The organism is Leptospira broomii serovar Hurstbridge str. 5399, from assembly GCF_000243715.2.
GTDB classification, from domain to species: Bacteria; Spirochaetota; Leptospiria; order Leptospirales; family Leptospiraceae; genus Leptospira_B; species Leptospira_B broomii.
The window spans coordinates 1,552,957-1,783,642 of record NZ_AHMO02000008.1 but is presented as its reverse complement, the minus strand read 5'-3'; the positions used below and the strand labels follow the sequence as shown (position 1 = coordinate 1,783,642).

Genomic DNA, 230,686 nt, shown 5'->3' with positions numbered 1-230,686 from the left:
AACTAGGACTATCAGTATTGATCCTGTTTATTTTTAGCGGCTCATTGTTCGCATCAGGCGGAGGATCATCTTCCAAACCACTCGCTGGGGCCTATCCGATTATCCTTTCCCACGGTCTTTTTGGCTGGGGAACCGATTCATCAGGCATAATCAGCATTATTAGCTATTGGGGAGGAATGGATTCCTATCTAACCTCACAAGGCGCAACGGTATATGCTCCGACAAAAACTGCGGCACAGTCTAACGAAACCCGCGGAGTCGAGTTAGCTAACAAAATCAACGTATATATGGCAGCCAACGGGTTCTCGAAAGTTCATATCTTAGGTCACTCGCAAGGTGGACTGGATAGCCGTTACGCTATTTCTAACCTGGGTCTTTCTTCTAAAGTATCGACTCTAACCACTTTGAACACCCCGCACCGCGGATCTCCGATTGCAGACATAATCAATACTGTCCTGCCTGATTGGATTAAACCTTTCGTTAATGCGGTCTTAGGCGTAGTGGTACAATTAGTTTACGGCGGCGGACAACAAAACGCACTCGCAGCTTTAGGCTCTTTGACTACTTCGGGAACGGCGGCATTTAATACCCGTACACCGAACTCTTCTGCGGTGAAATACTATTCTTACGGATCTTATATCACCATCCCTGACCTTATCCAGCACCCTTTAATGGGAATTCTGCAACCTGCTTGCGCTGCCGGCGGTTTGTTCAACGGACAAGGAGCAACTTGCGACGGTCTCGTTCCTTATTCTTCACTTAAATGGGGGACATTTAACGGAGGACCAAGCTACGGAATCCTGACAACGGGAGTCGACCATCTGGAAGCCTCCAATACTTTGAATTCAGGTAAGACTTGGTACGATGTTGAGGGTTATTTCTTGAAAATGGCCCAAAACGCGAAATCTAACCAATAATCGTTAGTTAGAATTCTCATAAGTAAAACCGAGAGTTTCCGAAAGGACTCTCGGTTTTTTTATTTTTACTTGGTTTTTCCCGTTTTACAATAAATCTTATCCGCTTATGCAAGAAGATTCTGCTAAATTTGCGATTCTCGGCTCAGGAAGCATCGGAACGTACATTGGAGCACATTTGGTCAACGCAGGATTTCCGGTCGTCTTTGTAGGAAGAGAACGAAATCGAAAGGAAGTTCAGTTATTCGGTCTGGGAATTTCCGATTTTACGGGAAAGTTTTTTTCCATTCCACCTAATAAGATCGAATATACTACCGACTTAAAAGAAGTTCGTGGCGCTTCCATCTTCTTAGTGACTGTTAAAAGCAGAGATACAAAAGAATTAGGCCAGGCCTTAAATAAGCATCTATCTTCCGCAGAAAAAGAAAAAGCGATCATAGTCAGCTTTCAAAACGGCGTTAAAAACAAGTCATTACTTTACGAATCGATTCCGCATTTAGGAGAAAGAATTCTAGCGGGAATGGTTCCGTTCAACGTGATCGCAAAAGGTAAGGGGCAGTTTCATAGGGGGACGAGCGGAGATCTGGTCGTTCAGGAAAATCAATATGGAAAAAAAATCGTAGATTATCTTAAGATCGCCGGACTATCTGCGGCTACTCATCCCAATATGGACGGCGTTCTTTGGGGAAAACTTCTCATTAATCTAAATAACAGCCTAAATGCGCTTTCCGGAATTCCGCTAAGGGAGGAACTTTCTTTACGCGGATATCGTAGGATTCTAGCCGCAATGATTTCCGAAGGTTTTGAAGTCTTGAAACTGGCAGGACTAAGACCAAGCAGAGCGGGAAAAATGATACCGCAGCTCGCTCCATTAATATTAAAATTACCTGATTGGCTCTTTTTCAAAGCGGCTTCGAGCATGGTAAAAATAGACCCTGAAGCTCGCTCCTCCATGTGGGAAGATCTAAACCAAGGGCGACCGACCGAAATCGATACGTTAAACGGAGAGATTTTAAAGTTGGCGGATAGAGTCGGACACGGCGCTCCGATTAATCGGGCTATCGTCGCCCTCGTTCGCGAAGCGGAAAAAAATCCGAAATCCTTGCAATATACTCCTGAAACTTTGATCGCAAGACTCGGGTTAAAATTTTAAAGAAACTTAAACCCCTTCCTTCTGATTCAAGGATGGTCTAGCCGAAAAGAGACCGATGTCCTTTCTTACGTGACGCTCTTCCCATTCCCTGAGAGTAATTCCTTCTTTTTCCGCAAGTGTCGAACGATATGAGTTCAAGAGCCGATACGTAAGAGGATATCCGATAATTGCAGAAGGTAGACCCACCACGAAACCGCCCACAAACATAGGAAGTCCCATCTTATCCAATAGGAATACCGACCAATACCATAAGCCGGAAAGGAAATCCATCGATTCGGACTTGGCCATCACTTCATATATAACATTAAAATCCAACTCGACGGAAGCGATTCCGAACGCCATTAGAGAATATTTGCCTAATATATAAAATATATAATAAAAAAACGGAAGCGTTACCGGGTTCGTGATCCAAATCATTGCGATCGCAATCGGCAAATAAAAGCGAATTCGAAAAATCCGTAAAATAACCCAGGTCGCAAAACCCAGATACATTTGGATCCCGATTAGAGGAGTCATGGACCAAATTAAGCCGATTGAAGTTCCTAGACTAACCTCGTTTACGGGAGCGTGCGACTCTTGGAAAGGAAGTATAATTTGTTTATGTACGATTCGCGCCAATGCGGCTAAGTATTTCATTATTGTCCTACGTTATGGGAGCGAGGAAGCTGCTTTCGAATATTGCTCCCATGCCTTTGCATATTCTTTCTTTGCCGGAAACAATTCGAAGGCCTTCTTTGCCGACACGGCGGCTGCCCGCGGATTTTTTTCCCATTCAAATTGCAATTTCGCTAATAAATAATATGTTTCCGCTTTAAGAATTAGATCTCTATAAGGAGTCTTTAAACCTTTTTCCAGATAATCTTTGGAAGATTTTCGATCGCCTTGTAAAAGCGTAGTCAATCCAAGACCGAAATAAGCGGAACCGTCCTGCTTCGCTTCCAACGATTTTTTATATTCGAATATCGCTTCGGAACGCCGATTTTGGCGTAGCAATAGATTTCCGGAATCCACTCTTAAGATGGATACCGCTTCGAAATCCTTTTGCGTTTCGGCGGCGTTTAATGCTTTTTGAAAACTTGATTCGGCCTTCACATACTGCTTTCGCTGCTGCAGAATCAATCCAATTCCACGAAGGCAATCGTAGGATTCCGGATTTTCCTTTAGACAAAGTTTATATTCTTTTTCGGCTTGATCGTCGTCTTTTCTTAAATACTGAATCCAACCGCGAAGATAATGTATTTGATCCGTCTTTCCGGATTGTTCCGCATGCGCTCTAGCCTTTTCGATCGACTCTCCGATATGTGCGGAGTCCAATAAATCCCTGATTTCGAGAATTGGAGGATCCTCTTTATCCGTACAAGACGAAAAAGGAAACGATACGAAAAGGAGGAAGATTATTTGTAACTTGTTCATGAAAGTCGTATTATTATCGTCTTTATTCGTTTTGGCGTCGATTGTCTAGAACTCATCTGAGATTCTATTCTTCCCGGTTTTTGTGGCAATCCCTAAATCGGGAACTTCATTTCGGAATGATTAAAGCTGGAGCCATTTTTCTGACAATGTCGCGTCCCTCGGCGATCGCTTCTTTCCCTCTATGAAATTCCATCAATCCGATATAACGCAGACGAGGCGCGAGTAAAATATCCGGTGGATCTCCCGCCATCCGACTCCGAGTAATACGGATTTGCATGATATTTATGCTTTTGGATACGACTTCCATGATTCCGGGTTTGTCATCTTTTTCCGCTTTAAGGTGTTCATCCAAATCGCTTCCCCAAAATTTAGAAGTCCAGGACCTCCAGCGAGACATTGGCTCGATAGAAATTTCTTTCTTATCTTCCGCTTCTCTCTTTTCCAAAAGGTCCTGATTTAAATCAACGGCGATGACATAATCCGCCCCCATTGCTCTACAAAGGGAAACTGGAACGGGATTTACTAAACCTCCGTCCACAAGCCATCGTCCATCTTTTAGAACCGGTGTAAAAATACCGGGTAAAGAAATCGAGGCCCGAACGGCTTCAAAGATGGACCCCTCTCGGATCCAAACCTCTACTCCGGTATCAAGATCTGCCGCAACAGCACCGTAAGGGAGAGTCAATTCATGAATCTCAGCGTCACGGAATTCTTGGGCAAAAAAATCGAAGAGTTTCTTTCCCCGAATTAATCCTCCGCCGAATGTCCAATCCATAAAACCTAGGATATCTTTCCATTCCAGGCTTTCGACCCAGCTTTCGAGAGCATGGAGCTTTCCGGCAGAATAAAACGCACCGACTAATGAGCCGATGGAGGTCCCACAGACGATATCCGGGCGTATTCCAAGATTCTCGAGCTCCTGTATCACCCCAATATGCGACCAACCCCGGGCGGAACCGCTTCCGAGGGCTAATCCGATTCTTCGCTTTCCGTTATTTCCCATTATTGCCTCAAATCTCTTCGAAAACTATCATACAGTGTCATCTTTCCACGGTTTTTTCCATAACGTATAGTATTAAAACTCCGAAAAAAAACGTCTCCTTAGCTAGTAGAGTTTTGCAAACAGCGAAGTATCTTATACCGCCGTCTATTAAACATGGACGAGTCAGACAATTGAAAATAAAATTCATAGAATTCCGGATGTAAAAGATTCTTAAGATCTTTGTATAAAAATAGGATTTAGCAATAATTTCTTTCCAATCGAGGGGAAACCTATATCCATGTTAGGCGGAGAAAGGTTGACTCATTCTCGATAGGGAACGGAGGATGGCTCTGGGTATTTATACCTCATGCACATATCTAAGTATTTATTCTTTCTGTTAGGACCGATCGGATTCCTAATCTTTCTTCTTACGCTGACTCCGTCGCATAAGGAAGAAAATATACGCGCGTACCAAGGTAGTATCGATCTCCGCGGTATTCACGATGCCTCTTCAGGCCCGGTTGATCTTTCCGGAGAATGGGAATTTTTTTGGAGCCAGGAAGCCGGAAAGGTTTTGGAGACATTCCGTAGCAAGATTACCGTACCGGGTGCATGGAATCGCGAAACGGAAATTCATTCTTCTTACGAAAAGCTGGGATATGGAACTTATCGGCTGCGAATTTTAATCCCAGACGTGTGGGTCGGGAAAGTTTTAACGATCGGACTCGGCTCCATCCTGACCTCTTACAGACTTTATATCGACGGAAATATCCTGGGAGAATCGGGAACTCCCTCGCCTTCGTCAAAAGAGACGATACCTAGAGTTCAACCTAAGTTTTTTTCGTTCATCCCCCCCTCTAACGTAGTTTCCCTAGAAATTTTCGTTTCCAATAATTATTCCAGACAGGGAGGGATCATATCTCCCGTTCGTATCGGTCCTTCGGAAGTCATGCAAGGTTATCGAACTCGTACGATTTTTTCCGATATATTCGCATTCGCAAGCCTCTTAATCATGGGACTTTATCATATTTCCCTATATCTTTATTTGCGATCCAGCACGGCCCCACTTTATTTCGGTTTTATGAGTCTGGTTATCAGCATTCGAACCTTAGTAACGAATGCTAAACTTCTAATGGAGTTTTTTCCCTCCCTACCGCAGCCTGCGATCCAAATGCTGGATCAGATTCCCTTAATCGTAAGCGTTCCGTTTTATTTAATGTTCTTTTGGACCACCTTCGAGCCTTATGTTTCGAAAACATTCGTTAGGGTCTCGATCGCGGTTTCCGCTATCTTTACCGTCGCGACTTTCTTCGGATCCTTGGCGTTCAACAGCGAAAAGATAATGTATTTCCATATATTTATGGGATTTACCATATTATACGTTTTGTATGTGATTTATACGATCGATTTCGATAAGGAAAGCAACTCGGCGTACATTCTTTACGGAACCGGTCTACTATTCTTAGGAATCGGTATCGATTTATTTTATACTTACGTATTGAAAGTCTCTTCGTACGAAGTTTCGCATTTCGCTTTAGTATTCTTCGTTTTCTTGCAATCTTTAGTAATCGCTTCGGATAGATCATCCAAGTATAAGGAAGCAAAAATCCTTACCGAAGACCTTCAAACGATGAATTTGGAACTATTCGAGATGAAGGAAAAACTCGTACAAAAGGTCGAAGACAGAACAAAAACTCTTAATGACACTCTGCAGCAAATCAATCGCGAGTTGGAGATCGCGCAAAACGTTCAGAGGAAGATTCTAACTCCTCCCGATCGGGAAATATCAGGAATTCGTTTCGAATACGTGTATAAACCTTTGGAAAAAGTCGGAGGAGACTTCTTGGATATTTCCGAAGTCAAGCCGGGAAAAGTGAGAGTTCTGTTGGCGGACGCAGTAGGTCACGGTGTACAGGCCAGTTTGATGACCATGGCGCTGAAGACCGAGTATGAGGAACTCAAGAAACTGGATTGCCCGACACAGGTCTTAAAAGAATTGAACGGAAGATTTTTACGAAAGTTCGATACGCTTGAAAGTATCTTTCCCTGCTTTGTCGCGGACATTTTTTTGGAAAAGAGCGAGCTTCTTTATGCATCAGCAGGACATCCCGATCAAGTTCTGATCAAACCGGACGGGACTTACGAACTTCTGCACAAGACCGGTCCTATTCTCGGACTATTTGATGATTTGGAAATTCAGTTCAATACGTTCGCGTTTCCCGTCGGTAGCCGTCTTCTACTTTTCTCGGACGGGCTTATAGAAAACCGGAGAAAGGAAAATCGCTGGAGCACCGTGGATTCTATAGCGATCAAAGCGACGTCCATGGCTTCTTCGAATTTGCAGGAACTTCTAGAGGAACTCGTAGCGATGGAAGAACGTTCTCGCGGGGACGAACAAAGATACGATGATATTACGATTATCGCAATCGAATCGACTCAGGACCGAGTAGCGCAATCCGCTCCACTAATCGAAACTTCCCGCTGAATTGATTTTGAATTTCCTGTCTCTTGAGGAAAAGTTTTTTTCCCGCTTACGGAACTTAGAATTTTGTCCCGAGTTAAAATAAAAAGGACCTCCGAAGAGGTCCTGAATAAAAGAATCGTTAAAAGTTTGATTAACAAGCTACGATCATTTCTCCCGAAGCCTTTACTTCGCCGGAATCGTCTGCGGCTTCCACAGCCACGACTAACAACTTTTCTCCGTTTTCTTCCTTTTTACGTTTTACTTTACCGCTGCACGTCAATCTTTGTCCCGGCTTAGTCATCGCTTTAAACGTTACGCCGAATTCCTTGATTTGCTTCTGGTCGACCCAAGCGGTACAAAGTCTTCCGATTTGCGCCATAACAAACATTCCGTGTGCGATAGTTCCGTCGAGTCCGGTCTTACGTGCAAAGTCGGGATCATTATGAATCGGATTAAAGTCCCCGCTTGCACCGGCATAACGGACCAGATTCGCGTGAGTAATAACGTCCGTTTTTAAGGGAGGAAGTTCCTGCCCGATTTCGAATTTATCAAATTCTATTTTGCTCATAGATTTCCTCCAATCAAAGCTCGGGTTTACGAATGAAAATCGACATCTCAGCTTCGATTACGACGTCGCCTTTAGAATCGCGAACCGTGGTCTTGAAAGTCATAGTATCCATTTTACCGACGGTAACATTAACGCATTCGCCTTGAGACGATACCTTACCCGGATAAAGAGTTTTGAGATACGTGTATTTTTCCTTTAAATGGAGAATACGAGACGTATCCACTCCCATATTTTCCATATCCTGCCAAATTTTGGGGTAACCCCAAAATTGAATCACAGTAGGGTATGTCGGCGGAGCCGGGACGTCCTCGTAGCCGGCCTTTTTTGCAGCCTCTACATTGAAATAAATTGGATTCGTTTCTCCGATCGCCTGGCAAAATTCGCGGATCTTTCCGCGTTCTACGTCGAATTCGTAGCGGTCCAGTTTTGTGCCGATCAGGTCTTTTGATATGCCTTTTTCTGCCATAATCCTTTCCTAATTTGGATCGTGATCCTCCCATATAGGAGGTGGTGCTTAACCGCCCTAATTTTTTACCTCGGAGTCTTCCGGTCTATTGCTTTTTCCTTTCTAAGGCTCGGCCGTTCAGAACAAACGTTCACCGAATACTGTTCGCCTGATCGGTTTCGAGTTGTAAGACAAAGAGGATAAAGAATCGTGTACCTGTTTTCCGTTCATGATTCCAAATAAATATTACCAACGTTTCGGTTTTTTCCTACTAGGAATTTTACTTTGTGCTCCGAACTGTCGAAAAATCATTTCACGATCTTTCGGAGACGAAAGCGTAAACCTTCCTGTCTGGGATGGATTGAGATCGCTCTCTAAAATAGGAAGCGCATGCAAAGGCGATGCGGAAAAAGAAATTAAAAAGATCGCCTTTCATTATAAGAAAAACCCAGCACGATATTCCGATCTGTCGAGTCAAGACCGTTGGAGAAATCTACAGTTTACGATATTGTTAGATAAGGAAAATCTACTAAACGATTCAAGGGATAGCCTCTTTCTATTCGAAGGCGGAGATTGTACCATCTCTTCCGAGTTTACAAAAAAAGAAGCGAGACTCGCATCCGAAAACGACATCATATTCTCTTTTTCCGCAACAATACTCTCGGCAAAAGGAGAAAGGATTCGATCCTCGGGAAGATTAGAAATCAAACTCGGAAACGAAATCGTTTTCAACGAAACGATCGCGGGACAGGGAGACTCGTGGAAAGAATTTAAAATTCCGTTAGTAGGAAATGTCGCTAAACTACTAATCTCGGAGAAGAAGCCGAACTGGAGTTTTCGTTGGATTCCGATCGAAAAAGATTCCTTCGTTTTTATCGGAGAACCGCTTTTATTTTCGAAAGTATTTTCGCCTAGCGATTGGGGTCCCAAGGAAAACCTTATCCTGATCGTCGTTGACGCCTTGCGCCCGGATCGCCTCGGTTACGGCGGCTCGCCTGTCCCCACAAGCCCAGCGTTGGATCGCTTAGCTTCTCAATCGATCGTGTTCGAAAAAGCTTTCGCCAATGGAAATTGGACAAAACCGTCCATGTTATCCTTTTTCACATCCAAGATCGCTTCGGAACTTGGAATGGGGAACGCTTGGTTCTATTCCACGAATTTACATAGGAAGATTTTTTACTCCAAAAATCCGGAAACCCTTGTAAACCATCTCAGAAACGTCGGCTTTGTAACCGCAAGTTTAATGAATAACGTTTTTCTACTAGACTATACCGGTGTCGGCGTAGATCTGGGATTTCATAGACTGTTTCAACCGGGAAAAGACAGGGCGGATACGGAACTCATACTTAACGAATCCATAAAGTTCTTGAGAGAAAATAGGGATCGAAGATTTTTTCTTCACATAAATATTAACACCCCGCATTACCCGTATTTACCTGAACGAAAATATCTGGAAGCGTTGGAAAAATCCGTTCCTGCAGAAATATGGAAACGGTACGACCCTTATGTTCGAAAATACATGGCGGAAATCTTATATACGGACGAAGTCATCGGTAAAATTCTAGACGAAGCCAAGAGGAACGGCGTTTACGATAAAACCTGGATCGCCGTCGTAGCGGATCACGGCGAACTGCAGGAGATGGAACATTACTATCACCATCATTTCGTAGCCGAAAATCTTCATGCTCATGGAGAAAGTCATTACGAAGAGGAAATACGCGTTCCTTGGATTTTACATCCCCCCGAATCGTCCAAGTCTCGGATCAAGAAGTGGAAATTCGAGAAACAGGTTTCCCTACTCTCCTTATTTCCGACGCTAGCGGGGGCAATGGGCTTTCCGTGCTCCGAAAGTTCCTGCTCCGGATCCGATTATTCTCCGGCCATGTTCGGAGAGAAGGGACGGGATTTTGAGGAAGTCGTTTATACCGAAGGAAGATTTTCAGAATCGATCCGAACGGAAGAATTAAAGTTAATACGTAGATATCCCGGCTACGATACCGTTCGTCGAACAAGAGAAGGAGCTCCGCATTCCATGCCGGAAGAACTTTACGATCTTATCTCCGATCCTCAAGAAATGAAAAATCTGGCTCCGGAAAAATCCCCATTGCTGCAAAAAGCGAGAGATCTTCTGGCTTCCAATAGTTTAAAAAAGAATTCATTCGTCCTAAAATTACCGGCCTCGGACAAAGCAATCGTGCGTAAGATCGATCTCTTCGTAGACGGTGGAATTTATCGATATTACTCGGATTCTCCTTTTGAAACCGTTCGATCTGAACACCGAAATCTATCCTTAAAGGTAACTCAGTCGCCGGGAAAAGAGGTCGTATTAAGAATAGATACGGTTGAGCCGACATTTCGATTTAGGCTTTCCTTATGGAAAGACGGCAGATTAGAGAATTATAAATCCGGAAAGTGGGGATTTTCTCCCGAGGCGGGAAATCGGGTTTATGCAACCTCCCCCGAAACGGTAGCGTCTTCTAAACTTCCTTACGAATTTCGCTCTTCGACCGTTCCTTACATCTATAATGACGCCGGACTGTCCGGAAATTCCGATTCCCCCGGCCAAGCAGCTTTAGGAAAAGAAGTCCGAAAAGTTCTGGAAAGTTGGGGATATATTCACGAATAGATCGAATTCCGGAACCTACCGAATCGATTAATAAAAATAGAATACTCAAATCATTTATACAAAATCGTTAACTGACCGATCAATATTGCCAAGTCGCTAATCCAAAACAATGGTGATGTCTACCCTTCGATTCTTAGCTCTCGATTCTTCCGATGAGTTGTCGGAAATCGGCTTAGATTTTCCGTATCCGCGATAAGACATTCGAGCCTGCTCTATGCCATGAGCATCCCGAAGCTCCTTCAGTACCGAAAGAGCTCTTTCTTGAGAAAGTTTTAAATTATATTCTTGGCTCCCTCGATCGTCCGTATGACCGCTGATACGAATTTCCTTATCTGGATATTTTTTAAGCACATCGGCGATCTTCGAGATTATTTCTTTGGAAGATTCCTGAAGATCGGAGCGATTCGTATCGAATAAAAGATTATCCAAAGATAGTGTAACGCCTTCTTCGGATTTGCGCACTTCGACAGGGGGGCGATTTGCCGGTTGATCTTTAGCCGGCCCCTCTTCCCACTCGGGCCAGTGCAACCCGTTTCCGATCGCAGTAGATTTCTTTCCTACCGGCTGTGAGGGTCTTCCCCGCATAGGCCCGAGTATTTTTTTTACTTCTTCCGCAATTTGATCCTTATCTGGTTCGCTCAAACTTCTTTGTTTTGAATACAGCCCATGAATATCAAAAGACATTTCTTGCGAGATCCCGTTCGGATAGAGAAACGTATAAACTAATTGAATATGTTTATATTGGGGAATTCCCGCATCAGCATCGAAATAAACTTGTCCCTTTGCAAATCCGTAAATCTTATAAGGGACTCCGGCGGCAGAGACCTCCGAATCATGTAAGAGCGTATACGTATATTCTATTAATTGAGCTCTACCATTTTCGTTTGCATAGGCCCAATCTTGGGTTCCCTTAAAAGTGTACTTGGCTTGAACCGGAATTTCCATCCTCGATTGCGAAAATTGAAAGCTTTCGGTCGCCGGTTTGGTCCATTCGCTTCCCGTTTCAACTGCAGTCTCTGAAAAACTAGGAAGCGAGCGTAGATTCGGCATAATGTATTTTGCAGGAACTTTGTATTCTCCGAGCTCCGTTAAGAGAAATCTGCTTTTGTAGGTTCTATCCTTGTAGAATGCGGGATCTACTTGCGGAAACTTAGTATAGGTGTTGAAAATTCCAGCTAATTCACAACCTTCCGAATCGCATTTCTCGGTTCTTAACACGATTCTATTCTTATCTTCGCGCCGAATAATCCTATTACCTTGGCGAGCCTGAACTTTATGATACTCGTTTAGCTCTAAGTCGTCTCCGGTTTTAAGCTTCCATCGAAAAAGAGTCGCTTCTTCCGAAAAAATAGAAACGGGAACTATTATCAGTAACGTTAGCAAACTGCGAAGCAAGGAAGCCATATTAATAATGTCGATGCTTCCTGGAAGAAACTTAGGGTGAATTCGCAAAAAAGAGTTAAAACATTTGCTTTTCACCCGCCTTGATTCGGACATACGCGTTTCATTTTTGGGTGATTTATTGAAATCCATTACCGGAACCAATCTTTGTACCCAGCTAAATTTGCCCATTCTAGTCTTTTAGTTGAAAGGAATTCTAGTCTTGCTGCCCTATTGTGCTATGACGGCCCCTAATCTAGATTTCTTTAAATATCTGATCGAAGAAGGGCGGGAACTGGTTTGCCTTCACTCAGCTGACGGTAAATATCTTTATGTGAGTCCCTCCATCAAAACTATCGCAGGCTATGAACCCGAAGAACTTATCGGAAAGAACCCGTATGATTTTTTTCATAAAGAAGATCAGGAATATATAAGAAGAACCGGCCACATTCCTTCTCTGCAAGGAAGCGATAGTAATATGATCGAACATCGCTTTTTAAGAAAGGACGGCAATTTTGTCTGGTTGCAAACCTTGACTCGACCTATTAGAAATTCGAATGGCGAAGTATTTCAATTGCATACAACCTCTCGCGATTTATCGCAAGAAATTACCATTCGAAAAAAATTAAAGAAATCGGAAGAATTACTTCAGGACGCTTGTAAGCTCTCTTTAATGGGTGCCTGGGAATTGGATTTAACCACGATGATTTCCGAATGGTCTCAATACGCCCATGAGCTGTTGGAAATTTCCAATAATAATATTATGAGCTTTGAAGATTCATTACGGTTTTATCCTGATGAAGTTAGGACAATAATACAAAACTCGGTTTTTGAAAGCGCTAAATCCGGAGAATCCTGGGATATAAAAGTTCCTGCGAAGACGGGAAAAAATAAAAGGATATGGATCCGAATTATCGGAAAGCCCCAATCGGAAGCAGGGAAAACCGAAAAAATTCGGGGAGTTTTCCAAGACGTCACAAAAGAAGTGGAAACGGAAGAGAAAAATAAAACGCTGATTAATCAACTGACTCGCCAAAACCATCAGCTAGAAGAGTTTAACAGAATCATATCCCATAATCTCCGCGCTCCCGTCGGAAACCTTCCGATACTTGTCGATCTGCTTCGAGAAAGTTCCAATCAAGAAGAAACGAGTAAGTACCTTCGCATGCTTCAAGAGCTTTCCACAAAAATGATGGGGATTCTAGATGATTTAGTGGATGTCGTAAAAGTTCAGCAAGCTAAGGACTTAAAGCCGGAGAAAATCATCTTTGATAAAATTTTGGATTCGGTATCAGCCGGTTTTTTACCTGAAATTCAGAAAAGAAAAGCCGTCATATCTGCGGACTTTTCGAAATTGGTCTCGTTCTTATACAATAAGGCTTACATGGAGAGCATTTTCTCCAATCTACTTTCTAATTCTCTTAAATACTCGTTAGATACGATTCCGCCCGAAATCAAAATCGAAACCTTTGTATTCTCCGGAAAACATTTTTTGACTTGGAGCGACAACGGCTCCGGAATCGATATGAAGAGGAATGGCGCAAAAATCTTCCAATTGCACAAAACGTTTCACCAGAATCTTCGAGGAAAAGGACTCGGGTTGTTCATGGTAAAAAGTCAGATCGAATCGATGGGAGGAGACATCGAAGTACAAAGTTTTCCGAATCAGGGAGCCAAATTTACCATCTGCTTCGACAAACATACTGCCAATTGAATAAAAAAACTTACTTCTTTACTATTGCCGTATTTCCGGACATTGGACTCTTCGTTTTACAATGGAGAAATTTTATCGAAGATAGAAGTAATTCTCCCGCGAACGATTTTCGGACTCATCACGGACAGATCAAAATGCCGTATTGGAAGGAGCCGGTCTCAGATTATGACCTGTTCTTATGACCGCTTTTGTGGCCTTTATCGGGTTGTTACCCGCATCTCTATCGAATGGAATCAGTTCGGATCTACGACATCCGATCGCTGCGGCTGATGGTTTGGGGAATTTTAAGTTCCGCCTTTTTAAGTCTATTTCTACTGCCGGTTTTTTATTCGATAGTTGGCGAGCGAATTAAAGTAAAGTAGTAGAGATCCAAGGCCACTTTCTCTTCTCGAAAGCCGATCGACTAAGCCCGTTCCTAAAAGGAAATCTATAAGAGCACTGAAAGAAGTTGACATCATGTTCGTTTAAGAAATCTCCTAAACAAGTGATTCCTTTACTCCAGGAAATAGTTTTCTTCGGAGCAATCTTTTGCCTACTTCTCGGAATAGGCGCCTTGCTTCGACCCGAACGAACCGTTACTTTCAAAATTCTTTTTTTACTTTCCTTCGGTGTCTCCGTACAATTTTTCTACGTATATTTTCTCTTAAAGGAGATTTATTTCGAACCTTCGTTTTTAAATCATCTTCACATTCCTTTCGCGTGGGTTTTAGGACCAGGAATGTATAGTTTATTCTCCGTAACAGTTCAAGAATATACTTCGTCTAGATCCGAAATACGTTTTTATTTCCCCGGTATTCTACTTTTACTAGGATTCCCTCTCGTTTATCTTATATCACCTGGGCTATTTATATCAAGACCGATCGATTACTTTAAAAAAGGAGAACCTAGTTGGTTGGATATCCTACTAATTCTGGCCTATATAGGTAACTTAGTATACTATCTAACTGTGGTATGGCAGACCCGCACCTTATTTCGACTCGAACACTTGAAAACGGAAGCAGGTGCGAGAATTTTATTCTATATCATCCTAGGAAGCGGAAGCGTCACGACTATCCTCATAACATCCTATATTATCCGGGATTTGAATCTTCTATTTATCGCAACCATTAGCACTATATTCTACGCAGTAGTCGGATATCTGGCTCAATTGAGTTTTCCCCAGATTTTCCATGAAATCGGACCGTCCGTTCGCGAAGCATACCGGAATTCTAGATTAGAAGGAATGGACTTACAAGATTTAGGGACTCGCTTATCGGATTTAATGAATCATGAGAAACTTTATCTAGATGAGGATTTAACTCTCGCCTCCTTATCCACTAAATTAGATGTCAAACCATATCAACTATCGGAATATCTAAACCAGCATCGCAAAACCAATTTTTCCCGCTTTGTAAACGGATTCCGTGTGGAAGAAGCTATCCTACTTTTAAAGCGGGAAAATGGGGCAAATATCCTTTCCGTCGCGTATCGTTCCGGCTTTAATTCCAAAGCGACGTTCAATCTCGCCTTCAAATCCGTCACAGGAGTTTCACCTAGAGACTATATACGTAGTCTTAAGAATTCATAATCTTTCCGAAATTTTTCTACCGAGAGAAGAACCGCAGACTCTTCTAATTAATACCGCAATTTTTCGCGAGGGACGGAAATACCTCAAAGAAAATATGATTTCATATCAAAGTATATTCCTTTAAGGAATTCTAATAAAAGGTCTTAAATCATTAATTAAGACCTTTTATTCGTCTAAAATAAAAATCTCAGACGATCCGAATTTTTTCCCTGCTATACTCCTTTAGTATTAAGCGAATCTATATGGCCTTTGCCAAAAAGCTTAAGGAGAAAGAGAAAATGAGAATTGGATATCGAACATTTGTTATGCGAATCTGCATAACATCCCTAGCTTGTATTGCCGGTTTTTCTTCCTGCAAAAATGAGTCGGGGAATTCATCAGGACAAAATGCGGCGTTCCTGGCCGGACTGATTCCGGGCGTGTCTCAGCAGACTCAGAATGCGGTCTCCGTTAACGGAATTACAGCTTCTTCGTTTAGCGCGAGCGATACTGCTTCCCAAATCAATACGGCGTTCGCTCAGCAGAACGACGGAAGTTTTACCTTCGACGATTCCATAAAGGTAACGGCACAGGATGGAATAATTCTCACAGCGAATATTTTTAAACCTGTGAATCCTCCTGCCGGAGTAAAATATCCTGCGGTGGTTTTTGTAAACAGTTGGGCGCTAAATAAGTATGAGTATCTTGTTCCGGCCGCAATACTCGCCAAAAAAGGGTATGTTGTTCTCAGTTATAATACTAGAGGATTTGGAACTTCCGGAGGATTAATCAATACGGCAGGTCCGTTAGATCGTCAGGATTTAAGCTCGATTTTGGATTGGCTTTTAGCTAATGCACCTGTCGATGCGGCAAACATCGGAATCGGAGGAATCTCGTACGGCGCGGGAATTTCTCTCATCGGCGTAAGCGAAGAACCTCGTATCAAAACCGCGGTGGCTATGAGCGGCTGGGGAGATCTAAAACGTTCCCTTTACGGAAACAGTACTCCACGTATAGTTTGGGGACTGCTACTTATAGGTTCCGGATATTTTCTTGGACATATGGATCCGGTAATTGCCCAATACTTTCAGAACCTGCTTGCTCAAACGAACATTGCCGCAGTAACAACTTGGGCACAGGACAGATCTCCGGACAATTTCGTAGCTCAACTGAATGCGGCAGGGAAACCGGTTTATATGTCCAACAATTTCGAGGATGATCTTTTTAATCCGAATGAGATTCTAGATTATTATTCTCAACTAACGGTCCCTAAGAAATTGGATCTGAACGAAGGAATTCATGCATCCGCTGAACTACCGGGAATACTCGGATTGTCTAACTACGTTTGGAGTAATGCGTATGATTGGTTCGATTATTGGCTCAAGGGAGTAAATAATGGGATCATGAGCAAACCACAGGTGAGTTTCCAGAAGAAATTTAACGGGGATCGAGTCACTCTTCCATCCTGGCCTTCGCCAACCGTGAGTCAAAGAACGTACTATCTAAAGCCAAGAGGATTTTTTACGGACGGGCAAATTTCTACGACTCAAAATACGTCGAATGCGAATACTGGAATTCTCTCTGGAGCCGATACCCTGGCCACTAGCGGAGTTCCTATAATTTCGGATATTCTCGCTGCTCACCTTGATGTACCGGTTACGGTTCCGATCGGCTTAATCAGTCGAATCAACGGGATCGTATATCAGTCGGATACGTTGACCAGTGCGATAAAAATTCGCGGTAAGATTTTTTGGAACGGAATTGTCTCCTCCTCATTGGGAAAAGCGAACATAAACGTTTACTTTTATGATCTAGATACTTCCGGAATCGGAACCTTAATTACACACGGAACGGCAACGATCTTTGACGCAGCGCCTGGAGAGACTCGCAATCTATCGATCGATCTAAATGCGGTAGCTTATGATTTGCCTGCAGGTCACAAAATAGCTATTGCTATGGACACGTACGATCCGCTGTATTCGGTTCCGACCTTGCTTATCTACGCTCTGAACGTAAAACATAGCGCCAGTCAACAATCGACTCTGGTAATTCAGTCGGAGTAATTCCCTATAGAACTAAACTCTTCGCAGGCTCTCTTTACACCGAGCCTGCGCTCTTCTTTGCATCAACGACAAACGACTCTAGAATAGCCCTAAAAATCGGTTCGTCATCCTCGTCCTTAGTATCGCTTGTTTGGGTCGTAAAGAAAATGGAAACTCCTTTGGGCTGCGAAAAATAAAAACGATTCAAATAGGTGAATTTCCCCGATTTATAATCGACCGAATATTTTTCTCTTGCCGCTAAAACGACTCCCTTAGGAAGATTTTCATTCAAAGCCTCGATTCCGTCCTCGACCACTTTCGTTTCAGGATTATTCCTGGTGAAAAATTCTTTCTTCTTTCCCCTCATGCTATCTATCGTAGAAAGAAAAAACGATTCGTCGGTTTCGGAATAAAGGACGATCACTTGAAAGATCGCTTCTCCGTTCAACATGTCCAAATTAATTAAACGGGTCCGGGTTTTTCCTTCCTGAAATGTTTCATCGGAGCTAACCTGCCAGCCCTTAGGATACGAGAACTGAATTCCTTCTCGGGAATACGTTTCCGTAAGAACAGGTATCTTCGTTTTTTTACAGGAAATGAAGATGATCGAACAGGCGAATAATGCATAAAGGAACTTCATGCATTTTCCCTTTCTTTCCGCCATTCTAGGTAATCGGGAAGTTCCGCTAATTCGATACAACCTTCGTCGTCCGGATCATCCGGAATCGGTCCTACTTCAAAATGCTGGATTTCTTTCGGAAACTCCTCTTCGCCCAAGACCGTTTCCAAAAGAATAGTGACTGCAGTCCTTAAACCGGGATGATCCGCAATGGATTCATAATCTGGTATGCATACTTTTAAACCGAACGATTCAGGCTGCTGTGGATTTTCGAGCGGTAAAAACCATATTTCTTCCGAGTCGAATTCGATTCCTTCGTAGCTTAACGTAAATCCTTCGGATTGAGAGTGATCCGAAGAGAATATTTCCCAGCCCGGAATTTGAGGAGCCAGATCTACGAATCTCTCCGCTTCCGCGTAAAGCGACTCATCTCCTGCGGTAATTATGGTCAGCTCCTGGGGACCCGTCTCCTCGCCTGCGATTTCAAAATAGAACTCTTCGTTCACCTCTTGAAGCCTATCCATTAATTCATCAAAGAGTCTGTCCCGATCCTCGTCGTCGATCCGATCTATTTTAGAATATGCAGAATGTTCTTTTGCGAACCATTGCCAAAATTTTTCCGCTGCATCACTCATTTTTCGCTCCTTCCGAGAATACCTTAACGCACAAAGAATATAACGAAAACCGTATTTATTCCTCGAGGCGATCCAAATGTTTAAAGAAATCCGATAAAAAGGAAACTATTATTTTATCGTTTCCGTCCGAATCCATTCTAAATACTCTTCGTTTCCCTCCTGTATTTTCCAGCTTACAATACATGGAACCGCATAGCTATGCATTGATTTAACTCTTGAAATCACTTTGCCGGATAAGTCGGATCGAGTTTTTAAGAGTAATACTGACTCCTCGTCCTTTTCTATATTTCCCTGCCATCTATAAATGGATCTTATTTTGGGGATTATATTCGCGCAGGCGACGAGTCTTTCCGCTACCAGAGCCTCTCCGATCTCCAATGCCTCGTCTTCGTTTTTAGTGGTGATATAAATCGTCCGAAATTCCATGCACTATCACTATTTCCTTTCTCTAGGAGGAAAAGTCGTTTTCCATCGCTTTCGTTTTTCACAATTCCGAAATAGTCGCTTAAAAATGTCGGGATAAAATATGGACAGGCAAACGGCTTGCTTCTACCACATTCCAATGGCCAAGTCTCCTACTATTCTCATCAAAAAATCCTTTGACGCCTTATCCTTGAATTCGGCATTTTTCGGGTTTTTTGCACATTCGGGCTTTGTCCTCGGCTTAAAGGAAATCGGCTTTAAACCGGCAAAAATAACCGGATCGAGCTCAGGCGCCTTGATCGGTTCGTTAATCGCGGCAGGAATTCCACCGGAAGAAATCACCAGATTTATCCTCACTTTAAAGAAAAAAGACTTCTGGGAGGGGAACGTACTCTCTCAATTTATAAAACCGTTTCGAAAGGGTCTAAAAAAATATTCCGGGTTTTTAAGCGGTAAACGAATCCGGGATCTTTTGGAACCCTATATAGGGGGAAAAAACCTTAAGGACTTCCCCACTCCGATAGGCCTAGCGGTGTCGAATCTAACCAAAGGAATACGGGAACTCCGGACGGAGGGGAATGCGATCGATCTAATTTTAGCCTCGATGACATTTCCGTTGTTATTCGAAATTCCGGTAATCGAGGGGGAGGAGTTTTTGGACGGAGGTGTGGTCGACGCGGAACCGATCAAAGAACTAATTTTAGATCCAAGTATAAAGCGAATTATCACTCACGAAATCGACAACGGGAAACCTAGCTCCAGTCAGCCTTTACTTAGGGCGTTCGACGCTTCGGTCAGCGTAATCAGTAGCGAAACTAGGGAATTAAAAGACCTTATTGCTCGAAAGTACGGAAAAAAAATCATTCGAGTAATCACAAAAACACCCTATCTTCATCCCAATAAAATGAAGGAAGGTCGGCTAGCATTGGAATTAGGAAGACGTTCTGCACATTCCAATAGAAGCGACATTTTAACGAATAAAGGAACAAAATAAAAAGATCATCCAATCGCTTGTTAACGAGTCGATTTCTTCCTTACCTCCAATCGATAGAGATAGATGAACTCTTTCTAGATTGCTTCTTGCGTTCTTTTTTATTGTGTTCCGCTTTATGAACTTCTTTCTTAGCTTCTTCTTTTTTTGGGCTCTTTCTTTTCCTCCGCATTAAAAGCAAAAGCTGTAACTAAAAGAAAGTGCGGTAACTGTGAATGATGGTCTTTTCATTGTGTTCTTTCCTTAAATCTAATTCCGATAGAGGTTAAAAGCCCTCCTCGGTGGTTTTAAACGTTTCCGTTTCTATCCAGATTTTTCAATCTTTGTATCCGTTATATTAGAATTGAAGACGTTTTAATAGAAAATTTCCCAATTTCTACGAGTTTATCCAGTTTATTAGATTTTCGTCAGGATAGAATCTCTTCCTAATACCTTCCTGGTTTCATCGGATAAGGATTTTCTCCAAATCTAAAAATCAAAGGCCAAGGTTCGATTCTTTCGAAAGAAAAAGTCGGAAGAAAACCATTATGCTAATTTAGAATACTAGTTTGAAAGGAACGAGAAAGAAAATTTCATTCGGAGTTGCTTCAAAGATTCCTATTTCAGCTATGACGCGTCAGGCGGAATCTCAGTTCCGCTCATTCTCTAAAGAAATCGTTTTTGGGAAAAAATAGCTGACAGGTTGCCAAACAGGGTCATTTATACAAATTAGGGCTCAATTTTTTTTGGGTCCTATCGTCGCTTCACACTTAAGTCCGGTACTAACGTAATCATTTCGTTAGGCCGGCTTTTTTTTGCCCGCTCGGTTTGCGGCGTTTTTTTGAATGTTCCTCGAATCTTGGGCATCGCGAAATAAAAAGGGCCGCCCTTGCGGGCAGCCCAGTTGTCGCTTCACACTTAAATCAAGCGCGAAGGGCTGAAGTCCGTTTAACGGATTACTTCTTTTCCTCTTTTTTGTGGTGCTCTTTTTTGTGGTGCTCTTTTTCGTGGTGCTCTTTTTTGCCTTCTTCTTTTTTAGGAGCTTCTTTTTTTTCTTCCGCGCTGAGAGCAAAAGCTGCAACAAGAGAGAGTGCCGTAACGGCGAGTAGAAGTTTTTTCATTGTGTTCTTCCTTTTTTAATTAGCCAATTTAGATCGTTCTAAGTCGGCATGGGATATGATAATTTCTAATGAAACCAAACGGCAACAATCAAAATTCACTATCCTATATAAAAAAATGCTAAATTGAATATCCGGTTTTCGAGCCAGAATCGGCAAAAAAAAGGCGAAAAAAAAACTTTCCAGTGGAACGAAACGAATCCCCGAAAAGGTCCTAGCGCAAAATTTATTTTGTCTCCAAAATCCAGGGGCTGGAAATAAATTTCCGAACCGAAAACCCCCTTAGATCGCCCGAATTTCGGCAAATAATGCTAGTTTAACAAGATTGCATCTTGAAACCACAGGATGTACGTTCTTGACTTCGGAACCTTCCAACTAGAACCTGTAACTTAGGGTTCCTTAGGGAAGTTCCTCCCATCCCGTCTCGTTTAGCGGGACGCCTAATCGCAATTCTGCTCCAATTTCCGCCGACTCGTGCGAACGGCCAAATTGGGTTCGTTCGGGATGGGATGAAAGAAGCCAATTTATCCGTCCGTTCCCGGAGGCCCGAACATCCCACATAAGGTTATCGAGAATGGATTTTGCACTGTCGGACGATCAGAGAGCTCTTCGGGATTTAGCCCGCGACTTTTCTAAGAATGAAATTCGCCCCAAAGCCGAGCATCATGATAAGACGGGGGAATACCCCTTACAAATTTTAAAAAAGGCCTGGGAAATCGGCCTTATGAATATTCATATCCCCGAGCAATACAACGGGGCGGGAATGAAAGAACTAGACGACGTAATCATAGGTGAAGAACTTTTCTGGGGTTGTTCGGCTATGGCGACGGCTATTTTAGCAAATAATCTGGCTTTGGCTCCGGTTCTAATCGGAGCCAGTGACGAGGTTCTAAAAAAATGGGTCCAGCCGATGACCGAGCAATTCCAACTTTGCGCTTACGCTGTGACGGAACCGGGCGCCGGTTCCGACGTAGCCGGAATTAGAACCACGGCAAGAAAAGTAGGCGACGAATATATTATTAACGGTTCCAAAATGTGGATTACCAACGCAGGTTATGCGGATTGGTTTTTTGTATTAACCAAAACGGATCCTGCGGCGGGTCATAAAGGGATTACCGGATTTATCGTTAGCTCAAAAACTCCGGGTGTAATCGTCGGTAAGAAAGAGTTGAATATGGGACAAAAATGCTCCGATACCCGTGGAATCACTTTCGAGGAAGTGAAGGTCCATAAAAGCCAGATGATCGGAAACGAAGGCGATGGGTTCAAAATCGCTATGGGGGCTTTTGACCACACCCGCCCTGGAGTAGCGATTGGAGCTGTCGGTGTGGCCAGAGCCGCCATGGAACATGCTTTAGAATATGCTAAAACTCGCGCGGCATTCGGAAAGCCGATTATTGAGAACCAATCCATTTCATTTATGATAGCGGAGATGGCCCGCGATATCGAAGCAGGAAGACTTCTTTGTTACCAAGCAGCTTGGTTGATCGACCAAGGATTTAGGAATACCTACCAGGCATCGATCGCCAAGGTATTCTGCGCGGATTCTTGTATGAGAATTACAACGGATGCTGTACAAGTTCTAGGCGGATACGGATTCAATTCGGAATACCCGGTGGAGAAACTGATGAGAGATGCTAAAATTTTCCAAATTTACGAAGGAACTTCGCAAATTCAACGTTTGATCATTTCCCGTTACCTATCCGAAGGAAAGGGAATCGAAGGACCGAACCTCTGAAGGAATTCTCCCTTACATACGACGAGTTTCTGAAGCGAACTCAGATCGGAAATTTAATTCCGATCTTTAAACAAGTGTTTCTGGATCTGGAAACTCCGGTCTCCCTATTTGCAAAATGGGGGGGAACCGAGGCTAAGCATTCCTTTCTTCTCGAATCCGTAGAAGGCGGCGAAAACGTAGGTCGCAATTCATTTTTGGGGAAGGAACCGTATCGCCTCATTTACGGAAAGAACGGCCTTTTTTATATTTCGAAACGGAACGAACCCGAGACCGAGATCATTACGTACGATCCCTTGTTTCTTTTGGAATATTCTATGGGGGACGACGTATACGTGCCGGATCATCGCCTTCCTGCCTTCCAAGGCGGAGCCGTAGGATTTCTATCTTATTCGTGCGTCCGCTATTACGAAAAAATACCGGACACGAAACCGGAAGACGAACCGTCACCCGATGCATATTTTGCATTGTACGACGAAGTTTTGGTAGTGGATCATGTGGATCGCTTATTAAGAATCGTTGTTAACGCCAGACTTTCCGACTTTGAGGATACCAAAGCTTGCTATGAAGCCACTCTCGCTAGAATCGATACGATCGAAAAAGATCTACGAGAGGGGGAAGTTCCAGGTTGGGTAAAGCATCCTCTGGAAACGACGGAGACTTTGGAATATCGCCCGAATATTCCCGACGAAGATTACAAGAAAGCAGTTCAAAAGGCGAAAGAATACATTTATGCTGGCGATATTTTTCAGGTAGTTCCTTCCAGAAAATTGGAGTTTCGTCCAGGAGTTCCTCCTTTTCAAGTATATCGCGGGCTAAGGACCGTGAATCCGAGTCCATATATGTATTTTCTCAAGCTGGACGATATTTCAATCGTAGGATCTTCTCCGGAAATCATGGTGAAGTGCAAAGATAGGAAAACATATCTGCGACCGATTGCCGGAACCCGTCCTCGCGGCGCCACTCCGGAGCTAGACAAGGCTTTGGAGGAGAATCTTCTTTCCGATCCCAAGGAAATCGCCGAACACATTATGCTGGTCGATTTAGGAAGAAACGATTTGGGAAGAGTTTGCGAGCCGGGATCCGTTCGCGTGGAAGATTTTAAAATCATCGAGCGATACTCGCACGTTATGCATATCGTCAGTCAATGCTACGGAGTATTGAAAGAGAATAAGACGGTATATGATCTTCTCCGGGCCACTTTACCGGCAGGTACCGTTTCGGGAGCTCCTAAAATTCGCGCCATGGAAATTATCGATGAGCTGGAGAGGACAAGGCGCGGAATTTATTCGGGAGCGTTAGGATACATTTCCTATGCAGGCGATACGGATATGGCGATCGTTATCCGGACTATTTCGTTTTATGGAGAAAAAGCTTTCATTCAAGCCGGAGGTGGAGTGGTTTATGATTCTTCTCCCGAAGGCGAACTCGAAGAAACAAAGAACAAAATGGCGGCACTTTTACGCGCGGTCGATTTTGCACGTAACGGACTCAAAGGAGAATGGAATAGATGATATTACTCATCGATAACTACGACTCCTTCACCTATAATCTGTATCAGTATTTTTGCCAAATTGGAAATCAGGTCGAAGTCTTTCGAAACGATAAAATAGATTTAAACCGGATTCTGGAATTGAACCCGAAAGGAATCGTATTGAGTCCGGGTCCCGGACGCCCGGAAGATTCCAGAGTGTGCTTGGATATTCTAAAAGAATTAAGTGGGAAGCTTCCGATATTGGGCGTGTGTCTGGGTCACCAGGCAATCGGACTAGTCTACGGGGGCAAAATCGTCAATGCTCCTAGCATTATGCACGGTAAAGTCAGTCTAATCGAGCACGACGGATTGGATATTTATAGCGGAATTCCATCTCCGTTTTTAGCGACTCGATATCACTCATTAGTCATTCAACCCGAAAGCCTTCCCAAAGATTTAGAAGTCTCGTCAAAGACTCAGGACGGAGTGATCATGGGAGTTCGCCATAAAACGAAAGTGAATCTTTTCGGAGTACAATTTCACCCGGAATCGATCATGACACAGAACGGCTTGGATATCGTTAGAAACTTCTCCAGGATCGTCGCCGAAACCTAAATCGATGAAAATATTTTTCCGTTTAATGGCCTATTCGGTACGATATAAGTATCGATTTACGCTGGGCATTCTTTTTGCTCTAATCACGGCTATCCTAAACGCTGTTTCCTTAACCGCAGTTATCCCCCTCTTCGATACGATGGGTGCGGACCCGAATACCCGTTTTCAATTCGAGCTGACTAAACCGGAGCAGGATATCCTTTTAAAGGAACGTTACCAAGGTTACGATAGCTTGGATGCAGTGGAGCGAGTTAAGAAAATTCTAATTGATGCGAAGCAATGGTCAAACGGTAGAACCAAGTATATGGAGCCTAAGGAAGTCGTCTGGGCCGTATGTTTACTTATACTTCCCGTTTACGGTTTGAAATTGATTTCCTATCTTGCTTCCGTCTTTTGCCTCGCAACGGCGGGTTATAGGGCAGTCAGGGATCTTCGTCAGGAACTTTTTGAAAAGAATCAAATCCTTCCCTTAACGTTTTTCTTTAAGGAAAAAACCGGGCTCTTAATGAGTCGAATCATCAACGATGTCGAAGTCGTTGCCGCCGTTATCTCGTCGAATTTTCGGGATGCAACTATCAATTTCTTTTATGTAGTCACTCATTTAATCGTTCTATTGTATCTAAATACCGAACTTTTATTGATCGCGTGCGCCGCAGTCCCGGTGATCATCCTTCCCGTTACCTTATTTACTAAAAAAATCACTAAATCGACGGAAAGACTTCAAGAGAAAATGGCGGACTTGAACGCCAATTTACAAGAAATGATTTCCGGAATTAAAGTGATTCGCATATTCCACACCGAACAATTCGAAAAGGAAAAATTCAAAAAAATAAATCAAAACGTTTATAGACGTAATTTTAAAGGACAGTATTATCTTCAAGTCGCTCCCAATCTAGTCGAGCTTACTTCCTCGCTAGTCGTTCTAGGTTTCTTTGCTTTAGGAGCTAAGTTCATATTTTCAGGAACCGGACCGTCGCGCTTTTCTACCGGCGACTTCATGGCCTTCCTTTTAACATTATTGTTCCTACTCAGACCCTTGACTCAGCTTTCTCAAATGGTGGGAAAAGTATCGCAATCCATTTCGGCAGGACGACGCATCTTCGAAATCGTGGATTTAGAAACGGAAGACCATAGCGAAATCGCGAAAGTGGATTCGTTTACATTACGGGATTCCATTCGGTTTAAAAATGTGACCTTCGCGTATCCGGGAACGAGTACCGAAGTTTTAAAAGACATTAATTTGAACGTTAAGGTTGGCGAAACGATCGCAATCGTCGGGGCAAGCGGCTGCGGAAAATCCACCTTAATGGATTTGATACCTAGATTTTTCGACCCTAGCTCCGGCTTCATAGAATTCGACGGTTTTAATATCAAAGATCTTTCCTTATCCGATTTGCGTAAAAAAATCGGCATCGTAACCCAAGATATCTTTCTTTTTCACGGAACCGTAATGGATAATATTTCATACGGAAGACCTGGAGCGAATCGTAAAGACGTGATCCGAGCCGCCAGATTGGCGCACGCCCACGATTTCATTAAAAAAATGGATCGAGGATACGATAGCATTCTAGGTGTCAGAGGTTTAAACTTATCCGGAGGACAACGCCAACGTCTCGTAATAGCGAGAGCCTTATTACGAAATCCTGAAATTATGATTTTAGACGAAGCGACCTCTGCATTGGATGTGGAGTCGGAACGCTTGGTAAGCGACGCACTCCGTCGGTTATTCGCGAATCGAACCACATTCGTAATTGCGCATCGTTTATCTACGATCAAAGACATACCCAGAATCATTGTCATGGATAATGGGCGCATTGTCGAAGAGGGAAATCATATTTCACTAATGGATCAAAACGGAATTTATCGTAAACTAACCGATAACCAATATGCGGGAGCGGGAATTTTGCCTTGAAGCCTTTAATACTAGTAGTCGACGATAACGACCGATATGCCAATAATCTAAAGACATATTTGGAAAATCTGAAATGCGACGTTCTTCGCGCAGTCGACGCCGCGCAAGGATGGGAATATTATGCGAAGAATAAGGATAAACTCTCCGCTGTGATTACCGATATTACCATGGAAACCCAAACGTCGGGTTTATGGTTGATCCGACGCATTCACAAAGACGGTTTTAAGGGAATTAAGGTAATTGCAACAACGGGTTTCGACGTCTTCGGAGTCATGGCGATAAGTCGATTAGTGTTACCGACCTTTGCAGGAATCAGCTTCATGGTTCCTAAAGTTCCTTTGAAAGCCGGAAAAGTCTTAATGCTTCCTACCGGCTTGATTCAAGAATCGTTCGAACTCTCGATCCGCAAATAGTCCTCCTGCCGATCCGCGGCCGACCTCAATCAAAAAAAATCCATTTAAGCATTCTTCTTAAAAGTCGACGAAGGATAGAATCATGATACTTCAGTCAAAGCTAAAGAGGTCCATTATTTTATAATTTCGTAATTCTTACGAAATATGAATGTTTACTCAAATCATCTTCCCATCGATAACAAAAGATTATTCCAGGATTACATTACGGTTTATTTATTTTTCTTTTTAAATTTAACGAACGATAGTTAACTAACCGATGTTAGTTAACTATCGTTCGTTAGCTTAAATTGTGTACAAACAAATTAGAAATTAAGAAAAACATTGAGTTGTAGCAATCGCTAAATCATTAAGAACGGTGTTCAATTCTTCGTATTTAATTTTTAACGACAGGAATTCATTTTTTTCTTGAAATTCGCTATAGCGAAAGACCACTAAACTTGGATGGTTGAATTTTAAACGATTTCAGCATCCTTGGATGTTAAAATGAAAGCGAATTATACTAGTACGCATGCTTTTATCGAAGAACCGCTATCGATCTTCAAATTTCTATCTTTAAATAAATCTAAAGTATTTTCGATCTTCGGCGGACAAGGTTCGGATGCATTACCTGAACTTCGGTCGTTCTATGAGGAAGGAAACTTCCATAAGGATTTTTTCGAAGTCGTTTTTACCACGCTAGAAGAAGAGTTCGCTACCTTAACCAAGGATAGAGCCAATGCCTGTCTTCCACAGGGATTCCATCTATCCGAATGGTTAAAGCAGCCGGAACTTACGCCGACTTCATCCCAATTATCTCTCTGCTCTTATAGCGTACCGTTAATATTCATCACTCAAGCTGCAGGTTTATTCCGATTTCTAAAAGAAGAGGGGCACTGGGAATTACTAAGATCGAATGTTTCCGGAATTTGCGGTCATTCTCAGGGAGTTTATGCAGGGCTTCTGCTTTCCGTTTCCAAAAATAGGGAATCATTCCTTAAAAACCTTTCTCTCGTACTCCGAGCTATATTACACTTAGCGATACGCTCGCAAGAAGAATTTCCGATACTGGAGATCGACGCTTCTTACAAAAGATTCATAAAATCCGGCGAACATCCGTCTCCGATGGCAGCCCTTCAGGCCGAAGTGAATCATCTTATTTCTATTTTAGAAAAATTTAATTCTGAAAGAACTGCCGAGGATACGGTCTATCTCGGTCTTCAAAATTCGGAGCGCTCCGTCGTTTTATGCGGATCAGCGGAATCGTTATTGGAATTTCGGGAGATCCTATCGCGCTCTAGTTTTCCCGATTTAGATTCTTGGATGTTCCTCAATATTTCGGCGCCCTTTCACTGCCAGTTATTGCGAAGAGTTCCGGTTCTCCTGGAAGAAGATTTAAAACGGATCGGATTCGATCCGAAACCGGAAGATTTGGAGATCCCGTTATACGATACTCGAGACGGAAAAAATCTAAAGGAAGAAACCGGCATAGCGTTATCTCTCGCGAGAATGGTAGTTGCCGACCCTTTGGATTGGAAAGCTTGTACGAAAGAGTTTCAGTCCGGCGCAGAGAAGGTTCTTTTACTTTCCTTCGGTCCAGGAACGGGAATCGATAAGATTTGTGCCTCGAATTTGCGGGGTAAATCCTTCTTGATAGAGAATTTAGAGAGAGACGAATCGTTTCGTTCCTTTCAAAAATCGAGTTCATTAAGTTTTCCTAAATCTTGGGAGGAATTTGCCCCGGAAATAGTAAGGTTGCCCGAAGGAAAAGAATTTCTACGCAATGCCTATTCCGTATGGGCGGAACATCCCCCAATATTCGGCGGAGGTATGACTCCTTCGACGGTCGAGCCGGACATTGTCATCGCCGCTACGAAAGAAGGATATCTAGTTGAGTGGGCCGGAGGTGGTCAAGTCACCGAAGAAATTTTTCGGAACCGAATGGAGAGGTTTCGACGCGAATTACCGGCGGGAAAGAAAATCGTTATCAATCTTCTCTATCTGGACGCTTATCTCTGGAACCTACAAGTTCCCTTGGTAAAGAAATTAAAATCGGAAGGAGCTCCGATAGAAGGAGTCACAATCTCAGCCGGTATTCCCGATACGGATGAAGCGGTTCGAATCATTAAAGATTTTGAATCTCATGGAATTTGGCTGAATTCCTTCAAGCCGGGAACTAAAACCCAAATACAGCAGGTTATTTCCATCGCAAAAAAAATTCCCGAGTCTACGATTTTGATGCAGATAGAAGGCGGCGCTGCCGGCGGTCACCATAGCTGGGAAGATTTGGAAGAACTAGTGGCTTCCATGTATGCGGAAATACGGAACACTCAAAATCTGATTCTTGCCGTTGGAGGCGGAATAGCCGAACCGGAAGACGCGAGACGTTGGTTGTTCGGAACTTGGGCAAAGCAACGAGTCATGCCTGTCGATGCGGTATTTCTTGGTACAAGGTTAATGTCCGCAAAGGAATGCGCGACTTCGGATAAAATCAAACAATCATTAGTGGACCTATCGGGCTCTATCGAATGGCAAACTACAAAAGACGGAAAAATCGCAGGAGGTGTGCTATCGGGTAGATCCGGATTGGGCGCCGATATCTATTACGCGCATAATACCTGGACAAAGGTTTCCGCATTGGCAGAAGAATTGACGAAGGGCAAGGAGCCGGAAGAAGCCCGACAAAACGTTCTTAACCGCAAAGAAGAACTTATCTCGCTTATTAACTCTACCGCAAAACCGTATTTCGGTGATCTAGAGAAAATGACCTATACCGAAGTATTAACCAGGTATATCGAACTTACTTGTCCCGGGGAAAGACTCGTTTCACCGGAAGGAGAATGGCCGGATCACCCTTTTATAGATCGCAGCTTTAGATCAAGACTGGAGGAATTACTCTACCGCTTCGAAGAGAGAATTCTAACCTTCGACGAAAAAGTTCATTATTCAGTATTAATTGATCCGGAAGAATTGAAAAAGCCGAAAGATATATTAAATAAATGGAAAGTTATATATCCTGACGGCAGTAAAAAGCTTCTCCTGCCAGAAGATCGAATTTTCTTTTTAGATGTTTGTAAACGTCCCGGCAAACCGGTTAATTTCGTTCCTGTTTTGGATGAGGATCTCGTAAAGTGGATTCGCTCCGACTCTCTCTGGTATTCCCATTGTATGGGAATGGATCCTGACGCATGCGCGTGGATTCCGGGACCGAAAGCCGTTTCAGGAATCCGAATATTGGATCAACCTGTAGCTTCGATATTTACCGACTTTATAAATGGCATTCAACCTGAAAGTAAAGTTAGAAGAATCGATTGGTCCGACTTATTCAACAATAATGATTTTACTCCGGGAAATTTGGAATTTCGAGATTCGGATTCCGGTCTCGGCGGAAGTTTTAAAATTCCTCAAGAATTCGATATTAACCCTCAGGATTGGATCCGATGGCTTTCTAAACTTGGCAAAGGATTTCTTTCCGGAGTGTTAAGTTCGCCTAGAATCGGAAGAGAAATGACTGATCTGCCTCTCTTTTTCGAAGCGAAAGCGGCAAGGACATATTCTTGGGAAATCAGTCCCTCTAAAGAATTGATTTTACTTAGGGTTTATGAGGGAGAAAATCTTAAAATAGAGTTACGGTTGATAGATCCGATTTCAGCCCAACTAGAAATATTCTTCTCACGCCCGGGCGATAACTTATCAATTCCATTTAAAAGACGTTTCTATCTCTCGACCGACCGGGAATCCTTTATCAACGAGGACGTCGAATTCCGAAGTAAATCGATATCGGATTTCTATTCCAAATCATGGAAAATCGATCATTCTATTCTTAAAACTACGTCCGACTTTCCCGAATTAAATTCCGAAACAGTACTTGATCGCGAGAGCATTCTGAATTTTAGAAAAGCGACCGGTGAACTGCGAAGAATCGATTTACGCGCGGAGCCCGTGCCGTCGTTAGGAATGGGCGTCACATTCGCTTGGAAGATCCTGATGGCTCCTTTATTTATATTTAAGGATGTTAATCTTTTCAGACTTTTGCATCTTTCCCAATCCTTCAAATGGAATAAAATTGCAGGCGAATTAAAACCGGGCGACCGAATCCGATCTTCAGTTCGTTTAGCAAGAGCAAGTAAGTCTCCTGTTGGAACGGAGTTGCTCATTACTGGAACCGTTTATCGGGAAGACCAATTTATCTGCTCTTTCGAAACCGGATTCCTAATTCGGGGATTGTTCGGGTCCATTCCCTATTTCGACTCCGTACCAATACGGAAAACCGTCGAAATCAAATCGGTTGCACAAGCACATGTCGTTTCATCTTTGCCTTGGATTACTAAATTAAAATCTTCTAAAGAACTTGAAGTCGGATCTATTCTAAGATTTTCCAGCAAAGAAAAACTTAGAAAGGAAACGGATTTTCGCACAACGACTTACATTGTCGAAGGAAAGATCGAGAAGCGATCTTCGACGGGCTTTGAACCGTGGGGGACCTTCAAATTGGACGAACGGCTTACTTCCAATCAGAGCTCGTCTTTGGATCGATTCTTTTTATCCTTCGCGGAAGCCGAGTCGGAAATACCTCTACCGAAATCGTATCGAATCCTTTCAGACATAGTCACTGCGCCGTCGGATATGGGCGACTATTCGGCTGCATCCGGAGACACGAATCCGATTCATACCGATGACGACTTTGCTCGAATCGGAGGTTGGGATCAACGAATCGTCCACGGGTTATGGACGTCCTCGCAAGTATTGAAACTATTAACTCGGGACGTATGCGGAGGAGATTCTTCTAGATTACTTTCTCTAGAAGAATCCTTCGAAGCCCCCGTTTATCTTCAAGAAGAATTGCGCATCGAAGCATTTCATATCTCCCAACTTAAGGGAAATATGATTCTTGAAATAAAAGTCGAGAATCGAAATGGAGAAAGTAAACTTTCGGCAAAAGCGGTTATCGCTCCGCCAAAGACCGGTTACGTTTTTACGGGCCAAGGTTCTCAATCCCAGGGTATGGGTCTCAAACTTATGGAAGAATTTTCCGAGGCGCGAAAAGTCTGGGAGCGAGCGGAGAAAACAGTAACCGAAGAATTAGGGTTTTCGCTGTTGGAAATCGTAAGAGATAACCCGATTTCGTTGCGAGTCGGAAACAAAACCTGGACGCATCCCAAGGGTGTTTTGCATCTTACCCAATTTACCCAAGTAGCGTTAGTAACCAAATCCATGGCCGATTGGGAGATCCTTAAAGGTAGGGGATATCTAGTACCGGACGCTCCGTTTGCCGGACATTCCTTGGGAGAATTCTCCTCCCTATCAGCGAGAGGATTTCTCGGATTAGAGAACGTTATACGAATTGTTTATGGTCGAGGACTTACCATGCAAGAGCTGGTTCCTCGCGATTCTGAAGGTAGAAGCCCTTACGGAATGAGCGTGGTTCTCGGAAATCGACATGTGGGGTTAACCGAAGAAAGAATCCTTGAAGTTGTGGAACAGATTCGCGTAAGTACGGGACTCCATCTTGAAGTAGTAAACTTGAATATTCGAGATAAACAATATTCAGTTACCGGGGATCTAAAGGCTTTATCCGAAATGGAAGCCAAATTTAAGGAAATCGTAAGGGGCAAAAAAACGACGATTCGATTGGAAGGAATCGACGTGCCGTTTCATTCTAGAGTTTTAGTTTCCGGCGTCGCCGAATTCAGGCACACGTTGGAATCGAACGTTCCTGCTAGCTCGGATTTCTCCGAATTGGATGGAACATACATACCGAACTTAGTCGCGAAACCGTTTTCCATTCAAGAGGAGTTCCTCAGACTCGTTTCGGAAACGTCCGGAAGTCCGATACTTTCCAAAATCTTAACGGATTCACGTAAAGCCGTATCCGATTCGGAACTTCGTCGACTGCTTTTGATCGAATTACTTGCTTATCAGTTTGCGATGCCTGTTCAATGGATCAAAACGCAGGACGTTTTATTCGAAGAATTAAAAGTGCGAAGATTGATAGACTTGGGAGCTCGAGGCGATCTAGCGGGGATGGCACGTCAGACGATCCGAGAAGTGCCGGATCATTCTTCTTACGAAATCCTTCATGTTGAAGAAAATAGAAATTCGGTCTTCTATGAATCGGAGGATGTCTCAGAGGCCATCTGGAGTCCTATTCAACAACCTGCTCAATCCAACATTGCGGCGGAAACCTCGGTATCGGAGAATCCGCGACATATAACGAAGAACATCGTCGAGTCCGAGCCTGATCGTTCTTCACATGAAACGGATTTAGGAAGCGGTGACGAAGCATCGGTGAGTTTGGATAGAAAAGATGCTTTATTATCGCTACTCTCCCTAAAGGCCGGAGTTCGACCCGACGAGATTTCGGAAGAAGAAACCGTCGATACATTATTCGGTGGTAACTCGTCGAAGAGAAATCAAGTCATGGCTGATTTAGGCGCGGAATTTCGTACACCTAGCCTGGACGGAGGACATGAAAAGCCGATTCGGGAACTGAATCGGCTGTTAAGCGAACAGTCCCAATATACTCAGCCTGGTCCTTATTTACGAACCGCGTTCGAGGAGACCCTCAAAAAGCACTTCCCACCCGACTTCGGAAGGACTGAAGTTTTCCGTCATTTGAAGAAAGAAAGAGGACTTTCAGAATCCGGAATATTCGCAATCAGTGTTTTTTTACCTTTATTCGTTAGAGACGGAGAGTCTATTCGCAAAGGTCCTTTAAGCTCGATAGCAATCCCTTCCCGAATCGGCAGTGCAAAAGAAGCCGCTCGATGGTTGGACAAAGCTGTGGACATTTTCGCACAAAGCAAGGGAATTAGAATTCATAAGGCTTCTTCCGCAAAAGGTGGTCAGGGCGGCGCTAAAATTGACGCCGCAGCCTTGGAAGAATTGGAACGTAAATATTTCGGCGCCGAAGGCGTATTCGGCAAGAACATCCGAGATCTTAGAAGCAGGCTTCTAGGCGAAGATCCGTTCGCACAATATTTAATACGCGATTTAGATCTTCTTAAGATTGCGAGAGAACGGAATTCCGCGCAAAGCGAGATCCCGCCGATTTTCGATGAAAAAAAGATCGTCGCTTTCAGAAATTCAAGTCAATGGGCTAAGAAAAAACTTCTTCAACTATTAACCGAAATCGCCGATGGAAGACGAACTCATATAACGTTAAAAGAGCAGACCTATCTTTCCAATCATCGATCGCCTTTGCTTTCCGAAGTATACGAATATTGGAATAAGTCGGAAGAATTTTCAAAAATTCAAACGGAGGAGTTAAGAAATTCTCTCGAACGATCCTTGCGGGAAAAAGACAAAACATCGCCTTCTTTACCGATCTTTAAAGTAGAATCTACGATTCTTCGCCCTCGTCTGGAAATCGCCGACGACGGCGGATGGAATTACTCGGAGGAAGAACAACAGGTAAACATTAAAGAATTCTTAAAATCTAAAATTTCTTTAAAAACAAGTCCCGATTTCGGAAATAACTTCGATTCAAATTCCTCTTTCATGAATTCTTTCGAAGAGGTTTTAAGTTCCGTCGTTTCGGAAGGAATTAGCTTTACCGGAAGGAAAGTCTTAGTAACGGGAGCCGGTCCTAATTCAATCGCCCTCGAAACCGTTCAGGGGTTGTTGGCGGGTGGAGCGGACGTAGTTCTAACGACTACCTCCTACTCATCGCAAAAAGTTCGTCTTTATAAGCGGATCTTTCAAGAGTACGGTTCGCCCGGAGCTTCTTTGCAAATCGTACCGTTTTCGCAAGGTTCGTTGGATGACATTCGCTCCTTATCGGAATGGCTTACGGCAAAAAATTGGGAACCGGATTTACTTCTACCCTTCGGCGCTATCGGCGAGGAAAATGCGGCTTCGCAATTGGATTCTTCTTCCCTAGTTTCCTTGCAAGTCATGCTGTTAGGAGTCGAAAAATTGATCGGGGTATTAGGACGTTCTCGTCGTTCGTTAGGTTCCGACGCTTCTCCTTTAAACGTAATTCTGCCTTTGTCACCGAATCATGGAATCTTCGGAAAAGACGGATTATACGCCGAAACAAAATTAGGCTTGGAAGCCCTCTTTAGAAAGAAATTTTCGGAATCAGAAGATTGGGGTAAGAATACTAGAATCATCGGCTGCGTGATAGGTTGGGTTCGGGGAACAGGTTTAATGGAAGCCAATGATTTGGTCGCCGAAGCCCTGGAAAGAGAAACGAACGTTTTTACTTTCTCCAAACGGGAAATGGGAACCCTAATTTCCGGATTGGCATATTATACGTTCAATAATCGTAAAATAGATATTCTTAAAGCTTATTTTACGGGAGGCTTAGAATCTCAGCCGAATCTAGGAGCGACACTGTCGAAAATAAGATCCAATATCATATTAGAAGCCAAGAATAAACGAGAATCCAGCCAGCTTTTTTCGGAAATACTTCCGAAAAAAACCGAAACAAAGCGAATTCATCCGTTACCAAAGGAAGTCTTTTCTTTTCCATCCATACCGACGGATCGCGAATTAAAGTCCTATGGGGATCTCACACATTTGAACCCGGCAAATCTAATATGCGTAGTCGGATTCGCGGAAATAGGCCCCGGAGGAAATTCGGTTAGTCGTTGGGAGTTGGAAAAAAGCGGGATACTATCTCTGGAAGGAGCATTAGAACTCGCGTGGACGATGGGAATGGTAAAATACCAAGCTTCCGATAAAGGAAGATCCTGGACGGACGCCGAAACCGGAGAAGCAATCCAAGAATGGGAAGCAAAGAGTAGATACGAAAAAACAATATTAGAAAATACTGGTATTCGATTCATCGATGCTTCTTCTCGCGGATTCGATCCGAATTCCCTTATTTCCTTCGTAGACGTCGTTTTGGAGGAGGATTTTTTCCTTCCCGTTTCCAACAGTTCGGAAGCGGAAGATTTTCACCGAGCTGAACCCGAGTCCACCGAAGTATATTTTGATTCCGAAAAAGACAAATGGTTCATTAAGAGGAAAAAAGGAAGCCTAATCAAAGTGAAGAAAGCTTTGGGTGTGAACCGTAAGGTTGCCGGACAGATTCCAAAAGGATGGGATCCGACAAGATACGGTTTACCGAAAGATTTAACGAAGCAAGTCGATGAGATCACTTTATACAATCTATACTGTACTTGCGAGGCCTTCTTACGCTCGGGTATGGAACCTCTGGAGCTTTATTCGTACCTTCATCCCGGCTTAGTCGGTTCGACCGTCGGATCCGGAATGGGCGGTATGAGCAAAATGAAGCGTATGTTTCAAGATTTTCTTTTGGGACAAGAAAGGCAGCACGATGCACTTCAAGAATCCTTAATAAACGTCACGGCCGCATGGGCCTTAACTTCATACGTAGGCGCCTATGGACCGGTTCAAACTCCGGTTGCGGCATGTGCCACTGCCGGAGTTTCCTTGGAAATGGCAATGAACATCATTCGCGACGGAAAAGCGCGATTCATGTTGGCGGGTGCTTTTGACGACTTCTCCGAAGAAGGTTTGATCGGATTCGGAGACATGCAGGCTACCGCTGATAGCGTCGAGATGGAAGCTTCAGGAATAGCGGCCTCCGGAATATGCAGACCGAATGATATTCGTCGAAACGGATTCGTGGAAGCGCACGGAGGCGGAGTCGTCCTATTAGCGCGCGGAGATTTAGCATTGCAAGCCGGTCTCCCAGTTTATGGAATACTTGCGTATGCCGGTTCTAAAACGGACGGAATTCAAGCCTCTATCCCAGCCCCTGGACTCGGTTTACTTTCGTTAGGCGCAGAATCGAAAGGAACTTCCCAAGTCTGGAACGTCGAGCAAAGAAAAAAAGCGATAGCAAGCTGGAATCAGGAAAAGGAAAGAATGATCTCTTCCTTTGGCGAAGGCGGTAAGGAACTTTTCGACGAAGTTCAAACTTTGCTTTCAGGCAAATTTCAACCGGGCGGACATGATATCTCTCCTATTCGATCTGCATTAGCAGTCTTCGGCCTCACTGCAGACGATATCGGAGTTGCATACAAACATGATACTTCGACCAAAGCAAACGACAAGAATGAGAACAAACTTTTGTATTCTCTTCTTAGCAAATTAGGTAGGACTCCGGGAAATTTACTTCCGATCGTTTCACAAAAATCGTTAACCGGACACTCTAAAGGAGGGGCCGCCGCATGGCAAACGGTCGGAGTTCTTCAAACATTGGAAGAAGGTATTGTGACGGGTAATCGAAACTTGGAAGAGGTTGATCCTGACATGAACGCATTCTCTTTCTTGACCTTTACGGACCAATCGATTCGCTATGGAAAGCATAAACTCAAGGCAGGGATGCTAACTACTTTAGGTTTCGGACATGTGGGAGCATTGTGCCTCTTAGTGCATTCAGATTTCTTCCTAGCGTCTCTGAGTCCCGAACAAAGACAGAATTATCTTTCTATTCGAAACGAAAGGGAAATTACGGGAAGAAATCGATATCACGAAATTCGAATGGGAATCGGAAAGCCGATGTACGAGAGGAAAACGAAATCCTATTTCGAAGAAGAGGAAGTCTCGCTTTTATTGGACTCTTCTTTCAGAGGAGCAAAATCGTCGGTACCGCCAAAATGACTTCGGAATTGGACAGAGAGATTTCCGAGGTATGTCAACCTATCTCGCCCGACATTTCCGTAGGAGTGGATCTGGTTTTTATTCCGGAATTTAGGGAAGCGTTAGCGGAGCCGGGGACGGTTTTCTTTAAAGAAACTTTTACCGATTGGGAAAGAGCAAAAGCAGATACGAAACCGGCTCTACAGAGGGCGACGTATTACGCGGGAAGATACGCCGCAAAAGAAGCGTTGATCAAAGCGTTAGACGGGCCTCGTCTCCATTTAGATGCTGCGTTTCGACCCAATTATATCGAGATCGAAGTGCGCAATGATAACTACGGTCGCCCTTATTTTCGATTTTACGGGATTCTTTCTGATTATATGGAAAAAATAAAATCTTCCTGTATTCGAATCAGCATAACTCACGCAGGAGACTACGCATTTTCGGAAGTTCTCCTAGCACTTTAGGAAATTGAAATGATACCAACGCGAAAACCCGAACCGGATTCCATATTAGAAGGAACGGTTAGCCTGCCTCAAATAGAAGCCCTTATGCGGGAGCTGAAATCCCTTAACCCGAACCGTTCGGAAATTTCGGAACCACTTCCCGCAAGACAGGGAAAATTACGAAAAGTGTTGGTCGCCAACAGGGGTGAAATCGCAAAAAGATTTTTCCTAGCGTTAAGAGAAGAGGGAATCCGATCGGTCGCAATAGTAACCGATCCGGATAAAGGACAATCCTGGTACGAACCTGCCGACGAAATTCTATATATCGGAGATCCGGATAGATATTCGAATATTCAGACCGTAGTAGCTGCAATCCTGCTATCCGATGCGGATGCCATTTATCCGGGGTACGGATTTCTTTCGGAAGATTTTCGTTTTGTTGAAACCTTAGAAGCCGCCTCCAATATATATAAAAAAAATATAATTTTTATGGGACCTAAAGCGTTCGTGATGCGTAGGGTCGGAAATAAACTTGATGCGAGAACTCTCGCCCGGGAAAATGGGATCCCGTTATTTGACGGAAGTGGACCGATAACTCAAGGAGAACTTGAGGCAATTAAAGAAGCTGAACGAATCGGTTATCCGGTTATGGTCAAACTCGATGCCGGTGGCGGCGGGAAGGGAATGGTCGTCGCTTATAATTCCGAAGAATTGAAAGGAGCGGTTGAAAGCGCAGAGCGTATCGGTCGTCAAGCCTACGGAAATGGAACTTATTTTTTAGAGAAGTTCGTGGAGCATCCATCGCATTTCGAAGTTCAGATCTTTAACTCTACCGCGGTCGGAGTTCGCAAATGTGCCGTTCAGCGTAGAAACCAAAAAGTCGTCGAAGAAAGCGGAGAAACTTTTCTAGACGATCGGACCTTACTTCAGTTATTATCCTCTGCTGAGCGAATCGCCCATATTTCCGGCTATTCGGAAGGGTGTGGCGCAGGGACCGTCGAATTTCTGTTGGACGGAAAGACCGGGAATTTCGGTTTTCTAGAAATGAATACCAGACTTCAGGTAGAATATCCCGTTACCGATCAATCCTTAGGGATCGATCTTGCAAAATGGCAAATTCTTTTCTTTGATGGAAGAGAATCGGAAATTCCGTTCGAATCGGTAGTGAGAAGAAGATTCTCTGCCAGAAATCATTCCATACAATGCAGAATTTATGCGGAAGATCCCTTTCAAAATTATTCACCTGCCCCCGGTCGAATTACCGAACTGGAATTACCAACGTTTAACGGAGTTAGATGCGATTTCGGATTTAGAAAAGGGGATAAAATTTTAGGCGATTACGATCCGATGATCGGCAAACTTATCGCTTTTGGAACGAGCCGAGAAGAGGCGTTGCTGCGAATGGAAAGAGCTCTTAGCGAGCTTTATGTAAAAGGGTTAACTACCAATCACGAGCAGTTATTAAAATTGGTGCGTCACGATTCTTTTCGTAACGGAAATTACGATAATCGAATTCTAAATGAAAACCCCGAGCTTACCGAGCAGGACTTCACCGATCGAGAAGAAGGCGCGTTGTTTTGCTGCATCGCTGAAAGCAATCTGACTTCCGAAAAAGCCTTAACGGACGCATTCAAAGACGGCGATCTTCCTAGATTACTCAATTCGGAGGAATCCGAATATTTTTCTCACAAATTCGATTTGCGATCGGGCGATAGAAATCTTCAATTCAGGCTCTTTAAAGTCGGCTTCAATACTTTCGAAGTATTACTGAACGGAAGGTATTTTGGACGGATCGGATTGACTGCCGGCGGAAATTCCGGAGAAGAATTCACTGTGGAATTTCGCGGTCGAATTATCCCTGTTCGCGTAGATCGTAGATCCTCCTTCCATTCGGTTCGTTTTTCTGATAGAGAAGGTAAGCTACGCTTTTTGCGCTTCACCGTCCGCGTTAAGAGTAGTAAAAATCCGAAAGATAATCCGGGAAATCTGCGCTCCCCATTTCAAGGAACGTTCGTTAAAATCGCCGACAACCCGTTGTCAGGTAAGACTTGGAAAGAAGGTGATTCAGTTCAGGAAGGGGATTCCCTTATCGTCATCTCCGCGATGAAAATGGAAACGATTCTTAAAGCTCCGATAGGAGGAGAGTTAACGTATCTTGCCGAACACGGAGATCTTTCCAGACTAATTCGCGGAGCCACGGCCTCGGGGATGATTTTGGGAAAGGGATTCGGCGAAGGAGAAATATTAGCGAAAATTGAAACGCGAAAGGAAACCGAGAGTTCGGTCTCCGAAGAAAATGAAATCGAAAACTCCCTGGATTCTCTTTGGGAGAACTGGGAAAAAATCCCCGCAAATTCGGAGCCTTCCAACGGACGTTTGCCCATTCGCCAGATTTCGTATAAAGGAGCCGAGCTTAGAAAATTATTAATATCTTGGGTTTCGGGAACTTTTAGAGACGAAGAGTTTATTCCAAAAATTGGATATATTCTTTCTACATTTAAAATTCAAAACGAACCGGAAATCGAAGTCAAGCGATGGGAAACCTTTTATCTTGATATTCTAAAATTCCATGTTCTCGTTCGCCGGTTATTCTCATCCGATCCAGGTACGAAATTTTCCCATTTCGGCGAAATACACAGACTTCTTTCGCAATGGGAGACCGAAGGATACAACCCTTCCAAATCCACTAGAAAACTATTATCGGGAGCTTTCCATTCCTATGGAGTCCAGAATTGGAGTCCGGTACGACGGACAAAGGAACAGAAAGAGGCTTTTCTATATCTGGTCAGGGCTTATGCGAATTTACGCGAGGGGAAAGAAATCTTCGTTAAAATTCTGGAGAAATTTTCCGTATTCGCTCCTTCCACAAGGTCCGTGGAATTGGCTCTTCATGCCGTCATTTATCTAGAAGAAAGAGAAAAAGAACCTACTCTTGAAAAGACGGCGAGACGAATTCTTGCGTTACGAGGGAATCGTCCGCAAAAATTTCGAGGCGGAAATACTACGATTTCCAGAAGGCATGTTTTCGACTATATTAGATTTTTAAAGAACCCTTGGTCTTTAGTCTCCGAAGAAAGCGGAGAAAAACTGGAATTACATTTTAAACAATCTTTCAAAACCCCGCTTCCCTTATTACCGACGGATCTTTCCCCGCCTTTAGCGGAAAGATTCGCAAAGAAAATAGACTTTTGGAAATCCAAAGGAAATCTGACTCGCCTTTTTTCCCCTGAGAAAGGTCAGTACCTTTACTTAATCGATTATGGAAGAGAAAAGGAATATATTCTTTTTTCCGCAATTACTCCCGATCCGAAGTTAGACCTCTTTCGATCCGCCTTAGAGACCGCAGCCAAAAACGCGGCATGCATCCTGGAAGGAGCGCAATCCTTAAATAGAGTAGATCTTTTCAGATTGGAAATCATTACTACAGACATCCCTGTCCCGTTCGACCTATCGTCGGATGAAGATCAGGTACTGAATTACGAAAATATAATAGATTCCGCGAATTCGGTGGTCCGATTCTTTTTACACGGATTGTATAGCCAATTTACTCTGGAAATATTCGATTCTTCCGCCCATAAAATTAGGACGTTCTCGCTCTTTTTTAAAGAAGGCAAACTGAGAATGGATATCGTTCATCCGAACGATCCTAGATTCCCTTACACTCTGCCGGCTGACGCGAAAGACTCGGCGCTATTTCGTAAAGGAAAATGGCCTCTGGAACACTGGGTGAACGAAACCTTCGATCCGAGTACGATACGCGAAATATTGGTCCCGATCGCCGACGGCATTACCAGGGTGAATCCGAAGACTGGTCAATCCGAAGCGTATACTCCAGGCGCAAAAATCTTCGTTGGAAAAATGGGCGGCAAAGACGCGGTATTTTTCTTTAAAGATTCCAGGGTGGCGGGCGGAGCTACCGGTGATATCGAAGGAAGAAAATATATCGCTTCGACTTACTATGCGTATCGAAGGGATATTCCATTATATATTTGGAACGATGGAGCCGGCGCAAATATTCGCGAGGGGATGGTTTCCTTAAATCGGGCGGCGGAAGGATTCTTTATGAATTCGCTTCTTACCGCGAGGGTAACTGCCGCCGAGTTTCGAGGAGCGATCGAATCTCATAAAGATCCCATTCTACGAGAAATATGCGACAAGATGGAACAAGCGTACGCTTCGGATTTTCGACCTTACATAGCGAGTGAAAAACCTAAATGTTGCTTTTTAATCGCGATAGGAGTCGGTTCCTCGACCGGATTGGACGTCTATGGATCGTCTCAAGCTTCTTTACAACTTCTATTAAACGAAGAAGAATCCTACCGCGTATTAACCGGATCGGCAGTTATCGAATCCGTCACAGGTGAAAAGTTCACCAACTACGAAATCGGTGGTGCCAGAATTATGGGCCAAGCTACCGGTACAGTCGATTTTGTGGCGAGCGATAAGCTTCAGCTTCTTTGGTATTTGCATCGAATTCAGGAAGTATTAATCGGTAAAAATAAGTCTTCTTCGCAAATATCAATCGGGGCGCCGCTTTCGAAAGAAGAATGGGTCGTCTTAGATGAAAACGAACTAATCAGAAATTCCGAAACTAATTTCCTTTTAAGTGTTAAAGAAAATTATTCCGGATCCGGATCGCTTGTTTCGGGGTTTGTCCGGTTGGGGGACGGCCCGGTTCTTACTCTCGGTCCGCGGACTAGTTACGGATTTCATTCTCTCTCTTGCATAATCAAAGCCAAAGAATCGGTTCGAATCGCGCAAAAAACCGGGGCAGATCTTTTACTAATTTATGGTAGTCGGTGGTTTCGAAGCTCTCATTGGGACGATTCGGATTCGTTACGACCGAGACGAGATTTTCAAAAATCCCTTCAGGACTTTAAAGGGGCTTGTCTCCACTTGTTAAAGCATCCGGAAGGAATTCGAATACCGGAATTGACGTCGGCAGGAGATGCGTGGCTATTACTGGATGATTCTTCCGTCTCACGGGATAGAGCAATGAAGAAAGAGCTATCAGATGCGAAACGATGGGCGACTTTCATTGCGACTTCGGAAACCGAAGCGTATGATAAAATTAGAAAATTCTTTTCATTATTACGATCCAGAGAGGTTAATTCGGAAACTCGGGACATTAGAAAAGTTGAATTGCCTGCGGATACCTCTGCATCGTACGATATGAAGGAGAGAGTCGTCTCCCAAGTTTTGGACGAGGGTTCTTTTCTTGAATTTTATGAAGCAGATCCAGGTGCGAGTTTAATAACCGGGCTGGGCAGGCTTGCCGGCAAGACCGTTGCAATCATCGCCGACCAACCAAAAGACGGAGGTGCACCGGATGCTCCTGGAACGGAAAAATTCCGAGTATTCGCAGAATTCGTAAATAAGCATAAGATTCCGTTGTTGATGATTTCGGATGCACCGGGCTTTGTTCCCGGAACAAAGCAAGAACGATTAAGAATACAACAAATCGGCGGAGAATCTTTGGACGTAAACGTGCTTTCGCAGGTTCCCGTTGTATCTGTAGTTCTCAGACAAAACTACGGAGGAAGACAGATCCACGCGTTCAGTGGATTTCTTAGGCCGGGAATCGCCTATTATGCTTTTTCCGATGCGGTTTTAGCGGTCATGGGAGCCTCTTCGGCGTTCGATTTATTCCAAGGTGCAAAAGTCGAGGCTCTGAAAAAAGAAGGAAAAACCGACGAGATAGAATTAGTCCGTCGCGAATTCTTGGAATCCTTTAGAATAAAATCTAGAGCGGCCGAAGACGCAAAAAAATCGGGGGTCTTGGACGATACGTTCGCTTCTATCGAGGATCTTAGGAACGTTTTCCTTCGAGGATTAGAGGAAGCTGAACTGAAGACCCGCGAATGGAAAAAGAAAATCGAAGAACACTACGCTTCTGGAAGCGTTTATGGTTCCCGCGATAATACGGACGATTGGAAGGATTTGATACTCCCATAGAAAGAAACATATTTTTGTAATAAAACAATCTAACGCTTTCGGACGGCAATCATCGCAATGTCGTCGGAAAGTTGCGAAATTCCCGGTTTTCCTAATTCTTGTTTCGTATGGGCTTCCAAATCTCCGACGATAACTTTGATCAATTCTTCCGGCCTTTTTTCTCCGTTTGCGAATAACAATTTTGCTAAACGTTCCCGTCCGTACATAGAACCTTCCGGATTCCTCGCTTCATCCAAGCCGTCGGTATATTCGAAGAAGATATCTCCGGAATCCAACGTTAAAACTCTCCTCTCGATAGTAGTTTCAAAAAATGAATTTTCATCCATGCCAATCGGTAACCCGCCCGCCGGAAGTTCGTGGAGTTTTTTTTCGGATGCGTCGTAAAATAACGGCTTAACATGACCTGCGGATATATATTCCACCTTAGAAGTCGTCGAATCGAAAAAACCTAAAAAGAAGGTAACGAAAATATGATCCGGCGTGTCGTCATACAACTGCGAGTTCATTTCAAGAAGTATCTTCTTTAAATCGCGCTCACCGCGTCGAAGAATAGAACGAATTTGCGCCCGAAAAAGAGCCATAACGATTGCCGGACCGACTCCATGATTCGAAACGTCGCCGATACAAAACGCTATTTTGCTCTGACCAAGTTCGATAAAATCGTAATAGTCCCCACCGACTCCGGCCATTGCCTTATAGAAGGCGCCGAACTCTACATAGTCGTTTAAACTAGTCGGTAATTTCTCCGGTAAAAGACGTTTCTGGATTTCCTCCCCTGCCAGAAGTTCGCCTCTCATTTCCTCTCGTTCTTCCAGACCATGAACCATATCGTTAAGCGATTCGCTTAATATTCCGATCTCATCGTATCCGGCCGGCGGAAATTCGACTTTTAAATTTCCCTCGCCGATTTCCTCCGCCTTTCGACTGATGATCCGAATACGTCTGACTACGAACCAGGCAAGTCCATACGCCAATAAAATCGCAATTGCTCCGATAATGGCAGTATACCGGATAAGTTCGTCCCGATTATCCCGAATCTGCCTGGCACCCTCGGTTCTATCTATTAAAATTAGATTATATCCTAATAAATTCTTTCTTAATAAATCGTAAACGAGACCTTTGCCTGCACTCTCCTTAGAAGCTACTAATGGAGAGGAATCCAAGGCCCACATGACCTCTTCCGCTTCGCTTCGACTTCTTATTAAAATTCCGGAATCAGCTAAGGAGGCTTTGTTTCTGGATGCATTCGGCAATGTCGTCTCCGAGCTTCCTGCCAAAATCCATTCCCGCAATAGTTTCCATTTCGCACGCACGTTCTTGCGTTCGTCCGGATCCTTATAATATCTCCGAATCGCCGCGGAACCCGCTTTAAAAGGAAGGAACGTAAAATCATCTAGAGCCGCTTCCCGCAATCCATAAAAAGCGTCTTCCGAACGATGATCGTCAGCAAGGCTCCAATCGTCCTTACTTGATTCCAGACGAATTAGGGAATCTCTAACCTCTTCGGCCTGAGCTTCCAATTGTCGTATATTCTCCTGAATTTCCTCCGGTGATTCTCTTGTATCACCCTGCTTTAGAGGAAGTTTTAACTTCTTCTCCCATTCTAGGATTTCTTTTGAAGTTGCAACGGCCTTCTCCTCAAAGGATTTTTTCTCTTCTCTTGATCGTTTCTGCGCTTTCTGAAATGTCGTTACGTACGGTTGGAGTTCCTCCAGCTTGGTTTCTCTCTTTTTCAAAAGTTTTCTATAATTGGCCGTAAGAGTTCGAAATTCCGAATCGGCTGCCGGTTTCGCCTTCCCGTCCTTGCGTAATTCAGTAATACGAGATTTTAATTTTTGCGCGAGCTCCGCGAATTCCGAAGAAAGTTTACGATCTTCTTCCAAATACTCGCGCCACTGACTTGCGTGATTTGCAACTTCTTCCGCAAGAGTTCGAGAACGCTCTGCCGTATTAGGATTTCTGAATACTGGACGGAAGACCACCTCGTATTGGCGTCCGCCAACTTCGTAAGCTTCGGGCTCCGATTTATTTCGAATCGTTTCCAAAACGTCGGTTTCGCCGAATAGCGAGGAGCGACTTTCTTCGAATTCAGGTAAACTTAAAAGTTTTTTGGCCGTACCCGAGGATTGCAAAAATAGTAACCCGGTATCCAAAGTTTGCTTACCGACTCTGTCATAAGCGAGGATACGAATTTTATCGGGCAGCAAACCGAGGGAAGAAATTCCGTCTTTATAAGATCCTCGAAAAAAGTTCTGTAATGCTTTCGCTAAACTAGTTTCTCCTGCGGCCGCTCTTTTCTCCGCATCGGGGATGGATCGTTCCGCAGTCTTACGTTCTTTCTCCAGTTTTTCCTTATCCGACGAAAATGTTTTCTTTTTCTTAGGATCTAAATCCGGTTTTAATAATTCAATCTCTATGTTCTTGATCTCATCTTCGATTTCTTCGATTCGCGACCTAGCGCTTTCCGCAAAGAGTCTTGATTGGGCCGTCTTCTCGGCAATAGAGCGTATTTTATCGTAAACGGGTGCATCGATCGGTGCTCCGTTTTCTTTCCGTAGCTCATTGCGAACATTAGCCTCAAATTCCTTAATTTCATTCTCGGATAAATATCTCGTAAAGTAAGTGTCGACCGATCGATATACATTTCCTCGTTTAACGTTCAATCCGATGGATTGACCGAACGACTTGAGCGCACCTAAAAAACCCGCCTCTTTTTGAACGACGGTTCTTTTGAATTTACTGAGTTCTTTTTTCTTTTCTTTAACGCGAATTTTGAATTCTTCGATTAGAATCATACTTCGACTTAGATTCTCAAGGTCTAAAACGACAGTATTCACATATTCTAATGGAGCTTTCAGTTCCGAGCTAAGCTTCTCTTCAAGCGCTTTTTTTTGCTGAGAATAATGAATTGCGGAAGTGAATGCAAGTATGCTAATAACTAAAATAGCGGTGAAAAAAGAAAGCTTTGCCCTAATTCCCGGAAGTATCTTTCTTAAAATCTTATTCTTAATCATTTCTTTCTCTCGTATGAATTAGGGTAAGCCTGTTTCGGGACGGATTCTTTAGGCGTTGATATCTAACGGCCATAATTTTTTTGATCGAACGTAGGCCGAACCCTCCGTCCGCTCCGCTTTCGTAGAGTTCTTTCCAAGATTCGCTTTTCACTTTTGTCGGATCAAAGAAAATGCCTTCATCAGTGACCGAAAACCGCCAGCTTCCCTTGTTCTTCCTCATTCTCAGTTCGATCGTAGATTTTTTGTCTTCAGGAAATCCGTGCTCGATGACGTTAGTAACTGCTTCGTCCAAACAAAAGACGATTCGTCCCTTTATCAGATCGGGACAATCTTCCCCCAAGAAAGAACGTACTTCATTCCTGACTTTGGCTAACTCGTCAAAGTCGTTGCAGAATAGATAAACCTTTTCCTTGCCGGGATTCATTCTCGATTGTTATACGATCGAGAGAGCTTCTTCTAAATTCGGGAATATTCTAACTTTCTTGGTAAAATACATCAGCTCCATCGTATCCTTAACTTCTTTCTTAAGGCTACAAAACACGATTTCACCTGATTTTTCTTTTAAAAATTTCTGAATCGAATTCAACACGCCGATCCCGGCGGAAGCGATATAAGTCAGTGCGGTACAGTCGCAAACGATAGTTTTAACTCCGTTACCGACTGCAGATTCCAATTTCAACTTGAGGTCGGGCGCAGTCTTAGCGTCGATTTCGCCCGCTACTTTAAGAATGAGTCGATTTCCCTCTAGTTTTTCGTTAAAAGTTAAATTTGCCATTTTAGATACCTTTCTTTAAATCCTTCATCAAATCCTTGGTCTGAATAATGGAATATAATTTACGTTCTAGAGTATCTATTTCGTAATAATATTTTATATTCGGATCCCCTTCGAACGTGTGCGCATATTTTCGTATACCTTGTATCGCTTTCTTTGCATTTCCTTCTAAAATTCCTTTCGTAATGGAATAATAGAGTTCGATAGCAATTGAATCCATTAAATTTTGTTTAAATCCCTTTTCTCGTTTATCTAGAGCGGCCAGCAGATTTTCAACTTCAGGCTGACTGTAAACTTCCGAGTCGCTATAATTGATTATATATCTGGAGAGCAATCTTTTACAGCGCGTAAGATTATTCGCTTTTGTGGCCGCTAGTATCTGCTGGTATAAAGTATGGATTTCCGTTTCAAGGTATACTTTTTGTCGAGTACCGTCCAGTTTGACCGGTTCAAACGCGGACTTCAACTCCTCCTGGGAGAAATTACGAATCGAATCCTCGAACAATTTTTCGTTATTATTTCTAGTTAGCTGCGCAAATTCGTTCAAAGGTTTTTCTAGCAAACCTATAAATTCTAGGGCCTCGCTTGAAATTGCGATTTTCGGATCATCTTGAATTTTCTCTAAAAAGAAAATACAAGAGTCTCCTAGTGCCGAAAGATTTTCGGCCAAGGCCTGTGAAACCAATCTCTTGCATTGATGAGGAATGGTATGGAGATATGCCGGATCACGAGAATCTTCCTGAATTTTATCGATCATTCTACTGGAAGCTAGAGCCGAGACCGATTTTTCTCTTTCCCATCCGGCATAAACCAGAGGTTCAAATAAATATTTTTTGAAATTCTTTTTGCCCGATAAGGCGAGCAAACGAATTGCCTTTACGAGTTCTTGGGCAAGATCCGGTGGAATTGAAATTCTTTTTTCTGACATCTTGAAATGGATCTTGTTGGATCGATTCGACTCCGAATTCTAACAGATTTTGGAACCTTGTTCCTTGAAAATCTCCCACATGGATGGCAAAATTTCCTCGAAATGGGGAATACGTATAGCAAATTCTTAGATCGGTCTTGAGCAGAAAAATAAGGATTTCGGGACATATTTGGGAAGAAAAAAGGGTTCGAACACGTTCGAACCCGGCAGGAACAATCTAAGCTTATAAACGTTTGCAACGTTCTCCATCGGGAAGATGAGGGTGATAGATATGTTTGATGGGTCTTTCCATGCAGGCCATACATTCGCGCACTTTATGCTCTTCCTTTAATGTTGAACATTGCGCGGCGGTTTCCCTCGGTTGAGCAAAAATCGACACGATCCCAATCAGGCACGACGAAATTCCGACGGCTAATAATATTAATTTAATTTTCACAGCCTTCTCCTGTTGTATTAAACGTGAGAGTCATATCCAACGGGGAAGAGGTTGGCAAGTAAAAAAGACTTTATTCGTTCGTTGAAAAATTTCAATTTCGCAAAAACTTAGATGTTATGCGTCATTACCTCGATAAAAATAATCGGGAATTTATGCGGTTTCGATACTGATTTTGGTTACGTCCGCTAGCCCTTTCACGTCGTCTACGATATTCAAAACGTCAAAACCATGCGGCACTGCGATCGTGAGCTTGATCTGCGCACTTTTAGAAAGGAAATCCTGCATAAAAGATTCCGAAACCAATTTAAGATTATTTTTTGCCAACAGGTCCCGAAACCCTTTTCTATGAAACTTCTTTTGTTTTAAATCCAAAATCAAAACTTTATATTCGTATTTACCGAAATATTTGGATTCGACCAAATCGAACGCTATAAGTATCATCAGCGTGAGTCCGGTCGTTAAGAGGGAGGCAAAATATAAACCCGCCCCTACTAAAAGTCCGATCGAAGAAACAACCCAAATAGAAGCCGCCGTATTCAATCCCTTGATATTCATTCCGGACTTAATGATCGCACCCGCGCATAGAAAGCCTACTCCCGAAACGACCTGTGCGGCAATCCTAGTCGGATCCGCCATTTCTCCGGTATAGTATGTCGGGACGAAGATCGACAAGAGCATCAAAATGGTCGATCCGAGTCCGATCAAAATGTGAGTTCTAAAACCTGCCCCGTGATTTTTTTGTTCCCGATTCCAACCGATAAGACCGGCAAAAAGAATAATCAAGAAAATTCTTATGGTGACGGTAAATGCGTCGATCTGCTTTGAATCGAGTAAGTTTAAAAATTCCTGCATTGCATCTCCCTGACGTTTAATTTTTACAGTATTCTAGTCCGGTTAAAAGCTTTTAATGAAATTCAAAAAGAAAAATTCTCAACTTCCTTCAAGGTTTTAATCTAAAGACTGAAGAGATTAAACCACTGTCCTTGCATATGACCCCGGACATTCTAATTTTATCCCATTCTAAAGGCCTGCCTTCCTTACTCAATAGGATACCGCCGGCTTCCTCTACGGCGATTGCTCCAGCCGCAAAGTCCCAGACTTTTGCTCCGTTAAAGTTTAAAAAAAGATCCGTCTTTCCGAGCAGTAGTTCTCGAAACCCGGCACCCGTTGCTGCAAGAGATCTGGACGCCAAGGAATTCTTTACGACATTCGCAATCCATACAAAATCCTCATCGGCAAGAGTATTATTAATTTCTAAAGAAACAATACTGCGGGATAAATCGGACTCCCCGAAAAAAAAGACCTTGCGGCCGTCCACCGTCGTACCTTTTCCCCTTTCGGAAAGGACGATCGAGCCCGTTGCGGGAAAATAAATGCATCCTGCGACCGGCTTTCCTGCTTCAACATAAGCCATAATCACGCTAAACTCAGACATCCCCCTGGAAAACAGAGTTGTTCCGTCAAGCTCGTCGCAGACTATATATGAAGTCGGTAAGGGTTCCGAATTTTCCTGTTCCTCTAAAATAATCGGAATTCCGGAAAACTCTCTATGCAACGATTCAAATAAAATTTCATGGGAAGCGAGGTCTGCGTCCGTCAGCACCTGCATAGGATCCTTTAAACTATATTCCGACTTTCCATCGAAATATTTTAGAATTTGTTCTCCTGCTTCCCTGCTAATCGATTCAAAGAGAGGAAGTAGATCGGAGCGAATCGACATTCAGATCATGGACCGTCCGTTGTCGGAGTTCCACCTTCTTCTCCGGGCGGTGTCGGCTGCTTTTGCGGATTCGGTGCCGGATCATCGTCTAGTATCGAAGGACGTTTATGTTTTTTGGAAGATTTCGGAAGGGAAATACTTCTGATTTTAATGTAAGATCCGAATACCCAGCCGGTTGCCGTCTCGGTGAATGCGTCTTTGAATTTAGTATTTACTAATACTTTATAATAGAAATTTTCGATTCGTTGTCCGTTGATATCCAGTATATAACGCTTCGGACTTTTTTGTAGGATTTTTCCTACTTCCCCACCGTCTAGATCTCTAAGCGTCGGAGAACCCACAAAAGGCTCTTTGAGTAAAGGTACTTTCTCCGAGGTAACGGTCATGAACTTGCCGAAAGCTTTTAACTTATATAACCGAATACCGATTTCCTTAGCGATTACTTCGGAATCCGGAAAATTATTTAAAATTCGTAAAAGAGCAAAAATTGCGTAGGAATTTTTTTGAGAGGTAAGAGTATCCAGAATCTGCGCTCTAAGATTCCCCTTGTCTCGAAACGCGTCTTCTAGGATATGCATCGAGGTTCGCGTTTTGTGGCGACCCAAGGCTTCGACCGCAGCTTTCTGAAGTTCCTCATCAGGAGAGTTAAGATAATCTATAAAAATTCGAATGTCTTCCGGCGCTTGATAATATCCCAAGCCGAGAATCGAAGCTTTGACTATATCCTTATCGTCGGAAGTAATCCCTTTACGAAGCAGTACTTCTCTTGCACTCGGATCCGCCGTTTTTCCCATTCCTCTAAAACTCGAAACTCGAATTTCCTTATCACTGGATTTTGCGCCCGCGTAAAAATATTCCAATGAGGCACGAGCGCCTATATCGGCTAAGCCGAAATAGGCGGCCTGCCTAACGGCCTCGCCGTCACGATCGATCATTTTGTGCAGAGTCTTTACTCCTTTCTTCGAACCTAATCGACCCAATGCAAATGCCGCCGCAGCTCTTACTCTGGGAATCGGATTGGTCAATCCGTACCGACTCAGCTTTGTAATATTATGATTTGCTTCGGCTTGAAAAACGGAAAGAAGCCCGCGCTTAAACTGATCGTTATACTTTTTGATTTCTTTCGCATCTTGCGGAAATTCCGAATTTGTAGGAGCTGAGGAATCGTCAGGATTTTGAGCGGGATCCGTGCCATGCCCTTCTTCTTGCGATCCAGGAGCGGAAGGATCGGAATTTGCAGGGGGTTGACTCGAATTACTCTGGGCAAAGTCTGATTCGAGTCCTGGAACAACCAACGATCCAAGGATCAGGAGAAGAACGAAAATATGGGAATTAGTGCGGGTCTGCATTTTAAATAAAAAAGAGGACATCGGTTCCAGGAAACAATCCCCTCCTCAAGCCTCTATTCTTTTTTTCGACCGATCACGAGTCGGCAATGACCTTTTTTTCCACTTAATGCGTAAGTACGCTCGGCGTTCCATATTTTTACAGAATAATTTCTTTCCTGCATTAAAAAACCGACCTGATTTTTGTCGGCCATTTGTAGTCCAATAATGTAGAATAGTTAGATTTGGAACTGCTTGACGAACGTTTTGAAAGCTGTTAATCTACTACAAAAGGAGTCTTTTTATTAGTAAGCTCAGCGGTAACCTTTCCGGACTTAAATCCAATCAAGTGCAACGTCTGAAGAAACTTTCAGAAAGAAGAATCCGGGAAAATGTAATCATCACCCCGGAAGTTTCAAGAACTCTCACCGAACTTTCCCACGAAATCGGCCGTCAGGTCGGGATATTAATCGATAGGACAGGCTATGTTACCCACGTAATCGTCGGCTCCGATAGCTCGATCGATATTCCATGGTTGGATCGAATCCGGATGTCGGAAGCGAGATTGCGAGGCTTACGGCTCGTGCATACTCACCTCAAAGACGAGTCTTTAAACCAGGAAGATTTGACGGACTTAGCATTACTTCGACTAGACTATATTACCGCAATTACCGTGGCCGAAAGCGGCCTCCCTAAAGCGTATTATTCCGCGTACGTCAATCCCGAAGATGAGGAAGGCGAGCCTTGGACGGTACTACCGCGCAAGAATCCCGGCCAATTGGAGGAAGGTATACTCGAAGAGATTCTAGATATAGAAACTCGAATGGCTCGGTATAGGCATAATTTCAAAGGAGCACAAAAAGAAAACCGGGCATTCTTAGTAGGCGTTTATCCGGAACACCAAAGAGGTCGAACTCCGAGTCAATCGATAGAAGAGTTAAAGGAACTCTGTAGAACTGCCGGTGTTCACGTAGTCGATTCCTTCATCCAAAAAAAGAACAGACTCGATCCCGCAACCGTTTTAGGAAAAGGAAAGTTGGAGGAAATCGTTCTCAAAGCGATCCAAAAACAAGTCGAGCTACTCGTGTTCGATTTAGAATTAACTCCTTCCCAAGCTAAGAAAATTTCCGATTATGCGGACTTAAAAGTAATCGATCGAACACAACTCATCTTGGATATTTTTGCTCGGAATGCCAAAAGCCGCGACGGTAAACTTCAAGTGGAATTGGCGCAATTAAAATATCTCAAGGGGCGACTAACGGAACTTGACGACAATATGTCGAGGCTTACCGGAGGAATCGGAGGAAGAGGTCCGGGTGAAACAAAACTGGAAATCGGCAAACGTAGAGTGGAAGAAAGAATTTCCCGGCTAGAGCAGGAATTAAAATCCCTAAAGAAAAGAAGGGAAATTGCGAGACGCAGGCGTAAGAAAAATGAGATCCCGGTTTGTGGAATCGTCGGATATACGAACGCAGGTAAATCCACTCTTTTGAACATGCTCACGAACTCGGAAGTATTGTCCGAAGATAAACTTTTTGCGACCTTGGATCCGACTTCTAGACGACTTAGATTTCCGGAAGAAAGAGAGATCATTATTTCGGATACCGTAGGATTTATTCATGATCTTCCTCCGGAACTGTCCAATGCATTCAAGGCAACGTTGGAAGAGTTGGGAGATTCGGATTTATTACTACATGTCGTGGATATATCGAATCCTGAGCATCATCTACATATGGAAGCGGTGGAATCCATCCTGGAAGATTTGGGACTGGCGGAAATTCCCAGAATCCTAGTCTATAATAAGATCGATATTTTACCTGAAGAAGCCAGGACTGAGCTGATACGAGAAGCCGATATCGATACCGTGTACGTTTCGGCATTTAAGAAAATCGGATTGGATCTTCTCTTGCGTAGAATCGAAGAACGCATCTATTCCGAAGCCGCGGCTAAATTGCGCGAACAAAAGCTACTTCAAGGATTTAATAAACAATTCGAGGAAGAAGAACGAGAGGACGAACCTCTTCCGATTCCTTAAAAGAGCCTTGCACCTATTTAATTTGCTTCCGATTTCTTTCCGAATTGAATTTTTGTATCTTTCCCCGTAATGAGTGATGATTTTTTTCCTCATCTGGAACTTAAGTTCCAGACGAAGTCTTGTTTTTCTGAGAAACAAAGAACGGAGGAAAAAATGCTTCAATTTCTATACGATCGATCGACCAAACGAAATACGCTTATCGCGTTCATTGCTACCGTCTTCATAATGATATTTATGAACGGAATCTCCACAGCTTTTTACAATTCTACCGGGGGATACGGAATTTTGGATATGGCTGGAGGTGCTAACCTGACCGATTCTCGTTCGCCGATCCTGTCCGAATCCGAGACGAACGATCTTCTTCAACACTACGGCGAGAAGGGGATTCGGTTTCATAAGAGGATATTAATCGGAGATCTGGTATTGCCGACTTCTCTTACGATCAGTTTTTGCTTTTTAATCGGCTTGCTTTATAAAATTAGAACGAACGAAATTTCCGCACCAAAAACGATGTACATTCCAATGACGTATCTTGCGTTAGATACGCTGGAGAATCTTGTCATTTGCAAGATTCTATTCTCCTATCCGGAATCCGCGGGAAACTTAACTCTTCCGTTAAATTTATTACGTACGGCGAAGTTCGCAGCAAGTGGAGTAATGGTTGTAGCTAGTATATTTTATTTTTTGAAACTGTTAAACGAAAAAACTCGGAGAAAACGGACGGTTAATCCGTAAATAGCATGCAGCCCTTGCGGATTATGCAAAGGCTGTTTTAGCTTCTTCCAACGTATGATAGATTGCTACTTTTTTAGGTAATTCCATTAAACGAATTACATTTTCTAAAAAGTGATTCAGCCCGCCGATAACGATTTTACCGTTATGCTGATCCACCGTTTTAATTAACGTGAGAAGAGTCGCAACACCCACGCTGTTGATATATTCTAGAGCGGAGAGATCCAAAATAATTTCGAAAACTCCCTCGTCAAAAACGAAGTTGATCTTACGCGAAATTTCAAAAGCGTTTGAATTTGTCACCTTTCCGTTCATCGTCACGACGAGAACTTCTCTCTCCTTTACGGGAGTACGTTTTGTTTCTATAAACAACCCTTCGAATTCCGTTCTTGCCATTTCTTCCTGATCCGTGCTATAACAGCAGTTTACCATCTTTAAGGGAGGCTTGGATTTCCTTGCTTCCCTTGATGTTTTTCAGCTTTGATTCCACCTGGGCAGTCCCTTGAGTTAGAATCCGTATCCATCCCTTTCCGTCGACTTCTCCCTCGAAATCGAGGTAAATTCTTCGGTGGTCTTCTTTCCTACGAAAAGTGACCGTCCCCCCTTGGCGCAAGTTTTCCCAATAAGATACTTGTGCTCCGAACGTCATTAGACGAGAAATTCCGTCTAAATCCAAAAATAAATCTAAATGTTCGTCCCCGTAACCTCCGTGAAGAGAAATAGTGAACGGGAATTCGTCCATGAATTACAATTTGTCCTCCAATCGGATGGCAATCGAAGGCTCCAAAATCACATCCAGCGAATCGATTCTTCCAAGAGAGGCCAAAATCGAAGCTTCGACGCAAGGATGCGTGATGACCACAACTTCAGCGGGTTCCCGATCGGATTCGTTTTGACGTACGGAGGATATAGAAACTCCGTTTGTCCCGAGAACTTTAGCAATTTCAGCCAAAACGCCCGGTTGATCAACTGAATTAAATCGTAAATAATATCTAGCTTCCGTCTGATTTGCTTCGGAAATTGTAGCTCGATGAAACCGATTTCGTTCCGGCGCTAGACCTTTTTTACGACGAGAAGCATAGTATACCAAATCCGCCATCACTGCCGATGCCGTCGGAAGCGCCCCCGCCCCTTTTCCAACTAAAAGTCCCGATCCCGCATACGCAGTTTTATAATATACTGCATTTGTTTCGTTCATCACGCTTGCAAAGGCATGCTGAACTGGGATCATGACCGGCTGAACGCGAGCTTCAATTTTACCGTCCAACTTACGAACCAAACCCAATAATTTAATTCTATAGCCTAGATCGGAAGCAAACTGAATATCCAATCGTGTAATCTTTGTTATCCCCTCGGTCGTTATGCTCTGTAAAGGAATTTTCTCCCCGAATGCGAGAGAGCCTAAGATACTGATTTTATGCGCAGTATCGATTCCCTCCACATCGAAGGACGGATCCGCTTCGGCAAATCCTTTCTCTTGAGCCAAACGTAATGCTTCCGCGTAGTTCAAATTCTCCTTTTCCATTTTGGAAAGAATAAAATTAGTCGTGCCGTTTAAGATTCCGTATAGTCCGAGAAATCTATCCCCGGCCAAACAATTACGAATCGCTCTAATGACCGGTATCGCACCGCCGACGGCGGCCTCGTAACCTATTTCCGAATGATTTTCTTCCGCAATTTTAAATAATGAATCCCCTTTTTCGGAAAGCAAAGCCTTGTTCGCGGTAATGACGGTTTGTTTGGCTTGTAAGGATCGAACGACTATCTCTTCCGACGTGGTCGTCCCTCCGATTAATTCGAGAATAATATCAATTTCAGGATTTCCGGCGACCTTTGAAATATCGTCGGTGAGAATCGTATTCGGAAATTCCTTAAGAATCGGAAGGACCTTACCGGGCGTTCGAGTACATACCGAATGAAGTACGATCGATAATCCGAAATCCTTTTCGATTTTATGAGTTTCCTCCCGAAGAATCTTTAAAACACCAGAGCCTACAGTTCCGGCACCGATCATGCCGATATGAATCGTTTCCATTCTTGGACAATCCTTTCGTTTATAAGGATTCGTTCGACCTTTTTCCGAAACGGTTTGGAGCCTTTCCGAATAGGAGAGAGGTTTTTTCTTTACGAAATGCGGTCCTCGTGGTAGAGATTCTTTTTTACGGCGGCTTTCGGAACCCGTCGGAAGCGGCGACTCCTCTTCGACAACCTATTACTCGAAGGAACGCCTGAAACTCGAAAGATAAAGGATACCTCCTCAATGGCGAATCGTCGCAAGCCTCCACGTAAATCCTCTCACCAAAAAAAACAGGATTCTCCCCATAAACCAGGCGGAAATAGGGGGCACCAAACCGGCAATCAGACGAAACGCAGACCGGATCAAGGAAAGCCCAGCAACCGCCAGCAACAAACAGTCGCAAATAAAATCAGCCAAACGATGAAAGAATTACCCTCGGCAAAGGAACCCCGCCGCTCGTCTTTCTTAGTGAAGCTGACCGGATTTTTAGCTATTTCGCTTATTCTTTTCTTCGGTTACTTCATACTAATGGAGTATCTGGATAAAACTCCGGTATACGGTAAGCACGGTTGGGATGATGTAGCAGGACAACCGGCCACTTGGGAAGAAGCAGTCGAATACTGTTCCGGAAGAAGAAAGCGGCTCCCGGATAAAGAAGAACTAAGGACATTCTCCAAACGAGCGGACAAAAAACTAAAATCGTTAGGATACTTTTGGTCCACTACTCCGGAGGGAGACAAAGGCAATTTCCAAATCGTGAATCTAAATTCTGGCGAATCGAATTCAAGCCCGACCACCGCAAAATTCGCCGCAATTTGCGTGAAATAAGACTTTCCTTGGTTTAGGTGGAATCCTAACATCGGGACGACAAACTCCTCCGATCGGACCGGCAATCGTTCGGGGGATCGGAACATATCCGGGAGAATGGAATGACGGTCCTCACCTTCGCTAGTGTATGCTATCTCACGGGATTTATCGTCTCGGGACTTTGCGCGTTTTTTTTACTATCACCTAAAGAAAAATTGGAATCCACAGTCCATTTGGGTTGGGCGTTTCTATACTTCGCCCTAATGCAACTCGCTTTTTTGATGGGGACTTCCTTCTTTTATCCCATTTCCTTTTTACATCGCTGGATTTCCATTCCAAGTTCGATTTTAGCCTGTACGCATCTTATCGCGTACTTCTACTTCTTAAATCCTCAAAGCTCCCATAAAGTAGGGAGAAGTTTGTTGACCGGAGGCTTTCTCTTAGCTTTGGGTTCTTTAATTTTGCACGTATTGCGAACGGTTCCCTACCCTCCTAATTATGATTTCTCCGGAAACGTTTTTGACGTAATTCGAGTCGGCGATGAAAGAGTTTTAGCATGGGTCTTATCCTCGTATCTGGGAGCAGCACTGATTTTAGGCGGGGTTCGAGCTTTTCAAGCACCGAGAGCTGATATAAAATTAATGGCCGTCTCTTTATGGGTTCCGTTTCTTCTCTTGTTCGGAACCACATTGCTCTTTCATACGAAAGAGATAGCCGTACCGATCGATCGTGCGATGGCCTTATCTTTCTGGAATCCGCTTTTTCTTACCGCCTTATTCATCGCTTGGCTCGTTCATTTAAGAGCGTCCGGAGAAGCGTTCAGCGTTCGAAACCCGTTATTATTAGGAATCGTATTGCTCCTCCTCTTCGTTTTTCAGGGAAGCAGCTGGCTATTTCTACAACCGGGGCTGGATTCGCTTAGAGAAACGGTAAGCGAACGACAAAAAGCCGAAGACCTTTCTCCTAAATCCTACACATTTACGGTGCAGGATGCGAGCGACTTTAGCTCCGGAGTTACAGGGGGATTGGACCCGTCCTTATTCGGGGAAACGAAACGGGATTTGATCCTTTCTTTCATTTGGGAAAATCCGCAACTACTCGCGCAGGAATTTCCGGCTTATTCAGAAGCGGGAAAAAAATGGATCGGGAATCAGGAGTATTCCGAAAAATTAATCGGACTTTCGAAAGATTTGGAGAAGATCCGAAAAAAAATCAAAAACCTTCCCGAAAAAGAACTCAAAGGGGAAGCGCTTGCGATACTGAACCCTGACGGAAGAAACGAATCTCTTGCCCTTTACTTAAAAGTTCTTTCTGGGGTCGTAAAAAATTCCCCGGCAGAAGGCGAATCGTTAAGAGAATTGATACTAGATCAATCGCGGGAACTTATTCCCGACGGAGAGCCTAGATTCCGAAAAATTCCCGGAACGGAGGAAAAATATTATTATTCCTTAATTCAAAAATCTCCCGGAAAAACTCAGGCTAAAGAAACAGGAATCCCGTATAAGGATTACCTCGCGTTCGAAACAAAACTTTTGGCCAAGCCCCTGCTGGCCTTTCTACTCTGTCTTTTTTTATTCGGAATCGGAATCCATGCCTTTCTCTCGTTCATCATATTTCATCCTTTGGAAAGATTATATTCCGGATTGGAACTCGCGACTGAAGGCGATCTAGAACGTGAACTTCGTGCGGAAGCCTGGGACGAGATCGGAAGTCTGGCGGACCAATTCAATCGAATGATTCAATCGATTCGTTCCATGCCCGCGAATGGCGTCGGAGTCTCCGATCATCACCCCACCGTTAAAGTCGGCTCTTGGAAAGATACTTTACAAAGAATTAAACTAGCCCGTTCGCCTAAAGAATTGGGACAGATTCTTTCCGAGCTAGAGAATTTACCATCTTCGGATCCGAACCGATCCAAACTTATTTTGAAAGCCGCTTTGAAAGCAAAGGATTATCAACGGGCTTATTTGGCTGCGGAAGCGATCCGTGCTTTGGGAACGAATGACTCCGAAGTTATTTTTTTAACTTCCTATTGTTTAAAGAAACTCGGAAATCGAAAGGAGGCTATCCGCTTGGCGGAGAAAGTGCGCACGGAGAATCCGAGACATTCTCAAAATCGACTTCATCTTGCCGAATTATATTTCTTAGAAGGACGCTTAGCCGAAGCGCAGGACATAGCCGTGGAAATTCAAACGGACGAAGGAGTTTCTCCCACTCTTACAAAACTGATGAATGCGATAGAAAAAAAAGGGAGCTGAATCCAATCTGGATTTAATGAAAGGATTCATTCGCAGAATATCAGGCAGATTTCAAACTTCAAACGGTTCCTTTGAGGCCGTTTTGGAAATGGATCCGAATACCGGACTCATCTCAGCAATTCATCAGGGTTCTCTGCTTCAAGCGCCGGAAGAAGGAGATTTATCCTTCGATCCTCAGGAGTCCGTGATCTTTTCCGGATTCGGAGATATTCATGTTCATGCTCGAGAAGACGAGACGAAAAAGCATATTTACAAAGAGGATTTTCATTCCGCAGGATTGGCCGCAATCAACGGAGGCGTAGTACATATTGCAGATATGCCCAATAATCCGGTCCCTCCCGTTAACGATGTAATCTATCTGAGAAAGCAAGAATTAGCCAATCGATCTCCGATACGGATCACCCTCTATGCCGGGATCGGGCCAAAAACAAAACCTTTAACATTACATGTTCCTTATAAAGCATTTATGGGCCCGTCCGTAGGAGAATTATTCTTTCATTCCAACGAACAGTTGGAAGATACGATAAGGCATTATGAAGGACAAAATGTTAGCTTCCATTGCGAAGATCCGGAGGTTTTGGAAAAAAATCAAAGTGAACTCCTGCATGAGGATCGGAGGCCGCCGGAAGCCGAGACTTTGGCCACCGATTTCGCTCTTTATTTAATCGAAAAATATAAACTTAAAGGTAAGCTCTGTCATTATTCCACTGGCGACGGATTACAAAGAATAATCAATGCTAAGAGAAGAGGGGTTTCGGTAACTTGTGAAGTAACTCCGACTCATCTATATTTCGATCGAACGATGCTTACGGATGAAAACCGACATTGGTTTCAAATGAATCCTCCATTACGCGGACCTGGCGATAAAACCATGCTTCTTCAAGGTATTCGAGACGGTTGGATCGATTATCTAGCTACCGACCATGCTCCCCATTCGATAGAAGAAAAAAAAAGGGGAACCTCCGGAATCTCCCAACTAGATACCTATGCACTCTTTGTTACCTGGCTTCATCGTGACGGAAAAATTTCGCTGGAAAAAATCGCAGAAATTTGTTCGGAGAATCCCGGAGAATTTGTGAACGAATTTCTACCTAAAGAATACGGCAAGGGTTTTGGAAAATTGGAGCCAGGATATTGCGCGAGTTTTACCGTCCTTAATTTTCATAAACCGACGACCTTCCGAAAAGAGGATATCAAAAGCAAAAGCGGATGGTCTCCTTTCGAAAATGTCACGTTTCCAGGAAGCATTCTCGCGGTTATCCATCGAGGGCTCAGAGTAAAATAGATAGATTCGAACATTTCTTTTCCGATCCTTGGCAGTCGACAAAGATTATTCCGAGGATTCTGAATCAGACTAAAATCCGGGGCTTTATAATCCTAATTTACGCATTTAAGAAAATACGAATCGATATTCCTTGGTCGGTTTACTCCGAAAAACTGTTTCGTAATCCGCTGCCGAATTCGTAATCCGAGTTTTAAATCATGTCTAAACATCATAGCTTGCTTTGGAGCAAATCGAATAAATGGAAACGCACTTAAAGGAAAAAATAGCATTAGTAACCGGATCAACTGCCGGAATCGGATTGGCGATCGCTACGCAATTGTTAAACGAAGGTGCAACCGTCTTCATAAACGGCAGAACAAAGAAGCGTGTGGACGAAGCGCTGGTATCGATAAGGAAAATTCTGCCGAATGCAAAAGTAGAAGGAATCGAAGCGGATTTTTCCAAACCTGAAGAGATAAAAACCCTTCAAAATAAGGTCCCGAATATCGATATCCTCGTTAATAACGTGGGTATTTTCGAACCTAAGGATTTTGTCGATATCCCTGACGAGGATTGGTTTCGTTTCTTTGAAGTCAATGTCATGAGCGGAGTTCGACTTTCCCGTTATTATCTTCCGAAGATGTTAAAGAAAAATTGGGGACGGATCCTATTTATCTCGAGCGAATCAGGTTTGCAAATTCCTGAAGAAATGATTCATTATGGTGTGACTAAAAGCGCACAGATCTCGTTAAGCCGCGGACTTGCGGAGCTCACAAAGGGTAGCAATGTTACGGTTAACTCGGTGCTGCCCGGCCCGACTCGATCCGAAGGGGTTGAAGGTTTTTTACAAGACCTTGCTAAACGACAAAAATCGACCGTCGAAGCGGTTGAAAAACAATTTTTCCAATCGGCAAGACCTACGTCTCTAATCCAGCGCTTTGCCTCCGTCGAAGAAGTTGCAAATTTAGTAACATATTTAGCAAGTCCTCTTTCCTCCGGAACGAACGGTGCCGCATTACGAGTGGATGGTGGAGTCGTGAAGTCGGCATTTTAATGCTTAAGTTGAGCGTCTTAGATCAATCGCCGATTCGAAAGGGTAGCACCGCAAAGCAAGCAGTTCGCGAAACGGTCGAACTGATACAATTCGTGGACCGTTTAGGTTATCATCGTTTTTGGGTATCAGAACATCATAATATACTGGGATTGGCCGGTTCAAGCCCGGAAGTATTAATCGCGCATATAGCGGGCGAAACGAATAGAATTCGGGTCGGTTCAGGAGGAGTCATGCTTCCGAATCATAGTTCTCTTAAAGTCGCGGAAAATTTTAGAATGTTGGAAACCCTTTTTCCAGGTAGAATCGATTTGGGTGTAGGACGAGCGCCCGGCGGAGACAGACTAACTGCTGCTATTCTGAATCCTGGAAACAGTTTTGTCCAAAACGATTTCGTACAACAACTTATTGATCTGAAGCATTTCCTTACCGATACAGCAGAGCCCGACTCTATACAGGCGAAAGTGAGGGCGATCCCGATCGTAGAAACCGTGCCCGAGCTATGGATTTTAACATCCAGCGGGGAAAGCGGACTTTTAGCGGCTCATTTTGGAATGGCATTGTCCTTTGCCCATTTCATTAATCCGAACGGAGGGCCGCAGGCGATGCATGCCTATCGAGAAAAATTTCAGCAATCGGAAGCTCTAAAGAATCCGCAAGGAAGCGTGGGAGTTTTCGTACTTTGCGCGGATACCGAAGAAAAAGCGAACGAACTTCGTGCAGTTATGGATCGGCAGCTACTCAATATCGAGAAAGGAATCAGTGAAGGAATCGTTTCTTACGATGAAATAAAATCACAACGATATACGGATGCCGAGGAATATCGTATTGCCTACAACCGGGGGAGAATGGTAACCGGAACACCGGATCAAGTTAAAGTAAAGCTCTTGCAGTTAGCGAAAGAATACCAAGTCGACGAAATTGTAGTCACTACGATTACCCATGATTTCAGCGACCGCTTACGATCCTATGAACTCTTAGCGGCTGCATTCGAATTAGAAGAATTTCCCAAAAAATAAATTCCGATCAAGATTGAGAAATTATTCTTATTCCCGAGTGAAATTTTAAAAAAGGAATCAAACCGCCGATCCAATTAAGAATCCGTCAATTTGGATCGGCTCGTTCTCTTCCCTACTTACGACAGGTTTCCGGATTAAACCTCGGGATTTTCTATCACTAGGGCAATTCCTTGACCGCCACCGATACATAGAGATGCTACGCCGTATTTAGCTTTGCGACGTCTCAACTCGTAAGCAAGAGTAATCGTAACTCGAGCCCCGCTTGCTCCCAATGGGTGACCGATAGCGACCGCACCACCGTTGACATTCGTAATATCGGGATTCAATCCCAGTTCTTTTTGCACGGCTAGGTATTGCGCAGCAAAGGCCTCGTTTACCTCGACTAAACTCATATCCGAAAGCTTTAATCCCGCTTTTTTTAGTGCGGCAGGAATTGCAATAGCAGGTCCGATACCCATTTTAGCGGGATCACAACCGGCATGACCATACCCGCGAATTATAGCCAACGGTTTCTTGCCAATTCGCTTAGCATAGGAAGCTGATGTAACGATCGTCGCGGCGGCGCCGTCGTTTAAACCAGAGGCGTTTCCGGCAGTAACGGTTCCACCCTCCCTGAATGCGGGCTTTAGACCGCCAAGTTTCTCGATCGAAGCGACGCCTTTAATGAATTCATCCTTTTCCAAGGTAATCGGCTTCTTCCCGCCGACGGTAACGGAGACAATCTCTTCCTTCAGTCGACCTTCCGACGTCGCCTTCTCTGCCCTCGCCTGGGAAATTCCCGCCCAATCGTCTTGCTCCTTACGACTGATCTTGTATTGATCTGCAAGATTTTCCGCAGTGGCTCCCATAATCAATCCGACATACTGATCCGTAAGCCCCTGTTCGAGACTGTCTTCGAATTCGGAGGAACCGTACCTCACTCCCCAGCGGGCATTACGAACGACGTAAGGTGCGTTACTCATAGATTCGGAACCGCCGGCGAGGACCGCCTCTGCGTCACCTAAGTAAATCTTCTTAGCCGCTTGAATAATCGCCTCCATTCCGGAACCGCAAAGCCGATTTAGAGTAAGAGCAGGAACGCTAAGAGGTAGACCGGTTTTTAATCCGATATGCCTCGCCAGATAGATGGCTTCTTTTCCGGTCGGTATAACATTTCCGAAAATCGATTCAGTGATGTCTTCCGGATTTATTTTAGTTCTTTCTAAAAGAGTCTTTGATACATGAACTCCCAAGTCCACTGCACTGATATCCTTTAAGGTCCCGCCAAAATTACCGAAAGGCGTCCTTATCCCGTCTAAAATAACCGCTTCTTCCATTTACTTCGTTCCTCTAATAAATATTATATTTTTATAATTCTTTAACTTAGTTTATTCGCAACGGGAAAATCCAGATTAAACGGATCGATTCCCAATCCTGTCTTGAATCCGCCCCCGTTTAAAAAGTTCGGAAATAGGTTATCATCCGCCCAAAAACTTTCCAATCGAGCGAGTTTACCATTTCCCCTTCCGGTAAAGGCAGTTTCCAGATATTCACCGTCGCTCGTTTTTTGTAAGAAAGAAATATCGAACGGTGAGGCGCTCACCGGAAAATTAAACCCCAAAGTCTTAATCATCGCTCTCAAAAAAATTTTTCCATTTCGAGTAATTTCAATTTTCGTAATAGATCCTTCCTTTTGCCAAAGGAAATCCGCACGTTCTTTCGGAATTGCCCAATTGCGAATCCCTTCGTCCACGGCGTCCTGACTTGATACGAAAATCCGCGTGATTCGCTTATACTTTCGATCTTTATATTCAAAATTACCCGGGATATAAAGAATCTCATAATAAGGTCCTACGTCCGAAGATTTGTAATTTACGAGCATAAGTGAGCCCAGACCGCCGCGGTAATTTTTGCGATCTTCCTCGTCGAAAAAGCCCCTATCTAAGTTATAGGATTGATTCGCAAATAGCGGAAAGATAAATCCTTCTCCATTTAGATGCCATGGCGCCGGAAAATGTTTTTTAGTCAACGAGGCGGTAACTACTGCCTTTTTGACTTGGGTAGCCACATTGCCGCCTTTTGAGCGTGCAGAAGAAGTTTCGGATGCCTTCTTTTTAGGTTTTGCTGGGCTTTTTTCCTTTATTTTCATCCGGTTAATCCGTTTTTTTTTTATGAACCCATCCTCCGAAAAACCCCGAATTTGGAAAGGAAACTCTTGAATGTTCTGCCCATTTTCAGGATAACTGGAATAGGACAGAACATTATCGGAGGACAATTGCCCTCTAGACTCTGTCCGGAAGGCAGTCCATGACACTAGTAGCTACTCGCCCGAAACGGCGCACCAGAAACAGCCTTAATAAGCAGACCATCGTACAAGCTGCGATGGAAATTCTTACCGAAGATGGAATCGACGGATTGTCCATGCGAAGAATCGCTGAGAAGTTAGATTGCAGCGTTGCGAGTCCTTACTCACATTTTAAAAGCCAGCAGGATATCATTAAAATCTTAATCTCCCAGGGTGAAGCTCAACTTACGGAGACTTTGAGAGAAGCGAAATTACACGGTAAAAACGCGTACGAAAAATTAACTCGAATCGCTCGCACTTACTATGAATTTTCCGGAAATAACCAAGAGCTTCACAAAGTGATGTTCAATACCGTTCACGGTCACATGCATCGTAAAGCATTCCCGAAATTACCCACGAGCTATCGGGTATTTCTCGAAACGATCCGAGAGGGTTGTCGTTCGGGTGAATTTATTATCACTGAAGAAGAATATCCCTCACTCGCTCGAACAATGTATTCCTGGATGTATGGGATTATCGTTTTAGATATGACCGGCATGCTTAAGAAGCGCGGTATGGGTGATCCTTTAGATGAAGGATTTTTATTCTTCCGCAAAATTCTTTTGGGCGACGAGATTTAATTCGTTCCGAAAAAATTTGACGATTATAAAATTCTTTTGGATCTTATTTTTAGATCCTAGAATTTCCGTTCCGAAAAATAACTTAAATGAAAAAGAAAGTATTTCTATTCGCTTCCGTCCTATTGCTGCTGGCGCTTGCTTCAGCTCCGTATCTTAGATCCGTTGAAACCGAAGAATTAAATTCCGAAATCAGAAGTAAGGTAGAAGGAAAGTTCGTGCGTCTCTCTAAAGGGCTCACACATTATCGGATTTCCGGTCCTGAAAACGGTAAATTAGTGGTTTTAGTTCATGGATTTTCGACACCGTATTTTATTTGGGACTCAACGACGGACGCGTTAGAGCGGGCCGGTTACAAGGTTCTTCGATTCGACTTATACGGGAGAGGCTACTCGGATCGACCCAATACAATCTACGATATTCAACTTTTTCAAACCCAGTTAGAGGAACTTCTATCCGCATTAAAGATTTCCGGGCCCTTCGATATAATCGGCCTTTCTATGGGAGGACCCATTTGCGCGAGTTTCGTGAGTAAAAATTCCGAACGCGTCAGGAAAGTCGTGCTCATCGATCCTTTCTCTGAAAAGGCGAAAATTTTTCCCTTAAACCTCCGCGGAGTCGGGGAATACGTATCTGCCTCTGTTTTCATCCCTGCCCTACCTGAACGTTTAACCGGGGATTTTCTTAACCCCGAAAAAATTCCGGAAGGTTGGAAAAAGAAGTACCAGGAACAAATGAAATTCAGAGGTTTCGGCTCCGCAATCTTATCCACGCTTAGGAATCTTCTTTCTATCGATCCAAAACCTGTTTATGAACGTTTGGCCGTTACGAAAAAACCTGTATTGCTAATTTGGGGAGAAGATGATCGAACGACTCCCCTTGCCACCGGTTCCTACGTGAAAGAATTAATAAAACCCGTGTTCTTGCTGGTATCTAAGTCGGGCCATCTTCCGCATATCGAGCGTCCGGAAATCGTTTTTCCGGCAATGATAAACTTTCTTTCAAAGTAAGAAATAAATTACACTTTTCTCGGTAGAGATGCGTTTCGAATCGGGTTACCAGGAAAACGCAGTTCTTAGATTAATACTTAGCTAAGGAAGAATCGACATCATCGGAATATCTAAGAATCCCGCCTTCCAGATTAAAAACCTTTGCATACCCTGCCGATTTCAAAAATACGCAGGCACTTCCGGACCGTCCGCCCGATCGGCAATACACAATGATATCTTTCCCGGATTGCTTCCACGGCTCTAGCTCCGCTACATGAGCCGGAAGATCGGTTACTGGAATCAATAAATCCGTTCCTTCTATCAGGCATATTTCCTGTTCGTTCGGATTACGCACATCCAAGAGATAAAAATCATCGTTTCCCGATTTGCGGGCATCCAGTCTTGTTTTCAGCTCTTTTGGACTCATTGCATTTGCTCCTAAATTCGAAAAAGATTATACGATTGCGGAAAGCTCTTCCAATTCCAACTGCAAACTTTCCCATTGTTCGGTTAAACGACCGATTTCAAGTTTAGTTTGATTATAAGTGTCTAATTCCAATTGGTAACTACGATTTTTATAAAATTGAGGATCTGCTAATAGTTCCTCGGAATTAGATTTATTTTTTTCTAATAAAGCTATTTTCGATTCGATTTGTTCGATTTCTTTCTGAATTTTTTTAACTCGATTTTTATCCGCGTTTCTCTGCGAGCGAGTTTTATCCTTCGATTCGTTCGATTGCGAAGGTTCTTGGGGTTTGTTTACCCCGCCTTCCGACTGCAAATCCTCAGGTGGAAATCTGAGATAATCCGCAAAGCTAGTATTCAAATCTCGAATTTTACCGCCCGAAACGGATATCGTGCGATTACAGAGATCTTTTAAAAATTCGGGGTCGTGCGATATTACGAGTACCGCACCTGGATATGCCTGCAGAGCTCGCTTCAGGTTATCTCTGACAACTAAATCCAAATGGTTCGTAGGTTCGTCCAAAAACAGACAATTAGATCCGAACTTTACTAGCAAGGCCAATCTCAACCGACTCTGTTCACCTCCGGAAAGTAAACCGACCTTCTTATATACCCGATCGTCCGAAAAAGAAAAATACCCCAATAGACTTCTTGCCTCAACTTCGGACATATCCGGATAAACGGAAAGGACGGTTTCCAAAAGCGATTTATTCGGATCCAAATCCTCATGATGATTTTGGGAAAAATATCCGATTTTGGTCTTTGGGCCGAAGGTTATAACGCCTTTGGATAATTTATGAATCCCTAATATGCATCTCAAAAAAGTGGATTTGCCGGCGCCATTCGGTCCGATAACCGCTATCTTATCCCCGGTCGATACGTGTAGCTCGGCTCCCTCGAAGATATCGGGCTTTTTGCCGTCGTAGGAAAAATCCGCATCCTCTACTCGAAATGCCATATTGCCGCAAGGAATATAATTGAAAGTATAATCAGTTTTCGAATTCCAAAAGGAATCTTCGGGAGCTTCCACCCTCTCTCTTTTTTCAAGCTTCTTAATAACGCTTTGAACTGCCCTTGCTTTAGTAGCTTTCGCACGGAACCTTTCGACCCATTCCGTCCTTTTTTTTAGATAAGCTTCTTCTTTTTGAAATTGCACACGGAGCTTTTCTAGAAGTTCGTTTTTATGCTCGAAGTAATCTTCCAAGGTCCCTTTAAATTCGAGCACACCCGAAGGATTTAACTCCGCGATCGTATCAGTGGTAGCGTTCAAAAATTCAGGATCGTGGGTGACCAGAACAAACGATCGACTCGTGCTTCTAAGATATTCTGCCAGCCATTCTTTAGACGCATGATCCAAATGGTTTGTCGGCTCGTCCAAAAGGAGAAGGTTTCCGGGATTCAGAATTGCGATTGCTAATCCAAGTCTATGCTGATAGCCGGGAGAGAACTCTCGCACCTTACGTTCCATTTGTTCGTTAGAAAAGCCTAGCCCGCCGATGATTTTGCGAGCCCTCGCTTCCAACTCATGAACCCCATACGTAAATGCGTATTCTTCCAGAGAGCTTTGCTCTTCTAATAGATTATTAAATTCAGGAGAGTCATGATCTGTTGCGTCCATACGCGAATGAATATCTCGGGAACGGATTATATATTCGTTATAATGTTTATGACGCTTTAACGCCGTTTCAATGACGGAAACTTCGAAATCGAAATCCGGAATCTGCTGGAAGAGGGAAATTTCGGTATGCTTGGACCTGCTTACGATTCCTTCTTCGGGAATAAGATCGCCTTCCGCCATGCGGAATAGTGTGGATTTTCCGGAACCGTTCGGTCCGACCAGAGCGACCTTGGAACCGGGTTTAATATGCCAGGAAAATTTATCAAAGAGGGTAGAACTACCGAACCTGTGCTTGATATCTATAAACTGTAGCATGGTTCTTATTTACGGCGGGGAGGAGAAGGCTTCCGTCTTTTAGACGGAAGCCTTTAGGTTCAAGACTAGTAGTGCTTACTTCTTTTTAGCGAGTAATTCTTCTTTTCTCGCTTTAAGATGTTGTACGTACTTGCTCGTTTCCCCATTCATCTTCTCGACGGCGTCCTTAAGAGCTTGGTCAAGCTCTTGAACGGACATCTTGTTGATCTTTTTGTTCTTTTTTTCGGTAGTCTCTTCAGACATAGGTACCTTCCGATGCGTTCGTAATACCAAAATTTTCAGAATAGGCCGCTTCGACAACCTCTTTTACTTTGAACAATCCACCTTGGATTCGGTTGTCTCCCGTAAAAATTGGTAGAATCCCTTTGCCGTCACCCCGATACTCCCTGGAATATGCTTTACTCATTCTTCGCTACTAAACCCGGAATCGGCCCTTTATTAATAAGAATGGGTCTTGCCATCTGCATCTTCCCTCATGGAGCGCAAAAGGCCGTAGGCTGGTTTGAAGGTTCCGGCTTCGAAGTGGCAATGGATTATTTTGCGAATACTCTGGGTTTTCCTTATTTCATAGGCGTGCTAGCGATCGTATTCGAATTTACCGGTTCGATCTGCATTTCCGTGGGTTTTCTCACTCGCCTTTGGGCACTTGGAATCGCTGTAACATTGAGCGTTGCCGGATTAACTCATATAGATCACGGTTTTTTTATGAACTGGTTCGGAGATAAAGGGGGCGAGGGATTCGAGTATCATATTCTCGCAGTTTCGATGGCGCTTTCCTTAGTCATAACCGGCGGAGGCTCTTATTCCATCGACAGACCCATTGCGCATCAGCTACTATGAACGTTTTTTGAAAGCGATCTAGCCTTTTATACAAAATTCATTTCAAACGGTAAAAAGCCGCTAATACAAAAAAACCCGGAAGCGTTTCCACATCCGGGTTTTAATCCGCTAAAGGACGGAGAAAAAATCTATATTAGTATCGAATCGTTTCAACCACGGCTTCGTCTAGTATGTAAGATCCTTTTAGGGTTTGGATAATCAGCTTACCTTTTTTCTGAGAAACGACCACTCCGCGGAGTTCACGTCCATCTTTCAAAATGATTTGCTCGATATTTTTATCATACATTTGGCTCAGTTCCGCTTCGGTCTTAGCGGACTTGAGATTTCTTGTAGTCTCCATAACTTCTTTGTCTAATGCGCTTAGGTTCTTACGCATTTCAGTGTATTCCGGAAGAACTTTCTTACTGCGATCCGTGTCTTCATAATAGGTGGCTTTTTGAACCGTGACAACCACTAACCCGCCGACGTTCAAGACTTTCTGTGCTTCATCGTTGATTAACGGCGTAACTTCGACGGCTCCATCCGCAACATACACGGAAGATTCTTCGGAATTTGCATCTACTTCAAACGACGTACCACGAACGGCTGCTACGACAGTCGGGGTGTCGACTATAAAGTTTGCATTCTTCTTTTCTTTCTCCACCAGGCTTAAAATTCTACCCGATAAAAGAGAAAGTTTAACTTGAGAAGCATCAGTCTCGCGCATTCCTTTTAACAATAAAGTCGATTTTTCTTTAAGGCGAATGATACTAGAATCAGTGAGTCCGATATCGACAGACCCTCCGGAACCAGTAACGATTCGATCACCTTCGGTCAAAATATCGCCCAGATGAATCGGGGCTTCCACATCGCGAACAACTTTCGCATCGCCTTTTACAAACACCACTGCGGCTTTCAGGATTGCTCCTTCTACGACCGGTGATTGTGATTTGGAAAATTTGAAATATCCGCCTATACCAATACCAACTAAGAGAACTGCTGCCGCTGCGATCAAAAAGACGCGACGACTTGATTTGGGAAGTTCTACTAAATTACTCTTATTTGAGGTTTCCACAACGACTGCCTCCACTTCAAAGCGGGGAGACTTTCCAATCCACGAAGGATCGAAGTCGGGGAGTTTAGAAACGGCACGAGTTCTTTTGAGGAACTCAGCATAGGGTTCGAATTCAGGTGTCATCCCATTCATCCTCTTTCTCCGTTTCTTTCTTCAGGTTCCCGCTCTTCGAGCGTTTCTCCCGCTTTCAGTTGGACCAACAAGCTGGAGCTAATTTCGTTGCTCGTTTTTTTGCGATCATACTCTTTTCTGACGAAATTAATCACTTGTTCGAAAATCTAAAAAGACAATTACTCAATTTTTTAAGAAGGATTCCGGTTGAAATCCCCTCCGTTTTCCTTCTTGCAAAATCGCTTTTTCAGCTCTTTCCAGCAGCCGGGAAACGCCGGATACAGAAAGTTCCAGGACCTGAGCGATTTCTTCCAGCTTACATCCTTGTGAATAACGGAGGTCTAACGCAGTTTTCTGATCTTCAGGCAAAATCTCGAAAAGAATGGAAAACATACTTGCCAGATCCTGGGCAGCCATATCATCCAAAACCTGGCCTTCCGGGCCTTGGGTTTTTGAGCCGAAAACCGTCCCTACCTCTTCTCCAACCAAAGAAACGTTCTTTTGGTAGTAAGATTTGCTATGGTTAATCATTAAATTTCGGGCAATTCTAAAAAGAATCATCCGCGCGATCTGTTCTTCAGGGAGAACCTTACCGGAATAATGTTTAAAGAAGTTCAAAAACGTGTCTTGCAACAGGTCTAAGGCCGTCGACTCATCCCTCACCGAACGCCGAATAAAGGAGAACAAATGATCCTTATTCTTATTGTATAATTTTTCGAAAAACAAGGTATCCGACACGGTAGAATGAAAGTTTTTTCCTGGTTCCGTTTTTTCAAGTAAATTAGGTTTTTTCTTGAAGAAAGATATTGCCAAGAAAATCTCGAATCGATGAATTTTAACCTATCGGAAGGATTATTTCCAGGTAATACCGCTCCCTTTATGCTCCTAAGTCGGATTATTATATTCTTCCTTATCTTTCTATCGTCTAGCGCGATCTTCGGCGCCACTTTAACGCTGAAAAACGGGAAAGTTCTCCAAGGAAAAGTGGTAAACCAAACGCGTACGGATGTGCAGATGGAGGTGGGGGGCAAAGTTCTCACTATCCCTAAAACGGAGATACAAGAACTTCGTTTAAAAGACGAACCTAAACAAGAACCTAAGAAGGTAGAAATTCCTAAAACCGTGGAACAGGCGCAGGTCAAGGAAGAACCGATTCAACCGGGAAAACAGAGATGGTGGCAAAAACCTCGCTGGAATTATCCGTTAAGCTCGGCGGTCGTTCCTGGATGGGGTTTATGGAAAGCGGATAAGAAATGGCAAGGGGTGGCCACATTCGCAGCGGTAATCGGTCTCGCTTATTATAGCACAAAAACGAATGGCGAGTTTCATTCGGCCAAAGCCGCCTATCAAAACAAAGTATATGAATATTTAGTCATTTCGCAAAATGATCCGAGCTTGAATCCGCCTTCGGCAACGCTGATCCGAGTTTTAGTAGGCTCGGCGTATTCAGGCGGCGCATTTAAACATTACCAAAGCGCGAGTACGCTTTCAAACGATGCCCTCCTCGCGTTCGGGGTCGTTTACGGACTGCAGATTCTGTATTCCTATTATTTAGGAGTTCAAAAAGAGAAGCTATTAGCCGGCGATCCGAACCCGGAAGGAATTCGCTTCAGCGTGAGCCCCTCCTATCGTACTTTTGCGCCGGGTGGAAATGCATTAGGTTGGAATACTGAACTGGCTTACTCCTGGAAATTCTGAATCGAAGACAGGAATTTTTACCGAAATAAATTTTCCTAATTTAAAGAGAACGCATCTACTTGAAACGTTTCAATTCCAAAACCCACTTAGGATTGACTCCACCGTTTTCTTACGATGACTGTCAGGAAAAGATCAGCCCTTTACTATTTCTTTGACTCCTTACATTCCGTTTTCCAAAGCATAATCCCCGACTGATCGGAACTTTTTGCCGATGCACATTCTTCGAAAGACTTATAGGTTCCTAACGTTACATATTCCCGATAAGAATAGAGCCACAAAACCCAAAGACTGAAAATAAAATAAAAACTTTTCATAAATAAAACCTCCTTTTGAATACCTTCAATAGAACGAGCATACGCCCAAGAATAGAACTAATAAAAAATCCATATCCGATACTAGCTCAAGCCTTACCGCGTCAATGCTATCTTGTTGCAAATAATTGGATTATTAAAATAATTTCCGTTTTTTCGACCTAACTTTTATCGACGATTACCCGATCTATCGGCCAAGCACGTTTTAAGATTATATGCTCCCGCCTAACATAAACTTACAGAGGGAGAATATTGGCGAATTATAGATTCATGATTATTGTAATGCAATTAAAAATTAAATTCATCTTATTTAATATATTTGAAGAAAAATACCCGCTTCTCAGTCGTATCTTTGGATTTTTGATACGTAAAATTCTATAACATTTTATCACCACCCAAGGGATAATAAAACCGAACAATTCCGTTTCAAATCCAACTAAACTTTGCGGACTAGGCCTCGACCTAACCATCCTAAGAAAATTGGAACGTATTTCAGATTCTAATTTTTCGTCGAGTCTTCGGATCTAATTACTTTTTCTCGTCGAATCATTCTATATGATGGCGGCCGATCTCTTACAAAGCGTCACTCCAGTAACGTATGAAAGGGGTTCCTATATCTTCCGAGAAGGGGACTTACCTAACGGAAACATGTATTTTCTTTTTCAAGGTCAGCTAAGAGTTTCAAAACGCCGCGACCAAAATCAGGAGCGTCCGATTAAAGATCTTTCGCCCGGCGAATTCTTCGGCGAAATTTCCCTGATCTCCGGGAAACTAAGAACTATGTCGGTGCAAGTTATTTCACCGACGGCGAAAGTCGGAATATTGAATAAAGCAGTTTTCGGTAAGTTGGAGCAAACCAATCCGCAGTTTTTGCTTTTACTGCTCAAAAACACGATCGAAAAACTAAACCGTGCCGAAGGAAAACTTGAATCGCTGTATTCTGAAATACATCGGCGAAATGGAGAAAACCCCGTCGGAGAAACTGCTGCGCCGACTTCGGAACTCCCAAAGGAAGAAATTCAGCCCGAACTTTCCGAGAAGGAAGAAACGACTATTCCTAAGCCGAATCCGAAAACTGCTGCCATTAATACGAAACCCGGAAAAGAGAGCGCGGCATGAGCATAAATATATTAGAATTTATTAATAATATTTCCGTTAAAACTTACTTATCGGGAGAAACCGTATTCGAAGAGAAGGATATGTCGACAGGGATGATGTATTTTCTATTTTGCGGAGAATTAGAGATTAGCAAAACATATGACGGAGAAGTGAGGATAATTCGTAAACTTACTGCCGGTTCCTTTTTTGGAGAAATGGCATTGATCAGTAAAATTCCCAGAGCTGCCGGCGCTAGGGTCATTTCGGATAAGGCAAAAATCGGAAGTCTCGATAAGGATATGTTTCATAAAATCGGACAAACAAATCCTAAATTCTTTTCAATACTGCTAAGTACAATGATCGAAAGATTAGTTTCCGTCGAGGAAGAGATCGGTAAATTAAGTTCCCTCTCTTCGGTTAACTTGGAAGAAATCAAACCGAGAGTAGATGTTTAATCCCTCTCGGGGAGAAAGTTTCTAAGCGCTTTTCTTTCTTGCAGCGAGAGGGAGAGCTTTTGATTCGACCTTCCTCTTTAAATGGAGCTCCAGCAAATAACTAAATAAAAAGCATCTAGATACTCCGTGCCAGCGCGACAAATTTCCCAGCCTTGTCCAATCGTTTCCGGCCGGTCGAAAATTGATACGATTCCAATCTCCTCCCGATTCGCGACGTTTTCGTTGATAGAGAAGCATAAACGAACCAGGATTCAATTTATCAGCCTTCTCCAAATCGGCGCCATAAATTGTAAGAAGTTCGTTTAGACAACGCGCTAGTGGTCGCTCGCCTTTCCACCTTTTCCGAAAACGATCGTATAGTTCCTCCGAAATAATGAGCGTACAGTTAGGGAGCTCCCCGCGGGAAGACTTCGCTCGAAGCGAAACAACTTTCGGAATTACTTTCTTCTTTTCAAAGATTACTTTCAGTTTCATAATCATATACATGGATCGGAATTCTTTCGTCGGTCGTATTTTTTCATCTTACCATAGCTAGCTTTTTCAAAAAACAGCGCCGAATTTAATCGAATTCGAAACCTTTTTTATTTTTCGCAATTGTCGCCAAATCTAATATAAGTAAGAATCCGGAGGAGGCAGAATGGCTGAGGAAAAAAAAATGGAATATGCGACGGTAGGGGGCGGCTGCTTCTGGTGTGTCGAAGCGATATATCAGCTAGTAGACGGTGTGGAATCGATCGTTTCCGGTTATGCGGGAGGCTCGGATCCTTCACCAAATTACAAGTCGGTATGCACAGGACTCACGGGACATGCGGAAGTGATTCGCATCGGTTTCGATCCCCAGCGAATTTCATTTTCCGATATACTGAACATTTTTTGGGAGGCCCACGATCCGACTACGAGAAACCGCCAAGGAAATGACGAAGGAACTCAATATAGAAGTATCATTCTTTATGAAACTCCGGAACAGAAAAAAATCGCGGAGGAATCTCGAGAAAAGGCTCAATCACATTTTAAGGATCCGATTGTTACCGAAATCATCGCGATGGAAAAATTTTTCCCCGCTGAAAACTACCACCAAAATTATTTTCGCACAAATCCTAATCAGCCTTACTGCCATTATGTAATTCGACCCAAGATTGAAAAATTTCTAAAAAAGAAAGGTTAGAGAGGGCGAAAAATATCTGCTAGTGAAACATGAAAGGAATCTCTAAACGAAATCGCCGGATGAATTTATAGGTAAGCGAACATAGAAAGTAGTACCTTCCGAAGAGGACTCGAAACGAATCGAACCGTTATGATTCTCGACAATACGCCTAACGATATCCAATCCTAAACCGGACCCTTCACCCTGAGATTTCGTAGTAAAGAAAGGTTCGAAAATACGATCCGCGATTGAATCCGCAATCCCGGGACCGGTATCTGAAATTCTTACCTCAGCTTCATAATCACCTACTCTGTGAATTTCAAGTTTTAAAACACCCTTAAAGTTCATGGCTTGAGCCGCATTATAAACTAAGTTTGTCCAAACATGAAGCAAATCATCCGGATATGCTTGGATGGGCGGAATGCCATTATAATCTTTTTTGATTTCGATACCCGTCTTGAGTTGATTATGATAAATCGTTAAAACCGTATCCAAGCTCTCGTAAAGATGTACAGCCGTCTTAATTCCTCCCGAACGGAAATGAGAAAAATTTTTGAGCGCGTAGACGATCTTTGACGTTCGATCGACGGACATTTCGATTAGCCGACAGCTTCTAGCGGCTTGAATTTCATCTAGCGCATACATCAATAATTCCCTAGAATGTCTTCCGGTAAACAAGCGAGGAAAATCCGACAGAGCGTTTTCGAGACCCGCTTCCACCAATTCTTCGGCCAGAGATCTTGCTCCTTCGATTCCTAATTCTTTTAAATTGCCTTCTAAAACCTTTGTTCTTTCCCGAGCCTCCTTCGGGGATAATAACTCCTGGTTATAGTGACCTTTACGTAGAAGGGAATATAAGTCGTCTCTAGCCTTTTCCTGTAATCCCTGCAAGATCACAAATGCCTCTTCCATACGTTGCATTGATCGAGAAAAGTGACTTCTAATCGTTTCGTTAGAAGCGCTAATTACGCCGATCGGATTATTAATTTCATGCGCAATTCCCGCAACCAATTGGCCTAATGCCGCCATCTTTTCGGATAGAACTAATTGATTTTGCGCTTTTTTTAAATTCTGCAACGTTTCTTCTAATTCTTTTTTCTGCTCTTCGATAAGCTTATTCTGTTCCGAAATCTCACGGTTTAAAATTCTAAGATCTTCGGCTTCCTTTCTTTCCGTAGTATCTTGAACGACATTGATCAGGCTTGGTTCACCGTCTATGACGACAAGTCTTGTCGAAAATACCGAATGCACGATCTGTCCATTCTTGGTTCGAAACAACGTCTCCGCATTTAAAAGAATTCCATCTCTTTTTATAGTTTCCGCAAATCCGACCCGATCTGCCGGATTCACCCAGAGTTGAATATCGAATGCAGTTTTTCCTATAACCTCCTCTCTTGCAAAACCGAAGAGACGGGTAAATCCTTCGTTGATATCGAAGTATCTCCCGTCGGAAACGCGGGAAATCGAAATAGCATACGGGCTTAATTGGAAAATTTTTGCAAAAAGTTCCTGACTTGTCCTTAATTTTTCCTGGGAAAGGTATTTGTCCGTAATGTCCTGACCAGTACCGAAGCCTACGATCGAATCCCTAAATTTTCCTCTTACCTGAATGAACCTTCGACTACCATCCATTCTGATAGCTTGATAAACGTAATCAACGGAGAATGTCGGATCGTTCTTGTTTGCCAAACTATCCTCTAAGATATCGTATAACCGATCGCGATCTTCTTCGACGACGTGCAATTCTAAAAATGAATCGAACGCAAATGTCTTGGATTCGCGAGCGTCCTCCTTCCCGAGAAGAATTAGATATTCCTTTGTCAAAGTCAGTTCTAACGTTTCGGTATTAAACGTCCAGCCGCCGACTTTTGCATAAAGTTGGACCTCAGACAGCTCCTCTTGCATCTTACGGAATCCGATAAGGGCGAATCGCATAAGTACAGCCACCATGAAAAAACCGATTGACACTCCTAGAAGTACGGCTTTATTCGAATTCGCCCGAAAAACCGGCTCTATAATGTTATTTTCACTCAGATAGATGCTTAATGAGCCGGCGATAATAGACAATATCATATAGGTCATTGCGGCTATATTCCCTAGCACTAATGCAGAGAAGACGATCAAGACCATACAGAAAGAAAACGCAATCGATTGAACTCCCCCTTCTCGAAGTATTATAAAAAACAAAAGTAGCCAATGAAGACCGACCAAAAAATGTGCGGCAGCTTTCAGTTTTCCTTTTTTAGCCAGAATATGACTAATTAGGACGGCCAAGGGAATCAAATATACGGAAATATATGTCGGCTTAGGTTTTTCGGATAATAAAGGATGTAGAATCCGAAATACGATCATTACTCCCAAGCAAACGTACATTAAACCGTAAAGTAGCCTGACAGATGCGTCTTTTTGGGCGTCGGAAAAAACCGGTGGCCGTAAAAATTCGAGTATTCTTCGTTTCATAATCAAAACGGGTTATTGGGCATTCTATATACCCGCCGCATAAGGAGAAAGAAAAGCTTGATTTAACGAAATAAAAAATTTTCTTCTCATAACGGAATTTATTCAAAACTTTTTATTACTTTATAGAAATTGATTAGGATAATCGTTACCTAAGCGCCATTGAGTGGTTAAAAATCTTGAAATTTCCGTAGTAATGGCAAAGATATCTCAGTAATCGAAGATGAGCGTATTCAAAACGATGTTTCCCTCCCCTTTTCGAATTCACCGCTTATTAGAAATGTTAAGCGTAGTTTCGTTCCTGTTTTTCGGAGCTGCTTCCCTATAGAAATTCTCTTCTTTTTTCATTGGAGAATTCTTAGAATCACCGATTCGAACGCTGATTTTCTTACTCGTACTCTCCTCCTATCTTAGGTGGATTTCATTTCGGGATTTGTGCATTTTTTAGGAGACAGTTTCGGAAATGAACGGACACCCTATATCGGAAAAGTTTTCATTTTTCCGTTTCGCGAACACCACGCGGACCCCAAAGGGATTACGCGACATGATTTTGTTGAAACTAACGGAAATAATTGTCTAGTATCTCTTCCGAAATTAATATACGACTAATACCTTCCTGCCGATTTTGAAGGAGGTCCTTGAGGCCGTTTTTTCTGGCTCTTCGTTTTAATCGGAATTTTTTAACGAATCAAATTCATAAGTGGGTCCACCAGGATGCACCAGTGCGGTGGATTTCTTTTCTTCAAAGAAAAAATTGGATTCTTTCCCCCGAATATCATCGCATACATCATACTTCGCTGTACAATACGTATTTTTGTATTACTGCCGGCCGGCGGAATCATGCTCTCCATAAAGTCGGATTTTATCGTAAAGTAAAAAAATCGAGTATTTGTTCTCAATGCTCAAACGACAAAAACTATCTCCTAAGAAAAATATTAAAATTTCTTAAAGTTATTTTTTTCCGGTCGTGCAATTTATAATTATTCTTCGCAGATCACATGGACTTTAAACATGCAACTATATTTTAAAGTTAAATATTGTTGGAGGTCCCACATAAGAATTCGGACAAATTAGCTTGCAAAAACGATTAAAATGTGCGATACGACGACTTCGCGAATCCACCGCACCGGCCCCCGCCCAGGAAGGGCGGGGCTCAAAACCGCGAAAAAGCTCCCTAACATTGTTTAGAATGGAGAACCGGAACGGACGGAGCAAATTCAAAAATCCGAGAGATTCAAAATTATCGATTTTTCCTTGATTCTCTTCCCGGAAAAAAGAGTATCGATGAGTATGATCCGTAATGCACTCCTTTGCTTTGTCTTTCTTTCACTATTTGCATCCTGTTCCGCAAATATCGCGTTAAATGGGGAAATTTCTCATCCGAAAACCGCAGATAATTGGAACCTATCGATCGAACACTTTCCGCCGATTGCAGGAATGGCTGTAAAAAAATTCCCTGTTATTATTTGCCACGGCTTCATCGCAAATCGGAAATATTTTAAGATCAACGAAAAGTCCTCTCTAGTTGCTAGTCTACAGAAAGAAGGCTATGACGTATGGTTGCTTGATCTCCGGGGAAGGCAAGATGCAGGCTCTCCGTCTCTCTTCTTTGGGGAAAAAACTTTCGACTATTCGATCGACGATTATATCAAGCAAGACGTCGATGCTGCGATTAAATATGTACTCAGTACGACAGGTAAGGAAAAAGTTAACTGGATCGGGCATAGCTTGGGCGGTATGTTATTATATGCTCGTTTGGGTACTTTGGGAGAAAGCAGGGTCGCAAATTTAATCACGATCGGGTCCCCGATAATCATGGATCCGCCCTCTAGAGCTCTGCAGCTATGGACCAATTTTACTTGGGGGCTCTATCTGTGGCCGGTAGTTCCGACGGAAACTTGGTCCGGAATTCGCGGAGGAACCGGTATCCCATTCCTACCTAAAAAGAATTTCGAAGAACTCTTCTGGCACGCGAATAATATTGATCCGAAGATCGTAAGCGGCGTACTCACTACATCGATCGCTTCCGTTACTAAAAGGGAAGCAAGGCAAATGGAAAAAGTCATAGAAACGGGTTCTTTCCGAGCCGAGGATGGAAAGCAAAATTACGCGGAAGGCATAGCCAATATTAAAATTCCTACATTGATCATAGGTGGACGGCGAGATAAACTCGGATTTACGTATTCATTACGCTACGTTTACGACAATATCGGTACGGCTGATAAAACGCTGTTCATTGCCTCCAAAGGAAAAGGCCATTCAGACGATTACGGACACACGGATTTATTGATCGGCAAAAAAGCCGACGAGGAAGTGTTCCCCGTATTACTACGCTGGTTGAATAAGAGAAACTGAATCGGAATCTATTATGAAAATAAAAAACATCTTTGTTGCTACCCTATCTTTCGTTCTGTTCGGATTTCTCGTTTCATGTACTCGATACGTTCGAATTACCGAGGAAAAATTCACAAAACAGACGGCTAATATTGCTCCGAACGTCTATCTCACGACGTTTTCACAGGTCGATTCCGAATATCCTCCTATTTTAATTCTAGATCCGGTTTTAGTGAATAAGAAAGCCCTGTATATCGGCGATTATTCCGGACTCATCGGGGTCTTGAACGGAAACGGCTTTTCGGTTTATCTTTTACATTTCGACACATATTCAGGAATCGATTTGAAAGATATCGGGGAAAAAATTCTTCCCCAAGCTATATCACAAATTCAGAAAGTTACGAATCGAAAAGATTATATTCTGGGAGGGGTTTCTCTCGGCGGCCAAACAATCTTGCATTACCTTCATGGCAAAAAAGATCTCGGCATTTATAAAAGCTTCTTTTTAGGAACCGGAATGGATTACAAATTCAATGATAGCTTCCTGGAAGATATGAGGAAAGAAAAACGATTCGGAACTGATTTAACGGATTCCTGCAAAAACAAGGACTCTTTCTGCTCTAGATTCATTTCATACGACGAGGACGATCCGGCGACTCTTTTCATGTACGGAAATCTTTGGAATTATCTCCCATCGTTAGAAGAAAATCCCAAGAACTGGGCGGAATTCGAATCGTTGGATTTTCCTACTCTCTTTATCGCCGGAAAAATCGACAGCGTTTCTCCGGCAGAATCGATACATCCGGTTTATAGAAGGAAAAAAGGATCCAGTCAGTTTTTCGAAATCGGTAGGGACAATCGCGGAAGCATCGATTACGATCATCTATCTCTATTTGCACACGAAGACGCCGCCTCCGAAATATATCAGCGAATCGCGGATTGGTTAAAGAAAAAGAAGGGAGAATAAAATCGATCTAAAGATCCTATTTGACCGGTGCGGTCACCTTCGGGCCGCATTGATTTCGAATTCGAATCCATTTCGACCTGGAGATCCCGAGCGTTCCTTTCGAATATCCCGCTTTAGTTATCTCGCGCCGAATCACATTAATTCGCTCGTCTGTCGGAGGATGAGAGCTTAGAAAATCCGGAATATTCATCGAACTCTCCTCCTTTTCTTTTTTCGCCTGAGTAACTTTAAGTCTTTCGAACCAATGTAACATTCCTTCCGCGGTAATATTCGATTTCTTAAGATTCTCTAAAGCTTCCCTATCCGCTTCTATCTCGAATTCTCGTGAAAACTTTTGACTGAACAAGGCGGCACTCGTTAATTCATAGAACGTATCCATATTTTCGATGAACTCGACACCTTCGAAACCGGATCCAATCGCTAAAGATAAGAATAAAAAATTACCCAGATACCGAATCTCGTTTCTTGTACCATGTCGCCTACGTACATGTGCCATTTCGTGCGCAATGACGCCGGCTAATTCTTCCGGACTTTCCGTCGTAGAGAGTAAATTCGTAAAAATAATAATATTTCCACCGGGCAATGCAAACGCGTTCGTAATATTGTCCTGAACGACGACAATATCATAAGTAAAGGGATCGGCAGAATCCTTTAATTTTTTCCCGATAGCATCGACTACGTGATTTATCTCCGGAGCGGAGCAAACATACAAAAATTCCCGAATTTTAGGCGATAGTAAAGTCGCTCGGGTCTTATCGTAACTCATCGGAACAACATGATACAAATACGATAGAGCAGAATTGTATCCGAGTATAACGATAAAAGCTACAATCGCCAGTGCTCCGATTTTCTGCCAAATCCCGGCACTCATCCATATTCCGGAGATAATGCCACCTTTGCCTTGTTTGAGAATTGAGATCAGATTATCATAGGTATTTTCGGAATAAAAGACTATTATTACGGTAGAATTATAAGAATCTAAATTTCCTATTTCTAATCTATATTCAGAAGCGAATTTTTCCAAGCCAATGATATCCTGGATCGAAAATCGATACTCTTTCTGATCAGCGGCGAAGTATAGGTTATTCTCCTTAATAATGAGAGTCCCTTTTTTAGGAAGCGGCGTTTTTCCGTCATAATATAGATCTTCCATCACAAATTCAATTCCTCGGATTGTCTAAATTTAGCGAACTAAAATCTACTATTATCCTAGAAAACTGGAAATAGAATCGGCTATGCTAGCTATGCTTTCCATACCGTCGGCAATAGGAGATGCTCCCGAATCGAATTCAGGACGAATTGCGCTTAAATCCGGTTCCACTTCCAATGAAATCGCTTCCATATAAAGTTTTATCCAGATTACCGACACCCAAGGAAAAGCGATCCCTAAAGTTATGATTATTAAAAAATAGGAAAGAATGATATAAATTAATATATCCTCTCCTTTCAAATCCGAATCTATTTTAATGCCGTTAAATGTAGTATGATTCCAGTAATAATTTTGTACGTTGGCTTTCAGCCAAGAATAATATAAACCTAAAGTAGGTATGAATAGCAGGATCCCTTTGAAATAAATCCAAAACAATTCGGAGCCCTTACCATTAAACTTAAAGCCGGCGCTTCCATAATATGAATTATCCGTGTAAAATGTCCGTAGGCTAATTAAAAACCAAGGAATATAGAATCCTAAACTGAGTACGGAAAAAATTACGCCGGGAACGAATATCTTGATTAACTCGACCGGATGACCGGAAAAATGGAACCGTATATTGTTATAGGAGGTTCTACTTAAGAAGAATCGAAAGCTTCCTACTATTACGAACGGCAAAAGGATCAAGATCACTAAATAAATCGGTATGATAGAAAATACGAACGCCCACTCGGTCGAAATAAAAAACCCGAGCAGTGTCTTCCAGGCATAATAAACAACCGCCGCTATCGCGAATAATAATGCGGCTTTTAGGAATCCTATAAATTTTTCCTTACCCGTAGCATGAAAATCAAACCGTTGATCCATGAAGACAAGATGTCGGTTCAGGTATTTTCTAGCTCGAACGGTTGCCCAAAAATAATAAACGCCTAATGTAGCAATCGTCGCCAAAGCGTTGAAAAGATAAATACCGAGAAGATCCCCCCCTTTCCCGTCAAATTTGAGTTGAGTATTCCTTTGATTTTCCAACCGATCTCTCCTATCGTTTCCAACCTAATTTTTCCAAAACCGCCTTAATATCCTCCCAGACATCCCGTTTTAAAGGACTATTTTCTCCGCCGTTTCTGATCACATAGCTGGGATGATAGGTCGGCATCACGGGAATCCCGTGAAAATCCCCCCATTTTCCTCTGAGCTTAGTAATTCCCTCTTGAGTTCTAAGGATGAATCGAGTGGAAGGATTTCCTAACGTAATGATTACCTTAGGTTGGATTATCGTGATCTGGCGCAACAGATAAGGCGAACAAGCGATCGTTTCTTCCTCGTCCGGGGGGCGATCCTTTTCGAATTTTAGATCAACGGTGGGACGACATTTCGTGACGTTAGCTATGAAGACACTTTCTCTTGGAATCCCAATCCCTTTTTCGATGATTCTAGTTAATAGCTCTCCGGCTTTGCCTACAAATGGACGGCCGGTCAAATCCTCCTGCTTACCGGGACCTTCTCCGATAAACATGATTTCCGCCGAGGGATTTCCTTCCCCAAATACTGTCTGGGTTCGAGTACTATGCAGTTTGCATTTCGTGCATTTAGAAACTTCTTCTGCGATCAATTTAAGTTGTTCGGCTTTCTCTGCTGTATTCATAGGACTCTTAATCGATACGGAGTTCCCGTTATCCCGCAACTACTTTCCGAAAAAGGAGTTGGCGGAAAATAAATGTACGATCTATCTTTGAGTTATGCACGGCCATCATCATCACGAAAACCACGAACCGCATAATCACGATGAGCATATCAGGCATTCTCATGGTATCAGGCCGGACGGTTCCAAGGCTTTTTTTTACGCATTCATTTTAAACTTCGGCTTTGCAATCGTCGAGTTGATCGGCGGCTACGCTTCCAATAGTTTAGCGATTCTGTCCGATGCCTTGCATGACTTAGGAGATAGCGGGTTCTTGGCGTTAGCCTGGATCTTTCAAAAAATTGCGGCAAGGCCAAGAACTCAAACGTTTACATTCGGTTATAAACGACTAGGTCTCTCAGCGGCCTTGGTAAATTCGATAGTTCTCTTTGGCGGATCCATCGCAATCATTGCGTTTGCTTTTCCTAGATTACAAAATCCTGCCAATCCGAACGGCTGGGGAATGTTAGGCCTATCCTTCTTAGGAATCATTGTTAACGGAGCCGCGTTGCTAAAAATGAAAACCGTGGACGGGATAAACAGCAAGACGGTCGTCCTACATTTGCTCGAAGATGTTTTAGGTTGGGTCGCAGTTTTGATTGGAAGCATTGCACTTCTATTATTTGGATGGAGCTGGTTAGATCCTCTCTTATCTATCTTAATTTCGATATGGGTCGGAGTACAATCTTTCCGTAATTTAAGAAAAATTTTACTTTTACATCTCCAATCGACACCAGAAGGTATCGATACGAAAGAGCTTGAAAAACGCATTCTCAGTCTAAAGGGCGTTGAATCCATTCATGATCTGCATCTTTGGTCTATGGACGGCGACTATCATGTGTTGACATTGCATGTAGGAGTGACCGGGACCTCCATTTCTCATGCGCAAAAACTGAAAGAGAAAATCCGAAAGATTACGAAAGAATTTCGAATTCCGCATGCTACCGTAGAAGTCGAACCCATCGGGATCGATTGTCCGTACGAAGAATGCTGAGATCGTAATCGGAATTTCAGAACCTCATGTTACGCTAGACATAATTGTAAGATTCGAATAAGACCAAATAAACCTTTCCACACTTCTTGACAGGTAGCCAGATCCCGAGATTTTGGTCTGGTATGAACCAAAAGACTGCAAAGCTCATCAAAAAATACGCCGAAGCCAAAGGTATTAGCGAGAAGCAAATTAAACGCGAGTGGTTGGTGTTAAACCAACAGCAAAAAGACGCAAAACGCCAGGAAATTCTAAAGGAATTGGTAAAATAAGAGGAAAACTTTCTGTCCTTCCTTTTTTTTCTCATCGACCTTCGGAGCTCCTAACTAATTGGGAATTTTCCATTGGCTCTTTTGTTCAAGACTCTTTCCTTATAAAGCTTCGTAGGCCAAACTGATGGAAGAAATCGAACTAACTAAAGAATTTCGCTTCGATGCGGCACATTTTCTCCCGAACGTCCCTCAAGGTCATAAATGCAGGAGAATGCACGGTCATAGTTTCCGCTTTAAATTGCATTTAAAGGGAACCATTGACCCGGTTACCGGATGGTTAATGGATTTTGCTGAAGTCAGCAAGTTTGTGAAACCTCTTTTGGACAATTATTTAGACCATTATTTATTAAATGAAATAGAAGGCTTAGAAAATCCTACCAGCGAAAATATCTGCGTCTGGCTTTGGGAAAAATTAAGACCTCGATTACCTTTACTGACTAAAATTACCCTTCATGAAACCTGCACAAGTGCATGTATATATGAAGGTCCGAGACATATTGCCTAACTAAGGAATGGCTACTAAAAAAGAATCAAACACCGCTCGGAGAAATTTCTCCCCCGATAAGCCTAAAGCCGTCGTGCTGTTTTCGGGTGGATTAGATTCAACGACTTGCCTTTATCAGGCGATTGAAGATGGCTATGCACCAATTGCCCTTTCTTTCGATTATGATCAGCGCCATAAAGTGGAGCTGAAATCCGCTAAAAAAATTGCGAACCGATTGCGAATCCCTCATTTAATCCAAAAGCTTCAACCGAAGTTTTTTTTAGGTTCATCGCTAACCGAAAAGAAAATAAAAGTTCCAAAGAATGCCTTAGGCAAATCAGGAATTCCAAATACGTATGTGCCCGGTCGGAATATTCTTTTTTTATCCTTCGGAGTTTCCCTTGCGGAAGGAATTCAAGCAGACCGACTTTATATCGGCGTTAATGCTCTCGACTATTCCGGTTATCCGGATTGTCGCCCGGAATTCTTAAAGGCCTATTCCGAAGCAATTCGAATCGGCACAAAGGCAGGTGCGGAAGGACATCCTTTGGAAATCGCCGCTCCTCTTCAATATTTGGGAAAAAAGGAAATTGTCCTGCTGGGAGCTAAACTAGGAGTTCCCTTTTCTATGACTCATTCCTGTTACGACCCGATCAACGGAAAGCCTTGCGGAAAGTGCGACTCTTGCCTACTTCGAAAAAAGGGTTTTCAGGAAGCAGGCATCCCGGAAAAGTGAACGAACAGATTTTCCGGGCCCCGGTTTTTTTCTAATTTCCTGCCGGCAGCCCTACCCAAGGAAGCTAATATGGAACAATTCGTAGGCTACCTGACGATTTTCCTCCTCGCAGTGTTCGTAGGATTCGAAGTCATCACCCGTATTCCTCCCCTTTTGCACACTCCCCTAATGTCCGGCTCGAACGCGATTTCGGGAATCACGATTATTGGAGCGATTTTAACTCTTCACTCCGTTAATAGTCCCTTGGTTAAAATTCTTGGGTTTATCGCTATAGTCGGAGCTACCATCAACGTAGTCGGCGGTTTCGTCGTAACTCATCGAATGCTCGGAATGTTCAAGAAAAAGGACTAAGATTTAAAAAATGGAAAAAGCGTTTATCAACCTTCTATACTTAATCTCAAGTATCCTATTTATCATCGGGTTGAAATATTTATCGCACCCGAAAACCGCAGTTCGCGGTAACTTTATCGGCGCGATCGGTATGTTCCTCGCAGTAGTCGGAGTATTTATAGAATACGGAAAAATCGGACAGGAAGATATCATTTGGATCGCCTCCGGTATTCTTGTCGGAACCGTTATCGGAACTTACATCGCTCTTACGGTAGAAATGACCGGAATGCCGCAACTCGTCGCGTTACTAAACGGCTTTGGCGGTTTAGCCTCCTTCTTAGTCGGCGGAAATTCTCTCATGGAAATATTGGAGACAGGTAAAAACGCAGAATTACTCACAAATTACCAGTTCACTATTTCAACCGCCGCGACTGGAATCATTGGTGCTGTGACTTTCACCGGGAGCGTAGTCGCATTCGGAAAACTGCAAGGTTTAGTTTCCGAAAAATCGGTTCGATATCTAGGTGATCAAATCGTAAAAGTATTGTTCTTTGCCGGATCTTTGTATCTCGGTTACTTGAACGTTACCCAACCGAAAGCCGTCGAATGGTATTGGTATGTCGTAATCGTAGGCTCCGTTCTTGGAGTGCTTTTGGTAATGCCGATCGGCGGCGCCGATATGCCGGTAGTAATCGCATTATTAAACTCTTATTCAGGAATCGCGGCTTCCGCAACTGGATTCGTGTTGGGAAATAACGTATTGATCATCGCCGGATCTTTAGTCGGAGCCTCCGGTGTAATTCTGACTCAAATTATGTGTAAAGCGATGAACCGATCGCTTCCGAACGTTCTCTTCGGCGGATTAGGCGGGGCAGTCACCACTACCGATTCGGGCGACATTTATGCCGGAAAAACTAAAAGTACTTCTGCCGAAGAAGTCGCGATGCTTTTGGATATGGCACAGCGTGTTGTTATCGTTCCAGGCTACGGAATGGCAGTCGCGCAAGCTCAGCATGCTGTTCGCGACCTTTACAATCAACTTACGGATCGCGGAATCGAAGTGGAGTTTGCAATCCATCCTGTTGCGGGAAGGATGCCTGGACACATGAACGTCTTATTGGCGGAAGCCGATATCCCTTACGATAAGATGAAAGAAATGGACGAGATCAACCCGACCTTCGATACGGTCGATGTAGTAATTGTCAACGGCGCGAACGACGTAGTAAATCCTTTAGCCAAGACCGATCCGAATTCTCCGATCGCGGGAATGCCGATTTTGGACGTAGAAAAAGCTAAAACGATCATCGTAATCAAACGTTCTTTAAGCCCGGGTTTCGCCGGAGTTCCAAACCCATTGTTCATCCAAGAAAATACTCTAATGTATTTCCAAGATGGAAAGAAAGCCACTCAAGAAATCGTAACGGCCCTGAAAGACATGTAACAATCGGATAACAAGTTTTTGTTCTTGGTTTTAAAATGGGAGGAGAAATCCTCCCATTTTTGTTTTATGCTCAAAAGTGATAGCTCCGGGAAACGTCTCTTGAACGACGCAAAAATACTTTTAAAAATTAATTCGAACTGATTTCTTCGAAGAAAAATGGAGGAGGTCCCGATGCAAAAGGAATACAAAGATTATAGCCATGAGGTACAACCTCATAAATCCAAATTGATTCGAACGCTACTAATCATATTTGGAACGGTCTGCGTCGCATTAGGAATTTTAGGAATATTCGTACCGGGACTTCCGACGACACCCTTTCTTCTCCTGGCAGCAGCCTGCTATGCTAAGGCTTCCGAAAGATTCTATAATTGGTTAATGAATAACAGATATTTCGGATCATTCATTAGAGATTGGAGAATTCATAAAGCTATTCCATTACGCGCCAAAATCATAGCTGTTTCGACAATTATCCTGACTATGGGACTCAGTGCGATATTTCTGCCTGTAATTGCGGTTCGAATCGGAATGGGGGTGATCGGACTGATTGTCATCGCGTATCTTTTACGATTCCCCACAAAGAAAAAAGAAACGCTCAATTAATAGGGAGACCGGGAAGGTAGCATATGGTAAACTTTCGGGTCATTGTCTCTTAATAACTCCGCAATATCCAGCGCTTCTTGAATCTTCACTTTTTTGTCCGGTTCTTCGTGAACCCAACCTGCAATGAAAGTTTCTAGTCTTCGATAATCTTTGATAAAGACAAGTGAACGTAAATAATTCACTTTATCTTCTTCGCTTAATATTCTAGTCCCGAGAATCGTCGAATAAACATTTGCAGAAGCCCGAAAATTATCGGTGTGAAAGTATGCATAAGCCAGAAACCGTTTTTCATTGAACGGCAGCTCCGGAAATTGATTGTACAACTTAATCGCTTTACGAAAATTCTTATCGATATCCATCGTTAACCGAGCATAAATATAAGCGAATTCCTTTGTAAGAAACCCTTCTTTTGCGAATTCTTTACATAGAGCCAGTGCATTAGCTTTATTCCCGAGCAGAAAATCGGATTTGAGTAAAATGAGTTTCGCATTTCGGAAATTGGGTTTCAACTCCACCGCCTTTTCCGATTCAGCCTTTGCGCGAAGATACTGACCCGTTTCAAAATATGCCATAGCCATATTCAATCGATAGAAAGGATTATAATTCGCTAATTCGACAGCTTTTTGAAAATATTGAACGGACGATTCCCATTTATTCCGACGCACGAAAATCATACCGAGTAGATAATAAGACGGATCATGGTTCGGATTTATCTCGACCGCCTTTAATAGAGATTTCTTAGATTGAGGGTAACGACCGATCGCATACAAGTATGCCCCGTTTAGATAGTAATACTCCAAACAATCGGGATCTAGTTTCTTGATTCTTTCGATATTCGCCTGCGAGCGAACTAGATTATTACTCCTAAGTAAATTGATAGTCTCAGTATTAAGGGCGAGTATTTGATATTTACGACGGGAGATTTCGGATTGATCGGTGGGCGGCGGAGGAGGAGGTAATTCTCCTTCGGGAGAAGCGGGAATTACCGACGGAGATTCTTCTCCGCTTACTTCCGCTCGAAGCAGATCTAAACCGAAAAAAAATGCAAAAACGGCTACGAATAGAGCCGTCTTCCTTAACGAAAGATGCATTCTTATTTTACGCCTACCCTTTTATAGGTTTCCGTATTATTCTTTTCCGGGTTAAAGAGTTCCATTTCGGCATCGCTGACCTTAGAAATCACATAGCGAATTTCAAAACCTAAATCTAAGAATCGAAACGCTAACTCGGGGGATTTCGATTTAGTCCCTTCTTCATGAAGAACATATTCGATATGGAATTCCTTTCCTTTTTCGGTTCCCTGTAATTCAGGATCACCATAGAGAGCCAATCCGTTCCGCAAAATCGTAAGTTTTGCTCCGGGAGCAGTGACCGGAAATTTGCAGCTACCTTCAGGCGAACAAGTCTTCGTATTTTCCCAGATTCCTAAAATTTGTTCCGGGAGTGCTTTATGACAATTCCACAAAGTCAGAAGTACCGTAAACAGAAGGAGAAATTTTTTCATCGGGCCCAGGCTACTTACGTCGAATCCCTTGTCGAGGGAATTTCATTCTCATAGACATCCTTCAAAACCGCGAGTCGTCATAGTAAATTTAAATTCCGAACAGAAGAGAGGAACAAAAGTATCTGTTATTCCTCGAGAACCGATCCTACTGAACTAACAGGAATTTATCACATTGAATTAATATTTGGTTTCTTAAATCTGCTGAAAGTATTCGTCTATTTTCAAAACTTCGAACGTTTTCATCAGATCAGGGTGTATCTCTTGGATTTGGATCTCAATTCCGTCGGACTGAGCGTTTTTGCAGAACCAAACTAAGGAACTAATCGAAATGGAATTCATAACGGGGATTTTTCCCAAATTTAGCACGATTCGTTTCGGTTTTTTCGCTATTGCGTCCATCAGCTGGTTTCGGAAGGCATAATAATCGTTAAAGAGAGCTGTTAGCTCCGGCTTGATCTCGATAATCTCGGAATTGTCGCCCATCTTTCATTATTTCCCTTTTTTTGCCATTTCTCCGCCGAAAATTTCCGCCGGATACTTTTTTTATCTTTTGGAAATCCCGAATTCAACCGAAATTTTAGTTGGGAAAGTACTATGTTTGAAAAAACACATTTCATGAAAACCCAGGATCTCTTGGAGAGAGGGATGAACGCTGCAACCTTGAAGCGTAAAGTCATCTCGGATAATATCGCAAATGCTGATGTTCCACATTTTAAGAGAAGCGAAGTGCTTTTTGAATCCATGATCAAGCGGGCTCTTGAATCGGAGAAAATAGAAACTTCCAAGGCAATTCCTACGCGAATCGAGGACGAAAGGCATATTTCTTTCTTTACTCCGTTGGATTACCGCCAAGTGCAGCCAAAGTCGAATATAGACTATCTCACGACGATGAGAGCGGACGGAAACAACGTCGATCCTGAAAAGGAAGTCGTCGACGCGTCCAATTCGCAAATGCAATATATGCTCATGGCAGATCGCCTCAATGCAAACTACCGTGATTTAAAAAACGTCATGAGACTCGCTTAAGTCCCGTAGATGGGACATAGCTGAATAATAGGGGAAGGAAAATGGGACTGTTTACTTCGATCAACATTTCGGCGACCGGCCTTTCAGCCCAAAGATTGCGTATGGACGTAATCGGAAACAATATCGCTAACGCGACTACGACTCGTAATACCAACGGTGACGGCCCGTTTCGAAGAGATAGAGTCGTATTAACGCCAGTAAACCTGCGTACACGTTGGAAAAGTCCCGTCTATCCGTTCGGCATCGCGCCGGGAGAAGGCAAAGGTGTGAAAGTAATGAAAATCGAAAAGGACATGTCTCCTTTGCGATTAGTTTACGATCCGACCCATCCGGATTCCATACAAATCGGCCCTAAAAAAGGATATGTAGAAATGCCGAACGTTAACATAGTAACGGAAATGACTGATATGATCTCGGCATCCCGTTCTTACGAAGCGAACGTTCAAATGATCACCGGTTCTAAAGCGATGTTTAATAAGGCTCTGGAAATCGGAAGGGCATAAAAGACCCGTCATAGGAGAAAACCGTGCAAGTAGATTTTAATTCCAAACTTTGGTACACTTATAATTCGGGTTATTCTGAATCTCGCTTTCCACTTTCTCCAAAAGGAGACAAGGTAAACGTTAAGGCAGAAGACGAACGGCATTATAAAGACGTTAAAGAATCGGTTTCTCCCGATTATGTGGCTGAAAGTTTTTCAGAAGCCATGAGAAACGCATTTAAGTCGGTTAACGATCTTCAAGTCGAAGCGGACGAACTAACTCAGAAGATGGTCTATGATCCGAACAGTGTAGATGCTCATGAAGTCATGATAGCGTCTGAAAAAGCCAGAGTTTCCCTGACATTTACTAAGACATTGGCGGACGGAGTAGTTCGAGCTTACCGCGATCTTACCTCGATGAGATGATTCTCTTTTCTTCTATTAAGCGCAAAGCATCGGGTTATATAATGAGCAGCCCGGTCCCTATTTTTAATCCGGAAATAAATATACTGCTATTTATGTTCTAAATCCATTAGGGAAGGAGCTATAAAATCTCATATCTTTCGCTCCGCGGGAAGAATCTTAACGGCAGATTAGTAAAGATTGCCGACCTATTGTAAATCACGAGATAAGTAAACTAAAAGATTCCTGCGAATTTGTAGGAGCTCCCACAACTAGCTGAAATGAAAACGAATTGAAGAATTGTCGATTTTATGAAATACGACATTCCGTGGTACCACCGCACCGGCCCCCGCCCAGGAAGGGCGGGGGCTAAATTCCCAATCAAGGCTTAATCATTTTAATCAACTTTAAATCCGCTTTGTTAAAGACGGTGATCTGCGTAGATCCAGCTCCTTCTTCTTTACCGGTAACATAAATTTTGTCACCGAAGAAAGTAACATTCGAATTCGGGCTAATCTCTTCTTCGGTTCCGGCCATTTTCTTTAGAGATTTATCGAATCGGGCCAGGAAATACTTTCCGTTTCTTTCTTCGAAAGCGTATACTTCTTCTCCTTTAAGAATCATTGGCGAGCGCCAGAAAACCGAATCTTTAGACCAAACCGTCGGTTTAAGCGTCTCTTGATCGATAAGGATTAGCTTATGTTCTGCAGAGTGATCGGATTCATATCCAACAACGAGAGCCTTTCCGTCAACGACTTCGAAAGTTCTACCGCATATCTTATTGAATTCTCCTTTGGAGATCTCATCGTCATTCGCCGGGTCTAAAGCGTGCAACTCATTACTGTAGTGTCCGTCGGAAAGATATTTAAGAGTTTTTAAGAATAGGATCCTACCTCCGACGACATTCTTATCAAATTCTTCTTTTTTCTTCTGCTCTTCTTTGACTGTCTCCAGTTCTTTCTTGGTATCCGTTAGTTCTTTTTGAAGTTCTTCCTTACTCTTTTTTTCGTCAGGCTTGGCTTCGTCTTTCTTAGAATCGCTGGAAGCAGTGGAGGAATCCTTTTTAGAGTCGGATTTGGCCGAATCAGTCGACGAGGATTTTGAATCCGATTTTCGCGCTTCTTCTTTCTTGGCGATTTCCTTTTCTTTCTCCTTTAACTGCTGCTCTTCCTTTTTAGTCTGTTGCTGCTGCTGCTGAACTTGTTTTCTTTCTTCCTGTTTCTGAACGATCTGCTTCTTGTTCTTAACCGGATCCTTATTTAATTCCTGAAGTTCTTTTTCGACTTTTCTCTCTTTTTCGGCAGCTTGCTGTTGTTGCTTTTTATTCTCGTCTTTCTTTTCTTCTAACTTTCGTTTCTCGTCTTCGAGCTTATTACGTTGGAGGTCGTCCATTTTTTTCTTATCATCTTGCCCCTCCTTCTTCTTATCCAGATCCTTGTTTACTTCGGTTTCGAGCTCATCCGTATGAACATCTTTACCGTCTTCGGAAAGAATATTGCCGACTATCGGAATGACGATCTGCGTTTTATCGGGCCATTCGCTGTATCGTCTCGCGATACCTATTTTATCGGGAGTTAAATTCTTAACTACTTCTTCTCCGTATTTACGCTTAACATACGAGGCGCCTTTTCTATGAATCGCATTATAATAAAGAATATAAGTCGCAAGCGTTTCGGAATTTTGCTCCGAGTAACCGAAGTTCGTCTTAACATAACCCGTTAAAATTCGTTGAATGGAATTAATGTGACCGAATTCAGTTTCCTTACCGAGACTGATAATATCTGCGCCGAACTTTTTATCTTCCGGAAGGATACGTATCGCACTGACCCCATCTTCGCTGGCCTTATTTTTTGCATCCTTCTTAAGTGATTCGGCAAGAGCCGTACCTGTTTTAGAATTACTGCCTTTAGTTTCCTCATCTGCCCTAGCTGCGGAACGGTTTATAAAATTTACCCTCCCCGAAGAGCGAACCTCGGTTTCCCCTAATCGGGGACCGGACTGTGCATAATGGGAAGTGGCAAAACTTCCGAGAACGATCGCGAGGACGGTCAGTCGAATCCGTGACATGTAGGAACTCCTTAGAACTGCAAATCTGCTGCTAGGCATAAACAGCGTGAGGGCTATCGTACGATGTTTCGGACCAACCTGCCAAGGATTTTTCCCGAATGATTACTTACTTAATAGGAAGAAAGTTGCCCCTTCACGACCGAATTTTACCCTAGTCTCATGCGCGAATTTCGACGTAGAATTTATAATTTCTGTGCCGGTCCGGCCATGCTCCCTACTTCGGTAATGGAAAAAGCAGCCGGAGAATTTTTGAATTTCAGGAATTCCGGAATGTCCATTATGGAAGTCAGCCATAGGGGCAAACTATTCGATCAAGTGTTGGACGAAGCGTTAGCTCTCCTACGCGAATTATTATCAATCCCGGACGAATTTGAAATCGCTTTCTTTTCGGGCGGTGCCACCCTTCATTTTTCCGCGATTCCCTGGAACCTGTTAAAGGAGGGCGAAAGCGCCGACTATTCCATCACCGGAATTTTTGCGAAAAAGGCGATGGAGGAAGCTCTGCGATTTAATCCCGTCCAAAAAATTTATGACGGTGATTCCCAACATTATACGACAGTCCCGGATCTAACGGATGCAAACGTAAGTGATGGAGCCGCTTACTTTTATATAACATCCAATAATACTTTGTTCGGCTCGCGTTATCCTACTATTCCTACGATCACCAAGGCGCCTCTCGTCGCGGATATGACCTCCGAAATACTATCAAGAAAAATTGATATTCGGAAGTTCGGTGTCATCTTTGCAGGCGCTCAAAAGAATATAGGCCCGGCGGGTTTAAGTGTTGTGATCATTCGAAAGGACTTACTCGGTCGGTCTAAAAGGACGATCCCAGTATTAATGGATTACGGCTTGACCGTAAAGAATAAGTCTATGTATAACACTCCACCCACGTATTCCATCTATATGGCTAAGTTGGTTTTCGAATGGCTAAAAGAAAAAGGAGGCTTGGATGTTGTAGAGAAGGAAAACGACGACAAAGCAAAACTCCTTTACGATTATCTGGATTCGACTTCATTATATACGGTCCCGGTAAAAAAACCGTACCGATCTACGATGAATGCTGTGTTTACTTTAAAAGATAAATCGTTAGAACCGAAGTTTATAGAACAGGCCGACGACCGTGGATTGCACGGCCTCGAAGGGCATCGTCTTGTAGGCGGATTTCGAGCTTCCATATACAATTCTATGCCAAAAGAAGGAATCTTGGCTTTGATAGAATTCATGAAAGAATTCGAAGCTAACGCCTAAGCCAATCATGTCGGTAAAGAAAACGGTCCGACGAATCTTAGTTTCGGGAATATTGCTACTGGTTTCGACTGTTTTGGATTCGGCGCCGCTTTATTTTCGGACTTCTACTCGAGCCGCTTCCTGCTTTTCCCCCGGAGGCCCGACTAAGGAAATCAAAAATTTTTATACCTCCAGGCTGCCGCCCGAAGAAAAGGCGATTTGGATCGAGCGTCTTTCTTCGCAGGAAGCAAAATCTCTGTGGCAAAGCTTGGACTGCGTTTATCAACTTAAATTATCGAAAGAAGAGAAACTTCAACTTTTAGAGGACCATCTAAGACACCAAGAGACGCGGGAACTTTTATTTTCTTACTACGAAAATCATCTCCTCTCCGAGGAAAGAACCCTTCGATTTTCCGCCTTCGAAGAAAAGTCGGTAAAGAATTTTCTTTCGGCAAAAAAGGAATTACTAAGCCGATTGTACGAAGCCGAAAGGGCCTCTCTTTCGGAAAAACCTCTTCCTGTTGAAACTTTCGCGAATTTGTATTTGGCTCTCCTTCTACAACATTGGGAGTTCTTCCAAACTGCACCCGAATTTCTCAAAGAAAGTCTGAACGAGTGAAATCAGAAAATCCGACTTTATTCGGAATTTGCTTGAACCCGTAAAATCCCGCAGTACGTTTACGTCAGGACATGAAAAAGATAGGCATTGCCTCCGATCACGGGGGTTTCGAGCTAAAAGAATACCTAAGACACGAATTAGGAAATTCGATAGAAATAGTAGATTATGGAACCAAAGACGAATCTTCCGTAGATTATCCGATCGTCATCGGTGAGGCTTGCAAAAAAGTCCTCTCAGGAGAAGTCGACGGCTTAATCGCTTTATGCGGAACAGGTATCGGCGCCTCTATCGCAGCAAACAGATTTAAAGGAATTCGCGCCGCTCTATGTCACGACGAATTTACTGCGGAAATGTCCCGTCGTCATAATAATGCGAATGTTTTAGTGCTCGGAGGCCGAGTTCTTGGAAAGGAACTAGCGATCCGGATTTGCCAAAAATGGCTCTCAACTACATTTGAAGCCGGCCGTCACGAAAGACGTGTAAGCCAACTCGACTCGATTAGCTAGACATTTCTTCCGGAAGAGAGAGCCTGGATGCGAAAGATAATTGGACCATATAGTAAATTCTCTCTTTTAAGTCTTTTTTTTCTTTTTGGATTTACCGTACTCCAATCGGAGACCAATTCCTTTTCTCTAAGCTCTTTTATTTTAAAAGACTTGAGGTTACAAAAGTCGGAAAGCGGTAACAATTTTATCGAACTCTCTCCCAGAGACCGTAAGCAAGGCGCGGAATTATTTTTCGATTTCGAGGAAGATGAAGCTTCCAATCTTCAGGATAAAACCGGCGGATACCGAGTTCTCTCTTCATCCTATCTGGTTGATCCCGCACAAGCTCATACCGGCAAACGGTCTGCTCGTTTTGCAGGCAAGAGATCGGGAATAAAGATCTCCGGCAGAACGAAAGGCATTCTAACTAGCTCTGATCTTAAGGAAGAATTTTATATTTCTTTGTTTCTGCTCCCCGGAACTTTGGATAAGGAAGCGGTTCTATTAACTAGGGGTCTATACACGCGAGGAAAAAAATTCGGCTGGGATCTAAAGATTAAGGATGAAATTCCTATTTTAGAACTTTCTAATTTTTTCCAAAAGGAAGATAAATCTTTTACTTCATTTAGGATCGTCGGGCGACAAAGAATTTCCAGATCTAAATGGAATCACCTCGTGATTCATTTCAAACCGGTTCAGCGAGAGGTTATTTTTTATATCAACGGAAAAGAAACCGAACGAATTGGAGTTCCGATAAAGGAGGTTATTACGCGAATCGGATTTCATCCGGAAGATACAACACCGTTTGTTATCGGAGAAAATTTTTACGGTTGGCTCGATGATTTTCTCGTCGCGAAAGGATCTCCCGATTTGGAGGCGCTCTCTACTCCTTACCAAGGCCAAACGTACGATAGTTCCGCCTTTACAGCCGAAACAAAATTCGGAACGGCGATATCTCCGATATACAAAACTCGTTACACGAATTCGACTCCCGAAACTCTCATCCTGAAAGCGAAAGTTCCCAAATCCTCCTTTCTCGAATTTTATTTCCGGTCTTCTGCACAACCGTTTGCAAGAGCCGCAGATTCCCCTTTGTGGAAAGCGATCGATTTGCGTAAATTAGAAGAATATAAAGAAGAAGATCTATCGCGAGAAGGTGCTGATGAAGAAACTGGACCGCCCAGATTCTTTACTTATAGAATTCCTTTAGATAAAATCTGGAATGGAAAAGCCCCCTCTTTTAAATACTATCAGGCCAAAGCTAAATTTAAGGCCGATGCCAGCGGCAAAATAAGCCCGGAACTTGAAGGGATAATATTCACTTACAAGGAAACACTGCCTCCGGTCAAACCGATGGGCTTAAAGGTCGCATATTCCGACGATGATTATCCGGACGCTAGTGGGCCGAGAGTTTGCTTGAGTTGGATTCCGAATCCTGAACGTGAAGTCCGTGGGAAGTCGGGGGGTTACGTTATTCATTACGGTGTCGGGCCGAATCGGATGGTTGGAATTATAAAAGGCACTCATAAGGATTTGGCGCAAGGGAAAATGACAGTGCTTTCGATCAAGGATCGCGAAAAACACCCTATGAGCGAATATTTGGATCCCATCCTTGGGGACGATTCATCTTGTCCTAAACAGGTGGAAAACGGCGGTCAAAGACTCTGCCAATGCATAGACAATCGTCTCATCAGTCTTAACGCCGAATCTCCGGACGAAAATCAGGAAGAAGCAAAGCCAACCAAAAAGTCTAAAAAAAAGAGAGCGTCTCGAGATCCTTATGATAAGAAATTACTCTTTTTGCAAAAGGGTTTAACTTTCTATTTTAAAGTAGGCGCTTATAATTCCTTCTACGATCCCGTCACCGGGTTCGATCAGATAAGTCCGTTAAGCGACGCCGTCGAGGTCTATTTCCTGAGCGAGTAAAACTTTTATCAGGCTCTGTTTTTTGTACTTAGGATCCTTCGCCAAGACCCCATCCAAATCCAGCAAGGAAGCCACGGCTATGTCGGTCCAATTTTTCCAATCCAGTTCTTTAGAAATAGATAATTTTAGGGCGAGTGAAATTTCCTCTTTTCTCAAAGGTAAAAGATCTACAAAGAAACTCTTCGATTGAGTCCAAAGTATTTCTTTCTTAACTGAATCCGGTTCTTTCTCAAGAATTTCTTCAAGGGCGGACAGAGATAAATAGAATAAAACGTTTTTCTTTGTAAGGGCTTCCAATGCGCCGCGAATCACTTTTTTGGAATTTTCTGAACCTAGGATCAGTTCATGAAACGAATCGCGGCTAAGTAATAGTTTCAACTGGCGGTTCCGGGATAGACGTTAGCAAGTTCTTTTAGCGCTTCCAATCTTTGATAGGAATCGGAGCTGAATATTTCGTTGCGGAAACAGGTTCTGAGCAATTCGGACGCGGACATATCCCGCTTATCCGCCTCTTGCTTTAGAAGGTCGAACTCCTCGTCCGTTAGGAGCATCTGAAATCTGCGTTCAATTCGAGCCATTTACTCCTCTTCTTTCAATTCCTTTTCATTTTTCAAGTAGGTTCCGTAATAAATTTTCGAATCCTTTAGCTGTCCTAGGCTTTCGTAAATTGCTCCGATATTATAGTTGGCCTGATTCAATCTAAAATCATATTTAAATGATTTTCTAAAAATTTGTATCGCGCGATCTTCCCGACCTGCATACCATTCGCTCAGCGCCCATAAAAAAAACCATTTACCCAGATCCGGGTCTCTCGGCGCAATTTTAGATAGATGTCCTAAAGCCTCCTCAAAAATGGAGGCCGATCTCAGGTAGTTATCTCTGATTTTCTTGATTTTTTCCATTCTTGAAAAAACATCTTCGTCGTGCTTGGGAAGTTCAAGATCGGATCTCCAAAATAAAGCTCTCGCTAAATACAATCTATACATCAGCTCCGCCGGATTCTTCCGAACGTATTCTTCCAGAAACGGTAAACTTTGCGCTTCCTGCCCGTTCTGTTGAAGATTTAAAATTTTCTGTTTTGCCGCCTTATTCCATTCTCGTCGATTCTCTTCCTGGGCCGTCAAGAAGTGAGATGAAAAAAGAAATAATATGCTTATAATGAAGAACTTTCCAATCGAAAGATTCATTTGCGCAAATACCTTAGATGTAAGTGTAAAGATTTTTGCCGTTCTCCGGGTACGGCAAATGAATGATTTCAAAAGGCAGACCGATCCTTTGTAGGATATTCTGCAAATCGTCATTCATGTTTTCCCGGGATAAAACGAATATCTCGCCCGCGGAAACCCCGAATGCATAGTCCTCGGTTCCTAATAAAGGTTGAACCTCTTCGAGAATTCTCTTTCTCCAATCCTCGGTTAGATCGTAATTTTGTTGGCCCTTCAATCGAATTTTAAACAAATTACAACGACTTCTCTCGCCGTGAGTTGCCCAGCGTAAAAGTAAAAATTGAATTTGGACAAGATCGCGTTTGTCCTGGATAGCATGGGACGCTTGTTCGATTTCAAGTTGGAGAAACGCGTCCTCGACCGGGTCGATCGATTTTTCCACGGAGTCCCGAATCTGCTCGGCGAGCGCAGCATTCGGCGGATCCGGAAACAGCAAAAAGAACCTGAAATCCAAACCTGATCTAAATAACGGAAAAGAAATAATCCGAATCACTCCATCTAGATCTGCAGGATCGAATTTTTTTATAAAAAAATGATCGTTTCGCCTCTCTTCAGTCACATCGATAATTGAAACTTCGTTATTTTCCTGACCCAAAAATTGATCTCCATAAAGAAAAATCATATTCTGACGGGTGTATGGTTGCATTCCATACGTAACTGCAGGCTGATATGCGCCTCTTCTTCGATCATAGAAATGAATGCTAAACGACTTCACGTGCAAAGACGAAAAAATCGTAAGGTAATATTTTAAAAGAGAAGAAACAGAAGTATCCAGACCTTGGTGAATTTCATCCAATACTTCGAGTATTTTACGCTTTTCCCGAATAGGCTGCAGATCCAACCATGTGCGGAATCTATCGGATAACGGCATTTCCTCGTTCGGATCCGTTTTACGAATCCCCCACCATGCTCTTGCCCATAAGAAAAATCTAGATTTATGTTGAGGAGCGATGCCTCTCGCAGCTTTTAGACCTACTTCGGCTAATCCGGTGACACGCAATGCTTTGGCTAAAAGACCCGTTTCTTTCGGTTTCTCTTCTATCTCTATAGATGTGGAAACTCCCGTGGACCTGACTTTATCAACCAATTTGGCCAACTCGTCCGTAAAGATAGAATCGCGTTTTCTTTGAACGGATTCCGATAAATTCGAATCCGGTTCCACAATTGTAGTTACGTCCCGGATCCCAATCGAAGACAGCTCTTGTGTCGTTGAAACCGGTTTCGGATCTCGTAAAAACTTCGGAGTCAGAAATGAATTTTCGGGAAGATCAAACGGCAAGACGTAAAAAGTCCCGCTTGCAAGCGGTTTCGTTTCAAAAACGGGAGCGCCTGTCTCGTTCGACTCGGAAAGTCTTTTAACCGCCTCGATTTTCTTCAAAGTCTCGTCCTTGATTCTTTCGGCAAGGAGTTGGCTAAGCTGGGAAACATCGGCGCGTTTATGGGAGAATTTGATCGACCGTTTTCGTAAAAATAAAATCGAAATATCCAGAAGAAACAATAGTCCGAAGAAAAGCGGAAACAAAATAATAAATTCAGAATGTACCGCGGGAATAAGAAGAAAGAAACCCTGAATAAATCCCGATTTATCCTCGGGAAAATGCGCGTAATATGCCCGATATTCCCTGTCTCCGATATCGATCGATTTAAAATCGGCACCCGTTTCCTTCAAAGAATATAAAAGCTCTTCGACAATCCTTCTTGGATCCGTCCTTTCACTTTCAAAAATCCAATCTCGAAACGACCCCACCTTCAATTCCGGAACGAAATATTCTTTCTTACCGTCAAAATCGAAAAAAAACTTTTCTTTGTCTAATAAAGCCAAAACTGCAATCTGCTTTTCGTATAAAGGAACGAAGAAAACGGGTTCGTTCCCTAACGGAAGCAACCTGCTCGTGTTTCCTTCCCAAGCTTGGACAAGTAATTGCTTTGACGCATTCGTATCGAGTTCCGGGGAGGAAATTGTATTATCCGAAGCATCCCAAATAGCGAAACTTCTTACTGGAAGAGGCACATTCTTCGTATCGAGCAAGCTAGGATCGGTGGAACGAATTTGATTTTCTAAGTTAATTATATTTTTATTAAAGAAGGCGAATGCCATTTCGAGCTTTGATCGGTAAAATACTCCATCCGGAAAATAAGGTTCTAACCAAAGTATCAAAAAAGAAAATAAAAAAGCAAATGCAAGAAGTAAGCGTAATTTAGTTCCGATCATCGATTTCCATCCCGAACTTTAGAGAATAAACCTAATAACTCTAACTTCAATTTCAGCCAATCTTCTCGTTCAACGAATCTTGCTTCGGTCCTAATCGAATAAAATAAGCTGCTCGCCAATAAACCGCCGAGCAAGACTAAAAAGGAAACACCCAAAGCCGCCATCATTAACAACAATTCTCGAACTCGTGAATTTCGGGGAAAGCTGAGAAATAATTCCGTCCGCTCATTTGCAATTTTTTCCCAAGTAGGTCGGTCGAAAAATTTTCTTTCCTTTGATGATTCGGATAATAGGGAGTACATTTCTATCCCGCCCTTTTTTGAATCGGATATGAATTTCGAACCCGGCCCAGCCGAAGGAAGTAAGGGGGTATCGGGAGATAAATTCGTCTCCAGTACTTCTATCTCTTGACCTTTCCTTTGAAATGCTATATATAAAAAGCCTTGGTAAGCATCCTGTGGAAGATACGATTTTCGAATTCCAGCGGAAGCAGCGATCATTCTATCAGCATCTTCTTTCGAAATTTGAAAGTAAAGCCTCCCTTCGGAGTTTCTGTAAAGTAGATCTCGTTGCGAATCTTCCGCCCAATGTCCCGGAGCGATTTCTAATCCTCCCAATCTAAGATCGGGATGAAATACTAGCTTCTCCGGATCGGAAGAATAAATGAGTCTGTACGAACTTTCGTAAATTCTGACAAAGGTAAAATCACCCGAGGAAAGCAGATCTTTTCCGAGTACTTTTCCTTGGCTTTCCGAGTTAGGGTCAGGATTCTTTCTGATGATATATTCGATCCTAAGACCTAAATCATAATAAGTATCATTGAACCGAGTCATTAATTCTTTTGCAAGTTTCGCTTTGCGAAAATGGGAAGAAGCACTCAAGATCTGCACTGGAGCGAAGAAAACGGATTCTCTCCATGCCGACGGAAAAAAAGGGATGGAAAGAAGCAGCGGACATAGAATGATCAGGGAAAGAATTCGAATCCGCCGACTATGAGAACGTGGGTTCACTTTTCTAGTATCGGCCGATTTACCCGTTCGAATCAGTCTAAATGTTAAGGATCTCCGCCTACTGAGCGGGCAAAAAGTAAGATGATTTTTTATGTATTTATCGACGGAATCGGCTTTGGTGAGAATGATCCCGAAAAAAACCCGTTTTCTCGATTCTCTACCGGAGTATTTCTTCCGTTAGCCGGAAAGGAAATCCCGAAAGACTCTCCGCCCCGCTTGCAAGACCTAGTTTACATTAAGACCGATGCAAGCATGGGCATAAAGGGATTACCACAGAGCGCCACCGGTCAAACATCTCTCTGGACAGGAATCAACGCTTGTCAGGTCCTAAATCGACATATGAGCGGCTTTCCGACATTTACCTTAAAACGAATTATCGCTAAATACTCCATTGTCCGGGTATTGGAGGAACGAGGATTTAAAGCCGACTTACTAAATTGTTATACTCCTGGTTTTTCGGATCACGTAAAAAAAAATCCGAGACAAGTCTCCGCTTCGACATTAATTCAAATGGCCGGAAATAAACCCCTGAAAGGAATGGAGGATCTTAGAGCCGGTAAAGGTCTTTATATGGATATCAGCAGAGAATTCCTGCGAAAATTCGGCCGAGATTATATCGAGAAGGGAGACCCCGTTTTGGAAAAGCAAGACCCGTATGCAACCGGGAAAGCGATCGTTCCCGCAATTAAGGATTACACTCTCTGTATATACGAATATTTTTTGACCGATAAGGTCGGTCATAAAATGAACTGGAGTGGAGCGGACCGTTGTATTCAAGACTTGGAAGGATTTTTGCTCGGTGTAATCGAAGCAATGAACCCGGATGAAGATCAATTGATCGTCACATCGGATCACGGAAATTTGGAAGATTTAACCGTAGATGTGCATACGACAAACCTGGTTCCGACGATCCTGTTCGGGAAATATACCGAGCGAATGAAAGATAAGATCAAATCCCTAAAAGACATTCCTCATGCAATTTATGACTGCCTAGGATTCCGAATAGAAATGTCGGAAGAAGAGTTTATTCAAACCGCCAGTTAACGGAAACGAATCTAGTATTTCCAGTCGTCCGTATCCGACGATCCGTCATCGGAAGGTTTTGCTTTCGCCTTGTTTCCATCTTGATAATTCAGATTGTCTTCGATCTGATCCAGTGATTCTTTTTTCCAAGCGGCTGCTTTACGGCCAAGGGCATTATCATGGTTTCGATCGTTAGCTTCCTGGAAGGAGGAAGCGGCCTTTTCGTACTTTCCACCTCTAAAATAAATAGTCCCTTTGCGAAAAAGCGCCGCTTGATCCATAGTCGAATCGGCATTTTCTAAAATCTTATTTAAATACTGTATGGCCGAATCCGGTTTACCGATTGAGTCGTAACTTTCCGCAATGAAATACCATGCTTGTTCCCTGGCTTTTTCGCTTACACCGAGATCCAGCGCTTTCTTAAAGGACTCGATAGCCCCGTAATATTGTTTTCTAAAATACAATTGCCTGCCTTTTTCCAGCAGCCCCGAGCGAAATTCCGAATCCACCGAAATTTTATCTCGATCGAAATAGGCGTCCGCTTGTATGTAATCTTCGTATACGTCATAGGCGGACCAATCTTTACCCATTTTTCGTAACGATTTTCCCCATCGAACCCTTGCTTTAACGTTTTCAGGATCCTCTTGTAACGCCAAAACGTAGTTTTTTCGCGATTGGTCGTAATTTCCCTTCTTCATATAATAGTCGGCGATAGCCGACAACGCATTTGAACGAAGTTTATTATCGTTCGAGGTTCTAAGCACTTCTTCTAAGTGTCCTTTTCCTTCTTCGTCCCGATTAAGCATTAAAAGCAAGTTACCGAGACCGTATGCGACTTTAGCACGTTCTTCTCGAGAAAGTCCGTCTTTCTGATTCAATTCGCGATAAATGCCGAGAGCGAGCATTTTATCGTTACTCTTCTCTAGAGCCTTCCCAAGATCGTATTTGATTCGAAATGCAAGTTGAGTCGAAACTTCCTTAGCGGATAGTTCCGAAAAAATATCCAAAGCTTTTTCGGCGGATTTAGGATTGGAATGTTTTAAGAATTCCTCCCCCTCACGAATTTTTTCAAGGACTTCCCGATTGTTTCCTTCGTTATCCTGAATAACGGCGGTATAAATTCCGGTTAGCAAACCTGCGCATATAAATAAAAAACCAGTTACTAGTATAATGGAACGGTTCAATGCCTTCCTCCGCTAATCTTAGCCAGACAATGTTTTGTCCAAAATTCGGTTCGATCTGGATTATATGATTTTACTTCTTTTTGCACGAAATACTTTAACGCTTTTCTGAAATCCCCGTTTCGATAATAAGAAAGCCCTGTAAAGAATTTTGCCTTTCCCCGTACGTCTTGATTATCCGCTTGTTCAAACGGAGCGAGCTGGCGAATCGCCTCCGAATAATCGTTCTTCCAATACGTAGATTTAAGAATTTTATTTAATTCTTCATCGGATGCAACGTTATCTTTTGAGATCGCAGGTTGGTTTTCCTTCGGAGTCTCATCTTGCACTGTGTTTGACGGATTAGAACCCTCGATTGCAACGTAAGACTGATCTTGCGAAAGAGTAAAATCTTCCTTGTCGCCGCGCTTAACCGTAACGCCGAAATAGACCGTATTCTTGGACGGTTTCATTCTAACCATCACATTGGTTTCCGGATGAGTAACCTCGCCTAACTTCCGAACATTACCGCCTAAAAAGGTTGCCACTCCGCCGGAAAGGGGTTTTGTCGCTTGGTAAACGGAATAAACGGTATTCTCATCAGGATTTTCAGGAGCCTTCCAATCCAGGCGGATTCCTTCATTTACCGCAGTGGAACTCAGGTCCTTTACATGCATTTCATCGAAGGAGTATTCAGATTTGGTAATACTATCTTCGTTAGGCTGTTTACGTTTATCCTGATCATAAACGTAAAATTGCCGTATGAATGACTGATTTTGAATTAGAGGTATGACTTCCTTCAATCCTTGCCTAACGGTTACGCCGTAATAAATCGTTTGAGACTTATTTAAGTCCTGATCTAGAAACGAGTTTTCAGGATGAGATACTTCCGCGAGTTTTTCGGCCTTACGCATCAGGCTCAGACTGGAAAGCGGCTCGGCCGATCGATAGATAGAATAAATTGTTTCTCCCGGAATACCCAATCGATAGGGTTCCCAAGAAACACGAAGATATTTTCCTTCTCGCTTAACGGCAATGTCGGTAACTCTTGCGTCATCGGAGAGGATCTTCTTTTTTTCATCGTCCGGATTCAGATTGGAAGTGGGCTGATTAGAAGACTGTTCGATAACCACCGGGATGGTAGTGAAATTTCGGTTAGGAACTAGTTTTAAATCTTTTTTTCGAACATGGTGGGATAGAACGACAGCATAGTAGTACGTTCCCGGTCGAAGGTTATAATCGTATATTTGATTTACCCCGTTGGCAATCCCGCTCGGGAACTTCCCCAAAGAGTCCGAAATATAACATTTTTCCGGAGTATCGATGACGCTCGGGTTTCTTGCGATAATAATTTCTCCGGTTTCCCGAGGGGGCTCCCAAGTAATTCTAACCGACTTTCCATCCTTAAGGACTTCCACATTAATCGATCCTGCAACCCCGAATTGGTCGGTATCCGTACGTATGAGTTCCTGCTGTTGAGCGTCCGCTATACCAGCAACCGCGAGCAGACAAAGGAAAAATAGTATCCGTACACGGGTCTTCATTTGGGAATAGGGTTCCGTATATACATATCGGAACTAAGAAACCGTTTTTTTACTTCGGTTTTTCATAGAATGGGAGGAAAATAAAAATAAAGGCATGTCTTTAGATTGTAAAGGGTATTTCCTCAAAAAAGGGAGCGTTCTACGATTCCGATTGACGATAGCGTCCGATAATCAGACATAATACCGGATTTTAAAAACCATGAGCGACCTGGAATATTACTACGATTTAGATTATCAGAATTTCCTTCTTTCAAGCAAGCGCAGGGATGTCACTCCTCCGGAAGTAGTTTTTAAGCATTTTCCACTCAAAGATGTTATGAACTTGGTGGATTTCGGTATGGGCTTAGGTTTCTGGACCGAATATTTATTAAAAATGATCCATAAGGAAGGATGGATCTGGGGTGCAGAATGTAATCAGGACCTCCTAGATGAAGTTCTTCATTGGAAAAATCGTGAAGAAATCGATCGCTTTACTCCTTTTTATATGGAAAAGGCGGATCGCCCCCTTCTTCCGGAATGGATTCCAGTCCCGGACGTAGTCTTTGCTTCCCTTGTACTCTCGACTTTCCCGGATCCGGGCCAAGCCATGGACGGACTCATTCGTTCAATGAGGAAAGGTGGAAAACTTATCGTTCTCGATTGGGTTAAGAATGAATTCGCCATCGGTCCTAAGATCAATGACAAGATCTCTTTAGATAAAATGAAATTCCTTGCAGAGCAGTATAAGCTGGACGTGATAAAGAGTGTGCGAATCAGCGAGAACGTTTACGGGTTGGAGATACAGGCAGGATCCGATTTCGAGTACGGTTATTATGACCTAAAAGAGGAAGAAATGTATTCGGAAGAATTGATTCGATCCTAGAAAAATAAAAATCAGCCTACGGCAGCCAAAATTCGACCGGATACCTTTCCTTCCTTATCGGAAGCGGGTAAGTATTCCCCGATTTCAACGGTAAGAAACTGTCCGGGACTTAAAGCTTGAAGGTCCTTAGTCGGTAATATTACTTTTAGATAATTGTCCGTAACTGCGACTCCGTCTTTCTCCAGAATTGCTTCCCTTTTTTTTCCGAACTGTGACACCGCGTAGGAAGAATGTAAATTTTGAGAAAGCGACATGAGAGAATGAACTCTTTCCTTCTTACCTTCCTTGGTCACGGTTTCCGGAAATTCTTCCGCAGTGGTATTTCGGCGGACGGAAAAAGGAAAGGCATGAATTTTCGCAAATTCCAAATCTTGAAGAATGTTTACCGAATCTAGAAAATCCGCTTCGGTCTCGCCGGGAAATCCGACTATCACGTCAGTCCCCAAAAAAAGGCCGGGAATTTTAGATTTAGCTAATTCGATTCGTTTCCGAAAGGTTTCGGGAGTATAACTTCGTTTCATTTTTTTCAGAATATGTTTACTTCCGCTTTGTAATGGAACGTGTAAAAAAGGACAAAATCTAGGATGAGTCAACAATTCTACCAACTCGGTTCCGACATCAGGTGGCTCGATCGATGATAAGCGAAGACGGGAATATTCCAATTTATTTAAAATCGATTCCAATAACTTCGGAAATGCTTTTCGGCCTTCGGAGTTCCTATACCAACCCAAGTTTACCCCGGTCAGCATGATCTCGCCTACCCCGCTATCTTGCAAAAAAGAAACCTGATCTAGGATGTCCGTCCATTCGCGACTGACCCCCTTTCCTCGGGCTTGCGGAATCTTACAGTAAGAACAAGTCCGATCACACCCATCTTGGATTTTTAAATAAGCTCTCGTATGCCCGTTCGGCAAAACGTCGGAGTAAGAAAATCGATCAGATCGAATCGGCCGGTCTAAACTAACGGCACCTTCTCTTTCCAATATCATTAGCGGAAGGCGGGATTTATCCTCGTTCCCTACCACGCCGGCAATACCTGGAATGGCTTCGATCGATTGACGATCCGTTTGAGCATAACAACCGGTCACCCAAACTTGAGCTCCAGGGTATCGTTTTACTGCATTCCGAATAATGTTCCGGTTTCTGGAATCCGCTTTGTTCGTGACAGTACAGGTATTTACCACCACTACATCAGGAATTTCATCTTCGACGGCGGTTCTATAACCGTGGCGACTCAAGGAAGAAAAAAGTCCGTCCGACTCGAAAAAATTAAGCCTACATCCTAATGTATGAAAAAGAACTTTCTTTTCAGCCTTGTGAGAGGGCATTAATTCTCGCCTCGATTCTTTGTAGATTTCCCCGAAACTTTTCATCTTCCGGTTTTATCTTCAATGCCGCTTCGATTTGTTCTTTTGCACTCTTTAGTTGATCTAATGCTTTCTTCAAATTCCCGCGCTTCGCTTCCTGGTTTCCGCCTTTTTCATACACCAAAGCCAGATTATTCAAGACATTTGGGTTATTAGGAACGAGAGATTGTGCCCATTTTAAACTGACCTCGGCCTTTTCGGCGCTTCCCAAATAATAGTAAACTTGAGCCTCTAAAACAAGGGGATGATAGTCGTTCGGATCTTCAGATTTTAATTTTTCGATAACATGCAATGCATCGCGTGCTTTTCCGTTATACAAAAGGGCAGTTGCAAATAGCAATCTTACTTCTCGATTCTTAGGATTGATCTCATAGGATCTTGATATGATTTCCAGGGCGTCGTCGTTCCGACCAACTTGAAGAAGGTATCGAGCAAAGTCAGTGCTGACTGCCGGATCACCCGGTTTCAATTTTAAAGCTTCGGACCAATGAGTTCCAGCGGATTTCATCCTTCCCGCTTTATAATGACAGAATGCAGCCAAATAATGGGTCTCGTAACTACGCTTCCCCTGCTCATGCAGTACTTTAATAATTTCGAGCGCCTTTTCCGAATTTCCACTTTGGAATTCGGCTAGTGCTTTTGAATAATCCGCTTGTTCCTGCCCGAACGAATTCCCGGCGAATACGATCGGCAGCAGTGCCAATAAAAGGATGGTGATATGTTTCTTTGTAGCCATCTCTATCTCTCTTTCCAGCTCAATAGGGAGAATCTCCTTAAGTGGGAACTCCCATGGACTTTGCATTCAGACAGTCTATCAGGGAATGAAAGGGTTCCACCGGGTCAATGAAGACAATAATGCTCGGATATCTCGTAGCGAGAAAATGCTCGATCTTTTCTTCGGAAATGATCGAAATTTCCCCTACCTCTAAAACCGGCAATCCGTCGGGATTCCGATAAACTTCATATTCCTCGTTGTCGAGAAAATCCGTAAGAAGTATATATCCGGATCCGTAATAGACCCCGCCCTGAAAGTAGTATTTGTAAAGGACGCGTACCTCGGGAAGAAATAAATCTGGCTGAAAAACGCAGAGAGAAATTTTTTCGATTCCAGCAACGGTTCGTATCTTTCTGAGGTGAAACCAAACTTTCCGAACGAGCAAGTAGGACACTACGAAGATGACTGGGATCAGGTACGGCATAGGTTTCCCTCTGTCCTTATAGTCCTTTTCCCCGTCGGGAGCGGTTACCCAGGAGGGCAACCGTCAACCTACTCTCTTAAACGAGAGCCGGTTCTTCCGATCTTTCGGGGTTATTAGGGGAATTGTCCCCGCCCGAACCTTGGTCCGCCGGTTTATAATCGGTCCAAGGTTCTTCAACAAAGTCCAACTTTCCTTCTTTGAACGAAACAGTGATCTTAGTAGGTTCTTTGTAAGAACCCTTGAGAGTTTGGACGGCCATATAGTCTTCCAGATCTCGTTGGAACACTCTTCGTAACGGACGGGCTCCGAATTTTTCATCGTATCCGATATCCATGAAATGGTCTTTCGCCTCTTGAGTAAGCTCGATCTTGATTTTCTTATCCAAGAGACGTTTGTTCGTATCGCCAGCCATGATATCCATGATCTTCATGAGATCTTCCCTCTTAAGCGGACGGAAGTAAACTACTTCGTCTACCCTATTTAGGAACTCGGGATTAAAGTGCTTCTTGAGCTGTTCCCTTGCTTGATCGGATTTATATTTATCTTCTTCGCCGGAACGATCTTCAAACCCGAGGCGAACGCTACTTGAAATTTCCTTAGCTCCGATATTCGAAGTCATGATGATGATCGTATCTCGGAAATTCACTTTGCGACCTTTGGTATCCGTTAAGTTTCCTTCCTCCATTACTTGGAGAAGAATATTAAAGATATCATGATGAGCCTTTTCTATTTCATCCAAAAGAATGATCGAATACGGTTTTTTACGTACGAATTCGGTCAACTGGCCCCCGTCGTCGTAACCGACGTAACCTGGAGGAGCTCCTATCAAGCGGCTGACCGCATGCGGCTCCATATATTCGGACATATCGACCCTAAGCATAGCGTCCTGATCCCCGAACAAGAAGTCCGCAAGAGCTTTCGCCAGCTCGGTCTTGCCCACGCCTGTCGGACCTAGGAAAATAAAGGATCCTGTCGGGCGACGCTCGGCTTTAAATCCGGTACGTGCTCTCCTGACGGCTTTTGCGATTTTTTCAATCGCATCGTCTTGACCGACCACGCGAAGTTTCAATTCGTCTTCCAATCGCAGTAATCTTTCGGATTCACTCTCTTCCATTCTTTGGAGAGGAATGCCGGTCCATTGCGAAACGACGGAAAGAATATCGTCTTCGTCGATGGAGACTGCAAAATCATCCATCTTCTCTTGCCACGCCCGAATCTTCTCTTCCAATAATTGTTTTTTACGATTTACTTCGTCGCGAACGCCCGCTGCCTTCTCGTATTCTTGAGCACGAACCAAATCTTCCTTCTTTTGAGAAAGAGATTTGATTTCTTCTTCCAAATCCTTGATTGCCTGGGGTCTCGCGCAGTTCGCTAAGCGAGCTTTTGCTCCCGCTTCGTCGATGATATCGATGGCTTTATCAGGAAGATATCTATCATTGATATACCTGTGAGAAAGCTTAACAGATTGTTCTAACGCACGATCCGAGTACCTTACTTTATGGTGGGCTTCGTATGCCTTTTTCAGTCCTGTCAGAATTAGGATCGCGTCGTCCACCGAAGGCTCCGCGACTTTTACGACTTGAAAGCGTCTTTCTAAAGCGGAGTCTCGCTCGATGTATTTTCTATATTCGGTACTTGTCGTTGCACCGATACATTGCAATTCACCCCTAGCTAATGCCGGTTTCAAAATATTCGCGGCGTCAACCGCGCCTTCCGCAGCTCCGGCGCCGATCAAAGTATGCAACTCATCGATAAAGATAATGATATTATTAGAGGAGGAAATCTCTTTCATGATCTTTTTCAATCTTTCTTCGAATTCACCGCGATACTTGGTGCCGGCTATTAGACTAGCAAGATCCAATGAAAGAACCCTTTTATCGAAGAGTAAATCCGGAACATTCTTCTCCACAATGGCGAGCGCTAAGCCCTCGACGATAGCGGTTTTTCCGACTCCTGATTCTCCCACCAGTACGGGATTATTTTTCGTTTTTCTAGAAAGAATTTGAATTACTCGTTGGATTTCATTCGCACGACCGACGACAGGATCTAATTTTTTATCCCTTGCTAGTTGGGTTAGGTCTCTTGCAAACTCATCCAGAATCGGAGTTTTAGTTTTTTCCGCACGAGGAGTACCTGGTTGAGCGGAAGGTTGACTAGAGACTCCGACTGTACTCGTTGGAGGAGCTCCTAGTAAACGCAAAATTTCTCCCTTAATTACGTTATAATTAACGCTGAAAGAGTATAAAGCGCCGCCGGCGATATTATTATTATCACGTAACAAAGCTAAAAGAATATGCTCCGTCCCGACATAGTTATGTTTAAGGCGCTTTGCTTCTTCTTTGGAAAGCTCTATAATTTTTTGATATCGATCTTGACCTTGCGCCATATCCATGAGCAGAGTCGCGGAACTTTCTCGCGTGCGTCTCTCTACTTCCTTTCGGAGCTCGTTCAGATTGATATTCAGATTGTTTAGGATTTTGATCGCGACCGAATCCTCTTCCTTAAGCAATCCCAATAGAATATGCTCGGGGCCGATAAATTCGCTGCCGAGACGTTTAGCCTCGTCTTGCGCGATCTCGTTAATTACTCGTTTAGCTCTTTTTGTAAATTCTAACATAATTGCGGCCTTCCCCAGGGATTCTATCAATTAGACTGGTTTCGCATCAAATTTCCTACGGGAGTCTTTTTCCCTATAAGAAACATATCGGATTGGTCGTTTAAAAAGGATTACGGGGGAAACGAAGCTTTTCCTGCTTCTTTTCCTAATATTACTAGTAAGGCTAAATATGAAACTAAATTGAAAAAGGAATTTTTTCGTTTTAGTCCGAAATTTTTCCGGAAAATGATCAATCTATCCTTTAGATCTTCCCGATAAAACCCCCAATCGGTGGGTAATCGAAAACCCGCCAACGCTCCTGTTTGCGTAAACAAATCAGGCAAAGCGATGGAAAGTTTGTCTCCCTCTCCGGCATTTGTAGGGCAGGAAGTGAGAAATCCTATTCCATCTATATAGTCGAACCGTTCCGGATCCCAAAATGCTTTTAGAAAGGGCGACACTAGGATCATTGCCAAGTCGTAAAGAGAATTAGTTATATATTCCCAACGAAGATGATCCTCGTCCCCCAGGAGTAAAGTCCCGCCATTCCAGGAAATTCTCAAACATTTTGTACTGTCTGACCCCTTTTTTGCGATCTGTGTTTCAGAAAAAAAGTCCAGATTCGCTTGGTTTTGAATATTTTGGGAAGAAAACCATTCTTCTAAAAACATTGCCGGGAGAATTTTAGATCGAAGGGGGTAGACGGACCGCTTTGGATTTCTCGCAACTCGAAACCGGTAGGAAAACGGAAGAGAATAGGCGTCTACTTTTCTCATCTTCTCCAAAAAGGAGGAGGCATTAAATTGGAACCACTCATCGCGCAGCGGGAAGCCGAGCGGAGGTTCCCAGTCCGATTCGCTTTGGCGAGGAACGAAAGTCGAATATTCGTCACCAATAACGGAAATGCAATTTGCACAGCCGATTCTACCGCGTTCTTTCCAATCTCCATAGGATATACCGCAATAGACACAATCTCTCATAACACACCGTTTTAAACAGTCTGAGGAATATGCGCCGGATGCAGCTTCCCTTGATAAATTTGATTTCGCTTATGCGCGAGCGCTGCGAGTTCCATATCGTGCGTCACTAAAATCAGTCCGAATCTTAAATCCTTTTGCAATTCCTGAATCAGGCCCATTAAATTTCGTGAATTTTCCCGATCTAGATTTCCGGTGGGCTCGTCCGCTAGAATCAATTTTTTCCCGGCTACGAGCGCCCTTGCGACCCCCACACGAGCGCTTTCTCCTCCCGAAAGTTGGGATGGAAAGCTCTCGTATCTTTCTTTCAATCCGACCTTATCTAACATTGCCATAGCATCCTCCTGTGCCCTCGTAGGAGAGACACCGCGAATTAATAGAGGAATCGCAACGTTTTCCAATGCCGAAAAATCGGGTAAAAGAAGGTGATGTTGAAAAATGAATGCGATTTTCTCCGCTCGAAACGCTTCCTTTCCTTTTTCGTCCAGGTTACCGAGAGAAATTCCACAAACCTCGACTTCGCCGGAATCGAATCCGTCCATTGCGCCAAGAATATTCAGCAGAGTCGATTTACCGATTCCGGACTTCCCTTCAATGGAAAAAATCTGACCTTCTTCTACGTCCATGTCCAAACGATCCAAGATGGTGAATTCTTTCTCCAACACATGGTACGTTTTGACGAGGTTTCTGATTTTAATAAGACTCAAGTTAGTCGTTCCTTATCGTGTCCACTGGATTAAGACTAGCTGCCCAACGAGCCGGAAAGTATCCCGCGATTCCGGATAAAATGGTAGCGGCGGTCGTTACCATAAAGATGAAGGCGATGTCTATATCGACGGGTATTTTGTCGAAATAATAGATGCGTTTTGGCACCAGCTCTACCGGACTCCACTCGGCTCCGAATAAAACCGATATATCCGGTCCTAACATATTCATGATTTCCTCTATTCCATTAATAATGTTTTCTAGAGAATTTGCGAGAAAGATACCGGTTACTCCTCCGATCAAAGATGCCAAAATGCCGACCAACATCGCATTCAAAGTAAAAATCAATAATATATCCGAGGAAGGCAATCCTAATGCCTTTAAAACGCCTATCGATTTACGTTTAGCGCGGACTAACGAATAAACGGAAGCGACCATTCCCAAGGCCGCAAGGATTATAAATAAGAAAACAATGATCGAGATAATCGTTTTTTCTAATTTAAGAGCGGCGAGGAAGTTTTCCTGCTCCTCTGCGATAGTCCTTACCGATAACGATGAGGAAACTTCCACTTCTCTTTCAAAATCGGGTTCAGAAAATAAGCGTAAAAGCTTACGTTTACAATAACTTAAGTCGTCGAGCGACTTTACTTTTAACGTAATTTGGTTAACAGAATTGCGTAATTTAAAAAATCTTTGGGCGATCGGTAGCGACATGTAGACATATCGGGAATCGAATTGATAATTACCTGTTTTAAAAAAACCTGAAACGCGAAAGTTTTCAACGCTGACTTCCACACCTTTCCCTAAAGAAAACCTACCTCCGGGAACTGCCAGAGTCAGTTGTCTTCCTAAGGAAAAATTATATAGGCCTTCCATTTCCTTTCCGATGACGATATAATTTTCACGATTCATTTGAGCCAATTCATCCCGATTGTAATGAACGACTCTCGGAAAATTAGGCAATCTGGTCAAAAGTAGGTCGTCCACGTTGGATACGGGAACTGCTCGGATAATGACCGGATAAAAAGTATTATAGTTCTGAATCAATCCGTGACTTTGAATTCCGCCTTCCACGGAAACAATTCTTTGTTTCAATTCGGGAGTCTTTTCTATCCAAGAAATAATTTTCTGGTAATCGGTAATTTCGCCGGCTCCGGAATTACTCTCGATCGTAATGTGCGATCCGCCTTGCCATAAAGATTCTTTCACCTGTCTTTGAAATCCGTTGAAAATAGAAAGCACAACGATTAAAAGAGAAACCCCGACCGCCATCACCACGAAAGAAACTCTGGATTTTAAGGATAATAAACCGGCTGCACGAGAACCGCGAATATACCGAGAAGTAAGCAAAAGAACCAATGGAGTTCGAGAAAAGAGGAAGTTCATGATTAAAGCAGGCAAAATTCCCGGTAATGGCGAAATTGCTTAGTTTGACAATTCTACGATTCCGAAGCAGGATGTCAAAATAAAGTCGACTCCGTCTTGGTAATCGGAGACAGTTCGATTTCATTCGAAAGATATATGGCCTCCAACCAAGTTTACTCCTTCCTTTTTCAATCCCGAGATACTTCTTCTTCTTTATATGTACTATTCGGAGGTATTGTCGACCCAGTAAGCAGTCATATCGATCGACTGGATTTAGTCGCTGTCGGAAGCAGCGAACTGATCAATGTCCCACTTTCGGGGGCGACTTTCAAAGACATTTCCAATATCTGTCAAAAGATAAAATACGAAGGAAAACAACTTAAAAACCTAACAAATAAGCTTGGCGAACTATTTCAATCTTCCGGTAGATCCGACGATTTTATGGAGCAATTACTCCATTATATGAACAAAAGGGAAGATGAGAAAATCAGATATCTGATCAATCAAGTCGCGAATCAGGCGATTGGGAATTCAAAACCCGATATTACTCTCTGGTATTCCCTCATTGATCGGGACAAAATCGAAGACGTCAGCATGAGCGGCCAGTCTATCGAGAATTTAGATTCGGCGGAAGGGGATGGACCTCCGTCTTTAGACGAATCTTCAACTCCCGGATCGGGTAGCAATGTAGTCGCAACCGGTATCGACGCTTCTATTCCGCAGAATGCGACGAGAATTCAGTTTAAATTTATTCTCTCTCCAGTTTCCGGAATTCCTGTAAGTCAATTAAAACCGGGAGACCAAATTGTAGTTCAATTAAACCCGGGCGATCCAACGACACTAGGCGTAATCGACACCATGAAATTAAAAATGGAAGACGGGTCCATTCGCCCCGTACCAGCCACAATCGTTGCGACTGAAAATCAAGGTACGGAGAGCGAAACCGTAATCAGAATTGGAGTCGATGTTTTCGGGAAGATTTACGAAGAAGAAAATAGTATAAAAGTAAGACCTTACACCGGTGAAAAAACACCGGCAAAAAAAAGCTCCGCCTCTCACGAGGCTTCCTCCAGTCTTGAGGCCGGCGAATCGAGTCTACTATTAACGGTGCTAATCGCTTTAGGTGTCGTCGGAATCGGAATGGTTGCGGTTTTTGTATTTTTATTCTAAGCTACCTTTTTAAAAAAGAAACCACCCGATGAAAAAATTTTCCCGCCTCCATCTTGCCTATATAATCCCCTTCATCTTGTTATTTGTCTGTCTTTTCCAGCTTTTTCTACAACCGACATTTCTGGATGCAAACGACACGACGACTATGGAAGCTATGCTAGACGGAACAGGTCGAGAACCCATATCCGGTTTTTATTTTCAAGGCGGCGCGATTTCGCAAATGTTTTTAACGCAAAAGATTTTGGCGGAATTAGGCGATAACGGAATCCCGACGGATTCTCAACCGGAAGATACGATTGATCGAATGGGAAGGATCCTGTTAGGACAAAGGATTCAAATTTTCTTTTATTGTTTCTTGGGATTACTATCCGTTTCCTCTTTTGTTTCTCTTCGATACAAGACCTTCTTCTATACTTTCATGAATCGAATACTGTATGTGTTCGGTATCATCTATTCCTTTTCAATTCTACCGACATTAATCGGAGCAGCAGTAAGAACTGTAGGAACGAATTTTTGGGGCGTCCCTGCCATTTTATTAACGTTAGGGTGGATCGTATTTCTGATCTATATGTCGCTGACGATAGACCAGGTATTCTCGAACGTCGAAGCTGACCGTTTTTCGTCCTTAAGAAATCTGAAGGAGGATGAGGCCGAGTTTCGAACCGGTAGCAAAGCGGAAAGTGAAACATTCGTAAATTCGATCCTTCACTTTTTAGGAATCATCGCTTTGGGCACGATGGTAGGAAATCTTGTTTATATTCCCCTATTCCTTTTACAAAGGAATTACGCGAGTCAATTCGGAGTTTTACTCTTAATCGCACTTTTGGTGCTTTCCGGATTTTATATTCGAAACTACCTCCGACTGGGTAAAAGCGGGGATTTGGGTAAATTTCAAAACCTCGCGATCGGAATTAGTTATCTACAGTTACGTTTCGTGCGAAATATTCTCTTCGGGACTTTCGGTCTTATTTTAGTCGTGCTATTTATCGTGTTTATCTTCTCGCTTTTGATTATGAATATCGGAATTTTAGAAAACTTGTTTCCAGCCATCGATGGCGGACAAAATCTCTAACGTATACCTTCCGAAAAAGTACACCGTAATAAGATGAAACAAACACAAAACGACAAAAACCTTCTTGTTCAAACTTTTACGAAACGAAAAATAAATCCCGAAATGGGTGAGCATTAGACTAATCAGCAAAGCTTCGCTTCCGCGATGTGCGATCGTTAGATAGAAGCTTAAATAGACCGTTAGGAAAAAGAAAGACCAACCTGCTATTTTTTCCCAGTGGAAAGCTTGTCCAAGCATATTAGAATTTCCGAATTAATTAAGCGAAATGCCGAGGGTGCAATTTAACCGCAAGATGCGCCCTTGGAATCGACTTCGCAAATCTTTTTCCCACCAGGAGAATATATCGAACGAGAGAGAAACTTTCCGTCATTATCGAAAACTTCCACCGCTTCTTTCGTTCGATTAGGAAAATAATAGAACCAAGTTCTGACTTTTTTTCCCTGCGCATAATAACCGGAGTATTCCAGTTCTCCGTCTTTAAAAAACTTCTGCCAAAGCTCCGATTTTTGGCCGTCTTTATAAAATCCCCGTAACTCCAAAGTTCCATCCGAGTAATACCTCAGATACGGACCTTCCTCATTTCCTTCTTCCCCCAGCCATATCGAATCAGGGCGACGAGGACGAGTTCCGAATTTTTGTTTTACGTAAATCTTTCCGTCAGGAAAATACCAGACCCAATCCCCGACTTTTGCCCCGTGTTCGTACTGTCCTTCCGAAGCGGTTCGATCCTCCGATCTAGCGTAAGTTCTGCAAAAACCGTGAAACTGTTTAGCTTCGTCAACCGGACAATCGGAATACAATTTTCCACTTTCATAATATAATCTCTGCCGATTCGGTTCATCCAGATAATAAACGTTTCGCGCCTTATCGTATTTTGCTCCGACAGGAATTCCTTCCGGTCGAGTCGTTTCGTTGCAGGAAGTCGTTATGAGGGATAGGAGAACGATGGAGTAGAAGCGATTCATTCAGTCGATCGTGAATTTTTTTGTGACAAGAATCTCTTCGTCTTGGTCTTTCACTTCCACTTCGTAGGAACCTTCCTCGTCGAAGAAAGAATCGTCGTAATAGGTTTGGAATTTCTCGATTCTTTTTTTGAATTCCTTTTCTTGAACGCTTATCTCCGCGCGATTATCATCCAATTTGTAAATCGCTAGCTTTATTTTTTTGGGAGAAAACCATCCCCCGCGTTTATAATAGATAAAGAAATCTTGTCCGTGAGCAAAATGGTATTCCTTTTCGGAACTCATTCCTGCAACCTTATCGGGAGTCATTTTATCTACATCCATATAGATCTCATGCTTTGCCGGCCAAAGCCACCAAACCAGAAGAATGACAAAAACGATCCCTAAAATCCGAAGCCATTTTTTATTCCCGTTTGCTTCCGAAGACGGGGCCTGCGTATATTCGTCGATCCTCATACCGTTGTTTATCCTGAAGCGGGTGTCTTTTTTGGGCAATTGTTTTTCCCGTTCATCTTTCCTATCCGATTCGGAGGCTGGAACAGTTTCTTCGTTCAATTCCTCTAAATCCCGTTGAGAATTTCCCATTTGCAAGGACCTGGCATTCTCTTGGTTCTCTTGGTTAGGATCGGCTCGTTTGACAGGCGAAGTTTCTCCACCTAAAGTTTTTCGGACCGCTTCTCCGGCAGCTTTCCGTAATAGATCTTTCTTCGAATCGGACTTTTTAGCCAAGAGCATACACCTCGTCCGTAAATCGGACATATTCTTTTGCGGCCTTATTTTTAGATTGATACTCGTAGAGCGTCCGATTCAGAAGATGCGCCTCTTCTACTGCCACCGACGGAGGAATCTTCGCTTCGAATAAGCGAAGATGTTCTTCGATCATCGGAACGACCGTTTGTGACATCGTAGTTCTTGACTGATAGAGAGTTAAAAGAGCGCCCAAAATTTGTAGGGAAGGGTTATACCGTTTTACGGTCGCAGATTTCGCTTCTAGAATCGCTTCGATTCCATCCAAGGAAAATTTAGATACTTGGAGCGGTACGATCAATCCTGTTGCAGCAACAAATGCATTCATCGTGATTAAAGATAAACTAGGAGGACAATCGATAACAACGCGGTCAAAATCTTCATAGACCGATACCAAGCCTTCCTTTAAAGCAAAAAATCCGTCAAGCTTACCGGCGAGTAAAACGTCAACCTGTGAAAGTTTTGCGGAAGAAGGCAGGAGACTAAGGCCTCCAATACGTGTCGGAAGATGTAATTCCTTTATTGGAACGGCATCGCTAAAGATTAAGAACGCATCCCTTCCAGGTTCCGGTTGGACTTCCGGAAAAACGGAGGTTGCGTTGTTCTGAGCGTCTAAATCCAATAATAAGACTTTTTCACCCTTTAAAGCGAGGCCGGCGGCAAGATGAACGGCTGTAGTGGTCTTCCCTACTCCCCCTTTTTGATTAGCTATACAAAGGACCTGCTTCACTTAAAAAATCCGTTGCCTGCTAGCATCCTATTCACAGAATAACTCCATAAGCCCACAATAGACCGGGGACAAGGAAAAAACCCGGACAAGCCGAGTGCGGTAAAAAAAAGGAGAACCTACGTGCAATACGAAGTAGTGATCGGTCTGGAAGTCCACGCACAACTCAATACGGAATCCAAAGTTTTCTCCACCAGCCCTACAAAATTCGGCGCCCCGCCCAATTCACAAGTCTCGGCCGTTTGCCTCGGTTTACCGGGATCACTTCCCGTACTAAACGAAGAAGCTTTAAATAAAGCGATCATGGCCGGTTTAGCCTTCGGTTCTGACATTACTCTCCATACTAAATTTGATCGAAAGAATTATTTTTATCCGGATTTGCCGAAAGGTTATCAAATATCTCAATTTGACCGGCCGATTTGTCAAGGTGGCGGGGTTTCCTTTACCGTCAAAGGCGAGGAAAAACCGAAATATGTACATCTCACTCGAATTCATATCGAAGAAGATGCTGGAAAACTTATCCACTCTGCCGATCAAAATGTTCACCAATCTTACGTTGATTTGAATCGCGCGGGAACTCCTTTGATCGAAATCGTTTCAGAACCGGAGCTCCGTTCCTCGGATGAAGCATATCATTACCTTCTTTCCCTTAAGTCCATTCTCAGATATATTCGCGTTTCTGATTGCAATATGGAAGAAGGATCTCTTCGCTGTGACGCGAACGTCTCTATTCGTCCGATAGGTTCGGATAAATTCGGAACGCGGGTGGAAATCAAGAATTTGAACTCGTTTAAAGCGGTCAAGGCCGCCATTGACTATGAAGTCGAATGGCAAACTGAAATGCTATCTCAAGGAAAAACATTTCAGCAACAAACCAAACTTTGGGATTCCGCGGCCAATATCACCGTAACGATGAGAACCAAAGAGATGAGTCACGATTATAGGTATTTTCCGGATCCCGATCTTCCTTCCATAATACTAACCAAAGAAACCGTGGAAAATATCCGTAAAACATTGCCGGAATTGCCGGATGCCAGAAGGAGTCGATTTATCGAAAAACTTGGACTCCCTAAGTATGACGCGGAAGTGCTTACGGCAGAAAGGGAAATCGCAGATTATTATGAAGAAGCTTTGCAAGTTTCCGGCGATCCGAAACGGACCTCCAATTGGGTAAAAGACGAAGTTCTTGGAATCGTTAATAAGGAAAGCATTACTATTTCTGAATTTAATGTCGGACCGAAACGAATCGGAAAATTGGTTAAATTAATCGCAGACGGTAAAATTTCAGGAAAAATCGGAAAAACCGTTTTTGAAGAAATGCTTTCGAACGAGAAGGATCCGGAAATAATCGTCACTGAAAAGAACCTTATCGTAGTCCGCGACGATAAGGAGATAGAAAGAATCGTAGACGAAGCGATTGCCGCCAATGAAGATGCAGTGCAGAAATATAAATCCGGAAAAGATAGGGCCCTTGGCGCAATCGTCGGTTATATAATGAAAGTTTCCAAGGGTAAAGCGGATCCGAATCTAGTGAATCAAATGCTTTTAGATAAGTTAGGTCCGCTCCCCCCTAAAAGTTAGTTCAATATTAAAATTTTCTTAATCGTGCAGGAGGCTTAAAACCGCCTCGCTGATCTCATCGGTCTTATACGGTTTGGCTACAAATTTATCAATCCCGAGAGTGAGACATTTTTCCCGTTCGCCGCTGACTGTTCCGGCAGATACCGCAATCAAGGGCATGCGAGGAAGATTGGGATTTTCGTTTTCCCAGGCTCTAATTCGAGTCGCCAATTCAAATCCATCCATCACAGGCATCTGAATGTCTAAAAGAATCAAGTCGATTCGTTCTTTAAAAAAGAAATCGAGTGCGACTTTTCCATTTTCGGCCGAAATCACTTCGGCACCCAGTTTCTGCAAATTACGCTGCAAGACTAGACGATTTACCTCGTTGTCTTCTACTATAAGTATCCGAGAATTTTTTCGAAGCACCCGCGGCTCTTTTTTATCGGGAAGAGCTTTACGCGCCGAGAGAAAGCCGAGTACTGCGTTTTCTTTCTTTGAAAGGAAGGCTCGTATTTCCGAGGGAATTACCGGTTTCACTAAATATCCGGCAATTTCTAGATCCCTTCTTGCTTCGCCGATCAAACCCAGTTCGGAAGAAAATGTAAGTAAATAAATCGGTAAATGAGAATATTCGGAATAATTACGAATATCTTTAGCGATGCTAATTCCTTTTAAAACCGGAAGATGGTTTTCCAGTATTATCATGTCGACCGGAGCGCTTGTCGATTTTAATGAATCAAATAAGTCGGATTCGTTGCTTACTACGAACGTCTCCGCTCCATTGAGCTTCAATAACTCTCGCAGAATTTCCAAAGACTCTAAGTCCTCGCCAAAGATAAGAATTCGCGTTCCTGGAACCGCTTTTAGAGAATCGCTTTCCTCTTTCCCGACTGCTCGCACAGGAATACGGAGCTGAAAAGAACTTCCCTTCCCTTCCTTACTCTCGACATGGATTTCACCCTCCAAAAGTAAGGCTAGACTTTTACAAATGCTTAATCCTAAACCCGTTCCTCCGTATTTCCTAGAAGTAGAACCGTCTGCCTGAGTAAAGCTTTCGAAAATTTTATCCAATTTTTCCGATGAAATTCCAATTCCGGTATCGGACACCGTTAATTTCAAGATAGAGGAATCTTCTTTCTCCGCAGGAGAAGGGTCCATTTCTAAGCAAACTTCAATCTTTCCATTATGAGTAAACTTGGCCGCGTTCGAGAGTAGATTGATTAAAATTTGTCTAAATTTAACCGGGTCGCTTTCGATCCGCGAGGGCATATTTATTTCAGAATAGATTAGCTTAACTTTCTTTTCGGTTAGCTTATCTGCAAATATCCTTAATGAAGGTCCGAGCAGTTCCCCCGGAGAAAACTCCGAATAATCTATTGATAATTTTCCGGACTCAATTTTAGAAAAATCCAATATATCATTCAATACGTCCAAAAGAGAATTGGCGGAATATCGCAACGTTTCCAAGTAGTGACGATTTACACCGTTAGGATCGTTCGAAAGCAACAAGTCAGTCAAACCCAGAATTCCGTTCATCGGCGTTCTGATTTCATGGCTCATATTTGCTAAGAAATCGCTTTTAGCTCTTAGTGCGGATTCCGCGGCTTCTTTTGCACTTTCCAATTCCTTTCTAGCTATTACCTTATCAGTAACATCCTGCAATGATCCGTTTAGACCGATAACCTCTCGCTGTTCCGAATCCCAAATCGGAGAACCGACTCCTCGAACCCACTTTGCCGTCCCGGAAGAGGTCGTAATCTGCAATTCCAAATCGAAACTTTTTCCTTCTCTGATTTCTTCGAAAGCGGAAATTATCTTAACCCTATCCGCTTTTACGTAAAGGTCGATGACTTGAATGAGATTGGGGTCCGTATCTTTATCAATTTCTAATATATTATATATTTCTTTTGTCCACGATCTTTTCTGGGTTTTGAAATTGTAATTCCAACCTCCGATTTTCCCTAGACTTTGTGTTCTCGCTAAAAATAATTCGCTTTTTTGAAGCTCCTCTTCCGCATCTTTTTGTTCGGTTATATTCCTGATTATAAAGATCGCCGTTTCCGAGTCATAAGGGAACATTCTAGCCTCGAAAAATTTCTGACCTTCCGGGAACCCGAGGGAATATTTTAAGGATTCGCCTTTGCCGAAAGCCAAGACTAGATCGAGTTTTTGCATGATATTTTGCGCCAATTCCCTGGGAAGAAGTTCCGACATTTTTTTACCGAGAAATTCGTTCGGCGGAACATAAAGATCCTCCAATTTAGGGGCATGATAACTTATGATCCTGGATTCTTTATCCATGATAAAAAGTAAATCCGGCAGCGCGTTGACTAATTTTTGGCTTCTTTCCTCGCTTTTCTTAAGAGCTTGTTCCGTTTCCCGTCTTCTTTCTTCATTACGGATCGCTTCGATGATATGAGCGATGGTTTTAAGAAGCGGTTGTAGATCTTCGCAGAGTCTTTCATCATATCCGCTTTTGCAATTTGCGATTACTAGAATGCCGATCATTCTTCCTTTAATTTCAAATGGGACGCCTAAGAAAGTTCCTAACTTCGGATGTCCCTCCGGTACTGCTTCCGCCTTCTTAGGGTCATTAATGATGATCGGATTTTGAGAAAGAGCAACGGAACCGAATATGCTGTTTAACTTTCTAAATTCCAACCCTTTGCTGGAATTCGCGCTAACGAATTTTTGTATATCTTCTTCCGAGGAAATTTGCGCAATTGCTCGAGTTTTGATATAAGAAGATCCTTCCGAATCCAGAATCGCTTCCGCAATAAAACCGTATTCACTTTTCGTAAGATCTAAAATCGCGTGAAGTAACTTCGAAAAAGTCGAACCGGAGTCGAATTCTAAAATATATTCGGATAATGATCGGGTTATAATCTCGCCTAAACGTTTTTGAAAAAGGAGCTGTTCTTCCCGTTTCTTTTGTTCGCTAATATCCCTAGCAATCCCCATAAACCCGATTAGTTCACCGTTAGACTCCCGCATCGGAGTAACAATGAGACGAACGGTGAGACGGGATCCATCTTTGCGAACGTAAATCCAATCTCTTGCCTCGAAGTTTCCATTTCGAGCATCTTCCACCAAGACTTCAAAACCTGAAACTTTCCGGTTATATTTTTTATATAATTCGCGGCCCCTTTCCTCGACTTCGGCTTCGTCATGGAAGATGTCAGGGGTACACTTCCCTACGACTTCGTCGGCGGAATAACCCAACATAATCTCGGAGCCTGGATTAAAGGAAAGAATTATCCCGTTTAGATCCGTTGAAATTACCGACACCTGGGTTGCGGCGATTAATACTCGCTGACTTATATCGGAAATTTCGTTCGAAGCGGAAGAGAAGGGAATATCCATATGGCCATCTGATCGGAAAAACAATGCCGTCCGGAAAATTCCTTCCGGTCGATGATTCAAACTTAGCCTTGAACTCCGAACCGGCTAAATATAAAGATAGGTTAAAAGGATGAAACCGATTTTTATTTTAGCTTCGATTTTGATCGTTAATAATAAATTTTGACAATCTTTCTCAACATTCTCACGAGAGATTGTTGAAATTTTGACTACTTTTCGACCGGCACAAGCCAGTAGTAATGCAGATATTCTTCGCTTAAACGAAATCCGAAACTTTCATATAATTTTCTAGCTGCCCGATTATCCGGAGATGTTTCCAGACTCATTCCTTTTCCACCCAATTTGCGGATCGTTGAGGCTGCCTCTTCCAAGAGTTTTTTTGCGATTCCGTTTCTTCGAACTGATTCCCGGATGTATAAATCGTTTAGAATAAAGTCCTTCCTCATTTGTAATGAAGAAAAAGTCGGATAAATCTGCGCAAAACCTTTAAGCTCATTCGAATCTTCGGCGACGAGCAATATCGAATCTTTATGCAAAAGGCGATCTTCCAAAAATCGTTTCGTATTCGTAGAATCGGATTTCAATCCGTAAAATAAACGATATAATTCGAATAATTCCGTCAGCTCCTCCAAATCGGATCGGCTTGCGGCACGAAGAGTAATTTCTATTTTGGACATTGATACCTTTATTATATTTTCATTTTAAATAAATAACTACTATACTGCCATTCCTCGTGGGGAGCCCATCTTTCAAAAAGCCGACCGCTTCTTTGGACAGGGCATGATCCTGAAGAATCTTTATCGATTCGTCCGTCAAGAACGACGAAGATTCGCATTCTATTTGAATGAACCCAAAATCGCAATGCTTTATTCCGGTAATTTCGGAAGAATCTTCCATTCTAAAATGTGCCTCCGAATGCAACGCATTCCTCGAACGAATCTAGAATGGTATAAGCTTTATAAATTTGGAGAATGGATTCATCGGCTATCCGGTTAACCAAAAGCTCCCGGGACAAAGTGAGAAAGACTACTCTAATCGGTCCCTATAGAATTCCATATAAAAAACCGCTTATTTTTGGTCGCAAGAGCGAATTACAGCACGATAAAGAACCCGACTAAGCCAGCAGGAAAATACGAAAAATTCTCTCCAATTTGGTATGATTTATCGGAAAAGTCTTTTTTCAAAAAAGTCGAGGATTTAAAATTACATAGCTTTTGCAATAGAATGAAAGGTTGGGGTCCACTCCGCTTGACGAATCCCGGTCCGAATTTCTATTATGTCCCTTGGAATGGAAGATTTCGCCCACCTACATCTTCACACTACTTACTCCATGCTCGACGGCGCAATCCGTATCAAGGAGTTGATGAAACACGTTAAAGAGCTAGGAATGAGTTCCGTTGCAATGACCGATCACGGGAACATGTTCGGAGCGATTGAATTTTATAATGAGGCGGTCAAAAACGGCGTAAAACCGATCATAGGCTGTGAATTCTACGTCTCTCCGAATCGGAAAGCCGAAATGGAGGAGATGAGAATTGCCGACGGAAATGCATATCATTTAATACTTCTTGCTAAGGACGAAGTAGGTTATAAAAATCTAATAAAGTTAGCGAGCAAATCCTACACGGAAGGCTTTTATAAAAAGGCGCGTATCGACTATGATCTTTTGGATAAGCATAGCGAAGGGTTGGTATGCCTTACGGCCTGCTTAGCAGGTGAAGTGAATCGCAAGATACTGGAAGGCAAAATTCCCGAGTCTTTTCAGCTCGCGGGTAAGCTTAACGAAATTTTCCGAAAAGAAGATTTTTACTTAGAAATTCAAAATCATGGTATTCCTGAGCAGGAGATCGCAGCAAAAGGCGTCTACGACTTCTCGCAAAGAACCGGAATTAAACTAGTAGTTACCAACGATTCCCACTTCCTTAGAAAGGACGACAAGGAAGCACAGGATATTCTTTTAAGAATCGGAATGCGCAAAACGATCGAAGACGAAATGGAATTCGGCTTTAATCAGCACTTCTATGTAAAAAGCCCTGCAGAGATGAAACTTCTCTTTCCGGAGCTCCCCCAAGCATACTATTCCACACTTGAGATCAGAGATAAGATAAATCTTCAATTAAAGTTCGGAAATTATCTTCTTCCTGAATTTTCCGTTCCCGACGGTTACGACGAATACGGCTTTATGGAAAAACTTGTTTGGGACGGGATTCGTCATCGATATTCAAGTATAACTCCGGAAATCAAAGAAAGAACGGAATTCGAACTTGGAACGATTAAGAATATGCGCTTTGCCGGATACTTTTTAATCGTTCAAGATTATATCAATTATGCGAAGAAGAGCGGAATCCCGGTCGGACCGGGGCGCGGATCCGCTGCCGGGTCCATCGTTGCCTATGCATTAGGAATTACTAACGTCGAACCTCTCCGCTTTAATCTCCTTTTCGAGCGATTTCTCAACCCCGACCGAAAGGATATGCCCGACATCGATACGGATTTCTGCGTCGAAAGGCGAGAAGAAGTAATCAATTATATCCGGCATAAATACGGGGAAGATCGAGTAGGTCAGATCATCACCTTCGGGTCTCTAGCGGCTAAAGCTGCTTTAAAAGACGTGGGTCGAGTCATGAATCTTCCCTACGACGAAGCAAATAAGCTCACGAGCTATTGTCCAAATAAGCCCGGAATCACTCTGGATGAGGCGATTGAAATTTCTTCGGATCTGAAACAAGCGAGTGAAAAAGACGAACTTCACAAAAAGATCTTCTCGATTGCCAAGCGTCTCGAGGGAAACTACAGACAGCCCGGACGTCACGCTGCAGGCGTAGTCATTTCACCATATCCGTTAGACGAAGTGGTTCCGCTTTCTACGGTTGCGGAGAAAGAACGTCCCGGAGTCCGTTCGATAGTTACCCAGTACGAAAAGAATAACTTAGAAGCCGTTGGCCTCATCAAAATGGATATCCTTGGCCTCAAAAACCTCACGACCTTAAACTATGCGGTTAATTTGGTAAAAGAGAGAAGAGGAGTAGAGCTGGATTTAGACAAAATTCCATTAGATAATTCTAATACATATGCCCTGCTTCGCAAGGCAAATACGTTAGGGATATTCCAGTTGGAATCTAGCGGAATCACCGATTTGGTGGCAAGAAGCCAAGTTTCCAGTTTCGAGGAAATCGTTGCTCTTATCGCCTTATACCGTCCGGGCCCTATGGAATCCGGGATGTTGGAAGAATATTTGGAGCGTAAAAGCGGAAGAAAGCCGGTTTCTTATCCGCATGAATCCTGCGAAGCGATTTTAAAAGAAACTTTCGGATTAACCGTTTATCAGGAACAGGTGATGAGTATCTCTCGCCTTGTCGGCGGCTTTACGATGGGCGAATCCGATATGCTACGCAAGGCCATGGCCAAAAAAAAGAAAGAACTCATGGACCCTCTACGAATCAAATTCATAGAGGGAGCTCAAGCAAAAGGACACGCTAAAAAGTTTTCCGAGGAATTGTTCGACCAATTGGAAAAATTCGGCGGATACGGCTTTAACAAATCGCATTCGGTCGCTTATGCTCTCGTAACCTACCAAACTGCGTATATGAAAGCGAACTATCCGACCGAGTATATGGCCGCTCTGCTCGCGGGAGATCATTCTAAAACGACCGATATCGTTAAATACATCAATAACGCCCGCGAAATGGGTATACATGTTCTTACACCGGATCTCAACGAATCTGACGTTTCTTTTTCCGTTATCGATGAAGAGACGATTCGCTTCGGGATTTCGGCCATGAAAGGAGTCGGGGAAGGAGCTGCCGAAAATATCATCAAAGCCCGGAAAAAAACCGGAGGCTTTAAAGATATCAAAGACTTTATACTCGAAGTCGACACTCGAATCTTAAATAAGAAGATTATGGAAGCGTTAGTTCAAGGCGGAGCGATGGATTCGTTCGGTTATACGCGAAAATGCCTATTCGAATCGCTTGATAGTCTTGTGTCTTATGCGCAAAAGGAACAGGAAAGATCCGCTGAAGGGCAATTCTCTCTGTTCGGCGAGTCTACGTTATCGTATGAACTAAAACTTCCTAAAGACGCCGATGATTGGGAATCGGAAGAACGATTACGAAGGGAAAAATCGGTTACAGGTTTATTTCTTTCCGGCCACCCTTTAGATAAGTACGAAGCTCATTTACGCAGCCTGCACAGCATCCCGATAGAAAAACTGGATGATATTAAAGCCGGTACTAAAGTTGAAATCGCAGGCATCGTGACTTCGCTTAAAGTCAAATTCACTAAGAAAAAAGAAGAATTCGTAAATTTCAAATTAGAAGACCGAACCGGAGAAATCGAGTGCGTTGCTTTTCCGAAAGTATACCAAAGATTTAAGGAGTTGATCAAGGAAGACGAAGCGGTATTTATCAAAGGCGATTTGGACAGGATTGAAGCGGGAGAGTCGGAGCTGAGGGGTCAAATCAAAGTAAATAACTTTGAAATATTGAACCAAACAACCATCGAAGATAAGATGGAAAAAGCCTTACACATAAGACTCGAGGATCGTCACCGCAAAATGCCCGATATCATAGGTAAATTGCATACTCTTCTCGCGGCTTACCAAGGGAATTCGCATGTTTATTTCCATCTAATCTCGGGAGCGGAAGAAAAAAAAGTCATTCGCGCCCATAATCATTATTCGGTGCAACCCAATGACGAGTTAATGAGCAGGCTTGTCGGGCTTCTAGGTAAAGAAACTGTTTATTATAGCTTCGGAGAAAACATCAAAGCTTACAGTCCGAAGGAAACTGCCGGGGTCAAGCGGTGAATCTCGTTTAATAAAGATCAGTCTAAACATATCTCGCGAATTTCACTTTGAAATATATTCGTTATGCCCTTTCCTACTTCCATTCAAACAGAACATCTTTTACTTCGAACTTGGAACGACGGAGATAGAGACTCTTTATTTAAATTAAATTCCGATCCCAAAGTTATGGAATTTTTTCCCACACTCTTATCGGCAACTGAGAGTACCGAAGCTTTCGGCAGGATTCAAAAGCATTGGAATAGATACGGCTTCGGCCTATTCGCAGTCGAGGACCTGATTGAAAAATCGTTTATCGGTTTTGTAGGAATAGTTCACGTCGACTTTGACTGTTTCTTTACGCCTAGCGTGGAAATCGGCTGGCGACTACTTCCTGATTTTTGGGGGAAAGGATATGCGAGTGAAGCCGCGATCTCCACTCTTAAATACGGGTTTCAAGAATTGAATGTGACTGAAATCGTTTCCTTCACTAGTGTTCTCAATGACCGTTCAAAATCCGTTATGAAGAAAATTGGAATGGAATTCATAACCGAATTTCCTCACCCGAATCTTCCGATGAGCCACCGTCTTAGCAAACACGTATTATACAAAAAAGTAAAATGATATCGTACTTCAGGATTTCGCTCGAATTATTTTTCAATAATCCTCTTTAGTCCTAAGATAGTTTCGATCGGCGCATCCGAAGACGACCAATTCGATATATAAGAAGGAACATCTCCTCCCGGATCGGTTTGGTTGATATAAGTGACTAGGGTTGATGTAGGAGAAATCTCTTCGAGAATCCACTGAATTTTGGAATTCACGATTCGAAACGCGTCTTTTTTTGCAGGGATAGTTAAATCATTTAGAGCCTTCGTAAATATGTTGAACCTTTTATTCTTTGGATCAAAATGTGATTCGGTTTCCAAAACCATCTCTCGGTCCTTAACGGGCCACGGTGCACCGATCAAATAGTAATGTCTAAATTTTTCGGGTACTTTCCCTCCTAACACCCTGGATTCTTTGCAATTTGCAATCCAATCGATATGTCCCGGAATATTTAAGAATATGTTTCTTACTTCGAATAAGGGTTTTGAAATTAAAGTACTCACTTTGAAGGCATCGAAAGAAGTTTCCGTGTTTTTTTTGAAAATCTTTACGTTTTGCTCTTCCTTTACGAATACCCAATCTTCGCCAAAAATATCTGAACTCGAAAGAACGAAAAGAACAAGAAGAATACCATAAACCTGTCGCATCGGGATAACTCTTTAAGTCTGCTAAGAGAAAAGATAATTCAGTATAATCGTAAAAAGAAAACGTTTATTTTAATTTTTATAATACGATAAAGAAAACTTCGAAGCTTATCGAATTCGAGTCACGTAGAAAGTGAAACTTTTTTCGCCTAGGTTACCTCGAAAATCCCAGGCAAGAATTTTGATCGTATTTTCCCCATTTCTAAAATCCAAGTTTCCGAGATAATATTGGTCTCTGAAATATAGCTCGGAAAAGCGAAACCCTTCTGGATTTTTCCATTCCCCATGGTCATAGGTTAAAGCGGAAAAACCTGCCTTCTTCAGGGGTTCGCCGTTTAAAAATGCCTGAATCTGAGAAATTCCTCTTCGCTGGCCCGTCTTCTTCCCGGCGTCCGAAACGCCAACCGTAACCGGAAACGGTTGAGAAACGTTAATATTTTCCCCGTCGTTTATTTGAGTATATTTGTCACCGACATGCACTAATAGGTTTCCGATCTGAGGAGAGACTTCGTCTTCGATTGGAGGGAGGAACTTCATTGGATCCAAAATCTTTTTTCCAAAATCCTGAATAACGACAAAATGGAGGTGGGCACCGCTAGAATGTCCCGTATTTCCGGTCATTCCGATTTTTTCGCCTCGAGCGATTAGGCGATCCTGTAAAAATCCGGTCAACCGACCGTCTTTCAGGTGATAATAGGACGTATAAACGCCGTTTCCATGATCGAGCCAAACAGAATTTCCGGTTCCAAATTCCTCGCCGTACGGGTCATCCTCACCAAACCGTGTATAGAGGATTTTTCCTTCGCCCATTGCCAGGACCGATTCGCCGTTGGAGGAAATATCCATACCGTTATGGAAATGATCTCCCCTGGATTCTCCAAAAACGGAACTTACCTTATTTTCAATTCCGTCCGTTTTCACAGGGAGAAGAAAATTTATTACTTTATCGTTTTCCGCAAAGGTGCTTAGATGGAACGCGGCCAAGATTAGGCCTAGGATTGGGAAAAGTCTCATTTCCAGGTCGGCCCCCTGGTGCAAGGTTATATTAAGAATGAATTTGTCAAAGGATAAAACCCTGGACCTCGTAACCCGATGTGGCGAGGGCGATGAAGAAGCATTAAAATTGTTTTTTGAGGCGTACTCGGAAGACATTTATAACTTCCCAATGAAGATTTTTCATTTAAGCGAGGATGACGCGGGAGACTTTTTTCTCTACGCATTTGAACGCCTTAAAACCGGAGCAAGGTTCTCCAGCTTTAAGGGTAAATCTAGCTTTCGTACATGGTTCTATTCCGTTCTCCGAAATATGCTCATAGATTGGCAGCGCACGAAGCGCGAGCTAAAAATGACCAATTTAGGAAAAATCAATAAAGAAGGAAAAGAATACGCGACGATCGAAGACGAACCCGACTTAAGACCCGATCTTCTCGAGGAAGCACAGGAAATTACCCGGCTTTTTCATCAAGTCTTGGGAGAAATCGGAACCGAAAAACGCGTAATTTTCAAACTATCTTATATTTATTATCTGAATTTAGATGAGGAAGAAATCAAATTCTTAGTTTCTAAAACGAAGCTCTCTGTAGACGATTTAAAGAAAAAAATTATGTCGTTACGGACCGATCTATCCAACCGGGAAGAAGAAAATATCCGGATGGAGGATAAAATCACCTCCTTGTATTTAAATATCCTGGAACTGAAAGAAAAGCAGAATGCGACCGTAAAAAAAGCCCCGATTCTTCCGCAGGAAATCGATAAAACCTCTCAAGCATTAAAAAAGAAATACGAACAGCGTAAGAAACTCCTGGAAAAACGAAAAAAAGGGCATTTTTTGGCACGTACCCCTTATAGGGAAGTTGCCGACCTTTTAGGGATTACTGAAGGGAATGTTAGTGTCACTTTGCTACGTCTGATCGAAAAAATACAAAAAAAACTCAAATTTTCGGAATTGTCCGAGTAAAACGAATCGTCTTAAACTTTATTGGAGCGTCACACGCAAATGGAATCCAAACGCGAACCAGGCTCGGAATCGGAACTCAATCAATCTCTCTTTGATGGAAAAGAGGATGTACTTTCAGGAATCGATAAAAATCCCGAGCTTCAAAATGAACTCATTCGGATGGAGGAATCTCTTCAAGCCGGCTTAAAGGCTGCCGAAGAATCCTATTTCGAATCGGCTGCCCGCAGTCATGCCTACACGACTTTCCAAGAAGATTTAGATGTAAGCAAAGCCGAATTGACTGAAGGTTGGCAAATAAAAGCCTTTCCTGAATATCTAAAACGCTACGTCGAGATGGAGCTGTCCCGTAAGGAACAAAGCCGCGAATCGATCGTTGTAAAACTGGGAAAATCAGGTGCTCAGCTCTTCGATAGCTTAATTCAAACTCTACAAATCAATACTAGAGTAGATTATGCTCCTGCAATGCGCTCCGCAGCTGCCAAAACACCGGCTGCTTCGGAATTTATAGTATTTGAAGAGAAAGTCGAAGACGATTGCAAGTTCACTTACCAAGTCGTTCAAGAAACGGAAGAGACTGCCTATCTTAGTGTCAAAATCGACTGCCCACGCCCTGAAGATTTCCAAAGGGTAAATCTTTCTAAAGATGGAAGGTTTATACTTTCCAACCAATTCAATTCGGATGGAATTACGAATTTCGCCGGATTGAGAGAAGGAAAGTACACAGTGGAATTCCAGGGAAAAGACTTGTCGAAATCAATAGATCTCTTTATTCTCTTAGATTAAAGATATCTGTTTCATAAATTCCCCTTTCGAGCTTATGTCTCGATGGGGGAACGGAATCAGGCCATTCTTAACCGGAACCTATGCTCAATCTAATCATAGACAGAGTCGGCGCAGTTAACGTTTTTAATATACTAGACAATTCCGGAAGCGGCTCCGAGTCCCACTTACAATCGACTATGGACGAGGATTTAATCCTCGAATACATTAAGGAAATTGAAAACTTAGTCCGTGTTTCCGTAGCCATACATCAGAAATCCTCAAGACACCCGACACTCGAAACGGATATTCTCCACGAATTAAAAATTCTCGGAGAAACGTTCTACGACCAATTTTTTCCTGCACCAATCCAAGAAAAGCTGCGCTTAACCACTGAAAAATACTTACACTTTAATATTGATCCTAAATTGGGAGTGATTCCTTGGGAACTCCTACATGACGGAACCTGTTTTCTTTCCGATAAATTTTTCATCGGAAAAACGGTACGTGGAGAGGCACATAGTGGAGCCTTTAAGGAAAAAGAAAAACTCCGAATGCTTATCATAGCCGACCCGACAGAAGATTTGGAATGGGCACAGAAAGAAGGTGAACAGTTATTTCGAGTATTAAGCGAGAAAGTTCCTTCTTCCCGCCTTGAAATAGAATTCATAGGCGGACGTCAAGTTACCAAGCTAAAGCTTCTTTCCTTGATTAAAGGTAAAAATATTATTCATTATTCCGGCCATCTTTTCTTCTCGGACGATCCGTTGGAAAACGGATGGCTTATTTCAGAAGGAAAGATTCTGAAAGCGCGAGAGATAAAAAACTCGGGCTTCAATACCGACATGGTATTTTCGAATTCCTGCCAATCCAACAAAAGCACTACTAGAAATCTGAATTCCGATTTAATGAATAATTTTGCCGGTTCGTTTTTGATGTCCGGAATCAAAAGCTTCATAGGAACCAATTGGGAAATAGCGGATAATCAAAATACGATCGATTTTACGATTCAATTCTATTCGAATCTATTTGCGGATAAAAGCGTGGGAGAGTCTCTCTACTTAGCAAAAGAGCAGGCGCGTCGAAATTACGACTCGAGCGATCTAACTTGGACTAATTACAGTCTGCATGGACAGCCGAACATGCGGGTAACGTCGGATCCGACAAAAGGGCGGACTGCTCATAAGATCGTAAATCCTTCCCTAATTTATAAGTTTTATCCGACTCCGATCGCATCCTCGTATTACACGTTTACTGAGAGACAAAAGGCGGAATCGCTTTCTTCCTACGAACTAATGGAAAACCTAATCGTTGCGTTCGAAGAGTTCAGCAAGGTGATGGGAGGAATTCTATTTAGCGACCACCAAAATCACGCATTAGGAAAATTTATCCCGAATAATCCGGACGATGCCTACAGTATCGAAAGATGGTGGGATCTTATGTTTCAATGTTTGCACGATTTTAGAAAATTGGAAATCACCCCGGTCGTGACCGATTTGGCCGAGATACTTTTTGCAAACAGAGATACCATACAGAAAATGATTCAGTGGATCGACCTGTATTCTAAAGGGCAGATTCAACCTGAATCAGCCGACGGCTATTTGATAACATTTCAGTATTACTTTGAAAATCTGCTCACTGAACTCGAAGAGTTGGAGCGAGTCAGTATCTTTTTGGTTTCGACGAACTCGAACAATCACCTCTTTTTCCGAGGCTTAAAACCTGAGTCATCGCTGGTTGCAGCGCCGATGATCAAGCAAGACTTTGTCGGAGAGCAAATCGAAAAATATCGTGGGAGAGTCATAGTCTTTCACGAAGAACGTCTTCAAATTTTTCCATTAGCGTGTAATATTATTGAAAACCCTGAGACTAAAGCCTTAGAATTAGCTTTCCCTGGATTTCTGCCCTCTTCTCACGGAAATTTACCTCACGGCGGCATCTAATTTCGTGGGCCTATGCCAACCGGATCGAAACGTACCATTTTCTTGTGGAGCGTGCTGCGGTCTGTTTAACTTACAAACTTCTCCGGATAAACTAAGAACCATATTAGAGGATCGAACTAACGAGTTTCGGCAAACTGTGGATTTTAGCCGACCATATACGATGGCGGAGTTCCGTAAGCAGAGGGAAGTTAAAGAAAAAGATATCGAAAGAAAAGACCCGCTAACATACAACTGCCCCTTTCTAGGAAAACTTACCGAATCTGCACCTTCGAACGAAGGGGAGAAAACTACTATGGTATATTATAGAATTGGTTGTATGATTCATCCGATTTACACCGGCGATCCCAAAAGTCAGAACTATTCGTTTTATGGATCATCCATATGTCAGGCGTACGACTGCAGAAATAAAGAAAGAAGGTATTCGCAAGAATGGGAAGAGGTGTTCGTAGATCTTTCTGAAGATTCCTTTTCCTATTCATCTCTAGCTTCCGATTACAGAACCATCGATATGATAGAAGGCTATCTAAAGGAAGAAGGCTTTTCTGAAACCGAATGGTTTACAGTTGAGAGAAACAGGATTATCGGCTTCTTAAAACAAAAATTCAAAGGTAAAATTTCCCTTTGGAATACTTCCTTTGAACTCGAAATGGAAAGCCCTCCCCCGATTTCTTATAAGGAAAGACTCGCAAATTGGCTGGGAATTTCAACCAACCATTTGCTATTTTCTTCGGGTACTATTTCAGACGAATAAAAATAGGGCTATGTTTTCTCGCAAGATTCTATCCCGCCTATATTTATTAAGAGTGAAGGTAATCTTATCAAGATTGACCGGCTGTACCGTTCGATCCTTTCTTACTGACTGTTTTCTTAACTTCTTCCACTTTCGTATTAACTTGGCCTGCAAGTCCTTCAACGGAACGTAAAGCGTCCTCGATATATTTGCGAAGATTTACTGCAACTTCTCCCTGGTCCTGTGCCCCTTTAGTAGAAAGCTCTTTAAATTCCTTTTCGACTTTAAGAAGAATACTGTCCGCCTGTTCACGAAGCGTTTTCGCTGCTCCTATGGCAAAATTAAGAGCTTCTTTAATTTCCTTTTCCATTGCTACATTCCTTTACAATTCGGATTCCAGGATTTCCCGTTTTCTTTTTTCATCACCTGTTTCCGCAGATGTGCCATTCCATAGAACTCCGTAGTAAAATTATTATGCACTGCACAATCCTTTGTCAAGCGGCTTTCAATTTAGCATAACATCAGGACAAAAAAAAGAGCGGAGAAATTCTCCGCTCTTTTCCACGAAATCGTTTTTCCGTTAAGAAAGTTTCGGGCCGAATGCGGTGAAATCGTAATCCTTGGATCCTTCTACGTATTTCTTGAAGTTTTCGATAAACATACCGGCTAACTTCTTAGAAGTTTCGTCATACGCTGGTTTGTCCGCCCAAGCCTCGCGAGGATCCAGAATCGAAGCATCTACACCTTCGACAGTCTTAGGATATTCGACTTGGAAAATCGGATGCTTCGCAAACTGGGCCTTATCAATATTTCCATTCATAATCTCGTCGATAATCTTGCGAGTCGAAGGGAGGTTCATTCTTTTACCAACCCCGTATGAACCGCCAACCAAACCGGTATTCATGAGATAGGCGCGAACTTTATGTTTGCGCATTTTTTCACCCAATAGTTTCGCATAAACCGTAGGGTGAAGAGTCATAAACGCGGCGCCAAAGCAAGCCGAGAACGTCGCGGTAGGTTCTTTAATTCCCCGTTCTGTTCCGGCAACCTTAGCAGTATATCCGGAAAGGAAATGATACATGGCCTGCTCGATCGAGAGTTTTGAAACGGGAGGCAATACTCCGAAAGCGTCATACGTAAGAAAAATAATCACTTTCGGATGATCGCCTTTGGAAGGAACCTGAATATTTTTGATGTGGTAAATCGGATAAGAAACGCGAGTGTTTTCGGTTTTTGCGGCGGAAGTGTAGTCGACAACTTTCGTCTTCTCATCGTAGACCACGTTTTCCAAAAGTGCGTCGCGCCGAATCGCTTCGTAAATTTCCGGTTCCGTTTTAGGATCCAGATTAATCACTTTCGCGTAACAGCCGCCTTCGATATTAAAGATCCCGTTATCGTCCCAACCATGTTCGTCGTCGCCGATTAGTTTACGGTGAGGATCAGTCGATAAAGTCGTTTTTCCGGTTCCGGAAAGCCCGAAGAACAAAGCGGTATCTCCGTCTTTGTTTCCGATATTCGCGGAACAATGCATCGAAAGGATTCCCTGGAGAGGTAACTTATAGTTCATTACCGAAAAAATTCCTTTCTTCATTTCTCCGCCGTATTCTGTTCCACCGATGATGCAGATTTTTTTACTTAGGTGGAAAATTACGAATACGTCCGAGTTAAGTCCATGTTCTTTGTATTTTTCGTTTTTAACGCCGCAAGCATTGATAATGGTGAATTCAGGAAGGAGGTTAGCCAATTCTTCCTTACTAGGACGAAGGAACATATTAGTACAAAAATGATGTTGCCAGGCCTTTTCGGAAACTACACGCAGCCCCATACGAGTTTCCGGATTGGCACCCGCGTATCCGTCGAACACGTAGAGTTTTTTACCCTTAAGGTAATTTACGCATTTTGCATGTAATTCGTCGAAAATCTGTTCTGAGACTTTAAAATTTATGTGACCCCACCAAATATTTCCGTTAGAAGACGGTTCATCCACAAAATACTTATCTTTGGGAGAACGTCCGGTAAATATTCCGGTATCTACCATCATAGTACCGTTGGAAGAAATGACGGTTTCGCCGTTATTCTTTTCGTGTTCGAAAATTTCGTCGTAGGAAAGGTTGTGGAAGACTTCGGAGGGCTCGATACCGAGCTCCTTCAGTCCCTTCACTTGCGTTTGGGCCTGCATCTGGTGCTCCTTGCTGTTCGTATTTCAAATATTTTCGGGTTCAAGATAGAGTCAATTCGGAACCTGAATCAATTTCTTTCAAGATTCAGGTAAATCCGCTATTCTGTCTCATTTGGAGAAGATCCTAGAACGGATCCTCTCCGCTTAAGCTTATTGCTGTTGTTGCTGATCTTGGAAATCTTTACGATTTCCGTAATCATCCCCGCGATCCGAATTATTACGGTTGCGGTTACGATCTTGGTAGTCTCTACGATTATTTCGATCTTCGTTCCCGCCGCGGTCGGAGCGATTTCCTCGCTCTTCACCTTTTTCCTGTTGGCTGCGGTCTTGCCGCTCTCCACCCCGATCGAAATTACGATCACCACCGCCACGATTACGATTCTCACGATCCCCGCCGCGGTCCCCCTTTTCATGGCCACCGCCGTTAGAATTCGCTTTGGTAAAGATCATCTTACCGGCAGCCGTTTGGATAATGGATGTTACGGTAACTTTCACTTCCTTGCCGACGAGATGGCCTCCGTTCTCGATGACGACCATTGTGCCGTCCTCGAGATAACCGATGCCTTGGTTTTCGTCTTTACCTTCTTTAATAACTTGGATTCCAAGTTCTTCTCCCGGTAAAACAACCGGTTTCAAAGCGTTAGCAAGAGTGTTTAGATTTAGAACCTTTACTCCCTGGAGTTCGGCGACTTTATTCAAATTAAAATCATTCGTTACGATCTTGCCGCCGGTATCGCGAGCCAATTTAATAAGCTTAGCGTCGACTTCTCTCGTGTCCGAATAATCTTTATATGTGATTTTTACTTCTATGGATCCTTTTCGTTGAAGTTTATTCAACATCTCGAGACCCCGTCTTCCGCGCGCTCTCTTGATCGGATCCGAAGAATCACTGATTAATTGGATTTCCCGAAGGACGAAATTCGGGAGTATTAATGGGCCATCAATAAAATGCGTATCTGCGATATCTAGAATACGGCCATCGATAACGACAGAAGTATCCAGGATTTTATCGCGAACTTCATCTTTGTTGATGATGGCGACTCCAAACGGATCCAATCCCTGATGTCCGCCGGCGCCTCCCCCTCCGAAGATGGAAAGTCCCGGTTCTTTAGCAAATGCCTTACCGACTCTAGCTCCAAAAAGACCTAAAATCAAATACAATGCGAGATTTAATTCTTCAAATCGAATGATGGTTCCTAGAAACCATGCTACAACGAATCCTAATAATACTCCTACCCCGACGCAGAAAATGATGTCCGCACGAAATTTAGGAAATAGTTTTGCTTCTCCAAATAATAGTACAAGAGAAACTACGAGGACCAGTCCGGAAAGAGAACCAGCGAGAACCCAATCTTGGGTTTGCTTCTGCGTCACAAAAAACGACAGAGAGGAAAGGAGGATAGCCGTAAGGCCTTTGTATAGGTAACCCATAACTCAAATCCTTCAAATATAGACTCGAGTTTTAGTCGGAATTATTCTTCGTCGACGACTACTGCTACTTTGTCACCGACAGCAAAAGAGCTGGCCAACACATCAGAGACAAGGTTCCCCGCTTCTTCTTGAGAAACTCCCTTGCTTAAGGCAACTTCCATTTTTACGAGATTGTATGCGCTCTCGTAGAGCTTCCGCTCCATGATAGATAGTTCCTTACCGTTTGCTCTGCGAAATAGATTTCTGCAGACATCCGCTACTTCGAAAATCGAACCGGACTTAATTTTATTCAGGTTATTTTGGTACCTGATCTTCCAATCCTCTTCCGTATCGACTTCATCTTTCTTGAGTAAATTGATGACTTTCTTGATATCCTTTTTGTCGATGATCGGTCGAATTCCGACCTGTTTCGCTTTATCGACAGGGATCATCACTTTCATCTTGCTACCCTGGATTTCCATGACGTAGCATTCTTTTTTCTTACCCAGGATAACTTTTTTAGCGATTTCGGTGATTTCACCAACACCGTGGATCGGATAGACGACGTAGTCGCCTACGCCATGCTCGTAGCCAGATTGTTTCTTTTTGCTAGCCAATTAGGTATTAAGACTTCCGTTAAAACTCTGCTCAAAAATATAGCAAATTTTTGGCATAAGTCAAGGAAAAAAAGGGTTTTGTTAAATTACCCGTAATTTAACCGATTTTCTTTATATTCCCCGCGTATTATCGCTTTGTTTTGTGAATCTGAGAACCGTGAAAGATCGGATCATTGAGCGGTCTAATGGACTCTAAAGCTTGAGTCGCTTCCGCCTTTCCGTAAAAGTAACCGATGAAAAGTTCCCCGTGCCCGGAACGAAAAATTCGACCCTGGAATTCAGGTTTGGCCCTCAATAATTTCTTTCCTACTTCCATCGCTTCCAAAGAATCGCTGGTCGGAATGGAAATAAAATAATTCTCGCGATCCGATCTGGCCGGAAATTTTAAACCTTTATTCTCCGAAGAAGGCTTTTCTTCCGCGTGCCCAAAGTCTTTGCTTTCCGGCTTTTCCGACGATTCAGATTTAACTTCCGCCTGGCCTGAATTTTCGCGTTGCTCGATCGTTTCAGCAGGATTCCGTCGCGAAAACTTGCCGGTATTATAAAAAGATTGAGTTTCGTTCTGGGCAAAAGCTTGTTCTTTCTGATCCAAACGCAAGCCAACCACGACACCTGCGGTAAATAGAGAAATCGCTCCGACTAAAATTAAAAAAAGCGAACGTGAACTCGGGAAAGAGCGGATAGGCGAGGCCGATCCCCGTACATGCTGTATGGTTTGAACCGTCGGCTGAGAATCGAGAGGTCTATTAGCGGTCCCTCCTCTTATTCCGGTTTGTTTCAGTCTGCGAGAATAATCGATATTTTGCATGATTCAATCCGACATGAGATCCGGCTACGAAATGAAAGATCCCTTACTATTAAGTATCGGTCATCAGCCCAATTTTGGGCATGGAAAAATACGATTTGGAACGAAAGGAAAATAAAAAGGCCGGTAAAAAAACCGGCCTTTCCGAAACTAAATTGGAGAAATTCTTATCCGACTAAATAAAGAAGAGGAAAGAGATAGATCCAAATCAAGTCGACTACGTGCCAGAAGAGGCCTACGCCTTCCACCGGAGTGTAGTAATCAGGGCCGACCTTATTTCTGACTACTTTCATCAATACCCAGAAAATTAAGAAAGCTCCGGCAAGAACGTGCAGCCCGTGGATTCCGGTCATTACAAAGTAAAATCCGAAAAATAGAGGCCAGTTTTTAGTGTCGTTCAATTGGCGAAGATGCTTGTATTCTTCTTCGTCCATATGCAGTTTGTGCTCGCGCTCTTCCGCCGAAACTTCACCGGCTTCCTTCACCAATGCAGCCACTTTTGTGGTAGTTCTCGCTTCGTCCGTATACGCATATTTTCCAGGAACCGTTCCCACATGGAATTTATGAGTGTATTCGAAGTATTTTACGACCATGAAGATCGCGGCACAGAGAATCGTCACAGTAAGCGCAATGATTGCTTTTGTTCTCAGGCCCCGCTGCACGAAGTTGATTCCTAATGCCATCGTAAAGGAACTGAATAAAAGAACAACAGTGTTCACAGCTCCCATCGATATGGAGAGCTGTTTACTACCTGCATGGAAGATCTGCGGGTAAAGGGAATGGTAAATTGAATACGCTACAAAAAGGCCACCGAACATAAGAATTTCAGTAACCAAGAAAAGCCAAATTCCTTGTTTGGAGGTTTGGTATTGTTGTTCCGCGCTATCAAAATGGTGAGCGTGGTGAAAACCCGCGGGATTAGCGGTACTCATAGGGTCCTCCTGAAACTACTGGGGTCTTATCAAAGTTTTCGTGCGGCGGCGGAGAAGGAATCGTCCATTCAAGGGTTTTTCCGCCCCAAGGATCGTTACCTGCTTCTTTGCCTGCGATTAATCCGTGAATAACTGCAATGAGTCCGACGATAAACCCGGTTCCGATGAGCCAGGATCCTACCGTGGACATTTGATTCAATTCGGTAAACGCAGGGAGATAATCGTAGTATCTACGAGGCATTCCCATTGCTCCTAAAATGAACTGCGGATAAAAGGTTACATTAAATCCGGAGAAAATAAATACCCAGGAAATTCTTCCAAGAAGATCACTGGTCATCTTTCCCGTTACCTTTGGGAACCAATAAATTAACGCTCCCATCAATGCCATTAAAGTTCCACCAACCATTACGTAGTGGAAGTGAGCCACAACGAAGTAAGTATCGTGAAAGTGTATGTCCATCCCGGTTGAAGCCAGATAAACGCCCGTCAAGCCACCGATGGTAAAGAGGAACATAAAGCCGAGAGCGAATAGCATCGGCGCGTCTAACCTAACGCTTCCTTTATACATCGTGGAAATCCAGTTGAACAACTTGATCGCCGTCGGAACGCCCACGAGCATCGTAATTACGGAGAAAAGCAGGCCGGCAAATTCCGATTGCCCGGAAACAAACATATGGTGTCCCCAAACCAGGAAGGAAACTCCCGCAATTGCTAATGAAGAATAAGCAATCGCAGTATATCCGAAGATAACTTTACGAGAGAATGTCGCGACTAATTCGGAAATAACACCCATCGCAGGCAAAATCATGATGTAAACGGCCGGATGTGAATAGAACCAGAAGAAATGCTGGAACAATACCGGATCCCCGCCTAATTGCGGGTCGAAGATTCCGACACCTAAAGCTTTTTCTGCAATTAACAAAAGTAAGGTAATTGCCAAAACAGGAGTCGCTAAAACTTGCAAAATGGCGGTGGAATAAAGCGCCCAGACCATTAAAGGAATTCGGGTCATCGTCATTCCCGGAGCACGAAGCTTGTGGGTAGTTACGATGAAGTTCAATCCTGTTAGAATCGAAGAGAACCCGATGATAAAAACACCGAGAACCAACGGAATAACGCCCATGCCCGTCTTGATGGTTGAGTATGGTGTATAAAAAGTCCATCCAGTATCAACTCGATCCATAAAGAGCGTGGAGCCGGTGATTGCCGCCCCAATCATGAGCATGTACCAGCTCATTAAGTTCAAGCGTGGAAAAGCGACGTCTTTAGCTCCGATCATGATCGGAAGAACTAAGTTCCCAAAGATAGCCGGAATTCCAGGAACGATCACCATGAATACCATGATGGCACCATGATAGGTCATCATACGGTTATAAATATCCGCTTCGAATAACGTTTTCCCCGGAGTAAAAAGCTCTGCACGAACTAAAAGTGCAAAGATTCCACCTAAGAGGAAAAAGCTCATAATCGCGAAGAAATACATGATCCCGATCCGCTTATGATCCAAGGTGGTAAGCCAAGACCAGATTCCTTTTTGGTGATTCAGGAAGTTATGTTTACTGTGTGCGCTAGTGGCGGCCTGTGACATTGTCCGTGCTCCTATTTAAGCGTCTTAATAAATTCAGTTATATCTCGAATCTGCTCGTCGTTTACCCGCCCTTGAAAGGAAGGCATCGCAGGAGGATAGCCTGCGACTATTTTAGCAGTCGGAACTAAGATGGATTGCTTAATATAATCGTCATTACCCGTAGCAGAGGAACCGTCGGCAAAATCTCGTTTATTCCCGTACAATCCCTTGAAAGTGGGACCTACGATACGCGAACCGTCTAGAGAGTGGCAGCTATTACAACCCAACTCGGTATACAGTGCTTTACCCTTATCGGCAGGATTCGCGTTTCCAGCGTTCGACGCCGCGGCTTTTTGCTGGTCAATCCAAGCGGTATATTGCTCTGAATCTACAACACGAATCAAAGCCATCATATTAGAGTGAGATGTTCCGCAGTATTCAGTACAGAAAACCGTAAAATCTCCCTTCTCAATTGGGGTGAACGTAAATGTAGTTCTACGACCCGGAACCGCATCTATCTTATTCCGGAAAGCAGGAACATAGAAGCTATGAAGTACGTCATCGGAAGTAAGAATGAATCGTATCACTTTCCCGACTGGAACTACAACAACGCCCGGTTTCAAAAGATTAGAATTTGCGATTTCGGGATTCAGCTTGTCTGAAGTCGGACTGTTGACCTTAAATCCTTCCTTGTATTGGAAAGCCCAAGCCCATTGGCGAGCGGTAACGTGAACTTCCACATCGCCCTTCACTCCAATTTTGCGCAAATCGTCAAAAACCACCCATCCCCAGCCAAAGATTACCATCATAATCACGAACGGAATGAAGGACCATAGAAACTCTGCTAAAGTGTTATGAGTGATATAAGCACTTTTTTGAGTGTCCGAAAGTCTTCTATACCGAATGATAAAGATTGTCATTCCTCCGATGAGGATGACGAAGGAAATCAAGCCGGAAATAAGTAGAAACGCATAGAGATAATCCACACCTGCTGCTTCAGCAGAGGCCGGAACCGGCATAAAGCTCGTGGCCGTAATAAAATGGTACCAGTTCATCGGGTCGAAATCACTCCTTCCTTATGTGTTGATAGTCGAGTTTTGTTTCTTCCAAAATAGGAATAAGAACGCTGCGAGGACGATCATAGTTATGAAAGCGCCGATTCGCATAATATTGTAAGCGTATAATGTATACCTATTTTTGGATGGATCAAATTGGAAGCAAAAAAGGGCGATCCGATCGCTCAAATCACCGATTTTGCCATTGCTAGCTTCTACAAGAGATAAACGAAGAGTTCTTTCATCGAAAGTAATTCCCTTTAAATAGCGAGAAATCTTACCATCAGGAGTAATGATATAGGCAACAGACTCGTGCACCCACTGATCTGTTTCCGGATTCCATTTATAGGAAAAGCCTAAACTAGAAGCCAGAGCCTTGATTTCAGGATCTTTTCCGGTTAAAAAACTCCAGCCCGTTCCGTCGCCCCGTCCGTAATCTTTTATATAAGCTGCTTTTTTCGGTTTCGCAATTTCCGGCTTTTCTTTCGGATCGAAACTCACAGCAACATATTTGAATTCTTTACCGACTTGCCAATTTAACTGCTTTAGAACGTCGGAAATTCCGTTTAAATGAAAATTACAAAGTGTGGGACAACGATAGTAAATGAGAGTTAAAAGAAGGGGCTTTCCGTCTTCCAGATAACTTCCTATCTTAACTTCTTTTCCGTCTTCGTTAACGAAGACAAGATTCTTATCGATCGAATCGCCTAGTTTCTCAACGACCCCCACTCCCTGCAATTCCGGCGGAACGACGTGAGGAGCGATTTGTTTTTCCGTATCAAACGAAAGAATGGCGGAAAACGGGATAGCTATAGCTAAGATCGCTGTTAAGCGAAATAAATATTTTGGAACAAATCGGGGATTCAAGTCGGAAAGCCCGCGAAAGCCTTTTCCTTCCTTACTTCGCTTGCGTAGCAGCCGATGACGGTGCGACATGATTGTAATCTTTCACGCCGTGATGCATGAACGAAAGATATACGAAGTATAGAACATTTGCGGCTAACACCACAATAAAAGTCCAAAATCCAGCTTTGTTGTAATGGTCGTTCTGGCTCATTGAGGAACAACTCCTAGTTGGTAAGAGGAAAACGAAACACGCCTCTCGGGAAGCGGAATCATCAACCAGTGTCAAAGGGTGCGGTTTTTTTTGGAAGCTTTTTTGTTCGGGAGAAATATCTTCACAGCTTCCCGACATGCGTTACTGGATGAAACAACCGTTTAGCAATGGAAGAAGTGAAACTTCGAGCAAAAGAATGAATTTTGAAATTTCCTTTCTTAAAGTTATGAAAAAGGTCGGTTACGATTTTGGGCGACACCGGATTTTTCTCGAAACAATTCCATAGCTTTCTCCAAATTCTGCATGAGATTCAGTCTCAGAGAAGAATCATAAAGCAGGTCCCAAATATCTTGCCCCCATATGTGCCGCATTGAGTATGGTAATCGAAGGCGACCACAACCTGGAAATTCCTAAATGGCAAATTCGAGCTCTTCTCAAATTCGCAAATTCACCCTCTTTTTAATCATCTATTCGGTGTTGATTTTTCTGAATTTACTATACGGTCCTCTGGTACGAGCCACGGATTCCGGATTAGCTTGTCCAGACTGGCCGCTTTGCTTCGGCAAAGTATTCCCCGATTTCGATTTCGGGATTTTTATGGAAGTCGGACATCGCTATTATTCCATGATCCTCGGATTCATACTGATCGGCGGCACCGTTTGGGCCGCGACTTCTCAGGAACTAAGACGTCCGTTTTTGAAATTTTTCATTATCGGCCTATTGCTAATCGCATCGCAAGCAAACTTAGGTAGGTTGACGGTCACCTTATTATTAGATCCGACTTCGGTAAATCTCCACCTTTTGAATGCGATTTTATTTTTACTCTGCATCTTTACGGCGAATTTAAAGGCATCGGAAATCGAGAAGGACGGACCTTTTGACGAATTTGTTTCCTTTAGAAGTTTATTCAAAAAAGAACAGATCGTGATTTTCATAGGCGTCTTATTCATATTGCTTCAAATTATTTTAGGCGGGAGAGTAAGCTCTCATTATGCGGGTTTAGCTTGTCCGGACTTCCCTACTTGCAACGGAGAATGGATTCCTAACGTGTACGAAGAAAAAACCGCCATCCAGGTCCAACATCGCTTCGGAGCTTATTTGGTTCTACTCTTCGTGCTCATAGTCAATCTTTACGGAACCTTGAAAGACTTTTCGCCGAAGGTGAAGAAGTATATCAGAATTTCCGTTGCGCTGGTTTTATTTCAGTTCCTATTAGGCATTCTTAATGTTCTGTATAAACTACCCAAACTAGTCACCGCGGCTCATACCGGTGTTGCCGTACTTTTGCTTTCCGCGCTCTATACGGCGTGGATCCTTCGCGCAAGAGAATTGACAAAGGAACAGGTTTCCTAACATTATGAATAACTTTTTTACCGACTGGAACCTGATGATTAAACCACGGGTATCGTCCTTGGTTTTGGCGACTGCTGTCCCAGGTTTATATTTAGGCGCCCAAACGCCGCCAACAGCCCGATTGGTTTTTATGACATTATTCGGAACGTTTCTAATGTCTTCGGCCTCTTTCATCTTCAATCAAGTCATTGAAAAAGATCGTGACGCGAAAATGAAACGGACCGCAAATCGACCGATACCCACCGGAAGAATCAGTTCTTTGACCGCACTAACGGTAGGATTTATCATGATGGGACTTTCGTTCGTCGTCCTTTACTATTATGCAAATTTGTTAACCGCTCTTTGTGCATTTTCCGCGTTAATCGCTTACGTTTTTTTATACACGATACTTCTAAAACCTAGAACACATCAAAATATTGTAATAGGCGGTGTTGCGGGTTGCGTAGGCCCGCTCATCGGATACGCTGCGGTCAGCAATTCATTACCGTTGCCCTCTTGGATTCTCTTCTTAATGATCTTTCTTTGGACGCCTGTGCATTTTTGGGCCTTAGCTATTTTTCTAAAAGAGGATTATAGTGACGCGAACTTTCCGATGCTCCCCGTCGTAAAAGGAGTAAAAGAAACCGTAAGGTCGATCCTATTTTATACCGTTCTTTATATCGGTTCGGTTATTGCGTTCTATTGGGCGGAACCGAGCATGGGTGTCCTGTATATGGCCTCTGCAATTTTCCTCAGCGCCGCTATACTTTATCTTTCCGTTAAGCTCTTTTTTAATCCGGAACCGAAATTCGCCAGAGGATTTTTCTTCTTTAGCATCGTACATCTCTTCTTGGTCAACATCATAATTTTAGTGGATCACGCAATTACCTGATTGCGAATTTCTTCCGTGATTTTCGGGGATTTCCTCCGAACCTTCTAAACCTTTTTTGCGGACGTATTTGGGAATAATTTATTGAATTAGTTCTAAATGACTATTCATTACTTAGTTTCCGATTGACATCCGAAATTTTGCCGGATATGTTTCCCTCCCGGAGCTACCACTATGCCTCTTTCAAACAAAAAAAAGTCCGTCCTGAAATCGTCTAAATTTTTGTTTTTTGCAATATTCTATTTTAGCGCCGCGTTTTCAGCTTCGGCGCAAGAAAAGGAAATTTCATTCGATTCGGAACTTTACGCTCAACTAGTCAGGCAAAGCAATGTTCAGTTTTCCAATCTAATCAAATCTCAGACCGTATTACCCGATTACAAAGACTGGAAAAAATCGATTGATAATGCATTCGCTAGATTGTCTCAAAATTCAGGGAATCCACCGTTTCCTATAGTCTATAAAATCGTTAAAGATTCCACTTTCAATGCATTTGCTATGGCTGGCGGCCAATTTTGCATTCATTCGGGCGCTTTGGATTCTCTGGACCAAATCATTTCGCAACGCGAAGCGAATGCCGCGAGTAACCTCGACTTCCATCGGGAAAGATACATCGCAGGAGTACTCTCGCATGAATTATCTCACTTTTATAATAAACATGTTTTAAATAGCGTAAAAAAATTCTATGCATTGAAAAACGAAGAAGCAGCGAAGGCATTTCTCGAGAACACCAAATTCTCTCAAGAGCAAGAACTTGACGCGGACCAAACCGGCTTATTTTTATTGGATAGGGCCGGTTACGGCGGAGAATACATGCTTGTTACTCTCCAAGCATTGAATGAAGTCGAGCAATCTTACAAGGATTCGTTAGCCGCGTCTAAAGCGGATAAAACTAGAACTGAATTAGTCGGATCGTCCTATTTTTCCAGCCATCCCTCTCCGAACGAACGCCTATCCCGTTTAAATACGGATAAGAAGGATTTATATTCCTTTTTGGCAACTATGGAGAGAACTTTCGACGATATCCAGTTAAGCAAAAATCTAGATCAATCCAGGATTAATTTGGAGGAAGCGATTAAGCGCTATCCTGAAAACATTTATTTAAGTAAGGCATTAGCGATTTGCCTGCATAAAATTTGGATGGCCACCGTTTCGACCGAAGAACTCAAAGTCAAGCCAGTGATAGATATGCCTTCCTTTCGAGACAGTATGATCTTTCCGCAAGAAAAGAAGCAACGTTCCGTTTTTAGAACGATTCCCGGCAACGAGGCTGCCTACAACAAGGCTCTAGAATATTATAAAACATTAATTGTTAAAATAGACGACCCTTATTTTTTATCCAATTACGCCGTCTTACTTTCTTATTCGGCCGACGATAAAGATTTGGATGTAGCGGTAAATATCGCAACAAAAGCATTTCAGGCCGAGGGAACCGTTCCGTTAGCCAATAATCTTGGAGTCGTGTTATACTGGACGAACCGTAAAGAGGAAGCCCGGGAGCTTTTTAATCGATTGGCAATTTCGATAGATCAAAAGATTAATAATCTCTTGGCTCAAAGTTCCAAGAATCCCCAAGTTGCGGATTATTTAAAGACAATCGTTAATTCGACGGCTCAGAAGCAGCGGATCGATCCCGACTATATTTACGAAAATTTCACTCCTCTTCTTAATATCGCGCTAATGGAATCTTATGCTAGCCTGGATACTAAGTCCAAAAATTTGGCATCCTACTATCTGAATAATTACGATTCGACTTCCGGCTGGGCAAAGGTATTGGCGAAAATTCAGAACATTGAATTGCCTCCGCCTCCCGCGAAAGATTCCAAAATAGCTTTAAAAGTCGGAGGAGTCGGCCCCGGCGATAAATTAGAAGATCTTTTGAAAAATTGGGGAAAACCGAAACGAATCCAAACTGATAAATCGAGTGGAGTGGAATATTTCATCTATGATAATAAAGACACGGCGTTCGTTCTAGACATGGGCCAAGTAGTTCAGGTTAAAGTTCTTGGCGAGTCCAGTCCTGGCTTAGGCAACGGAGTTACCGTAGGCGCAACGAAGCCGATAGTGGAAAAATTCCTAGGATCCAAATATAAGAAGCAGGGCGAATTTCATGATTACTATGAAAAAGGAGATACCTTCGTTAAATATAATAAAAAAGGAAAAATAGAAATATTAATTATTCAGTAAAATTTCGCAATGAATTATGGAGAACTTACGAAGTGCCCTTTTTTATTCTATTAGGCGGATTGTTTTTCGCACTGCCTATATTTTCCGGAGAAATTTATTTAACGGATCGCCATTTACAATCTCCCGACTTAAAGGTATATTTTACCAAATCCAAATCGGATGCGGATATTATAGTCTATGTAACCAAATATAGATATGATGCTAAGGGTAAGGATGAAATTTGGTACTATACTAATTATTCATCGGATGCTAATGCAAAAGTGTCCGTCACCTCGAATAAATCGAGCGCCGATTTGATAGCCTATATCACGAATTATAAAACCGATGCCGGATGGAAAAAATCCAACCGATATCGAGGAAGATTGCATTAGAATTTCTCCAAATAATTAAAGCCTTTCAATCGGAAAAATCGTGGGGATAGTTTTCTTAGGCTCTGCAACGAACCAAACTTCCGTCCTTCCTAAAGAACACATGCAATTCCATTCCTTTCTCGGGGGCATTGGCATGGTAATCGGAATTACATTCTCCGGGCTTGGGTGAAAACGGGTCCTTTGGAAGCTTATCTTCGAGACACCATTCCCGTTCCTTTTCCGAAGTATAAAATCTCCAATCCCAGGGAACTAAGGGCTGGATTCCGGCATCTAAAAATATGTTTCGGGCAAGCTCCTTCGGTTGATAGGGGCTTCCTCCCCCATGAGTTCCTACGAAAATATCCATCCGATCCCCGCGAATGTATGCTGGAGAGCCCGTGTCGTTAATACAAAAGAAGCCGTCGTGAAATTTTCCATTGGACATCCGAATTCGTTTCTCTCGGATTTTCGGAATGAATGCAAGACTTCCGATTACTTTGGATTTATTACAATTATGGATTCGATTTCCGATTTTTGCGCATAAATCCCTAAAACTCACAGCTAAGGTTCGATACGGAAATACCTGATAGCCGTGTCCCGCACCCCAACCCCACTCTAAATCGTAAGTTTCGTATCTTCCATCTCCTGCAAAATGATATTTGGTCCCGTCCGTTCCGATTCCGCTTCCTTCCCAACGGACTTGCTCCAAAAAGGATGCCGAGGCCTTCCCGATTTCTTTTCCCGTCGGGGAAATGACCGAAACAATCGTCCCTGGGTAAGCTTCTTCCAATGCTAGATGATAATATGTGGGATAATACCGCCCTAAGTTCATCTCGGATAATTTTGCGATCTCATTGGCGTCTGCGCTGGACAATAGAAATTCCAATGACTTCGGGGAATGATCATTTTTTGTTTCCATGGGTCGAAAACCGGATTTATACGTCAAAAATTTGAGATTATTCCTGGGAAACAGGCATTGTTTGTCCGCATTTCGAACGGAAGCATATTCTTCTCCGGTATGCGGTGAATCAACGATGACTGCTTCCCCGTGAAAAAGACGAGTTAGAGATTGTGTAATCGGGTTTCGGCATTCGCAACCGGAGCTGGAGCGTAAACAGAGTACTTTTGCATAATGAGGCGAAGGTTGGGCAAATAGAAATGAAGTTGAGATGAGGAAGAACACCATCAGAATCCCGCCCCTACGAAGCGTAGGGAACGGGATTAGGGTTTTGCTTGAGGAAAGCAACTTATGGGTTGCCTTCTCCTTCCCCTGAATTGCCTGAATTTCCCCAAGGAAAAAGAGAACCTTGGTTCGGTGCCGGAGTAGTTTCCGGTGCAGGTGCTGGAGCAGCAGGACGAGGAGAGTTCGTCGGCTTCTTAGCTGCGACTTTCTTCTTTGCCACCTTCTTAACTGCTTTCTTTACGACCTTCTTTTTCGGGGCTTTAACGAGCTTTTTCTTTGCTACTTTCTTCTTAGCCGCTTTCTTCTTTGGGGCGGCCTTTTTCTTTGCTTTCTTCTTAGCTACCATGGGAGATACTCCTTGTATCGCGGGAAATCCTTCCGTAATTCCACTAACAAATTTCCACTCCTATGGCCTCGACCAAAAAGAGTAAAACCTTTTTTGCTTTTCAATCGTTAAAGCAAGCTAAACGGTTCGCAAATCTTTAATACAACCTCTAGTTCGTGCCTAGGGAAAAGTTTAAATGACTAAGACTTTGCTCAGGAGTACGAATTCGGCGGCTCACGATAAAGGCTTTCACGAACCCTTTTCCTTTAACCTCTATATTTCCGCGCTCTGCTAACTCGAAATCAGACTGAATCGCTTGCGCAGTCGATTCCGTAACCTGAATTTCACCAGCGATCCCATGCGATTCCATACGACTAGCTACATTTACAGCGTCTCCCCAGATATCATAAATAAACTTTTTCGTTCCTATAACACCGGCGACAACCGGCCCGGTATTGATCCCAATCCTCATGCTTAACCCTGTTCCGAGTTTCTTTAACTTAAATCTAGATAGAATCTCTTTCATATCCCACGCCATATGAGCTACAAGTAAAGGATGGTCCTTATCCGGAATCGGTAAGCCTCCTACGGCCATATATGCGTCACCGATCGTCTTAATTTTCTCCAATCGGTACTTCTCGGCTAGGATATCGAAGTGAGAAAAAATTTGATTTAGGAGTTTAACAACGGATTCCGGCTTCATACTCGAAGAAAGTTGCGTAAATCCAACGATATCCGCGAATAAGATCGAAACATTAGGATGACTGTCGGCGATTAAGCCTACGTTTTGCTTCAACTCGGCGGCGATCGAAGGAGGAAGTACGTTTAATAACAGCTTCTCGGCTCGGTCCTGCTCGAAACTTACTTTTTCATAGGCCTCCAAAATTTCCTGTCTTGCTTTTTCATTTTCCGCCAGGGTATTTCGAACTTTACCTAAAACAAGATTATATCTCTCCGCAATTTGTCCTACCTCCGTAAAGGGTTCTACAGGAACGTCTTTTGCCAAGTCCCCGGTTTTTCTCTGGTAATCCATCGCCAGAAAGAGATCGATGAGCTCCGTTGTAGCTTTATGCTCCGAGATGTTCAACCCCATCCGTTCTTCATCGCCGTCTACTCTTAGAGTATAAAACCGATTCAAAAGCCAGAAAGCCAAATACGCGACTCCAAACGAGAACGCGCCGACCAAAAGAATCCCTAAAGACTGGATTGCTAAGAGAGAAAGCCGGCCTGTTTCGTGTTGCATGATCGAGAGATTTCCAAAAATTCCGGTAGCTAAGGTTCCCCAAATACCGCCGATCAAATGTACGGGAACAGCCCCGACAGCGTCGTCGATCTTCAATTTTTCTAGAAGAAATTCGGAAGGATATATCAGGAGACCGGCGATCGTTCCTACAATTGCAGACTGAACCGGAGTGAGACAGTCCGCGCCGGCGGTAATTGCAACCAACCCGATCAAAGACCCGTTCAGAGGTGCTGTAGCTTCCGGAAAACCTTTGAGTAGCCAAGCCGCTAGCATGGCAATCATCATCGAAAAGCCTGACGCAACAACTGTGTTTAAAATAATTCCGGGAACCTTCTCGTTAAAGGAAAGCGTACTCCCGCCGTTGAATCCCATCCAACCGAACCAAAGAAGAATTCCTCCTAGCATAGCCATCGGTAAATTACTTCCCGTTACTTGCTGAGGTTTACCATCCTTCGGAAATCGTCCGATCCTTGGACCCACAACCAATAACAGTGCGAGCGAAACCCATCCTCCAACGCTATGCACCAATGTTGATCCCGCAAAGTCGTGAAATCCGAGAAGCGAAAGCCAGCCGTTCTTTTCTTCTAAAGATCCTCCTCCACCCCAACACCAATGATTCACGATCGGGTAGATGATTCCAGAAATGAGGGCAGTTGCCAGCATATACGAACTAAATTTTAATCGCTCGGCAACCGCGCCGGAGACAATGGTTGCCGCAGTGCCGCAAAACACTAGTTGGAAAATGAAAAATGTCGGCCCCCAGGCCTTTCCTTCGGGAAATTCAGGAAAAAATTGCGATGTGCCGAATAATCCGTACCAAGATGTCCCAAACATCAAGCCGAAGCCAAAGGAATAAAAAAGAAGGGTCGCGACTCCAAAATCGGCAACATTTTTTATCGCGACATTGATGGAGTTCTTAGCCCTTGTTAAGCCGGATTCTAGAACTAAAAACCCGCCTTGCATGATCAGGACAAGTCCCGAGCAGACCAAAATCCATAAAATATCCAGCAAACTTTTATCGGTCGGCATCGTAGGTTCCTCTTCTCACTAAAGAATCTTTTTTTTTAATTCACATAATGTCTCGATTATCGGAATACCCTGGAATTCCGTTACCTTGCAAGCTCGAAAGGAAGGTCTTGTTTTTTTCGAAGTAAAAGAGGATCGTTTTTGATACTTAGGCGATAGAAAATTCAAACCGACAAATAATCTATAACTGCGAGTTCAATTTGCGCGAGAAAAATCAACTTGCATACCGAACGTCATTTTTTTCGAACGTAACGTCCGTTCTACAAACTCTGTCTCTCAGGGCCTAAAGCAGCCATTTATTAGATGAAAAAAGCCTTTCCATCCCGAAAGCATGTTTTAAACAGGTATTATATTTAAAATAACCTAGACGTTGGTATAATTTCATGAGGGAAATCAAAACCGTAACCGTCCTCGGCGCAAATGGAACTATGGGCGCCGGATCCGCCGCGATCGTGGCCGCCTTTGGAAAGGCCAAGGTCCATATGCTGGCTCGGGACGTTAACAAAGCTAAAGAAGGAATCGAGAAAGCAGTAGCTTCGGTCAAAACGGATACAATTCGCCCACGCTTAATTCCCGGTTCTTACGATCAAGATTTAGAAAAAGCCGTAGCTGAATCGGATTGGGTGTTCGAATTAGTTGCAGAAAGCTACGAAGTAAAAGAACCGATCAATAAGAGAATAGCAAAAGCTCGGAGACCGGGAACGATAGTGTCCACAGTTTCCTCAGGACTTTCGATCGCTCGGTTAGCGGAGGCTTTTGACGAAGACGGAAAGAAACATTATTACGGAACCCACTTCTTCAATCCGCCTTATAAAATGATTCTTTGCGAACTCGTAACTCATAAAGGAAACGATAAGAAAGTTACCAAAAAATTAGGCGAGTATCTAGAAAAGGTTTTGGGACGCGCAGTCGTTTACACGAATGATACTCCCGCGTTTGCCGGAAACAGAATTGGATTTCAATTAATAAATGAAGTCGCTCAGAAAGCTGAAGAATATTCCGATAAAGGCGGCATCGCGCTTTTAGACGCGATCATGAGCGGATATACCGGCCGTGCAATGGCTCCGTTGGATACTGCGGATTTCGTAGGCTTAGACGTTCATAAGGCAATCGTCGATAACCTGTATGAAATGACGAAAGACGCCGCGCATTCTACGTTTAAACTTCCGGGCTATTTTCAAAAGCTTATCGATCGTGGAGATCTCGGGCGTAAATCCGGCCAAGGTCTTTTCAAGATGGCTAAAACTCCGGACGGAAAAAAAGAAAAACTCTATTACGATATTAAGGGTGATCTTTATGTGCCCGTCCCTAAATTCGATATCCCTTTCATTAAGGAAGCGAATCGTAGAATCGGTGAAGCCGATTACATCGGCGCTATGAACGTTGTGAAAGAAGCAAAAGGCTTGGAAGCAGACTTGGCTCGCTACTTCATTGCCCGCTATGTGAGCTATTCTCTCTCTATCGTAGGCGAAGTCGTAGATTCTAAAGAAATGGCCGATCTGGCTATGGGAACAGGATTCAATTGGGCTCCTGCTTCGGCTTTTGTCGATTTCTTGGGCGGACCGAAAGAAGCGATCGGTCTAATCACTAAGGCAAAACTTCCCGTTCCGGATGTTTTGGCAAAAGCGAAGGCTGGGAAACCCTTCTATGAATTGAAGGATATCCTGGATGCTCGTTCTCTTTTTAAAGGATAATCGGGGAGGAAAGATTTTATGAAGGATACCGTTTACGTACTCGGCGGGGAGCAGACAGACTTTCAGCGCAACTGGACGAAAGAAGGAAAGACCTTTATGTCCATGTTTCGGGAAGCGATCCAAGACGGACTTGAGAAAGTCGGTCTTACCCCGGAAGAAATCAAAAAACTCAACAAGCAAAATCGTATCGGCGTTTTTGTCGGAAACTTCGATGCTGAGCAATATGCGACGCAAGGTCACATGGGCGCATTCTTGACCGAAGTCGATCCTTGTTTTTACGGAGTTCCTAGTGCGCGTTATGAAGCTGCTTGCGCTTCAGGTTCCGTCGCTCTCGATGCAGCTCAGACGAAACTCCGTTCAAAAGACTATGATGTTGCGATCGTTGTCGGTTTGGAAATCATGAAGACCGTTTCCTCTTCTATAGGCGGGGACTTTCTAGGGACAGCCGCCTACTATGAAAAAGAGGCTCGTGGAGTTCAGTTTCCTTTCCCGAAACTATTCGGAAAACTAGCCGATGTGATTCTAGAACGCTACAAGTTGGAAGAAAAACGCTTCATGGGAGCGCTCGCAGAAATTTCCAAGATTAATTACGCAAACGCGAAAAAAAATCCTAAGGCACAGACGCGCTCTTGGTTCATGAATCGAGAACATGCGGATGCAAGAGGCGGGGAATTCAATATGGCAGTCGGCGGCCGCCTATGTATCACCGATTGTTCTCAGGTGACCGACGGAGCTGCGTTAGTCGTCCTTGCGAGCAAAAACTACGCGGAAGAATTCGCAAAGAAGAAAGGTAAAAAACTTTCGGCCTATCCTAAAATCAAAGGATGGGGACATAGAGTTGCACCGATTACATTCGAAGCGAAAGTAGCGGAATCTAAAGGCGAAAAATGGATTTTGCCTTGGACTCGCCAAACTGTAAAAGACGCATACGATCGCGCAGGATTAAATACGAAGGACATCGACGTATTCGAAACTCATGATTGCTTTACCTCCTCCGAGTATGCGGCAATTTCTGCCTTCGGAATCACGCAACCCGGTAAAGAACACGAAGCTATTGAGGACGGCATAATCGCTTTTGACGGTAAAAAACCGATTAACACATCGGGTGGATTGATCGGAGCGGGACATCCTGTAGGGGCTTCCGGAGTTCGAATGATGCTCGATCTTTACAAGCAAGTTACCGATACTGCAGGTGATTACCAAATCGGCGGCGCCAAAAACGGTCTGATGTTGAACATCGGCGGGTCGGCAACCACCAACTATGTGTTCATCCTCGGAAAATAATAAATTCCGATAAAAAAGGATGGAAAAGCCCGGGTGTCCCGGGCTTTTTTATTTCAAACGAAGGGGTTTGATTGAATGGGTCTACGTAATTCTAAAGATTGGAATCGTTTTCTGCTGAGGTTCTTCGTTGCTTTCGGATTCTGGGAAGTAGTATCGATTCCACTACGAACTTTACTGTTTTCCGTATTTTATTATGACCCTTTATTTCGATCCTTCTTCGTTCCGATCACGGAAATATTTTGGATAGGTCCGATTGTGGCCGATTTGATTCAAGTATTCTTCCTCGGCCTAATGATCACTTTTGCAAGAGCGGCCCTCCCTATCGGAATTCTTGGAGGAATTTTAGCAGGATTCGTATTTTCCGTCGCAGCGTTCGTGGCTCCGATACTTTCCGTTTTGCATCTTACGAGGGCAATTCCTACACAAATCGCCTGGCTCTGGGTTTTTTATCAATCCGTCCTTATTTTAATAGCTAGCTTGATTTATTCTTATTCTTCCGAGGAGGAAGAAACGTATTAAACCGACTAATCCGCAGGAAAACAAAGATTCTTGCGGAGGAAATACGTCGAAAGCCGGGTCATAGTTGTTTATCCGGTATGGGTCAGAAAAAAAAGATTCTCCTCAGCTTTGTTCCGTTTCTCCTATTTATCGCGACCGGAAAAGCAATTTCGGAAGAGATTTCCAATATCCCCTTATATACTGTCACTCAAGAACGCAAAACGCTTTATCAAGAACTTATGATATTAAAGCAGAGAGAATTATTGATCGTAAATTTCACTAGCTCGACCTGCATCCCTTGCAAAGAGGAAGTACCTAGACTCGTGTCCTTTGTTGAAAATTGGAATTCCTCAGATAAGCGAGGAATAAAGCTAGTGTTATGGATCGTTTTTTTGGAAGACACTCTCGACAGTGCGGTAGGAACGGCCGCCACCTTAAAGGTAAGTAACCGAGCAGAAATTCTGTATGATACCTTAAATACCAGTATGAAACATCTTAGATTTCAAGGAACTCCTACTAGTTATGTTCTAGATAAAAATAAAAAAATCCTTTTTAAAGGATCGGGATATACGGAAGAAAACTGGCAACGCATGATTTTAGCGATCGAGCAAAACGGAAGATAAGAGTGAAAGAGAATCTCCTCTTATTCAATTTCCTATTTATCCTGTTGCACTTCAATTTCGGATGCATATATTATCAAATTAAGGAAATTCCGAACGAATTAGGATACGTCGAAGTCGAAGCCCAGGGAGCCAATAGAGAAGAAGCCGAACGAAATGCTAAAATTGAAATGATCGGTCTGATCCTAGGAGAACTCGTGCAATCTCAATCGATCATCGTGGATTCTACTTCGAAAGATTATTTTGTAGAATCTTCTCGCGAAGGATTAATTCGAAATTTTAAGATTCTATCCGATACGCAACTGAGAGACGGCGTCAAACTAAGAGCTTCCGGTTACGTCAGCAAAAGATTGATCGGAAACGCCTTGGATGAGCAATATAAATTTCTAGGGAAACCTCGTATATTAGTTCTTATTTCCGAGAAGATCGGAAGTAAAACGATCGAAGCAGGAAATACTAGAGCCGAAGCCAGATTTATTTCCTTTTTTCCCGGATTCGAATTTTTAAATAAAGATAAGGTTTTAGAAATTTCCGCTAAAACCAAAAATTATTCCCAATCGATCGAATCGGAAATATTCCGAAATAAAGTGATAGAATCCGCAGTAAACGAAAATTGCGAATTAGTCCTATTAGGTTCCTATGAAGTAAGGCAGGGGGGAACGATAGTCGATGGCTCCGACATGCTAAGTACGTTTGCCGGTCTTAGCTATAAACTTATCGAAACCCGATCGCAAAGAATTCTAGCCGCGGATACCATTCGAGGCGGTCATCCTGCCATCGATCTAAATATAGGATCGGAAAAAGCCATCGAGCAAATATTAAACGTACTCGTTCCTTCTCTAAAACAACAGCTCGCAAACAAATGGCAACGAGGATATACTATCAATCTAACGATAGAAGGGATGAATTACGATTCGTTTATCGATATGAATATTTCTAGAACGATTCGTTCCATCCGGGGAATCAATTCGGTCACGGAAAGAGGACGAGATTCCAAAGGCAGAATACTTCTGGATGTTGAAGCTCTCTTTAATGCCGTGCGACTTTATTCCTATCTACGCGATTATAAAGATCGACTGGGATTTTCGTTTCATAGCAAGGAAATTCAGGGAAATTCCGTCGTTATCGAAGCGGAGAAGGCATTAAATCCTCAAAGATCGGAATAAGATTTGCCCGGCATGGTTACTAATTCCTTACATTTAACTATTTACAAGTTTCATTTATATTTAAGGATTAAACGTCGTTTCATGGAACCATTCTATAGAAATTCGATCACGGTTCCTACTCTGCTGCTACTTTCCTTTATCTTTCTTTCTTTCTTTTCCCAAATCGTAGCCAACGAAAATCCCTTACCTAAAATATACATTCATAAATTCAAGATCGAGCGCAATATTCCCGCCGCTCTGGAAAATCGTCTAAGGAATGGAATTATAAACTCGATCCTGCGCAACTATGAAGGAAAGTATAATATTGCTGACGATGACTCGATCGCCACTCTGCTTCGACAAGCCGAGCTGAAGCAAAAACAGAATTGCAGCGACGAAATCTGTATGACTCAAATTGCCGATGCAATCGATGCCGATATACTTGTTTCCGGTGAAATATCCGGTTCTCCCCGCGGTTTTAAAGTTTATTTACGTAGCCAGACTCGTGATCCTAAATTATTAACCTATACGATTAAAACGAATTTTGATTTTGAATTTCAAGAATTTCAAATAGATTATTACGCCGCAGAGGCAGGGAGAAAGTTAATCGATCCAAAATATTCCATGAATATTGCCGGGATCTCGCTCACAAATCCAAGCAATATAGACTTCCCATCGCTAAAAATAGATCCCGCTCAAGGCACGGAAATAAATGTTCTAGATTTTAAGTCCTCCGATAGCGGGGCACAAGGATTTATAGAAGCTGCGACAGGAGCGTTAGAAGCGGCCGACCTTGCGGCCAAAAATAAACAATATGATAAATCCATTTCGATATACGAAACAGTACTTTTAACAATCGAGGATCGTCTATCCGAGAAGTCTAAAAGTGAAATAAAAGGTTACTTAAAGGGAATTCGATCTCGCATCACGAACTCTTTTATATTCATTTACAAAGGTAAATTGGACGTCATCGACGCTCAATTGAAGTCGGCAAACGGCGTTCCCAGCTCTAGCCTAAAAACCTTCTTAGATAAATATAGGGAAATTCTCGGCGACTATCATTCCAAGGTTAAGGAAATTTACCGAACTAAAGATCTAGAAAAAGTCATCGAAGATAGAGTGGAAAAATTAGATATAGCAGTCCTTAGCAATATCGAAAAGGAAGGGGATTCTCAGTATTCGAATTTTGACTTTACTAGCGCTACCCTCTCCTACCGCTTTGTTCGCGCAGAACTCTCGTCCAAACGTCCTGATACTCAATCATACAAGACCCTAAAAACTCGAATAGAAAAGAAAATTAGCGCTTCGGAAGCCACCGGAAGATCCTATTTACAAAGCAAGTTAGGTGGAATTTTTCAAACTTTAGAAAAGGATTATATATCCGAAGGTTTAGAAATTGAAGAGAAAGGAAAAAGACAATATATCGAGAGAATCAAAGAAGGATTGAGATTAGGCTTAGAGACGCTAACACGATCCGAATTCGCGACGGACGAGCTAATCAGGAATTATAACGCCTTGCGAAACAAAGCCTACTCGTATGCAGGAAAAGTTATATTCGATCAAGGGAGAGCGAACGAACTTCTCCATGAAGGAATAGATAAGAAGTTTCAAAAACAAATCGATACATGTATCAAAACCGGCGCCGATCCGAATTCGAGACAAAACGGATCCGGTATTTCCGCACTCGAAAGATTAATTGAAAATAAGCAGATCCTAATCAGTCCTGACGCAGTTAGAATCGCAAGAAATCAAATTCCACCTAATTCCCACGCCGATTCTGATCTGTTTAATGCGGTCTTTCAAAGAAAACCGGATGATATTATTAGGACTGTCTTAAAAGGCGCCGATCCCAACGCTAAGGATCTTTTAGACAATACTCCTCTTCATAAAGCAACGAGCTATGGCTATCCAGATATTTCTGCGTTACTTCTTATGCTCGGAGCCGAGGTAAATTCTAAGAATAGCGACGGAGAAACTCCACTTCACCGCGCGGTAGGACAAGGCTCCATCGAAGTCTCTAAACTTTTGCTCAGCGTCGGCTCGGATGTAAATGCTATTAAGAACGATGGAGAGACCCCTTTATACCGAGCTGTTAGTGCGCCGAAAATGGCTAAGTTATTGCTTGAAACTGGAGCCGACGTGAATCTAAAGAATTACGACGGCTGGACTCCTTTGCATAAAGTTGCCGAAAGCGGCAGCGGGGAGGTTGCTAAGTTGCTTTTACAAGCAGGAGCTAACGTAAATGCTAAAGATAACGTCGGATGGACTCCTTTGGATTGGGCCGTACAAAAAAATAGATTCGAAAATCCAAATATTGTGAAGATTTTACGATCCGCCGGCGGTCAATGTTTGGTAAACTGCGTGGAGTAGAGAATCGCTGCGAGAAAACGAAATGTATAGAATTTGTAAATTCGAATATGCAGGCTCGGAAAATTGGGGATTAGTCCAGAACGATTCGGTAATTCCAATCCAGGGAAATCATATAACCGATTTTCTTAAACCTAACTGGAAAGTTTCCGTATCGTCGAGCGCTCAAATACCTTTCGAAAACATCCGATTGCTTTCACCTTTTACTTCGCCCTGTAATGTGATTTGCCAGGGGAAGAATTATACGGAACATATTAAAGAAACTGGAATGAATCCGGCGGACAAAGATTATAACCTTTTCTTTATGAAGGCAAGTTCTTCACTAAGTCCGGCAGTCGGAGAGGTTGTTAGACCCAAGCAAGTGCAATTGTTGGATTACGAGGCCGAAATGGCTTTAATCGTAAGAAAACCTATTTTGAACTCCATTAGAGTGACCGAAGAAAATCTACACGAGTATATAGCGGGAATTACGTTAGCGAACGATATATCGGCGCGGGACATTCAAATTCCGCAAGGGCAATGGTTCAAAGGGAAAAGTTACAGAACATTTTGCCCGGTCGGACCATTCGTAGTTTTGTTAAATTCGGACGAGATAAAACGAATCCCTGAACTTTGCATCAGTTTGAAAGTAAACGATGAAGTTCGACAATATTCTTATTTGAGGAACATGATATTTTCTCCCGCAGAAACTTTAACCGAACTTTCCGGTTTAATGAATATTTATCCGGGAGACTTAATTTTAACAGGAACTCCTTCAGGAGTCGCTTTGACAGCCCCGGGCGGCTTACTTAAAAAAATCGCGACCCTTCTTTTTTCTGAAAAGAAAGTAATGCGGATTTTTATTCGGAATCAATCAAAGAATCGACGTTATCTAAAGAATGGAGATCGGATAGAAGCCGAATTAAAAACCGACGACGGGTCCATTGACGTCGGCATGATGAAATTGTTCGTAGGAGGAGAATAAACGATTTTCTTACTTCCACAGTCAAAGATTTTTGTCTTGCCTTTCATAATTTTTTTAATATAACTCTCGGGTCGTGGCCAGCCCGAAGAAACGTTCCTCAGCCTTTATGTTTGCGGCCTTCGAAACGTATAAACCCCGTTCATATCAAAATGGGGTGAACGATGGGCTTGAATTTTTACTCTCCAAAGTTCGGAAGGTACTCGATATCAATGAGGAAGAAGCGCTCCTCGCACTTAGGGACATAGATGATGGAGCGCAAATTCTATCAATTCGTTACTGGCTATTCTTAACGGCTTCGTCCGGAATTGCAACTCTTGGAGTGATGCTTGCCAGTCCTGCAATTCTAATTGGGGGAATGATGCTCTCCCCGCTTTTGCGGCCGGTAACCGGTATTAGCGCGGGCTTTGCGATCGGAGATGTTTATCTTAGCATTAAGTCCATTCTAAATCTAATAATAGGCTGCCTTTTAACCATTATTACTTCCGCTCTATTGAGTTGGATTTCTTCCGTTCGCGAAATCAACCCGGAACTATTAAGTAGGATTAGTCCTAATATCTCTTATTTTTTGATTTGTATTTTTTGCGGTTTGTTAAGTTTTATCGCTTCGATTCGAACTACCAAAGACAACTATAAGGTAGGAGTAGGAACAATTTTAGGTATAACATTGCTTGCACCGCTTTGTATGCTCGGCTTCGGGCTGGGAGTCGGAATGCGCTCCGATATTCTCCAAGGCGCCTTACTTACATTTTTAACGAACATTTCGGTAGTCGTCGTTACTGGAGCGATCTGTTTCTATGCCGTTTTTAAAAAATGCGATATTCCTAGCGTCATTCATCTTCTTTCATCGCGACGAAGCAAGGATGAGCAATTGTATCAGTTCCTTTCTTCTTTTAAATTATGGCAAAGATTGGAATCGCAGTTTTCTTTAGAAAATCGGGTAGTATTCCCTAGTTTGCTTATTTTACTTTTTTCTTATCCGATATTCAGTTCGATATTTCTACTCAAACAGAAAGCGGAAGTTCGTAGCTTTTTGGAAAGTAAACTAGCTCAGCTTGGAGACCTAAGTTTCGTTCGCGGAAGCGAAACTCTGGTATTTACCCGAGCAAACGTATCGGGAACGTTAGTCTTTTATTCTCGAAAACCGCCAATCGGATTAACAAAATCTTTAAACGAAGAACTGACCGCCAACTTTCCCGACATTCGTTTTGGGATTAATCTAGTACGAGTCCAGCGAGAAAGTGATACTCACCAAACTCGATTATCCGATTTGATGGAAAACGAATTTTTCGATCGGTCTCGACATGAAAGTAACGCTAAAGAGATTCAAAATATAGTGAATAACGCAAGAGATATCGTTTCTAAACGTTTTCCTGAAGAGGCCGGCTATCCTATAGACATTAATCTACAGATTCGATCAGAAGGCATTCAATCGATCGTTATCGAATATGTCGGACAGCCATTATCCTCCGAAACGGAGAAAATGCTCGCATCCTCTCTTGCAAAAGAATTCGATCCGATTGCCGGAAATTTAGATAAAATCGGCCTAAGAAGAGTCGGCGGAATCAGAGGTTCGATTGGTTGCGGAAGTTCCATGGTATCCAAAGGGGAAATCCGCCGGGAATTCGTTTCAGTACTGGAAAAGATTTCCGCTCATCCAACTTTGGGGATAGAAGTATATTTCGGAAATCCTCCGGATGGAGCTCCATCGGAAGACGATCCAAAAAATTGGGAGACTTGGATAAAACCCTGGGAGCAAGCTAAAGTCAGCTTATCCGCCTCAGATTCGGAGAATTGCAAGTTTAAGTGGCATTACAAGCAGCTTTAAGTAAACAATCCGACTAGCCTTAAAACTAGGTCTCAAGGGTTGAACCCTATAGGGAACTCATCAAGATCTTCGTTTAATATTTTACGAATCCAATCGGGAATAGGTATGGAACTCTTCGTCCGATGGTCGTACGAAACTTGTATAGTCTTGGCTTTTGCAAAGTGAACATTCGTATCGTGTTCGCGAACAATAGACGTAAATTCCCAGGATTTATTTCCTATCTTTGAGACACAAGTAACGACCTCAACTTGATGTTGTAGTTCCACAGGTTTGAGCAAGTCGATCTCTATTCGGGCAAGTAGAAACGGGACATCGTAAATATCTTTGACGGCGAATTTTTTTTGACAATAATCGACTCGCCCGATTTCAAGATAAGAGACGTATCTCGAATTGTTTACGTGCGCAAAGGGATCCAAATCATTCCAACGGGTCTGAATCGGAGTAATAAGCACGAAACGTTCCTTAAAATTGCTTCAGGAAGCGGAGATTACCTGAATGCAGATATCGAATATCATGTATTCCGTATTTCATCATCACGAGCCGATCTAAGCCGAGTCCGAATGCAAAACCGGTCCACTCTTCCGGGTTCAGACCGTTTAATTTAAATACGTTCGGATGCACGAGACCGCAGGGCATTAGTTCCAACCAGCCGGAGTGTTTGCAAACCGAACAACCGACACCGCCGCAAACCTGACAGTTAATGTCCAATTCGAAAGCAGGCTCGACAAACGGGAAAAAACCCGGACGAAGGCGCGTTTTAACTTCCCTCTCGAAGATTCTTGAGAGGAGAACGTCCATCGTATAAATCATGTTTCCAGCCGAGATATCTTTTCCGACGACCATTCCTTCTATTTGATAGAAACATGTTTCATGAGAAGCGTCCACTTCTTCATATCTAAAAACCCTGCCAGGAGCGATAATTCTAAATGGAGGTTTCAATTTTCGTAATGCACGAACCTGGATGGGAGAAGTATGAGTCCTAAGTAAATTACCGTCTTCCAAATAGAATGTATCCTGCATATCTCTTGCCGGATGATCTTCCGTAAAGTTAAGTGCGCTAAAATTATTGAAGTCGGTTTCCACTTCGGGACCGTCCCAAATTTCAAATCCCATCGAAGTAAAAATATCCTCCACTACGTACTGGATACGGGAGATGGGATGCAATGTACCAAGTTCGGCCGAACCGGTCGGGCGTAGAACGTCGAACCATTCCTTAGATGCAAGTTCATCGAATATCTTCGATTTTAAATTCTCGCGAGTTTGCACGACGAATTCTTCCAATCTTCGAGAAAGATCATTTGCCTTTCCGCCTATCGTCTTTTTTTCTTCGATAGAAAGCGAGGCCAGATTTTTTAGAACGGAAGTAAGTTTACCTTTCTTGCCTAAATATTCGTTTTTATTCTTATCCAATTCCGCTTCGTCGGCTGAGGACGATATGAGGCCGGTTGCTTCCGAATAGATCTTGTCCAATTCTTCCGATAGATTCATTTTCTTGATCCCGCAATATCCTTAAGTAAAGGGTAAATTCCGCCAAAAGCCCCGTTGGACATAGCTAAGATCAGAATTTTCTCCCCTTCGAATTGGGGAAGGATTTTCCTTAATTTCAGAATCAAGTCCTTAGGATCCTTACAATAGAACGGTAAGGTTCCCGAATGCTTCGGGAGCTTTAAAATCAGTTTTTTTACATCCAGCCGATTTTCCTTGGATACTTTTTTCAAATTAAAGATTTCCGTAATAAATGTTACCGTTGAGCCGTTAAACGCGAAGGAATACTCCTTTTGAAAAACATTTCTATATGATGTCGCACTTCTAGGTTCAAAAAGACTAATGATCTTATGATCCGGAAAAGCTTTTCTAACCGATTTAATCGTCTCTTGCACAGCTACGGGATGATGAGCGAAATCCTCGATCACTATCGTTTTGGAGGATTCGAATAAGATCTCTTGACGTCGTTTAACGCCTGGAAATTTTTCCAGCGCGTCCAGCAAGATCGACCTTGGATCCAATTTACCTTCCTTTTTTAGGATTTCTTCACAAACCCGTAGCGCCACTTCGGCGTTTCTATAATTATGATCCCCAAAAAAACGAGGACGAAGAACTCGATGGCCCGAAACCAAATTTCCCTTCTTCCAAGAGAGAACAGATTCCTTTCTATTATACTCGAACGCTTCCGAACGTAAAAACTTAGACGCATCCTTACATAGTTTTTTTAGATTAGCAGCGCCCGCCCAATAGTAAACTTTTCCTTTTCCTGGGACTAATCGCAGTAAGCGGGCAAACATCGTTTCGATTTCTCCGATATCCTTAAAGATATCTGCATGATCGAAATCTAATGCATTTAATACCGCGTACAAAGGTCGATAATGCAGAAATTTAGAAGCTTTATCAAAGAAAGCCGTGTCGTATTCGTCTCCTTCAATGACAAAATATTCTCCCTTTGAATATTCAAAACCGGGAAAACCATCCTGACGAATTCCACCCACAAAAAGACCGGGATTCAATCCGGCTTCCTTGAGCAAATGATGTATCAAAAACGTTGTAGTGGTCTTACCGTGAGTCCCCGCTACCACTACGACTTTCTTCCCTGCTAAAATATAGCGTTCCAAAGCCGAAGACATGGACGCATATTCCATGCCTCCGTTTAAAACTTCCTCTACTTCGGGATTTCCGCGAGAGATCGCATTACCGATTACGACTAAGTCTTTTCCCTTTAGACGGGAGGGATCGAATCCTTCGGCATAAGGAATTCCCCATTCCTTTAGCTTGTCGGACATAGGCGGATAAACACCCGAATCCGAACCGGAAACTTCATGGCCTAAACTTCGAAGCATCGAAGCGAGATTCCCCATGGCAATGCCGCCGATTCCGATCAGATGAATCTTCAATTTAAAAGCGTCCTAAAGATATTATATACGATCGTAAATACTAGAGCAAGACTAAGCAAATATGCAACGGATGCTAAAGAGAAAATTAAGAATTCTCTGGCTTCAGAACCGCTGACTCTCCTCATTCCTACAAAGCAAAGATAATAGGAAAATAAGAAGGCGATGCCTATAAAGAGTGCATGGAAAGGCGAAGGTAGAATCCAAAAAATCGAAGACGCGGAAAATGGAAGGAAAGCGATCGTTAAAACGTCTGCAGGAGGAAAGCTTTCCCCTTTCGTTCGATCTATCTTTCTGTAGAATACTCGAAGAACGTCCAGTTGAAATACTACGAATAGTATAATCGGATAAGCGATAATCGAAGCAAGCATGCCGGAAAACACGGTAGTACTTACTTCTTCCGCAAAAATCCATTCAAAGGCGATGCGAATTACATTGCCCGAAAATTTTGCGATCGGCCCTAAAATCCAAAGGGCATAATGCAATCGAAACAATTCCTTTCGACCTAAAAGCGGCTCTCTTAGATATAAATCGAACGCCTCCTCGGGAGATCGAAATAGCCTTTCTAATAAGGAAAGTTTTACCTTATCGACTTCGGATACCGACTCTATTTGCGATATTGGAATCATTTTTTCTTCGGAGGTGGAAGCGAAATTTTCGGTACTGCCAACTCTATCAGGCCCGCACTCTCTTTGATTTTACGGAAGGATTCCTCTGTCACGTAAAAAGGGGGTTCCTTAAAGATTCCGTTCCAAATTCTGATCGTAGGAATGTATTTCTTGTCCCCGATTTCAGTCGGTTTATGAAAACGAAATGTAATTTCGTCACCTTCGGTTAACAAAATTTTCATTGTAGCCAAGGAAAATTGGGACTTCGATCCTTCAGGGGATAGTAAGTTGCCGACTTTAAAGCCTGCTCCGTTTTCCTGATCCGGATATAACTCTACTTTTAGATTAATCGTAGCTCGATATAAGTCTTCACCTACGTTCGGATCCAATAATATGATTTTTCCCGAAACCCGTCGCCAATAGTTGCGTTTTGCTCCGTTTTCCTGATACGGATGGTTATCAATACGGACAGGCTTTCCGCCTTCGTCCAAATAATAAATTTCCTTTACCGATTCCTTTCCGGGAAAGACAAGTTGCCTCTGGCGAAAATCGTCCGGCCCTTTTTGGAATCGATCGAAAATATACGAATAAGCCGACAGTAAAGCGCGCGGTGTTCCCTCCTCTAGTACGATACGAGTAGAGCCGTTCGAATGCTTTTTACCGAAACGGAGAGTCTTGGTTCTGTTTCCCGAGTATAAAATTAACCGAGGAGCTCCATCTCCCAAATCCAACGAAGAGGATATCGTAACTCCTTCGGCGAGTGATTCTGAATCTTTTACTTTAAGTTGCCCTAAATCGCGAAACGTATTTTCAGCGTTATATCCGCCTTCGTATTCTATCTTCTTTCCTGTCTCTTCATCCAAAGAGGAAACTAAAAAGAATTGTCCCCCTTTTTTGACGCCTTCTTTCAAAAAGATGGAGAAAGGGTTTTTATAGAAATTTTCTCCCGTTTCATCGATCCATTCCTTGCTCGGAGGAAGATATTCCAACTTATCAAGCGGCAATTTCCAGTACGTGATTTCAGTTAGATCTTCCTTTCGATCTTCTAATACAAGAAATACGATAAACAGAAGAGCGACCAAACCGAAAAGAAGGTAGAGTTTAGTTCTCATCCTTCCTCCCGATTTTTCTTCTTCGAATCACATAAATCGAACCTAATCCTGCAATTAAACCAGGAAAGACGAACATTCCCAAGATCCACACCGCCCTCTTTTGCCCGTCGGTCAGCGAAACCGTTTGTATCTCTTCTTTCTTGGGGGCAATTGCAGGCAGACTTAAATTCTGATACATCCAAGTGGTCGAAGAGCTAGCAAGTTCATAGTTTGCCGCAAAAGGAAGATACTGATCGGTTAACCAAGAAGTTCCGGAATAAATAACTATTCTTCCCTGTTCTCTAACAGCGGAATCGTTCGGAATAGAGGGAATCGGAGGAGCTCCCGGAACCACGTCTGCTGGAGAAGTTTCGGTTTTCTGGATTGTTTGAAGAACTAGCCCGATCGGAAGATTCTTTTTTTCTTCTCCCGGATCTTGTTTGCCGTTTTGATTCGGGTCGAGATAGGCGTCTCCTCCACTTTCTAGTAGAATAAAGGAATCGAATTCCTTTTTATTTCCGGGAGCAACCTTAGCTTCGAAATAACCGGAATACGGAAATACTACCCCCAGATCTTTCTTGGAAAGAGATTCCTCGATCGGATGCTTACGAAAGGATTTAGTTACGATAACTCCCGGTTGGGATGGAACCTGAGAAAAACCGGTTTTAATAAAACTATAGCCGGCTTCTTGTAAAAGCCAATCGAAAGTTTCTCCTCCCTTTGGTTCGATCGTAATCAGAACTTTACCGTTTCGTTTCACAACATAATCCAAGATTGCGGCTCGCGCCTCAGGACCGAACGGTACGGTCGGTCCTGTAATCGCTAAAAGATCGGCATTATCCGGAACCTTCGGAGGCCATCCGTCTTTGAATCCCAGGCCGAAAACTTTGAAATTCAAAAACGCCAAACCTGCGCTGAGTCGATTTAATCTTTCATTTGGTAAATTTTGAAATACTTGAGAATAGCGCTCACCGTTCGATTCCGTAAAGTAGATCTTTCTCTCGTTGGTGGTCACGTTAACAACGGCTTGAACGAATTTTCTTTCAAAATCTTCCAGGTCGGACTTATCCTTTACACTGATCCTTTGTTCGGGAAATTTTTCAACGGCAGTAGCCCCTTTTTTCTTGAAGCGTACTAGTACTATCCCGTTCGAAACCTGACCGAAATCTGCGAGTTCGTCCAATTCCACATCCGCGTTAATGAACTTAACTTTAAATGCAGGGTGAATTGAGGTAAGCTGACCCAACAAGATTTCGAGATCAGGACGAATTCTCCGTAAAGCTAGCGAATTCGACTTATCCGAACTTGGCGAGCTTTCCAAAGGCCTCGGATAAAAGGCGATCACGTCTATCTCGCCTTCCGGAAGCTGTTTCAAAAGTTTTTTTGCTTCTAAGGAAAAGGAAAATTGTCCATGGGAACTTAAATCGAAATTATGATTTCTGATGGTCGAAACGTAGTTCGCCAAAATGATAATCAAGAGTAAAATGCCTGTTCCTAAAAGGAAGTCGCGAATCAGCCCCTGCTTTGACGATTTTAAACTAGATTGTGCGCCTAACGATTCCCTTTCCCATTCTCTTAATAAACCTAGAAAAAAACTTCCGAGAACGAAAAGGACCAAAATTACTAATAGGAATTCCCGGACCGAAGAGATCCAGACGGGAGCGGCGCCTCCCTTTTGGAGAGCAAAATCTTCCAAATAAGATCGTAAGAAATAAATTCCTAATGCACCGATTCCCAGTCCGGATGAAGCCAACTGGTTCATATCCTTTTCATCTTTCTTAGGAATTAAAAAAGAAATACTTCCGGCTGCGACGAAAAGGGCCAGAACTCCTAAAGAAAAACCTAATTTAGAACCGACTGCAATCAAGCTATCGTAAATCGGAAAGAAAAGAAGTAAGCCTAGGATGGATCCCCAGGAAAGAATTCTGCGAAATAATTCGTTCTTCATCCTCTCCACCTCCTAGATTCGAGAACTTTGACCGTTAAATATAAAAAGAATATTGTTCCGCTCAAAAAGAAAACGATGCTGTTCAAAGGAAGCACTCCTTTCGAAAACCCGATAAAATGGGAAAAAATGTGCAAATGAAATAAAACTTTCCTAGTAACCGCATCGAAGAGATACGAGAAGAATCCTATTACCCAGAGCGTCAGCAAAATCATAATGGAAATCAACATGGATATCATCTGATTCTTTCCTAAACTTGAACCGAATAAACCCACTGCAAACGTAAACAACCCGAGTAAAAAAACTCCGATCGTTCCGGAAGCGACGATATACAAAGGAGCTTTCCAAAAGAAATATAAGAATAATGGAAAGAGTCCGTCTACCAAGACCGAAACGATCAAACAAACAAAGGCACCGAATAAAAATTTTCCGACTACGATTTCCAAGTCGGTTACGGGGGAGGTAAAGAGTAACTCTAGAGTTCCTCGATTTCTCTCTTCCGTAATCGATCCCATAGACACAATAAGCATTGCGATTAAAATCGTGCTCATAAAGGAAATGAAAGTTACGACCGTCGTCTCCGCATAATTCGTCCCAGAATTGAAATTAAGGATCAGGACAAAAAGGGAATTTAAGAACGCCGTACCACCTAATACTAAAGGAGCAAGATAGGTCCCGAAGAATACCCTCACTTCCTTCCAAAAAATCCATTTTATATTACGAAACATCAATATTGTCCCTTAAACTTTGTTCATAAAGATCTGTTCCAGGGTCACGTCCTGCTTACGTATATATTCCGGCAGGATTCCCGAAGAATTAATTCCGAAATAAAGTTCCTCTTTGAACTTTCTTTCCGATCCGGTATTAACTAGAAAAGTAATCCCTTGCGGTTCTTCTCCTACAAAACGGATCGTAGCCCCGACTTTATTCGAAATCCCGGTCAGGTAGGCTTCGATCTCCGCTTTAGGTTTACCCGAAAGCGTTACTTCCAAACCGGAAAGATTTTCCATTTCCTTTTCCAACTCCGATCGATCGCATTGATACACGATTCTCCCATTGTGAAGGAATAGAAACCGATTACACGTTTTATAAACTTCCGGAAGAATATGACTCGAAAGCAAAATCGTGTGTTTCTCTTGCAAGTTTTGAATCAGGCTTCGGATTTCGACGATTTGCTTCGGATCCAGACCCGAGATCGGTTCGTCCATAATGATCACTTCCGGATTTCCCAAGATCGCTTGCGCGATACCGACGCGTTTTTTAAATCCGAGCGAAAGAGTTTCGATTACCTTATCTTTTACGCTGGAGAGGTCGGTTAATGAACAGACTCTTTCGAGTTCGGATTCGATATTCTCTTCATCAATCTGTTTGATTCGCGAAGCAAAGACCAGATATTCCGATACCGTTAGCTCGGGATAAAGAGGGGGAGTTTCGGGAAGATATCCGATTTTTCTCTTCACCTGAAGAGGGTGCTCGAAGGTATTCAAACCATCTAGCTCGCAGATTCCATCGGTCGCGATCAGATATCCCGTCAAAATTCGAATGGTTGTAGTTTTTCCGGCGCCGTTTAAACCGAGAAGGCCGACGATCTCGCCCTCTTTCAGTTCAAAGTTCAACCGGTCAATTGCCAGTTTCTTTCCGTAAAATTTGGAAAGGTTCCTTACTTTTATCATACTGCTTTCTTTTCCGGAAATACCGGAGATTGGAGAAATTTCTTTATAGATGGGTTTGGGGAAGAATACCTCACACCGAGGGATCGGGGTCAATCATTTTCCCGTATACTAGTTTGTTCCGAATTAATGCGAGGTCAATTTGAAATTATGCGTAAGAAGACTGGAACGATCGTTCTCCTTACACATAACTATCGATTTAAAACAAGAGGAAAAAAGAATTGCGAAACCCAGGCTTGGAAGGAAAGCATCATTTAACGACTACAGTATAAGGCATTCCATGGCAATAGCAAACTTCCTGAACGAAGCCAAAGCACAAGGCAATCGACTATTCCTTCAATTCGGAGGACAAGGATCTCCTTGGTTAAAAGAACTTTCCAAGCTCTATGAATCGGACCCATCCCTAAAGGAATTCTTCGATATCGCCTTTAAATCTCTTGCGGAAGAACTTCCACACCTAGATAAAAAATACATCCCTCAAGGCTATGACTTCGAATCCTGGCTAAAGAATCCTGAATCCGCTCCGGATGAAAGTTACCTTTGCAGCGCCACCGTTTCCATCGTAGGAATCTTCCTAACCCAGGTCGGAAATTACGTCTCTTTGACTCATAAAGGATTTCCGACATCCGAATTGGTATCGAATGCGGTAGGTGCGACAGGACATAGCCAAGGTGTCATCCCTGCGGTATTGATCGCACTCGGCAAAGAGGGCTCGGAATTTTACAAAGAATTTTCAAAATTCCTGAAGTTCGTTCTATATCTCGGATATCGCGCTCAAGAGCAATACGGGATATTCAGCCCGACTGAAGATTTACTGAAAGGCAACGAAGAGATCGGCGATAAGCAACCGGCTCCGATGGTCGCAGTAATCGGTTATTCCCCGACCGAATTGGATGAAAGAGTCAAGGCAATCAATTCGGAGTTAGGACTCACTGGATTGAAATCACTTTACGTTTCTCTTTACAACACTCCGGATTCGAATATCATTTCCGGCGATCCCGATAAACTTCTTCTATTTCGCAAAAAGTACAAAGCCGAGATGGATGAACGAAAAATCAAATTCGTATATCTCAGAACGACCGCCCCTTTTCATTGTCCGTTAATGGAAGGCACTGAAAATTCCGTTCCTAAGGATATGGAAAGAATCGGTTTTGCTTATAAAGGGTCCGATTTAAAAATTCCGGTCTTCTCGATTTTTGACGGACGAAATTTTCAGAACGAGTCGGGCGTAGCTCTTCCTTTGTTCAGAGAAGTTCTGATCAAAGCTCTACATTGGAATAAAGCGATAACGACTTTCGCAAAGACCCCTAAATTAGTAGGTATAGATTTCGGGCCTAGCGTCGTTTCTCAGAAATTAACCCAAGCGAATTTAGAAGCGTCCGAAAACAAAATTTACAGTGCATCTAGTCCAAAAGACATTAAGGTCCTTTTGGCTTAAGCCAAGCTCGCCGCGATAATTCCGTGGCGATAAGGTTACGAACCTGAGTGCCCTCCGGGTTAGTTTTCCAAGATTTGTGAGAACCGCTGCAAGGCGGTTCTCCTTTCTTTTTCCCGAGAATATTCGCAGAAAATTACTTTTTCAAGTTCTGGCTCCGTACAGAGAGGAAGGTCTTCCTCTCTTAGGAAGATCGGCTTACCAGGCCGGACTCCATTGCGAATTGAAACTTTGGATACAAGTCAAAGATCCGACCGCAAAATCGGCCGAAGCACAGAATCAATATATTTCACCTAAGCAAAAATCGATTCTGCGGGAAATCGCGAATCGATTTTATCCCGAGGCGATTCACGCCAGATATAACGACCGAACAACTAGAGCGATGCTAGCCAGAAACGAAGCCGTTCGAGGAGCGGCATTGCAAACCGACTTTTTCGATTTCAGGGCGGACTTTCTCCTCCCTAAGCTAGACGGATGGGAGATCGTCGTGGTTAAGGCTTCTTCCTCGATGAAGAAATCTTATTCGCAAGAATTGTCTTTTTTAAGAATGGTCATGGAGGAAGCGGGCTTTCACGTAGCTCAGAGTACATTATTATTTTTGAATTCTAAGTATTTATATCAGGGAGGAGACGTCGATCAAAACGCCCTCTTTATCCGCAAAGACGTTAGCAAGGAATCTTTGGCCGCTCTACCCATTACTAGGGAACGAGCATTTAGAATGTTGGAAGTCCTGGAAGAGACTTCGCTCCCGCCCAGGGCAAACGTAAAATCTTGCGAACATCCTCGAAGCTGCCATTATCCGGACAATTGCCTATCGGACGCCCCGCCAGGAGATTTATTTTCGTTAAGAGAAGGTAAAGAAGAAACACTTCGTCTGTGGAATGCTGGAGTTCGAAATCTTTCCGAAATCGTCGACTATGACGAATTTACCGTCAGACAAAAAATCCAAATAAATGCCATAAAAAGCGGAAGAGAATATCTTAATAAGGGGAAGCTGCTGGAGTTTATGGATAAATTACGATTTCCGCTGTATTTCTTGGATTTCGAAACCATTAACCCTCCTGTACCGATTTATCAAAAATCCAATCCATTTCAACATATCCCGTTCCTATTTTCTCTTCATGTTCTTCGCAGTAATTTAAATGAAGAACCTGAAGAATTTTCATACATCGACGACAACATTATCGATCCAAGATTGGGTATTTTACAATCTCTCTCCGATAAGGTCAGCGCCGGAGGCACAATTCTAGCGTTCAACGACACATTCGAAAAGCGTTGTCTCAAAGAATCGGTACAAGTTTTTCCCGAATTCCGAAATTGGTGTGAATCCATTGAATCTGACTTTCTGGACTTAGCCCTGCCATTCTGGGATTTTGATTATTATCACCCCGACCAAAACGGAACGACCTCCCTTAAATCCGTTCTTCCGGTGTTAACCGGTGAGAATTATAAAAGTTTGACCATCAATGCCGGCTATCTGGCAAATTCGGAATTCTTACGGATAAAAACGGAAACGGTAAGCGACGAAGAGAGAAAAAAAGTACAATCAGACCTGAAGAAATATTGTCGCATGGACACATACGCGCTTGTACTCATACTTCGAAAGCTTTCCGAAAAGTTGGATTGGGTTCCAAAACTCTAATCTTCGCTCAAATCTCCAGCAATATTTAAATCGTTCGTTTAAGAGCCTTTTGGTTCATTTTCCTGCGACCTCAGATCGCTTAACCGTTGATATAAAGAGTTCCGTATCTAGCTAAAATCTGACTTGTCGGATGGGCTCGACCGAATTCCCTATCCTTTAGAATGGCGGCTCAAAAGAATATTAAAAAGATCGTACTCGCATACTCGGGTGGATTGGACACTTCTGTTATCTTGACCTGGTTAAAAGAAACCTACGGCTGCGAAGTCATAGCCTTTACCGCCGACGTCGGCCAGAAAGAAGAACTGACCGGATTGGAAGAGAAAGGAATTAAAACAGGGGCGTCAAAAGTATATATCGAAGATCTTCGGTTGGAGTTCGCCCGGGATTTCATTTTTCCGGCCATCCAAGGGAATGCAATTTACGAAATGCGTTACTTGTTAGGAACGTCTTTAGCACGTCCGCTTATCGCGAAAGCGATGGCCGAAGTCGGTAAAAAAGAAGGAGCGGATGCCTTCGCACACGGAGCAACGGGGAAAGGAAACGACCAAGTCCGGTTCGAACTAGCGTTTAAATCTCTGGCTCCCGAAAAGGAGATTATAGCTCCTTGGAGGACCTGGAGCTTCGGAGGACGCGCCGACCTTATCGAATATGCAAAGTCAAAAGGAATTCCCGTGCCAGTCACGGCTTCAAAGCCCTATTCGATGGACCGTAACCTCATGCATATTTCCTACGAGGGTGGAATCTTAGAAGATCCGTACAAAGAACCTAACGAAGATATGTTTTTGCTTACGGTTTCTCCCGAGAAGGCTCCGGATTCTCCCGAATATGTGGAATTGGATTTTCAAGAAGGGAACTGTGTCGCGGTAAACGGCAAAAAATTGAATCCGCTAGAAGTTATGGAGACCCTTAACACGTTGGGCGGGAAGCACGGGATCGGCCGCGTCGATATCGTGGAAAACAGACTCGTGGGAATTAAATCTAGAGGGGTCTATGAAACTCCCGGTGGAACGATCCTATTTCACGCACATAGAGATCTCGAATCTATCACTATCGACCGGGATACGCAGCATCATAAAGATAAACTTTCCATCGAATTAGCGGAACTCATATACAACGGACATTGGTTCTCATCTCGGATGGCCGCCGTTCGAGCCTTTATTTCGGAGACGCAAAGATTTGTCACAGGAACCGTAAAACTAAAACTTTATAAGGGGAACGCGACGGTCGTAGGGAGAAAATCCCAAATCTCTTTGTACAATCCTGAAATGGCAACCTTCGAAAAAGAAGAGCTCTATAACCAAAAAGACGCCGAAGGGTTTATAAATTTGTACGGACTTCCCGCTAAAGAAGCAGCGAGATTAAGAAAAAAATGACAAGAATTGCAATATACCCCGGTTCCTTTGACCCGCTTACAAACGGCCACGTGGATATCCTTCAGAGATCCATGGGTCTCTTCGATAAAGTCATCATCGGGGTTGCCGTAAACTCGAGTAAAAGCTTCCTTTTTTCGATCGAAGAACGATTGAGTTTTATTCGTCAGGTTACGGAAGGTTGGTCTAATTTGGAAATCGATACCTTCGAAGGATTAACCGTAGATTATTGCAGAAAGCGTGGTGCAAAGAGTATCATTAGGGGACTCCGTGCGGTAACCGATTTCGATTATGAGTATGCAATTTCCCTAATGAATAAGAAACTGGCTCCTGAAATTGAAACAATTTTTCTCATGTCTTCCAACGAATATTCGTTCGTATCTTCGACGATCGTTAAGGAAGTAGCAAGACACGGCCGCGATGTCTCCGCCCAAGTACCGGATATCGTAAGCAAAGCATTACTAAAAAAACTATCGAAATAAGGAAAACCAATGGCTAGAACGTTTATTATGATTAAACCCGACGGTGTAAAAAATAAGCACGTCGGAGACATCCTTCAACGGATCGAAAAAGAAGGATTCAAGATTCTCGGACTGAAATACCTCAAACTTTCTCTAGAAGACGCTAAGCAATTTTATAAAGTTCACTCTGCTCGTCCCTTCTACAATGATCTGTGCAATTATATGTCTTCCGGACCGATTGTTGCAGCTGCTCTCGAAAGAGAAAATGCAGTACAGCATTGGAGAGACGTTATCGGAGCGACCGATCCTAAGGAAGCTGCCGCCGGAACGATCCGAGCTCTATTTGCGGAAAGTAAAGAAGCAAACGCGGTTCATGGCTCCGACTCCGACGATAACTCGGCTCTTGAAATCAGCTTTTTCTTCAAAGGTAACGAATTATTCTAATTCCTAGCTTCTTCGATTAGAATTAGTGTCCGAGAATCGAACCATTAATGAAGATCCCGATGTTTTCGAAGGAAGGCATCGGGTTTTTCTTTTAACGTCTGATATACGAAAACTCCACAAATGCCGTTAAGACTCGACGAGATATCGGGAATTTTTCTAGTAAGAATTACAAAAAATCCTTGTACTTTCTAGAAATATATTTCCTTATTTTTTCAAGGTAGGCGAAATCTTTTCCCCGTTTCGACCGAAGCTAATAATATGAACGCTACAACCAAGGAACAGATCCTAAAGCATAGTCGCATTATAGAAAAATATCGGATCAACGATCCGTTATCAAGCAGTGCTCCGGATTGGATGGACGATGTTTTAGAAGTGATTTACTCTCAGGAAGAGTTTGCCGGCGATCGTCCGGATATCGACCTCGATAGCGAATAAAACTTTCCTTTTCAAACCATAGCAAATCGAAAGACTCTTAAGATGGCCGAATCTGGCCGCTCTTTCTTCGATTATTTCCGAATTTTACTAACTTCTTTTTTGAAATTCAACGCCGGGCTTTTTAGCTCGTTAGATTTATTTTTTAAGAATAAAATCCTTGGTGATTTAATATGGAGATGGTTCTCTTGATTCATTGCGGCTGCGAATAGATCGGAGAAGACCAATGAATGATATCACGGGAAAACGAGTTACCTTAAGAACCGCGCAAGCGGAAGGATTCGTCTTTTGCAAGTCGGAGACGGTCGCGAGGATCAGGCAAAACAATCTTCCTAAGGGCGATCTTTTCGAAGTCGCAAAGGCCGCGGCTCTATTAGCCTCCAAAAAAACATCGGAACTCATTCCTCATTGCCATCCGGTTCCGATAGATTTCTTTTCCGTAGAATTCGAGATTCTTCAAGAAAAGAATGCAATTCGAATTCTTACCTCCGCAAAATCGATAGGAAAAACCGGAATCGAGATGGAAGCCCTGACAGGAGTCTCGATCGCGGCGCTTGTTATTTACGATCTTCTTAAACCGATAGATAAGGAATTGGAAATCTCCGCCATTCGTCTTTTGGAAAAGAAAGGAGGCAAGAGCGATTCCCATATCACAAAATTTGCCGCAGGTTCAAGAGCTGCAATTCTAACATGTTCCGATTCCACTTTTTCGGGAAAGAGGGAAGACGGTTCAGGTCCTGCAATCGAAGAATTGTTAAGAGAACAAGGCGTGGAAATAGCGGAAAAAAAAATCGTTCCGGATGAGCCCGAGGAAATTCGTAAGACTATTTTAAGTTGGGCCGATCAAAAACTGGATTTAATCGTAACCTCCGGAGGAACCGGACTTGGACCTCGAGACAATACTTCGGATACGGTCAAAAGTATCCTAGAACAGGAAATTCCCGGGATCGCGGAAACCATGAGAGCCTTCGGGCAGGATCGAACTCCGTTTGCAATGTTATCCCGTTCGATAGCAGGAAGAATCGGAAAGACTTTGGTCATTTGTGTACCTGGAAGTACGAATGGAGCCAAGGAAAGTTTGCAAGCGATTCTTCCGGCAATCTTCCATGCAAAAAAAATGATGCGAGGAGAAGGGCATTGATCTCGGTAGAGGAAGCGGTTTCCCGAATCTTAAATCAAGTCGAATCTGCATCCTCCGTGACAGTCTCGCTAAAGGATGCGATCGGACGAGTGCTTGCCCAATCCGTTAATGCGGATCGAGATTATCCTCCGTTCAATAGGGCTACGATGGACGGATTTGCCATTCGCGAAGAAGGATTTTCTCCGGATCGCATCTACAAATTTAGGCGAGAAGTCTCCGCAGGTATGTCAATCGATCTATATCCGGAAGAGGAGGCCGTCCGGATCATGACTGGAGCTCCCGTTCCTGACGGGTTAAACGTAGTCATTAAAGTAGAAGATAGTAGAGAACAAAATACGGCCGGTGAAATTCGGTTCGAAGCCAAGTCTATAAAGAAATACTTAAATATAGCGCTACAAGGCGAAGATCTTAAAAAAGGGGATCTTGTATTTTCGGGCGGGGAAACGCTTTCGACTGCCGCGATTTCTTTGCTAGCCTCTCTCGGGAAACGGGATATTAAAGTTTCCGCGCCTCCAAAAATTAGCATCGTTTCGACGGGGAACGAAGTCGTATCGATCGAGCAAGACCCTTTGCCTTGGCAAATTCGGGATTCCAATTCCTATTCTCTATTTTCATTTCTATTCAAATTCGGAATCGAACCCGAATTCGTTACTTTAGTACCCGACGACGAATCTAAAATACGCGAGGCCCTCACAAAAGGATTAGAATCGGATATTCTTTTACTCTCGGGGGGAGTTTCGATGGGGAACCTAGATTTAATTCCCCCTGTTCTAAAAAGTTTATCGGTAGAACAATTGTTTCATAAGGTTTTGATAAAGCCGGGTAAACCGATTTGGTTCGGAAAACGAAAGAGGACCGCTGTCTTTGGATTACCCGGGAATCCTTTCAGCGTCCAAGTATGCGCTCGTATTTTCGTAGAACCTTATATTCGAAAATTTTTAGGTATGAATTCGGAACAACCTTTACGGGTTCCGTTCTTAGGATCCAGAAAAAAGAAGAACCAACTCTCCGAATATTTTCCAGTAGTCCTGCAAACTAGCGACAGAACAGGCGTTTCGCCCAAACTATTTAACGGGAGCGGGGATATTCGGGCCGGATTATTTTCGGATGGAATCGCTTTACATCCCTCGAACAGCGAATCGATTGAAGTCGGTGATTTTGTCGAATTTCGAGCCTGGTAATATTCTAGTACAAGCAATTCATGTCCGGAAATTTTCCCGGAGTAAAGACTAAGAAATTCAAATAATATAGATTCCGATCGATCGTTTTTGAATCGCGGGTCCGTTTTGGCTACACCCAATCAATCGGTAATCAGTTCCCATTCTATCACTAAAATAGAAAATACTTTCATCCCGCTTCGAATCGCTAACTAGCAATCCGGATTGACCAACGTTTACGTTCTATTCAAATGAGCGTATAGCCGGGAGGGCTAGCATGACCGCTAAAAAAAGAATTGCCGTAGCGAAAGGAGACGGAATCGGACCGGAGATAATGGATGCGACTCTTCGGATTTTGGAAGCAGCCGGAGCGAAGATCGAACCGGTTTTTATAGAAATCGGAGAGCAAGTCTACAAGAAGGGACATAGCGCCGGAATTGAACCTTCTGCCTGGGACATACTCCGCGAAACGAAAGTTTTTTTAAAGGCCCCGATCACGACTCCCCAAGGCGGAGGTTATAAAAGTTTAAATGTTACTGTCCGCACTACCCTCGGTCTTTTTGCAAACGTTCGCCCTTGCGTTTCTTTATATCCGTACGTGGACACCAAACATCCTCTTCTCGACGTAGTGATTGTTCGAGAAAATGAAGAGGATCTTTATACCGGAATCGAACATAAACAAACCACCGACACAGTACAATGTCTTAAATTGATCTCGCGTCCGGGATCGGAGAAAATCATCCGTTATGCTTTCGAATATGCAAAGGCATACGGAAGAAAGAAAGTCACCGCGATGGTTAAAGACAATATCATGAAACAATCCGACGGTCTCTTTCATGACGTGTTTAAAGAGATCACGAAAGATTATCCGGATATAGAATCGAATACCGAAATCATCGATATCGGCGCCGCGCACTTAGCGGAACGTCCGCAAGTCTATGATGTTGTCGTAACGTTAAATTTATACGGAGATATTATTTCGGATATCGTTGCGCAGGTGGCCGGATCCGTCGGGATGGCGGGATCGGCGAATATAGGACAGATTGTCTCCATGTTTGAAGCCATTCACGGTTCCGCTCCGGATATCGCCGGAAAAAATATGGCCAACCCGTCCGGCCTCTTAAACGCGGCAGTTATGATGCTTGTTCATTTAGGTCAGCCGGATATCGCTGCAAAAATTCAAAATGCATGGCTTCTGACGATTGAAGAAGGAATTCACACCGGAGATATTTTCAAGGCAGGAGTCAGCCGGATTAAAGTGGGTACTAAAGAATTTTCTGAAGCAGTTATCGGAAACCTAGGTCATCTGCCGGAAAGATTTAAACCGATTTCATTCGGGAAAGCAAAAGCCATTCATATTCCCGAGTACAAAAGAATCCCGATAATGAAGGAGTTGGTCGGTGTGGACATCTTCTTGGATTGGTCATCTGGATCACCCGATGAATTGGGTAAGAAACTTTCGAACCTATCCTCAGATTTAAAACTTCGTATGATTACTAATCGAGGCGTAAAAGTATATCCGAACGGAGCACCCGAGACCTTTCTAACCGATCACTGGAGATGCAGATTTATACACCCCGATACCCCGGACTCTGAGATGGGAGACGGTTTTATAAAAATCCAACCTGAACAAATAGGAAAACTTCTCTTAAAAATCTCGGAAGCGGGATTAGATAGCATCCAAACCGAAAACCTGTATAAATTCGGAGGAAAGCGTGCATTTTCTCTCGGACAAGGCGAATAAGGAATATTAAAAGCATTTAAGTAAGCTAATTAACTTATTTGGATGCTTTAAGTACTCGACTTCTTTTTTAAAACGTAAACTCTTCCTCCTCAGTCGATTCGAGTCTAATGGTGCCTATGAAAAATTTTGAGAAAAGCGAAGCTTATGAAGCGATCCGGCTTTTAAATCTAAATGAAAAAGACGGAAGAAAATTTTTATCCCTGATCTCACCCGAGCCCACCTTAGAGGAGTGGATTAGATTTGCTCGTATCGGATTTCTTGCCTTAGGTTCGGCTCTATTTGCTTCGGGAGTCATTTTCTTCTTTGCCTATAACTGGGCGGGGATGGATAGGTTTGCGAAATTAGGGCTAATCGCCGGTTCATTATCCGTCGTTTCCATCGCGTCGCTCTTTCAAAAAAAAGAATATTATTCGTATCAAGCTTTCTTATTCGTTGCAGCAATTCTTACAGGCGTTTTGCTCGCAGTGTACGGACAAATCTATCAAACCGGAGCCAATTCCGTGGATTTGCTGATCAGCTGGACCGTCCTTAGCTTAGGATTCGTAGTGGTCGGAAATTCAGCTTCTTTATGGCTTCTTTGGATTGTACTGCTAAACTCGACGATTCAACTTTATGGAAACCAAATATTGTTCCGAGAGGAGAATCCTTATCTGTACTCGTTGGCATTATTGATAAATCTAGGGTTTATCGCTGCTTACGAATTAACAAGAAATCGCAGCGAGCCGAAAGAAACCGCTGCTTGGTTTCCGAACGCAGTCGGAGTGATCGCCTTTTATTTCGTGATATGGGGTTCTATATTCAGTATATTCAGAGATCAAAAAGGAATCGGCGATTTTATTATGATAGGTATGTCGATTCTTTTTGCGGTCGGTATCTATTTCGTTTATAGACGTATGATTCGGCGCTTAGGAATGCTCGCGATAGCTTTACTTTCGGGAATCATTCTCATATTTTCAATCATGATTAGACAGTTCGATTGGGATAATTTTATATTACTGTTTTTCTTCGGAGGAGTCGTACTGACCGCTGTAACCGCATGGAGCGCAAAACATCTTATAAATGTTAGGAACGAATGGAGACAGGACGAAAGAAAGGGATGAATTTAAAAGAAATTGCGATTAAACTCGCCTTAAATCAACAGCAAGAAGAAACCTTAAACTCTTTCTTTACCCGCTCTAAAGGGGATAATGCTCCCTGGTACGTTCATTTGGTCGTAATCATCGGATCCTGGTTTGCCGCTTTATTAATATTACTCTTCTTATTTTTAGCCGAGATACTTAAGACCACCGACAGCCTTAAATATCTCGGAGGAATCGTCCTACTCGGTTCTATCGCAATACCTCTATTGGATAAAGATAAAAAAATATCCGAACCGCTATTAGTATCTTTGGGATTTCTAGGTCAAATTCTGTTCTTTCTCGGAATCGGATTTTCTCATCTTGAAACGAATACGATCAGTCTCACTGTCTTAGTTGTAGAGACGATTTTGTATTTTCTATCCGGAACTTGGATTCAAAAATTTATCTCGGTTATCTTATTCTTTTCAGCTTCCGGAACTTTGCTATATCATAATGAAATAATCACTGCTATTCATTTTTTATTAGCGTTGGCCGGAGTATCGCTGATTTTACTTTTCCGTTTCGAAGCTATGCTCGTAACCTATAGTCCTTTGATTCCAAGATTCTTTTTACCGACCGCATATGCTCTTGCATTTTGTATTTCGGGCATTTCTTCCTTATCCGTAAGTAGGGGGGAATTACTTCATGCAGATTGGAGAATTTCAGGGGTAATCGGAGTCGTTATTCTCGCCGCTTATCTACAAGATTGCTTTCGTATCTTCGCGAAAGAACATCTAACGGCTACTAGCTTAACTATCGCAGGAATTTGCATCACTTTACTATCGACTCTTCAAGCTCCGGGAATTTCCTTTTCCGTTTTGCTTATTTTGATAGGCTTTAGACAAAAGCTGACGTTTATTTTAGTACTCGGATTGCTCTCGATTATCGGATATTTAACCGATTTCTACTATTCCTTAAAAATGACCCTTTTAGTAAAATCCTACATACTTTTAGGATCCGGCATCCTGTTCGTATCGGTATATCTTTTACTCTCGAAATTGTTTGCGGAGAAGGAAATTAAAGAATGAAAGATAAATTAAGGAAACCGATTATTCTTTTAAACCTGGCCATTATACTCCTTGTTGTGGGGGTCGAAACTTTTAAGAAAGAAAAGTTACGGGAAACCGGCGAATTAGTACTATTCACTCTTGTACCGGTTGATCCTCGTTCGTTAATGCAAGGCGATTATATACGACTGGCCTACGATATCACTCGTTCGAATTTTACGGACGAATTATCTAGCTCCGGTTATATCGTCTTTTCTTTGGACAAGGATAAGGTCGCGACGTTTGTTCGATTTCAAAACGAACCGGAGCCGACGACCGGGCACGAACGAAAAATCAAATATCATAGACACGATTCCGAGATTAGTTTCGGAGCGGAGGAGTTCTTTTTCCAAGAGGGTGCGGGCGCAAGATTTGCGAATGCTAAATTCGGAGCACTACGAATAGATCGCAAAGGAAACGGTATTTTAGTCGGCGTTTTCGACAAGGATCATAATGAGATTCGATGACGGAAGAGATCTTTCCGATAACGGAATAATATTAAATTCCATGCAGGTTGGTATAACTGAAATCAATAAACCTAATTTGTCGAAAGTTTATTCTTCCACAGGGCGTAAAATTTTTCGAAAGGATTCGACTGAAACTGGTTTAATCAGATAATCTTTTACGTACGGTGTTTCTTTAGCCTTCCTGAGGTCGGCATCGTCTACCGAGGAACTAACCATATAAATAATCGGCTTTTTCAAAAGACGGTCCACCAATATCGCGTATTCTTCCAGGAACTGCCACCCGTCCATATAGGGCATATTGATATCTAGAAAAATCAAGTCCGGTATACGATCCGGATCCGTGGTATGCTCTTTCAAAAAAGAAATCGCTTCCTCGCCGTCCGACAAAACCTCAAAGCTATGCACGACTCCGACCTTTTCGATAGTTCGTTTAGCGATAGCGACGAATATAGCGTCGTCATCCACCAATAAGAGTCTTTGCTTTTTAAATCCAGAATTCATTTGCCTTCGTAAGTTGGACGAGAAATTTCGTTCCTCTATCAAGCTCGCTTTCTACCGTAATCTCGCCGCCGAGGGATTCGACTTGGTTTTTGGTCATAAATAATCCTAATCCCTTCCCTTCCTTATTTCTGTGGAAAGTTTTATGCAACTTAAAGATCTGATTTCCGTACTTATTCAAATCCATTCCTAGTCCGTTATCTGCGACTTCCAAAATCAAACTATTGTTCTGCCAATGGGATCTAAAAGTGACTACTAATTTCCTTTTAGGCGATCTATATTTCAAAGCGTTAGATAATAAATTAAGAAGAATGCTCTCCAAATAGACTCGCGGATATAAAATTTCGGGAGCCGTCGCGAAATCGACGATAATATCAGCTCCGACCTCCATAATTTGCCCCAGAAACATGGACCTAACCTTTGCGAAAATTTCATCGAAGGAGATTTGTTCCGATGTGACTCTTGCATTCTGTCGAATTTTAATCACTTCTACCAATTCGTTTAACGTAGAATGTAACTGACTTGCAGTTTGTTTAAGATATTCGATAAATTCCTTTTTCTCGTCTTCGGTTTCGGCTTCCTCGAGAAATTTCACTAAAGTCGAAATATTTCCTATAGGAGATCGAATATTATGTGAAACAATCTGATTGAATTCCTCCAATTGATTGAGTCTCTCTCTAAGATTTTTCCCTACCGATTTCAGGCGTGAATTCTTTTCCCTAAGAATATTTTCCAACGTTCGTCTACGAGAAATATCCTGTACTTGAGCAACGACGAACATTAATTCGCCTGAATCTTTTCGAACCGCAACTGAGGTGACCAAGGCCCAAATCAACGAACCTCTTTTATGCACATATCGTTTTACCAGTTGAGCGGATTCCTTCTCGCCGCCTAATACGCGCTCGAATATTTCCAGGCCGGTATCAACGTCGTCCGAAAAGGTAATATCGCTGAATTTTTTTACCCATAGTTCTTCCGGTAAATAGCCTACAAGGTTTGAAAAAGATTGGTTTACCTCTAAGAATCTACCGTCTTTATCGAGCAAAAAAATCCCGATGCCTGAATTATGAAATGCTAATGAAAATTTCTTTTCACTCAGCCGAATTTCTTCTTCGACTGTTTTAGAGAGTGTGATGTCCTGAATCGCCCCGTAGATTCCGGTAATTTTGTCGCCGACATAAATCGCCTTTCCTTGGCTTCTTAACCATTTAATCCGCCCGGACTCGGTTATAATTCTGTGTTCAAGAGAATAACTCTCTCCCGTTTCTCCCAATCGCTTATTGCAATAGGAGACGATTGCGAGATCGTCGGGATGACTATACGAATAAACCGCTGTTTTATCGATGCCTTTTCGTTCGTCTCGTTCGAATATTCTGTACACTTCAGAAGACCAGTAAATCGTTCCGGTTTGGAAATCCGATTCCCAGGCTCCGACATGAGCGAGTTCGCTCATTAGGCAGGAGAACCTCTCTTCCAATTTTAGTTTCTCCGTCAAAGATACCTGATTCGTTATTTCTCTCGTCGTTGTATGAAGGTATTTTACTTTTCCTGAATCATCTAATATTGGCTGAGTCACCGTCTGGAGCCAGACGTACACTCCCTTTTTATGCAAAAAACGATAATCGCTTAAAGGGGGAACTTCCCCTTTCTTTGCAAGGTCATGTGATTCGCGGCGGATTTTTTCCTGGTCTTCAGGATGAATGAAATCATAAGAATCGCGATTTACCAATTCACTCGGATTGTACCCTGTTAGTTCGTGAGCCCTCGGATTCGCATAAAGATAGATGCCGTTTATGTCATGTAGGCATATCATATCCCTGCTTTTTTCGACTAGGGTTCGGAAGAAATCCAAACCATTTACGGATTCGGGCGTACCTGCACTAGTCTCACGCACTTTCATAGGCCTCGATTATAAGACCACTTTTTCTCGATGAAAACACGGGTTAGACGAAGAAAAGTCGTAAAACTCGAAAGGAATTTGTTTTTGAATATAGAATTTTTATCGGGCGACTGTTAGGAAGGGCATTCTTTATTATGGGAACCGTATTTTGTAGTAAGACTTTTACTACAAAATACTCGAACGTTAGAAAGTATTATTACTCTCCGTCGTCTCCGATCGCCTCGACCGGGCAAATGTCTTTAGCCTTCCGTGCACAAATTTGTTCTTCCGGAGTTTGAGGTTGGCGATGGAAGTAAACCTTTGATTCGTCGTCAGTATATTTTAAAAGCATAGGGGCTTCTTCTACACAATCGTTACATGGTACACAGGTATTATCGATGTAAAACTTTCCTGCTGCATTTTCAGGAACTTTATCGTTCTTATCAGCCATGATCTACTAGGGATTATCGAACGTACGTTTCGTCAACTCTCTTTTCCAACCCAAGTTGCTTGTAAAGATTGACAGTGCATTAACAGATCTACATACTCTGGGTCATGGAAAATCGTACATCTCGTTTTTCTCGTAAAACTTTCCTGCGGTTCGGCTTGGCGGGTTCTGCGGCCCTTTTTTTGGGTGGAACCGTCTGTATTTTTAAGTCTTCAGCACGATTTCTTCCCAAGGCTTTGTTCTTTTCAACCGACGAATTGAACACGATGGCAGCTTTGGCTGAAGCCATACTTCCGGAAGGACCAAACATACCTACTTACAAGCAAGCCGAAGTTTTAGAGCGGTTAGACGAGGAATTTTATTTCGTAGATCCGTTTCTTTCGGAAGATTTTAAATCTCTAATACTTGTAATCGAATATCTGCCGATCCTCCACGGAAAGTTCTCCCGATTCAGCAGGATGTCCCTCGACTCGAGACGGTCTTTTCTAAATTCCCTTGCGGATACTAGTTCGGATCTAGTTCGCGCTGTCTGGGCGAATTTAAGAATGCCTATTTACTGGGTCTATTATGGACATCCGGCGACCTTTCATCTGATTTCATACGAAGGACCTTTCGGCAACCCGCCGGAAAAGCTTAGCGAATCGCGAATATATTATAAAAAAATGATAGGTGGAGTCGATGTCGGGTAGAATTTACGAGTGGAAGAATCTTGGAGGAGGACCCAGGGAGATTCGAGCCCAGGTCGTCGTAATCGGGACCGGCTGCGGCGGCGCAACCGTAGCATACGAACTCGCTAAGTTAGGCAAACAAGTGATTCTGCTTGAAGAAGGCGGGTATTATCACACTGGAACGTTTGATAACCACGAATTAAACATGGCCGGTAAAGTATCGGCCGAAAGAAATATGGCAACGACCGCGGATGGAACCGTTAATATCGTTTACGGAAAGAACGTGGGGGGCGCATCGGTACACTACTGGGCCGATAGCTACAGAACCCCTAACGACAGATTGAATCTCTGGCATGATAAGTTCGGAGTACTGGGCCATAGCCCTCAAGATTTGGAACCTCACTGGAAAGAACTGGACGAGACCCTTAATGTTCATCCTGCGAAAGAAGAATACTTCAATCGAATGAATCAACTGGTCCGGACGGCTTCGAAAGATTTGGGATGGCAAGGAAGTCCGGTCCCGCAGGCGCGAAAAAATTGTCAAAAATCCGGTCATTGCATGCAGGGTTGCATGTTCGGAGCCAAGCAAAGTCAACTGATCACTCATATTCCTAGAGCGATGGCATTGGGAGTCGATATTTACTCTGATACTAAAGCCGTTAAATTGGAATTCGAAGGCGATAAGGTAGTCGGTCTACATGCGGTCGTAATCGATAGACCCTCGCAAAAAGAATCCGAAATTAAATTGCATTTTAAAACCGATGCAGTGGTCATTGCGGCCGGCGGCTTCGGAAGCTCGACTTTTCTATTACGAAACTCTTTGAAAAGGAAGCTTCCTGCCCTGGGAGAATTTTTGGCAATCAATCCTTCCCCATTCGTTCATGCATTATATAAAGAACCTATAATACAGTGGCGAAATATACCTTCGGCTTACGGAGTGGAGGAGTTTCGTCTAGCCAGATTTTCCGACGGGGAGTATAAGGAAGGAGGCTATTTAATAATGGCCAACCAACTTCAGCCCGGGGCTTTAGGGGCATTGGTACCCGGTTTCGGCAAAGAACATTTCGAAATTATGAAAGATCTTCCGCATCTAGGCGGAACCATCGGCTGGATAGATGATTTGGATTCCGAGTTGGGACGAATCGAAGTGACTTCGGGAGGGAAACGGGAAGTACAATATCCTTTTGGAGAAATTACGAAGAAGATTTTGCGCGATTGCATTCGCAAACAGGTAATATTAAATTTTAAGGCAGGTGCTAAAACCGTAATCTTACCGGACCTTAAAAGAACCACACTGGCAAGTGTCGAAGAGCTATCTAAAATAAATGAGATCCCTCTATCACCCGGCTCGATCGCAATGGCCGCACCTCACCCGGCCGGCGGATGTCGGATGGGATTGGATCCTAAAAATTCAGTCGTGGATTGGAAGCACAAAGTTCACGGACTCAAAAATCTATTCGTGAGCGATTCAAGCGTGTTTCCTACCGCTGTCTCGGTTGATCCTAGCTATACGATTATGGCCTTTTCCAAAGTTGCGGCACGCCATGTAGGAGAGACAATGGATTCGATTTGATCGAATTTCGACGTTAGTGTCCCTAAACTTTTACGTCGAATCTCCTTGACCAGGAGCCCGTTTACGAAAATATCGTAAACGCAACCTGAACTGGAGAGGTGTCCGAGCGGTTTATGGTACATGCTTGGAAAGCATGCGTAGGGTAACACCTACCGGGGGTTCGAATCCCCCCCTCTCCGCCAAACTCCCCGCCTACTGAAAATTTCTATGGAACCGCTCGGTAAAACTTTTCTTTGGATCGGAGCCATCTGTCTCCTCTTAGGTATTTTTTTCATATTCGGTTCGAAGATTCCATTTCTCTCCAACTTCGGTAATCTTCCCGGGGATATTCGGATCGAGCGGGACAATTTCCGATTTTATTTTCCGATTACCACATCGATATTAGTAAGCATAATACTATCGGCGATTCTATATCTTTGGAATCGAATCGCCAACTAAGAAAGCAATGTCTCTTGACTTTCGTTCAAAATTTAGCGGCCGGTTCGAATTCGAAAGCGGGGAAAACGATCTTTACTTAAAAGTAAAAGAATTACGGGACTCCGGAAAAGAAATCATCGATCTTACTGTTTCGAATCCGACAAAAGTTAAGATTACTTATCCTAGCGAAGCGATTTTACACTCATTATCGCGATCGGAGTCCTTAACTTACGAACCGACACCTCAAGGGATTCTTTCCGCGAGAGAGGCCGTTTCAAAATACTATCAAGAGAGAAACATTCAGGTATCGCCGGGCGATCTTTTCTTAACTTCTTCATCTTCGGAAGCGTATTCGTATATTCTAAAATTATTCTGTGATCCTGGAGATGAAGTGCTCATTCCGGCACCGGGCTATCCTTTATTCGAATTTTTAACTCTATTGGAAGGAATAAAATTCAGGACCTATTCGTTAAATTCGGAAGCGAATTGGGAAATCGATTTCGAAAGTTTCGAAAGTAATCTTTCCTCAAAGACTAAATTAATTTTCTTAGTATCGCCCAATAACCCTACCGGCTCGCTATTGAGCGATTCGGAATTTGCTCGTCTTGTCGATCTTTCCGAATCAAGAGGCATCGGACTCGTGTTGGATGAGGTATTCATAGACTATCTTCATGATGAAAGAAAAACGCCGAGATTCAAAACGAATCGTGTTCCTTTGTTTATGGTAAACGGGATTTCCAAAATTCTCGGGCTCCCACAAATGAAACTTTCCTGGATCCATGTGGACGGTCCCGAGAGATGGAAACTAGAATGTAAGGAACGGCTGGAAATTATCGCGGATACTTTTTTGTCCGTTAACACACCCATTCAATTTGCCTTACCTGAATTATTAGAATGGAGAAAGATGATCCAAGGGCAAATATCTAGACGCATCCGTAGAAATCTTCAAAGTCTGAAGGGATTAATTTCGGATTCGAAGAGATTAATATTCAGATCACCGACTGCCGGATGGTATGCGATATTGGGATCTCATTTCTTCCAAGATCCGGATGCCTATTGCCTACAGCTATTAGAATCGGAAAATACTTTGGTTCACTCAGGATCTATGTTCGGATTTCCTGACGAGGAATTCATTTTAGTGATTAGTTTAATCCCCGAAAACGAACTCTTTGAGGAAGGATTATCGAGAACCTTACGATTTTCGAAATGATCAAAGAAGCGAAAAGCTTACGCTTTTAAAGTAAGAAATCACAAAATTCTAAATCTTATGCCTATCCGAAAATTCCTTCTTAATCGGAAAGGATTCCTTATATTGTTTCGGAGTTAATCCGATCGCTTTTTTAAACTCGACATTAAACGAAGTTTTGGAGCTGAAACCCGCGATAAACGCATTTTCAAAATATTCCTTTCGGAGCCGGATCCTAAAATTTCGCCTTGCCTCGAGTGAGAATTAATTTGCCCGCTCGAAAGACTTTCAGGCCAACCAAATAGGCCGGCCTTTTTTAATCGAATATCAATTTGTAACCGGATTCGATTCTAAGTCCGAACTTCTCGCAAAATCCTTTGTCTTCCTTCCGAAATTCGGGATAGTTCTATATACGTATTCCTGGGGAGTTCGACAAAATTATTATTCTATAAAATTAAATCCAATCCTTGGGCTGTGATAAACCTATTCGAATAAAGTCGCGAAGGAATCCTCTATAACGTGTTAATGTTTCCCGCTTATTTTGCTCGGCAGGTCGGAAAATACCTTTCTTGGAAAATATTTTCATCGGTTCTTCCTTGATATCCGACCATGTTCCCACTTCCAGAGTCAGCGGTAGAAATTTGGCTCCCCATTCTTTTTTATCGGAGTGCACTTCTTTATAGTGATCGTAAAACTTATCCCATAGGTCTCCGTGGGTCGTATAGCTTTCACTTTGCGGGCCGTATGAAAAATGAATATGCCCGCAATTCTCACGAAGATGAGCGGTTAATTTCCGATAAATAGGGGTGTCTTGACATGGCTCCTTCGTATATGCGTAAGGCCACCAAACATTGTCTACAGTTCCGAAGCCTGAATGCAAATCCAGCACCGGCATGACGGCGTCCGCAACTCCGAAAAATTTTTCGTACATCGTCCGGAAGAGAATTCTAGATTCAGGCTCTAATCCATGTCCTCGAAAGTATGGGAGCTTATTGGATAATTTCTGACCGCCGAAGAATGGCAGAGGCTTTACGGCATCTATCCCTGAGTTCCTCATTAAATCGACCCCGCCGGGATTCGAACGGGTTTTTGCCGCTACCCCGCCCGGATTTACTATCGGAATAACAATTAAACCTAATTTTCCTTTTTTAAATTCCGGCAGGTAGCCGTTAGATCCGGGATGGATAATATATTCCAAAAAATCCAAAAGAATCTGAATCCCAATCGTCTCCAAACCGTGAACAGCCGCCGTAATTCCGACCGGATGTTTTGCAAGTCCTTGCTCGGTGCCTAACTCGAGGCAATAAATCGGAAAACGAAAACCTTCAGAAGTCCTTCGAGAAAACCCGACCTGTCTGAGCTTTGCAAGTTTTCCGCCTAATTTAGCAATTCTTAATAAGCGTTTTTCATAACGATTTAATTTTCTTAGTCCTCTGAGCAAAGGTTTATCCTCCCGAATTTTCCCGGTCTTTTGATCTTCTTTTCCCGGATTCGAGTCCTCGTTGGACTCAGGATTTCCTTCTCTGTTTGTTGCAGGAATCCCGTATCGATTTCAATTCAGCTTCTGCGCCGAATACATCCATTCACAGTCTTCGGATAATTGCGACACTCCTTTTTTGAGAGATTGGCAATCCGAACCGATGGCTTTCTGGAGACAATGAATTGTCCGTATAAAAGCGGTTTTAGGCGAATCCATTTCCAATCTGTAAATGGGAGTTTCCTTAAATTTTTGGATACAGATGTCCGGTCGCAACCGTTTTTCTAAAATTGCTTTTTCGTCGACATTTAGACGATCAATCTCTTCGGAGGCACAGCTTCTGATTTTCTCGCAATATTTTGCGATCAAGACGAGTCCGCTCGAATCGGGTTCGTCAGCCTGATCACTGCTCCAGAGAGTTTCAATCTCCTGGGATACTTTCCTTTTTTCTTTACAATCGAGTAACAGAAATGATAACACTGCTACAAGAACGATCGGAACGAGTATCATTCTTGAAATAGTTAGAATCGTCATATTGAATTTCATGTTCGATATTTTGATAGCCAAGTTAATACCCGTCATTCTTCCTTATCTCTTTTTCGAATCAAAATCTCGATCCTTTCCTGGGAAGCTTTCATTTCAGGCGAAGTGTTTTCGTTCTTACCGATTTTCTTAAAACCGTTGAAAGCTTGCACTGAAATCCGATCTTTCGGAATACCATATTTCTCCGAGAGGACTTCCGCAACTAGAGTCGCCCTATGAGCGTTGTATTCCCATACACTGCGAAAGCCTTGATTTGCAGTTTGATCAGAATATGGAATTTGAACTCTCAAAGTCAAATCCACATCCATACCTTGAGTGACTTCGGCTATTTTTTTAAAGGTAAAATCCGTATCTTCATCCGGATGAAACTCATCGCCTTCTCCTAATGCCGGTGTAAAGACTTGGATTCGAATTTCTTCAGTTTCGTTCATCCCTATCATTAGCTTAGTTTTTTCCCGCATCTTTTTTAATGCGTAAGAGATTCTTTCCCAAAATCGATATAGCTGAGTTCTGGGCTGCAAAAGCGCGTCATCTTCCAGATTCACCGCAGACCCGTCAAAAAAAGATTCTCCAAGTCCGAATCCGCCTCGCACAAGGTCGGCGACCTGCTTGAGTTTATTTTGATCCACTTGAGAAATCGAATAAAGAATAATGAATAAACCTAAAAGAAGAGTAATCATATCCGCGTAGGTCAAAAGCCATCGATCGCTATTCTCTTCCTGCTCTTCTTTTCTTTTATACCGCGAAAATCTGGTCCTTCGAATCATATTGCGGACTCCCGAGTCGTTTCCGATCCGAAGGCGGAGTTTAAGTATTGAGTCTCTCGCTCTTCCACTTTTTCGATAAAGGAACTAAATATTTCCGGCGAAACCGGAAGCACCGCGTTATAGGCCTGCTCTACCGAATCGAAAAGGGGGGAAACTCCGAGCAAAGATGCCATAAATCTAGCGGGACGGATTAAGTAAGCAGCGATAGGGCGATGCGCCAGCTCGTAAAAAGTTCGAAGGTTGTGAAGAACGATCTCGAGCTGTTTGATTCGTTCTTGCTTATGACCGAATGCGCGATACAGATCGTCGTATTCCTCCCGATTCAACTTTTTACCGTCCCATCCTCTAGCTAAAAGTAATTTAGCCATTTCTCCATCCAACTGATCGGTCAAGTTATTCAGTTCGATAAGAGTTTCCAAATTGGAGCGAGTCGTTTCTTTCATCATGCCTTTCACTTTCTGATAAGTGTCTAAAGCAAGATGCATCCAAGCTTCTTTTCCCTCTAAATTATAAATCGTTTCAAAGAAATATTCCACCATCGGAATCGTTTCTTCCAAATGAAAATAATCCGCGTAAAACTTGCGAAATCTTTCCACTTGAGAACGCACGACCTCGGTCTTTGCGTGTTTTTGCTTGTTTTCTTCGAAATTTCCCACTAGACGTTTCTTCCTGTTAGAAATTCCCTACTTCGATTTTCCTCTTGTGATCAAAGAAAGAGGATAACTGCGATAACCTTGTTGGTCAAGCTCGGTCTTAACCGAACTTGCTTGTGTCGGAATTTGAACGGTTTCACGATACGCCTTCGACGTGGAGCGAAATAGAACGTAAGGAACTCCGTCGGAATCAGGAGTATATTTAAAACGAACACCGTATCTGTGATTTCTCCCCCATCCCTCTTTAGTGATTTCCAAAAGGGGAACTTTTGCATTTATATATTTGCCTTCCGCGGAATATATATTGCTGCCGATCGAGTACATTCTAACTCCTTCCTTTCCGGAATCGATTTCAAGTTTTCCGGCTTGAGGAAAAGAAAGACTAATATAAGTAGTTCCCGCGTACGAACCTCGGTTCTTAAACCAAACGACTACCTCTCCCGATTCTCCTTTTTTCCACTCGGTCGGCGCTTCGACGCTTAACAATCCGGGAGCAGCGACATTGGCGATATCGGGGACCATTTCCCAACCGTTAAAATTAAAATTTTGCGCGTACGTTCTATTGCCGGGAAAAACAGTGATATTCTTTTCTTCTTTATTATAAGTGAAATCGGCTCTTTTGGATTTAACTAAAAATTCGTGGTCTTTCAAAGAAGCTAAGCCATCCAAAACTTTAGCTCCCTTCCTAATAACAAAAGGAACGGAAAAAAGACCTATCGGAGGTTCTTCGCTTAATATTTCTAAAAAGAGAGAATTAAATTCGTCTCCCGGAAGTTCTTCCATTAGGATTCGTTTAATTATATAACCCGGCTCTTTCGCTTTTTCGTCTTCTCCGGGTTTCCAAGACGACCCTTTCGATTCGTAATGCATAGGGCCGATATTCAGTAGACTGAACGGTAATTTGAATATAAGACGCCATTCATCTTTGTCTTTTTTAAAAATTGCAAGAATCTCCTCTGTGCCATTTCGAACTATGGCAAAAGATTCAAGCTCGGGATCATCGTCCAAATTTCCGACTTTTTTTAATACGACTTTGGGATGCTTCTCCTCTCCGCCTGAAAGCACCTGCGAAATAATTTTGGAATCCGACGGTGTTTTGGAATTACACGAGCTAAGAAATGCAAATAGGATGGAAAGAATAAGAATTCGATTGAATGAAAGAAAGAAACGGGAAGAATTCATGCCGGTTACAAAACAGTATCTTCGGAGGAAAAAACTACGTCTATCGATTTCCAGGTCTTAAATCGAGGTCCCGATACCGAGTACGTCTCGAAGAATTCTAGCGTTCGTAGTTCCTTCATACTCGTCCTCGTATTTTCCGAGCTCCGCCGCAAACTCGGACGATAGCCCTGCCTTCAATCGAAGCTCCGGAAAATAGAAGGTTCCTTTTGCACGACGAGGAGTGAACGGGTGCGAGATCAATTTTCGATACTTTTCCCACTGATCGATACCTTTAGCACCGTCGGAAAAGACGACTTTTACACCTCTTTTTACGTGACGAATTTCATCCTGATGAACCCGGTCCATGATCGAAGCCTTTTCAAAGTCCTCAAACTTCTCGAACGCTTTTTTATAGATAAGAGAAAAATCCAAATTCGCACTTTCGAACGAAAGAGCCATCACGGCATAAAATTTCTCTAATGTTTGCATATTAGGAGTTTGTTTCCAGAATATGTAATTCAAGGGCCTATCGCCGAAATCCATTCCCCATGCGCGAATCGTCTTTAAATACAATCGAAGATGCATCTGCTCTTCCATCAAAGTTTTATAAAAACTCTTACGAACGGATGAAGGGACGTCTTGAAACTTTAAAATGGCCCAGGCAAACAACTCGACTGCCATCAATTCATGGTTGGCAAAATGATGAAGAGAGAGAATTCTGTTCTCTTCGACATTCAAATGCTCGAGTCTCGGAATTTTGGATTTGCGATCGGAGAATTCTATTTTGCTCGAACGAGCAGGACGATCCGGTGGAATACAAGTTTCGGAAGGAACATCGATTGGAAACGAATCGGGAGAATAAAGCTTATCTTCCAACTTCCCGGATCTTAGTATAAAATCGGCAAATTCGTTTAACGTACTCACGCTGAATGTTTTTTTGCATCGAAGGCAAGCTCGATGATGGAACCTCGAATATTGGATTCCGCCGGATCGGAGGAAATCCGCCCTTCTTTGCAATGATAGAGAACCTTTACTGAATCCATTAATGATTGCATGATTTGCAATCCCTTACCGAGATTTCTGTGCTGTACGGGTTTCCCTCTAAAAGGTAGGATCTCGCATTTGTTCTCTTGGTAATTCTGTACTTTACTTAAAAATTCCTTTAAGGTGGAGGCTTTTGCTTCGTGAGAAACTGATTCGAGTTTATCCTGTTTTAGGCCCGATCCGTAATCGACGATCCAAAGAGTAAATTTGGAATCTCGTAATACCCATCTGCAGATGATCGTCTCGTTCGAACTACAATTTACATTAGCCGAAATAGAGTTAGTTAAAGCCTCATCCGCTGCCAATTCTATCTGCTGAATATCCTTAGACAAAAATTTATTTTCTTCCAAGGATTTACGAAGGACCGTCCGGAAGTCGCGGATGCTCGACAAATCCGGAGGAAGGAACATTACGTAGGAACCGGAATGTTGCCTTACCAGGAGTGAGTCGACTGTGTCCCTCATTTGAATCGGATGTCCCTATATTAGAGATACAGGTTAAAAGGGGTGTTTTGCAACAAAAAACCTTCAACCCAGAGAAATTCCGGCTTCGTTGCCGGTTTTCTCTATTCGTTTGAGTAGCTTTTCCTTACCTAAGAGAGGAAATAGGATAGGCAACTCAAGTCCATGGGCTTTACCCGTAGTAGCTACTCGAATCGGCATAAAAAGCGTTTTACCTTTCTGCCCCGTCTCTTCACCTGTTCTCGCCATTAGCGCCTTATATTCTTCGTCGGTTTGCGGTAGATCCACCTGGAGTAGCTGATAAAATTTTCTTATCACCGCGGCGGCACTTTCATGCTTTAAGATTTCGAACGCCTCGTCCCCTTTTATCTTTAAGTCGGAAAGATAGAATTCGGCGATATAATCAGGCGCTTGACGCAAATTATCCAAATAGACTCGGATGCTATCCACAATGGAGCCTAACTCCGGGTTTTTCGGATCCCTATGCTCTTTCGGAATATCATCCCTGCCTTCTAAAAACGGCACGAGAGCCTCCGTAATTTGGGCAATAGGTAGTTCGCGTATATATTTGTTTGATAACCAATTTAATTTGGATTTGGGATTCATCGCCTCGGCAATCTGCTCCAAATTGGAGAAGTTCGTAACAACTTCCTCTTCCCCTCCTTTCGGTTTTTTGAATACATCAAACGTGGAGGGGGATTTGGAACAACGATGAACGTCGAAGATCCGTTTCGTAGTATCTCCCGGAAGATATTCTTGCCCGTCGGGAGAAGTCCAACCAAGCAAGGCCATATAATTCGAAAAAGTTTCAGGTAGATATCCTAGGTCGCGAAAAGCGAGAATGGAAGTAGCACCGGCCCGTTTGGAAAGTTTTTTACCGTCCATTCCCACGATCTCGGATGCATGTGCAAACTCGGGTACCGGAAATCCTAAGGCTTCATAAATCAAAATTTGTCTAGGTGTATTGGAAAGGTGACCGACTCCTCGAATTACATGCGAGATTTTCATAAGTCCGTCGTCAACTACGACGGCATAGTTGTAAGATGGGAATCCATCCGATTTAACGATTATAAAATCACCGATCAGTTTCGTTTCAAATTTGACCTTACCTTGAATGATATCTTCGAAGATCAGAGTTTTAGAAGGCGTCTTGAATCGAACCGAATAGGGAGTTCCAGCCTTCAGCTTTTCCTGAACTTCCTGTTCGCTCATATTAGCGTGCAAGCCGTCATAAACGTACGGAATCCCCATCGCTTCGGCTTGCTTCTTCTTCGCTTCCAACTCTTCTTGAGTACAGAAACATCGGTATGCTTTACCTTCAGAGATCAATTTTTCGGTATATTCTTTATAAATGGAAAGCCGTTCAGATTGGACGTAGGGTCCGTAAGGTCCGCCTATTCCCGGTCCTTCGTCCCATTCAATGCCAAGCCATTTTAGCGATTCCAAAATCGTCTTAAACGATTCCTCAGTGGAACGGTTCTGGTCGGTATCCTCGATTCTAAGTAGGAATTTACCGCCTTGGGACTTCGCATAAAGAAAATTGAAAAGCGCAGTTCTAGCTCCACCGACGTGGAGGAAGCCTGTGGGAGACGGGGCGAAACGTGTACGAACTTCTCTATTGTCTGACATTGTTTTGATCTGAGAGGATGATGATTGGATAGTTCCTCAAATCGGCCCGAGTGGTAAACGGAATATTGGAAGAAGCGTCGTAAAAAAGAAAACTAGCAAAAGGCGATCCTTTCGAGTTTCTCTGTTTTAATAGGATCTGAGAGGATACCAAATCTTCCGGCAATAGCCCCCATGCCCAGATCGCGCCCTTCTCCCTTTTAAATATCCAAATCGGTAGCGCACCGGTACTTATCGGAAGCGCAATGAACCCGACTTGGCGATAATCGTAGTCCGCGTACGGAAATGATTTACCCGAAGGAAGAATCAGATCCGTGGTCAGTAGAGATCCGCGAGTACGAAGATTCTGCCAGACAATTTCGGAACCGCTCCCTAAATTTCTAGATTCTTTGGAAAGCCAAGCCTCATCCGAACGTAGATCGAAAACCATCGACCAATCTTCCACAGGAAACCGTTTGGAAAGAATACCCAATGAGGATTGAGGAAACGAATCACCCTCCCAATCCCAAGCCTCCGTCATCTTTGGAACGAAAGAAATTTTTTTCGGATTTGTCGATTCGCCTTCCTCTAATTTAGAAACACCGGAGAGAATTGCCGCTTTGAAACTAAATCTCGGAAATATAATAGCTTTCGGTAAAGAATTTTGAAATTCTTCTTTCGTTTCCCAAAGATCGACTTCCCCCTTCCAAACTCTTTCTTTGGAGGGCTCGGTATTGACCACGATATAGCGCAAATTGCTCGGTTGATTTTGATATGCTTCCGAAGTTTTAGGGACCTGCGATAAATTCCAATAGACCCTAGTCGTCCGAGAATCGTCGACGAGAGGATGATCTCCGCTAATCCATTCGGGCAATAAAGAGCAAGAACCGAAGACCAGATTTAGAAAAAGGAATGAGGAACCGAAAACGATTCGGATGGGAAAAATTCTAAGATTCAAAGATATTCCAGCCGGAAAAAGGGGATTTCATGAAAAAGTCCTGCTTTCCATCGTTTCTTCAAGGAAAAACTGGGAAATTTTCTTTCCCTCCTACCGTTTCTGCACGAGAAAGGAAGAAAGTCCAAAATCAAGCTGTTTTAAGTGTATTTTGGGACTTTGATTTCCCCGTATTTACTAAAAGGTTGACAGTAAAACTGTCCTAAAATCCCTTGGCATAAAAGTCCTATGAAAGATTCCAATAAATCCAGCAAAGATAACTTTCCGAAAATACCCTTTGAGGATCAAGTTAACGACGACCAGAGGAAATATTCTCGTTATGTTTGCGATTCTAGGGCTATCCCTCATGAAATCGACGGACTAAAACCGGTTCAAAGACGAATTCTTTGGGCAATGTGGAACTCGGACGCGCGAAATCGTTTTACAAAAACGGTTAAAGTTGCGGGTCTCGCGATGGGGTATCATCCGCACGGGGATCGTTCCATTCAAGACGCTCTTTCTCAAATGGCCCAGGATTTTACCTTTGCCAATAATTTCCCGTTAGTCGCCGGCGAGGGAACCTTCGGAGACGTATTGGATCCGAGCGCGATTGCTTCTCCACGATATACCGAGGTCAAACTTTCGGACTTCGTAAAAGATTTAGGTTTTTTTGAAAGTCTCCCCGACATCGATTACGTAAAAAACTACGATGAAACGGAAGACGAACCCATACATTTTGTCGGGAAGGTTCCCGTCGTGCTTCTGAATAATATTCAAGGAATCGCAACGGGATTCCGTTGCTTTATTCCCGGTCATAAACTCTCGCACGTAATCAATTCCCAGATAAACTATCTCAAGACAAAGAAACCGATCCCTTTAAAGCCTTGGTATAAGGATTATAAGGGCGAAGTTAAAATGGCCAAGACGGAGGCCGGCAATACTACGATATCCACGACCTTCAACTTCACTTGGGAAGGAGACACTCTTTACCTAACAGATTCTCCGATGAATTGGAATAGGGAAAAAGTAATCAACCTTCTGGATGATATTCTGGAGAAAAAAGATACATGGCTAAAGGATTACGTAGATTACTCCAGTCAAAAATTTAGAATAGAGTTGATTTATAAGAAAGGGGAGAAACCGACTCAGAAGCAGATATTCGAAGTTTTTTCCAAAGAAGATACTCAAACTCTTGCAAATAACGTAATTACGTTCGATGGCCGATTGAAAAATTTCGGCCCCGAAGAAATTATAAAACGTTTCTGTGATTTTCGTAAGACTCATCTTATCCGCAGGTTTAAACGACTCGCAGGTTTGGAAGAGGAAAAGATCGAAAGAAACTCGGAATTGATTCGCTTCATCAAAGAAAAATGGAACGAAAAAGTCATCGGCATAAAATCGAAAAAAGATTTCGAAGACAAACTTCAAAAAGCTAAATTCAAATATTACGAGTGGTTGGCGTCGATTCCCGTCTATAGGATGACGATCGACGAAGTTCGCAAATGCGAGGAAGCAATCGTCGAAGCCAAAACCGCCCTTTCTCGATACCAAAGTTTGGTAAAAGAGGACAAGAAACTGACCGAATTCATGATCGGCGAATTAACCGAACTCAAGGACAAATGGGATAAGGAATGAGTAGCGCCAAAACCAAAACCGAAAAAAAGCCCGCCGCAAACCAGGAAAGAAATTTTAAGAAACTCTCTAACGTAGAACACGTAAGAATGAGGACCGGAATGTGGCTTGGCCAGAACTCCGTCTCCACTTTTGAACAGCATTTTTTTCGTAAAGGTAACGACGGTCAGTACGAAGTCGTTCATGAAGAATTGGAAGATGTTCCCGCCAAACTGAAATGTCTGGACGAAGCGTGCATGAACGCCGTCGACGAATACCGTAAAAACCAAAAGGATAAATCAATACCGGAAAAGGACAAAATGTCCAAGCTGATCATACAGTTATCTTCCGATAAAAAAACGGTCAATGTAATGGATAACGGGCGGGGAATTCCTGCTAAAAACGCCGAAGGTGTTTTTCTTCACTTGATGTACGGGGAAAATTTCGACGATCACGTAAAGCAGGACCATGTTGCCGGCCAAAACGGCGTCGGCATTTCCCTCGTCCGAATGGTTTCCTCTTATTTCAAAGTAAAGACAGTCAATGGCGGTGTTTCCTTTAAGAAACTATTTACGTTACACGAGGATGCAAAAAAGCAAATTCGCTCCTACAAACTTTCTAAAGAGGACACCGAACGCGCATTTTTATATTTCGATGAGCACGGTAAATTCGACGACTGTCCCTTGCTTACGAAAGATCAGATCGAGAAGCTTATTCCGATATGTAAGAAAACGAATATGATCGAATCCGTGGATAAAGCGACAAAAGAAGAACATGGAACCTCAGTCGAATTCGAATTGAATCCTAAATACTTCAACAGTCTCGATATATCCTTTAATGTGGATCTGATGAAACAGTATCTACAGGACATCGCCATGACCAATCCGGGTCTGGAAGTTCAGTTTGTGCATAAAGGTAAGAAGGATAAATTTAAGTTCAAAAAGGGACTCGACGAAATTTTTTCACATTCCGCTTTAACTTACTATAAAATGGATTATCAAGCGCCTGCCGCCGGATCGCAGCTTCACCTGGAGGCTTACCTGGTCATCGGACAAAATAAAAATCTCACTTGGGTAAATTCCATTTTCGCTCCGCAAGGCGGATCGGCGATCGAATATCTTGAAAATCGAATTTGCGACGAAATCCGAAAAAAAAGCCAGATTGTTTCCTTAGAGAAAAAGTTAAAAACCAGCTGTACGCGTAACGACGTTCGCAATTGTTTTCATATGTATGTGAACATGCGGTTGTTGAATCCGCGTTTTAAATCTCAGGATAAATCTTATCTAATCAACGATTTGAATGAGGATATTCGAAATGCGGTTGATAAACATTTGGATAAGTTCATTAAAAAAACGGCATTATTGGAAGAAGTTAAACTCCAAATGGAAAAGAGAACTCAGCTAAAAGCTTTTGAAGACGCTCAACGCGGTTTAAAGAAAGCCAGTAAGATGAATATTCCTAAGCTGATGCCTCCGACCGGAAAACCGGGAGATCCGGGAAGAGTTCTTTTCGTAGCGGAAGGTGATTCCGCAATAGCCGGCCTACGTCCGGCGAGGAACCCCAAGCTGCATGGTTTATTCCCTCTTCGCGGAAAACCGATGAACTGCAAAGGTGTTTCCTTGGCAAAAGCGATCGCAAACGAAGAGTTAAAGAATATCGTAGCGATCCTCGGGTTACCCTTGAACGAAAAAGTAAAATCCATAGACCAGCTCAATTACGAAAAAATAAGTATCATCACGGATGCGGATTTCGACGGATATGCGATTCGTTCCTTGATGCTTTCTTTCTTTTATGAATATTGGCCGGAACTTTTCGAACTGGGATTAATACATATTTCTAGTGCGCCTTTGTACGAAGTAGACGTGAAGATGGGCGATTCAAAAAAGGCAGAGACCGTTTTCTGCATCGACGATAAAGATTACGATGATTTGATTAAACGGGTTCAAAAATCCGGCGGCCAAATCGTTCGAAAAAAACGAAACAAGGGTCTCGGAGAAACAGGTAAAGAAGCCATGAAATTTGCCGTCGAAGAATGCATGACCAAGATCGTGATCGGGAATAAAAAGGAAGCCTCCAAAATTCAAAATCTTTGGTTCCATAAGGATTTTGCCGAGCAACGTCGGGACGCGATTTCCGAATATGCGATGAGCGTTATTGAAGACTAAAATTCAGTTCTGAAATTCCCCGCGAATTAAGCGGGGAATTCTCGATCGTTTGATAGAGCCAAACGAATCGATAGCCTAACCGATACGAATTCCGAATGTCGGTAGTATTCCACCTTTCCTAAACTAAATTTACCGCTTTAATAGCGGAGGATAACGCGGCTTCGACCGTTCCAGTAATTTCTCCGGTATGCTCCCCTGCAAAAAAAATTCGTTCAAACGGTTTACGTAGACTAATTTCCGAACCGAAACTTCCAGGCGGAAATGTCGCTATCCCGGAGGGCACGTATTCTTTTCCTAGTTCGGAAAAATAGAAACGTTGAATCTGTAAGTCTTTCTTTAATCCCAAGCGCCCCAGAGCCAATCGAACATATTCGATTTTCTGGTCCTGAGAGGCCGATTCGAAAACCGAATATCGATCGCCATTCGCTATCATTCCAAGTACTTTATCGGGAGAGTTCGGTTTGGTCCCGGCATCGTACAAGAATTGGGCGGCACTATCGGAATGCACCGAAAACGGCGAGGATTCCCACGGAGACTCCCGTAATATTAAAAATAACTTATATATTTGGGAATATCGGACACGAAGTGCCGATAGTAATTTTTCCTTATCGAGGTCTGGATTCCATTTTACGGAGGAGACTTGATTTGCAGGAAGAGTGCATACGCAAGTATTTCCCATAAATTTCCTACCCGAACCTGTAGTAGCCGAAACTCCAAACTCGCCTTGATCGACGGCAAGAACCGGATCGGAAAATACGAATTCCGTATTTTCTATATTTAACACGAGTGTTTTTGCAATGTTCTCCATGCCGCCTTCCACTCGAGTGTTGCGTACCGGAAACTGAGCGAGGTCCGTAAGAACTTTCTGGGCGGATAATACCCGGATCGAATCTCCGTAATGCAATGATAACTTATACCCAAGCAGAGTTAAGTCCTCCGGAGACATGCCTTGATATAGCAAATAGTTATAAAAGCTGATCCGATCCAATCCTTGTTGTTGGGCCGTATTCATCTTTGAATTTAACCCGATTAATTTATTTAGGATTTCTTGCGATTTGGTGGAAATTTCCCAAGTACCGAATTTCTTATATGTTCCTTGGAATAAATCAGGTTGCAAGACTGCCGGTGAAAATTTGAGACCTAATTCTCGAACCAAACTTTTTACGGTCTTATCTTCGGACGAGATCCATTCCGCACCTAAATCTACTATGTTACCGGATGAGTCCGCAATCGATCGAACTCTTCCGGCGACCCTGTCGGTCGCTTCTAGTAATGTGACCTTATAACCTGTCTTTCCCAGGAGGTAAGCAGAGTATAATCCGGCAAGGCCGCCTCCTAATACGATGACTTTTTTACTACTGTTAGGAGATGCCGACTGGGCCCTTAATACGTTCTTACCCATGCTGAACAGTGTCGCTGCTGTCAAAGCGCCGGCTTTTAGAAAGGAGGATCGAGAAAACTTCATATCGATTGGCCTCTATTATTTTGAACGCGGCAAAAAGAAAGAACCGCTATATTTAGTTTCGGCTAGTTAGATCGGTTCTTATCGATTTTATTGCTTATACGGTATTGATTTTACTTTAGTCAATTTATTTCATTTAGATCGATTGCCATTGGATTTTTTAACGCTAATTCATTTTTAATCTTTAGAAATAATCTTAACGTTTGCTTAAAATAGCGTTACGTAAGCTCGGGAACATAAGTCGGATTTTTTTTCCTTGCAAAGGCGGGTAGCAAATCATCCTCTGGTAATACGCTTTCAGGGAGGAAGTCGGGTTAAAATCCCGTGCTGACCCGCAACTGTGATGTCCGTTTTTATAAACGGAACGAGCCAGATCTTCCCCGCGATACCACACCTCGAGGTTGGGTAGTATCCATAAATCTCGCCTTTGCACGCCCGTGCTTCCGCGAAGGGGCCCCGAAAGCTGATAGATCGGGGCTCCCGAACGGCAAAGAAAGCAAAAGATTTCACTTCAAAATTATCGAATTGTTTTTCCTTTCTTCGGACGATTGCAATGCGGCGTTCCGCAAATCGTTAGTCCGCCCCGCCAACGAATTTTAACGAGGAATATAAATGAAAATTACAAGCATTACGATAAAAGCGGCGATTATACTGATTACATTGTCCGGTTGTTTTTTTGATGAGAAGAAAAACAACGATAACGATACTACTTTGACCTCCCTGCTGTATGTCGCAAATATCACGCCCACTCCTTCAGGAACCTGGTTTTTTTATAATGCGACTCCAACTTACGCGGGGCAAACAAATCCGTATCCGCTAGATGCAGGTACGATTAAGGAAGGAACTTATATAATTAACTCTTCGCAAGTTATCGTAACGTATAACGGATTTTCCGCATCTAAAATGAACGTAAAACTTGTAGATAATAGCCGGTCCGTCGTTTTCGGACAAGTAACCGCCGATGCACAATTCGGTGCGAACCAATATCTTTACTATATGTGGACTTTCTCAGGCGGTTATTATTATGTTTGCCCAGATTTGAATTCATATAAGAACACATTGCAAGACGTAGTAACCGATTTTAACAATCTGACGACCACTCAGGTTGATCGTACAAATTTAGTCAGCGGTTGTTTCGGCGCAGTCTGGAGTCGACTGCAAGTCAATTAAAAGACTCGTTTCAATGCCGTTCCAATTTTATAAGGGGAGGAGGTTCGTGTGAAGAATTCATTTTTTGTTTATTTTCTCAATTTGAGCCTGATTATTCTTCTGCTTGGCTGTAATAACAAAGGAAGTTCAAACGGAGATTCTGCATCAGCCTTTGCCATCCTTCAGTTGCTAAACGGAACGGGAACTTATAGCGCTTGTCGAAATTATAGCCCTGCAGAATCGAATAGCGTGTTTGTCGCGAATCAAGTAATCCTTGCACCCGCTCATACCGGCAACGGCTTTCGAGACTCATATTGCGCCGCAAATGGGATTCGCGGAATCGATAAGTTTAACGGTTCTCTCGACGTATTTACGCTCGATACGTCCGGCCCAGGCGCTACGCTGATTCTAGGTTGGTCGGGTAAGAAGGTGCTACCGGTATCGGGGATCGACTTTATCGTATATGAAAATCCGTTTTTCATAGGAGCGCAAAATAATACGAATCCGTTTAACCAGGTTTTTTTAGAACCGATAGTAGTCGAAGTCGGAAATGATCAGTCGAATTGGTGCGGCTGGAATCCGGCTTACACTAACGGCAATCCGAATTCTTTTTCGGAAGATCCTTCCGTTTGGTCCCGATTCGGAGGAATTACTCCTTTCGTTTATAATCAAGAAACAAATCCGATGACGGTAGCTAGCATATATAACACCGACGTAGTTCATGGCGGTGGAGGTGGAGACGGATTCGATCTCGCAGACGTGAATTTCGGAACTTCCGGGAGCGGCTGCTCGGGCTCTTTGAAAACTGATCTGCAAACGAACGGTTTCACTTATATTAAATTGATCTCTGCCATAGTATCGATGTCGAGTTTACCTATTCCAATAGGAAACGGGAGCCCAGACATAGACGGTGTGATCGCGAAAAGTGTAAGTCCGTAAGACGGAATATTTCTTCGAACGAAATTCGAAAATCTTCGTGCGGACTTTCAATCGATCTTTAGTTTCGGTTGAGGGCATATTATGTTTCGATTCCTTCGACAAGAGCTTATTATTTTTTTATCATCCGTTCGCTTTAATACTAGAATTATAGTTCCTTCTTGGGTAGAACATTCCGACGAACTACTAGCGTCTTCCACTCGTTATTTTCCCCTCGTCGGTTGGATTGTCTCGGCAATCACGACTATCGTTTTCTACGGAAGTTCCTTCCTTTTCCCCGTAAGTGTCTCGGTCGTACTAGCCGTTTCCGCCTCCGTTTTATCTACGGGAGCTTTTCATGAGGACGGTTTCACGGATATGTGCGACGGTTTCGGCGGCGGATGGGACAAAGAACGAATATTAGAAATAATGAAAGATAGCAGAATCGGTGTGTTTGGCACGATCGGTATTCTACTAATGCTTTTTCTCAAAGTCGCTTGCTATATTGCCTTAGCCGAATCTTCCTTGCTGCTTCTCTTTTTTGCAATATGGATCTCGCATTCTTCCAGCAGATTTTCCGCAAACGTAATGGCAAAGCTCCTACCCTATGCAAGAGAAGATCAGCTTTCTAAAGCCAAGCCCATCGTAAAATCGATGAAGTTATCGGATGTGCTTTTCTCCTGGATATGGGTTTTAGGTCCAATCGTATTTTTTTTATATTATCCCGGAGAATTTTCAAATCGTATAGCGATGATTCTTTTGCTATCCTTTTCATTGCAAGCTTTAGGAGTTTTTTATCTGCGAGGCTTCTACAAAAAATGGTTAGGCGGATATACGGGAGATTGTTTAGGAGCAGTACAACAAGTAACCGAAATTCTATTTCTATTGGGACTTATTGCAACATGGAAATATTATTAATTCGTCATACGACTCCAGAGGTGGAACCTGGTACATGTTATGGCTGGACGGACTTGGGTCTCCCGATTACATTCGAGGAAGAAGCATCCAGGTTATTAAAAATCCTTCCTCCGCAGGCAAATTCCATACGTACAAGTCCACTATTCAGATGTTTTAGTCTAGCCGAGTTTTTAAGTAAACGTTGGGAAGAGACAGGCAATTCACCGGCTTGGAAAGTCGACTCTCGAATCCGTGAATTGAATTTCGGTTCATGGGAGGGGCGACTGTGGGAGGAAATTCCGAGAAGCGAAACCGATCATTGGATGGAAAACTATGTTCACCGATCGCCCCCAGGGGGAGAATCGTATGTTGAACTCAGAGACCGAGTGACTCATGCTTGGAGTGACGCGTTGACGGACGGTAAGACTTGGGAAAAACTTAGAAAGGAAGAAGGCGATCCAAGCGAGTACAGGGAAGTGTGGATCAGCCACGGTGGAGTTATCCGATGCATTGCCTCTCAAGTTCTGGGATTCCCTTTAGAAAACGCTTTCCGATTGGTTTTAGATTACGGAGCTCTCTCCGTAGTGCGAGTCCGTTTCGGAGAGGAGGATTCTTATCCGCAATTTATTTCTTGGAACCGGAAGGCTTTCTAAATCGTTTTTTGAACATTTATGCAGGAAGATCTCAGGCTTTTGAGAGTTGATCCGATAAGAAAAATAAGCGGTCGACTCGTTAATGTTCTCTCTAAATAATACGGTAGTAGAAAGACGCCGAAAGTTCGGAATCGTTATCGTTCTACTTTATCTTTTTTCGCAAGGAATTTTTTCTAACGACTCCGATCAGGATACAAGGCCCGAACTTTCTATCCCGGATTCAAACGTGGATGCGAAATTATTCGTTTTGGATGCGAGTGGATCGATGAACGAATATCTGGGTATTTATCAAAAAATCCATCTAGCCAAAAAGCATGTGAAACATTACGTGGATAGCTTACCCGAATCCGCAGAAGTAGGTTTAATTGCATACGGCAATCGCTTACCGGGATGTAAATCTTCAAGATTATATCAACCTTTGGAAAACGGAAACAAAGCTCAATTTCGCAATAAACTTTACGGACTAACACCTTCCGGGGCAACTCCTCTTGCAGAGTCTATTCGCGTCGCCGGCGAATATATCGCCCGTCGAAAACAGCCGACGGAACTGATTCTTATTACTGATGGAATAGAAAGTTGTTATGGAGATCCCGAAAAGGAATTAAGAATTCTGCAACAGAGGGGCATTAATTTTCACCTTAACGTGCTTGGACTCGGCTTAAAGCCTGAAGAAAGAAGTATTATGCAATCCTTGGCCCGCCTCGGACAGGGAACGTACTATAATGTAGACGGGGATGCGGATTTTTATTCTGCGATGGAGGATCTTTTAAAGAAAGGGACTTTTCCGATAAAGAAACAGGAAATAGAACCCAAGCGTAATTCGAACAACGGCAAGATTAGAATTTTAAGCCAAAGTAATACAGAAATCGAACACGGAAAGAATCGATACAAAATTTCATTTGATTTTCATAATGCGGATTCTTCCAGTCATTGCGTCATTCTTAATCTGAAAACTCAAGCAAGTCCCTCTCCGAGTATAAATCGATCGAATGAAAATCGAGCTTCAAATCCGGAATCCATCATTAAGATAGAAGGTCAGTGCTTTCAATCTAAGGACGGGAGCGGTCAGTTTGAATTCAGCGCAACTCAACAAGAAATTACGTCGGCCGAATTAGAGCTCTGGGATATGTCGGGTGTTCCTCAAGCCGTCGGGCGAAGTGGAGAAACTAATCTAAGTCATTAAGGTAAATTTAAATCCTGATCGCTTGGATAACTCACTCTGTATTCCAATTGAATTTCCTTTTTTCCTGACGGAGGGATTTCCAAAACCCACTCGTAAATTCCCGAGTTGGGTCTAAATTCCTTTGCTCCCGGAGTTGTTCTATTGGAATCTATTTCGACCTTTACGCTTGCAAGTTCTGAAATAGGAATTTGATCTCTAACGAAAACCGATTTGGATTCTTTCCCGAAATTTTCCAAGGTCAAATAAACGCGCTTTTCGATCACCTTCTGAGTCGAGATCAATCCTTCTTTGGTATTATTAGATTCTTTTCGGTACGAAAGTCGAAGACTTCCTTCCGTTCCCAAAGAAACCGAAACGTTTTCGTTAGGACTCGTGTACAAAATCTTAGTAGCACCGATAAGTCCCGAATTCCTGAATAAAGAAACTTCACCCGGAAGGATGGGAAATTCACTCGGATTTTGGAATGTAGCCTCCAATAGTGGAAACGGTTTGTATCGAGGAGAAGCGATAGTTTTGACTTTTATCAGAATGTAAAACGAACTCATTTCCAACTTTCTAGATTCGCGTTGGGATGGCAGACTAACCGTTTTGGGTAAACGAAACAAAAAACCGCCTCCCCGTTCGGAAGTGGTGGGAGAGGCTCCACCCGATTCTTCGTCGACTAATTGATCCTGTGCCATTTGTGCAGGCGTACTAGCTTGGCTTTGCGCACTCAGTACTTCTTTCTTGTCGGCTACTTCCTGATCGAATAAGCGTTGAGGATATAGACGGTTTCTCCTCTGAGATAAATCTGGTCGTGTAGTGGAAAGCAAGAGTCGAACCCCTTTCCAATCTTCTCCCGTTTCCTGTCTCACCTCGGCCAAATATTCGAATTGGGCTTTTTCGGAGGAATCGTTTGCGGTTAAAATATAAGTCGGTTTCCAATTTGCATTAGGAACCAGATAACTTAATCTTAAATCGATCGTCTTAGATTCTTTCGAAGTATTCACTATTTGAATCCAGGTATTTCTCGTACTCTTTTCGGCCTGCGAAAGCAAAATGGAAAGCTGTGCCTTTACCTCGTCTAGTTCACTTTGAATTTTAATTTTACTTCTTTCGATTTTTTCCCAGGAGGAAAATAAGACGAAGGACTCTTCCCTGTTTTTCCGTAAATAGGTTCCCCAATTTTTTCCGTCGGATTCCACTCTGCCATATAAAAGGTTACGACTAACAGTGTCTGAGACTTTATTACGTAGTTCCGTCAATAGCCCCTTTTCCGATTTCAAATCGTTTTCTTTTGCAATGACCGTTTCCAATTCCTTTTGCAAAGTCACGATTTTTCTCTGAAGTAGCGCAACCTCAGGATTTGATGCGGCAGTTCCTTCTTCTTTCCAAGTCCGCGTGCCGGTCACCTCCGCCAGATTAGAATCCGTCCCGGCCATCAAACTTTCTTCCAATAATGAAACCGGTAAATTTTGAATTTGAACCCTATTCGTACCTGGTGCCAATTGTACTTTACCGACTCTTAATATTTGAGCCGTTCCTTGGTGCACAGTCACTTCTTGAATGGCAAGGTCGGCGCCGACGGCAAACATATCATTTGAGACCATCAAAACCGTCAGCAAAGCGGCAAAAGAGTTTATTAAAGTATTATAATTCATATTTTTATTCCACCGATAGGATATTAGTAGGATCCGCTACCTTGCGAATCTCGAAGTATATTATTAGCCGGGTACGAAACTGTGTATTCGAACTCGATTTTCTTAACGGCACCGGCAGCCAGATCCATTTCATAGGTGAGAATTCCATCATCCGTTTTCTCGGGTTTTTCCGAGCCTAGGGACCATTTGATATCGACACTATCGTCGACCGTATAAGGAATTCTATCTATCACTCTGATTAAGATCTTTCTTTTCTTATTGTTCTTTATTGAAATCGATACTTTATGCCGGACAGTTTTACGCTTAGAAATCAGTCCGGACTTGTCCTCGAATTTCTCCTCTCGTCTCACGATTTTCACATCCCGGTCCGGACCTAATTCGATTCGAATTTTTTCTCCGGGTTTCAAAGTGGAAACGGAGGTCGTTCCTAGAAGATTTTCTCCGGAGTAAATCTCGAGCGGTCCGGAAAGAAGAGGTTCTCTTTCCAGATTAGTGGAAACGACCGTTAAGTACGAATCTTCGCCGGTTATCGGGGAAGATTCGTAAGCCGGAGAAACCGGAACGATTCTTTTCCTTAGAAAGACGCGATTCAAAGTCTTATCGGACGGAATTCTTTCAAACGATTGCGCTATATAACGAAAATCAAATCCTTCCGAGGAAAGGCCCGGCGCGACTAAATTAAATACGTATTTACGATCCGAATTCAATTGGGACGACCGGTTAAGTAAAGTCTGCACCTGAGATTCGATATCTCTTAATTCTTTTCGAGAACTTTCACGCAAGCCCGAAAACCTACGTAAAGCCTCTTTCCCGTATCGAATCGAGTCTTCGTACGATCCGCTATCAAAGAGACTTTTTTGATTCGCTAATTCACCGCGAAGCTGATCCATATTTTCCTCGACTTGCAGTGAATTTGAACGATCCTTAAAATTACTTTCTATAATCGCGCGGGATTTTTCCAACGGATTCTCGGTCTGATCGTCATAGTCGTCCTGCTTCGCTTTTGACGCTTGAGGTCTTGAACTCCGTTTCTTAGCTTCTTTGGCGGGCTTAGACATAACCGGAGCTCCTGCAGAAGGAGAACCTTTTGCCTGTTCGTTGTAAACATTTTGATCGTTCGCATGATACGCCTCTTTTTCTCGATTCACTACGACTTTAGAAGAAATTCGTAATTCACGATAATCCGGCAAATCGACATCTTGATTCGGATTTGCGGTGGAAAATTCGAGTCGAACCCCGTTCCAGTCTTCCCCCGTTTCGTTTCGAACCAAAGCATACCAACCTAACTCAGCTTCCGTTCCGCTCGGCTTGAGATCTAGAGTGTAGCGAGGATACCATATAGCGCCGCGAATCAGATATTTATACTCGATACGATATGTGGCTGCAGTTTCTATTTCAGCTTCCAGCCTGATTTCTTTCCGACGGAGAACGTCTCCTTGAGCAAGATGTTCCAACTTAGCCGTTACGATATAAAATTCCTCTCGAAGACGATCTAGCTCTTCTAATTTTGCTAATCTAAGTTTCGTGTTTTCTTCGGCGAGATCCGAATAGGTTTTGCGAAATCCTAAAAAAGAATCCGAATCGACCTTCTCGATCACTCCTTCTTCTTCCCTGAATCCCGGACGAATGGAACGTAAACTCGTTTCCCAATCCAACAATTCCTGTACTTCTTTAGATCTCGTGCCTAATGAAAGTAACAAGGCGTCCTTCCTTTTTTCTAATTCTTCGCTCTCTCTAGATTTAAATCTTTTAGATATCTTTTCTAGAACGCGAACGCCTCGGATCTTGAACTTTTTATTCGGATCTGAAAACGAAACCGAAACGCTTTTATCCAAAATGTTGGAAGGAACTTCTCCCAAACTCACTTCCGACGCCCCTGCCGGAAGTTTAATTTCCATGACCCTCTTTGCGTATGCAAAATCGGAATATAGAAGGACCGACTCTATACGAGAACTGGCGGTAGCCATAGCCGTCTTAGCGGTTGAATTCCCTTCGGTGACCGCAACAGGAGAATCTTCAGAATCTTGCGATTTTCCGTCTCGAGGCCATAGTAAGCCGCCAAAAACAATGAGAATAATCAGGGAATATTTACGAATAAGTCGAAGCGAAGAGGACATAGGTTCATTAGGAGATACGCCAATAAACCTTTCGTCAATTTATTTTCCGATAAGATATGTAACCCGAAACCGCATACTTCTAGGATATTCAAAGTTTCTTCAGACTTGAATCGGGTTGGAGTTTTTAGAAACTTTTATGCCGTCTTTGCCGAATAACCTTTTACGGTAAAAAATCTTTTCTGGGATAGCAGAAAGGCCCCTAGCACGGCGAAAGAAACAAGGGCCGTAATCTTCATCATGAAAGGGAGAGAGATAACGATTTCCATCGGTAATAAAGCGGTCAATTTTTGAACGTGCGTAAAATCGAACGGATAGACGTATGTCAGGACGGCAATGGAAGCTAAGCGAACCAATTCCAAAACGATTCCAGACGTTTTCAGTTCGAAAATTGCTCCGATAGTCCATAATGTCCAGAGTACATAGAAACCGAGAACGATCATCTCAGGCAGCGGGAGTTCTTTCTTAAATTCGATGTACACCATAGAGGCACCCATCGCAAATAAGAATTGTAGGATCGTATATATCGTCAAAGTGATCGGGATTTGCGTATCATATTTCTTGTAAGTTGATCGATCGATTTCAGGAGGAACTACACTCTTTCCCAAATCGGCCGGTTTCCAACCGGGCGCTTTGAACCATACTAGAAACTTATCCTTCCAGGATTTGGTTCGCCAAGAAAGATCGAACAATTCTTGAAAGTAATGAAACTGAGCCCAAATCGGATTCCAGGTAGTCATCGGTTTTACAATTCCGAAAATCGGCTCCTCTTCTTCCTCTCTAAAGCTTCCAAAAAGACGATCCCAAATGATGAACGTCCCGGCATAATTTTTATCTATGTATTTGGGATCTCTACCATGATGCACTCTATGATGAGACGGAGTATTCCAAACCCATTCAAACCATCCTAACTTAGGAATGATTCGAGTATGAATCCAAAATTGATAAGCGAAGTTAATCTGAATGACTAACATAAACATCAACGGAGGAAATCCCATAACCGCCAGCGGAAGATAAAAGGGAAGCGAAAAGGTATTTTGAAGAATCCCTTGTCGCAGGGCTACGGTTAAGTTATAATCTTCGCTTTGATGATGGGCGACATGCGAACCCCAAAAGATATTAATTTCATGGGCAAATCTATGATACCAATAATAAAAGAAATCAGCCAATACATAGCAGGCGACCCAGGCTATCCAAGAATTTTCCGCCAAAGTAAACAATCGAAAATTTTGGTAGGCCCAAGCGTAGATTGCAATCAAACCGAGTGTAATGAAAACGGTAAAGATCTGCATGTAGACTCCTGCAGCTAAATTATTAACCGAATCCTTGTAACGATAAAAAGGTTTCTTTGTGACAAGAACCCAAATTACTTCTGCAAGAGCCAAAACAAAAAACGCGGGGGTGATTAACTCGATAATATTCTTTTCCATCTCTAAGCCCGCTTTCGACTTTCACTGTAGCGATCGGTCGGTCAAGAAAAAGAAAGGGAATTCATAAAATATCCCCTTTAAATAGTTTGATAACGAATGTTATTTTTAGCGATAAAACAAATCGTATTTATTTTAATTTCAAAAGAAGAGACTTACAGAGGCCGAAACCGAGAAAATCCCTCCGCCATAACTATAGTTGGGATTTATAGTAGTAGGTTGATACTTATCAACTTCCACCCATCTTAATCTTTGGTACATTAAACCTAAATCGAATATAACGGGGTTTTTCAATCTATCTTTCAAAAATCCAAAATTACGACCGCTAAGTACGTACGAGAATCCGAGAGAGTATATCATTCTATCATTATCCATCCAGTTATTTGTTCCCGCATAATGAGGGACTGGAGTAGGACGACGACCGATTCCGGCTCTCGCTTTCATAGTCGGAGTGATCGTGATTTCCGCTCCGAAGCGCACGTCGGTCGTATCATGAAAATTCAAAGGATCCGAATATCTTGCCTTAATCCTGGAGTTATGAAGGAGACTCCAGAGTTCCCGATTTATATCCAAATTCAATTGAACTTTCTTAAATGGACGGAATCCCACCCCGTAAGACCATACGCGAGGATTGTAATCGGACAGAAGCGCCAAATCAAAGTCTAGCTGAATTCCCAAAAGTGTCGTTTGTGCTCTGGCAGGAATCGGATCCGTCGAAAGGTAAGTTTCCCTTTTGTAAGAAGCTCCGAGGCTGAATTTTCCGTAAGTAAATTGAAGACCGTAAGTCGGATTGATCAAAGGCTTTAACGATAAAACGACCTGAGAGTTTGCTTGAACAGGATCAGGTGAAATCGGAACGTCCTTTAATAGAATCGCGCCGGAACCCCCGGCTAACGCGGTAAATCCGACACCTGCAAAGAGACGATCTTTCCAAAGCTCCACGCCGACCCCGCCCATGATGGTAGGTCGTTGATTGGTGACCCCGGACTGCAAGTAAGTCGGCACGGTAGGATTTTGATCGTTCACCACCATTAGCTTTCCATTTGCAGGAAGAATCGCATTCAAACCGAAGCGAATCGTTCGACCGATATCGAAAATCTCGTTGAGATTCATCGTGAAACCCAATCCTACAAAGCTGTCGTCGGGATTTTTAATCGCATCGGTTGTGGGAGCATTTGTTCTAATCGTCGGATTTGCATAGGTTCCCAAGAATGTGACTTCGTGTAGATTTCTCGGAGGTCGAGCAAGAGGACGATACGCAAATAGGCCGTCCTTTAAATTGTACCAACCGCGCTTGTACCAGGGACCGGTAAGGGATGGATCATCCTTAGACGGTTCCATAGATAACAAGGGACCGTCGGCCGGATTTTTTCCGTCTTTGCCCGGTTCAGTGTTTGCAGCAGCGGACGCGGCCTCCTTTTCCTTATCGGCCTGGTCTAATTTTCCTACAAAAAGATCCGCTTCGTTTAAACGACCTAAACCTGCTACGTTGTAAAACACGGCCGACGAGTTATTTACCGTTGCCGTAACTGCGCCCGCCATACCTGTTGCAGTTGGATGCGCGCCGAATATATCGCCATAGCTTCCTGCCTGTATTTCAGAGCTCCCACCTCCGAATAGACAATACACGAGCGCAAGAGATGTCCCCGAAAGATAGGGAATCTTTCTTTTCAATAGAATGTTTCGCATGTTCCCTTCCTGATTTAACCAGCCCCCAATCTATTCAAAACAAATAGAACCTGCTGATTTCTTTATTACACATCAGTTATTTTTTAAAAATTATTCCGTATCTTATCTTCACTGCCAAAAATGTCCAGTAAAATTGAAAAAACTACCTATAGGTGAAATAGAGCTAAAAACTGTAAAAAAAGAAGATTTAAAAAGATAAACAGTGATTATCGTAAAAGAATGAACGCTACATCTATAGACCAAAAGGTATAAAATCCTAGGCAGATTACCCAGTAGGTCTTTTAAAAAAGCTATTTCTTAAGGGATTGGTTTTTCTTAGGAAGCGTCGTCTCGAAATACACTTTCATAAGTTCCGCATATCGCAAGTAACCCAGGCATTTCCCATCTTGAACGACAGCGATTTTATCAAGATCAAATTCAACCAAAAGTTTTAAAGAGCTCGCGAGACTTTGATCGATTGATCCTGCCGGAACACTGGAATCGGTAGCGTCTCCGACGGTTATCAAGTCTTTGGCAAATTCCATGCTCTCCGGCGAATGTCTAATTTTACGCAATGATAGCATTCCAAGATACTTTTTCTGATCGTCTAGAACGACGTAATCACTCGCATGAATGCTGATGGATTCTTGCTCCAATTCGGAGAGCAATTTAGAAGAATGAGTAACCGCTATATTGCGAAGTTTAGAAGAAACTTGACCGATCGAAATACTTTCCAAAACGTCTCGGTTCATATCCCAGTAATGTGCAGGCGACTGAAACCGATTTTCCTTTTGGCTTTTATAAAGACTTAATCTATGCGAAAGTACGAATGCGATAATCGAGACCACCATTAAAGGTGGAAGAAGAGAATAACTTCCTATGATCTCGCAAATCATAACCATACCTGCAATCGGAGCACTTGCGATACCGGCGTAAAATGCACCCATTCCGACTAGAATAAAGGAAGAAACCGAAACGGGTGTAATCAGAATAATTTTCGCTATCGTACCAACCGCTCCTCCAAGCATTCCACCGATAAAAAGGGCCGGTCCAAACATTCCGGCAGAACCTCCCGTTCCGATAGTAAACGAAGTAGTAAGCATTTTCAAAAATGCGAATCCGAAGAAAAACAATGCTAAAAGAAGATTCCTTTTTACTGCAAAATCGTTTTGCAGGTTAAGGACGGATAAAACTCCGCCTTCTTGAAGTCCGACCGAATCAGGTACCTTACTGATTCCAAGGCCGTTTAAAAGACCCGGTAAATACGGTTCGAAGATCGGTTTCGCATCCAAAGCATCCTGTAAAACACCGGAACCTGTCCCGATTACCTCCGGGAGAAAGAAACCGATTATCCCGACAGGGATTCCTCCGATCGCCGGCTTTAGCCAATCCGGCACAGGCCACTGCTCGGACCAATCTTGGATTTTTCTAAAAATCCGAATAAATGATGATCCATTCCAAAAACATAAAATACCTAATATCGCGTAAAAAATCAGTTCCGGATATTCCTCAAAACCGATTTCGGGGACCTTATACACCGAACCGAAACCGTTCAGACCGGAATAAGTTAGATAGGCAGTAACGGAAGATATAATACATGGTATCAAAGAATCGCTTTCGATATCTTCCCGATAAATCATTTCTACGGAGGTTAAGGCGCCGCCGAGTGGAGCGTGAAAGATAGCCCCTAACCCGCCCGCAGTCCCTGCTAAAAGAAGAGTTCTGCGAGCTCTCGCCCCGGCATGGATCAAAGTCGCCACGACGGAACCGAAACCGGCCCCTATTTGAGAAATAGGACCTTCCTTTCCCCCACTCCCGCCGGTAGAGAGAGTAAAAATCGTAGCAATGGATTTTACAAGCGGAACCTTAGCCGCCATTTTTCCTTCCTTATTATGAAAGGAATCGATCATGGAATCGGTTCCGGTTCCGGCAGACTCGCGAGAGAAGCGGTATACGAGTAAACCGGTCGCCAAGCCGCCTAAAATTGGAAGAAATAATAAGGACCAGCGACCTATACTAAAGGTCGGATCAGGTTGAAGATCGACGTAGTATTCTCCATTCGGATGGGTATCAGCGATTCCCGCGACAGTATGCAAAAGAAAAAATTCACCCCAAGCTAAAGCTCGGGAAAACGCATAGGCTCCTAAACCGGAAACCACACCCGTCAGCAAGCAGTAAAAATAAAGTGAACGGCTCCCGCCGATTTTGAAAACCGTTCGCCAGCGAGGTAGAAAGTTCGCTATGGAATCGAAACGAAACATAGTTTCTTAAATTCCAAAACTCGAATTTCTAAAAACTTTTGGATACATTTAATTCAAGTATTCGGTTATGAGAGTATGTATCCTGCCAGGATCCGACCATTCTGTATAATCTAGGTACTAGAAGCAAACCGAGAAACACTCCGGCTCCCGGCGATTCTAATACGTTTCCGGACGGGGTCGGCTTGCCCATCAAGGATTGAATGGCCGAATGAGAATGTATGGTAGTCGAAGCATAGTAGTAACCTAAGCCAGCGAGCAGTAAGTCGGCCACTATATAACCGAACACTCCTTTCAAAGCATCGGAAGAGGAATAAACCGGCGATTTGGAGGAACTATAGTACACCGAAGTCGCCGGTTCTATCAAAGCCAAGGTACCGGAGATCAAAAAACTCTTTCGTCCGGATACTTCAGCTGTTCCTTCAACGCCAGGAGAGGATTGACCTTCCATGACTTGTTTTCTAGTTAATTCTTCCAGTAAGTAATTCTTAAAGGCTCGCTCCGAACCCTTCTTCGGCGATTCGATCCGAATCAAACTCAATTTTTCTCTTTTAGAAAAACCTAAAACAAATACGTCGATCGTTATCGGCGAATACCAGCGCGAAGTATAGCGATACGCAAATCCCTTGGTGGTTTTGTTCGAGATAATTCTATCGTAAGTAAGTTTGTTTAAGGCTGCAATGATTCTAAGATCGTTTTCGGCGGGGTCTCCATCCAATTCGAATGCTTCCCCCGCAGACAAGGAACTTCCCGACCATATCAACAACGCCGCTGAAATAAATATTGTCAGTTTGATTTTTGCTTTTTGCTTTTGAATCATCCGACAACCCGGTCTCCGAGGAAAAACGCTGCAACAAGCATTGAACTGTTGTAAGCAACATGCGCGGTTATGGGAACCCAAATATTTCCCGTTTTTAGGTAAGATAGTCCGAAGTAAAATCCTACGAAGATCAGCAAAATAGGCCCAACCCAGGACCCGCGCGGGTTATAATGAATTAGGCCGAAGATAAGTGAAGTAAATATTAAGCCGAATATTTCATGTCCTTTTCCGACAAATTGTTTTAGTAGGAACCCTCTAAAAAAAGTCTCTTCCACGATCCCCGCACCTAAACTGACCCCGAGTGAGGCCCATAGAAGTAAAAACCAATTTCCCTGTAAATTCTGAGTCAAGGCCACTTCCAGCGGATTTGATTGCGGCTTTCCTATAAAAAAGAAAATTAAACCCCCCGCTACATTCACAAAACAAAATGTTGCAAAACCGACGGAAATTCCGATCCCAAAGGCGCCGCCGTCGAATGTCTCGCTAAAATCAGTACAGTCCGCTTTGCCTATTCGCCGGAGAATCATATATGCAGGAATTAAAAAGCATACAGCCCATGCAATTCGATCGACTACAAGCAACCAGGGACGTTTTGTAACCACAAAGTCCGTATAGTCTCTCAGGGCTTTTTCCGCCGAGGCCGGTTCGTTCCAGGCGATCTTTTTATTCTCTGGCGAGTTTCCGTTTTGAAGCTCTTTTAACTTGATTGAATTCTTTTCGGAAATCGCTGGTCGAGCCGATAAGGAAAGTTCGATTTGCACCTTTGCTACCTGCTGGTACAATAAGTTAGCAACTAGTAAAACCAGAACTTGGAGCAGGAGTATCTTAATGATCTCGCTGAAAAATCCTCGGCTACTCGATTGCTTGCTTTTTTCTTCCATGGTCGGGACCCCTCCCATCATTTTCCTCCGATTTTTTGCGTCATTGTTTTTTTAAACGAACCGATTCTTATAGAGTAGTGACTTTCCTCGGAATCCCAATTAGATCGGTATCGTTTCTCGTCCTTCTTCTCGTTTATATCTCGGGATTAAAGGAAGTAGGCGCCGTTTTTGAACGACTTCCCCTCAACAGCCTTGACTATTCCGATAAACACCTGCTTCGGATCAGAGACGAAGTAAAATATAACCTCAGAGTCTCGGTATCGAATTTAGATCAAAAAAACTTAGCTCCGCTCCGTTTCCTAGTTTATAAAGTAAGGGAAAAGGATAACTTTTTTAAGATCATGGCCAGGACCGGGATGGACTTGGATACGTTATCTTCCGTGAATCAACTCTCTTCCCCTCAAGATATTTATCCAGGAATGGAACTTCTGATACCGAACATGCGGGGATTTTACGAATCGGATGAAAATTCGTCCAGTGAGAACGCAAGGAAGAAGATCGCCTCCCGTCACAGAATTCCGCTCAAATTCCTATATTATGATGACCGACGAAACGCTTGGTTCGTTCCCGGAAGAGGGCTACCTAAGGACGAGAAAAGTTTTTTTTATGGAATGGCCTTTTCGAATCCTCTTGCTGAGGAAGGACATATCAGTTCCCGCTTCGGAAAAAGGAAGGATCCTTTCACGAAAAAAGATACGTTTCACGGCGGAATCGATCTCGCTGCCGAAAAAGGAACTCCGGTTTATGCCTCTGCCGACGGAATCGTTTCATTTGCAGATTCTAAGGGCGGATACGGAAATCTTGTCGTTCTCAAACATCTTCTCGGATATGAAACTAGATACGGGCATTTAGATAAGATTTTAATTCCGGAAGGAACGAAGGTGAAAAAAGGGCAACAGATAGGAGAAGTAGGAAAAACCGGAAGAGCTACCGGTTTTCATTTACATTTCGAAGTATTACGAAATAGTCAAAAACAACGACCCATTTTTAGGGGTCACGTTTAATGCTCAGAAGTATATATCTTAATCCTTTCCTTAGAATCGTATTCCCTATCCTTTCGGTCATATCTTTACTTTTCGTATCGATTCTCGTCGGATGGAATAAAACTGATCCGGAATTTTATTCCGTAGATTCCCCGATTCCCCAAGGGGAAGATAATGCTCTCTTTTTTTCCGAGGCAGTCCACGAAGGAAAGATTTCGGAACCATTTGCGATCGCTTTGGATTCGAAAGGGTGGATTTACACCGGATCCTCAGACGGAAACATCTACAGAATTAAGACCGACGGAAAAGTGGAGGTATTTGCAAGAACGTCCGGAAGACCGCTGGGTTTAGCCTTCGACGGAAAAGGCAACTTAGTGACTTGTCTCTCCGGTGTAGGACTTGCTTTTTATGACCCGCAGGGGAAGGAAAACATCCTGGCGAGGCAGGACGAACAGGGAAATACATTAGGAAATCTTTATGGGTTAGATATAGCGTCAGACGGAACGGTTTATTTTACCGAGGTTAGTAGGAAATTTTCGTACGACTCTTCTTACTTAGAAGAGCTCGAATCTAGACCTAACGGAAGGATCTTGGCTTATAAACCCAAAGACCAATCCATTACCGTCGTGTTGGACGAAGTATATGCACCTACGGGGATAGCGCTTTCTTCGAGAGAGGAATTTTTGGTGTACGCGGAAAAGTATAGACATCGAGTAACCCGATTTTGGTTAAAAGGGAAGAAAACCGGAAAAGAACAATTTTTTATTACCCATCTTCCCGGTAGCCCTGCCTTGATCCACTCCGATAAAAAAGACGCATTCTGGATCGCCCTTTCGGCGCCACGGCACAAACTAATCGATAAAATTCAGGAAAAACCTATCCTGAAAAAGTACGTCGCTGCGTTACCCGTTTTTTTCAAACCAAAGGAAGGAACCTTTACCTATATCTTGGGAATGAACGAAGCGGGAGATGTGACATTCGCGCTGACCGACTCTTCTTCAAGTCGAGTCGGATCAACCACGGCTGCAATCGAATTCGGAAGAGGGCTTTTACTTGCCGGAAATGCGTCCGATAAAATATGGAAATGGAAATTCGAGACCTTGGAATCTTTTTTTTAATCTCTAAAAGATGCGCGCAAGGGATGTGTAGGGCCGCGGTCGGAACGACCGCGGGTCCAAAGGACCGAGCGGTACTCCGCGAACCCGGAGCAGCCCGACCCCGAAGGGGATGCGCCCTTACATAGAACCTAGTAAACTTCTAAAGTTATCTATTCCGTAGCGTTCGGCAAAACTCCCGAATCTCTCTTCGGCCTGTCCCTCTTTCTTCCATAATTCAAACGCCTTTTCGAGCTGAACGGGAATATCAGCGAACGCAACTTTCTTAGCTACGTAGTCTCCGACTTTAGTTCCTTCCGGATTGCCGCCGAAGAATAACGAGTATTTTCCGCCCGCCTGTTGCCCGACGATTCCGACTTCCGCAGAATAAGGTCTTGCACAACCGTTTGGACAACCCGTCATTCTTACGATAGGAGCACGATCATTTAAATCTAATTTGTCTAAAACCTTTTGGATTCCCTCCAGTAGTTCCGGAAAGGTTCTTTCCGACTCCGTTAAGGCCAATCCGCAGGTCGGAAGCGCAGGACATGCCAATGCACGATCGTATAATGGTTTAGGAGAGGCAGGATCTACTTTATAATTTTTTAATTTATTTTCTATCTTTTCCCGATCTTCCTTGCGGATCCCCATCAAAACCAAATCCTGATCGGCGGTCACTTGAACATCTAATTTAAAAGTGGAAATGATGTCCCTTAAGGCGGTCTTTAGAGGCTTGTCAGGAAAATCTTTGATTCGTCCCGACAAAGTATGAAAGCCCAAAGAATAAGTTCCGTCTTCCCTTAAAGTCCAACCTAGGTAATTTGGAGTTTCCCATTTAGGAAGCGTCTTATTAGTATCGAATTTAGAGCCGGACCTTTTTTCGACTTCGGATCGAAACCATTCGACTCCTTTTTCGGCCAGAACATATTTAAGACGAGCATGCTTACGATTCGTCCGATCTCCAAAATCACGGTGGGAAGTTACGATTCCTTCGGCCACGGAAATTAAGTCTTTTGCGGGAATCCATCCGAGTAAATCGGCAGCTCTCGGGAAAGTCTCAGGCTTATTATGAGTCATACCTAGCCCGCCGCCCGCAAAAACGAAATACCCGTCGATTTTTTGATCCGCACTTAAAGTTGCGGCAAAACCCATATCGTTGGTATAGATATCGACGGAATTGTTGCCGGCAAGAGTGATCGCAATTTTGAATTTTCTGGGGAGGTATGTCTTTCCGTAAATTCGGTCTTCTTCCTCCTCCTTATTAATTTGTGTTTCGCCCAGCCAAACTTCGGCGTATGCTTTACTTTTATATTTGAAATGATCGGATAGTAATTGAGCGAATTCGTCCAATTGGTTCAAGTCCGTTCTTCCCCAAGGATTGAGCGCTTGGGTAACATTTCTGACTACGTCTCCGCAAGCCCCCATCGTGGATAAATTCACCTTATCGACCGCTTGCATAATCGGGCGAAGGTCGGTTAAGCGAATCGTATGCATCTGAATGGATTGGCGAGTGGTTAAGCGAAGAGCTCCTCCGGCAAATTTATCCCCTAACTCGTCCCAAACCAAATATTGCTGAGCGGTTAATCTTCCGCCGGGTATTCTACCCCTGATCATAAAGGAGGTCGGATTTTCGATGAAGTCGCCGTTTGCGTCTTTTCTTCGATCTCTATCCTTTTGTTGATACATCCCGTGAAATTTAATTAATTGACGATCGTCGTCCGCAAATTCTTCCGCTCGGGTTTCGACCGCCTCTCTAATTTTTCCCCTAAGTCCATGAGACGCTAATTTAATGTGCTCGACTTCGTTGAGTTCTTTTCCTTCTGACATCGTAGGGATTCATCCTTTATATATTAGCTTTTATTAATTCTCTATTTTTGCCTTCAGGTATTTCTCTCGAAATCCTTGAAGCAGTTCTCTTAATGCGATCTTTCTCGTTTCAGGATCGCCTAAACGTTGCTTTGTAATTTTTCGTATTTCAAATAAATCAATTAAATCGTTCTCGTGATCCGCCGGTAATAATTCTTCCAAAATCGTTCGTAGAGTGCCGGACAAACCTGCGAATTCACCTTGAGTCGATACTGCGACCCGCAACGGTCCCCGATCGAAAAAAGCGGCGGAATAAAAATCGCAACTTTCAGGATCGTCGGCACAGTTGATCCAAACTCCCAATCGCTTGGCTTCCGAGACTAATCGCTGATTCGTCTCTCTATCGTTAGTCGCAGAATAAATAAGTTGAAACCCGGCAAGGTCGGAAAGCTCGACCGATTTTTGAATCAAAGAAACATCGGATCGATCCGCTATGAGTTTGCTCACATCCGGATGAATTTCTCGTGCCAGAACGGTTAACCTACAACCGGTTCCCAATAAAGATCCGAGTTTTTCCAAGGCCACTTTTCCGCCGCCAACGAGAAGGACATCCTTATCTTCAAGTTTCAAAAATACCGGAAGCAAACCGTTCATCCGATTGCATCGTACGGAAATTGCATATCCGTCCTCTCGAAATCGGTTCTACTAGGAAGTAATCCTACTACTGCTCCGATATAAATGATTCCCGGACCGGTTCCAATTTTAGGAATTCCCTCTCTTGCTGCGACGCCTAGAGTTCTTACCGTGGTTTTTTGATCGGGAAGACTGGCATTTTCCACCAACGCGACCGGTAATTCCGAATCGGCACCATGCTGAATCAACTTACCCGCAATTTTTTGAATGGAAGACGTTCCCATAAATAATGCGATAGTTCCCTTGAATCGCGCGAACCATTCCCAGTCCGTCTCCTCATTCAAAACCGTATGGCCATCCATAATCAATACCTGCCTGGAAAGACCTCTATGCGTTAACGGAAATCCTGCGCCGGAAGAGCCTCCCGTTAGCGAGCTCACGCCGGGAACGATTTCGTATCGAATTCCATTGGCTCGAATCGCCTCCAGCTCTTCCCCGCCTCTTCCGAATAGAAAAGGATCTCCACCTTTTAAGCGGACCACGGTTTTACCCGATAAAGAATAGCGAATGAGTAGGTCCTGAATTTCAGCCTGGGTCGCAGAGTGTTGCCCGGCACGTTTACCGACATAATGCGTGATTGCATCCGCAGGAAATAGCTCTAAAAAGGAAGGATCTAGTAAGGCATCGTAAAGAATGACTTCGGCGTTCTGCAAAATCCGCAGCGCGCGAACTGTTAGAAGATCCGGATTTCCCGGTCCTGCACCGACTAAATATACTTTTCCTTTTTTATCCATTATGATTTCCTAATGAATTACTGAGGAATTCCCACGATCATTCCGGCGCCCACGGTATTATTGGTGCCTTCATCCACAAGAACGAAGCTTCCGGTTCCCCTATTCTTGGAATATTCGTCAAAAGCGATCGGCTTTGCAGTCCGAATTCGAATCCTTCCAATTTCGTTTAAACTCAATTGTGAAGCGTCAAGCTTTTCATGAGTTTGGGTTTCTATCCTAAAGGAGATCTCTCTGACGGCCGCCTTTACTGATCCGGTCGTTTGCCTTAATAGATACTTATTTCCGGGTAGAAGAGCTTTCGTATCCATCCAGCAAACATCGGCATCCAAATCCTGGGAAACGGAAGGAAGAGAACCGGTTAATACGATCATATCTCCGCGCCCTATATCTATTTCGTCTTCCAGCAGGATTGTAACGGACATGGGAGCAAACGCCTCGTTGACGCTTCCTTCATAAGTATCGATGGATTTAATTCTAGATCGCAAGCCGTTCGGTAGAACTACGATCTCGTCGCCTTTCTTAAAAAGTCCGCTCCTGATCTGGCCAGCATAGCCTCTATAGTCGTGATACTCTTCGGTTTGCGGACGAATTACGTACTGAACCGGAAATCTCGCTTCGTGCTTACTCTCATCGGAATCGATATCGATTTCTTCCAAATATCCCAGTAAGGTTTTACCTTTCCACCAAGACATATCGAGAGACGGTTCTACCACATTATCTCCGTTAAGCGCAGAAATAGGAATGAATTCTATTTCTTTAATACCCAATTCGGCCGCAAATTTTTGGTAAGCGGCTCTGATTTCCTCGAATCTCTCTTGTGAGAAGCCTACTAAATCCATTTTATTAATGCAAACCACAAGGTACGGAATTCGTAGCAATGAAACTATGTATGAATGTCGATAGGTTTGTTCGATCACACCCTTTCTTGCATCCACAAGTATGATCGCTAGATCGACGTTCGAAGCGCCGGTAACCATATTTCGTGTGTACTGAACATGCCCGGGAGCGTCCGCAATAATGAATTTCCTTTTAGGCGTGGAAAAGTATTTATAAGCGACGTCTATCGTTATTCCTTGTTCTCTTTCCGCTTTTAAGCCGTCCGTTAAAAGAGCAAGGTTTACCTGACCATTCACCTGGCCGGCTCTCTCGATCGCTTCCAACTGATCTTGGAAAACTGATTTGCTGTCGTAGAGAAGTCTTCCGATCAATGTAGACTTTCCGTCATCTACACTTCCTGCAGTAATAAAACGTAATAAATCCATCAGAAATAACCTCCGCGCTTACGTTCTTCCATAGCCGCTTCGGATCTTCGATCATCCAAACGGGAGCCTCGTTCCGTCGTACGGGAGGTTTGTATTTCGCGAATGATATCCTCTAGCGAATTTGCCTCCGATTCCACGGCTGCCGTACAGGTCATATCTCCGACTGTCCGAAACCGGACGGTTCGTTCTTCAACCTTATCGTTCGAATCCAAATTGATGAATTTTGAAACTGGGAAAATCAAATTTTCTCTCCATACGATTTCCCGTTTATGCGAGAAGTAAAGCGAGGGAAGTTCCATGTTTTCGGTTTTGATATATTCCCAAACGTCAAGTTCGGTCCAATTGCTTATGGGGAAAACGCGAACGTTTTCACCTACATGTATTTTACCGTTGTATATATTCCAAAGTTCGGGACGTTGTAATTTCGGGTCCCAACCGCCAAACTCGTCTCTTACGGAAAAAACCCGTTCTTTAGCTCTCGCCTTTTCCTCGTCTCTTCTCGCTCCACCGATACACGCGTCGAATTTGAATTCGGCAATCGTATCGAGTAGAGTTACAGTCTGAATGCCGTTACGACTCGGAAATTTACCTTTTTCTTCCACCGCCTTTCCTTGGTCGATGGAATCCTGGACATAACGTACGATTAACTTCTCTCCGGTTTTTTCGGCCAGTCTATCACGAAAATCTAATGCTTCCTGAAAATTATGCCCGGTATCTATATGCACTAACGGAAACGGAAACTTCCCTGGTCGAAAGGCTTTTAAGGCTAGATGTACCAGTGTGATAGAATCCTTTCCGCCGGAAAATAATAGTGCCGGCCTCTCGA

The 230,686-nt window shown here is 43.0% G+C and carries 202 protein-coding genes and 1 tRNA gene (2 of these 203 running past the window's edge); 97 read left to right on the top strand and 106 right to left on the bottom strand.

Annotated elements, in window-relative coordinates; translation table 11 throughout:
• Both LEP1GSC050_RS13870 and LEP1GSC050_RS13865 read left to right on the top strand, forming a co-directional pair.
• On the top strand, positions 1-917 hold the 3' portion of the coding sequence (locus LEP1GSC050_RS13870) for an esterase/lipase family protein (protein WP_010571807.1). 7 nt of this gene lie to the left of the window's left edge; the window shows 917 of its 924 coding nt (coding positions 8-924); the start codon falls outside the window, past its left edge; it ends in the stop codon at positions 915-917.
• Positions 918-1,023: 106 nt separating this feature from the next.
• Positions 1,024-2,067 carry a 2-dehydropantoate 2-reductase gene (locus LEP1GSC050_RS13865; RefSeq protein ID WP_010571806.1) on the top strand — a complete coding sequence of 348 codons (1,044 nt, stop codon included), beginning with the start codon at positions 1,024-1,026 and terminating at the stop codon, positions 2,065-2,067.
• A gap of 6 nt (positions 2,068-2,073) precedes the next feature.
• Here LEP1GSC050_RS13865 and LEP1GSC050_RS13860 read toward each other — a convergent pair whose 3' ends face one another.
• The 3 genes from LEP1GSC050_RS13860 to rssA all read right to left on the bottom strand — a co-directional run bounded on the left by LEP1GSC050_RS13860 (position 2,074) and on the right by rssA (position 4,483).
• A complete protein-coding gene (locus LEP1GSC050_RS13860) occupies positions 2,074-2,703 on the bottom strand; it encodes a DUF2062 domain-containing protein (RefSeq protein WP_010571805.1) in 630 nt (209 codons plus the stop codon).
• 12 nt (positions 2,704-2,715) lie between these two features.
• On the bottom strand, positions 2,716-3,480 hold the full coding sequence (locus tag LEP1GSC050_RS13855; RefSeq protein ID WP_010571804.1) for a tetratricopeptide repeat protein: 765 nt from the start codon (positions 3,478-3,480) through the stop codon (positions 2,716-2,718).
• A gap of 106 nt (positions 3,481-3,586) precedes the next feature.
• Positions 3,587-4,483 carry a patatin-like phospholipase RssA gene (gene rssA, locus LEP1GSC050_RS13850; protein ID WP_010571803.1) on the bottom strand — a complete coding sequence of 299 codons (897 nt, stop codon included), beginning with the start codon at positions 4,481-4,483 and terminating at the stop codon, positions 3,587-3,589.
• 346 nt (positions 4,484-4,829) lie between these two features.
• On the opposite strand from rssA, the gene LEP1GSC050_RS13845 reads away from it, so the two are divergent.
• A complete protein-coding gene (locus LEP1GSC050_RS13845) occupies positions 4,830-6,947 on the top strand; it encodes a SpoIIE family protein phosphatase (RefSeq protein ID WP_010571802.1) in 2,118 nt (705 codons plus the stop codon).
• A gap of 130 nt (positions 6,948-7,077) precedes the next feature.
• On the opposite strand, the gene LEP1GSC050_RS13840 is transcribed toward LEP1GSC050_RS13845, so the two are convergent.
• Positions 7,078-7,494 (bottom strand): MaoC family dehydratase, encoded by a 417-nt coding sequence (locus LEP1GSC050_RS13840; protein ID WP_010571801.1) that lies wholly within the window; start codon positions 7,492-7,494, stop codon positions 7,078-7,080.
• A 13-nt stretch (positions 7,495-7,507) separates the two neighbouring features.
• Positions 7,508-7,960 (bottom strand): FAS1-like dehydratase domain-containing protein, encoded by a 453-nt coding sequence (locus LEP1GSC050_RS13835; RefSeq protein WP_010571800.1) that lies wholly within the window; start codon positions 7,958-7,960, stop codon positions 7,508-7,510.
• A gap of 208 nt (positions 7,961-8,168) precedes the next feature.
• Here LEP1GSC050_RS13835 and LEP1GSC050_RS13830 point away from each other — a divergent pair, with 208 nt between their 5' ends.
• Positions 8,169-10,565 (top strand): sulfatase, encoded by a 2,397-nt coding sequence (locus LEP1GSC050_RS13830; RefSeq protein ID WP_040911356.1) that lies wholly within the window; start codon positions 8,169-8,171, stop codon positions 10,563-10,565.
• A gap of 96 nt (positions 10,566-10,661) precedes the next feature.
• On the opposite strand, the gene LEP1GSC050_RS13825 is transcribed toward LEP1GSC050_RS13830, so the two are convergent.
• On the bottom strand, positions 10,662-11,969 hold the full coding sequence (locus LEP1GSC050_RS13825) for an OmpA family protein (protein WP_020987664.1): 1,308 nt from the start codon (positions 11,967-11,969) through the stop codon (positions 10,662-10,664).
• A 199-nt stretch (positions 11,970-12,168) separates the two neighbouring features.
• Here LEP1GSC050_RS13825 and LEP1GSC050_RS13820 point away from each other — a divergent pair, with 199 nt between their 5' ends.
• The 3 genes from LEP1GSC050_RS13820 to LEP1GSC050_RS13805 all read left to right on the top strand — a co-directional run bounded on the left by LEP1GSC050_RS13820 (position 12,169) and on the right by LEP1GSC050_RS13805 (position 17,268).
• Positions 12,169-13,659, top strand: coding sequence for a PAS domain S-box protein (locus LEP1GSC050_RS13820; protein ID WP_010571798.1), 1,491 nt, complete (start codon positions 12,169-12,171; stop codon positions 13,657-13,659).
• 484 nt (positions 13,660-14,143) lie between these two features.
• Positions 14,144-15,226: a helix-turn-helix domain-containing protein gene (locus LEP1GSC050_RS13810; protein ID WP_010571795.1), complete on the top strand. Its 1,083-nt coding sequence runs from the start codon at positions 14,144-14,146 to the stop codon at positions 15,224-15,226.
• Between the two features lie 278 nt (positions 15,227-15,504).
• On the top strand, positions 15,505-17,268 hold the full coding sequence (locus LEP1GSC050_RS13805; protein WP_051184977.1) for a CocE/NonD family hydrolase: 1,764 nt from the start codon (positions 15,505-15,507) through the stop codon (positions 17,266-17,268).
• 34 nt (positions 17,269-17,302) lie between these two features.
• Here LEP1GSC050_RS13805 and LEP1GSC050_RS13800 read toward each other — a convergent pair whose 3' ends face one another.
• The 3 genes from LEP1GSC050_RS13800 to cutA form a co-directional block, all read right to left on the bottom strand.
• Positions 17,303-17,887: a hypothetical protein gene (locus LEP1GSC050_RS13800; protein ID WP_010571793.1), complete on the bottom strand. Its 585-nt coding sequence runs from the start codon at positions 17,885-17,887 to the stop codon at positions 17,303-17,305.
• Positions 17,884-18,501, bottom strand: coding sequence for a hypothetical protein (locus LEP1GSC050_RS13795; RefSeq protein ID WP_010571792.1), 618 nt, complete (start codon positions 18,499-18,501; stop codon positions 17,884-17,886). Before LEP1GSC050_RS13795 ends, LEP1GSC050_RS13800 begins: the two co-directional genes overlap by 4 nt.
• Positions 18,502-18,609: 108 nt before the next feature.
• Positions 18,610-18,927 carry a divalent-cation tolerance protein CutA gene (gene cutA, locus LEP1GSC050_RS13790; RefSeq protein ID WP_010571791.1) on the bottom strand — a complete coding sequence of 106 codons (318 nt, stop codon included), beginning with the start codon at positions 18,925-18,927 and terminating at the stop codon, positions 18,610-18,612.
• 100 nt (positions 18,928-19,027) lie between these two features.
• Here cutA and LEP1GSC050_RS13785 point away from each other — a divergent pair, with 100 nt between their 5' ends.
• The gene (locus tag LEP1GSC050_RS13785; RefSeq protein ID WP_010571790.1) at positions 19,028-19,918 is read left to right on the top strand and encodes a patatin-like phospholipase family protein; all 891 of its coding nucleotides are present in this window, start codon (positions 19,028-19,030) and stop codon (positions 19,916-19,918) included.
• Between the two features lie 932 nt (positions 19,919-20,850).
• Here LEP1GSC050_RS13785 and LEP1GSC050_RS21000 read toward each other — a convergent pair.
• Positions 20,851-21,015 (bottom strand): hypothetical protein, encoded by a 165-nt coding sequence (locus LEP1GSC050_RS21000; RefSeq protein WP_020987780.1) that lies wholly within the window; start codon positions 21,013-21,015, stop codon positions 20,851-20,853.
• Positions 21,016-21,586: 571 nt separating this feature from the next.
• On the opposite strand from LEP1GSC050_RS21000, the gene LEP1GSC050_RS13775 reads away from it, so the two are divergent.
• From LEP1GSC050_RS13775 to LEP1GSC050_RS13740, 8 genes are all read left to right on the top strand, one after another.
• The gene (locus LEP1GSC050_RS13775; RefSeq protein WP_010571788.1) at positions 21,587-22,750 is read left to right on the top strand and encodes an acyl-CoA dehydrogenase family protein; all 1,164 of its coding nucleotides are present in this window, start codon (positions 21,587-21,589) and stop codon (positions 22,748-22,750) included.
• An 86-nt stretch (positions 22,751-22,836) separates the two neighbouring features.
• Positions 22,837-24,261, top strand: a complete 1,425-nt coding sequence (gene trpE / locus LEP1GSC050_RS13770) for an anthranilate synthase component I (protein WP_040911715.1) — start codon at positions 22,837-22,839, stop codon at positions 24,259-24,261.
• Entirely contained in the window at positions 24,258-24,836 is a 579-nt protein-coding gene (locus tag LEP1GSC050_RS13765) for an anthranilate synthase component II (RefSeq protein ID WP_010571786.1), read from the top strand. The genes trpE and LEP1GSC050_RS13765 overlap by 4 nt, the downstream gene beginning before the upstream one ends.
• A gap of 4 nt (positions 24,837-24,840) precedes the next feature.
• Positions 24,841-26,748, top strand: coding sequence for an ABC transporter ATP-binding protein (locus LEP1GSC050_RS13760; RefSeq protein WP_010571785.1), 1,908 nt, complete (start codon positions 24,841-24,843; stop codon positions 26,746-26,748).
• Entirely contained in the window at positions 26,745-27,161 is a 417-nt protein-coding gene (locus tag LEP1GSC050_RS13755; RefSeq protein ID WP_010571784.1) for a response regulator, read from the top strand. Before LEP1GSC050_RS13760 ends, LEP1GSC050_RS13755 begins: the two co-directional genes overlap by 4 nt.
• A 483-nt stretch (positions 27,162-27,644) precedes the next feature.
• Entirely contained in the window at positions 27,645-37,715 is a 10,071-nt protein-coding gene (locus tag LEP1GSC050_RS13750) for a type I polyketide synthase (RefSeq protein ID WP_010571783.1), read from the top strand.
• Positions 37,712-38,161: a holo-ACP synthase gene (locus tag LEP1GSC050_RS13745; RefSeq protein WP_010571782.1), complete on the top strand. Its 450-nt coding sequence runs from the start codon at positions 37,712-37,714 to the stop codon at positions 38,159-38,161. The genes LEP1GSC050_RS13750 and LEP1GSC050_RS13745 overlap by 4 nt, the downstream gene beginning before the upstream one ends.
• Before the next feature lie 9 nt (positions 38,162-38,170).
• A complete protein-coding gene (locus tag LEP1GSC050_RS13740; protein WP_010571781.1) occupies positions 38,171-44,095 on the top strand; it encodes a carboxyl transferase domain-containing protein in 5,925 nt (1,974 codons plus the stop codon).
• Positions 44,096-44,124: 29 nt separating this feature from the next.
• On the opposite strand, the gene LEP1GSC050_RS13735 is transcribed toward LEP1GSC050_RS13740, so the two are convergent.
• The 8 genes from LEP1GSC050_RS13735 to LEP1GSC050_RS13700 form a co-directional block, all read right to left on the bottom strand.
• A complete protein-coding gene (locus tag LEP1GSC050_RS13735; protein WP_010571780.1) occupies positions 44,125-47,109 on the bottom strand; it encodes a PP2C family protein-serine/threonine phosphatase in 2,985 nt (994 codons plus the stop codon).
• On the bottom strand, positions 47,102-47,533 hold the full coding sequence (locus LEP1GSC050_RS13730) for an ATP-binding protein (protein WP_010571779.1): 432 nt from the start codon (positions 47,531-47,533) through the stop codon (positions 47,102-47,104). The genes LEP1GSC050_RS13735 and LEP1GSC050_RS13730 overlap by 8 nt, the downstream gene beginning before the upstream one ends.
• A 9-nt stretch (positions 47,534-47,542) precedes the next feature.
• On the bottom strand, positions 47,543-47,884 hold the full coding sequence (locus tag LEP1GSC050_RS13725) for an STAS domain-containing protein (RefSeq protein WP_010571778.1): 342 nt from the start codon (positions 47,882-47,884) through the stop codon (positions 47,543-47,545).
• Position 47,885: 1 nt separating this feature from the next.
• Positions 47,886-48,809, bottom strand: a complete 924-nt coding sequence (locus LEP1GSC050_RS13720) for a hypothetical protein (protein WP_010571777.1) — start codon at positions 48,807-48,809, stop codon at positions 47,886-47,888.
• Between the two features lie 223 nt (positions 48,810-49,032).
• Complete coding sequence (locus LEP1GSC050_RS13715; RefSeq protein WP_010571776.1) at positions 49,033-49,245, bottom strand: hypothetical protein; 213 nt, start codon at positions 49,243-49,245, stop codon at positions 49,033-49,035.
• Between the two features lie 150 nt (positions 49,246-49,395).
• Positions 49,396-50,097: an MgtC/SapB family protein gene (locus LEP1GSC050_RS13710; RefSeq protein ID WP_010571775.1), complete on the bottom strand. Its 702-nt coding sequence runs from the start codon at positions 50,095-50,097 to the stop codon at positions 49,396-49,398.
• Between the two features lie 88 nt (positions 50,098-50,185).
• Positions 50,186-50,965 carry an inositol monophosphatase family protein gene (locus LEP1GSC050_RS13705; RefSeq protein ID WP_010571774.1) on the bottom strand — a complete coding sequence of 260 codons (780 nt, stop codon included), beginning with the start codon at positions 50,963-50,965 and terminating at the stop codon, positions 50,186-50,188.
• Between the two features lie 5 nt (positions 50,966-50,970).
• The gene (locus tag LEP1GSC050_RS13700) at positions 50,971-52,335 is read right to left on the bottom strand and encodes a HEAT repeat domain-containing protein (RefSeq protein WP_010571773.1); all 1,365 of its coding nucleotides are present in this window, start codon (positions 52,333-52,335) and stop codon (positions 50,971-50,973) included.
• A gap of 304 nt (positions 52,336-52,639) precedes the next feature.
• Between LEP1GSC050_RS13700 and hflX the strand changes: the two genes are divergently transcribed.
• On the top strand, positions 52,640-54,325 hold the full coding sequence (gene hflX, locus LEP1GSC050_RS13695; protein WP_010571772.1) for a GTPase HflX: 1,686 nt from the start codon (positions 52,640-52,642) through the stop codon (positions 54,323-54,325).
• Between the two features lie 153 nt (positions 54,326-54,478).
• Positions 54,479-55,060, top strand: a complete 582-nt coding sequence (locus tag LEP1GSC050_RS13690) for a hypothetical protein (protein WP_020987203.1) — start codon at positions 54,479-54,481, stop codon at positions 55,058-55,060.
• Between the two features lie 21 nt (positions 55,061-55,081).
• Here LEP1GSC050_RS13690 and LEP1GSC050_RS13685 read toward each other — a convergent pair whose 3' ends face one another.
• The 3 genes from LEP1GSC050_RS13685 to LEP1GSC050_RS13675 are packed head-to-tail and all read right to left on the bottom strand — an operon-like array spanning position 55,082 to position 57,092.
• Positions 55,082-55,453: an STAS domain-containing protein gene (locus LEP1GSC050_RS13685; RefSeq protein ID WP_039948703.1), complete on the bottom strand. Its 372-nt coding sequence runs from the start codon at positions 55,451-55,453 to the stop codon at positions 55,082-55,084.
• A 16-nt stretch (positions 55,454-55,469) separates the two neighbouring features.
• On the bottom strand, positions 55,470-55,799 hold the full coding sequence (locus LEP1GSC050_RS13680) for a hypothetical protein (protein ID WP_010571769.1): 330 nt from the start codon (positions 55,797-55,799) through the stop codon (positions 55,470-55,472).
• Positions 55,800-55,802: 3 nt separating this feature from the next.
• Positions 55,803-57,092 carry a homoserine dehydrogenase gene (locus LEP1GSC050_RS13675; protein WP_010571768.1) on the bottom strand — a complete coding sequence of 430 codons (1,290 nt, stop codon included), beginning with the start codon at positions 57,090-57,092 and terminating at the stop codon, positions 55,803-55,805.
• Between the two features lie 225 nt (positions 57,093-57,317).
• On the opposite strand from LEP1GSC050_RS13675, the gene LEP1GSC050_RS13665 reads away from it, so the two are divergent.
• From LEP1GSC050_RS13665 to LEP1GSC050_RS13645, 5 genes are all read left to right on the top strand, one after another.
• Positions 57,318-57,902 (top strand): LIC_10572 family protein, encoded by a 585-nt coding sequence (locus LEP1GSC050_RS13665; protein WP_010571766.1) that lies wholly within the window; start codon positions 57,318-57,320, stop codon positions 57,900-57,902.
• Between the two features lie 101 nt (positions 57,903-58,003).
• Entirely contained in the window at positions 58,004-60,139 is a 2,136-nt protein-coding gene (locus tag LEP1GSC050_RS13660; RefSeq protein WP_010571765.1) for a tetratricopeptide repeat protein, read from the top strand.
• A 16-nt stretch (positions 60,140-60,155) separates the two neighbouring features.
• Positions 60,156-61,424, top strand: a complete 1,269-nt coding sequence (locus LEP1GSC050_RS13655; protein WP_020987613.1) for an amidohydrolase family protein — start codon at positions 60,156-60,158, stop codon at positions 61,422-61,424.
• A 238-nt stretch (positions 61,425-61,662) separates the two neighbouring features.
• Entirely contained in the window at positions 61,663-62,457 is a 795-nt protein-coding gene (locus LEP1GSC050_RS13650) for an SDR family NAD(P)-dependent oxidoreductase (RefSeq protein WP_010571764.1), read from the top strand.
• Entirely contained in the window at positions 62,457-63,473 is a 1,017-nt protein-coding gene (locus tag LEP1GSC050_RS13645) for an LLM class flavin-dependent oxidoreductase (RefSeq protein WP_010571763.1), read from the top strand. Before LEP1GSC050_RS13650 ends, LEP1GSC050_RS13645 begins: the two co-directional genes overlap by 1 nt.
• A gap of 134 nt (positions 63,474-63,607) precedes the next feature.
• Here the strand turns inward: LEP1GSC050_RS13645 and LEP1GSC050_RS13640 are convergent, their stop codons facing one another.
• Together LEP1GSC050_RS13640 and LEP1GSC050_RS13635 are read right to left on the bottom strand one after the other, a co-directional pair.
• The gene (locus LEP1GSC050_RS13640; protein ID WP_010571762.1) at positions 63,608-64,789 is read right to left on the bottom strand and encodes an acetyl-CoA C-acetyltransferase; all 1,182 of its coding nucleotides are present in this window, start codon (positions 64,787-64,789) and stop codon (positions 63,608-63,610) included.
• 41 nt (positions 64,790-64,830) lie between these two features.
• A complete protein-coding gene (locus tag LEP1GSC050_RS13635; protein ID WP_010571761.1) occupies positions 64,831-65,601 on the bottom strand; it encodes an acetoacetate decarboxylase in 771 nt (256 codons plus the stop codon).
• Positions 65,602-65,759: 158 nt separating this feature from the next.
• On the opposite strand from LEP1GSC050_RS13635, the gene LEP1GSC050_RS13630 reads away from it, so the two are divergent.
• Together LEP1GSC050_RS13630 and LEP1GSC050_RS13625 are read left to right on the top strand one after the other, a co-directional pair.
• Positions 65,760-66,377, top strand: a complete 618-nt coding sequence (locus LEP1GSC050_RS13630) for a TetR/AcrR family transcriptional regulator (RefSeq protein WP_010571760.1) — start codon at positions 65,760-65,762, stop codon at positions 66,375-66,377.
• An 86-nt stretch (positions 66,378-66,463) separates the two neighbouring features.
• Complete coding sequence (locus tag LEP1GSC050_RS13625) at positions 66,464-67,384, top strand: alpha/beta fold hydrolase (RefSeq protein ID WP_010571759.1); 921 nt, start codon at positions 66,464-66,466, stop codon at positions 67,382-67,384.
• A gap of 70 nt (positions 67,385-67,454) precedes the next feature.
• Here LEP1GSC050_RS13625 and LEP1GSC050_RS13620 read toward each other — a convergent pair whose 3' ends face one another.
• From LEP1GSC050_RS13620 to LEP1GSC050_RS20875, 4 genes are all read right to left on the bottom strand, one after another.
• Entirely contained in the window at positions 67,455-67,790 is a 336-nt protein-coding gene (locus tag LEP1GSC050_RS13620; protein ID WP_010571758.1) for a rhodanese-like domain-containing protein, read from the bottom strand.
• Between the two features lie 27 nt (positions 67,791-67,817).
• On the bottom strand, positions 67,818-69,761 hold the full coding sequence (locus LEP1GSC050_RS13615) for an ABC-F family ATP-binding cassette domain-containing protein (protein WP_010571757.1): 1,944 nt from the start codon (positions 69,759-69,761) through the stop codon (positions 67,818-67,820).
• Between the two features lie 75 nt (positions 69,762-69,836).
• Positions 69,837-70,004: a hypothetical protein gene (locus tag LEP1GSC050_RS20995; protein WP_010571756.1), complete on the bottom strand. Its 168-nt coding sequence runs from the start codon at positions 70,002-70,004 to the stop codon at positions 69,837-69,839.
• Positions 69,997-70,167 carry a hypothetical protein gene (locus LEP1GSC050_RS20875; RefSeq protein WP_020987413.1) on the bottom strand — a complete coding sequence of 57 codons (171 nt, stop codon included), beginning with the start codon at positions 70,165-70,167 and terminating at the stop codon, positions 69,997-69,999. Before LEP1GSC050_RS20875 ends, LEP1GSC050_RS20995 begins: the two co-directional genes overlap by 8 nt.
• Here LEP1GSC050_RS20875 and LEP1GSC050_RS13610 point away from each other — a divergent pair.
• Positions 70,155-70,601, top strand: coding sequence for a DoxX family protein (locus LEP1GSC050_RS13610; RefSeq protein ID WP_020987627.1), 447 nt, complete (start codon positions 70,155-70,157; stop codon positions 70,599-70,601). The two genes, LEP1GSC050_RS20875 and LEP1GSC050_RS13610, sit on opposite strands and share 13 nt — an antisense overlap.
• A 133-nt stretch (positions 70,602-70,734) precedes the next feature.
• Here the strand turns inward: LEP1GSC050_RS13610 and LEP1GSC050_RS13605 are convergent, their stop codons facing one another.
• Together LEP1GSC050_RS13605 and LEP1GSC050_RS13600 are read right to left on the bottom strand one after the other, a co-directional pair.
• Positions 70,735-71,787, bottom strand: coding sequence for a FecR domain-containing protein (locus LEP1GSC050_RS13605; protein WP_010571754.1), 1,053 nt, complete (start codon positions 71,785-71,787; stop codon positions 70,735-70,737).
• A 162-nt stretch (positions 71,788-71,949) separates the two neighbouring features.
• A complete protein-coding gene (locus LEP1GSC050_RS13600; protein ID WP_040911707.1) occupies positions 71,950-72,504 on the bottom strand; it encodes an RNA polymerase sigma factor in 555 nt (184 codons plus the stop codon).
• 90 nt (positions 72,505-72,594) lie between these two features.
• On the opposite strand from LEP1GSC050_RS13600, the gene LEP1GSC050_RS13595 reads away from it, so the two are divergent.
• On the top strand, positions 72,595-73,464 hold the full coding sequence (locus LEP1GSC050_RS13595) for an LA_0442/LA_0875 N-terminal domain-containing protein (RefSeq protein WP_010571752.1): 870 nt from the start codon (positions 72,595-72,597) through the stop codon (positions 73,462-73,464).
• 143 nt (positions 73,465-73,607) lie between these two features.
• Here the strand turns inward: LEP1GSC050_RS13595 and LEP1GSC050_RS20990 are convergent, their stop codons facing one another.
• Entirely contained in the window at positions 73,608-73,778 is a 171-nt protein-coding gene (locus tag LEP1GSC050_RS20990; protein ID WP_020987311.1) for a hypothetical protein, read from the bottom strand.
• A gap of 552 nt (positions 73,779-74,330) precedes the next feature.
• Between LEP1GSC050_RS20990 and LEP1GSC050_RS13590 the strand changes: the two genes are divergently transcribed.
• A complete protein-coding gene (locus tag LEP1GSC050_RS13590; RefSeq protein WP_010571751.1) occupies positions 74,331-74,894 on the top strand; it encodes a Crp/Fnr family transcriptional regulator in 564 nt (187 codons plus the stop codon).
• Positions 74,891-75,328 (top strand): Crp/Fnr family transcriptional regulator, encoded by a 438-nt coding sequence (locus tag LEP1GSC050_RS13585; RefSeq protein WP_010571750.1) that lies wholly within the window; start codon positions 74,891-74,893, stop codon positions 75,326-75,328. The genes LEP1GSC050_RS13590 and LEP1GSC050_RS13585 overlap by 4 nt, the downstream gene beginning before the upstream one ends.
• Positions 75,329-75,349: 21 nt before the next feature.
• Here the strand turns inward: LEP1GSC050_RS13585 and LEP1GSC050_RS13580 are convergent, their stop codons facing one another.
• Positions 75,350-75,802 (bottom strand): DUF1564 family protein, encoded by a 453-nt coding sequence (locus LEP1GSC050_RS13580; RefSeq protein ID WP_040911703.1) that lies wholly within the window; start codon positions 75,800-75,802, stop codon positions 75,350-75,352.
• Positions 75,803-75,983: 181 nt separating this feature from the next.
• Between LEP1GSC050_RS13580 and msrA the strand changes: the two genes are divergently transcribed.
• A complete protein-coding gene (gene msrA, locus LEP1GSC050_RS13575; protein WP_010571748.1) occupies positions 75,984-76,493 on the top strand; it encodes a peptide-methionine (S)-S-oxide reductase MsrA in 510 nt (169 codons plus the stop codon).
• A gap of 42 nt (positions 76,494-76,535) precedes the next feature.
• Here msrA and LEP1GSC050_RS13570 read toward each other — a convergent pair whose 3' ends face one another.
• Complete coding sequence (locus LEP1GSC050_RS13570; protein ID WP_010571747.1) at positions 76,536-78,932, bottom strand: PAS domain-containing sensor histidine kinase; 2,397 nt, start codon at positions 78,930-78,932, stop codon at positions 76,536-76,538.
• A 411-nt stretch (positions 78,933-79,343) separates the two neighbouring features.
• Between LEP1GSC050_RS13570 and LEP1GSC050_RS21370 the strand changes: the two genes are divergently transcribed.
• The 4 genes from LEP1GSC050_RS21370 (at position 79,344) to LEP1GSC050_RS13550 (ending at position 82,230) form a co-directional block, all read left to right on the top strand.
• The gene (locus LEP1GSC050_RS21370) at positions 79,344-79,538 is read left to right on the top strand and encodes a fatty acid desaturase CarF family protein (RefSeq protein ID WP_020987362.1); all 195 of its coding nucleotides are present in this window, start codon (positions 79,344-79,346) and stop codon (positions 79,536-79,538) included.
• Positions 79,539-79,567: 29 nt separating this feature from the next.
• A complete protein-coding gene (locus LEP1GSC050_RS21365) occupies positions 79,568-79,909 on the top strand; it encodes a fatty acid desaturase CarF family protein (protein ID WP_456297484.1) in 342 nt (113 codons plus the stop codon).
• Between the two features lie 304 nt (positions 79,910-80,213).
• On the top strand, positions 80,214-81,284 hold the full coding sequence (locus LEP1GSC050_RS13555; protein WP_084695341.1) for an alpha/beta hydrolase: 1,071 nt from the start codon (positions 80,214-80,216) through the stop codon (positions 81,282-81,284).
• 13 nt (positions 81,285-81,297) lie between these two features.
• Complete coding sequence (locus LEP1GSC050_RS13550; protein WP_010571744.1) at positions 81,298-82,230, top strand: alpha/beta fold hydrolase; 933 nt, start codon at positions 81,298-81,300, stop codon at positions 82,228-82,230.
• Between the two features lie 16 nt (positions 82,231-82,246).
• On the opposite strand, the gene LEP1GSC050_RS13545 is transcribed toward LEP1GSC050_RS13550, so the two are convergent.
• From LEP1GSC050_RS13545 to LEP1GSC050_RS13535, 3 genes are read right to left on the bottom strand one after another with little or no spacing between them, the layout of a single operon-like run.
• Complete coding sequence (locus tag LEP1GSC050_RS13545) at positions 82,247-83,383, bottom strand: M48 family metallopeptidase (RefSeq protein ID WP_010571743.1); 1,137 nt, start codon at positions 83,381-83,383, stop codon at positions 82,247-82,249.
• A 51-nt stretch (positions 83,384-83,434) separates the two neighbouring features.
• Entirely contained in the window at positions 83,435-84,409 is a 975-nt protein-coding gene (locus LEP1GSC050_RS13540) for a YjgN family protein (protein WP_010571742.1), read from the bottom strand.
• A gap of 10 nt (positions 84,410-84,419) precedes the next feature.
• Positions 84,420-85,025 carry a uracil-DNA glycosylase gene (locus tag LEP1GSC050_RS13535; RefSeq protein WP_040911697.1) on the bottom strand — a complete coding sequence of 202 codons (606 nt, stop codon included), beginning with the start codon at positions 85,023-85,025 and terminating at the stop codon, positions 84,420-84,422.
• A gap of 94 nt (positions 85,026-85,119) precedes the next feature.
• Here LEP1GSC050_RS13535 and LEP1GSC050_RS13530 point away from each other — a divergent pair, with 94 nt between their 5' ends.
• From LEP1GSC050_RS13530 to LEP1GSC050_RS13505, 7 genes are all read left to right on the top strand, one after another.
• Positions 85,120-86,055, top strand: a complete 936-nt coding sequence (locus LEP1GSC050_RS13530; protein WP_010571740.1) for a cation diffusion facilitator family transporter — start codon at positions 85,120-85,122, stop codon at positions 86,053-86,055.
• A 122-nt stretch (positions 86,056-86,177) separates the two neighbouring features.
• Positions 86,178-86,324, top strand: coding sequence for a hypothetical protein (locus LEP1GSC050_RS20985; RefSeq protein WP_010417147.1), 147 nt, complete (start codon positions 86,178-86,180; stop codon positions 86,322-86,324).
• A gap of 124 nt (positions 86,325-86,448) precedes the next feature.
• The gene (queD, locus tag LEP1GSC050_RS13525) at positions 86,449-86,829 is read left to right on the top strand and encodes a 6-carboxytetrahydropterin synthase QueD (RefSeq protein WP_010571739.1); all 381 of its coding nucleotides are present in this window, start codon (positions 86,449-86,451) and stop codon (positions 86,827-86,829) included.
• A gap of 7 nt (positions 86,830-86,836) precedes the next feature.
• Entirely contained in the window at positions 86,837-87,544 is a 708-nt protein-coding gene (queC, locus tag LEP1GSC050_RS13520; protein WP_010571738.1) for a 7-cyano-7-deazaguanine synthase QueC, read from the top strand.
• A 69-nt stretch (positions 87,545-87,613) separates the two neighbouring features.
• The gene (locus LEP1GSC050_RS13515; protein WP_010417145.1) at positions 87,614-87,895 is read left to right on the top strand and encodes an NAD(P) transhydrogenase subunit alpha; all 282 of its coding nucleotides are present in this window, start codon (positions 87,614-87,616) and stop codon (positions 87,893-87,895) included.
• 10 nt (positions 87,896-87,905) lie between these two features.
• On the top strand, positions 87,906-89,315 hold the full coding sequence (locus LEP1GSC050_RS13510) for an NAD(P)(+) transhydrogenase (Re/Si-specific) subunit beta (RefSeq protein WP_010571737.1): 1,410 nt from the start codon (positions 87,906-87,908) through the stop codon (positions 89,313-89,315).
• Between the two features lie 171 nt (positions 89,316-89,486).
• Positions 89,487-89,915, top strand: coding sequence for a YbaN family protein (locus tag LEP1GSC050_RS13505; RefSeq protein ID WP_020987759.1), 429 nt, complete (start codon positions 89,487-89,489; stop codon positions 89,913-89,915).
• On the opposite strand, the gene LEP1GSC050_RS13500 is transcribed toward LEP1GSC050_RS13505, so the two are convergent.
• The 3 genes from LEP1GSC050_RS13500 to LEP1GSC050_RS13490 form a co-directional block, all read right to left on the bottom strand.
• Positions 89,912-91,006, bottom strand: a complete 1,095-nt coding sequence (locus LEP1GSC050_RS13500; protein ID WP_010571735.1) for a tetratricopeptide repeat protein — start codon at positions 91,004-91,006, stop codon at positions 89,912-89,914. The two genes, LEP1GSC050_RS13505 and LEP1GSC050_RS13500, sit on opposite strands and share 4 nt — an antisense overlap.
• Positions 91,007-91,008: 2 nt before the next feature.
• The gene (locus LEP1GSC050_RS13495) at positions 91,009-91,419 is read right to left on the bottom strand and encodes an LIC10301 family lipoprotein (protein WP_010571734.1); all 411 of its coding nucleotides are present in this window, start codon (positions 91,417-91,419) and stop codon (positions 91,009-91,011) included.
• Between the two features lie 192 nt (positions 91,420-91,611).
• Positions 91,612-91,902 carry an STAS domain-containing protein gene (locus LEP1GSC050_RS13490; RefSeq protein ID WP_010571733.1) on the bottom strand — a complete coding sequence of 97 codons (291 nt, stop codon included), beginning with the start codon at positions 91,900-91,902 and terminating at the stop codon, positions 91,612-91,614.
• 111 nt (positions 91,903-92,013) lie between these two features.
• On the opposite strand from LEP1GSC050_RS13490, the gene flgB reads away from it, so the two are divergent.
• The 3 genes from flgB to fliE are packed head-to-tail and all read left to right on the top strand — an operon-like array spanning position 92,014 to position 93,352.
• On the top strand, positions 92,014-92,445 hold the full coding sequence (gene flgB, locus LEP1GSC050_RS13485) for a flagellar basal body rod protein FlgB (RefSeq protein ID WP_010571732.1): 432 nt from the start codon (positions 92,014-92,016) through the stop codon (positions 92,443-92,445).
• Between the two features lie 41 nt (positions 92,446-92,486).
• The gene (gene flgC, locus LEP1GSC050_RS13480; protein ID WP_010417134.1) at positions 92,487-92,948 is read left to right on the top strand and encodes a flagellar basal body rod protein FlgC; all 462 of its coding nucleotides are present in this window, start codon (positions 92,487-92,489) and stop codon (positions 92,946-92,948) included.
• 23 nt (positions 92,949-92,971) lie between these two features.
• Positions 92,972-93,352: a flagellar hook-basal body complex protein FliE gene (gene fliE / locus LEP1GSC050_RS13475; RefSeq protein WP_010417131.1), complete on the top strand. Its 381-nt coding sequence runs from the start codon at positions 92,972-92,974 to the stop codon at positions 93,350-93,352.
• 357 nt (positions 93,353-93,709) lie between these two features.
• Here the strand turns inward: fliE and LEP1GSC050_RS13470 are convergent, their stop codons facing one another.
• The gene (locus LEP1GSC050_RS13470; protein ID WP_010571731.1) at positions 93,710-95,395 is read right to left on the bottom strand and encodes a P83/100 family protein; all 1,686 of its coding nucleotides are present in this window, start codon (positions 95,393-95,395) and stop codon (positions 93,710-93,712) included.
• Positions 95,396-95,554: 159 nt separating this feature from the next.
• On the opposite strand from LEP1GSC050_RS13470, the gene serC reads away from it, so the two are divergent.
• The 4 genes from serC (at position 95,555) to LEP1GSC050_RS13450 (ending at position 99,655) form a co-directional block, all read left to right on the top strand.
• Positions 95,555-96,646 (top strand): 3-phosphoserine/phosphohydroxythreonine transaminase, encoded by a 1,092-nt coding sequence (serC, locus tag LEP1GSC050_RS13465; protein ID WP_010571730.1) that lies wholly within the window; start codon positions 95,555-95,557, stop codon positions 96,644-96,646.
• Between the two features lie 7 nt (positions 96,647-96,653).
• Entirely contained in the window at positions 96,654-97,244 is a 591-nt protein-coding gene (locus LEP1GSC050_RS13460; protein ID WP_010571729.1) for a hypothetical protein, read from the top strand.
• A 71-nt stretch (positions 97,245-97,315) separates the two neighbouring features.
• Complete coding sequence (rpiB, locus tag LEP1GSC050_RS13455) at positions 97,316-97,750, top strand: ribose 5-phosphate isomerase B (protein WP_010571728.1); 435 nt, start codon at positions 97,316-97,318, stop codon at positions 97,748-97,750.
• A 27-nt stretch (positions 97,751-97,777) separates the two neighbouring features.
• Positions 97,778-99,655: a hypothetical protein gene (locus LEP1GSC050_RS13450; protein WP_020987492.1), complete on the top strand. Its 1,878-nt coding sequence runs from the start codon at positions 97,778-97,780 to the stop codon at positions 99,653-99,655.
• On the opposite strand, the gene LEP1GSC050_RS13445 is transcribed toward LEP1GSC050_RS13450, so the two are convergent.
• The 5 genes from LEP1GSC050_RS13445 to LEP1GSC050_RS13425 are packed head-to-tail and all read right to left on the bottom strand — an operon-like array spanning position 99,617 to position 104,103.
• Positions 99,617-100,033, bottom strand: a complete 417-nt coding sequence (locus tag LEP1GSC050_RS13445) for a hypothetical protein (protein ID WP_010571726.1) — start codon at positions 100,031-100,033, stop codon at positions 99,617-99,619. The genes LEP1GSC050_RS13450 and LEP1GSC050_RS13445 overlap by 39 nt on opposite strands.
• Positions 100,030-100,233: a hypothetical protein gene (locus tag LEP1GSC050_RS13440; protein WP_010571725.1), complete on the bottom strand. Its 204-nt coding sequence runs from the start codon at positions 100,231-100,233 to the stop codon at positions 100,030-100,032. The genes LEP1GSC050_RS13445 and LEP1GSC050_RS13440 overlap by 4 nt, the downstream gene beginning before the upstream one ends.
• Positions 100,234-100,842, bottom strand: coding sequence for a tetratricopeptide repeat protein (locus tag LEP1GSC050_RS13435; protein ID WP_020987225.1), 609 nt, complete (start codon positions 100,840-100,842; stop codon positions 100,234-100,236).
• 13 nt (positions 100,843-100,855) lie between these two features.
• On the bottom strand, positions 100,856-103,093 hold the full coding sequence (locus LEP1GSC050_RS13430; protein ID WP_010571724.1) for a hypothetical protein: 2,238 nt from the start codon (positions 103,091-103,093) through the stop codon (positions 100,856-100,858).
• The gene (locus LEP1GSC050_RS13425) at positions 103,090-104,103 is read right to left on the bottom strand and encodes a hypothetical protein (protein ID WP_010571723.1); all 1,014 of its coding nucleotides are present in this window, start codon (positions 104,101-104,103) and stop codon (positions 103,090-103,092) included. The genes LEP1GSC050_RS13430 and LEP1GSC050_RS13425 overlap by 4 nt, the downstream gene beginning before the upstream one ends.
• 81 nt (positions 104,104-104,184) lie before the next feature.
• Here LEP1GSC050_RS13425 and LEP1GSC050_RS13420 point away from each other — a divergent pair, with 81 nt between their 5' ends.
• Positions 104,185-105,147: an alkaline phosphatase family protein gene (locus tag LEP1GSC050_RS13420; RefSeq protein ID WP_020987640.1), complete on the top strand. Its 963-nt coding sequence runs from the start codon at positions 104,185-104,187 to the stop codon at positions 105,145-105,147.
• 11 nt (positions 105,148-105,158) lie between these two features.
• Here LEP1GSC050_RS13420 and LEP1GSC050_RS13415 read toward each other — a convergent pair whose 3' ends face one another.
• Both LEP1GSC050_RS13415 and LEP1GSC050_RS13410 read right to left on the bottom strand, forming a co-directional pair.
• A complete protein-coding gene (locus LEP1GSC050_RS13415) occupies positions 105,159-106,310 on the bottom strand; it encodes a tetratricopeptide repeat protein (protein WP_010571722.1) in 1,152 nt (383 codons plus the stop codon).
• Positions 106,307-107,830, bottom strand: a complete 1,524-nt coding sequence (locus tag LEP1GSC050_RS13410; RefSeq protein WP_010571721.1) for a tetratricopeptide repeat protein — start codon at positions 107,828-107,830, stop codon at positions 106,307-106,309. The genes LEP1GSC050_RS13415 and LEP1GSC050_RS13410 overlap by 4 nt, the downstream gene beginning before the upstream one ends.
• 199 nt (positions 107,831-108,029) lie before the next feature.
• Here LEP1GSC050_RS13410 and LEP1GSC050_RS13405 point away from each other — a divergent pair, with 199 nt between their 5' ends.
• On the top strand, positions 108,030-108,692 hold the full coding sequence (locus LEP1GSC050_RS13405) for a class I SAM-dependent methyltransferase (protein WP_010571720.1): 663 nt from the start codon (positions 108,030-108,032) through the stop codon (positions 108,690-108,692).
• Positions 108,693-108,703: 11 nt separating this feature from the next.
• Here the strand turns inward: LEP1GSC050_RS13405 and mtaB are convergent, their stop codons facing one another.
• From mtaB to LEP1GSC050_RS13370, 7 genes are all read right to left on the bottom strand, one after another.
• Positions 108,704-110,020: a tRNA (N(6)-L-threonylcarbamoyladenosine(37)-C(2))-methylthiotransferase MtaB gene (gene mtaB / locus LEP1GSC050_RS13400; protein ID WP_010571719.1), complete on the bottom strand. Its 1,317-nt coding sequence runs from the start codon at positions 110,018-110,020 to the stop codon at positions 108,704-108,706.
• Positions 110,001-110,795, bottom strand: a complete 795-nt coding sequence (locus LEP1GSC050_RS13395; protein ID WP_010571718.1) for a tetratricopeptide repeat protein — start codon at positions 110,793-110,795, stop codon at positions 110,001-110,003. Before LEP1GSC050_RS13395 ends, mtaB begins: the two co-directional genes overlap by 20 nt.
• Before the next feature lie 37 nt (positions 110,796-110,832).
• The gene (locus LEP1GSC050_RS13390) at positions 110,833-111,258 is read right to left on the bottom strand and encodes a hypothetical protein (protein ID WP_040911693.1); all 426 of its coding nucleotides are present in this window, start codon (positions 111,256-111,258) and stop codon (positions 110,833-110,835) included.
• A gap of 76 nt (positions 111,259-111,334) precedes the next feature.
• Positions 111,335-113,875, bottom strand: a complete 2,541-nt coding sequence (locus LEP1GSC050_RS13385) for an ATP-dependent Clp protease ATP-binding subunit (protein ID WP_020987450.1) — start codon at positions 113,873-113,875, stop codon at positions 111,335-111,337.
• Positions 113,876-113,985: 110 nt separating this feature from the next.
• A complete protein-coding gene (locus tag LEP1GSC050_RS13380) occupies positions 113,986-114,834 on the bottom strand; it encodes an ATP--guanido phosphotransferase (RefSeq protein ID WP_010571715.1) in 849 nt (282 codons plus the stop codon).
• Positions 114,835-114,845: 11 nt separating this feature from the next.
• Positions 114,846-115,538 (bottom strand): ABC transporter ATP-binding protein, encoded by a 693-nt coding sequence (locus LEP1GSC050_RS13375; RefSeq protein ID WP_010571714.1) that lies wholly within the window; start codon positions 115,536-115,538, stop codon positions 114,846-114,848.
• 1 nt (position 115,539) lies between these two features.
• A complete protein-coding gene (locus LEP1GSC050_RS13370; protein ID WP_010571713.1) occupies positions 115,540-116,922 on the bottom strand; it encodes an ABC transporter permease in 1,383 nt (460 codons plus the stop codon).
• A 135-nt stretch (positions 116,923-117,057) separates the two neighbouring features.
• Between LEP1GSC050_RS13370 and LEP1GSC050_RS13365 the strand changes: the two genes are divergently transcribed.
• Both LEP1GSC050_RS13365 and LEP1GSC050_RS13360 read left to right on the top strand, forming a co-directional pair.
• Positions 117,058-118,071: a hypothetical protein gene (locus tag LEP1GSC050_RS13365; RefSeq protein ID WP_010571712.1), complete on the top strand. Its 1,014-nt coding sequence runs from the start codon at positions 117,058-117,060 to the stop codon at positions 118,069-118,071.
• A 28-nt stretch (positions 118,072-118,099) separates the two neighbouring features.
• Positions 118,100-119,143, top strand: a complete 1,044-nt coding sequence (locus LEP1GSC050_RS13360; RefSeq protein WP_010571711.1) for an LIC_10230 family protein — start codon at positions 118,100-118,102, stop codon at positions 119,141-119,143.
• 281 nt (positions 119,144-119,424) lie between these two features.
• Here LEP1GSC050_RS13360 and LEP1GSC050_RS13350 read toward each other — a convergent pair whose 3' ends face one another.
• Genes LEP1GSC050_RS13350 through LEP1GSC050_RS13340 form a run of 3 tightly spaced genes read right to left on the bottom strand, consistent with a single transcriptional unit; the run spans position 119,425 to position 121,582 of the window.
• On the bottom strand, positions 119,425-120,108 hold the full coding sequence (locus tag LEP1GSC050_RS13350; protein ID WP_010571710.1) for a toxin-antitoxin system YwqK family antitoxin: 684 nt from the start codon (positions 120,106-120,108) through the stop codon (positions 119,425-119,427).
• Positions 120,109-120,840, bottom strand: coding sequence for a hypothetical protein (locus LEP1GSC050_RS13345; protein ID WP_010571709.1), 732 nt, complete (start codon positions 120,838-120,840; stop codon positions 120,109-120,111).
• Positions 120,827-121,582, bottom strand: coding sequence for a ParA family protein (locus LEP1GSC050_RS13340; protein WP_010571708.1), 756 nt, complete (start codon positions 121,580-121,582; stop codon positions 120,827-120,829). Before LEP1GSC050_RS13340 ends, LEP1GSC050_RS13345 begins: the two co-directional genes overlap by 14 nt.
• Positions 121,583-121,702: 120 nt before the next feature.
• Here LEP1GSC050_RS13340 and gatB point away from each other — a divergent pair, with 120 nt between their 5' ends.
• Entirely contained in the window at positions 121,703-123,160 is a 1,458-nt protein-coding gene (gene gatB / locus LEP1GSC050_RS13335) for an Asp-tRNA(Asn)/Glu-tRNA(Gln) amidotransferase subunit GatB (RefSeq protein WP_010571707.1), read from the top strand.
• Between the two features lie 18 nt (positions 123,161-123,178).
• On the opposite strand, the gene LEP1GSC050_RS13330 is transcribed toward gatB, so the two are convergent.
• The 3 genes from LEP1GSC050_RS13330 to LEP1GSC050_RS13320 all read right to left on the bottom strand — a co-directional run bounded on the left by LEP1GSC050_RS13330 (position 123,179) and on the right by LEP1GSC050_RS13320 (position 127,399).
• Positions 123,179-126,505, bottom strand: coding sequence for a response regulator (locus LEP1GSC050_RS13330; RefSeq protein ID WP_232225718.1), 3,327 nt, complete (start codon positions 126,503-126,505; stop codon positions 123,179-123,181).
• 206 nt (positions 126,506-126,711) lie between these two features.
• Entirely contained in the window at positions 126,712-127,179 is a 468-nt protein-coding gene (locus LEP1GSC050_RS13325) for a GNAT family N-acetyltransferase (RefSeq protein ID WP_010571705.1), read from the bottom strand.
• A 19-nt stretch (positions 127,180-127,198) separates the two neighbouring features.
• A complete protein-coding gene (locus LEP1GSC050_RS13320) occupies positions 127,199-127,399 on the bottom strand; it encodes a hypothetical protein (RefSeq protein WP_010571704.1) in 201 nt (66 codons plus the stop codon).
• Positions 127,400-127,790: 391 nt separating this feature from the next.
• On the opposite strand from LEP1GSC050_RS13320, the gene dnaE reads away from it, so the two are divergent.
• Positions 127,791-131,309, top strand: a complete 3,519-nt coding sequence (dnaE, locus tag LEP1GSC050_RS13315) for a DNA polymerase III subunit alpha (protein WP_198012853.1) — start codon at positions 127,791-127,793, stop codon at positions 131,307-131,309.
• A 63-nt stretch (positions 131,310-131,372) separates the two neighbouring features.
• Positions 131,373-131,909: a GNAT family N-acetyltransferase gene (locus LEP1GSC050_RS13310; protein ID WP_010571702.1), complete on the top strand. Its 537-nt coding sequence runs from the start codon at positions 131,373-131,375 to the stop codon at positions 131,907-131,909.
• A gap of 26 nt (positions 131,910-131,935) precedes the next feature.
• On the opposite strand, the gene LEP1GSC050_RS13305 is transcribed toward LEP1GSC050_RS13310, so the two are convergent.
• Both LEP1GSC050_RS13305 and LEP1GSC050_RS13300 read right to left on the bottom strand, forming a co-directional pair.
• Positions 131,936-132,541 (bottom strand): SRPBCC family protein, encoded by a 606-nt coding sequence (locus tag LEP1GSC050_RS13305; RefSeq protein ID WP_010571701.1) that lies wholly within the window; start codon positions 132,539-132,541, stop codon positions 131,936-131,938.
• 105 nt (positions 132,542-132,646) lie between these two features.
• Positions 132,647-133,552: a M23 family metallopeptidase gene (locus tag LEP1GSC050_RS13300; protein ID WP_010571700.1), complete on the bottom strand. Its 906-nt coding sequence runs from the start codon at positions 133,550-133,552 to the stop codon at positions 132,647-132,649.
• A 37-nt stretch (positions 133,553-133,589) separates the two neighbouring features.
• Here LEP1GSC050_RS13300 and LEP1GSC050_RS13295 point away from each other — a divergent pair, with 37 nt between their 5' ends.
• The 4 genes from LEP1GSC050_RS13295 to LEP1GSC050_RS13280 all read left to right on the top strand — a co-directional run bounded on the left by LEP1GSC050_RS13295 (position 133,590) and on the right by LEP1GSC050_RS13280 (position 137,948).
• Positions 133,590-134,495 (top strand): RNA polymerase sigma factor, encoded by a 906-nt coding sequence (locus LEP1GSC050_RS13295; protein ID WP_010571699.1) that lies wholly within the window; start codon positions 133,590-133,592, stop codon positions 134,493-134,495.
• 39 nt (positions 134,496-134,534) lie between these two features.
• Positions 134,535-135,278: a hypothetical protein gene (locus tag LEP1GSC050_RS13290; RefSeq protein WP_010571698.1), complete on the top strand. Its 744-nt coding sequence runs from the start codon at positions 134,535-134,537 to the stop codon at positions 135,276-135,278.
• 80 nt (positions 135,279-135,358) lie between these two features.
• Complete coding sequence (locus tag LEP1GSC050_RS13285; protein WP_010571697.1) at positions 135,359-137,197, top strand: CHAT domain-containing protein; 1,839 nt, start codon at positions 135,359-135,361, stop codon at positions 137,195-137,197.
• 4 nt (positions 137,198-137,201) lie between these two features.
• A complete protein-coding gene (locus tag LEP1GSC050_RS13280) occupies positions 137,202-137,948 on the top strand; it encodes a hypothetical protein (RefSeq protein WP_040911346.1) in 747 nt (248 codons plus the stop codon).
• Between the two features lie 67 nt (positions 137,949-138,015).
• Here LEP1GSC050_RS13280 and LEP1GSC050_RS13275 read toward each other — a convergent pair whose 3' ends face one another.
• The 9 genes from LEP1GSC050_RS13275 to LEP1GSC050_RS13235 form a co-directional block, all read right to left on the bottom strand.
• Positions 138,016-138,297: a phasin-related domain-containing protein gene (locus tag LEP1GSC050_RS13275; protein WP_010571695.1), complete on the bottom strand. Its 282-nt coding sequence runs from the start codon at positions 138,295-138,297 to the stop codon at positions 138,016-138,018.
• A gap of 210 nt (positions 138,298-138,507) precedes the next feature.
• Positions 138,508-140,106 carry a phosphoenolpyruvate carboxykinase (ATP) gene (gene pckA, locus LEP1GSC050_RS13270; protein ID WP_010571694.1) on the bottom strand — a complete coding sequence of 533 codons (1,599 nt, stop codon included), beginning with the start codon at positions 140,104-140,106 and terminating at the stop codon, positions 138,508-138,510.
• A gap of 150 nt (positions 140,107-140,256) precedes the next feature.
• Positions 140,257-141,537 carry a PIN/TRAM domain-containing protein gene (locus LEP1GSC050_RS13265; protein WP_010571693.1) on the bottom strand — a complete coding sequence of 427 codons (1,281 nt, stop codon included), beginning with the start codon at positions 141,535-141,537 and terminating at the stop codon, positions 140,257-140,259.
• Between the two features lie 41 nt (positions 141,538-141,578).
• Positions 141,579-142,133 carry a CarD family transcriptional regulator gene (locus LEP1GSC050_RS13260; RefSeq protein WP_010417048.1) on the bottom strand — a complete coding sequence of 185 codons (555 nt, stop codon included), beginning with the start codon at positions 142,131-142,133 and terminating at the stop codon, positions 141,579-141,581.
• Between the two features lie 127 nt (positions 142,134-142,260).
• Positions 142,261-142,941: a hypothetical protein gene (locus LEP1GSC050_RS13255; protein WP_010571692.1), complete on the bottom strand. Its 681-nt coding sequence runs from the start codon at positions 142,939-142,941 to the stop codon at positions 142,261-142,263.
• 164 nt (positions 142,942-143,105) lie between these two features.
• Positions 143,106-143,870 carry a cytochrome c oxidase subunit 3 family protein gene (locus LEP1GSC050_RS13250; RefSeq protein ID WP_010571691.1) on the bottom strand — a complete coding sequence of 255 codons (765 nt, stop codon included), beginning with the start codon at positions 143,868-143,870 and terminating at the stop codon, positions 143,106-143,108.
• On the bottom strand, positions 143,857-145,458 hold the full coding sequence (gene ctaD / locus LEP1GSC050_RS13245) for a cytochrome c oxidase subunit I (protein WP_020987378.1): 1,602 nt from the start codon (positions 145,456-145,458) through the stop codon (positions 143,857-143,859). The genes LEP1GSC050_RS13250 and ctaD overlap by 14 nt, the downstream gene beginning before the upstream one ends.
• Positions 145,459-145,469: 11 nt before the next feature.
• Positions 145,470-146,492 (bottom strand): cytochrome c oxidase subunit II, encoded by a 1,023-nt coding sequence (gene coxB, locus LEP1GSC050_RS13240; RefSeq protein WP_010571689.1) that lies wholly within the window; start codon positions 146,490-146,492, stop codon positions 145,470-145,472.
• A 21-nt stretch (positions 146,493-146,513) separates the two neighbouring features.
• Positions 146,514-147,428 (bottom strand): SCO family protein, encoded by a 915-nt coding sequence (locus LEP1GSC050_RS13235; protein WP_010571688.1) that lies wholly within the window; start codon positions 147,426-147,428, stop codon positions 146,514-146,516.
• Positions 147,429-147,963: 535 nt separating this feature from the next.
• Here LEP1GSC050_RS13235 and LEP1GSC050_RS13230 point away from each other — a divergent pair.
• From LEP1GSC050_RS13230 to LEP1GSC050_RS13215, 4 genes are all read left to right on the top strand, one after another.
• Complete coding sequence (locus LEP1GSC050_RS13230; RefSeq protein ID WP_010571687.1) at positions 147,964-148,902, top strand: COX15/CtaA family protein; 939 nt, start codon at positions 147,964-147,966, stop codon at positions 148,900-148,902.
• Positions 148,903-148,906: 4 nt separating this feature from the next.
• A complete protein-coding gene (gene cyoE, locus LEP1GSC050_RS13225; RefSeq protein ID WP_010571686.1) occupies positions 148,907-149,773 on the top strand; it encodes a heme o synthase in 867 nt (288 codons plus the stop codon).
• Between the two features lie 171 nt (positions 149,774-149,944).
• Positions 149,945-151,954, top strand: coding sequence for a M48 family metallopeptidase (locus LEP1GSC050_RS13220; RefSeq protein WP_010571685.1), 2,010 nt, complete (start codon positions 149,945-149,947; stop codon positions 151,952-151,954).
• A 32-nt stretch (positions 151,955-151,986) separates the two neighbouring features.
• The gene (locus tag LEP1GSC050_RS13215) at positions 151,987-152,325 is read left to right on the top strand and encodes a DUF6150 family protein (protein ID WP_010571684.1); all 339 of its coding nucleotides are present in this window, start codon (positions 151,987-151,989) and stop codon (positions 152,323-152,325) included.
• Between the two features lie 55 nt (positions 152,326-152,380).
• Here the strand turns inward: LEP1GSC050_RS13215 and LEP1GSC050_RS13210 are convergent, their stop codons facing one another.
• The 3 genes from LEP1GSC050_RS13210 to amt form a co-directional block, all read right to left on the bottom strand.
• The gene (locus LEP1GSC050_RS13210) at positions 152,381-153,550 is read right to left on the bottom strand and encodes an RlpA-like double-psi beta-barrel domain-containing protein (protein WP_010571683.1); all 1,170 of its coding nucleotides are present in this window, start codon (positions 153,548-153,550) and stop codon (positions 152,381-152,383) included.
• 1 nt (position 153,551) lies between these two features.
• Positions 153,552-153,833 carry a hypothetical protein gene (locus LEP1GSC050_RS20865; RefSeq protein WP_010571682.1) on the bottom strand — a complete coding sequence of 94 codons (282 nt, stop codon included), beginning with the start codon at positions 153,831-153,833 and terminating at the stop codon, positions 153,552-153,554.
• Between the two features lie 148 nt (positions 153,834-153,981).
• Entirely contained in the window at positions 153,982-156,084 is a 2,103-nt protein-coding gene (gene amt / locus LEP1GSC050_RS13200) for an ammonium transporter (protein WP_010571681.1), read from the bottom strand.
• Positions 156,085-156,464: 380 nt separating this feature from the next.
• Between amt and LEP1GSC050_RS13195 the strand changes: the two genes are divergently transcribed.
• The 8 genes from LEP1GSC050_RS13195 (at position 156,465) to LEP1GSC050_RS13160 (ending at position 166,478) form a co-directional block, all read left to right on the top strand.
• Positions 156,465-157,775, top strand: coding sequence for a 3-hydroxyacyl-CoA dehydrogenase family protein (locus LEP1GSC050_RS13195; RefSeq protein ID WP_010571680.1), 1,311 nt, complete (start codon positions 156,465-156,467; stop codon positions 157,773-157,775).
• 18 nt (positions 157,776-157,793) lie between these two features.
• Positions 157,794-159,059 (top strand): acetyl-CoA acetyltransferase, encoded by a 1,266-nt coding sequence (locus LEP1GSC050_RS13190; RefSeq protein ID WP_010571679.1) that lies wholly within the window; start codon positions 157,794-157,796, stop codon positions 159,057-159,059.
• A gap of 75 nt (positions 159,060-159,134) precedes the next feature.
• Entirely contained in the window at positions 159,135-159,578 is a 444-nt protein-coding gene (locus LEP1GSC050_RS13185; protein ID WP_010571678.1) for a hypothetical protein, read from the top strand.
• A gap of 77 nt (positions 159,579-159,655) precedes the next feature.
• Positions 159,656-160,180, top strand: a complete 525-nt coding sequence (locus LEP1GSC050_RS13180; protein WP_010571677.1) for a TlpA family protein disulfide reductase — start codon at positions 159,656-159,658, stop codon at positions 160,178-160,180.
• A 2-nt stretch (positions 160,181-160,182) separates the two neighbouring features.
• The gene (locus LEP1GSC050_RS13175) at positions 160,183-161,343 is read left to right on the top strand and encodes a hypothetical protein (RefSeq protein ID WP_010571676.1); all 1,161 of its coding nucleotides are present in this window, start codon (positions 160,183-160,185) and stop codon (positions 161,341-161,343) included.
• 81 nt (positions 161,344-161,424) lie between these two features.
• Positions 161,425-163,692 carry an ankyrin repeat domain-containing protein gene (locus LEP1GSC050_RS13170; protein WP_020987283.1) on the top strand — a complete coding sequence of 756 codons (2,268 nt, stop codon included), beginning with the start codon at positions 161,425-161,427 and terminating at the stop codon, positions 163,690-163,692.
• 22 nt (positions 163,693-163,714) lie between these two features.
• Positions 163,715-164,653 (top strand): fumarylacetoacetate hydrolase family protein, encoded by a 939-nt coding sequence (locus tag LEP1GSC050_RS13165; RefSeq protein WP_010571674.1) that lies wholly within the window; start codon positions 163,715-163,717, stop codon positions 164,651-164,653.
• Positions 164,654-164,726: 73 nt separating this feature from the next.
• Positions 164,727-166,478: a DUF389 domain-containing protein gene (locus LEP1GSC050_RS13160; RefSeq protein ID WP_232225715.1), complete on the top strand. Its 1,752-nt coding sequence runs from the start codon at positions 164,727-164,729 to the stop codon at positions 166,476-166,478.
• A 32-nt stretch (positions 166,479-166,510) separates the two neighbouring features.
• Here the strand turns inward: LEP1GSC050_RS13160 and LEP1GSC050_RS13155 are convergent, their stop codons facing one another.
• The 8 genes from LEP1GSC050_RS13155 to LEP1GSC050_RS13120 are packed head-to-tail and all read right to left on the bottom strand — an operon-like array spanning position 166,511 to position 174,677.
• Complete coding sequence (locus LEP1GSC050_RS13155; RefSeq protein ID WP_010571672.1) at positions 166,511-166,930, bottom strand: acyl-CoA thioesterase; 420 nt, start codon at positions 166,928-166,930, stop codon at positions 166,511-166,513.
• Between the two features lie 10 nt (positions 166,931-166,940).
• Positions 166,941-167,966 (bottom strand): phenylalanine--tRNA ligase subunit alpha, encoded by a 1,026-nt coding sequence (gene pheS, locus LEP1GSC050_RS13150; protein WP_010571671.1) that lies wholly within the window; start codon positions 167,964-167,966, stop codon positions 166,941-166,943.
• Complete coding sequence (locus tag LEP1GSC050_RS13145) at positions 167,963-169,363, bottom strand: UDP-N-acetylmuramate--L-alanine ligase (protein ID WP_010571670.1); 1,401 nt, start codon at positions 169,361-169,363, stop codon at positions 167,963-167,965. The genes pheS and LEP1GSC050_RS13145 overlap by 4 nt, the downstream gene beginning before the upstream one ends.
• On the bottom strand, positions 169,360-169,989 hold the full coding sequence (locus LEP1GSC050_RS13140) for a hypothetical protein (protein WP_010571669.1): 630 nt from the start codon (positions 169,987-169,989) through the stop codon (positions 169,360-169,362). Before LEP1GSC050_RS13140 ends, LEP1GSC050_RS13145 begins: the two co-directional genes overlap by 4 nt.
• Positions 169,986-171,080, bottom strand: a complete 1,095-nt coding sequence (locus LEP1GSC050_RS13135; protein ID WP_010571668.1) for a hypothetical protein — start codon at positions 171,078-171,080, stop codon at positions 169,986-169,988. The genes LEP1GSC050_RS13140 and LEP1GSC050_RS13135 overlap by 4 nt, the downstream gene beginning before the upstream one ends.
• The gene (locus tag LEP1GSC050_RS13130) at positions 171,070-173,007 is read right to left on the bottom strand and encodes a motility-associated ABC transporter substrate-binding family protein (protein ID WP_010571667.1); all 1,938 of its coding nucleotides are present in this window, start codon (positions 173,005-173,007) and stop codon (positions 171,070-171,072) included. The genes LEP1GSC050_RS13135 and LEP1GSC050_RS13130 overlap by 11 nt, the downstream gene beginning before the upstream one ends.
• A complete protein-coding gene (locus tag LEP1GSC050_RS13125) occupies positions 173,004-173,732 on the bottom strand; it encodes an ABC transporter permease (RefSeq protein ID WP_010571666.1) in 729 nt (242 codons plus the stop codon). Before LEP1GSC050_RS13125 ends, LEP1GSC050_RS13130 begins: the two co-directional genes overlap by 4 nt.
• Positions 173,733-173,744: 12 nt before the next feature.
• Positions 173,745-174,677, bottom strand: a complete 933-nt coding sequence (locus LEP1GSC050_RS13120) for an ABC transporter ATP-binding protein (protein WP_010571665.1) — start codon at positions 174,675-174,677, stop codon at positions 173,745-173,747.
• 277 nt (positions 174,678-174,954) lie between these two features.
• Here LEP1GSC050_RS13120 and LEP1GSC050_RS13115 point away from each other — a divergent pair, with 277 nt between their 5' ends.
• The 12 genes from LEP1GSC050_RS13115 to LEP1GSC050_RS13065 all read left to right on the top strand — a co-directional run bounded on the left by LEP1GSC050_RS13115 (position 174,955) and on the right by LEP1GSC050_RS13065 (position 187,131).
• The gene (locus LEP1GSC050_RS13115) at positions 174,955-176,112 is read left to right on the top strand and encodes an ACP S-malonyltransferase (protein ID WP_010571664.1); all 1,158 of its coding nucleotides are present in this window, start codon (positions 174,955-174,957) and stop codon (positions 176,110-176,112) included.
• 76 nt (positions 176,113-176,188) lie between these two features.
• Positions 176,189-177,751: a DUF2779 domain-containing protein gene (locus LEP1GSC050_RS13110; RefSeq protein WP_010571663.1), complete on the top strand. Its 1,563-nt coding sequence runs from the start codon at positions 176,189-176,191 to the stop codon at positions 177,749-177,751.
• Between the two features lie 161 nt (positions 177,752-177,912).
• Positions 177,913-179,124 (top strand): argininosuccinate synthase, encoded by a 1,212-nt coding sequence (locus LEP1GSC050_RS13105; protein ID WP_010571662.1) that lies wholly within the window; start codon positions 177,913-177,915, stop codon positions 179,122-179,124.
• Positions 179,121-179,603, top strand: a complete 483-nt coding sequence (gene coaD / locus LEP1GSC050_RS13100; protein ID WP_010571661.1) for a pantetheine-phosphate adenylyltransferase — start codon at positions 179,121-179,123, stop codon at positions 179,601-179,603. Before LEP1GSC050_RS13105 ends, coaD begins: the two co-directional genes overlap by 4 nt.
• A gap of 9 nt (positions 179,604-179,612) precedes the next feature.
• Entirely contained in the window at positions 179,613-180,026 is a 414-nt protein-coding gene (locus tag LEP1GSC050_RS13095; RefSeq protein ID WP_010571660.1) for a nucleoside-diphosphate kinase, read from the top strand.
• 258 nt (positions 180,027-180,284) lie between these two features.
• The gene (locus LEP1GSC050_RS20980) at positions 180,285-180,461 is read left to right on the top strand and encodes a hypothetical protein (RefSeq protein WP_010571659.1); all 177 of its coding nucleotides are present in this window, start codon (positions 180,285-180,287) and stop codon (positions 180,459-180,461) included.
• A gap of 223 nt (positions 180,462-180,684) precedes the next feature.
• Complete coding sequence (gene moaCB, locus LEP1GSC050_RS13090; protein WP_020987526.1) at positions 180,685-181,599, top strand: bifunctional molybdenum cofactor biosynthesis protein MoaC/MoaB; 915 nt, start codon at positions 180,685-180,687, stop codon at positions 181,597-181,599.
• Positions 181,596-182,780, top strand: coding sequence for a molybdopterin molybdotransferase MoeA (locus LEP1GSC050_RS13085; protein ID WP_010571658.1), 1,185 nt, complete (start codon positions 181,596-181,598; stop codon positions 182,778-182,780). The genes moaCB and LEP1GSC050_RS13085 overlap by 4 nt, the downstream gene beginning before the upstream one ends.
• Positions 182,781-183,033: 253 nt before the next feature.
• The gene (locus LEP1GSC050_RS13080) at positions 183,034-184,500 is read left to right on the top strand and encodes an NADP-dependent isocitrate dehydrogenase (protein WP_010571657.1); all 1,467 of its coding nucleotides are present in this window, start codon (positions 183,034-183,036) and stop codon (positions 184,498-184,500) included.
• Between the two features lie 116 nt (positions 184,501-184,616).
• Complete coding sequence (locus tag LEP1GSC050_RS13075) at positions 184,617-185,600, top strand: DUF2157 domain-containing protein (protein WP_010571656.1); 984 nt, start codon at positions 184,617-184,619, stop codon at positions 185,598-185,600.
• Positions 185,597-186,646: a DUF4401 domain-containing protein gene (locus LEP1GSC050_RS13070; protein WP_010571655.1), complete on the top strand. Its 1,050-nt coding sequence runs from the start codon at positions 185,597-185,599 to the stop codon at positions 186,644-186,646. The genes LEP1GSC050_RS13075 and LEP1GSC050_RS13070 overlap by 4 nt, the downstream gene beginning before the upstream one ends.
• Positions 186,643-187,131: a GDYXXLXY domain-containing protein gene (locus LEP1GSC050_RS13065; RefSeq protein WP_010571654.1), complete on the top strand. Its 489-nt coding sequence runs from the start codon at positions 186,643-186,645 to the stop codon at positions 187,129-187,131. The genes LEP1GSC050_RS13070 and LEP1GSC050_RS13065 overlap by 4 nt, the downstream gene beginning before the upstream one ends.
• Before the next feature lie 87 nt (positions 187,132-187,218).
• Here the strand turns inward: LEP1GSC050_RS13065 and LEP1GSC050_RS13060 are convergent, their stop codons facing one another.
• The 3 genes from LEP1GSC050_RS13060 to LEP1GSC050_RS13050 all read right to left on the bottom strand — a co-directional run bounded on the left by LEP1GSC050_RS13060 (position 187,219) and on the right by LEP1GSC050_RS13050 (position 189,959).
• Positions 187,219-187,632: a response regulator gene (locus LEP1GSC050_RS13060; protein ID WP_010571653.1), complete on the bottom strand. Its 414-nt coding sequence runs from the start codon at positions 187,630-187,632 to the stop codon at positions 187,219-187,221.
• Positions 187,616-189,529 (bottom strand): PAS domain-containing sensor histidine kinase, encoded by a 1,914-nt coding sequence (locus LEP1GSC050_RS13055; protein ID WP_010571652.1) that lies wholly within the window; start codon positions 189,527-189,529, stop codon positions 187,616-187,618. Before LEP1GSC050_RS13055 ends, LEP1GSC050_RS13060 begins: the two co-directional genes overlap by 17 nt.
• 196 nt (positions 189,530-189,725) lie before the next feature.
• Complete coding sequence (locus LEP1GSC050_RS13050; protein WP_010571651.1) at positions 189,726-189,959, bottom strand: ferredoxin; 234 nt, start codon at positions 189,957-189,959, stop codon at positions 189,726-189,728.
• A 104-nt stretch (positions 189,960-190,063) separates the two neighbouring features.
• Here LEP1GSC050_RS13050 and LEP1GSC050_RS13045 point away from each other — a divergent pair, with 104 nt between their 5' ends.
• The 5 genes from LEP1GSC050_RS13045 (at position 190,064) to LEP1GSC050_RS13025 (ending at position 193,824) form a co-directional block, all read left to right on the top strand.
• Positions 190,064-190,645, top strand: a complete 582-nt coding sequence (locus LEP1GSC050_RS13045; RefSeq protein ID WP_010571650.1) for a hypothetical protein — start codon at positions 190,064-190,066, stop codon at positions 190,643-190,645.
• On the top strand, positions 190,635-192,197 hold the full coding sequence (locus LEP1GSC050_RS13040; protein ID WP_010571649.1) for an FAD-dependent oxidoreductase: 1,563 nt from the start codon (positions 190,635-190,637) through the stop codon (positions 192,195-192,197). The genes LEP1GSC050_RS13045 and LEP1GSC050_RS13040 overlap by 11 nt, the downstream gene beginning before the upstream one ends.
• A 92-nt stretch (positions 192,198-192,289) precedes the next feature.
• A tRNA-Ser gene (locus LEP1GSC050_RS13035) sits at positions 192,290-192,379 on the top strand.
• Between the two features lie 25 nt (positions 192,380-192,404).
• Entirely contained in the window at positions 192,405-192,635 is a 231-nt protein-coding gene (locus tag LEP1GSC050_RS13030) for a DUF2905 domain-containing protein (protein ID WP_010571648.1), read from the top strand.
• A 7-nt stretch (positions 192,636-192,642) separates the two neighbouring features.
• Complete coding sequence (locus LEP1GSC050_RS13025) at positions 192,643-193,824, top strand: pyridoxal phosphate-dependent aminotransferase (protein ID WP_010571647.1); 1,182 nt, start codon at positions 192,643-192,645, stop codon at positions 193,822-193,824.
• 430 nt (positions 193,825-194,254) lie between these two features.
• On the opposite strand, the gene LEP1GSC050_RS13020 is transcribed toward LEP1GSC050_RS13025, so the two are convergent.
• The 9 genes from LEP1GSC050_RS13020 to LEP1GSC050_RS12980 form a co-directional block, all read right to left on the bottom strand.
• Positions 194,255-195,241 carry a M14 family zinc carboxypeptidase gene (locus LEP1GSC050_RS13020; protein WP_010571646.1) on the bottom strand — a complete coding sequence of 329 codons (987 nt, stop codon included), beginning with the start codon at positions 195,239-195,241 and terminating at the stop codon, positions 194,255-194,257.
• A 111-nt stretch (positions 195,242-195,352) separates the two neighbouring features.
• On the bottom strand, positions 195,353-195,859 hold the full coding sequence (locus tag LEP1GSC050_RS13015; protein WP_010571645.1) for a hypothetical protein: 507 nt from the start codon (positions 195,857-195,859) through the stop codon (positions 195,353-195,355).
• Positions 195,856-196,587 (bottom strand): OmpA/MotB family protein, encoded by a 732-nt coding sequence (locus LEP1GSC050_RS13010; protein ID WP_010571644.1) that lies wholly within the window; start codon positions 196,585-196,587, stop codon positions 195,856-195,858. Before LEP1GSC050_RS13010 ends, LEP1GSC050_RS13015 begins: the two co-directional genes overlap by 4 nt.
• Positions 196,584-197,243, bottom strand: coding sequence for an FFLEELY motif protein (locus LEP1GSC050_RS13005; protein WP_010571643.1), 660 nt, complete (start codon positions 197,241-197,243; stop codon positions 196,584-196,586). The genes LEP1GSC050_RS13010 and LEP1GSC050_RS13005 overlap by 4 nt, the downstream gene beginning before the upstream one ends.
• A 27-nt stretch (positions 197,244-197,270) precedes the next feature.
• Positions 197,271-198,422 (bottom strand): LIC13341 family surface-exposed protein, encoded by a 1,152-nt coding sequence (locus LEP1GSC050_RS13000; RefSeq protein WP_010571642.1) that lies wholly within the window; start codon positions 198,420-198,422, stop codon positions 197,271-197,273.
• A 57-nt stretch (positions 198,423-198,479) separates the two neighbouring features.
• Positions 198,480-199,325, bottom strand: coding sequence for a DUF455 family protein (locus LEP1GSC050_RS12995; RefSeq protein WP_010571641.1), 846 nt, complete (start codon positions 199,323-199,325; stop codon positions 198,480-198,482).
• Positions 199,322-199,909: an ATP-binding protein gene (locus tag LEP1GSC050_RS12990; RefSeq protein WP_051184874.1), complete on the bottom strand. Its 588-nt coding sequence runs from the start codon at positions 199,907-199,909 to the stop codon at positions 199,322-199,324. Before LEP1GSC050_RS12990 ends, LEP1GSC050_RS12995 begins: the two co-directional genes overlap by 4 nt.
• 63 nt (positions 199,910-199,972) lie before the next feature.
• Entirely contained in the window at positions 199,973-201,535 is a 1,563-nt protein-coding gene (gene gltX / locus LEP1GSC050_RS12985) for a glutamate--tRNA ligase (protein WP_010571639.1), read from the bottom strand.
• Complete coding sequence (locus LEP1GSC050_RS12980) at positions 201,522-202,469, bottom strand: LIC_13346 family putative lipoprotein (protein ID WP_010571638.1); 948 nt, start codon at positions 202,467-202,469, stop codon at positions 201,522-201,524. Before LEP1GSC050_RS12980 ends, gltX begins: the two co-directional genes overlap by 14 nt.
• Before the next feature lie 225 nt (positions 202,470-202,694).
• On the opposite strand from LEP1GSC050_RS12980, the gene LEP1GSC050_RS12970 reads away from it, so the two are divergent.
• Complete coding sequence (locus LEP1GSC050_RS12970; protein ID WP_010571637.1) at positions 202,695-204,080, top strand: DNA gyrase subunit A; 1,386 nt, start codon at positions 202,695-202,697, stop codon at positions 204,078-204,080.
• Positions 204,077-206,221, top strand: a complete 2,145-nt coding sequence (locus LEP1GSC050_RS12965; RefSeq protein WP_010571636.1) for a toprim domain-containing protein — start codon at positions 204,077-204,079, stop codon at positions 206,219-206,221. The genes LEP1GSC050_RS12970 and LEP1GSC050_RS12965 overlap by 4 nt, the downstream gene beginning before the upstream one ends.
• A gap of 118 nt (positions 206,222-206,339) precedes the next feature.
• Here LEP1GSC050_RS12965 and LEP1GSC050_RS12960 read toward each other — a convergent pair whose 3' ends face one another.
• The gene (locus LEP1GSC050_RS12960; RefSeq protein WP_010571635.1) at positions 206,340-207,686 is read right to left on the bottom strand and encodes a flavin monoamine oxidase family protein; all 1,347 of its coding nucleotides are present in this window, start codon (positions 207,684-207,686) and stop codon (positions 206,340-206,342) included.
• 609 nt (positions 207,687-208,295) lie between these two features.
• Here LEP1GSC050_RS12960 and LEP1GSC050_RS12950 point away from each other — a divergent pair.
• The 5 genes from LEP1GSC050_RS12950 to LEP1GSC050_RS12930 all read left to right on the top strand — a co-directional run bounded on the left by LEP1GSC050_RS12950 (position 208,296) and on the right by LEP1GSC050_RS12930 (position 212,480).
• Positions 208,296-208,853 carry an LIC13354 family exoprotein gene (locus tag LEP1GSC050_RS12950; protein ID WP_010571633.1) on the top strand — a complete coding sequence of 186 codons (558 nt, stop codon included), beginning with the start codon at positions 208,296-208,298 and terminating at the stop codon, positions 208,851-208,853.
• A 48-nt stretch (positions 208,854-208,901) separates the two neighbouring features.
• A complete protein-coding gene (locus LEP1GSC050_RS12945; protein ID WP_010571632.1) occupies positions 208,902-209,771 on the top strand; it encodes an LIC_13355 family lipoprotein in 870 nt (289 codons plus the stop codon).
• An 81-nt stretch (positions 209,772-209,852) separates the two neighbouring features.
• Positions 209,853-210,665 (top strand): adenosylcobinamide-GDP ribazoletransferase, encoded by an 813-nt coding sequence (locus LEP1GSC050_RS12940; protein ID WP_010571631.1) that lies wholly within the window; start codon positions 209,853-209,855, stop codon positions 210,663-210,665.
• Positions 210,650-211,297 carry a histidine phosphatase family protein gene (locus LEP1GSC050_RS12935; RefSeq protein WP_010571630.1) on the top strand — a complete coding sequence of 216 codons (648 nt, stop codon included), beginning with the start codon at positions 210,650-210,652 and terminating at the stop codon, positions 211,295-211,297. The genes LEP1GSC050_RS12940 and LEP1GSC050_RS12935 overlap by 16 nt, the downstream gene beginning before the upstream one ends.
• Before the next feature lie 82 nt (positions 211,298-211,379).
• A complete protein-coding gene (locus LEP1GSC050_RS12930) occupies positions 211,380-212,480 on the top strand; it encodes a vWA domain-containing protein (protein WP_010571629.1) in 1,101 nt (366 codons plus the stop codon).
• On the opposite strand, the gene LEP1GSC050_RS12925 is transcribed toward LEP1GSC050_RS12930, so the two are convergent.
• The 7 genes from LEP1GSC050_RS12925 to LEP1GSC050_RS12895 form a co-directional block, all read right to left on the bottom strand.
• The gene (locus LEP1GSC050_RS12925) at positions 212,477-214,120 is read right to left on the bottom strand and encodes a mucoidy inhibitor MuiA family protein (RefSeq protein WP_010571628.1); all 1,644 of its coding nucleotides are present in this window, start codon (positions 214,118-214,120) and stop codon (positions 212,477-212,479) included. The two genes, LEP1GSC050_RS12930 and LEP1GSC050_RS12925, sit on opposite strands and share 4 nt — an antisense overlap.
• A gap of 23 nt (positions 214,121-214,143) precedes the next feature.
• Positions 214,144-216,237: a DUF4139 domain-containing protein gene (locus LEP1GSC050_RS12920; protein ID WP_010571627.1), complete on the bottom strand. Its 2,094-nt coding sequence runs from the start codon at positions 216,235-216,237 to the stop codon at positions 214,144-214,146.
• Positions 216,238-216,371: 134 nt separating this feature from the next.
• Positions 216,372-217,664 (bottom strand): sterol desaturase family protein, encoded by a 1,293-nt coding sequence (locus tag LEP1GSC050_RS12915; RefSeq protein ID WP_010571626.1) that lies wholly within the window; start codon positions 217,662-217,664, stop codon positions 216,372-216,374.
• 138 nt (positions 217,665-217,802) lie between these two features.
• Positions 217,803-219,350, bottom strand: coding sequence for an OmpP1/FadL family transporter (locus tag LEP1GSC050_RS12910; RefSeq protein ID WP_010571625.1), 1,548 nt, complete (start codon positions 219,348-219,350; stop codon positions 217,803-217,805).
• A 290-nt stretch (positions 219,351-219,640) separates the two neighbouring features.
• Entirely contained in the window at positions 219,641-221,590 is a 1,950-nt protein-coding gene (locus tag LEP1GSC050_RS12905; RefSeq protein ID WP_010571624.1) for a chloride channel protein, read from the bottom strand.
• Between the two features lie 28 nt (positions 221,591-221,618).
• Positions 221,619-222,407 carry a hypothetical protein gene (locus LEP1GSC050_RS12900; RefSeq protein WP_010571623.1) on the bottom strand — a complete coding sequence of 263 codons (789 nt, stop codon included), beginning with the start codon at positions 222,405-222,407 and terminating at the stop codon, positions 221,619-221,621.
• Positions 222,404-223,288 carry a CPBP family intramembrane glutamic endopeptidase gene (locus LEP1GSC050_RS12895; RefSeq protein ID WP_040911675.1) on the bottom strand — a complete coding sequence of 295 codons (885 nt, stop codon included), beginning with the start codon at positions 223,286-223,288 and terminating at the stop codon, positions 222,404-222,406. The genes LEP1GSC050_RS12900 and LEP1GSC050_RS12895 overlap by 4 nt, the downstream gene beginning before the upstream one ends.
• A gap of 77 nt (positions 223,289-223,365) precedes the next feature.
• Between LEP1GSC050_RS12895 and LEP1GSC050_RS12890 the strand changes: the two genes are divergently transcribed.
• Both LEP1GSC050_RS12890 and LEP1GSC050_RS12885 read left to right on the top strand, forming a co-directional pair.
• Positions 223,366-224,292 carry a LysM peptidoglycan-binding domain-containing M23 family metallopeptidase gene (locus LEP1GSC050_RS12890; RefSeq protein ID WP_020987267.1) on the top strand — a complete coding sequence of 309 codons (927 nt, stop codon included), beginning with the start codon at positions 223,366-223,368 and terminating at the stop codon, positions 224,290-224,292.
• On the top strand, positions 224,292-225,389 hold the full coding sequence (locus LEP1GSC050_RS12885) for an SMP-30/gluconolactonase/LRE family protein (protein ID WP_010571620.1): 1,098 nt from the start codon (positions 224,292-224,294) through the stop codon (positions 225,387-225,389). The genes LEP1GSC050_RS12890 and LEP1GSC050_RS12885 overlap by 1 nt, the downstream gene beginning before the upstream one ends.
• Before the next feature lie 117 nt (positions 225,390-225,506).
• On the opposite strand, the gene LEP1GSC050_RS12880 is transcribed toward LEP1GSC050_RS12885, so the two are convergent.
• The 5 genes in view from LEP1GSC050_RS12880 to cysD are tightly spaced (at most 33 nt apart) and all read right to left on the bottom strand, a layout consistent with a single transcriptional unit that may run on beyond the window.
• On the bottom strand, positions 225,507-227,192 hold the full coding sequence (locus LEP1GSC050_RS12880) for an NADPH-dependent assimilatory sulfite reductase hemoprotein subunit (protein ID WP_010571619.1): 1,686 nt from the start codon (positions 227,190-227,192) through the stop codon (positions 225,507-225,509).
• 33 nt (positions 227,193-227,225) lie between these two features.
• Complete coding sequence (locus tag LEP1GSC050_RS12875; protein WP_010571618.1) at positions 227,226-227,825, bottom strand: precorrin-2 dehydrogenase/sirohydrochlorin ferrochelatase family protein; 600 nt, start codon at positions 227,823-227,825, stop codon at positions 227,226-227,228.
• Positions 227,822-228,598 (bottom strand): uroporphyrinogen-III C-methyltransferase, encoded by a 777-nt coding sequence (gene cobA, locus LEP1GSC050_RS12870; RefSeq protein ID WP_010571617.1) that lies wholly within the window; start codon positions 228,596-228,598, stop codon positions 227,822-227,824. The genes LEP1GSC050_RS12875 and cobA overlap by 4 nt, the downstream gene beginning before the upstream one ends.
• A 17-nt stretch (positions 228,599-228,615) precedes the next feature.
• Complete coding sequence (locus tag LEP1GSC050_RS12865) at positions 228,616-229,860, bottom strand: sulfate adenylyltransferase subunit 1 (protein WP_010571616.1); 1,245 nt, start codon at positions 229,858-229,860, stop codon at positions 228,616-228,618.
• A protein-coding gene (cysD, locus tag LEP1GSC050_RS12860; RefSeq protein ID WP_010571615.1) for a sulfate adenylyltransferase subunit CysD crosses the window boundary here: on the bottom strand, positions 229,860-230,686 show its 3' portion. 82 nt of this gene lie beyond the right edge of the window; 827 of the gene's 909 nt are visible here — the last part of the coding sequence; the start codon falls outside the window, past its right edge; it ends in the stop codon at positions 229,860-229,862. Before cysD ends, LEP1GSC050_RS12865 begins: the two co-directional genes overlap by 1 nt.

Coding starts and splice junctions, on each gene's coding strand:
- msrA (WP_010571748.1), top strand. CDS start 75,984: ATGGAATATGCGACGGTAGGGGGCGGCTGCTTCTGGTGTGTCGAAGCG.
- LEP1GSC050_RS13365 (WP_010571712.1), top strand. CDS start 117,058: ATGGCCTCCAACCAAGTTTACTCCTTCCTTTTTCAATCCCGAGATACT.
- LEP1GSC050_RS13080 (WP_010571657.1), top strand. CDS start 183,034: ATGACCGCTAAAAAAAGAATTGCCGTAGCGAAAGGAGACGGAATCGGA.
- LEP1GSC050_RS12895 (WP_040911675.1), bottom strand. CDS start 223,288: ATGGAAGAAAAAAGCAAGCAATCGAGTAGCCGAGGATTTTTCAGCGAG.
- cutA (WP_010571791.1), bottom strand. CDS start 18,927: ATGGAATTTCGGACGATTTATATCACCACTAAAAACGAAGACGAGGCA.
- LEP1GSC050_RS13605 (WP_010571754.1), bottom strand. CDS start 71,787: ATGAATGGGATGACACCTGAATTCGAACCCTATGCTGAGTTCCTCAAA.
- LEP1GSC050_RS13070 (WP_010571655.1), top strand. CDS start 185,597: ATGAATTTAAAAGAAATTGCGATTAAACTCGCCTTAAATCAACAGCAA.
- LEP1GSC050_RS13720 (WP_010571777.1), bottom strand. CDS start 48,809: ATGTCAGAAAAAAGAATTTCAATTCCACCGGATCTTGCCCAAGAACTC.
- LEP1GSC050_RS13325 (WP_010571705.1), bottom strand. CDS start 127,179: ATGTCCAAAATAGAAATTACTCTTCGTGCCGCAAGCCGATCCGATTTG.
- LEP1GSC050_RS12960 (WP_010571635.1), bottom strand. CDS start 207,686: ATGAAGTTTTCTCGATCCTCCTTTCTAAAAGCCGGCGCTTTGACAGCA.
- LEP1GSC050_RS12930 (WP_010571629.1), top strand. CDS start 211,380: ATGTTCTCTCTAAATAATACGGTAGTAGAAAGACGCCGAAAGTTCGGA.
- LEP1GSC050_RS13745 (WP_010571782.1), top strand. CDS start 37,712: ATGACTTCGGAATTGGACAGAGAGATTTCCGAGGTATGTCAACCTATC.
- LEP1GSC050_RS13750 (WP_010571783.1), top strand. CDS start 27,645: ATGAAAGCGAATTATACTAGTACGCATGCTTTTATCGAAGAACCGCTA.
- LEP1GSC050_RS13170 (WP_020987283.1), top strand. CDS start 161,425: ATGGAACCATTCTATAGAAATTCGATCACGGTTCCTACTCTGCTGCTA.
- LEP1GSC050_RS13710 (WP_010571775.1), bottom strand. CDS start 50,097: ATGCAGGAATTTTTAAACTTACTCGATTCAAAGCAGATCGACGCATTT.
- LEP1GSC050_RS13650 (WP_010571764.1), top strand. CDS start 61,663: ATGGAAACGCACTTAAAGGAAAAAATAGCATTAGTAACCGGATCAACT.
- LEP1GSC050_RS13495 (WP_010571734.1), bottom strand. CDS start 91,419: ATGAAAAAATTTCTCCTTCTGTTTACGGTACTTCTGACTTTGTGGAAT.
- LEP1GSC050_RS13130 (WP_010571667.1), bottom strand. CDS start 173,007: ATGAAGAACGAATTATTTCGCAGAATTCTTTCCTGGGGATCCATCCTA.
- LEP1GSC050_RS13230 (WP_010571687.1), top strand. CDS start 147,964: ATGGCAAATTCGAGCTCTTCTCAAATTCGCAAATTCACCCTCTTTTTA.
- pheS (WP_010571671.1), bottom strand. CDS start 167,966: ATGAATCTATCGGAAGAATTGGACAAGATCTATTCGGAAGCAACCGGC.
- cyoE (WP_010571686.1), top strand. CDS start 148,907: ATGAATAACTTTTTTACCGACTGGAACCTGATGATTAAACCACGGGTA.
- LEP1GSC050_RS13595 (WP_010571752.1), top strand. CDS start 72,595: ATGAATTTTAACCTATCGGAAGGATTATTTCCAGGTAATACCGCTCCC.
- dnaE (WP_198012853.1), top strand. CDS start 127,791: ATGGAAGATTTCGCCCACCTACATCTTCACACTACTTACTCCATGCTC.
- LEP1GSC050_RS13825 (WP_020987664.1), bottom strand. CDS start 11,969: ATGGCTTCCTTGCTTCGCAGTTTGCTAACGTTACTGATAATAGTTCCC.
- LEP1GSC050_RS21000 (WP_020987780.1), bottom strand. CDS start 21,015: ATGAAAAAACTTCTACTCGCCGTTACGGCACTCTCTCTTGTTGCAGCT.
- LEP1GSC050_RS13630 (WP_010571760.1), top strand. CDS start 65,760: ATGACACTAGTAGCTACTCGCCCGAAACGGCGCACCAGAAACAGCCTT.
- LEP1GSC050_RS12865 (WP_010571616.1), bottom strand. CDS start 229,860: ATGGATTTATTACGTTTTATTACTGCAGGAAGTGTAGATGACGGAAAG.
- LEP1GSC050_RS20990 (WP_020987311.1), bottom strand. CDS start 73,778: ATGAAAAGTTTTTATTTTATTTTCAGTCTTTGGGTTTTGTGGCTCTAT.
- LEP1GSC050_RS13055 (WP_010571652.1), bottom strand. CDS start 189,529: ATGAAAGTGCGTGAGACTAGTGCAGGTACGCCCGAATCCGTAAATGGT.
- LEP1GSC050_RS13625 (WP_010571759.1), top strand. CDS start 66,464: ATGAAAAAGAAAGTATTTCTATTCGCTTCCGTCCTATTGCTGCTGGCG.
- LEP1GSC050_RS13865 (WP_010571806.1), top strand. CDS start 1,024: ATGCAAGAAGATTCTGCTAAATTTGCGATTCTCGGCTCAGGAAGCATC.
- LEP1GSC050_RS13705 (WP_010571774.1), bottom strand. CDS start 50,965: ATGTCGATTCGCTCCGATCTACTTCCTCTCTTTGAATCGATTAGCAGG.
- LEP1GSC050_RS12925 (WP_010571628.1), bottom strand. CDS start 214,120: ATGAATTATAATACTTTAATAAACTCTTTTGCCGCTTTGCTGACGGTT.
- LEP1GSC050_RS13830 (WP_040911356.1), top strand. CDS start 8,169: ATGATTCCAAATAAATATTACCAACGTTTCGGTTTTTTCCTACTAGGA.
- LEP1GSC050_RS13295 (WP_010571699.1), top strand. CDS start 133,590: ATGAATTTGTCAAAGGATAAAACCCTGGACCTCGTAACCCGATGTGGC.
- LEP1GSC050_RS13125 (WP_010571666.1), bottom strand. CDS start 173,732: ATGTTTCGTAATATAAAATGGATTTTTTGGAAGGAAGTGAGGGTATTC.
- LEP1GSC050_RS13180 (WP_010571677.1), top strand. CDS start 159,656: ATGGGTCAGAAAAAAAAGATTCTCCTCAGCTTTGTTCCGTTTCTCCTA.
- LEP1GSC050_RS13580 (WP_040911703.1), bottom strand. CDS start 75,802: ATGAAACTGAAAGTAATCTTTGAAAAGAAGAAAGTAATTCCGAAAGTT.
- LEP1GSC050_RS13680 (WP_010571769.1), bottom strand. CDS start 55,799: ATGGACGAATTCCCGTTCACTATTTCTCTTCACGGAGGTTACGGGGAC.
- LEP1GSC050_RS13620 (WP_010571758.1), bottom strand. CDS start 67,790: ATGAGTCCAAAAGAGCTGAAAACAAGACTGGATGCCCGCAAATCGGGA.
- LEP1GSC050_RS12935 (WP_010571630.1), top strand. CDS start 210,650: ATGGAAATATTATTAATTCGTCATACGACTCCAGAGGTGGAACCTGGT.
- LEP1GSC050_RS13120 (WP_010571665.1), bottom strand. CDS start 174,677: ATGATAAAAGTAAGGAACCTTTCCAAATTTTACGGAAAGAAACTGGCA.
- LEP1GSC050_RS13505 (WP_020987759.1), top strand. CDS start 89,487: ATGCAAAAGGAATACAAAGATTATAGCCATGAGGTACAACCTCATAAA.
- serC (WP_010571730.1), top strand. CDS start 95,555: ATGCGCGAATTTCGACGTAGAATTTATAATTTCTGTGCCGGTCCGGCC.
- LEP1GSC050_RS13470 (WP_010571731.1), bottom strand. CDS start 95,395: ATGTCACGGATTCGACTGACCGTCCTCGCGATCGTTCTCGGAAGTTTT.
- flgB (WP_010571732.1), top strand. CDS start 92,014: ATGTTTGAAAAAACACATTTCATGAAAACCCAGGATCTCTTGGAGAGA.
- LEP1GSC050_RS13330 (WP_232225718.1), bottom strand. CDS start 126,505: ATGGATATTCCCTTCTCTTCCGCTTCGAACGAAATTTCCGATATAAGT.
- LEP1GSC050_RS13740 (WP_010571781.1), top strand. CDS start 38,171: ATGATACCAACGCGAAAACCCGAACCGGATTCCATATTAGAAGGAACG.
- LEP1GSC050_RS13690 (WP_020987203.1), top strand. CDS start 54,479: ATGCTTCAATTTCTATACGATCGATCGACCAAACGAAATACGCTTATC.
- LEP1GSC050_RS20995 (WP_010571756.1), bottom strand. CDS start 70,004: ATGTCTGAAGAGACTACCGAAAAAAAGAACAAAAAGATCAACAAGATG.
- LEP1GSC050_RS13610 (WP_020987627.1), top strand. CDS start 70,155: ATGCTTTACTCATTCTTCGCTACTAAACCCGGAATCGGCCCTTTATTA.
- LEP1GSC050_RS13800 (WP_010571793.1), bottom strand. CDS start 17,887: ATGAAGTTCCTTTATGCATTATTCGCCTGTTCGATCATCTTCATTTCC.
- LEP1GSC050_RS13030 (WP_010571648.1), top strand. CDS start 192,405: ATGGAACCGCTCGGTAAAACTTTTCTTTGGATCGGAGCCATCTGTCTC.
- LEP1GSC050_RS13185 (WP_010571678.1), top strand. CDS start 159,135: ATGGGTCTACGTAATTCTAAAGATTGGAATCGTTTTCTGCTGAGGTTC.
- LEP1GSC050_RS13380 (WP_010571715.1), bottom strand. CDS start 114,834: ATGAGAGATTGTGTCTATTGCGGTATATCCTATGGAGATTGGAAAGAA.
- LEP1GSC050_RS12965 (WP_010571636.1), top strand. CDS start 204,077: ATGAGTAGCGCCAAAACCAAAACCGAAAAAAAGCCCGCCGCAAACCAG.
- LEP1GSC050_RS13390 (WP_040911693.1), bottom strand. CDS start 111,258: ATGCCGTACCTGATCCCAGTCATCTTCGTAGTGTCCTACTTGCTCGTT.
- LEP1GSC050_RS13285 (WP_010571697.1), top strand. CDS start 135,359: ATGCTCAATCTAATCATAGACAGAGTCGGCGCAGTTAACGTTTTTAAT.
- LEP1GSC050_RS13140 (WP_010571669.1), bottom strand. CDS start 169,989: ATGATTCCAATATCGCAAATAGAGTCGGTATCCGAAGTCGATAAGGTA.
- LEP1GSC050_RS12905 (WP_010571624.1), bottom strand. CDS start 221,590: ATGTTTCGTTTCGATTCCATAGCGAACTTTCTACCTCGCTGGCGAACG.
- LEP1GSC050_RS13320 (WP_010571704.1), bottom strand. CDS start 127,399: ATGGAAGATTCTTCCGAAATTACCGGAATAAAGCATTGCGATTTTGGG.
- LEP1GSC050_RS13685 (WP_039948703.1), bottom strand. CDS start 55,453: ATGGCAAGAACGGAATTCGAAGGGTTGTTTATAGAAACAAAACGTACT.
- LEP1GSC050_RS12950 (WP_010571633.1), top strand. CDS start 208,296: ATGAAAATTACAAGCATTACGATAAAAGCGGCGATTATACTGATTACA.
- LEP1GSC050_RS13060 (WP_010571653.1), bottom strand. CDS start 187,632: ATGAATTCTGGATTTAAAAAGCAAAGACTCTTATTGGTGGATGACGAC.
- LEP1GSC050_RS12875 (WP_010571618.1), bottom strand. CDS start 227,825: ATGAACGGTTTGCTTCCGGTATTTTTGAAACTTGAAGATAAGGATGTC.
- LEP1GSC050_RS13655 (WP_020987613.1), top strand. CDS start 60,156: ATGAAAGGATTCATTCGCAGAATATCAGGCAGATTTCAAACTTCAAAC.
- LEP1GSC050_RS13025 (WP_010571647.1), top strand. CDS start 192,643: ATGTCTCTTGACTTTCGTTCAAAATTTAGCGGCCGGTTCGAATTCGAA.
- LEP1GSC050_RS13640 (WP_010571762.1), bottom strand. CDS start 64,789: ATGGAAGAAGCGGTTATTTTAGACGGGATAAGGACGCCTTTCGGTAAT.
- moaCB (WP_020987526.1), top strand. CDS start 180,685: ATGAATGATATCACGGGAAAACGAGTTACCTTAAGAACCGCGCAAGCG.
- LEP1GSC050_RS13135 (WP_010571668.1), bottom strand. CDS start 171,080: ATGAGAACTAAACTCTACCTTCTTTTCGGTTTGGTCGCTCTTCTGTTT.
- LEP1GSC050_RS13765 (WP_010571786.1), top strand. CDS start 24,258: ATGATATTACTCATCGATAACTACGACTCCTTCACCTATAATCTGTAT.
- LEP1GSC050_RS13395 (WP_010571718.1), bottom strand. CDS start 110,795: ATGGCTACAAAGAAACATATCACCATCCTTTTATTGGCACTGCTGCCG.
- LEP1GSC050_RS13515 (WP_010417145.1), top strand. CDS start 87,614: ATGGAACAATTCGTAGGCTACCTGACGATTTTCCTCCTCGCAGTGTTC.
- LEP1GSC050_RS13420 (WP_020987640.1), top strand. CDS start 104,185: ATGATTTTTTATGTATTTATCGACGGAATCGGCTTTGGTGAGAATGAT.
- rpiB (WP_010571728.1), top strand. CDS start 97,316: ATGAAAAAGATAGGCATTGCCTCCGATCACGGGGGTTTCGAGCTAAAA.
- LEP1GSC050_RS12940 (WP_010571631.1), top strand. CDS start 209,853: ATGTTTCGATTCCTTCGACAAGAGCTTATTATTTTTTTATCATCCGTT.
- rssA (WP_010571803.1), bottom strand. CDS start 4,483: ATGGGAAATAACGGAAAGCGAAGAATCGGATTAGCCCTCGGAAGCGGT.
- LEP1GSC050_RS13290 (WP_010571698.1), top strand. CDS start 134,535: ATGGAATCCAAACGCGAACCAGGCTCGGAATCGGAACTCAATCAATCT.
- LEP1GSC050_RS13440 (WP_010571725.1), bottom strand. CDS start 100,233: ATGGCTCGAATTGAACGCAGATTTCAGATGCTCCTAACGGACGAGGAG.
- LEP1GSC050_RS13735 (WP_010571780.1), bottom strand. CDS start 47,109: ATGATTAAGAATAAGATTTTAAGAAAGATACTTCCGGGAATTAGGGCA.
- LEP1GSC050_RS13490 (WP_010571733.1), bottom strand. CDS start 91,902: ATGGGCGACAATTCCGAGATTATCGAGATCAAGCCGGAGCTAACAGCT.
- LEP1GSC050_RS13255 (WP_010571692.1), bottom strand. CDS start 142,941: ATGCAAAATATCGATTATTCTCGCAGACTGAAACAAACCGGAATAAGA.
- LEP1GSC050_RS13065 (WP_010571654.1), top strand. CDS start 186,643: ATGAAAGATAAATTAAGGAAACCGATTATTCTTTTAAACCTGGCCATT.
- LEP1GSC050_RS13460 (WP_010571729.1), top strand. CDS start 96,654: ATGTCGGTAAAGAAAACGGTCCGACGAATCTTAGTTTCGGGAATATTG.
- LEP1GSC050_RS20875 (WP_020987413.1), bottom strand. CDS start 70,167: ATGAGTAAAGCATATTCCAGGGAGTATCGGGGTGACGGCAAAGGGATT.
- LEP1GSC050_RS13645 (WP_010571763.1), top strand. CDS start 62,457: ATGCTTAAGTTGAGCGTCTTAGATCAATCGCCGATTCGAAAGGGTAGC.
- LEP1GSC050_RS20985 (WP_010417147.1), top strand. CDS start 86,178: ATGAACCAAAAGACTGCAAAGCTCATCAAAAAATACGCCGAAGCCAAA.
- LEP1GSC050_RS13675 (WP_010571768.1), bottom strand. CDS start 57,092: ATGGAAACGATTCATATCGGCATGATCGGTGCCGGAACTGTAGGCTCT.
- LEP1GSC050_RS13725 (WP_010571778.1), bottom strand. CDS start 47,884: ATGGCAAATTTAACTTTTAACGAAAAACTAGAGGGAAATCGACTCATT.
- LEP1GSC050_RS13805 (WP_051184977.1), top strand. CDS start 15,505: ATGAGAATTGGATATCGAACATTTGTTATGCGAATCTGCATAACATCC.
- LEP1GSC050_RS13435 (WP_020987225.1), bottom strand. CDS start 100,842: ATGAATCTTTCGATTGGAAAGTTCTTCATTATAAGCATATTATTTCTT.
- LEP1GSC050_RS12880 (WP_010571619.1), bottom strand. CDS start 227,192: ATGTCAGAAGGAAAAGAACTCAACGAAGTCGAGCACATTAAATTAGCG.
- LEP1GSC050_RS13250 (WP_010571691.1), bottom strand. CDS start 143,870: ATGAGTACCGCTAATCCCGCGGGTTTTCACCACGCTCACCATTTTGAT.
- LEP1GSC050_RS12910 (WP_010571625.1), bottom strand. CDS start 219,350: ATGCGAAACATTCTATTGAAAAGAAAGATTCCCTATCTTTCGGGGACA.
- coxB (WP_010571689.1), bottom strand. CDS start 146,492: ATGAACTGGTACCATTTTATTACGGCCACGAGCTTTATGCCGGTTCCG.
- LEP1GSC050_RS13165 (WP_010571674.1), top strand. CDS start 163,715: ATGTATAGAATTTGTAAATTCGAATATGCAGGCTCGGAAAATTGGGGA.
- LEP1GSC050_RS13500 (WP_010571735.1), bottom strand. CDS start 91,006: ATGCATCTTTCGTTAAGGAAGACGGCTCTATTCGTAGCCGTTTTTGCA.
- pckA (WP_010571694.1), bottom strand. CDS start 140,106: ATGCAGGCCCAAACGCAAGTGAAGGGACTGAAGGAGCTCGGTATCGAG.
- LEP1GSC050_RS13275 (WP_010571695.1), bottom strand. CDS start 138,297: ATGGAAAAGGAAATTAAAGAAGCTCTTAATTTTGCCATAGGAGCAGCG.
- LEP1GSC050_RS13195 (WP_010571680.1), top strand. CDS start 156,465: ATGAGGGAAATCAAAACCGTAACCGTCCTCGGCGCAAATGGAACTATG.
- LEP1GSC050_RS13405 (WP_010571720.1), top strand. CDS start 108,030: ATGAGCGACCTGGAATATTACTACGATTTAGATTATCAGAATTTCCTT.
- LEP1GSC050_RS13585 (WP_010571750.1), top strand. CDS start 74,891: ATGAGCATAAATATATTAGAATTTATTAATAATATTTCCGTTAAAACT.
- amt (WP_010571681.1), bottom strand. CDS start 156,084: ATGCCGACCGATAAAAGTTTGCTGGATATTTTATGGATTTTGGTCTGC.
- LEP1GSC050_RS13760 (WP_010571785.1), top strand. CDS start 24,841: ATGAAAATATTTTTCCGTTTAATGGCCTATTCGGTACGATATAAGTAT.
- LEP1GSC050_RS20865 (WP_010571682.1), bottom strand. CDS start 153,833: ATGGTAGCTAAGAAGAAAGCAAAGAAAAAGGCCGCCCCAAAGAAGAAA.
- flgC (WP_010417134.1), top strand. CDS start 92,487: ATGGGACTGTTTACTTCGATCAACATTTCGGCGACCGGCCTTTCAGCC.
- LEP1GSC050_RS13015 (WP_010571645.1), bottom strand. CDS start 195,859: ATGACGGGTATTAACTTGGCTATCAAAATATCGAACATGAAATTCAAT.
- LEP1GSC050_RS13845 (WP_010571802.1), top strand. CDS start 4,830: ATGCACATATCTAAGTATTTATTCTTTCTGTTAGGACCGATCGGATTC.
- LEP1GSC050_RS13860 (WP_010571805.1), bottom strand. CDS start 2,703: ATGAAATACTTAGCCGCATTGGCGCGAATCGTACATAAACAAATTATA.
- LEP1GSC050_RS13350 (WP_010571710.1), bottom strand. CDS start 120,108: ATGAATCGCTTCTACTCCATCGTTCTCCTATCCCTCATAACGACTTCC.
- LEP1GSC050_RS13360 (WP_010571711.1), top strand. CDS start 118,100: ATGAAAAAATTTTCCCGCCTCCATCTTGCCTATATAATCCCCTTCATC.
- LEP1GSC050_RS13615 (WP_010571757.1), bottom strand. CDS start 69,761: ATGCTACAGTTTATAGATATCAAGCACAGGTTCGGTAGTTCTACCCTC.
- LEP1GSC050_RS13795 (WP_010571792.1), bottom strand. CDS start 18,501: ATGAGTGATGCAGCGGAAAAATTTTGGCAATGGTTCGCAAAAGAACAT.
- ctaD (WP_020987378.1), bottom strand. CDS start 145,458: ATGTCACAGGCCGCCACTAGCGCACACAGTAAACATAACTTCCTGAAT.
- LEP1GSC050_RS13220 (WP_010571685.1), top strand. CDS start 149,945: ATGCCTCTTTCAAACAAAAAAAAGTCCGTCCTGAAATCGTCTAAATTT.
- LEP1GSC050_RS12970 (WP_010571637.1), top strand. CDS start 202,695: ATGAAAGATTCCAATAAATCCAGCAAAGATAACTTTCCGAAAATACCC.
- LEP1GSC050_RS13000 (WP_010571642.1), bottom strand. CDS start 198,422: ATGAATTCTTCCCGTTTCTTTCTTTCATTCAATCGAATTCTTATTCTT.
- coaD (WP_010571661.1), top strand. CDS start 179,121: ATGACAAGAATTGCAATATACCCCGGTTCCTTTGACCCGCTTACAAAC.
- LEP1GSC050_RS13835 (WP_010571800.1), bottom strand. CDS start 7,960: ATGGCAGAAAAAGGCATATCAAAAGACCTGATCGGCACAAAACTGGAC.
- LEP1GSC050_RS13855 (WP_010571804.1), bottom strand. CDS start 3,480: ATGAACAAGTTACAAATAATCTTCCTCCTTTTCGTATCGTTTCCTTTT.
- LEP1GSC050_RS13555 (WP_084695341.1), top strand. CDS start 80,214: ATGAGTATGATCCGTAATGCACTCCTTTGCTTTGTCTTTCTTTCACTA.
- LEP1GSC050_RS13265 (WP_010571693.1), bottom strand. CDS start 141,537: ATGGGTTACCTATACAAAGGCCTTACGGCTATCCTCCTTTCCTCTCTG.
- LEP1GSC050_RS13105 (WP_010571662.1), top strand. CDS start 177,913: ATGGCGGCTCAAAAGAATATTAAAAAGATCGTACTCGCATACTCGGGT.
- LEP1GSC050_RS13700 (WP_010571773.1), bottom strand. CDS start 52,335: ATGTCCTCTTTTTTATTTAAAATGCAGACCCGCACTAATTCCCATATT.
- cobA (WP_010571617.1), bottom strand. CDS start 228,598: ATGGATAAAAAAGGAAAAGTATATTTAGTCGGTGCAGGACCGGGAAAT.
- LEP1GSC050_RS13660 (WP_010571765.1), top strand. CDS start 58,004: ATGACGGTCCTCACCTTCGCTAGTGTATGCTATCTCACGGGATTTATC.
- LEP1GSC050_RS13535 (WP_040911697.1), bottom strand. CDS start 85,025: ATGAATACAGCAGAGAAAGCCGAACAACTTAAATTGATCGCAGAAGAA.
- LEP1GSC050_RS13075 (WP_010571656.1), top strand. CDS start 184,617: ATGAAAAATTTTGAGAAAAGCGAAGCTTATGAAGCGATCCGGCTTTTA.
- LEP1GSC050_RS13635 (WP_010571761.1), bottom strand. CDS start 65,601: ATGAAAATAAAGGAAAAAAGCCCAGCAAAACCTAAAAAGAAGGCATCC.
- LEP1GSC050_RS20980 (WP_010571659.1), top strand. CDS start 180,285: ATGAACGCTACAACCAAGGAACAGATCCTAAAGCATAGTCGCATTATA.
- LEP1GSC050_RS13450 (WP_020987492.1), top strand. CDS start 97,778: ATGCGAAAGATAATTGGACCATATAGTAAATTCTCTCTTTTAAGTCTT.
- LEP1GSC050_RS13730 (WP_010571779.1), bottom strand. CDS start 47,533: ATGAATCCCGGCAAGGAAAAGGTTTATCTATTCTGCAACGACTTTGAC.
- LEP1GSC050_RS13545 (WP_010571743.1), bottom strand. CDS start 83,383: ATGGAAGATCTATATTATGACGGAAAAACGCCGCTTCCTAAAAAAGGG.
- LEP1GSC050_RS12990 (WP_051184874.1), bottom strand. CDS start 199,909: ATGAGGGACACAGTCGACTCACTCCTGGTAAGGCAACATTCCGGTTCC.
- queD (WP_010571739.1), top strand. CDS start 86,449: ATGGAAGAAATCGAACTAACTAAAGAATTTCGCTTCGATGCGGCACAT.
- LEP1GSC050_RS13040 (WP_010571649.1), top strand. CDS start 190,635: ATGTCGGGTAGAATTTACGAGTGGAAGAATCTTGGAGGAGGACCCAGG.
- LEP1GSC050_RS13310 (WP_010571702.1), top strand. CDS start 131,373: ATGCCCTTTCCTACTTCCATTCAAACAGAACATCTTTTACTTCGAACT.
- LEP1GSC050_RS13430 (WP_010571724.1), bottom strand. CDS start 103,093: ATGATCGGAACTAAATTACGCTTACTTCTTGCATTTGCTTTTTTATTT.
- LEP1GSC050_RS13190 (WP_010571679.1), top strand. CDS start 157,794: ATGAAGGATACCGTTTACGTACTCGGCGGGGAGCAGACAGACTTTCAG.
- LEP1GSC050_RS13410 (WP_010571721.1), bottom strand. CDS start 107,830: ATGAAGACCCGTGTACGGATACTATTTTTCCTTTGTCTGCTCGCGGTT.
- LEP1GSC050_RS13010 (WP_010571644.1), bottom strand. CDS start 196,587: ATGATTCGAAGGACCAGATTTTCGCGGTATAAAAGAAAAGAAGAGCAG.
- LEP1GSC050_RS13775 (WP_010571788.1), top strand. CDS start 21,587: ATGGATTTTGCACTGTCGGACGATCAGAGAGCTCTTCGGGATTTAGCC.
- LEP1GSC050_RS13045 (WP_010571650.1), top strand. CDS start 190,064: ATGGAAAATCGTACATCTCGTTTTTCTCGTAAAACTTTCCTGCGGTTC.
- LEP1GSC050_RS13115 (WP_010571664.1), top strand. CDS start 174,955: ATGGCAATAGCAAACTTCCTGAACGAAGCCAAAGCACAAGGCAATCGA.
- LEP1GSC050_RS13550 (WP_010571744.1), top strand. CDS start 81,298: ATGAAAATAAAAAACATCTTTGTTGCTACCCTATCTTTCGTTCTGTTC.
- LEP1GSC050_RS13570 (WP_010571747.1), bottom strand. CDS start 78,932: ATGAAACGAAGAATACTCGAATTTTTACGGCCACCGGTTTTTTCCGAC.
- LEP1GSC050_RS13050 (WP_010571651.1), bottom strand. CDS start 189,959: ATGGCTGATAAGAACGATAAAGTTCCTGAAAATGCAGCAGGAAAGTTT.
- LEP1GSC050_RS13345 (WP_010571709.1), bottom strand. CDS start 120,840: ATGCTCTTGGCTAAAAAGTCCGATTCGAAGAAAGATCTATTACGGAAA.
- LEP1GSC050_RS13095 (WP_010571660.1), top strand. CDS start 179,613: ATGGCTAGAACGTTTATTATGATTAAACCCGACGGTGTAAAAAATAAG.
- queC (WP_010571738.1), top strand. CDS start 86,837: ATGGCTACTAAAAAAGAATCAAACACCGCTCGGAGAAATTTCTCCCCC.
- LEP1GSC050_RS12915 (WP_010571626.1), bottom strand. CDS start 217,664: ATGGAAAAGAATATTATCGAGTTAATCACCCCCGCGTTTTTTGTTTTG.
- LEP1GSC050_RS13235 (WP_010571688.1), bottom strand. CDS start 147,428: ATGTCGCACCGTCATCGGCTGCTACGCAAGCGAAGTAAGGAAGGAAAA.
- LEP1GSC050_RS13385 (WP_020987450.1), bottom strand. CDS start 113,875: ATGTTAGAATTTACAAAAAGAGCTAAACGAGTAATTAACGAGATCGCG.
- LEP1GSC050_RS12900 (WP_010571623.1), bottom strand. CDS start 222,407: ATGATTCAAAAGCAAAAAGCAAAAATCAAACTGACAATATTTATTTCA.
- LEP1GSC050_RS13305 (WP_010571701.1), bottom strand. CDS start 132,541: ATGCGACAGGTTTATGGTATTCTTCTTGTTCTTTTCGTTCTTTCGAGT.
- LEP1GSC050_RS13785 (WP_010571790.1), top strand. CDS start 19,028: ATGGACAGGCAAACGGCTTGCTTCTACCACATTCCAATGGCCAAGTCT.
- mtaB (WP_010571719.1), bottom strand. CDS start 110,020: ATGCCCTCTCACAAGGCTGAAAAGAAAGTTCTTTTTCATACATTAGGA.
- LEP1GSC050_RS12920 (WP_010571627.1), bottom strand. CDS start 216,237: ATGTCCTCTTCGCTTCGACTTATTCGTAAATATTCCCTGATTATTCTC.
- LEP1GSC050_RS12885 (WP_010571620.1), top strand. CDS start 224,292: ATGCTCAGAAGTATATATCTTAATCCTTTCCTTAGAATCGTATTCCCT.
- LEP1GSC050_RS13370 (WP_010571713.1), bottom strand. CDS start 116,922: ATGAACTTCCTCTTTTCTCGAACTCCATTGGTTCTTTTGCTTACTTCT.
- LEP1GSC050_RS13530 (WP_010571740.1), top strand. CDS start 85,120: ATGCACGGCCATCATCATCACGAAAACCACGAACCGCATAATCACGAT.
- LEP1GSC050_RS13510 (WP_010571737.1), top strand. CDS start 87,906: ATGGAAAAAGCGTTTATCAACCTTCTATACTTAATCTCAAGTATCCTA.
- LEP1GSC050_RS13300 (WP_010571700.1), bottom strand. CDS start 133,552: ATGAGACTTTTCCCAATCCTAGGCCTAATCTTGGCCGCGTTCCATCTA.
- LEP1GSC050_RS13840 (WP_010571801.1), bottom strand. CDS start 7,494: ATGAGCAAAATAGAATTTGATAAATTCGAAATCGGGCAGGAACTTCCT.
- gltX (WP_010571639.1), bottom strand. CDS start 201,535: ATGTCAGACAATAGAGAAGTTCGTACACGTTTCGCCCCGTCTCCCACA.
- LEP1GSC050_RS13665 (WP_010571766.1), top strand. CDS start 57,318: ATGGCGAATCGTCGCAAGCCTCCACGTAAATCCTCTCACCAAAAAAAA.
- LEP1GSC050_RS13590 (WP_010571751.1), top strand. CDS start 74,331: ATGATGGCGGCCGATCTCTTACAAAGCGTCACTCCAGTAACGTATGAA.